The sequence below is a fragment of the Pedobacter rhizosphaerae genome (genome assembly GCF_900111155.1).
Lineage (GTDB): Bacteria > Bacteroidota > Bacteroidia > Sphingobacteriales > Sphingobacteriaceae > Pedobacter > Pedobacter rhizosphaerae.
Genome location: NZ_FOGG01000006.1, coordinates 57,672 through 245,100 on the forward strand (window position 1 = coordinate 57,672; position 187,429 = coordinate 245,100).

The following is a 187,429-nucleotide window of genomic DNA, read 5'->3' on the forward strand; positions in this document are numbered from 1 at the left end:
ATTAATATTGGTCCCTACCGTTAACCGTGGATAAGTGGCTGAAGCAGCTGTTGCAGGTGTCCAGCGGTCTAAACTATGCTCCCAAGCTTGTCCAAGCCCATTATTCTGAAACGCCCATTCGGTGTTTCCCGACAAGTAAATTTTCCTGTTTGCTACCCCCTGAATCAAGGCACTGAAATCAAAGGACTTAAATTGGAAACCTAAGCTTAAGCCCATGAAGAGTAATGGTTTATTTTGCCCGATGGCTGTTTGATCAAACTGGTTGATGATATTGTCACCATTAAGGTCACGGTATCTGATGTCGCCAGGTTGTGCAGTATAACCAACCAATTTGGCGCTGTTATTAATTTCAGTTTGATTCTGGAATAATCCCTCTGCGAGGTAACCAAAGGTTTGCCCTACCATTTCGCCGGTTTTCCTCATCCAGGGATAAGGCTGATTTACCTCATCAATGTAAACCACTTCCGAGTTTTGCAAACCTCCACTGAGCACAATAAAATAACTTGCCTGCTTGCTGATCGCTTGTTGCCAATTCAGATTAAAATCTAAACCCGTATACCGGTATTGCCCGATGTTTTCATCCGGATAAGTTTGTCCGATGATGGTTGAATTTTTCCCCCTTTGCATCAGCAAATCATAAAATTTATTGTTGTAGTATTCTACCTTCAAACCAAGCTTATTCTGGAATAATCCGGTTTGAAGACCTAAATTGAATTTATTTGCTTTTTCGAAAGTTAAGTTCGTTCTGGCCAGCGGTTGTTCAAAAATACTGGTATTAGAGCCTGCACTGCTGCCAAAATATACCGCAGGACCATCAAAATATCGTTGTATATAGGTAAAATAACCAGGGTTATCATTTCCGTTAACACCATAGGATGAAAATATCCTTAAATCATTAACGAAACTGTTTTTAGGGAAAAATTTCTCATTTGAAACGGTCCATGACAAACCCGCAGAAGGATAAAATCCATATTTATTATCTCCTGAAGGTGGGTAATAATTTGAACCATTAACGGCATAGGCCAGCTCAGCAGTATAAGTGTTGTTATAAGTATATTGTGTTCTGCCGGCAAGCCCCTTTAAAGTGTAGGGCAAATCTGATCCGGATACAATGTTATCCCGGTTGGCAAACAAAACACTTGAAACATCGCTTTTACCGAAAGACCTGTCATAGCCTAGCTTAAGCTCCAGGTAATCTGCTCTTCCCTGGTAATTTATGAAGTTACTATTACCTTGAATGCCATTGTTACCATATTGGGTATAGGTTTTGGTTGTTGGGTTATAGTAAAAGGAGGCGAAAGACTTTGTTCTGTTATTGTTTTCAGAAATGGTAGAAGACAAGGCTACCGCTGCCCTTACCCACAAGCCTTTGGTAATCTCATCGAGTGTACGTTTCACAAATAAATCGGCAAGCACATCACGTTTGTAATTGGCAACATAACCAGAATTTACCGATTGCCCGTATAAATTGGTTTGAAAATTAGGTGAGGTACCGTATGATCCATTGGGATTAAATACCGGATAGGCGTTTCGGGGTGTGTTAATCACGGCTGAAAAAATGCCTTGCGCATTAACAACGTTTCCTCCAGGATTGATATAACCTGGGTCGTTACTATTTAAAATTCTTCCGAGCAGGTTTATCCCTGCCGACAAGCTTTTAGTGATATTAACATCAACATTAGAGCGGACTACATAGCTCTTGAACTTGTTGTTGGTATCGTAGTTATTTTCGGGCGAGGTTTGTAAAAAGCCTGTTTGATTAAGGTGTTGCATAGATACGAAATACCTTCCCCACTCATTTCCGCCTCTGAAGTTGATATTATATTGATCTAACCGCGTATTCTCTTTTAGCACCTGGTCTACCCAATTCACATTTGGATGCCCGTAAGGATCGCTCTGATTTTGATAAGCGGTTAAGTCTGCCTGGGTATATACCGTAGCCAGGCCATTATTGGTTAATGCTTCATTGTACAAGGAGGCATAATTAAATGCATCAAGCGGCTGGGCGTACTTGAGAGATTGCTGAAAAGCAGTTTGTGCGGTGAATGAAATGCTTTGTTTAGCATTTGTTCCCCTCCTGGTATTGATGAGTACAGCGCCGTTAAAGCCTTTACCACCTAACTGTCCGGAGGCCAGCGCATCTTTCAATACGGTTACCGACTCAATCTCATCCAGATTTACAATGGAGAAACCACGGGGTACACCATCAATGAATACTGCCGGTGTGCGCCCACGTAAGCTAAGTGAAGCTCCATCGGCCCCAGGTTGCCCCGACGACTGAAGGGTATAAAGGCCGGAAAGCCGACCCGTAAGCGCATTGGCTACTGAGGTTACAGGCATTTTAGTTAAATCTGCATTATACACAACATCTACTGAAGCAGGGGTACGGTTTGCAGGAACCTCAATGCCAAACATCATTTTAACCATACGATGTTGTTTTACCACGGGGTTCTGTGAGGAAACAATTATCGCATTAACAGATAAGCTTTCAATCTTGTACTTTAAAAACACCTGGTCATCAAAACTTAACAACAATACATCATTAATTTTGGCGGGGATGGCAAAAGCTCCATTAGCTTCTGTTAACACGGAAGTTTTTGTACCCTGAACCTGAATCTTTACCCGTTGCAAAGGTGCCTGGCTCTCATCTAAAACAGTAGCTTTAAACAAAGGAATGGTATCCGGCCTGTTGCTAAGGCCATAGGATGACTTGGCAAAAAGGATTACCAGGACAAGAAAACAAAAACTTAAAAACTGAGGTAAGTTTTTTCTCATAAATAATTTGTTATGGTTTATTGGTTAGTTGGTTTGGAAGACTGTCTTGTCCTCTCTACATCAATCTAATTAGCCAGATTAATGTTCAATTGACGGATGGTTATCCCGACGGTACCTTAATCTTATTGCTCATCATTTTATTATTTGGTTGTAACAAATTAACTACTAAAAACAGAGCGAACGTGAGGGGTAATACGGTAATAAATAGGGGTTAAATTGTGATTTTAACTTAAAAAAACACATTTAACCCCATTTTCATACTTCTGCCTTAAAATTTAATCGTCTAAGCAACGTTTAATTTTTCAACTCATTTAAGATAGGATTAGACAATGTGGAAATTGTTTTTCCTGCTGGCTTCAATAATTCTAAAACCACAATATCGTTCTTTCCTTTTTTGAGCCATTCTGCCGGAAGATATAATGTTTGCTGAGGACCAATTGCCCAGTATTTACCCAGGTTATGCCCATTAACCCAAACAATCCCCTTGCCCCAGCTACGCATATCTAAATAAGTGTCTCCAGTTTCCTTCAATTCGAACTGGCCGCTTTTTATAGTTGGAAGATCCGGATTGGAAGCCGAAGCAGTACCCTTATTTTTAAAGCTCATGATATCATTGAATGGAAGGCCATACATAGACCAGTTTGATAATTTTTCCCCTGCAAACCATACACTTTCTGTTATTCCCTTTTTGTTTTCTAAAAGGTATTTACCAAAGTTAATCCTGCCCATATTTTCTACTAAAATATCCAGCTGCACATCGCCTTCAGGAAGTGTAATCTGCAGGCTATCTTGTGTTAACCTTCTATCCAGTACTCCCGCCTTTTTCTGGTTCAGGTAAATAACTGCATAATCGCGAAGCTTATTCAATTTAAGCAGGCCTGTTTTGCCCCCCTTTAAAGTTGTTCTGTATAGCACATAGCCATAGTCTTGTTTTAAATCTTCAAAAGTTAAGGGATTAACATTTTTAACCGCAGCTGGTAGAGCAGAAAACAGGTTAATACTTTGGTTAAGCGCAACTGCGGGAATAACAATTGTCTTTTTATCCTCAGGAATAGCCGGCAAGCGCTGCCCTGCTGGTAAGTGTCTTTCAATAACAGCCCTAAACTGCCTGAATTTTTCAGTAGCATTCCCGGCTTCATTTAGCGGTGCATCGTAATCGTAACTACTGGTTTGCGGTTCATAAGGAGAAATATCTTTATAGTTTGCCCCATTCATAAAGCTCCTGGTACTTCCTCCGTGAAACATGTACATATTAATGGAAATACCTGCAGAAAGTACTGAATCGAGCTTTTTCGTATATTTTTCTGCCGGAACGGTGTGATGTGGTGTTCCCCACCAATCGAACCAGGCCGGATACCATTCGGCAATGAAGAACGGCCCCTTACCGTTATGCAAAGCTGAAATTTTAGATTTTACCTTTTCGGGATTATCCTGACCATTGATGGCAGGTAATAAACCCGGCAAGTGACCATCCCGGATATCTGCTTCAGGATCACAAGTATAGAGTAATCCGTCAAAGCCGGCATCTACAAACATCTTGCGGTTAATTTCCAGATATTCCTTATCTGAGCCATAAGAACCATACTCATTTTCAATTTGCACCATCAATACATTTCCACCATGATTAACCTGTAAAGCAGCCAGCTGCTTCCCTACTTCGTTAATATACTTCCTATATTCTTCGAGGTATTGTTTTTCTCTACTTCTAACTACTAAACCCTTTTCATTTTGCAGCCAATAAGGATAACCACCGAACTCCCACTCTGCACATACATACGGGCTTGGGCGCAAGATTACCCAAAGGCCTTCCTCGGCTGCAATTTTTACAAATTCGGCTATGTTGTTATTACCCGAAAAATCAAACTGATCTTTTTGAGGTTCGTGTAAGTTCCAGAAAACGTAGGTACCAATGGTATTTAAGCCCATCGCCTTGGCCATTTTCATTCGATCTCTCCAGGCTTCTTTAGGTACCCGCGGGTAATGCAATTCTCCCGAAATAATTTGGAAAGGTTTTCCATCCAGCAGGAAATCATTATCTCCCAATTTAAACTCGTGTGCTTTCTTCTGACTAAAAGCCAGCATAGAGAAACACATTGCAATTGTTAATAAGATATTTTTTTTCATAGATATTGAGTTGTTAAATGATTCATATTCTAATTTTTTGAGACAAAGCATCCCCTATCCACTCATTTTTGAGTAGTTCAAAGAACTTTATGAAGAAATTCTATTGTTTTCTGGCTTTATTTAAAAACGCTTAAGTTCCATTTGTCCATCCACCTGATTTTGATCTTATCACCTTCAAAATGTATTGGTAACCATAAATAACGGCCATCTATAGCATCCTTCGGCTCCCATTTATCAGCCATAAAAATAAATTGGCCAGGTTTACCAGGTGCAGGCAACACATGTGTGCTTTGCCCTCCAAAAGTTTTGTTTGCCCCTTCTCCTTCACAAGGATTTCCCATAAAAGTCCATGGCCCCCAAATAGAACTTGCCTTAAACCATCTTGCCGGATTTGGTGCCCAGCCCGTACATCCCGATCCGACCATATAGTAGACACCATCTTTTTTGAAGAGTGCAGGTGCCTCTGTTTGTTGCCCTACATAAATGCGAATAAACTTTCCGGTATGACTGAGGTAATCTGGCGTTAGCTCTGCCAAATGCAGGGTAAAATTCTCTTCAGAAGAAAATACATGATAAGCCTTACCGTCATCATCTACAAAAACAGTCATATCCCTGGCCATCTGACCGCCTGGCAGGTCTCTACAAAAAAAACCATCAACCTTATCTTTAGGTTGTTCACAGTTTACCTTTTCCGTTTCAGGCGTTCCTACGGCGTAAAAGGGCTGTTTACCGGCATTTGGGCGGTAGCTTTTAATAAATGTGTAAGGTCCGGTTGCTTTATCAGCAACTGCAACTCCCGTACGGGCAGCTGCGTAACCTTTACCCAAAAGCTCCAAATGGAACCACATTACAAATTTCTTCGTTTTCTTGTTGTAAACTACTTTCGGTCTTTCTATGATAGAACCTTTGGCAATATCACTGCTCGGATCATTCACTACAGCAAGTGCAATCCCCTCATCTTTCCAGTTGTATAAATCTTTAGAAAAGTAGCAGTGTACGCCCACCTGAGCTGTATTACCCAGTTCACCAGCCACTTTGTGCTCTCCAAACCAATAGTAAACGCCCTTAACATTTACAATTCCTCCGCCATGGGCATTGATGTGTACTCCTTTATCATCCTTCCAGATTTGACCCGGATTAAAATCGGTATAGGTTTGGGCATTTGTTTGAAGGCCAAAACCAACAAACATGATTATTAATCCCATTAGGTTACGGCTAGCTGTTGTCATTTTTTGATATCTATATAATTTCAATTATTTTCTACTTTAAATTAGCACTGTGATCATTAGGAAAATCTTCCCCGCTCCAAATCTTTTGGGCACTCCACCGGGCAGCAGGCCCCGACCAAAACTGATCGCTTTCTGGCAAACCTAGTGGAAGAAATATATTGGTACAGATATAGGGACTCCCCTGATTGTTATAAAAATCGCCAAGGTTGGGTTGTTCGCCATACAAACCAATGGTTAACCAACCATTTTTATAAGTAGTTGGGCTTTCGAGGGTTTTTCTGATGACTGCTGTTAGCGCACAACGTACCTGCTCAGGACTTAGTTGCTTTGGCAACGCTTTCCTCCAGGCCATATCGGCGAGGTGATGAAAAGCCGCACCGCGATAAACGATTGACCGGCCTGTTGCAGGATAAGTTCCATCCGCATTGATTAATCTCTCCTGAATGATCGCATAACGCTCGTTGCGTTTTTTAATCTTGTCAAACATAGTATTATAAGCAGTCGTTTTCTTGCCAATTATGTCTACCAAAGCTGCTAAATATGGATGAATAACATAGCTGTTGTAGTAGTCAAAAGCATAACTTGTGCCATCCGAATACATGCCATCGCCCACATACCACTGTTCTAATTGCTGCAAGGCATAATCTACACGCATAGGATCCCAATCAAAGCCATATTTGGCCAGAAAAGCTTCATTCATAGCAGAAAAGAGCAACCAGTTAGAAAATACAGGTTTAAACTGGCGCGTGGTTTGAATAGATTTAACCAGTAACTGTTGATTTTTCTTTCCGATGTTTTCCCATAACCATGGTGCACGCACAAATGCATAGGCTACATAAGAAGCATCTACCAATTGCTGCCCGCCAATATTAAAATTCATAAAGTCTTTGGCATTAGAATCTAAAGCATTACTGATACCTTTTACGGCCCAGTCACGGTATTTTTTCCGTAAGGCAACCTCTTCGGCAGAACCTCCTTCTAATTGTAACCAAGGGGCTATTCCACTTAAAACACGACCTAAAACCTCCACATATTGCACTTTTATGCGGTGCTCTTTATTATCAATATGCACAGAAGTAACCTTGGGCATTGCTATTCTCAAACTATCTTGAGCAAGGTTATACAATACAGGCTTCACCATCTTATCCATTTGCTGTAACCAGAACTGCCTGTCGCTTAGCGCTTCTTGTTTTTTAGCTACTTTACGTTTCTGTGCGAATACTCCCATTGAAAGTAAAAGCATTGCTAAAATTACGTATGTACTTTTTCTCATCATCATCAATTGTTTTTCTGTTCCAGGAATCTATACATTTCGCAGCCAGCCAATAGAAATGCACCCACTCCAAAATTGGCTGTAGAATTTGCATCTACCACCTGTCCTGGAATTGCTTTTTCTCCTATAGGCTGCACATAACCAATTTTACCATTACTTTGAAGGGCAGTATGAGTTAAATATGTCCAACCCTTTTGGGCTGCTGGCAGAAAGGCTTTCTCTTTCAGATATCCGTTATTGATTCCCCAAAGTAGGCCATAAGTAAAAAAGGCTGTCCCGCTGGTTTCGGGCCCCGGGGCATGTTGTGCATCTAACATACTTCTGGTCCAATACCCCTCCCTTTGCTGACTTTTTACGATAGCCTTAGCCATATCGATGTATTTGCTTAAAAATTCTTTGTAATGCGGGTCAGTTTTAGGTAAATCCTGAAGCACTTTGGCCAACCCGGCAAATACCCATCCATCGCCCCTTGCCCAAAAATCTTTCATCCCGTTTACACTTTTGTGTTTAGGATAAACATACTTGGCATCACGGTAATATAATTTGGCCTCCTTATCATACATGATGCTGTTGGCGTAAGTAAAATATGCATACAATTTATCCAGGTATTTCGTGTCACCAGTTGTTTTATAGAGTTTAGTCATTACCGGCATCACCATGTATAAACCATCTGCCCACCACCAATAATCGTTATTTGGAGTACTCATTTCATACTCCATCACCTGTTTGGCACGGGCAATTTTATAATCTTTTGGATCTAAATGGTAGAGATCAATGTAGGTTTGAAAGCAAATCTGCCAATCGCCAAAAAGCACATGATCATCCGTTTCGCCATAATTGTATTTCCATTTGGATGGATCGTTAGATTTGGCTCCCATCCATTGATTATGATCGGCCCAATCTTCCGAATACTTTTTATAGGCCGGGTTTTTAGTCAACTTAAAAATCTCCATATTTCCGGTATGATAGGCCGCATGATCCCAGAAAGCCCTGTCCTGGGGTTTATTATTTTCTTGCCAGTAGGTATTCACTTTGTTGATGGTAGCCAATACTGCTTCTTTCGTTTGCGCCACAACCACCTGCGAAAGCAGTAATAAGGCCATGGTCAAAACAAATAATGACTTAAAATGATAGGATCGGTATTCTTTCATGTTGTGGTTCAATGGGTAGTTTAAATATTACTTTAACAGCCTAACTTCGTAAATACTGGCTGTTTCACTATTCTTATCGGCTTCAAATCTGATATTTATCGTTTTTCCGCTTTCTAATAATTCTTTAGCAATGGGATAAGTCCGGCTGTAAAAAACGTCGCCTAAATCAGTAGTCAATTTCACCTCGGCAACCACTTTACCATTAACCAGAATTTTAAAGCTTCGGCCTGTCTCTTTTCCATAATAGGTGATTTGAACAGCTTTTGCCAGATTTTCCTTATTGTTTAATTCGTAAGAAAACCAGGTATTACTACTTCTCCAGTGTTTATTTTTAAAAGTTCCACTGTTAGATTGATCAGACTTGAATTGATGATCTACCTCTGGTTGCTGTTCGCCTGGAAAGACCACATCTACGGTATTCGCTGCCACTTTCAACTTTTCATCTTCATCAGCTGCTAAGCGCCCTTTCAACTCCTCCAGCCCTTTTTCTGTTGCTACAGGCCAATAAATCATGTACCGGCTATCATGGATTTTATAAAAGGGAATCAATTCCAGTGTTGATTTCGACTTTGGATAGATAAAAGCTGCCATACTGTAGGCAGATTGCTTGCCATTGATTTGGGTAATCTGCTTTGAAATCGTATTTGCATCACCAATCAAAACCGGCGCATCTTGCAAGTCGTACTGTTTACCTTTTGCGATGTGCCCCATTCGGGAATCATCTGCATATAAGCCCGCTAAATCATCATTTCCTGTTTTGGCGGCAAGTACAATTGGCCCCTTTAATACTGCATAATAAGCAGATTTATCTGGCATTTGCGCCAGTTCAAGGTGCATCGGAAGCAGAACCTTCACCTGATCGCCATTTTTCCACAGGCGATTGATTTTGATATAGCCATCCGCTGATTGAGACGCTGCAATCAATTGATTATTCACTAAAACCTTAAACCCATCGGCAGCAACCCAATTGGGCTTGCGGATATGGAGTGCTAACTGAACTGGTTTCTTTGCATTAATCAGCAGGCTGGTTTCTTCTGATTCGGGAAACTGGGTAGTTTGAGTAACTTTAATGCCTTTCTCCTTCCAGTCTAAAGTAGAAGGAATAAACAGATTTACAAACAGTGCATTATCCTTATGGGCATAAATGAGCTCATTGTATTTAGCGTGATTTTCAATTCCACTGCCTACACAGCACCAAAAACTGGTTTGGGCTTGCGAATAAACACGGTAATGATTCGGTCGCATTGGGGTAAAATATACAAAGCCACCATGAGGATTCTGAGAAGAAAGAATGTGATTATAAAGCGTGCGCTCGTAATAATCCAGATAACTTGCAGCGCCTTCGGCTTCATATAAAAGCTTAGTCAGTTTTAACATGTTATAACTGTTGCAGGTTTCAGGTCCTTCTACACTGCTAATCATGGTAGAAAAATCATCCGATGGATTAAAATGCTCTCTAACACTATTGCCCCCTATCGCAGTTGTACGGTTACCCACTACTGTTTGCCAAAAAAAATGAGCTGCCTGTTGATAATCCTTGTCATGATTAAGCATTGCAATACGCTCAAAACCAATTACTTTCGGAATTTGTGTATTGGCATGCAAGCCATTAAGTTTGTCTTTTTGTTTTACTAATGGGTTTAAAATCCGCTGATCGGAGAACTGGTAAGCCAGCTTAAGCATACGCTTGTCTTTGGTAATGGCATATACATCTGCAAAGACCTCATTTAATCCGCCATGTTCAGAAATTAACATTTTTTGAATCTGCTCATCAGTTAATTTGGCTGTTAACCATACAAACCAATTCGAAAAATCTATCAACATCGCTTTAGCTAAGGTATTGTCGGTATATAACCAGGCATCTCTCAACCCTCCGTATATTTTATGGATATTGTACAGGGGCACCCATTTTTTATTGAGATCGAAGCTACCTGCCTTGATATTTCCATTGGCTACATGGGTCCACATTGCAGCGCCTCCCGGCACGCCACCGAGGTAACCGTTCTTATTCGCATCCTGACAGCTCTTGAGCCTTGTAAGTACGTACTGAATTTTATCCCCTACTCTTTTATCACCAGTAGACGCATACATGAGCGACAAGGCAGAAAGATAGTGGCCTGCCATGTGCCCATGTAGTCCTGTAGATTCCCAATTGGGATAGTTTGACGCATTGGTTTTCAAACCGGCCTCCTTTAAGTAAGGTGCCAGCAATCTATCTGCATCAAGCGCAAGAATATATTTTAAATCTGTTTGTTCGGCTTCTTTAAAAACACCAGGCAGCAATTTGACCTGCTGTGGCTGAAACAGCAATTTAGCCTGTTCTTGAGCACTAGCCTCGTCTGGCTGATTAAAAATCAAACCCAGGGTCAATAGCAAACAAATCTTTTTATATACGCTCATTTTCATCCTATATAAAACTAAGGTTTCCATTGCAAAACCTGTACAGCTGTAGGTGCAATATCTGCTTTTCCCTCCCCATCTACCTGGGTTACTTTTTGTACAAATAAGTTTAAAATCGATTTTGTATCCCAAAGGGTGGTATCAAAACTTGGCTCCCAATCTCCAACCGATAAGCCGGTAAGGTCTTTAATTTCCCAGTTATTTTGATCAATAGACTTGTTAATGGCTAAGGATACCCTATTTCCTCGCTCCAGATCCCTGAACACTATGGCAACGGCCTGTTTTCCATTCTTTCTCCAGGAAATGATTTGAGGCCTCGAAATCGGAATCTTTTTGGTTCCTCCCCCGCTTAGCGAGAAAGGTGTTTTTCTAAAGTTGGCCGTTAAATTTTTCCAACCCCTGGCATTTTTATAAACGATTTGATATTGTGGTATGGCAGTATTCGCATTGCGCCAATAAGTAGCAATAAAAATTCCTCCCTCCCCATCGGCATACATGGAGGTTTGATTGATGAGCTCACTTTTCTGAGGAATGTTAAGCAAATATTCTGCATTTCCCTTATTAATAGGTAACTGATATTTTTCTCCATTGGATTTTTGCCAGGTTTTACCTCCATCCAATGACCGCGCATAACACATATCATGATTACTCGCAATATCTGGTGATTCTCGCCAAACCCAGGAAATATGCAAGGTGCCATTTTTATCAATGGTGGTTTGCCAGTAGGCATTTCTTTCGCCTTGCCCATCAATGAGATTATCTTGTACCCTTGACCAGGTTTTGGTTTGCAAGCTATACCGGTTAATCATCATGTTTCCATTACCAGACCCACCATCCCGGTAAAAAAAGAGCAGATCGCCACTTTTTAGGCGGTAAAACTCCGGGTAAGTTACATTACCCTCCTTTTGATTTACCATACTTAACCGTTTCCCCAGTTGCAATGACCCAGGAGCAATGCCAACAGCATAGTTTAAAGGATTGTTGTGCTGCCCCCACGCTACATGAATAAAACCTCCCCCATCTACCATTATACTAATAGATTTATGTGCATCGGTCGCATCCCCCTTATAAGGTGTAGGCTGTATTTTCCAATTCTGGGCATTACTTTTTCGTTTGGCCAATACTACCTGTTGGTTTTCATCATAGTAGGCTGCATATTGAAAGCCCTGGTGACTAACTAAAGAATTTTTTCTAAAGATGACGGCGTTGACGGAATTTTTTGCCCAACCATTTTGAGCAATGGTTACCAAATTACCCTCCTGTGCCTGGCAGGAAAAACCCCAAACCATTAAACTCAGCATGCATGCATACTGCCATTTAGCTTTAATACTATTGAATATTGAATTGCTCAACTTTTTATATTTGGTTTTCGAAGTACACCAATTTTAAGCTCATTTATAGGGGGCTGAATAACATTTTAAGGGGGGCTATTTAATAAAATATGTTTTTTTTACCTTTTAAACCTTGTTTTAATTACAAATTGGTGTTCACACTGTAATGTTTGTGAAAAGTTTTCCGGTGTTTTTTAATAAAATCGGAAGGGGTAAGTTTAAACTGTTTTTGAAATTGTTCCCTAAAATATTTAATATCATTTATCCCCACCCTAAAGGCGGCCTCATTAATATTAAGATTGGTGTTGATTAATAATTCTGCTGCTTTTCTGATCCTTATAAATCTAATAAAACTATTGATAGACAGGCCAGAGGTTGTCTTGATTTTTTTATAAAGGTTAGAATGACTCATGCCTAAATCGGAAGCTAAACTCTTTACATTAAATTCTGTTTCCATTAAGTTTTCTTCAATAATGGTGATACACCTCTGAAGAAAGCCCTTATCTTCCTGAGATACCTTGTAAGTATCAGACTTCAGGGTAATTTCATTATAAAAGTAAGACTGCAAATTGGTCCTGTTCTTAATTACACTATTTATTTTAGCGGTAAATAATTCCTTATCAAACGGTTTGGCAATAAAATCATATGCTCCAGCTTCGAGCCCCATTAGGCGCATCTCATTGCTCGGATCAGCCGTTAACAGAATTACCGGAATATGGCTTAGCGCCTGATCTTCTTTCACCGCTTTACAAAGTTCTATTCCATTTAAACCATCCATATTTACATCCGAAATAATAATGTCTGGCAAGAACTCTTGTGCCACTTTAAGTCCATATAAACCATTTTCAGCCCTGTAAATCTTAAAAGTATTTTTAAAGATTTGTTGAATGTAATCCAGTACTTCCTCATTATCATCAACGATGAGAATAGTATGCAAATCAGAGATCAATAACTCCAAATGACCAGTACGCTCCTGTTCTGCGCGCTCTTCCTCTTCTTCCTGAGAAATAAGCTCATTAACATAAGTAAGTTCATTATCGAAACCTACACTTGGCTGAATATTCTCTATGGTAGAAACTTGTGGCAAATGAAGGATAAAAGTAGTTCCCTCACCTGATTTGGTTTGGTATGAAATTGTCCCCTTATGAAGTTCTACAAAGTTTTTAACCAAATATAAACCAATACCAAAACCAATTTTAAGAGAAGTTTTATTCATTACCTTATAAAACTTATCGAACAGTTTATCGCCTACCTCCTCCGGTATACCAGGACCGCTATCACTTACACTGATCTGGATACGATCTGCATTTTTAACTATAGCTAATCTTACAAATCCTTCTTTAGGGGTAAATTTCAAGGCATTTGAGAGTAGATTAAAGAGAATAATTTCCAATTTTTCCTTATCTGCCTGAATTTTTAAATTTTCATCCTCACAGTGAAAAGTGTACTGGATATGATTATTTTTAGCCAGATAGCTAAAACACATGAAAATTTCTTTGGCAAATTTAAAAAGATTCAATTCTACCAGCTTAAGCGAATCATTTTCACTCTCGCTTTTCCTGAAAAGTAACAATTGATCTACTAAACTGAGCAGTCTCCTCGAATTACGGTAAACTACATTCAAATCATTTTTCTCTGCGCCAGATTCTTTGGTGCTCAATATATCCTTTATTGGATTTACTATCAGCGTTAATGGCGTACGCAATTCATGAGAGATGTTGGTAAAGAAATTGAGTTTCTTTTCATTCAATTCCTTTTCTTTTTCCATCTTCATGTTCGTAATTTCTACCTCATGTTTTAATCGTTGCTGCCTTTTCCGGTAGAGCCAAAATAGATAGTACAAGCTGGAAACAGCGATAAAATATAAACTATAAGCCCACCAGGTGCGATACCAGGGCGGTAGAATAGTGATCTTAATGATCTTCTCATTATTACTCCAGGCACCTTCAGTATCGGTACTTTTGATATGCAATTTGTAGTGCCCCTCATTTAATCTTGAATAATAAGCGGTATTGAGTTTATCTACAAAGTTCCAGTCTCTGTCCCAGCCTTCAAGAAAATAGGCATACTTGATCTGATCCTGAAAGGAATACTCTATGGCTGCAAAATCAACAGATATTACCGCAGCATTAAAAGGTATTGATATTTCCTGAAGATTAACAACGGAAGAGGCCTTGTCGAAATAGGGATCATCATCAATGGGAACATTGTTTACCCTAAAATCGGTTAGTACCAGTTGCGGCACTCTTTTATTGATTCTGATACTATCGGGATAAAATTTATTGAAGCCCTTAATTCCGCCAAAAAGAAATTCACCATTGCTTAACTTGAGTGCGGCATTATAATTAAACTGGTTGCTTTGCAGACCATCAGTAGCATAGTAGTTTTTAAAACTTTTTGATTTAATATTTAATTTAGAAAGTCCATTATAAGTGCTGCACCAAAGATTTCCACTATTATCTTCTAAAATATTAAGAATAGAATTGCTCGGAAGACCGTTATCTTCAATGTAACGTACAAATTGATATGATTTCCGGTTAAAGTTGAGCAATCCGCCCCCCTCCGTACCGATCCAGAAATTATGGAAGCGATCTTCGTGGATAGCCCTAATTGCAGAATTTACAGGCACAAACTGATGTTTTTTATGAGCCACATCAATTTTGATGAGGTGCGTATAGTTGCCGGCCCACAATACGCCCGAGCGATCTTCGTAAATGGTATGAATATCTCGTAAATTATTATCAAAAAGATCGAATTTGTCTGCCAAAGGATTGAATCGATAAAGTGCTCCCCCCTTGGTTGTGCCTGCCCAGAGATTTCCTTTTCTATCTTGAAACAGTTTCCATAAGTTAACTTCTTCAATTCCCTTTACCGTATTATAACAATGATAATGTTTAAATTTTCCCGACAATTTATCGTAACGGTCTATTCCACCACTAAATGAGGCTACCCAAATGGTATTTTGATTGTCTTTGAGGATACTCGTAACAAAGTTGCTGGTAAGCGTACCCGGATTGCCTGAATGATGCACCAGGTTTTGAAAATGCTTTGTCTTAGGATTCCAGATGCTTAATCCACCTCCATCTGTTCCTATCCAGATATTATGCTCGGCATCCTCACAGAAAGAGAGCACAAAATTATTAACCAGTGTATTTTGCTGAAAGGGATCGGCATTGATGGTTTTAAACTGGGTATCTTTAGAATCGATTAAATCAACTCCACCACGAAGGGTGGCAATCCATTTTCTGGATTCGCGATCTTCTAAAATGGCACCAATTGAATTACTACTGAGCGATCCTTTCTCCTTTCCCGCAGTTAGGTATTCGGTATGATTTTTTTTGATATCATGAATGGTAATTCCACCACCATCTGTCGCTACCCAAAGCTGGCCGTTTTTATTCAGCCTTAAGCTCATGATATTCTCATTGCTCAATTTAAACGGCGCTCTTCTTAAAATTTTTGTTTTCTTATCGAGGATAAACAAACCATTCTCTGTACCCACCCATAATTGGTTATTGGCTCCATTTAAAAGCTTGGTCACTCCTTTTATGCCATTAAAAACAAGTTTCAGCTCAGCATTGGTCCAGGTATAAATCCCACGATCTTTAATACTAAACCAAAGCACATCGTTTTGATCAAAATCTGATGCTTTAACCGAATAGCTATTGTTGTTGCGAATAGTTAATAAACTGGCCTTATCCGCTCCATTTTTAACTACAAATAATCCCTTCTCTTCTGATCCAATGTACACATCTCCATTTTTGGAAACCGAGATCGTATTAATAGCAGAAGTGATTTTAATTTGAGGTTGATTAAGGTAATAAACCGGATGTATTTTGGTATCACTGTAATCAAAGTACGATATTCCCTTTTGGGTTCCAATCCACACCCGATCCTTAGCATCACCGTTCAAGGCAATAATGTGATTGTTGATCAGCGAATTTTCATTATCCCATTTATTTCTAAAAACCTTGAAACTATAGCCATCATAACGGTTTAAACCATCATAAGTACCCATCCAAATAAATCCAAAACGATCTTGATAAAGGGAATTGACTACATTATTTGAAAGACCATCCTCAACTCCAAGGTACTTGATTGTTTGTTTGTCTACCTGCGCTGAACAAAAGCAATAACTCAATAACAGACAAGCAATTACCTTTAATGATCTGGTCATAAATTTTATTCAGGGATGATTGAATGAGTATTTGGTTTCTGAAAATAAAAGTACATATTATTATTAAAAATGTCTCTATAACGTTTAAAACCATTTAACAGACTGATTTAATGCAAATTACCAATTCTTTAACCAAGAATTATCACAATGCATAGTCATTATAACCATCCTAGGTGTTATTTTCTCTTTAACCCTATAATACAAATAAGTTTATTCACCACTAAAACCTTAACCTCCCAATGTTTTTTTTCACCATATAAGCCAAATAAGAAAAAATAAGTTTCAATTTTAACTGCAAAGCACGCAAACTTATCGAAAAGTATTAACCACAGAGATAAAGAGGAATACACAAAGCACACAGAGATAGCTTCAGCATTAAGAAGGACTCAGAGTCAAGATTTCGGAAGCATCGAAATCACCCAACTCCCCTACTTTTTTCAAGGAGGGGGTGAGTAGGACTAGTGAAGTGGCTGGGGTGGTTATTACAATGAACTTACATGCCTTAAATGGTAAAAAGTATCGAATCATATAAGCCAAATAAGAAAAAATAAGTTTCAATTTTAACTGCAAAGCACGCAAACTTATCGAAAAGTATTAACCACAGAGATAAAGAGGAATACACAAAGCACACAGAGATAGCTTCAGCATTAAGAAGGACTCAGAGTCAAGATTTCGGAAGCATCGAAATCACCCAACTCCCCTACTTTTTTCAAGGAGGGGCTGCGTAGGCTAGTGAAGTGGCGGGGGTGGTTATTTTTTTCACCATCTAAAACATATAAGTTTAATCACCATATTGGTTGGTAAAACAAAAAGGGGTTGCTTTTGGCAACCCTTTAAATTATTTCTGCTGATTAAGTTTCTTAATTAAATTCACTTCATCCTGTCTGTAGGGTGTTCCATCAGGATTAAAAATTTCATGGAACCACTCAATTGGATCACTTCCATCGGCTAATGGGGTATCCCAGGCATATTTGGTATTGGTTTTACCTGCTACAAAACCCCAGTTAATTGCGCCTACATTTTCTTTTTTCAATAACGGAAGGATATTAGAAAAACGGCTGTTCCTGGTTCTGGCCATGTATTCTGTACAAATAAGTGGCTTTCCATGAGCTTTTAACAGGTTGATGGTTCTTTCATGCCATTGCGGTTCTTCGTAATTGTGGTAAGTGATCACATCCGAATTGGCAATTTGAATCGCATTCAGTTTTTCGTAGTTCCAATCCCATAAGCCAATGGTAATCGGTTGCTCGGGATTAGCCTCCCTGGCCCATTTAATTTCTGCAGTAAGCAAGGGAATGGTCGACTCCAGTTTTCCACTGTTTCCTGGTTCGTTGTATAAATCCCACATTAAAATGCGCTTATCTTTACCGAAACGGGTTAAAATATCTTTCACATATTTTTCCAAAGCCGGGAAGTTGGCCGCTTCTTTAGAATTAGGGTCTCCTGGGTCTTGTAACCAACCTGAGTTATGCACCCCGATTTTTGGTGCGGGTTGTTTGCCTGGAGTTGAAGTTTTGTTCCAGCAATCGTCGAAAAAGACAAACATCGGCTGTATACCGTGTTTTTGACTAATCGTTAGAAACTGGTCAATGCGTTTCTTAAACCCTTCAGCATCTTGATTCCAGGCCTGACTATGTAAAAACACGCGCATGGTATTAAATCCTATTTGCTGTGCCCAACCCAGTTCCTTATCGATTAAATCAGGACTAAAAGTATCTGCCTGCCACATTTCCAATTGATTAATGGCATTCGCAGGAATGTAGTTGGCACCAGTTAGCCACTTGTGTTCTGCGTACCACTGATTAGCCTTTTCAGCCGACCAAACCTTGCCGATGGTTGCAGTCTTTGCCTTTTGAGCAAAACTAGCCGTCGAGATCGCTAAGATCGATAGGCCAAGTAATAATTTTCTCATGTTCGTATTGGTGTTTTAGTATTTACTATTTTTTATTTTCCGATGGGATAGGTAATTCAGTATCCTTTTTCAAGGGAATCCCAAAATTGGGTGTACCATCAGTATTCCAGGTAAATTTCTGTGCGCGTGGAGAACGAAATCCTCCGCAACCCTGCCCTGGTTTATCATTAGCATGGTATAAAATCCAGTCTTCTGTACCATCTGGCGATTTGAAGAAAGAATTATGGCCTGGTGCATAAACACCATTTTCTACTGATTTCTGGAATACAGGTTGGGTAGATTTCGTCCAGGATTTTGGGTCGAGCAAATTAGCTCTTACCGATGCGGTTAACATCCCCAGCGCATAAAAATCTGTCCAACAGCCACTGGCCGAGTAGACGATAAAAACCTTATCTCCATGTATCAAAAATTGCGGCCCTTCATTCACATCAACATGTGGTGGATTGTTAGCATCGTTTAGGTCACCTATTTTCTCCCAATCAAATTTTGGACTGGATATCTTTACCCGTTTACCACTAACTGTCCAGGGGTTTTTAAGCTTAGCCATAAATATTTCCTGTTTTCCATTTACATCACCTTCCCAGCCCGACCATATCATGTACAACTGTCCGTTTATTTTAGCTACATCGCCATCAATTGCCCATTTGTTAGTGGGATCTGTAATTTGTCCTTTAAATATCCACTCGCCTTCCATAGGATCTTGCGCAGCATTTTCCAGTACATACATGCGATGATTTTCATTCTTACCATTATCGGCAGCAAAATAAGCATACCATTTCCCCTCCAAGAACATCACTTCGGGGGCCCAGATACTCCTTGAATAAGGCCCAGTGGCAGGAGCTTTCCAAATGGTTTTATGCGGTGCATCTTTTAAGCCTTCTAAGGTTTTACTCTTCCACAGCTCTACCCTATTTCCTGTGGTATGTGTGTAATAGTAAAAACCATCTTTGTAAAAGCTATAAGGATCTGCCCCGGTGGGTAAAAGCGGATTTTTAAAAGTTTGGGCTGCTGTAATTTCAATGGAGAAGAAGGAAATTAAGAGAAAGAGTGAAATGGCTTTCATATATCAGTTTATATTTGGTTAGCTTCTTTAAATTCAAAACACGCCTTTTTGTCTTAATTGTACAATTTAAAGCGTATCATTATTTCAACATCACGTGTCAATTTTCAAATTACCGGATTAAAAATTTAAATGTTTTGGGCAAAATCTGCCACTCTAATTCCTGTTGATGACTTACAGTGGTTTTAACATCAACAATTGCCGTTAGCCGTGGTGATACCTTTTTAGCCGAGCGATGGGTATGGAAAACATACTTGATTTGCCCTGTTTTATCAGTAAAAAAATCGCCATGACCTGTGCCATTGAAACCGACATTATTCCTGCTCAATATTGGATGCTGCGCTACTTTTCTCCAGGGCCCATAAGGCGAAGATGAAATGGCATATCCTACGGCATAATCGATATTTCTAAAATCATTTGCCGAATAAAAAAGGTAATATAAACTGCCCTTTTTAATCACGGTTGGTCCTTCGGTAACCGGCCAGTCTACATGTTGCGTATTTTCCCAGGGCTGAGTGGCCGTGATGCATTCTTTCAGGCTTTCCTCCTTAACTGCTGAAAAATCAGCTTTCAATTCTGCAACGAAGATTCTGTTTCCTTTGGATAAGCGCACATGATACAGGTAAAACTTCCCATCGGCATCCTTAAATACAAATGGATCTATCTGTAATCCATCGGCAGGCAAAGGCTTTAATTCCTGCTGCGTAAAAGGGCCTAAAGGACTATTACTTGCTGCAATTGCAATTCGCTCATTGGCAGTATAAGCCATATAATATTTTGATCCCCGTTTAAATACTTGCGGTGCCCAAAACCCTTTGGTTCCAAAACTTTGTCCTTTAGCAAGCGCATAGCCGCCATTATTTTTGCCCACTGGTCCAGTCCATTTTTTAAGGTCGGTTGATTGATAAACCAAAAAACCTTCGTCACTGCTGGTACCATATAAATAATAGATTCCTTTATCTAAAAAAATAGTGGGATCTGCGACCGCGATTGTATCTGTTGCCCAATAAATCCGGGATGGAGCCTCCACCGGTTTAGAAAAGACCCAGCCCGGGCATAAAACCAGGGCCAGGATAAGCACGACAAACTTTTTCACTATTACCTGTTATTGAGTTTAGCATCCAATAGTTTAATGGCATAGCCACCTACCACACTCCTCGCCTGGAAACCCACTTGCTTTCCATCAGTAGTTTCGTGCCAATCACTTAAAGGAACTCTTGTTGGAGTTTCAATCGAATACTTATAGATGGGGTTGATAAACTTGTCGAAGTCTGCACGATTATCAGTGAGCGTTGCAGTCCACATAATCCAATCTGATTTGGTATACGTTTTTCTGCTGTCTAAGGGAAGTCCGAATGCATTTTGCTTGGTCAGGTAAAAATCAATCTCTTTTTTGTAAACTTCCTTTGGAAAAATATCCAGATTTAAAACCTTATCCCACACGAGGTTATATTTTTGGCTCCAGGTGTTCTTTTTATCGAATGTTAAGGCAAAATGATCACCATCATTGGCCATTTGGATCCATTTGGCCGACATATCCTTAGCCATAGCCGTATATTTATTGGCTTCTTCCGCTTTTCCAAGCATTTTAGCCAGCATGCCATAACCACCCAAACCTACAATGGCTTTAACCGAAAGATTGGTATTTCTGGCCAAATGACCAGCAAAATCATCTGTACAAAGCTGGTTAGCAGGATCGAAGCCTTCTTTACTTAAATAATCTGCCCAAACGCTTAAAGTTTGCCAGTGTTTTCTGGCATAATCTGCATTTCCTTCAACTTTGGCTATTGCTGCTGTGAGAATAATCATATTTCCAGATTCTTCTACCGGCATATCCTCTCCGTAAGTTTGACCGTTAGCCAGTGGATAGGTGCCTAAATCGTGTGCCGCGAAAGGTTTTTTCCATTTACCGCTTTCACTGTAATAGAAGATACCATTTAACATTCCTTTTAATAAATCGGGATTGTAGGCCAGAAATAGCGGTGCAGACGGATAAGTTACATCAACCGTATTGATTGAGCCGTTACTGAAATTTTCTTTCGATAAGAATAGAATATCTCCATTTGGTGCCTCAACCAGTTTATGTGCGGAAATGGCCTGGCGATAAGCGATGTCATTCAGTTCGGCGTATTTTTCACCGCCTGCCTTCAGGTTATCAGCATGAAATGTTTGATTAAAAGCTGCGCATTTTTGCAGCACAGTGGTGTACGATGTTGCCGCCTCAGCTAATATATTTTCGATTTTTTTATTCCCGTCTTTATTCCACCATGACCGCAGGTTTTCACCAAAATACTGCACTGCATAAAGATCGTCATAAGCCACTAAAACCTGTTTATCTATACTTTTTTGGCCCGTTACCGCAAAAGGTAATACTGTTGCCAGTGTTAAGCTTTTTCCTTTCAACACTGGGCTTGCACTTAATTTTCCCTGAATAAATGCTGTTGGATCGCTGGTTAAATATTGTTTACCATCCTTTTGATTTACAGCCACATAAGCATATCCCCAATCAATTCTCACATCGTCACCTTTTTTCTTTAAAACAGGTTGTTCTACCGTTCCGGCCTTAAGTATAGAGAGGTTTGCATGAGTATAGCTTTTGGCTTCCACTTCCTGAAATTTGTTGTTCACCGCCAAATCAGTCGAAGTACCAAAGTAAACTTCTGCCTGATGGACTTTACCATCATTAGCCTTTACTTTGAAGTTTACATAAGAAACCGGGCGCGCCAGTAAATCTAAATCATTCATTAAAAGAGGTGAAGTAAACGCTACTTCTAAATCTACCTTGCCACAGTTAAAGTTATAAAGTGTTTGTGTGGCATTGATCTTTACATCAGTTTGTTTTGCAGCAATTAAATTTTGTAATTGAGCAGCAGGTTTTTCATATACAATACCCGCGTCAATAAATTGCCCGCCACCGGTATTTCTTACGTGGATGGCCAAAACGTTTTGGCCTTTCTTAAGTTTGCTTCGGTCAATGGGCACATAAATGTATTTACCTACGAAGCACTGACAATCGTAAATAGATTCACCATTTAAGAAAACCTCCGCATTATCGTCATGACTAATTTTAAGGCTAAGTTGCTGGTTTGGAAGTTCAGTTACCTCAAAAGTTCTTCGTAACCAGATATCATCCGTTCTCCATTGCGTTTTTGCCTGTCCATCGCCAAAAGTACCTGTACCAGTTTTCCACTGCTGATCATCAAAATTTGTTTTTTCCCAGCCATTGGCAGGCTTCTGTTCGGTATATTTTGCCTGGTAAGGCTTTTCATCGGCACCAGGAGCTACAGATACATAAGTTTTATCTACATTTCCTAAAAAACTATAGGTTTTGCCATCCACTTTAATCATTCCGATGAGAGATTGCGTAGTGCCAGTCCAGTGCTTAGTGGGCGAGGCATTAAGCTGATCGGTAAAAGACCAGACACTAAAATAAGGATCATGGGTGATAAGTGGATATGCAGGTGCCTTTCTCTCCTGTGCGAATCCAAAAAAGGCACTGCAAGCCAGATAAAAAAATAGTGAAAGTTTTTTCATTTGTGTGAATGATTAGGAAGCCGTTGGGCAGGATTGGAACCTGATCCCAACGGCATTTTTATAGGTAGATTTAAAAAGTTATTTTTTGTGAAGGGGTAAAAATCATATCCTCTACTCCAGCGATCTTCAGGCCTATGCGGGCGAAAACATAGTTTTGTGTAGGCACCAGCGCAGGGATGGTTACAGACATACTCAGGTTATTCAAATCTGCAATGGCAGTACCCGTTAAATCCTGCGTAGCAATACTATTTCCACCATCAACAAACTGGGTTTTATTGATGTAAAGAGTTACACGCTCAACATCCTTAGCATTGGCATCGGTTATTATTTTTTCCAGTTTACAGCTCGCATTTACCTTGCCCGAAGCGGCAGCAATAGCAGCGCTTCTAATCATGTAATATGGTCTTACCTCCAGGTCCATGGTTTTGCTGCCATTAATTTGAACAGCAATGGTATCTTGTCTGCCAGCGGAATTTTTAGGCCATAAAAAAGGGCCTTGATTGGCTGTGAACACCAATTTGTAATTGCCATCGAATAGTTTGGCTCCAAAAGTTCCATCTTGTGTTACATTGACATTGATGGCTCCATTATTACCAAAACCAGGCTGCCAGAGTTCGAAATTTACATTTCCATATTGTACACCAATGGCCTCGCCTTTATAAACTAAACGACCAGTAAAATCGGCTTCTGGCGCATCGTAATTATCCTTTTTACAAGAAGCAAAAATTACGGTAGCTAATAGCATGATGATATAAAATCTATTTTTCATGTTCTTATGTCTTGATAATAAATTATTGATTTGGATTTCTTACAATCTTCGGATTTCTGTTGATGATGTCCTGATTGATTAAAGAGTAATAATTACCCAGGCGGAAGCGATGCGCCGCGGTAACACGACTTGGTTTTACTACTTTAAAGATGTATTTATTGTGATTTGGATTGCCTGGGTTATAGTATTTGTAAGGCCATAAACCAAATACTTGTGTACTGGTTCGGGTTGCCGAGCCAATGTTGGTTGCATTAATAAAATCAGCATTGCTCATGTTATTGCCATTCCAGACTTTATCAGCCAGTCTCCAGCGTTTGTAATCCCACAATTCATGACCTTCAAAGGCTAATTCTACCTTACGTTCATGCACAATGCGATCAAAAGTGATCTCGGCAGCCGTTAAGGCGGTGGTTAATCCAGCTCTATCTCTTACCGGTTTCAAATAGCCGGCAGCTGCCCCCAAATCGCCCAACTGAAAGGCCGCTTCAGCTGCATTTAACAAAACTTCTGCGTAGCGGTACCTGATCCACCAAACCTCGCTTCGGGTACCAATCTGGCCCGAACCTGCAGAAGGATCTAAATACTTGCGTACATAAAAACCTGTTTGAGCACTGAATTCTAACCCATCAACCGGGCCATCCTTGCCTACCACCTGCACACTACCCGGATTACCAGGAAGAACATCTGTTTTAGTTGAACCAAAGTTATCGCCAGTTACAATACTGCCATTAGCCAATTGATAACCCGCCCAGATATCTACCATGTTCCCCTTAAACAAGGTGCCCGGCAAAATTACCGTGCCTGCTAAACGGGCATCTCTTCCGGCAAAAATATCGGTAATTCCGGTGTAGTAAACGGGGTTTCCAGAACCATCTGTTACAGGCAAAGAAGCATAGGTATTATCTAGCTTCTCGAAAGACTGGACCAGGTTTAGGGAAGGATTTAAACGACCACCTTGCGCCTCTTCTGCTGAAGAACGAGGTTGATTATCGATGGTAAACCCATGAACCTTATTGGTTTTCAACTTGAAATCCTTCACAAAAATCACCTCCGGGTTACTTCCTTTATCGGTAAATAAACTGGCGAAGTTTTCAGATAAGTTGGGATTCTTCTGATACAAGGAATATTGACCATCGGCAATAATTTCCTTTGCCGCATTAAGGGCTTTGGTAAAGTAACTGTTAGCTAAAGAGGAGGCAATACCTACCTCTCCACCCGGAAGCGTTAATTGTGAATTGCTGTATTTGGCAATAGAACCTGCATACAAAGCGGCTCTGGATTCCATAGCCAGAGCTGCCGCTTTCGTTGCCCTGCTTTTTACATTTGCAGAGTTTGGCAATATGGTTTTAACGGCTTCCAACTCTGAGATTACAAAGTCGTAAACTTCTGTTTCTTTTGCCCTTGGGTATTGAAGATAGGTTGGATCTCCGCTGTAATTATAGGTTAGTGGCTCTAAAATTAACGGCACCCCTCCCATTCGCTTAACCATTTCGAAATAAAGGCCTGCACGGATAAACCTGGCTTCTGCCAGATAACGGTCTTTGTCTTCCTTTTTCAAGGTATTAGACTCTTCACCCTTTTTAATGAAGTTATTCAAATCGCGTACATAACCGTAATCCCACATGTTCCACGAATCGTAGTTGTATTCCAGGTTCTGGTGGCGGAAATAATCTCCACTTGCAGAGCCGAAACCCTCGTCAAAATCGGCAAATAACCACCAGGATTCTATTCTTTGAAAATCTGGATAACGGTCATAAAGATCACCGATTACCGATAAAACCAAGTTGGGATCCTTCCAGGTAGCCTCTATATCTAAGGTATTGGTAGGCTGTTTATCTAAAAATTCTGAGTCTTTTTTGCATGATTCGCCAAAGGTTAACAATGCAGCAGCAGACAATATATAGATGTATTTTTTCATTTCTTTAAATTTTGGATGTTTACAGCGTTAATTTGATACCGATGTTGTAAAACTTGTTTTGCGGATACTGCAAGCCGTTATCGTCTGCAATCTCCGGATCTACACCATAATCACTTAAGTTATCGAAAGAGAAAAGATTATAACCGTTAAGATATACCCTGGCATTCTGGATCTTAATTTTTTCAGACCATTTTTTCGGGATGGTGTATCCCAATTCTAAAGTACGGGCACGTAAATAGCTTACATTGTGCAACCAAAAAGTAGAGTTCTTGTTGTAATTACTCAACTGATTATCGTTAAAGCGCATGGCCGGGTATTTTCCGGAAACCCATGGGCTGTTTAAGTCGTACAGGTTGGTTCTGTGCCAGCTGTCGTTGGCAAAGTTTTGCAATAAGGCTCCGGTATTTTGGAAAGGCCATCTTTGTTCCCAGTTTTGGTTCCAGGAGTATAATGAACCTCCTGAAAAATCGGCAGTAAAATCGAAGTTTTTCCATGAACCTCCAATGGTGAAACCAAACATCACATTCGGCTGCCCGGTGGTGGTGTAACCAATCGGACGTTCGTCCAAACCATCAATAACCCCATCGCCATTCTGATCTTTGTAGATTAAATCACCCGGGAGTAGGGTTCTGTTCCCTTTTCCATCAATATTGACCTTAGAATTGTTGATCTCATCAATGCTTTGGAACTGTCCGGTAACTTCATATCCCCAGAAAATGTTATTATATCTGTTTTCTAAAGAGTTACGGTATTGATCCCATGAATTATTAAAACGCGGCATATAAGATTCTAAAAACTTACTTCTGGTGATCGAAAAATTACCTCCTACATTGTAGTTGAATTCTCCAATTTTATTGCGGTAGTTTAAAGAAAACTCAGCACCGTATTGTGCATCGCTATTGATGTTATAATCAGGGAGGTTATAACCAATTTCCTGTGGAACCAATACATCATTTTTTGTTCCTCTTAAGCCGGTACGCTTACGGTAGAAATAATCAACCGTACCATTAAGTTTCGAACCGAATAAAGAGAAATCAGCACCTACATCGGCAATTCTGCTCTTAAACCAGGTTAGTGTATTAATAATTGGTCCTTTATCTCTCGATGTTGTAATGGTTTTACCATCCAGGATAACTGTACCTACGTTATAGGTATATCCGGGCAAGTAAGCAAAAGGATCCAGGTTAATGTTATCATCTCCCAAAATACCATAGGAAGCACGGAATTTCAAATCATCCAAAATGCTGTTTTCACCTAAAAGGGATTTCATAAATCCTTCTTGTGTAATTCTCCAGCCAATGGAAGCAGAAGGAAAGTAACCTACACGCCTGTCGGGGGCAAATTTCCAGGAAGCATCTCTTCTTCCAGAGAATTCAACATAATACTTATTGTCATAGTTATAATTTAATCGGGTTACATAACCGATACGCGCTTCTTCCTGCTGCTGATCTGTAAAATCCTGTCCGTCCATATCTGCAAATTGCAGTACAGGTAAAACATTGGTTTGAGGTACAGCATGTTGGAAAGTGTACGTACGGAAGCGATCTAATCGCTCTGCTAAAAGCAATCCTCCAAAAGTATGTTTACCGAAAGTACGGTTGTAATTGGCCTGTAACTGATAAGTATTGGTCATTACCTTTTCATTCCTACGCTCGCGATAAGGATTTGAACTCCCTACTTTTTGCTCATAAACGCCTGTTTCAGGACGATAGGTATACACATTATAAGTGTACTCATGGCCGTTGATTACATTATCTGCAATGTAATAAGAGTATAATCCCTTAATTTCTAAACCTGTAATCGGTGTGTTGTAAGTAGCAGTTAAATTGGTTTGTAAAACCCTCCAGTCAGATTTCCAATAACCACTTAAAGCCTTACTTTGAACCGCAAATTGTTCTGTATTGTGACCAATGTCGTTAGGGTAATTGGGATTACCGTTTGCATAAGCCTGCTCTGTAGGGCGGTTTCTCAACAGGGCAAAACGAGCAGCCCAGTAATCATCACCACCGGGTACCCCTGGTTGATCTCTGCTTTCCACACGACCATTAATTAACATATTTACCTTGAAGCGATCGGTAATTTTCGCCTCCACATTACTTTGAATATTGGTACGGTTAAATTCAAACTCTCTTTGGGTTCCGTACACGCCTTTTTGGTCTAAACGGGTAGCAGAAATATAGTAAGTTAACTTATCTGTACCACCCGAAGCACTTAAGTTTACCGAAGACTGAGGCGCATTTGGAGCGATGATAATATCTTTCCAGTTTTGGCTCTGGTAACCATACTCCGTTCCGGCTTTCCATTTATCGAGTTCAGTTTGTGTAATATCAGTTTTTCCGTTGGCATTCATTTCTGCAGTGGCCTTTCCTAACATCCACTGATAGGCATCGGTAGTTTCCGGGAAGCGTACCCAGTTTTGCCATCCGGTATAAGCATCTACAGAAAAAGAATTCCGCGTACTGTTTTTACCCTTTTTGGTGGTTACGATAATTACCCCATTGGCCGAACGGCTACCATAAATGGCTGCCGAGGCATCTTTCAAAACGGTAATACTTTCAATATCATTTGGAGATATGTTATTAAACTGACCAGCATCCTGCTGAATTCCATCAATAACATATAAAGGATCGCCCATGTTACGAATCTGAATGTTCGCACTTGCCCCGGGTCTACCATCGGGCATTCTAAATGAAACCCCTGCTAATTTTCCTGCCAGGCCAGTACTTACTGTTGAACCGCCATGTACTTTTTCAAAATCCTTGCTGCTAATGGTAGCTACAGCACCCGTAATGGCTTCTTTCTTCTGCGTTCCGTAACCCACAACCACTACATCCGTTAAATCAGTAGAGGAAGATTTTAGTTTAGCATTAACAGTTGTCCTTCCATTTATACCTATTTCCTGATTGCTGTACCCTACGTACACGAAAACCAGCGTGGCATTTTTAGGGGCTACAATTTTATATTTACCGCTTCCATCGGTGGTAGCAGTGGTAGCAGCATCTTTAACCTTGATACTTACCCCCACTAAACTCTCTCCTTTTTCGTCGGTAACCGTTCCCGTAACCGTGGCCTGCTCTTGTGCATAAAGATTTCCCGAATACAGAATGGTTAAGATTCCGCAAATCAAAAACAGCATTCTTGGCTTACTAAAAGGATTTTGTAGAGGAGGCCATGTAGGCCACTTGGCTCCTCCTAAAGAGGATAAAATTTTTCTCATAAAAATTGTTATTTGGTTAGCAATGATGTTAAACCGCTCTGAATGTGGTTAAGCAACAAACAAATATGATCTTTTTAAGCGCCTACTAATTGCTGCATTTGTATCAATATTTCCTCAATTTGTCTCTTTTTTTCGCTCATGTTTTAAATTTCAGGACTCACAAAAAAAGTTACAATCAACTGTTTAACAACCAAATAAGATCAAAAATTCAAATACACAGTATGCCACAACAGGATGAGACAAATTATCCTCCCTGATGACATTCATGGAGTAGCCTATTCAAAATCTCTGATTAGAACCATTTCTTTGATATATTTGAACAACCGAGTATAAACAGCCTTGAAAAAACTAACCATCCTATTTTTATTCATCCTGGCAAGTAAATTCATTTATGCCCAGCCTTATTATTTTAGGCGCTATCAGGTAGAAAATGGATTATCGAACAATACTGTTTTCTGTACGGTTCAGGATCAAAATGGTTTTATGTGGTTTGGTACCAAGGATGGCCTCAACCGATTTGATGGCTACACTTTTAAAACCTACAGGCATAACGAAGAAGATTCTAAAAGCATTGGTAACGATCTTATTTACGCTTTGCACACCGACAAACAACATCGCCTCTGGATAGGTACCAATAAAGGTGTATACCGCTACAACCCGCAGCAAGAAAGTTTCAGTCTTATTGCTGAAACCAAAAACATGCGTATTAACGATGTGCAAAGTGATACCAAAGGTAATCTGTGGATCATTTCACTATCGCGTTTGTTTACTTACAATATTGAGCAAAAGAAATTTTACGCTTTTAAAGAAAAAGCTCATTTTGATGCCAATTCTGTTGGTGTAACCAAAGATGGTGGTATCTGGATCACAACCATGCAGGGCACTATAGAAAAATACGATCCTTTACACAATAGTTTTGCTTCTCATCATGTAATGAGTAAAAGCAAAGAAAGCGGCTGGACCACTAAAGTGCTTGATGCCGGTAACGGAAAACTACTGATTGGTACCGCCAATCAGGGGGTAAAACTTTTCGACTTAAAAACCTCTACTGTAAGCAATCTTAAAACCTTCAATGAAGATAAAACCTCCATTTTCGTCAGAGATATCCTTCAATCTAAGGAGCATGAATTTTGGATAGGCACAGAGTCTGGCCTGTACATTTACAACAGTCAGGATGGCAGTTTAGCACATTTACAAAAGCAGTATAATAACTTTTATGCGCTATCAGACAATGCCATTTATACGGTTTACCGGGATCGGGATGGTGGAATATGGTCTGGAACCTATTTTGGCGGAATTAACTATTATTCGCCACAGTATGCCGTGTTCACCAAGTATTTCCCTCAGAAAGGTAGCAACTCCATTAGCGGGAGTGATGTGAGAGAAATTTGTAAGGATAATGATGGCAATTTATGGATAGGTACTGAAGACGCTGGTTTAAACAAGCTGGATGCCAAAACCGGACTGTTTGAAAACTTCCTGCCAGATGGAACCCAACATAGCATTGCTTATTACAACATACATGGCTTATTGGTACATGGAAATCAACTATGGATCGGAACCTTTGAGCATGGTTTGGATATCATGGACATTAAAACCCGAAAAGTAATAAAACACTATACGGCAAGCCCAAAAAATGGATTACGTACCAATTTTATTGTTTCCTTTTGTAAAACAAGCAAGGGAGATATCCTTGTGGCCACGATTTATGGGTTATATCGTTATTACCCAAAAAAGGATTTCTTTGAGCCCATTCCCGATATCCCGATGTTTTTTTATGATTCTGTGATTGAAGACAGCCAGGGCAATATCTGGGCGAGTAGCTTTAATGATGGTATTTATAAATTTCGCCTGGATAAGAAAGGGTTTAAAAATTACAGGAACATAGAAGGCGATAAAAAATCGCTTAGCCACAATAGCGTAAATAGTGTTTTTGAAGATAGCCATCACCACATTTGGGTAACCACAGATGGTGGTGGTTTAAACCTTTTTAATCCAAAAAAAGAAGATTTTACGCGTTTTGGCACCAAGGATGGCTTTCCCAGTAATTCTATGTTCAGAATTTTGGAAGATGAAGACCAAAAACTCTGGATTAGCAGTACACGGGGATTGATACGCTTCGACCCTTCCAGAAAGGAGATTAAAACCTATTCCAGATCCAACGGATTGTTAACAGATCAGTTTAACTACAGTTCTGCTTTTAAAGATACTGATGGAAGATTTTACTTTGGGAGCGTAAAGGGCCTGATTAGTTTTTTACCCGCCAGCTTAAGAAATACCAATAATCAACCTCCGGTTTTTTTAACGGGCTTTCAGATTGATAATGAAGAAACACGGGTAAATGGCCCTGATTCTGTACTTCATAAATCGATCATTTACACCGACACACTCATCCTCAAAGATGATCAATCCTCTTTCAGTTTCGATTTTGCGGCATTGGGTTATACTTCGCCAGATATGACAGAATATGCCTACAAAATGAGTGGTTTGAACAAAACCTGGGTTTACCTTAAAACCAACAGAAAGGTTTACTTTACCAAACTCGCTGCCGGAACCTATACCTTCGAAGCCAAAGCTTTAATAAATGGCAGCGACAACTGGAGCCAAAAGAATGTAAAAATCATGATTAAGGTTTTGCCTCCCTTCTACAAGAGTCCCCTGGCCTATTTTCTATATTTTGTATTGGCATCGGCATTGATTATTTATCTGATAATGAGCTATCACCGCAGGCTCGAAACCAAAAACAAAAGGCGGATGGAGCTTTTTGAAAACAAAAAAGAAAAGGAAATTTATCAGGCAAAAATTGAGTTTTTTACCAATGTAGCCCATGAAATACGAACACCCCTTACCTTAATTAAGGGGCCAATGGAGAAAGTAATCAAACAGGCGGAAAGTGTGCCATCCATAGAAAAAAACTTAAGGATTATGGACCGAAATACCGACCGGTTACTCACCTTAACCAATCAACTGCTCGATTTCCGTAAAACAGAGATTAAAAACTTTTCGCTCAATTTTGTAAAGGCGAATATTAATGAGATCCTACAGGATATATTTTTAAGCTTTCAGGGAGTAGCCGAGCAGGGCGAAACAGACTATCATTTACAGCTACCGGATCATGCGTTGGAGGCTTATGTAGATGTGGAAGGTTTGTATAAAATATTGAGTAACTTAACCGATAACGCGCTTAAATACTGTGAAAAAATGGTTAGCATTAGTCTGGTAACCCTTTCGGATAGAGATTGCTTTCAGATTTTAGTCGAAAACGACGGCCCACTGATACCAAAAGATTTAAGGGAAAAAATATTTGAGCCCTTTTTCAGGGCTACAGAAACAGAAGTTAAACGCGGAACCGGGATAGGTTTGTCTATTTCCAAATCGCTGGCAGAACTTCACCACGGTAAATTATTTGTTGATGAATATAGCAGCAAACACAATATCTTTATACTTGAGCTCCCCATCCATCAACTCATTGAATTTAATCTGAAAGGCAAATGGAAAAAACATTAATGAGCGAAACACACGGACAAAATCAAGAAGAAAAATCTATCATTTTATTGGTAGATGACAATGAAGATATTTTAGATTTTGTTGCTGATGACCTGAGCGAAAAATTCCATGTGCTGCAAGCCAGAGATGGTATGGAAGCGCTCGAAATCCTGAATACAGAAATCGTTCAACTGGTCATCAGTGATGTGATGATGCCAAAAATGGATGGCTTTGAACTTTGCCGGAGAATAAAATCAAGCCTGGAGCTGAGCCATATTCCCGTTATTTTACTAACCGCTAAAAACACACTCCAATCAAAAATTGAAGGCATAGAACTGGGCGCTGATGCTTATGTAGAGAAACCTTTCTCGCCTGAGTTTTTACAGGTGCAGGTATCCTCATTAATCAAGAATCGCAATAAGATAAAGGCTTATTTTGCCAGCTCGCCCCTTATACACATCAAAACGATGGCCTATTCTAAAGGAGATGAACAATTTTTAGAAAAACTCCAGGAAACCATCCTTAAAAATCTGGATAATCAAAATTTAGATGTAGAACATCTGGCAGAGCATATGAACATGAGCAGGCCAACTTTATATCGCAAGATCAAATCGATTTCCGATCTTACCCCAAATGAGTTGATTAATCTGGCGCGGTTAAAAAAAGCGGCAGAACTTTTAAACGAGGGCTTCTTTAAGATTTACGAAGTATCAGAAATGGTAGGCTATAGCTCTCAAACGCATTTTGGCAGAAATTTCGCCAAGCAATTTGGCATGTCGCCATCTGATTATATCCACAGCAGGCAACAAGCCAAGGAAACAGCCAAACCCAAACATTGATCAGGTTGTTTTTAACCGGGCATTTTTAATGGATATTGGCGGCGCATAACTGGCATCCTTCTGCTCTAATTTCAGCACTCCAACCACCGTTATAGGCTTTTCCGTATAACTAACAGGCTTTTCCATTTCAATCATAATCATAATGGGCACACCGTTTTGTCCGCAAAAGAAACATTGATTAATGGGTAAAGTAGCCAGTAAAAATTTCTGCTGTTTCTGTCCCGTTTTGATAGGAATTAAATAACCCTTAAGCTCAAATGGCTTGTTTTCAAACCGCTTAATCGCACTCGTATAGATTGGATTTAATTCATTTGTTTCTGAGAGTTCGAACTTCACTGTTCCGATGATATCCCAATTGAGAGAATGTAATTGATCATTTAGATTGTGTTTTTGACTCTGTGCTTGTACCAACAAGCTGGTCATTAAAAAAAATATCAGCCAAACATGCCTCATAACTGCTCTGCATTAAGTAAATAGAATTCTGACCTGTTGTCTCCAGAATCATTTATCAAAAACTTCCCCCGTATCCGAACCACCTTATCTGTCCATTTGATGGTTTTTAACATTTTAACTTCTACCATAGAAGGGATATCGCCTGTTCCGCAAAAAGGGCAAGATTCTATGGGTACAATGGATAGCATAAACGTGGAAAAGGTATTGCCCACCTTGGTTGGAATAATAAAACCTGGTAGTTCTATTACCGTATTGTTGATTGCCCTGAGTTCTGCCGGAAAAATACTCTTGAACACCAAAGGCTTTACCTGTTTTTCGTAACGCAATGCGATTAAATTCCAGTTAGGTGTGCGCAACTCCTTATGTACATTAACCTGTGCGGCTAAGTTCATGCTCCAAACAGTGAGGCAAAACAGCAAGCAGCGCTTAAAATCAAACCTCATACTTTCTTTGCATTTAACAGAAAAAACTCACTTCTATCATCGCCCGAATCGTTGATGATAAAGATCCCCCTTAGCTTAACTGGCTTATCAGTGATGGGAATGGGTGTAATCATTTTCACCTCAATCATTGCAGGAATATCTCCCGTACCACAATACGGACAAGAAGCTATGGGCACAATAGAAAACATAAATTCGGAAAATTTGCTCCCCACTTTAGTTGGTATAATATATCCTGGCAGCTCAATAACCTTATTATTGAGTTTCTTTAATGGTTCGGGATACACACTACCCCATTTCCCTGGAGAAATTTCCTTATCGTAACGTAAGCCAATGGTGTTCCAGGTAGGTGTACGCATATCGGTATGCACCTTAACCTGTGCAGAAACCCAAAGTGAGCATAGCCATAAAATTAAAAGACCGCAATACTTCATTAGCTAACTTTTAGAAAGTGTTTTCGCAATATCAACCTTGTATACCTGCATGGCTGGAATAATAGAAGCAACTAATCCAATCACTAGTCCTGCTAAAATGAGGTATAATTCTTCGGTAACAAAATAACTACCCGTTAACCTGGCCTGTGCCGATTCTTGATATACGCCAATGACCTCAACTGCCAAATGACCAATCAGAATGCCTAAACAACTGCCTACTATGGTAACCGCCAATGCTTCAAGCACCACATGAAAAAAGAGTTTCCCTTTAGAGGCACCTAAACACCGCATGAGCGCTAAATCATATTTTTTTTCCTTCATGGAATTATACAGACTGATAAAGATGCTCAGACCCGAAATGGCCATAATTAATATCGCAAAGTATTTCAGGGTGTCTAATCCTACTCCAATGAGCGAGAAAAGCCTTGCACTCTCCATGGCGGGAGAAGCAGCCTGCATATTGGTATTTTTGTTTACCATGCGTGGAAAAAGCACAACCGACATAGGCGACCGGTACTGGATTAAGATGGCGGTAATTTCTTTATTACTGATTTCCTTCTCCTCATGGTGTTCAGCAGAACCATGTTCCTCTTCTCCCTCTGGTTCATGCATTTTATATACACTCCCAATATTGGTTAAAACAAGATCATCAGTTACATTACCCTGAGGTTTTAATACACCAACTACCTGGTACATATGCTGTTTATGCACATCGCCATTACCATCTAAGCCATGTGCGCCATAAAATTTATCTCCTGGTTTAAGTCCTGTAACCTTAGCTACTGTACTCCCAATATTCACTTCCAGATCTTGCTTCCAATACCTTCCCTTTCCAATCTCTAACTGGTAAAGCTGAATAAAGGAACTATCCGTACCTGCAATTCTAAAACCTTCATAGCTATCGCCAAGAGCCAGCGGTACCGCTCTTTTCACCATCGGGTTTTTCATAATGGGTTCTGCCTCCTCCACAGTAATATTCCCCGTAGGAAAATCAATATGGTAAATACTGCTTAAAATTAATTGCAATGGGCTTCCCTTTGCACCAACCACCAGGTCAATATCCTTGGCATTTTGCTCCAACTTGCGCTCAATTTGGTTGGAGGCCAGAAGTAAAATGCATAAAATACCAACGCCAAAAGCAACTAACATCACATTTAGGCCTGTTGTAAGTGGATTACGATAAAGATTTTTGAAGCTGATCTGGTAAATATTCATTACAATAAGTAAGATTTATCAATACGTTGGCTCACCCTTTGGTCATGTGTGGCAATAACGAGTGCAGCTTGATTATTTTTTGCCTGTGTTTGGAGCATCTCTAATACCTGGAAAGCATTTTCATCATCCAAACTGGAGGTAGGTTCATCGGCGATTAATAAATCGGGCTTATTAATGAGGGCACGAGCCACAGAAAGCCGTTGAAGCTGTCCCTGACTTAATTCATGGGGATACTTTTTCCTTAACTCATGAATGCCTAAATCTTTCAACAAATTCATGGCATGCGCGTCATCGAAAGTTAATCCGGCCAACGAAGAAGCAATCTGCAAATTTTGGATCGCATTTAATGCTTTAATGAGGTGGGTTTGCTGGAAAACAATGCCGATGTGCCGGCCTCTAAACCGATCTAAAGCAGTGCCCGATAAGCTGTGTAAATTCAATTCGTTGTGCGTTACCGTACCCTCGGTTGGACTTAACAAACCTGCCAGGATATTCAACAGCGTACTTTTCCCTTTTCCAGATGCACCAAGAAGTAACCATTGATCCATGCTATCAATATCCCAATCCGGGAAATTAATCCTTCTTCCCCCTGTGTAATTGTGTGATAAATTCCTAATCTTAATCATGACGTGTATTTTTTACAACTGGCGTTGGTTTAATGATCAGGTTTTTTATAGCATACCGCTTATATAGCGTTAGCCCGTCGTTATTACCATGCCTGCAAGCCGGATTGAGTACCGAAATAAGCAACAAGGCAGGGAGAAACAGATATTTTTTATTGAAATGCATTTACAAATATAAGCTTTGATTTTTAAACGCAACAATGTTGTGTTATTAAGATTATAATAAGTTCATGCTAATTTTACATAGCATACCCACGCGCTAAGATATTGACAAAAATTGGCTAATGCTGATGATTATTATTAACGGGGCATTTTTTTAAATATTTTAGATTTATCAGATGTGCTGCCGCAATCATTAAGCCTCCCAATGGGATCAGTATAGGCTCGGTAACTGATATTCCAGAAAAATGACCAAATGCAATACTAAGAAATCCTAAAATAAGCAGCAGAAGGGGTCTAAATTGCCTGTGCGATTTGATGGATTTTCCTAAAGACCATATTCCCAGGAGTAACGATAAACAGATCATGCCAATTTCGAACCATTCATTAGCTATAAAATCTAAGCCCCATAAAGGTAATAATGTAATAACAAATGGTACTGCGGCACAATGAATGGCGCAAAGTACAGAGGCTGAAATACCTATTTTATCCAGGTTAAGTTTTAAAATATTCATAATAGCGATTTGCTATAAATATAAACGCAATTTAGTTGCATTTAAAAACACAACTATTATATTTGCAACTTAATTGCATTAAAATGATAAATAAACTTCCTGTTACTGTATTGAGTGGCTTTTTAGGCAGCGGTAAAACCACCCTTTTAAATTCAATCTTAAAAAACAAAGAAAATCTTCGGGTAGCTGTGATTGTAAATGATATGAGCGAAATCAATGTCGATGCCAATTTGATTAAAAGTCAACATACGCTTTCACAAACAAAAGAAAAGCTGGTAGAAATGAGTAATGGGTGTATTTGCTGCACCTTAAGGGAGGATTTAATGGTTGAGGTAGAAAAGTTGGCCAAAGAAAACCGCTTCGATTACCTGCTGATAGAAAGTACCGGTATTTCCGAACCTATCCCGGTGGCACAAACCTTTACCTTTGTAGATGAGCAGTCGGGTATTGACCTGAGCCAGTTTAGTGTATTAGACACGATGGTTACAGTAGTAGATGCCTATAATTTTTATCAGGATTTTGGCTCGGCAGAAAAGTTGCTGGACAGGAACTTGGCCGAAGAGCAAACAGATCAGCGAACCATTGTAAATCTGTTAACCGATCAGATTGAATTTGCCAATGTTATTTTACTCAATAAGGTAGATCTGGTAACTGAGGCAGATATGAAAGTACTCCGTGCTTTGATTAAAAAACTGAACCCTTCTGCCCGAATTTACAACAGTATTTTTGGAGATATAAACCCCTCCCTATTATTGAACACAGGCTTGTTCGATTTAGCAGAAGCATCCGCAGGTGCGGGATGGAAAAAAGAACTGGAAGAAACACACCAACCGGAAACGGAAGAATATGGTATCCTATCTACGGTTTTTCGTTCCAGAAAACCCTTTCATCCCCAACGTCTCTGGAATTTCATTCAACATGAATTTCCATCTGAAATTATCCGGTCTAAAGGAATTTTCTATTTGGCTTCCAACGCCGATCAAGCTGTTAATTTTTCGCAGGCAGGAGGATCATTGAGGGTTGATCCTGCGGGTGTATGGTGGGCGAGTATGCCAGAAACAGAACGCATGCAATATTCGGATTATCAGGAAAACCGTAACCAAATTCAAAGCGATTGGGACACTGATTTTGGTGACCGTGTAAATGAACTGGTTTTTATCGGGCAGGATTTAAATATACCCGAATTGAAGCAATTGTTAGCAACTTGCTTACTGAATGAATACGAGATAAAGACTTTCAAAGAAAAAGGTTCTTTTACAAATCCATTTGAGCAAGTATTGCCCTAACTTGTAGGGAACAATAGTATTTGGGAGAAATAGTTTAAATATTCCTCCTGAATACCTTAAGTACTAACAGCCCTAGCGCTCACTGTCTTGTTCCTGCACTTGCTTTTTGGAAGTTTCCTTCATAGAACCTTGTACTTTACCTCCTGTGTTGCAAAGTCTGACGAGCGTTATTCTTTAATCAGGTAATTTAACTGCACATTATAATTTTTTACTTTCCTCTATCTTCCATAGATCCACTTGAGCATCGTTTTTCTGTGACCTTCCCGGATTACTTCTTCCTTGAATTACATATTTCAAAAGTAAAGCCATTAATCTCTTTGTAACCTCAGGATATTGGGCTTGTAAATTATTTTTTTCCGCTATATCATTTGACAAATCATAAAGTTGTATAGCTGGAGCACCAGATTTCAAGGCCTCCTTATTTTTCGGCGCTGCCCATCCTCCAGATCCAGGGCAAAGTTCTAGCTTCCACTTCCCTGCTCTGATGGCAAAATTTCCATCTATTGAGTGATGCACAGTAGCTGGCCTAATCAGTTTATCAGATTTACCTAAGAGGCAGGGAAGTCCAAAGATATTTCGTAGAATCCTGGACATAGCTTTCGTTACTGTGATCGTTCCTCAACTTTGACAAAACACTATAAAGTGGATTGGAAGAATCTGCAAAAGCCAGGTAGTTATCGAGTAATGCACTTATATTATAATTGTAGGATCCGTACTGCTGATTATTCCGGCCAATAATGTTGTGATAGCTTTGCTTTTTGTAAGTAATCCATCTCATTCCAACATTTAATAATTTACCATAATTTTCAACTTTATCTGAGCTATATTGCCATTTTGTACCTTCCACCCACCTGCCATAGTTTCCTGCATCACTCATCCAATCGCTTCCATAACCTACATTAAATGTTTGAGATCCATGTGGAAAAAGGGAGCCAGGGTATAAATTTCCAGCAAAACCATTCTCATTGCGCTTATTAATAATTAGTGGAAATTGATTAGACATTATCTGATTTAGGGTATTCATAGTTGCAACATCTTCGGTTGCGGCTTCCACAGCTGTGTACCCCAAAATTCGATAACCCACATTACCTGTTCGATGCCCCTGATCTTTAATAAGGGTTCCCAGGCTGGGATAGTTGAAAGTGCTTGAATATAAGCCATTACTCCATCTGTGTCGTAAAAATCGAACCGCCTGAAGCTTTATGTTTTTGATAACCGGCCCATAAGTCGCATCAAGCGAATCTACCTTCATCTGATCAAATAACATTACCATCATAATGCCTAGTTTTTGAGGCTGGCTAAAAGCACTAATGTGCCATTGGTAACTGGGATATTTAGATAACCAGGCGTTAAGTGCATGATATATTTTGAACTTCACTGCCGGAACCTGGTAGTAGGCTGTAGAATCAGGATGAAAATATACGCAGTTCATTTTAAAAATGGTATCAGTAAGATCAGCACCTCTTGGTAAACTATCTGCACGGTTAAATTTTCCATTTGCAGAAATTCTATTCAATAAAGTACTCATAGGTGCCTGCGCTGGTAAAATGGTCATTTTACTGGTAAATGCGTAGCTTGATTTAAGTGCTAATCTTACCTTGGTAATATCATTCTGCGCACTGGCGACATAAAAAAAATACAGAAAAAAAATAATTAACGGAATTGTTTGTTTGGATAATTTCATCATGTTTGATTTATTTGGTTTGAATTTCATTCACCAATTATCGCCCAAACACTTATCCAGTTCTTTAATTGGCTGAGCCAAAGCTAGCTAACCACTGCCATCCAATAGGTTACGATTGTATCCATTATGGGGTAATATTGTAAACACTTTAATGTAATTGAAAAATAATTGCGTCACTTAAATTGAGAGGACAGCAAGACTATCTACTGAAGTTAGAAATTGGAGATAAAATGTTAAGTGGGATTTAAGCCTTGAAAAACGTTGCTCTTCTTCGATTAGTAAAATAGGTAGGTTTGTTGCTAGGTTCAATTTTTAGATTCTTGCCCGCTGATTTAAGAAGATTTGAAAGAGGCTATAATTACGATAGAGTAATGAACTAGAATTTATAATTTGGGGCTCAGAACGCTGGATACTACTTTTTTCTATTCAATTTCCAGTAATTTCTAATATAGAAACCGAGGGCAATTAAAAGTCCTGTCCAGATGAAAACCGTTGGGCTCATAGTTTAATTTATGCTTTTATATTCTTATAAAACGGATATTCACCGCTATAGGTATTAAGTACTTGAGATCTTTTTAGTTTACCTGGTATGCAAGCCAACAAATTCCATTTTTTGAATACTTTAAGTTTATAAACACTTGCTAATCCTTTTGGTTTGGTTGACATACAAAAAACTCCTGCCAATGTGATTAACACCGACAGGAGCTTTCAATTTATTCGTGCCTAGTTTAGCTGTTATAAGCTTGTGCAAACTTCAGGGCAAAATCTTCCAATTTTACTTTACCTGAAGGAACAGTATTTTTGGCATCAAAGTCTTCCCATAATACTCCGCTTCTAATAGCTGTTCCCATTTCCACATAGTTTTTAGCAATTTCCGGCGGAAGACCTGCGCCTACCATTCCATCATAGGATTGTTCGTCGGTAAATTCAATCCAGGGCAGTTCAGGCTGACCAATTGCCTTACCTATTTGCGCTGCTACTTCTCCTAATGTCCGTTTATCACTGGCAATGTACAAAGTACTCCTTCCTGTAAAACCTTCATTGATTTTAGCTGAAGCAGTATCTGCAATATCCTGAGGATCTACAATTACAATAGGTTGATCTGCACCATAATTTCCACCAATAATACCAGCATGTTTAATCATATCAATATTGCCATATAAATTATTGTAGAAATAAGCCGGTCTCAAGGTTAAGATGTCAAAGCCCTCTTCTTTTCCAAATAACTGTTCTACATCGTGAAGCCCTGCAATTGGTCCTGTTCCTTTCTCCAGATGGGCACCAATACTGCTTAATAACACTACTTTTTTAACACCCGATTTTTGCACCGCATTTATATAATGCTGGCCAATACTTTTTATATGATTCCTCATGTTATCGGTTGAAAAATCATTTGGCACCATTAAATACACTAAATCTGCCCCTGTAAAAGTATGGGTTAGAAAATCTTCATCCTGAACAGCGCCAATTGCAGGCGTTGCACCCAGTGCCTTTATTTCATCGGTTTTGGACGCATTGCTACTCACTACGGTAACATCATGACCTAGTGCAATAAGATTCTTTGTTAGTGGCTTACTAATATTTCCAAGTGAGCCTGTTAAAATTATTTTCATGATTATTGTTTTTTATTGACTAGTCAAAGGTATATTTGTACTTACTTTTTTACAAGTACTTACCCCAAAGTATGTATCATGACAGCAATAAAAGAAAATTCGACATCTAATGCCAACAGAAGGGCTAGCAAGGCAACCTGTCCGGTTAGTTTCGTAATGAGTAAAATTGGAGGACACTGGAAACCTATTATTTTATTTCATTTATTGAGTGGGCCAAAAAGATATAGTGAACTGAAAAAATTAATTCCCGCAGTAACGGAAAAAATGCTTATCCAACATTTAAAGGAAATGCAAGAGGATGTATTGGTATTCAGAAAAGCTGAAAACGTGGTACCTCCCTTTGTAACCTATAGTTTAAGTGCCGAGGGAGAACAATTAAGGCCTATTCTTGATGAAATGGTTAAATGGGCTGATGCAAGGGATTTTAAACCTCAGTAGGATTTGGGGTTATGGAGCTTGAATATTGCCGTTGTAAGTTCAGTTATTGCTAAGCTAGATTGTCAGGGCTCAAGCAGATTCGAAGCAAGACGCAATGTTATTAATTCCTTGAGCTTTCAGATGTAAAATCGGAACAAATTGCGAAGGGTTATACTATTAAGTTTCCGAGTTATCTAGAGCTCTTCGACAAGCTCAGACTGACAATTTTCATCACGGAATCCAGTCTTGATTCTCAATTCTCGATACTTGATTCTTGATACTTGATTCTTGCTACTTGATTCTTGACACCAAAATCTCTTAACTAAAAAGATAACCACTATATGCTAAACCCTGGGCAACGCTCTTAAAGTTATCACCAGAATTTAGGCTGATATGCGGAAACTTCTCTTTAAATAACTTCTGAATGCTTCCAACCATGGATGTTCCACCTGTTAAAAATAGACTATCTATATCCTTCACATCAATATTATATTGCAACATAAAAGCCTCCAGATAAGCAGAGATTCGATCTACATCTTTTTTGATGAGTTGTTCATAATCTGATAACGATATATTTTCATCGATTTCTATGCCTAACTGATTATAAGTAAAAGAAGTGCTATCCTGACTGGATAAGGCAATTTTGGTTTTTTCTATAGATTGAAATACCGAATAGCCCAGATTATTTTCAATGAGTGTAATCAGGTTTTTAAATTTCCGATCATTACCAGAAAAATAGTAGTAATCTTCAATATCCTTTCTAATACGTTGCCCGTTAAAGAAATTCATCTGCTCCCATGAACAAATATTGGCAAAAAGCGATTTTGGAACGGTTAAAACTTTTCCCTTCGTGGCTTCGTATTGGGTATACTTGCCAAAATACGGTGTACCCTTCTCCCACATAAATGCCGAATCAAAACTATCTCCCCCGATGTAAATACCTCCGGTAGCCATCATATCACCTTTTCGGTCTTTACTTCCCACTTTAGCGGGATCGAGCACCAGGTAGGTAAAATCAGTCGTACCTCCACCTAAATCGGCTACCAGAACATTTTCTTTTTTCGTAAGTGTTTGTTCGTAGGCAAAGGCGGCTCCAATAGGCTCGAACTGGAAACGAACTTCTGTAAAACCAGCTAACTCAGCGGCTTTACTCAATCTGTTTTGAGCTAAAGTATCTTTCTGTACGTTATCATCATCAAAGAAAACCGGTCGGCCGATAACCGCTTTCCGGCAATCCTGCCCAATAATTTCATCGGCCCTGCTTTTCAATTCCTTCAATATAATGGCTACCAAATCGGAAGCATTATATCTTCTGTTCTGAATACGGGTTTCAGAAAAACTGGTCCGAGATAAAATCTGTTTAATAGATTTAATGAAACGCCCTTTCATTCCGTCGTTTAAGTAGGCTGCTATTGCCTCCTCACCCACTACATAATTATTCTCAGCAGTTTGCAGTTGATGATAAAAGTAAATAAGCGATGGAATAATAATGGTGCTGTGGATTTCTTGCTTTTCTTCATCATAGATGGCCAATGCCGAATTTGTTGTACCAAAGTCAATACCGTATAAAAATCTTTTCATTGCAGGAAATAAAATGGATGAGGGGCGGCGAAAGTATTAAAAATTCGGCTAAGAAAAAAGTAAAGGGGAAAATTTCAAAAGTCATGGTGAGTTGTTGATTGTTATTTTCCCCACACAGGTTAAGAAACAATCCCTTATGTAGTGAAATCCGGGACAAGTAATCGAAGACCTTCTTAATAAGTCGAAAACTAAAATGGATTATCCTTCGACAGGCTCAGGATTGACAATCCATTTTAGTTTTCTCCTTAAGTTAACCGCATTGGAGACGCTCCAACTAGAAAAGGACCACCCCGCTCCCCACAATCCTTACACATCCCCTCCTTGAAAAAAGGAGGGGAGCTGCCTGCATCAAAGCCCTGTAAAAACCCTTAAGGATTCCCACTTGTGCGGGAACGACAATTTTATTTCACAATCTTTCCTGACTTAATCACAATCTCTATTTTCTCCAGTGCCCTGATATTTAAAAGAGGATTGTTCTTTAGCACGAGCAAATCTGCTTTTTTACCTGCTTTTATGGTGCCCCTGTTTTTCTCTTCCCCTAAAACCTCTGCACCAACAATGGTTGCAGACCGAATGGCTTCTGCAGGGGTAAAACCGGCTTCCTTAATGTAGTAATCCAGTTCATCTACCAAGCGTGGATAAGGACGTTTCAAATCAACAATCTGATCCGTTCCTGCCACGATTTTAACTCCTTGCTGATGAACTCGTTTCGCTAAAGGGAAAACCCATTTATCTTTTTCCGAAACACATAAAGTTGCATCTAAAATGGCATGGTGCGCTTTCATTTCCCTACAAAACTCAGTAATATCCAGTTTTGCAATTACACTGTCTTTATAGGCAGCAGGCGTAGTTCTTCTATAAAACAAGGTATCAGTTTTCATGGTTTCCAACATCGAAACATGTGAAAGTACTTGTACGCCTGCCTTAATCACTTCTACTGGTTTAGCAGGATACATCATGGTATGCCCCCAAACTTTCAAATCGTGCCTTTTGGCTGCCTTCACAACATCAGGTAAAAAATCTTTATCAAAAGAGTGGTAAAGTTTAACGCCTGTTGCACCACAAGCTTTAGCCGAGGCTATTGCTTTGTCTAAATCATCACCAGGTACTAAGCGTTGTTCCCAGGGACTATAAGGCTCTTTTCTCAGTCCCTGCCCCCTGTTATAGTACAAATCACCGGCCATGAAGGATGAAAAATAAACATCCGGTCCGAGTTTTCTCCCCTCCCGAATTTCGGTTTGTGCCTTTAATAACGATGCCCCATCGCCACCTGCATCACGTACAGCAGTAATCCCGTGCCGTAGGAAATATTCCAGGTGCTTATAGGTATTTTCCATGTTATTACTCCTGTGTGCAGTAACGTGCACGTGTGCATCAATAAGCCCTGGAATAATATAACTGCCTGTTAAATCGAGCACTTTTGCCCGATCTAATTTTCGGGGTGCCTTACCAACCTTAATAATCTTATCTCCACGAACCACTACATCTTTACCAACCAGAAACTTTCCTTTGTTTACATCTAAAACCCAGGCGTTTCTGAGTATCAATAAGCTCTCGGTTAGCGTACTCCTTTTAGGTGTATTTTTACCCGGTGCTGCGTTGACAAATGCCGGAGTAAATGGTAAGCTGGCCACCAGACTAATCATGGTGATGAATATATTTCTTTTCATGTTTATTGAATATAAATGGGTAGTTAAAAAAGAAGCGCAGTGGCATCCACCAACTGCGCTTGTCATCATTAAACTAACTCTCTTTTTTATTTCTGCGGCTGACTGAACATTTTTGCAAGAAAATTTTCTAAGTCGTGTCCTCTTAATTTGGTAGCCAGAATTTTTCCTTCGGTATCAACAATACAGTTGAAGGGCAGGCTTTTAATTCCATAACTATCAGCTACTTCTCCATTATTAGCCTGTGGATCGTTGAGCTGCGTCCAGGTTAACTGGTCTTGCTGCACGGCCTGTTTCCATGATTTATTTACTGCATCCATTGATATACTCACAAATGCAATCTTTTTACCATACTGCTGCTCAAGCTTTTTCAACAAGGGGTGTTCAGCTCTACATGGTGGGCACCAGCTGGCCCAAAAATCGAGCAAAACATATTGCCCGCGGTAATCAGCCAGCTTTACGGGCTTACCATTTAAATCATTAAGGGTAAAGCCTGGAGCCTCATTGCCTTTACTGATAGCTACTTCAGTATTGATAAACTGTTTAATGCGTTTGGCATAAAAAGTGTTTTTTCCCTTTTCAGATAAAAGCGCATAGGCATTAGCGGCCTGTTTTCTATCTGTATCGTTCAAATAACTATCTATCATAGCTAGGGCGGCCACAGACAAATCATTATTGCGTTTAACAAAATCAATGGTCAGGCTATCGATCCGCTTTTTGTAATGGATAAACTGCGGGCTCTTATGATCATGTCTATCAACTTTTGCCTTGTCTATGGTTTTACGGTAATCGCCTGAAAGTGATAAAGCCTTTTCCTTGAACTCCTGATAAAGGGAGTTTTCTGTTGCACCCTTAATTTTTAAATCGTAAAATTTATCCAAGGCTCCCGAGAAACCAATAATGGCGTTTTGGGCTATAAATATTTTAATTTGTTGATTGGCAGAATTACTCAGCGTACAAACTACCGTTTCTGGCAAAATCCCCTTCAACGAGAATTGATTATTCTTTAAAACAGTCGAATCTGCAACGTCTTTTCCCTCGTAGCGATAGGTCAGTTTGATCACCGTTCCATCGAGTCCTGTTAATGCGCCTTCAAATTCATAATTGGCAGCCTTAAAAGAAAAGGCTGCCGAAATAGAGATCAATGCTAAAGCGATAAGTGCTGTTGTAGAACGTTTCTTTTTTAAACTGATCATAGCTATTGTTTTAGTAGTTTAATCCCGGTATAGGTGATTCATTTACAATTTTATCCAACATCTGTTTCAGGTATTGGAAATGAATTTTTGTGTCCTGATCCTTAGCTGTTGCTGCCCCTTTGGTAATATCTGCACGCAGATCTTTCAAGTGAGCAAATGCCAATGCCTTTACGTTAGAATAAAGCAGTACATCTGTAGGTGTTACCGAGGCCAAAATATTATCGGTAGAACCTTGCAGTGCAAAACGTTTGTTGTACATGGTAATAATGCTACCCACATACATTTTCTGCAATGCTCTGCGATATTCATCTGTAGGTTTGCCTGTTTTTAACTCGCTAAAAATTCCAGATTTTAAGTCGTTTAACCATTCACGCGGAGAGTAAGCACCTTTCCCATTATCTCTCTGGTTAATCATCATTCTAAACAACCTGCTTTGTGAGGTTACAGATGCAACAACGCCTTGCTGTACGGTTTGTACGGCATTGAAACTAAAACCCGGATCTATTTTATTCAGGATCTCTTTATTAACCAGCCATTTAGGCGTAGTGAATACCTGATCATTGTAAAATTTAATGGCTTCTTTTTGCTTACCCAGGCTAACGGCCTGATAAACAGCACCTGGTTGATCAGAACTTTTTTCGGTAACCATTACGCCACCTAAATACTTTAAAACGTGAAACGCATAGCGGCTATATTGGTCAACTGCTTCTTTATACATTTCTTTCAGATTCTCATAACCTTCTCCATCCTCACGTGTCCAGTTGTTTAGCTGTGGTACAATTCTTTTTAGGTTTTTAATACCGTATTCACTTGCTTTGATAGCATCATCCCCCAAATCTTCCGATTGCGAACGTGGATCCTGGTCTCTCCCCTCTCCACCGAACCATAAACGTTTGTTTTTTAAACTGTCTATTGTCCATTTATTCAAAATTTTTTTCTCTGCCTGGGCATCTGGCTGATCTAAAATTGGCTTGTATCCCCATTGAATGGCCCATTTATCATAATCGTTGATACGAGGAAAAATCCCCTGTTCGCTAACATGATCTTCTGGTTGTGCTACATAATTGAAACGCGCATAATCCATAATCGAAGCTGTATGTCCATGTGCTTCTACCCAAGCTTTATCTCTGAGTTTTTCTACTGGTGTGGCATGGCTAGCCCCCATGTTGTGGCGTAAACCCAGTGTGTGGCCAATCTCATGTGACGAAACAAAACGAATCAGCTGCCCCATTAACTCATCATCAAATTTATTTTTGCGGGCTCTTGGATCAATGGCTCCTGCCTGGATCATGTACCAGCGATGAACTAAGTTCATAACATTATGGTACCAACCGATGTGGCTTTCTAAAATTTCACCAGTCCTCGGATCTGCAATATTTGGTCCATAAGCATTTTGTTGCGGCGATGCGAAGTAACGAATTACCGAAAAACGTGCATCGTCTAAACTCATTGTTGTATCTGCTTCTGGCCACTCTTTTGCAACAATTGCATTTTTAAAACCTGCGTGTTCAAAGGCCTTTTGCCAATCATTGACCCCTGCAATAAGAAAAGGTCTCCACATTTTAGGCGTTGCCGGGTCGATGTAATAAACGATCTGTTTTTGAGGCTCTACCAATTCCCCACGTCTGAATTTTTCTAAATCTTCTGCTTTCGGTTCTAATCTCCAACGGTGAATAAATGCCTCTTGCTCAACTTTCTGCTGGCTATCTTTGTACCTGATATTTGCGCTTGCGAAGTATCCCACACGTGGATCATATATTCGTTTTCTTAAGGGATTATCCGGAAGTTTGATAAATGAGGTATTCATTCCTAAGGTAACTGCCCCTGCTTCACTAACAGCCGGAAGCCTCACCCCCGCAGCCGAATAGGTTCTGATGGTTTTAATTTCTGTGTTAATCGGGAAGCTTTTCACACTTTCGATGTAAGAGCGATCTGCCGCCTGCATGCCTAGTCCATAAGCCTTTTTATTCTCTGCATTAAAAGCCAGTAACGGCGATTCTGTGAGTAGAAAATCGGTAACATCAATTACTACGCCCGATGAGTCTTTACTTTTTGCCTTGATCGGGAAGGCTGCCATAATAGGGTTCAGGTTAGAGCTTGCCACCGCTTTAGAAATCATATCGGTAGAATCGGCAATACTCACTGTAGCCGAAACTTTTAAGAACAACTTGTTATTCGGACCTAACTCCCAATAAATAATTCTAGAACTTACTTCTTCACCGCCATAGTTACCTGCGCCGGGAGTAGATTTGCTTAAACGGTTTACTGCTAAAATCTCCTTTTTCAATAGTTGATTAGGAATTTCGAAAAAGTATTTATCATTTACTTTGTGAACAGTAAACAAGCCTTTTTGAGTAACAGCCTTCGAGGTAATAACCTCACTGTAAGGCTTAATAACACTTTTAGTGCTATCAGCTTTCGGTTTGGCAGCCAATGCGGTGGTAGAGGCCGCTGTAGCTTTTTTACGTTTATTTTTCTTAAAAACGCTACATGAGCTTGCTGTTAAAACGAGCAAAGCAGTAGCTAACACCAAGCTTTTAGGCTTGGTGTTGAGGTTGAATATGTTATTTTTCATGTTTCTTTTTAGTAACCCGGGTTTTGGATTAAATTTGGATTAGCATCTACAGCATTATTAGGGAATGGAAGCAATTTTGCAGCAGGGCGGTAACTTGGTTTTAATGCGCCTATTACTGCATCAGCTTCTCCAGTTCGCTTCAGATTGTACCAGCGAAAGGCTTGCTCGCAAAAGAATTCCTTCCGGTTTTCCAGGGCAATTTCGGTAATTAACGCGCCTTGTGTTGTACTGGTGCTCAGCTCTGTTTGTGCCCTGTTACGGATCACATTTAAATCGCTCAATGCACCACCTAAATTGGTCCCGATTCTGACTCTTGCTTCTGCCCTGATTAAATATTGCTCGGCTAAACGCATAGTAGTCGGTGCTTCGACAACATTGGCCGTTACAGCCGCCGCATTCGTGGTATATTTGTATTTAAATGGCAACACTTTTACCACACCAGCCACAGTATAATTAGTCATCCAACGCTGGCGGCGAAGATCAGTAGCACTGAAGAGTGATAAGAAAGCCGGGCGAATCTCAAACTGCGGATCAGTTCCGGTGAATGGTAAGAATGTTCCTGCTTCTACCGTGTATTGTTGGGTGGGGTTAAGTGGCGACGACATTTGCCAGATGCTTTCGGTATTGTTCTTTACCCATACTCCTGTAGCGATATTTGCAGCAGATACCATGCTGTACAAGCTAGAGGCAATAACTTCTGAAGCATTACTTTCTGCTGCTGCATAATCTGCTGTAAACAAGCTTACTCTGGCCAATAAAGCCGCAGCTACAAATTTGTTAACCCCTAATCTGGTATTTCCAGAAGCAGAATAATCGGCCAGTAAGTTTGCTTTACCTTCTGTTAAATCGGTTTTGATCTGTGCATAAACGTTTGCAACTGATTCCTTAGGCAACATGGAGCTAATGCTTACATCGGTTGTTAGTACCAATGGTACACCGCCAAACGTATTCACCAGGTTAAAGTAGCAATATGCTCTGATCACTTTGGCTTCGGCTGTTAGTTGTTTTTTTACCTGATCTGAGGTACCCTGATATTTCTGAAGCCCTTCAATAATGGAATTTGCCCTGTAAATCATGGCATACCAGTCAGAAAACAAAGAAGATTGAACTGAACTTACTGTCGTATAAGCATTATCAAAAACTTCTCTGTAAGTAGGGTTAGCACCTGTGTATAAAAGATCATCCGCCTGAAGAGAACTGTAAACGGGCAAAAAGGTATTTTGGGTTGCTGTGGCAGCCAACCCTGTGTAAAGACCAGCCATAGCGTTGGTAGCCAGTTTATCAGAAGAGAAAACAACCGACGTGGTGATCTCGTTCAAAGGTGGATCGATTTCTACTGTTTTTTCGCAAGCAGATAAAACCAATGTGGCCAATGCGATGCTGCTTAGCAATATTTTATGAAATGATTTTGTCATGATTGAAAATGTTAGTAAGTGAACTGTAAACCAGCAACAATGGTACGCAATGGAGGTGTTGTGATCCCTTGCGACTCCGGATCGAAACCTTTATAACCAGTAATGGTCCATAAGTTTTGCGCCTGTGTAAATACCCTGATATTCTCTGCATGTACTTTAGCCAACCATTTTGAAGGAAGTGTGTAAGATAAACTCACGTTCTTTAACCTGATAAAAGAGGCATCTATAATATTAGCATCAGAACCTGTCCAGTTGCTATATCCGAAATAGGCTGCCCTACCGTTTACACCGCCTGTGCCGGCAGTAACCAGATAATCTGCCGAGCCTAAAGCAAGGTAATCGTTCATTACACTAGCTGCAGCATTATACATATAGCCCGGAGGATAAAAAGATGATGATGCTAAACTTCTTCCCTTTTGCTTCACAAACTGGAAGGTGAAATCTAAATTAAATCCTTTATAGTTAAAAGAGTTGGTTAAACCGCCAAAGAAATTAGGGTAAGTACTGCCAATAAAGTAACGATCTCCGCGTCCAATTTCAGAAAGTCCGGTGGTTGGAGAAGCTGTGCCACCAACTCCATTTAAATCGGCAAATGAGGGCAGGTTAGTTGCAGGATTGATACCCAGGAACTGATAACCAGCAAAGAAACTGATTGGCTTACCTACCAGATAAGTGGTGTAGTAAGATGTTTTTTCGATATTAGGGAAAGATAACAACTTGTTTTCGTTCTTACTGATATTGAATGATGAGGTCCAGGAGAAATCTTTGTTCTTAATGTTCGTACTGATTAAGCTTAACTCTACCCCCGAGTTTTGCACTTGCGCTGCGAGGTTGCTTTGATAACCTGTAAAACCAGCCTGCGGACTTAAAGGATAATTAATTAACTGATTACCTGTTCTATTCCTGTAGTACGAGGCCACTAAAGATAAACGATCTTTAAAGAAGCCTAATTCTAAAGCAAGCTCCAGCTTTTTAGTTGTTTCCCATTGATAATCATCATTGGCAATTCTTGATGGATTTAAACTGGAAATTCCGTTATAGATTGCAGAAGAAGTAGAATAGGTAGCCAGATATTGGTAATCTCCAATCTCATCACTTCCCACTGTACCATAACTTCCACGGAGTTTACCGAAACTAAACCAGGTGGTTTTATCTTTAATCAGGTCTTCCTCAGAGAAAATCCATGCTCCCCCCACAGATCCGAAATTTCCGAACTTTCTATTCGGACCGAATCGAGAAGAACCATCTCTTCTGAAATTGGCATTAACAATATATCTATTTTCAATATTGTAATTTACACGTCCAAAAAGTGAAGCATATTTAAACTCTTTAGAGGAAGCAGCAGTTGAAATCAGCGTTGCCGATGAAATATTTCTCAGGAAGTCATCAGATGGGAAACCCGAAGCACTGGTATAGTAGGGTTGTTCAGATTGTCTATACTGGTAAGTTCCACCGGCAAGAACATTTAAGTTTCCTCTCCAAACTTTACGATTGTATGTAAGCTGCGGCTCCATAATGTAAGTATTGGTATAGGTATAGGCAAAACTAGAAGTACCTGTTGTTGGCGCTGTAAACGCTGTGTTTAATGAACTAAGCGGCCTGATAGTGGTTTGCTTAGAATCAGTTTTACTGTAACCAAAAGTAGATTTGATATCCAGGCCATCCAAAATAGTATATTTCAGATTTAAACTGGACAACAAATTACTGGTCCTGTTATCATTCGTTTGATATAGAAATCCGTAAGGGTTATTTAAGCCAGAAACCCAGTACAAACTTCCATTCGGATTATATACCGGATAATTTGGAGGCAGATTGTAGGCATAATTAGCTAAATCTGTTGTAGATATATCGTTTTTATCTGTAGAATAAATTGCAGATAAGCCCATGGTAAATTTCTGATCCAGCGAACTGTGATTCAGGTTCACGTTTACCCCACCGCGTTGGTAAGATTGATCGCCAGGATATACGTTTCCTTCCTTATGATAAGTTCCGCTCACATAAAAGTTAGTACGGGTATCTCCACCAGAAACATTGGCACTCACATCATGAGTTCTGGCCGTTCCGCCTAATAGTTCTTTTTGCCAATTTGTATTTGCTGTTTGATCCCACACCAATAAATCCGGAGCAGAGCTAACTGTTGGCGCTGCAGGACTGGTGGTTACGTTGGCAAATCCCTTTCTTCGCAAGGCGAGATATTGATCAACACCTAACATCTCAACAAAATGTGGAACTACCGATGCACCAGTAGAGGCATTTACCCCAAACTTGGTTTTACCCGATTTTCCTTTTTTAGTGGTAATTAAGACCACACCGTTCGCCGCACGCGAACCATAGATTGCAGTTGCATCTGCGTCCTTTAACACTTCAATACTTTCTATGTCGGCAGGATTGATCGTATTTAGCGGACTTGTTTGTCCTTCGGCTGATGGTAAACCAGATGAGCCAGCCAAAGATGCAGCTAAATTGATCTGCTCAGATAAAAAAGGTACTCCATCAACAATATAAAGTGGGCGATTAGGGCGGCCAATAGAGTTTGCACCGCGAATCTGTACGTTTATTCCTGCACCTGGCAAGCCATTGGTTTGAACAATGGAAACCCCGGGCATTCTCGCCTGCATGGTTTGTAGTAAGTTAGCTACAGGCTGCTTGCCAATGTCTTCTGCATTAATCCCGGTTTGAGAGCCTGTACTTGTTCTTCTCGTTGTTGTACCGTAACCAATTACCACTATCTCATCCAGTTTAGCCGGATCTGGCTTCATTTTCACGGTGATGAATGCTCCTGAGTTAACCGTAATATTTTGTGTGCTGTAGCCTAAATAGGTAAATTCGAGAATGGTATTAGGTCCGACTGCGCCAATGGCAAAGTTTCCTTTAGCATTTGTAGTGGCCACCTGAGTATTATTTTTCACACGGATAGAAACACCTACCAACGGCTCATCTTTCTCATCTACAACCTTACCATTCACCACAAAACCCTCACGTTTATTTATTAAGGGAATATAGGTAGGCTGTGGCGTTGAAACTGGTTCAATTTCCTTTTCTGTTTGTGTTTTAACCACCACAAACTGATCGTTAATCACCTCATAAGTTAATTTGTTTGATTTTAAGAGTCTATCTAACAAATCTTTCAATCGGATGTTATTATAATTCCCACTGATGGGCGTGTCGTTCTTTTTGATCTGGTTATTGTAAACCAATCGGAATTGTGCCTTATTGGCAATGGTTTTCAATACTTTCTCCAGTTTTTGGTCAGAAAACTCGATTGTTACCCGCTTTTCAGTAAGTTGGGCCTTCACAGCAGAAGACCAGCTGAACTGAACAGCAATAGCAATACCCAGAATTTGCAGCAAAGAAAACTTCATAATCTTAATTAATGTGGGGAGCGCATTAACTCTAACATGCCGTAAAGCAACATGTCTGCTGGCCAGCGCAAAGTTTAGCGCATAGGCTGACCTATTGAACAATTTATTGTACATTTGTTTGGTTTTAGTAGTTAGTAATTAGGCTTCTAAATCTTCACAGCAGGGTGTTCGCAGCACGCCTGCTGTTGTATTTTATAGTTGATAGTAGTTGTTATTTCATCAGTTACACTCCCCCCCTCCTGTAAGGGTAATTTGATCTTTATTAATAGAAAATTTGGCATTTATTGAGCTGGAAACTAGTTTTAATGTGGTTTCCAAAGATTGATCTGTTAAGTCTGCTGAAATGGCACAACTGGCATAAAGTGCCTTATCTGCAACAATTTGCACATTAAATTTTTTCTCTATTCGTTGTCTTACTTCATCGAAAGAGACGCTTTCGAAATTCATATCATATTCCGTTCCGTGTAAGATGAGTACTTTATCGGCTACCGGAGCAACCACTACACGGGCAGGCTGAGCTGGATTAACTACTTCAAATTCATTTCCGGGAGTAACAATAACAGGCGCAGCAAGTTTAGCATCATGTTTGGCAGCAGATACTGCCACCTTACCTGTTAATACCGTTAATTTAAAAGCCTGGGCATTTTCATTGATATTGAAACTGGTTCCTAAAACCCGGGCAACATATTTTCCGGTTTGGATTACAAAAGGGTGCAGTTTATCTTTCGCCACTTCAAAAAGTGCTTCACCATGCAATACTACATTACGGGTACTGTCGCTAAATTTTGAAGGATAATCTAAGCGGCTATTTCCTTTAAGCCAAACAATTGAATGATCGGGTAGGTGAATTTTGGTTATTTTACCCGATGTAGAAGTTTCTACAAGTTGTACAATTTGATTTTCTTTACCATTGAACTGCCAAAGTAAGATGCCTACTGTACTAACTATGGCCAGCGAAGCTGCAGCAGCATAATATTTCCATCGGGAGGACTTTAATACCTGCGGAGTCTTTATTTTTGAATTTATTGAATTAAACAGGCGTTGTTGTAGTTGTTCCTTATTATCATCATCGAGCTTCCACACTGGGGCATTATCCGGCACTTCAGCATACCAGCCCTCTAGTTGCTTGAATTCTTCGGGTGTTATCGTATTATTCAGCAGCTTTTCTGCTAAATTCTCGATTTCTGAATTTTGTTGATTAGGCATTTTCATAGATTTCACACATATAGTATGTAAAAAATTAAAATACCCTTGGTCTGAATGAAAAAAAATCTATTTTATTTCTAAAAAGAATTATACCGCGCTAAAAAACTAGATAAAAAGCATACTCAAATTACCTTTTATATGTTTTAAGGCCTTTGTTAAGTGGCCCTCTACCGTTTTTTCAGTAATATCCATGTTGGCGGAAATTTCTTTGGTACTTAAGCCTTCTTCTCTACTTAAACGGTATACCATTTGGCATTTTTCTGGAAGTTGGGCAACCAGATTTTCAATTTCTATCCTAATTTGAGAGAAATCCAGCCAATGCTGTGTACTATTATCCGCTAAGTTGTGCGACAGTTCGTCCTCGAAGGAAATCACATTTCTTTTTTTCCGCTCGGCATACTTAGCATAGATGGTATATTTTAATGCAGCTGAGATGTAAGTTCGAAAGGTATATTTTAAAAATGTTTGATGCCGGCTATTCCAAAGCCTCATAAACACCTGCTGAACCACTTCTTCGGCATCTTCTTGCGATTGCAGTTTGATGTAGGCAACTTCTAAAAGCTTCTCCCAATAGCGAGTATACAATACGCTGAAAGCCCTTTCACTATCTTCTTTTAATAGATCAAACAATACTTCATCCGACTCTCCGCTTAGGGTATGCATTATTAGTTAATTGGCAGCCCTAAGATAGGGCTTAATATTAGATTAACAAATCGACAACAGGGATTAAAGATACTAAATTACTGCTAAATATAACCTTTGTATTACCGGACAAATGTCTTCCTTTTTTAAAGAACTGCAGTGATTACTCCAGTGAGCAGTGCAAAAAACACCTCAAATTGCCGCAGAAATACCCCATTGAAATTAGCTTTTAGCAATACCTAATTCCCAAATTTATGAAACAAAGAATTTTAAAACTTTTAATTATTCAAAACCACTGAATAAAAAAATGAGCTACTTCATGCTTAGATTGTGTGCTGTTTCAGGAAAACACCTTATCGTATTTTTTAAGAAATGGGGGGTAGTATATGAAAATGTCTACACTCAAATTGCAGGATTGAACTCTCACCAACCTGATAAAGAGCCAAGTACGCTGAATAATTAAGAAAGTTTCCAGGTTTACACTATAACCAAAAGAGGCCGTCTCATAAACTTCGATTGCCATCCTGAGGAATAATTTATTTCATAAAATCAATAGGAATGACATTTTTCCTCCTCCTGCACAATCTTTCCACGGCTCGCAGCCGCCGAAGAACTCTTTCCTTTGATGGCAAAAAGAAACAAAAGCCACATTAATGATAGCTTGTCGAAGGCTTTAATTGAGGCATTATTAGGCCGTTTCGACAAGCTCAACTTTGACAGATTTTCGAATGCAATTTGATTTATACGCCGGCCTCTTTTTTCAAAAGCTTAGCTAGCTTACTTTATTCCAAAAGCTTTGAGGATTTTAAAAAAGATTTCATTGTTTTGGAATACCCCTTTAAAATCTTCTGCCCCTGGCCCATAGGCAAAAACAGGCACCATGATATTGGTGTGATCGTTGGTACTGAAGGCTCCGCGAATCATACCTTTCTCAATATCAGTATCTAACAATGTTAATCCACCCGTTTCATGGTCGGCAGTTACAATAACCAATGTTTCTCCATCCTGATCGGCAAACTTCAGCGCTGCGCCAATGGTTTTATCAAAATCATGCATTTCAGTAACTACATATGGCAGGTTATTCGAATGCCCTCCATAGTCAATTTGTGCCCCTTCAGCCATGATAAAAAAACCTGCATTATTGTTCTTTAACAAATCTATACTTTTCGATAGCGACTGTGCTAAAATGGTTCCTCTTCCTTTATAAATCGGCCTTGTTGCAGAATCAGGTAGTAAAACCAGCTGTTTCCCGTTTTTTTGCTGTTTAAAATCACTAAAGCTGGTGTGCACCTGAAATCCCTGATTCCCAAGTTTCTTAAGCAGATCCTTATCAGGATTTTGTAAAAAACTTCTCAGGTTTGACCCGACAAGGATTTCTACTTTACTGCTTAATAAATCTGCCGCAATTTCTGTGCTCATAGACCTATCCAGCTGATGTGCGTAAAATGCTGCAGGTGTAGCATCTGTTATATCACCTACACTAATGATGGCACTTTTGATTTGCAAACCCGCCAATGTATCTACCAGGTTAGTTTTCTTTTCTCCGTTTGGACCTACACCAATGTAGCGGTTATTGGTTTTGCTCCCGGTAGCTAAAGCCGTAGCACCGGCAGCAGAATCGGTATTTCCGGCATCAGCAGCGCTGGTTTGAGCCAAGCCCATATTTTTTAACCGGGTTAAATTCAACTGCCCATGGTTAGCCATTAAACCCGCATGAATCTGGGCCAAGCCCATTCCATCCCCGATTAGTAGAATTACATTTTTTGCCCGTTTTTTTTGTCCGTCACTTTTATAACTGGGGGTATACACCGGATAAGCGGCAGGATTGGTGTAAGAAAGCTTTTCCTGATCCTGATAAAAACGCTTCAAGTCAGATGGATGATCGGTATTGATCCAGTCGACCCCCAATCTTTCCAATACGATCCAGGTATTCGGACTATCCTGTGTTGCCCAAAACCTAAACGGTTTACCTTGCTGGTGCGCTTTTGCGATTACTGCTTTTAGTTTTACCTCATCGGCTTGGGTAGGATTTCCTTTTCCATTCCATTCGGTGTAACTTTTTAGCTCATCACTAATCATGGCAACACGCGATAATTGTTTTTCAGTGTAGTTTATGTAGGGCCTTCCGTCGAAAGAAATCAGTTTAGGATAATCGGCAAAATGATCAGGTTCGGGAACATTACCACTAATAACCATTCGGATGGCATTCGGGTTTTTCTGTTGATCAAATACCTCCCGATAGCTGGCAATCTCTTTAAGCAACTGTGGCAATACCTGTTCATAATCTTGTTTAATATCGATTACCAACTGAAGCTTAGCCTTTGCATTTCCATAAGGATGATTACCATTATGGCGATAAAATGCAGCTAATGGATCGAGATAAAGCTTTTTTAAGGTTGCAGCACCGCTAATTTCTGTACTGTCGTGAGCTACATATAGCGCACCATTTCTGCAAAAAACATCTGCCTCAATAGACCCCATTTCGGCATAATAGGCCGTTAAAAGAGGAATTTCCTGTTTATAATCGTTGTGGCTATGCCCATTATTGGCTTGTAGTATTTTTTGAGCGAAAGTTAACTGCATTCCCAATCCGAAGATCAGAGATGCAGTTAATACTCCTATTTTTTTTACCATCCTTCATTCTGCTTGATCACCCCTGCACTATTATCTATCTCTCTTTGAGGAACCGCCCAAACATCGTGAACATTTGGGTTAAATGCCCTTGCAGGCCAAATAATGGCACCAGCTGAATCATGCAAAGGTTTAGCATAAGTGGCTTGTGCATCTCGCCATCTTACTAAATCGCGGTGACGATCTGCCCACTCTCCCGCAAGTTCATTACGACGCTCGCGTTTAAGATCCACCATAGTCATGCCGGTTTTAGCTCCCAGGCCTGCCCTCGATCGGATTTTGTTTAGTTCGGCATCTCCAGCACCCGCACCAGAAACCTGAATGGCCGCTTCTGCTTTAATCAACAAAACCTCTGCATATCGCATAAGCGGAACATTTAAATCCGTTGTTCCATTATCTCCATTTGGATTGACGTGTGTTGGAATCGGATTAGCATAAGTAAAAGGCTCCATGTATTTTTTAAACTGATAATCGGAAGTGGCTCCTGCATCTTTGGTAAAGCTCCGCTCTGCACCAAAGAACATAAATTTATCTCCTGTTTTTAAAATTGTGGCCTCCCGGCGCTGATCACCAGCCTCGAACGAATCATAAAGTTCTTTAGTAGGCAAATAATAACCCCAGCCATTGTAAATTCCCCAGGCTTTGTTGGTAAGCATAACACCTGGCAGCTTACTTCCCCAGCCTGTTCCTCCGCCATTAGGCGTGCAAACTACCGACCAGATATATTCTTTAGACCAGTTATTCGCTGCTTTAAAAACATCGGCAAAGCCAGTTAAAACCAACTCATGCTTCCCTGAATTGATCACCATATCGGCATATTTAGCTGCATTTGCATAGTCCTTTTTATAGAGATAAACTTTAGAAAGATAAGCCCAGGCAGCAGTTTTATGCGCTTTTCCATAGTCAGTCGCTTTCATATCGCTGAAATAAGGCAGATTATCTGCTGCTTTAAGTAAGAGCGAAATAATGTAATCGTAGTTTTCATTTACATTTTTTGCCCGGGCTATGGGTTGAGCCGGATCGGTATCTGGCGTTACAATAGGTACCCCTGCTTTATCATTACCATAATTGGCGGCCAGTTGGAAATAAACCAGACCTGCATTAAAATAAGCATCACCAATAATTTGCTTTTTCAAATTCTCATCCATTGAAATGGCAGGAACATTGGCAATAATATCGTTTGCCCTTTTGATAACGGCATATCGCATACTCCATTGCGATTCGGTATAACCCCCTCCGATATAAGTTCTATTGAAGTTTTTGATGTTATCTGCTTCAGGCTTATTTCTTCCTGTTACCATATCATCGCTGGCATTGATAAACCAGAACATCCCACGACCATAGAAGTCTTCCTCATTGTAATTCTGATACATCCCTGCTTCCGCCTTAAGGGCATCTTCTTTGGTTTTCCAGAAATTTTGCGCTGAAGGCGAACCTTCTGGTGTTATATCTAATTGTTTTGTACAGGCGCTGAATAAGGCAATGGCCAATACAGCGATATATTTTAGATTGGTTTTCATGTTTGTTAATTAATTAAAGGTTTACGTTAATACCTAAAATGAAGCTTCTTGCTTGTGGATAACGGCCTACATCCAAACCGTTGTTATCCATCCCGATTTCAGGATCGAAACCCGAATATTTAGTAATGGTGAAAAGGTTATTAGCCGTTGCATAGATTCTCAGCCCAGCCGTTTTTAATTTTTCTGTCAATGATTTTGGCAGACTATAGCCCAGGGTAACGTTGCGGATACGCAGGTAAGAACCATTCTCCACATAAAAATCTGAAGCATTGAAGTTTCCGTTATTATCGCTGGTTGAAATAATTGGCACCTTACCATTCGGATTTGTAGTTGACCAGGCATCTAAAATACCCACCAACTTATTGTATGAAGGACCACTTGCGCTATAGGTAGTACGCTTTACGGCATTGAACAATTTGTTACCTTGCACGCCCTGAGCAAAAATATTGAAATCGAAATTTTTATAGCTGGCGTTAAAGCTCAACCCGTACGAAAAATCCGGATAGGCACTTCCAGCAAAATAACGATCCTTACCATCAATAGCACCACTATCATCTAAATCGGCAAATCTGAAATCGCCCGGTTTAGCGTTTGGCTGAATCTTTTGTCCCTTACTATTTTTATAATTATCTACTTCTGCCTGCGTTTGGAAAATCCCTTCTGTTTTCAACACATAATAACTGTAGAGTGGTTGGCCAACATTGATGCTTAAGGGAGCAAGCTCGTTACGGAAATTGGTTCCAACTGCTATATTTTGCAAGCCCGGCGCTAATTCCTCTACATTATTTTTGAGTTTGGTTAAGGTAGCGTTTACCGAATAGGTAAAGGCCTTAGATTTATCACTATTGTAGGTTAGGCCTAACTCTATACCCTTATCTTTTACTAAACCGGCGTTAATGGTTTGGGTGCTTAAACCTGCAGTTCCCGGAAGTGATCGGGTTAAAATCATTTTATCTGTTTCCTTAACAAAATAATCGGCTACTAAACTCAACCTATTCAATACCGTTAAATCCATACCAATATTGGTTTGCTTAGATTCTGCCCAGGTTAAGTTTCTGTTGGCTAATGTAGTTAGTACATAGCCATTTTGCAGCACAGGCGATTGTCCGAAATAACTTTGTGTGGCCGTTAACAACGGATTAACTGCCGATTGAGATAAACTACCCAGGTTACCTAAAATACCGTAACTGCCCCTTAGTTTAAGTTCATTTAACCACTGCACATCTTTTAAAAATGTTTCTTTATTTACTGCCCAACCCAATGAAACTGAACCATAGTTTCTAAACCTGTTTTCTTTGGTAAGCATCGAAGAACCATCTCTACGGCCGATAAGCGACACGAGGTATTTTTCCTTGTAATTATAATTGGCTCTTAACAAAATGGACGATAGCGCGGTTTCGCTCATGTAACTGGTAGAGGGCTGAATAATTGTAGCATTTACCAAATATCTATACTGTGGCGATTCATCGTCAAAGCCAGAACCGGTGACATAAAGACCATTGCTTTTGGTTTGCTGGAAGGTATAACCACCTGTAAAATCTAAGTGATGATCGCCAAATGTAGTTTTATAGCTTAAAATTTGTTCCGCTAATAAATCAGTGGCCTGATCTGCTCTTTCTTGTAAACTATTGCTTAATACCGGCTTACCCACTTCTGGTCTTTTAGGCGTAAAGCTTTTAAACTGCGAAGATGATTTGGTAATACTCAGATTAGATCTGAAACTTAATCCTTTGGCTAAATTTAATGTCGCATAAGGATTGATCACTAAAACGTTTACCGGATTATTGATGTCGATTCTTTGTAACTCAGCAACCGGATTTACAATGTCGCCATAATCGCCGGCATACTGTCCGCCGGGAAGACCTGCAAAACTCCCATCTGCATTGTATGGTGTACCGTTTCTTGGGTAGTAAATAGCCGAAAGTAAAGCGCCTGTATAATCGCTGCTGGTATTGGCACCATTTCCGTTGGTACTGCTGTAAGAAAGGTTTTCGCCTAACTTTAACCATGAATTTAACTCATGTTCAGAGTTGATACGGAAATTGTAACGCTTAGTTTTCGTGTTAAGCACGATGCCTTCTGCATTGCGGTAGTTGAAACTGAGGTAATAGTTAGATTTCTCACTGCCGCCATTAATTGCAGCGTTATAATCTTGCAATAAGCCATCGCGGAACACCTCATCCATCCAGTTGGTACGGGTAGTTTGCCCATCAGGATATTTTGCGGGATCAAAGGCAGGTAAAATAGTTGTACCACCATTTTTAGCCGCTGTAGCAGCTACCTGGGCACGCTGTTCTGCGTTAAGTGGTTCTAACTTTTTCCAGGCACTTTGTTGTCCTACTTTAGCATCAAAGCTGATGCGCATTTGTCCGTTTTTCCCTTTTTTGGTGGTAATTAAAACAACCCCACCCGAAGCTCTTGCTCCATAAATAGCTGCAGAAGCATCTTTAAGTACAGAAATAGATTCTATATCATTTGCATTGATTTGTGGTGTTCCGGAGTAGATAGATCCATCAATTACATACAAAACACTTTCCCCGTTGATACCGCCTAAACCTCTGATGTTTACCCGGGGTGCTGAAGTTGGATCGCCACCCTCATTGCTGACAATTACACCAGGTGATTTTCCGGCCAATACCTCACCAACACTGTTTAAAGAACGCGATCCGAGCTTATCTAAAGAAACGATACTTACTGCTCCTGTTAAAGTTTCCTTTTTCTGCGTTCCATAACCCACCACAACAACTTCTGCCAATTTAGACATTTCCTCGCTCAAGGTTACATTAACTACCTGGCTAGCGCCTACCCTTACCTCTTGTGTGCGAAATCCAATCATGGAAAACGACAATACCGCATCCGGACCTACTTCTATTCTGTATGCCCCTTTACTATCGGTAACCGTACCAGAAGGCGTTCCCAATACCTTTACCGAGACACCCGGCAACGCCAGGCCTGTAGTATCTTTTACTACCCCGGTTATAATGCGGTCGGCCTTTTGGTAAGTAATATTATCTAATATCACATAGCCTTCCTTTTCAATGGCATTGATCCCCAGACGGTCAAACATCGACCTTAAAGGTTCTTGCTGATAATCGCCGCTTAAAAAGCTGTTTTTCTCCTGCAACAAATCTGGATTGTAAACAAAACGAATACCCGTTGTATTTTCAATTTCTTTAATTATGGAGGTGATTTTTTGTCCTTTATTGATTTGAATATTAATCTTTCGGTTTGCGAGTCCTTGCGCCATAATAGGCGAGGCTAAAAGCGAACTGCAGAATATACAGAGTATCGCAAAAGTTAAACAGGAATATTTCATGATGTTTTGGAGGGATAGTTTCCGCTCCTTTGAAGTTGTTTTCATTTTTTTATTGATCTGTATTGGTTTTTTCATGAATGGAATCAATTTGAGCAAGTCTTTTCCGGAAATCCCCATGAAGAAAGACCTATGGCTCAGTTTATTTGTCATTTATAGATTTTAAAAGTGTTTTGATTTTGAATTTTTCGAAAGTGAATATGATGCAGGCTACAGATGATATCTAAAATCTCTTCAGGTTGCTGTTTGCTATTAAATACCGCTGTAGATTTCAATTGACTGATGCTCGAATCGGTCAAAATAATTTTGATGCTGTAAACGTATTCCAGCTTACGGACTACCTCTGTTAAAGTTGCCCCATCGAATTTAATTTCGACATATTTTTGCTGTGCATTGCCGATTATTGAACTACGCTTGATGACTGGATTATAAATGAGGTTTTGACCTTTAATAAGGGTTCCAATTAAGTTTTTGCCGTGCTTAACGGCCACTTTACCTGTGGCCACCGCTACAGCAACATCTGGTTTAGTGGTAAAAGTTTTAACCGAGAAAGAGGTACCCAATACATTAACATAAACATTTGATGGCCCTTTTACCGTAAAAGGCCTGTGTTCCTGATGCGCAATATTGAAAAAAGCTTCACCCCCAAGCAGCTGAACGCTGCGGCTTTTGGGACTAAAATGTTCGGGGTAAATGAGTTTGGTGGAGGGCGATAAAAGAATTTCCGAGCCATCGCCCAGGATTAGTCTTTTTCTTTCCCCTGAGTTGGTGGTAACGGTTACAAATTGATTTGCATTTTCTGCCTGCGGACTTAAGTTCCAAATAGAAAAGCCTATGCTTAAGCAAACAAATAACATTGCTGCCACCCGAAACCAGGCTCTACGATAGAAAGGTATAACCGTTACTTGCTGTACCCCCATGGCCTGCTGCAAGTTTAACAGCATCTTTTTACCTATAAGTTTTTTATAAGCTGCGGGTACATCGCTATCGTTTTCAATTGCGGCATACCAATCTTCAACGGCTTTTATCTCGGCATCAGTTGCCTTATTGTCTAAATATTTTTGCAGCAATTGCGCTGCCTTATCTCCTGTCATTTGAATAGATGTCAGTTCAAATGCAGATAGGTACTAACCAAAAAGGTTATCTATAAGTTAAGTTTAAGTTAAGACAGTAAAAAGGCCAGAAACAGGATGTAGGAAAGGTTTTTACGGAGAATTTTCATGCCGGCGGTGATGTGATTCTTTACCGTTTGCACGGAAATATCCAGTTCAGTAGCAATCTCCTTTACCGATTTCTCCTGCCTTCGGCTCATTGAAATAACCAGACGCATTTTTTCAGGAAGCTCTGCTAAAGCGGCATCAACCTCAGTATTCATTTCATGAAGCAATAAACGGGTATCTGGCGTTGCCATATCCCTATCGGTAATTAAGGAAGCGAAAACTGTACTGTGTTCTTCCCTGATAGCCAGAGATCTGAAATGATTGATAACCCTATACTTCACTGCTCCATGCAGATAAGCTGCTAAAGAACGTTCCACGTGCAACTGTTCCCGGTTTTCCCAGAGGGAGATAAAAATTTCCTGTGTAATATCCTGTGCAATGTCTTCGTCGCCGATGCGTTTAAATGCAGCATCAAAAACACCTTCCCAATGCTTATGGTATATTTTCTCCATAGATTGGGGCGAACCTTTTTTCAGTAAAACAACTAGATCTTGCTCCAAGGGGTATGCAGGTTTGATTCGCTACAAAGCTACAGCTGCGATATTCCCTTAATATTAAGTAATCTTAAAGTTAACATCCGAAAGTACCATGGGCACAAAAAAGCCCTAGATTTCTCTAAGGCAATGGGTATTCAATAATTGAATGAGAGAATGATTGAATTATTGAATGATTGAATGATTGAATGGTAAAGTTGCATCTAATTATTATGCCAGCTTCCACTCAGGTCGTTCGAAATGACAAGTATATCCGTAAGGATTTTTCTGTAAATAATCCTGGTGTTCTTCTTCAGCATTCCAAAAATCACCTGCGGGTACAACTTGTGTTACAATTTCACCAGGCCATACACCCGAGGCTTCCATTTCGGCAAGTAAGTCCTTTGCTATCTGCTCCTGAACCTCATCCAAGAAAAATATAGCTGAACGGTAAGAAAGTCCAACGTCGTTTCCCTGTCTGTTTCTGGTGGTAGGATCATGGATTTGGAAAAAGTATTCCAAAAGCTTGCGGTAAGATAAAATTGCAGGATCAAATACGATCTCTATCCCCTCTGCATGGGTTCCGTGGTTACGATAAGTTGCATTGGGAACGTCTCCACCGGTGTATCCAACTACTGTTGAAATTACTCCCGACTGACTTCTAATCAATTCTTCTACTCCCCAAAAACAACCTCCTGCCAATATCGCTTTTTCAGTATTCATATAAACTCCTCTTTAATATGAATAAAGATACGATGTGAAAAAGCAAGCAGCAAGCAAAAACGGTAAGCAGAGAAAGAACTGTCTTCTGGATGACGGAGTTTGGGATAGATGTAAAGGTTAGGGATGGCACTTTGATTAGATTAACCACCTAAGTCACCTTACTTTACCCTTGAAATCTTAAACTCCCCCCATGTCCCGTGACTCACGGAACAGTATCAACCCGTGACTTCACGGAACAGTATCAACCAGTGACTCACGGAACAGTATTAACCCCTGAATCACGCATCAGTATTAACCAGTGACTCAGGGAACAGTATCAAACATCGAAAGTATTTTGGTAAAATACAGATTCAATATCATTATGTTGCTGAAAGTCCGGGACCCACTACGCGCATCCCACAAGCCTCGTGAATATCATCAATTTCTTGTTTATTAGGCTTATGTTTTAAGTTGTTCATCGTTCTAAAAAACTCTTCTGCCTTTCCTGCAGGCTGAACCAAATAAGTTAGTTTCCCATAATCGGTTAACTGTACCCAGGTATGTGGAATATTTCTCGGCAAAAAAATCGTATCCCCCGCTTCAAGTTCTGATAGTTTTCCATTAACCGAGAATCGATATCGACCCTCCACTACATAAAAAACCTCATCCTGGTGTAAATGAACATGCAAAGAAGGTCCAGTCTTTTCAAAACCTATATACTCAAAAACAGCAAGTTGCCCTGCTGTATCCTTTCCTGAGATTTTAATATCGTTTGGGTTCTTTCCCTTATATAAGAATGATTCCCCAAATCTACCCTTTCCATTTTTTACTATAAAAGGTTCTTTTTGATTTTCCTGAGCAAAGGTCAACTTGCCAGCAGCAAGCAAAATTGTGGCACTTAAACTCCCCTGAATAAAAGTCTTTCTTTTCATCGAATTAAATTTTATTTCAAATCTCCGATAGAAAAAAAAATATTTACTGGTAAAAAACAGACATTAATAAACTTCTTCCGTACCCAATATCCTTTCTGGAGATCCAATGGTAAAAAACTCTTGGGGCGTGTAGCCCGTAAAGTCTTTACAATCCTTAACCAGATGCTGGTAATCGTAATAACTACAATCTATAGCTAACTTAAACCAGCTTAACTTCGGATGAATATTTTTTAGCCGATAGGCTTCGTCGAATCTGACAATCCTTAGGAAAGCTTTAGGGCTAATTCCCACACTGTGAAGAAAATATCTGTTAAACTGCTTTTGACAAAGGCAAGATTTGGAAATGAAATTATCAAGGGTGTATATTCCATTTGAGTTTAACATTTGCCGGGCACTGATATCCACCCTGTTCAATTCCGGCTGCAATAACCTGGTCTTCGCAATCAAATAACTTTCTGCTATATCAATCATTTGCTGATGATTTTTAGCATGATAAAGTTGATCATTTATGGCTTCAACTTCTCTCCCCAATACCAATTCGGCATCAAGTGCTTGGTTGGTTATCAAACTCGCTGGAAATTTAAATAGTTTTGAAATTGCCCCTGGCTGAAAAACAATCTGTAAGGAAAGAAACTTTTTGTAAACAGTACGATAATTCACTACAGTATGTTGTCCAAAAATTAATGCATTTTTAGGCTTAATTTGCTGTTTATTATGCAAATAATCAATCTGAGTAGGTGTTGGAAAAAACTGGAGGCAATGTTCTGGAGGGGGCGAATAGGCCTTAGCCGGAATGGGCTGATCTGTTTGGAAATCAAAATCGATTAAACGATAACATTTAATGAGTGGTTTTAATATATCGCTTGGTTGGTGCTCACTAAGATGCATAGCTACTCATTGCTGACATTCATAAAGTTAAGAAATTAATTCATCAAAATACAGTTACCTATCATGGTGAATAAATCGTTTAGCTTGGGGTATTGGCTGAGTAAAAGTTGATCATTCTCCAGATTGAATAATTTTTTAATTCCAATAACTTAGCTTTGCAAAATGAAAAACATAATTATGACTACCGCAGCTGCTGCAATTCTACTTGCTTCATGCAGCTCATCTTCCAAAGTTTCTGATAGCCATTCCGATTCTACTACGGTTGCTAAAGACACTTCATTAACCGCCATTTTAAGTGCCAATAGCGAGGCTAAACTTAGTGATTCTATCAAAGTCAATTTCGTAGTGTATAACCATACGGATAGCACGCGCCAGTTTTGTAAATGGCATACACCCTTTGAGCCACTAATGAGCAAGTACCTGGATGTAACTGCAGCTGATGGTACTGAAGCACAATATCAAGGTCCGATGGCTAAAAGAATTATGCCTCCACCTGCCGACAGCTATATCAGTGTTAAACCCGGTGATAGTTTAAAAGCAGAAATAAACGTTTCGAAAGCTTATCAAATCACTAAACCTGGTAAATACGCTCTTAAATATAATAGTGCTGCTATTAGTGGAATTACGGTAAAAGATAGCTTAACGATTAGCATAAAGTAATTAGTATCAAATAATTAGCATCAAGTATTTAGTATCAAGTATTTAGTATCAAGATTGGGCGTATAATCAGCATCTGATGGTCAGTCTTGATACTTGGCTCTTGCTACCCGATACTTTTTTCTTGCTACTTGTTTCTTGCTACTTGATACTCGATACTACCTCACAGCATCGATTCCCCTTTCTGTTAACCTTACAGAATAAATACCTTCGCCACTCATTTCATTCTCCACATGGGTAACCAGAATAACGGTTGTTTTTTGTTCTGCGAATAATACCCTCAAATGATCAATCAAACGCGCTTTAAGCTCCAAATCCATTGCAGAAAAGGGCTCATCCATTAAAAGTAAGTTAGGCTTAGTAGATAAAGCCCTTAAAATAGCCAGTCTTTGTTGTTGTCCGCCAGAAAGTTGCCGGGGTAAATTATTTCTAAAACCGGCCATTTCAGCTATATCAAGCAAACGTTCTATATAATCGGCATCCTTACAACCATATTGAAGATGCGCTTCTACAGTCATATTGGGAAATAAGGCATAATCCTGAAAAACAAAGCCTACCCCCCTATCCTGAACCTTCTTTGAGTATGCAGTAAGGGCATCGAACCAGGTAACTCCATCTACCTCAATATGACCTTCATCAGGTGTGATAAGCCCTGCTAGCACTTTTAACAGGGTTGTTTTACCCACACCCGAAGGGCCTAAAATCCGTGTGATAGCTTGCGTATGAAAAGTGGTATCAACTTTAAGTTCCAACACCCCTTGATAAGTCTTTATTTTCTTTAACAGGCTAATTTCTATCATTCGAAAGGGCTTTTAACTGCATTTCTGTTAAAGATGAAAACGCTTATTACAATGAGAAATGTGATGGCAAATAAAATGAGGGCATAGTAATTGGCAGCCGTATAATCCATAATTTCTACCGCATCATAAATGGCAATAGAGGCCACTTTGGTTTCCCCGGGGATGTTGCCACCAATCATTAAAACCACCCCAAACTCACCTAAAGTATGTGCAAAAGTTAATACGGCTGCAGTGAAAATAGAGGGCTTAATAGTGGGCAACAAAATAGAGAAAAAGGTTTGAAGTTTAGATTTACCCATAGTATAAGAAGCCTCCGCTATAGATTTAGGTAAATGAGAAAATGCCGCCTTAATGGGGCTAACCATAAATGGCAGACTATAAATAATCGACGCAAATACTAAACCCTTAAAAGAAAATACCAATTGCACATTAAAATGCTGATGTAGCCATTGTCCAAGTGCATTATTCGGACTAAATGCCAGCAATAAATAAAAGCCTAACACAGAGGGTGGAAGTACCAAAGGCATGGTGATCAAAGCCTCTACCACAATTTTAAAGAAATTTTGCTTACGGGAAAGCCAATAGGCTATAGGAATACCAACGAGCAACAACAAAAAGGTGGTAATTATTGCTAACTTAATACTGAGCCAGATCGGTTCTAAATCCATTAAATATTGTTGTTATTTTGGTAAGTAATAGCCATTATTTCCTATAATTTTTCTAGCCGATGCAGAATAAAGATAATTGTAAAACTTGGTTGCAGCTGCCAATTTTCCTTTTTTAGCAAATGTGAGTAAAATTGCCGACTGCGCTATTTCCTCATAGCTTTTTTGATCTACCCTTGCCCATTTGAGTTGAGAAGGCGTATTAGGCTCATATAAAAAGGCTTCGGTGGTAAAACCGATGGTAACTACTCCGGTTTGAAGATAGGTATTTACCTGAGAAATGCTTTCACCAAAAACCAATTTAGCATTTACCTGTTGAGCTAAGCCGTAGAATTTTAGCGCCTGTTCGGCGGCCTTTCCGTAAGGGGCAATTTTCGGATTGGCAATTGCAATTTTAGATACTGGTTCGCTGGTTAACAACTTTTGCCAGTTTTTAAGGTCTCCTTTAACGTTTCCACAAACCACTAAGCTGCCCAAGGCATAAATTTTGGGCTTTTGGACCCCAAAGCCAGCTTGATATAATTTGTCGGGGAATTCGGTATCCGCAGAAAGAAATACATCAAAGGGAGCACCATTCATAATTTGCGCGGTCAGTTTGCCCGAGGCACCAACAATAACGGTTGTTTCTATCCCTGTTTGCCTTTTAAAATCGGCCTGAAGCTTTCTAATTACCCCTTGGGCATTTGCAGCAACTGCAATACGCAAGGTTTGGGCTGTACTATTTAAGCCAAGAAACGCAGAAAGCAGGAAGCTGAAAAAATAACGATTGAACATCTTTAAACTTACCATTTAAACTGAGTAATTATTGCGCAAACCCTACTTTAATACTGGTTACCTGTTTAATACATCTTGCTGGTTTTTTATCATTTTGAACGATGATTCTAAATGGACCATCAGCAAGGGGTAAAGGTTTGCTATCCATTTGATCGGAGAGGATAATCTTTTCATCTGTAAAATCAGGATCCAGTTCAGCAAGTGTAAAAATAATCTGGTAACCGTCGCTGGCTTCTACCAGCACATACTTGGTTAAATTTTCTCCCCGAAGCTCTTTGCCCATGGTTGTTCCAGCTCGGGCTAATAAATCCGATAACAGTACACCGGTGTAGTGATGTACCTGGCCATCCCGGTCTTTTCGGTCTACCGTTACCCGCTCTGCCCGCTGTAATCCGGATGCACCAATGATTAATGGCCGGACTACTTCTCCGCTAAATTTAACTGATGCTTCCGGCTTGGTTTGAGCATTTACCAAAGTAGAGCAGGCAAAAAGTAATACTAAGGCTGGAACAACGGGAATGATATATCTTTTCATCTTGATTTTAACGTAACAAACGGATTTGAAAATTTGGGGTTGGAAACAAAAATAGAATCTGTAAGTGTATTTAAAAAGGCAATAAGTTCCTTTTTTTCTACAGAATTTAATTTTAGCGGTAAAGATCCTTTTACATTAGATTCATTTTGCAGAAAAGCGCTCAAGGCTACAGATGGTTTAACATGTTCGCTGTAATGCTCAATCACTTCTTCCAAGGTGGAGAATCGGCCATCGTGCATATAAGGTGCAGTGAGTGCGATATTACGTAAAGTAGGTATTTTAAATCGGCCATGATCTGTTTCCTGACCGGTAATTTGGCCTATTCCTCTGTCTCGATAAACGCTATCCAGCCCGTTATTATGAAAAAGTTCAAGGTAATTTTTTGGTCCGCCATGGCAGTGCGCACAATTTGCTCCCCTTATTCCCTTTTCAGGATTGGGCGCCGTGTTAAATAAAGTCATTCCCCGCATTTCCTCAGGAGAAAGTTTTATCTGTTGTTTGAGGTATTGATCATATCGCGAATGAGCAGAAATTAAGGTACGTTCAAATTGTGCTAAGGCAAAAGTTATCCTTTTTCCGGTAATTTTATCATCGCCAAAAACGGCTTTAAACAACGGAGGATAATAAGCCGTAGACTGTAATTTTCTGGAGGAGGTTTCCATATCCTGCCCCATTTCATGGGCACTAATCATCGGGAATTGAGCCTGATCTTCTAAAGATCCAGAACGACCATCCCAAAAAAACTTACGGTTCCACAAAAGGTTAACCAGAGCCATCGCGTTTCTATCAGTAAAAGTATCATCAACGCCCTTGCTCAATTTTTTACCGTCTGTAAATGCCAACTCCTGCCTATGGCAACTTCCGCAAGAAATAGTATTATTTGCAGAAAGACGGGTTTCATAAAATAGCCTTCGCCCTAAATATACGCCTTGTTGTGTAAGTGGATTTTCTTTTGAAATATTCGTTCTATTTCCAAAATACACAGGATACTCTAGTGAGTAAATGCCTCGCGGAACCTCTTCCTCAGATTTTAAAGCGGAAAAGCCAACAAAAAAAGACAAAAATAAGAGCAAGACACAAAAATTGCGACTCCAATACCTTTTCTTTTCTATTTGACACGCACTCATCTCTTTATTTGTTTGCTAAAAGTAATAAAAAACAAGAAGTATTTGTGTTGGTGCTCAACTCCGCCCTAAACAATCTTGATACCTGATACTTAATACCTGATACTAAAAATAATTACTAAATTGCGGTATCCCTGCACATGAAAGAGATTGCCGATATACTCATAGCTTATCAAAAAGCCGTAAAGGAAAATAAGAAAACAGCACTAGCAACAGTTGTTAAGGTAGAGGGTTCGTCTTACAGAAGACCCGGAGCCCGAATGTTAATTACTGAAGATGGTATGCTTACTGGCGCAATTAGCGGTGGGTGTTTAGAAGGTGATGCCTTAAGAAAAGCACTTTCTGCCATACATCAGCAAGAAAACAGATTGGTAACTTATGACACTACAGATGAAGACGATGCTAAATTTGGCATTCAACTGGGTTGTAATGGCGTAGTACACATCCTATTCGAGCCCATTTTTAGCGAACAGGAGCAAAATCCAATTGCTTTTTTAAAAGCATTACAGCAGGAAAGAGAGAACGCAGTTTTAGTCACTTTCTTTTCCCTGAATGATAAGCAACAGCCCGGTACAAAAACACTTTACAGAAAAGAGGAATTAATAGCTGATTTACCCCCTACAATTCTTAATGAAGTAATGAATGATGCGGCATACGCACTCGAAAACAAAACTTCAGACTTTAAAGAATATCAGCTTAATGGGCAATGGATAACAGCATTTTTAGAAATTATCAGCCCGCCCATTTCGCTTATTATTGCTGGTGCTGGAAATGATGCACAGCCACTTGCCGAAATAGCATACCGGCTTGGATGGGAAGTAACGGTGGTAGATGGCCGCCCTACCCACGCCACTAGCGCACGCTTTCCAGATGCCACACGGGTGTTGGTAAGCAAACCCGATCAATTTTTAAACTACATCACCTTAGATGAGCGTACGGCCTTTGTATTAATGACACATAATTACAATTATGACGTTGAGCTACTGGGCAGGTTACTGGCTACGAAAGCACCTTACATTGGCACCCTCGGACCAAGGCGAAAATTAATCCGGATGCTGGATGAGCTCAATCAGAATACAGCTGAAAATGAATCGAGAGTTCATGGACCGATAGGTTTAGATATTGGAGCAGAAACTGCAGAGGAGATTGCCATATCGATCATTGCGGAAATAAAAGCTAAATTCCTGGGTGCTTCGGCTAAGCCACTAAAAGAAAAGAATGCGCCCATTCACGTTCACGAATTAAAAAACAGCTAATGGATACAGGAATGATCATATTAGCTGCGGGAAATTCGAGTCGTTTAGGACAACCTAAGCAACTTTTAACCTATCAGGGAAAAACACTCTTAACCATTGTTAGTGAAGAAGCCCTTAAAACTTCATACCGACCTATAATTGTTGTACTTGGTGCCTACGCGGATGAGATTTCAAAAGCACACCGGGATCCTCGAATTAGCTATGTTGTGAATGATAACTGGCAGGCAGGAATGGCTTCGAGTATTTTTACAGGCTTAACTGCATTATTGGATAACAATAAAGCCCTGGAAAACGTTATTATTGCAGTAGCAGATCAGGTTTTTATAACTGCCCGGATTTTTGAAAATTTAACAGAAAATTATCAACTTACCAGCAAAGGAATTGTAGCCAGTAGTTATGGAGAAACCGAGGGAACTCCGGTACTATTTAACAAAAAGTATTTCGCCCAACTTTTGCAGCTTGAGGGCAACAAGGGGGCAAAGAAAATATTAGCAGAAAACCCTTCAGATATGTCAACAGTTTCATTTGAAAAAGGACATATCGATATTGATACAGCAACTGATTACCACAATTTAAATCAAAATCAATGATAGCAGATTCATTCGGAAGAGTTCATGATTATTTGCGGATATCGTTAACCGATAATTGCAATTTCCGCTGCTTTTATTGTATGCCAGAGGAAGACTATGATTTTACCCCAGCATCTCGCTTGATGCAAACGGATGAGATTGTACAATTGGCCAAAATATTTGTGGAGCAGGGGGTAAAAAAAATCAGACTTACAGGTGGAGAACCATTGGTACGTAAGGATGCCGCAAACATCATTGCTCAGTTGGGAAAATTACCTGTTGAATTGGTAATTACCACTAATGGCACCCGTATTGCAGAAATGCTTCCAACACTCATTGAAGCAGGAATCAAAACTATTAATATCAGTTTAGATACGCTTCAGCCGGAAAAATTCTTCATGATTACCCGAAGAGACTTGTTCCACCAGATTAGAAGCAATATCGAACTACTCTTACAACATAAAATCACTGTAAAAATTAATATGGTGGTAATGAAAGGGCTTAACGACAATGAAATCAAAGATTTTATCCTTTGGACAAAACACAATCCCATTCAAATCAGGTTTATAGAGTTTATGCCTTTTAGCGGTAATAAATGGACCAGCAATAAAATGTTTTCTTTACAGGAAATTCTTGCAGTAATAGCCAATGATTTTACGGTGCTGCCTGTAGAAGGTTCGCCCAACGATACCGCAAAGAGCTTTATGATTCCGGGGCACGAAGGCTCATTTGCCATTATCAGCACCATGACTGCCCCCTTTTGCAGCACCTGTAACCGAATGCGTTTAACTGCCGACGGCAAGCTCAAGAACTGCCTTTTCTCTGATGGTGAAACCGATTTACTCACTGCTTTAAGGAATAACCAGGAAGTACTTCCTTTGATTAAAGCCTCCATCTGGAGCAAGAAAAAGGAATTGGGAGGTCAGCTTCAAACTCATTTTGAAAAACTTGATGCCGACGCGATTCACAATAGAAGTATGATTACTATTGGAGGATAAAATCATGTTAAGTGTTAAAGAAGCCAGGCAGCTTATAGCTAATCAGGTTAAACTGCTAAATCCCATTAAAATAAAGCTGGAAGAAGCTTCGGGCCATATTTTGGCTGCAGATGTTTTTGCCCCATACGATATCCCTTCCTTCAGACAATCGGCTATGGATGGTTATGCCCTTATTTTTGAAGACCAGCCTCTCCCACTCCAGCTCGTTGGAGAAATGGCCGCCGGCACAAGTGAATCGCTACAGCTCAGTTTAGGGCAAACCGCCAGAATATTTACGGGGGCTCCTGTTCCCGAGGGTGCAGACACTGTGGTGATGCAGGAGAAAGTGAGCTTATCAGCAGGAAAAATTATTGTCGAGGATATTCGATTGGAAAAGGGCTCCAACGTTCGGGCCGTAGGTTCAGAAATTAAATCGGGTGCTCTTGCAATGGCACATGGAAGTTTACTCAGCCCGGCAGCAATTGGCTTCCTGGCGGGAATTGGAATTACAGCAGTAACGGTTTTTCCAATGCCTAAAGTGGTGATCATAGTAACCGGAAAAGAATTACAAAAACCAGGGTCGGAACTAACCTTCGGACAGATTTACGAATCGAATTCCTATTCTCTTTCTGCCGCACTGAAATCTGAAGGAATTACCGAAATCAGCATTGTACAGGCAGACGATGACCTGGAAATCCTTACCCGCATTCTGGAGTCTGCCTTACTTAAAAACGATGTTATCCTTTTAACAGGGGGTGTAAGTGTTGGCGATTACGATTTTGTTTTGGCTGCCTCAAAAGCCTGCAACATTCAGCAAATTTTCCACAAGGTTAAGCAAAAGCCCGGAAAGCCGTTATTCTTCGGCACCAAGGGCGAGCAATTAATATTTGGGTTACCCGGTAATCCTTCTTCTGTTTTGAGTTGTTATTACAATTATGTGCTACCTGCTATAAAAAAGCTTTCTAATAAGGAAAATAGCGTGCAGGAAATTAAAGCTACGCTTACGCACGATTATCAAAAGCCAGCAGGACTAACCCATTTTCTAAAAGGAAATTACAGAAATGGAAAAGCTACTCCGCTAAATGCACAAGAATCTTTCAGATTGAGTTCTTTTGCACAAGCAAACTGCCTGATTTGCCTGGATGAAATGCAACAGGAATTTAAAGCAGGCCAAACCGTAGATATATTGTTATTACCCCACTAATATGGAAATAGAAGTAATCAGCTTTGGAAAAATAGCTGAATTTATACCACAGCAAAAAATTAGTCTTTCTAACGTAAGTAATACCGATGAACTGAAGGTCTATTTAGAAAAAGACTTCCCGGCTTTAGCGGGCATTAAGTATAAGCTGGCCTTGAATAAAAACATCGTTCAATCTACCCTCAACTTGAACAACAATGATGTGATAGCGATTATGCCACCTTTTTCCGGAGGATAATTTAGATGGATTTAGAAAGATATAGCAGACAACTTGTACTGGAGGGTTTTGGAGAAACAGCACAGCAAAAACTCCTTAATGCCAAAGTATTGGTTATTGGTGCCGGGGGTTTGGGTTGTCCTGCACTTCAATATCTGGTGGCTTCAGGGGTTGGTTGTGTAGGCATTGTAGATGACGATACGATATCCCGCTCTAATCTGCATCGCCAAATCCTATATGCCACTAGTGATATTGGTAAATTAAAGGCCCGCACCGCTGCAGAAAAATTAGCAGCATTAAATCCAGATGTAGAGATTACCCCTTATCCCATTTGGTTGGAGCAGGAAAACATTTTGGAACTTTTTGCCCGGTATGACTTTATTCTCGATGGAACCGATAACTTTGAGTCGAGATATTTAATTAATGATGCTTGCGTACTGCTTAAAAAGCCCTTGATATTTGCCGCGGTATCGGGCTACGAAGGTCAACTGGCAGTTTTTAACCTAACTGATAACCAACAGCAGTGCAGCAATTACAGGGATCTTTTCCCCATTCCACCAACTGCGGGAGAAATCCCCAATTGTGAAGAAAATGGTGTTTTAGGCGTTTTACCGGGAATAATTGGTACGATGGCCGCAGCCGAAATTATTAAGCTGATTACCGGAAAAGGCAAGCCGTTAATTAACAAACTACTGCATTACAACCTATTAACCCAAGAGCAATACGTGCTGCAAATCAGCCAGGCTCAGAATTATACCATCGCACAAAGCGAAGACGAGTTTTTAAAAATGAATTACCATAATAATTGTGCTTTAACAGAAGCCTATTCGGAAATTGATATTTCCCAAATGCAGGCTTTAAAAGAAATAGAATCGACCATTCTTATTGATGTTCGCGAGCGATATGAAGTACCCCAGTTAGATCCCCAGATTTTTTCGAAGGTACCCATGTCTGAGTTGGAGCATTTCCTGGAAACAGATATCGCCGCAGAACACATCATCTTTTTGTGCCAACATGGGATCAGAAGCGTTGCAGCAGCAGAACGACTATCAGAAAAATATGGGCATACCAAAAAAATATATAGCTTAAAAGGTGGAATTGCGAAGTGGAGAAATCATTTTTAAACGAATAACATGAGTGATAAGAAAATAAAGAACATTTTTAGTAAAGGCGCCATTTCGCCCCTGTTTATTGCCGATAGCATTTCTAAACACAGTTCTAAAACCAACATTGGCGGCCACAGTATCTTCATGGGACAAGTTCGGAAAGATGAAATTGATGGAAAATTAGTTGCTGCCATAGAATATACTGCATACGAAGAGCTTGCACTAAATAAAATGCATGAGATCAGGGAAGAAATCTTTAACAAATACCCTTTAAGCTGTATGCACATACACCATAGCTTAGGTACCATTAAGGCGGGCGAACTCTGCCTGTTTGTATTCACCTCTTCTGCCCATCGGAAACCAGCAATTGATGCATGTACAGAGGTGGTGGAGCGCATAAAAGCAGAACTTCCTATTTGGGGAAAGGAAATATTCGAAAATGATACCCACCAGTGGAAAGAAAACATTTAAATAATTAACATGGTTAACATTACCCAAAAATCTAACTCCCTTCGAATAGCCATTGCCACTGCAACCGTTAAAGTTTCTAAACCAGAAACAATAACCGCTATTGAACAAAAAAAAATACCGAAGGGAGATGTTTTCGAATTTGCACGTGCTGCAGGGTTGTTCGGCGTAAAGCGCACCAGTGATATGATCCCTGATTGCCATCCACTTCCTGTAGAGTATACCAGCATTACCTATGAAATCAGCGACCTCAGAGTGATCATCACCGTTGAGGTACACACCATTTATAAAACTGGTGTTGAGGTAGAAGCCATGCATGGTGCATCGGTTACGGCACTAACCATGTATGATATGCTGAAACCCATTGATAAGGGGGTAGAGATCGAAAATATCAGGTTATTGGAAAAATCGGGCGGAAAATCTGATCTAAAAAACCTAAAGTTTCCAGAAATAAAGGCAGCCGTTATAGTTTGTTCAGATTCAGTTTTTCAAGCTCAGGCTGAAGATCGTTCAGGGAAGGCCATTATTTCCAGGTTAGATCAATATCAAATTAAAACAGAATGGTATCAAACCGCACCCGACAATATTGAAGCCATCAGACAAACTGCTGAACAAGCCATCAGGGAAGCATATGATTTGGTTATATTCACCGGCGGAACCGGTCTTTCGCCCAGAGATGTTACCCCGGAAGCCATTGCACCACTCCTTGATCGCCCAATTAAAGGCATTATGGAAGCTGCCAGAAGGTATGGACAGGACAGGATGCCCTACGCCATGTTATCGAGAGGCATAGCAGGATTTGCAGGTAAAACATTAATCCTCACCCTCCCCGGCTCTGTTCGTGGTGTGGAAGAAACCATTGATGCCCTGTTTCCACAGGTGTTGCATTTGTTTAAAATAAATAAGGGGCAGAAACATTAATTTAGAAAATAGGGAATGGAGAATAGGAAATAGATTATGCGCCCAACTCAAAAACCTTAAATGGTTGATTTTCAAATCCATACTTTTCCTACTCAACATTTTTCCGTGCTATCCGTGTTTCCGTGGTTAAACCTATCAGACGAGATTGCTTCAGCTCGCGCAGTCTAGCCTCGCAAAGACGATTCTCTAAAAATGATCTGGTGTAGAACTTAGTTGTCTAAGGTGGTTAATTTTTCCTGCTCAACATTTTTTCCGTGCTATCCGTGTTTCCGTGGCAAGACCTATCAGATCAGATTGCTTCAGCTCGCGCAGTCTAGCCTTGCAAAGACGATTCTCTAAAACTGATGTGGTATAGAGCTTAGCTGTCTAAGGTGGTTAATTTTTCCTGCTTAACATTTTTCCGTGCTATCGGTGTTTCCGTGGTTAAACCTATCAGACGAGATTGCTTCAGCTCGCGCAGTCTATCCTCGCAAAGACGACCACAGTCCGGCCTCGCAAAAACGATTCTCTAAAAATGATCTGGTGTAGGACTTAGTTGTCTAAGGTGGTTAATCTTTCCTGCTCAACATTTTTCCGTGCTATCCATGTTTCCGTGGCTAAACCTATCAGATCAGATTGCTTCAGCTCGCACAGTCTAGCCTCGCAAAGACGACCACAGTCCGGCCTCGCAAAGACGATTCTCTAAAAATGAGTTAATTTTATTTTTTCCATCCCAGTCCTGAAACAACTTTTAACCCAATACTGTTAATATCTAAATAAAATTACAATCAGATATGGATCAGATGAATGTTTCGGAAGAACAAAAGGTAAAATTTGATTTTAGCCCTGTTACATTGCCAGGGTACGTACGCGAATTTCAACCCCTCCTGTTCAAAGATGGAGAAACCTTCTTTGCAGTATTAGGGCCTGATCTTCAAAAGGGTATCACCGGAACGGGAAATAGCCCGGAGGCAGCCCTGCTCGATTGGAATAAAAATATTAAAGAAAGATTACGTAAAGCAGATGAAAATGATTCCGTTACCCAATTTGTAATGGATAGTATTCACACCCACAAAAAAGATATCTGGTAAAAGACGGTCGATTAGTCAACCACCTCTTCCACGTAACTTCTCCACAGAAGATAACCCAATCTACCACAGCGTTCGGCCACAAAATACTCAATATCCGCTGGTACATCATTCACAATGCGGTATCGAATTTTATATTTAGGCGTGTAACTGATATACACCACCAGATCATCGGCTGAAAAGCCTCTACCAGATAGTGCAGAAAAATGAATCGTTTGCAGTTCCTTAGCGGCTTTCTGCAATCTATCGTTCATGACTTTGGCAAGGGAGCGTTGCGGCTTAAACTCTGTCTCAAATATAGGCAATACGGTAACAGTCATACGACAAATTTAAAACGATAAATGAGCCATGCAAATGTCTTTTCTTAACCTGTTGAAAATGAGAAACAATAATTTTAGTAGTTTTTGTTTAGTATGATAGAATATTAAAAATACCACACAATACGCTCAGTAGGCATTCATCAAACCATAACGGTACAGGATAGCACTTAAGCATAAAAAAACTATGTTTGAATAAGCCCAGATTAATAATGGGAATACAGCCTAACCAAATAATATGACAACATTGGCGTTAATCCATAAGGAAAACACTCGGTTTCTCATTTCGATCCATTATAACCTCCAGGACAAAACTACTTTAAATCAATTGCGTATACCAGCTGAAAGCACTAAAAACATCAAATGAAAAAGACGCTAATAATTGCCTTCTTCGGTATGATTTATCCATACCTCTCTTTTGCTGATTTTGTTTTCAGCAGCAAAGCCAATGTAAAGGTATCAGTAGAAAAAAATGCACCGGAAGTTATCGGCACAGCACTGGAAATCTTCTCTAAAGACTATAAAGCGGTTTTTGGTGGAGACATCCTTAAGGATAACCAGGCACAAATTTACATTGGCACCATAGGCAAGAACAGCCTGTCCGAAAAAATGATGGATCCAAAATCTGTTCAACAGTTAGCGCTGCATAAAGAAGGTTATCTGATGCGGGTTATCCAGGATAAGCTATACATTCTTGGGAGTGACAAGCGCGGTACGGCCTATGGGATTCTGGAAATATCGAGAAAAATAGGCGTATCACCCTGGGAATGGTGGGCTGATTCGGCAATTGAAAAAAAAGCATCGTTTAAACTTAAAAATGGCTTTATCTTACTCGAATACCCATCTGTAGCCCAAAGGGGAATTTTCCTGAACGATGAAGATTGGGGAATTACACCCTGGAGCTATCTTACTCACGAACCATCAGATAAAAAAGGGCAAATAGGCCCCAAAACTCACGCCCGTATTTTTGAACTCCTGCTGCGCTTGAGGGCCAACACGTTTTGGCCTGCCATGCACGAATGCTCGGTAGCCTTCTATCTTACCCCTGGAAATAAGGAAATGGCCGACAAATATGGGATTGTGATGGGATCTTCACATTGCGAACCGATGATGAGGAATGCCAACGCGGAATGGAAAATAGAAGGTACTGGCAGCTATGACTATGTGAATAATAGACAGAATCTCCTTAAGTTCTGGGAAGAAAGGGTAAAACAGCTGAAAAAATCCGACAACCTGTATACCTTGGGCATCCGTGGCATTCACGATGGAAAAATGCAGGGCGCTAATACTGTAAAAGAACAATATGATGCCCTTACGAATGTGATCAAAGATCAGCGAGAGATGATTGCCAAATACCTGAACCCGGCGGTAGAAAAAGTGCCTCAGGTGTTCATCCCTTATAAGGAAGTATTGGATGTTTACAACATGGGGCTTCAGGTTCCTGATGATGTTACCCTCATGTGGTGTGATGACAATTATGGATATATCAGAAATTTCCCCAACGAAAAAGAGCGTTTAAGAAAAGGTGGAAACGGGGTATACTACCATATTTCCTACTGGGGCAGACCTCATGACTACCTGTGGCTCGCCACCAACCATCCTGCCCAGATTTATACCCAAATGAAACTGGCATACGATAAAGGAGCGAAAGATTTATGGATACTCAACGTAGGCGACATTAAGCCAGGCGAATACCTGATAGAGTTATTTTTAGATATGGCCTGGAATATTAATGCCATTGAAAACAACCAGAAAGGTCTGAATAAGCACCTGGATAACTGGTTGAGCCGCGAATTCGGAGAGCAAAACAGCGCTGCCTTAGCTGGTATTATGCAGGAATATTACCGGCTGGCCTATATCCGGAAACCCGAATTTATGGGCAACACCCGTACAGAAGAAAAAGACCCGAAATACAAGGTTGTGAGCGACCTCAACTGGACGGAGGCTGAGATTAAACAACGCCTCGCAGATTATGAAAAAATCTCCAAGCAGGTTGTTCAGCTTTCTGCAAGCATCCCAACTGAAAAAAAAGATGCATGGTTCGAGTTGATTGAATACCCGGTAAGGGCCGCTGCCGAGATGAACAAAAAGCATCTTTATGGTCAATTGGCGCGACATAGCTTAGCCTCCTGGGCCAGCAGTGACGCTGCTTATGAAAATATTGTAGCACTAACTCAAAAGTATAATGCTCTAGGCCAGGGCAAATGGAATAAAATGATGGATTACAGCCCTAGAAAACTTCCGGTTTTTGAAAAGGTAGAACACCAGCAAGTAAATGTTCCGCTCCCAAAAAAGCAAACTCCTCTCCTTTCTGTTAATGGGCAAAATTATGTTGAATTTTCTGGCGAAAATCCATTAGTTCACGGTTTAGGCTATCAGCAAGCCGCAATCAGCTTGCAGCAAAATAGCACTGTGCAATATATCTTTAATTATACTGGAACGGATTCTTTATGGGTTGAAATGGCTTTAGTACCCAACCACCCGGTAGATGGAAAACACCTTAGGTATGAAATCTCGGTTGATGGCGGAGAAAAACAGGTGATAGCATATAAAACCAACGACCGTGACGAGGAATGGAAAAACAATGTATTAACTAATCAAGCGATCAAAAGGTCTAAACATCAGATCAAAAACACTGGAAAAGGTAATTCTCACCGCATTCAAATCAAGGCCGTTGACGAAGGTGTAATGATTGATCAGGTTAGGGTTTATAAATAAGGGATACAGGAACCCTTTGGAAAGATGGAAAATGTTTTGATGGAAAATGGGCTACAAGCAACCAATAAACCGCGTGGCAAAAATGGTCTATCCGCTAGCCCCAATTATTTCTAACAACATTAAAGAATTAAGATCAGTTAAGGCCTATTTCTCAATTTTCCTTAACTTCTTAATTTTAAATGGATGATAAACTGAAAATCATCTAGAAAAAATCTTCGCAAACTAGTCTATCTGCACTAGCCCCAAATATTTTTTAACAACATTAGGAATTAAGATCAGTTAAGGCCTATCTCTTAATTTTCCTTAACTTCTTAATGTTAAATGGACGATAAACTGAAAATCATCTGGAAAAAATCTTAGCAAACTAGTCTATATGCGCTAGCCCCAATTATTTCTAACACTATTAAGGAATTAAGATCAGTGAAGGCCTATTTCTCAATTTCCCTTAACTTCTTAATGTTAAATGGATGATAAACTGAAAACATTATCAAATCACAGCTCCCACATCATTCTAAACCTACAAAACGCACCTGAAAATCACTTTTTCTAATCTCGTTTTAATGTACGCGTAACATTTTAGCTAAAACAGCAAAAACAACTTTAAATTTGACTTAATCATGAGCCAAAAAGGGGTGATTTCAGCCTCAAAACTGGCAATTCCCCTATATTTGCGGTACACAATGATGAAACTTTTAAGAAATAGCTTATTAAGGAGCGTATTTGGGGTCGTATTATTAGCCATACTGCTGATTAAGACCTGTGCTTTTTCGATATCCTATTTTTCGTCATCCGAAATTACCTCTGCACTCGAAAAAAACGCAGCAGAAAATAAAGATAAAGAAGAAGAATCATTCGATAAAACCAAGAAAAAATTATTGCTTTACGAATCTTCGATTATAGATCAGGGGCACCCGCTGTGGACAAACCATTTACCCCTTCGTACGCAACCATATAGATTACGAATTGGTAATCCCCCGCCTAAAAATGTCCCTACACCGCCTCCGGATCACCAATCTTAAGTAATCTCCAATTTTACATTCAGCTGCTCATTTTTAGAAAAAGCTGCTGAAAATCATTGATTAAGATTCTATGAAGGATGCTGAATGGGCATGCCTACTGCGAAATCTTATGTCCAACTCCAAGCCAAAAATAATGTTTGGAAAACGAAAATACATTATCTCCAAATTCTAAAATAAAATGAAGAATCAACACGTTGCCGGTGCTCCCACGCCGTGGCAAAGGTTAGTGCGCTTACTTCACTACGAACGTAAAACCATTAACTACATTTACGTTTATGCTATGCTCATTGGCTTAATAGGCCTTTCCTTGCCCCTTGGTACCAGTGCCGTTTTCAATTTACTTTCTAATGGTGCCATGTACAGCTCAACTTATATTCTAATTGCGGTAATCCTAATCGGGATTGTAGTTGGCGGATTATTATTAATTGCACAATTTACCCTGGTGGAATTTCTGGAGCAGAAAATTTTCACCAAAGCTGCGCTTGAATTTGCCTTCCGCCTGCCACGGATAAAAAAGAAAGCGTTGGAAGGAGAAAATCCCTCAGAACTCATCAACCGCTTCTTCGATATCTTAACCATTCAGAAGGGCTTAACCAAACTACTTGTTGATATTGTAGCTGCCGCTGTACAAATATTTTTCAGTGTAATTCTACTATCATTTTATCATCCTGTTTTTATGGCCTTCGGTATGTTTGTACTCATCGTGATTATTTTAATCCTGATATTGTATTATCGCCAGGGGGTGCAAACCAGTATCGAAGAATCGGGATACAAATATGAAGTAGTGGGCTACCTCGAAGAAATTGCTGCCGATTTGGACACTTACAGACATAGCAGTACCAAAAGAAAAGAAATCATTACCCGTACAGATGAAATCACGGCAAACTATATTCAGGCACGTAACGATCATTTCAGTGTGCTGAAGAAATTTTTTATGAGTGCAGTAGCCATGCGCACCATCTTAATGGGCGCCCTGCTGCTTCTAGGCTCATACTTTGTGGTAGAACGCCAAATGACCTTCGGACAATTTGTAGCGGCAGAGGTAATTATAGTACAAATCAGCTATGCCATAGAAAAATTGATGACCAATTTAAATACCGTGTTTGATATGGTTACCGGAAGTGAAAAACTAGCTGTTGTTACCGACCTGGAGTTGGAGGAAGGAGAATTAAACCATGGGTAAATCAACTGGTCACATTACTCAACTCAAAAACTGGGAAGAGCTTTCGGTACAGGCCAACAGCAAAATTTTAAATGCAAATGGCCCAATGATGTTAGGCAGGGTATTAATATTCATTTTTGCCTGCTTTGCCGTTCTACTTTTTCTTCCATACCGGCAAACCATTCCAGGACGTGGAACGGTAACCGCATTACGCCCGGAAGATAGAGCACAAACGGTACAGAATCAAATTGGCGGCAGGATTGAGCACTGGGCAGTACGAGAAGGACAGGAAGTAAAGAAAGGCGATACCATTTTGGTGATTTCAGAAACCAGCCAATCTTATTTCGATCCGGAGTTACCAACACGTTTAAACGAACAGCTAGATGCCAAACGGGGTAGTGAAACCGCAGCGGTACAAAAAATAGATGCCACGAAAGCTCAAATGAAAGCCATGACCGATGGTTTGCATTTTCAAATGAAGGCCGCAGAAAACAAAGTGCAACAAGCCAAAAACTATGTTAGTATAGATAGCGCTGAACTTTTGGCGGTACAGAAATTTTATGAAACAACTAAAGTACGTTTAGAGCGTTATGAAACGGGTTACAAAAACGGACTCTTTTCGCTAACCGATATCGAAACACGCAGACTTAAATTGCAGGAAGACAATGCCAAAGTGATTAGTCAGCGCAACAAGCTTAACAACTCTACCCAGAATTTACTCAATTCGACCATAGAACTGGATAATATCAGGGCTAAATATCAGGAATCTATCTCCAAGGCACAATCAGATATGAGCTCCGCCATTTCCAGTAAGGCCAGTGCGCAAGGAGACATTGCCAAACTGAAAAACGACATCTCGAATATCAGGATCAGAAGAGGTTTATACGTAGTACGGGCACCTCAGGATGGCTTTGTGGTGAAAACACTGAAAGCGGGTATTGGCGAAAACATTAAGGAAGGAGAGTCTGTAGCTACCCTACAGCCTAAATCGCCTATGGTTGCAGCCGAATTGTACGTTAGTGCGATGGATGTTCCCTTAATTTTAGATACCAGCGATGTACGCCTTCAGTTTGAAGGTTGGCCATCAGTTCAATTCGCCGGCTGGCCATCTGTTGCCGTGGGTACCTTTGCAGGTAAGGTATCTTCTATAGACCTGGTAAGCAGTGCAGGGGGCAAGTATCGCCTATTGGTTAGTCAAACCTCCCCTGTTCCTACCAAAGACGAACCATGGCCAGCCCAATTACGTCAGGGTTCTGGTGTTTATGGCCGTATCATCTTGAGGTCTGTGCCGCTTTGGTATGAAATCTGGCGTCAGCTTAATGGCTTTCCTCCTAGTTTAGAAAAGGAACCTGCTGGCGATGGTAAGGGTAAAAAATAACAAACTGGAGGTAATTAAATGAATATAATATTAAAGCGATTTTCAATAGCTATATTTCTGCTGTTCTCTATTATTGGAATTAAAACAGGTTGGGCACAAGTACAAAAGCCACAAGGAGTTAGGCTTGATACAGATACAGCGAAGATTTTTGCGCTAGACGACTTACAGCTATTGGTATTCAGATATCATCCCATCATTAAACAGGCGGCCTTGTTAAGCGAAGCAGCCAGGGCAAATGTATTGCAATCATTGGGATACTTTGATCCGGCATTAAAAGCGGGTTTTAACCAAAAGCTTTTTGGAAATACTACTTATTACAACAGGTGGAATAGTGAACTTAAAATTCCGCTATGGCTGGCTGGTGCCGACTTAAAAATTGGCTATGACCGCAATGTTGGAATGCATGTTGATCCCGAAAGCCGAACCAACAACAATGGTCTTTCTGCCATTGGCTTAAGCATTCCTCTGGGGCAGGGCTTGGTTATTGATGCACGTAGAAATACACTGCGACAATCGAAAATAATGGTTCAATATGCAGAAGCCGATCAGTTAAAGCAAATTAACAGTGTTTGGTACAACATAGTAAAAGATTATTGGAACTGGTACTATGCTTATCAACAATTTAAGCTGATTAACGAAGGTGTAGATTTGGCAGAGCGTAGGTTTAAAGCTTTGAGTGCCCAAACACTCATTGGCGATAAACCGGGAATTGATTCGGTTGAGGCTTATATCACTGTACAGGAACGCATTATCCAAAAGGAAAAAACAGCCATTGAACTGCAAAATGCGAGATTAGTATTGTCAAACCACCTTTGGGATGAGCGTGGAACTCCCCTTGAACTTCCTGAAGAGGCTGTGCCACAGAGCATATTTGAAACCATAACCAAGCCTAGCCCATTGCTTTTAGATACCCTAATGGGAAAAGCCGTAGATTATCATCCCGAACTGGTCAAATTGCGAACCAAGGGAGAGCAGCTGGCAATTGAAAGATCCTACAGACAGGAAATGCTTAAACCCAAGCTAAACCTCATGGGTAATTTAATATCCAGCAGAACCAGCTTCAACAGCAATATTCCTGGCTATTACGACTTTAACTGGAGCAATTATAAACTGGGGATTGAATTTTCCTTTCCTCTTTTTTTAAGGGCCGAAAGAGGGAAACTGCGTGAAGTGAAAATCAAACAGCAAGAGCTTAACTATGACCTTCAACAGTCGGGAAGAGAAATCAGGAACAACATTGTTGCCTCTTTTAATGATTTATCGGCCTACTCCTCTCAATTAAGGGTTCAAACTAAAAGTATAGAGAACCAGCAGATTCTGGTTAACGGGGAAAACCAAAAGTTTACTTTAGGAGAAAGTACCCTTTTCTTGATTAATAGCAGGGAAACCAAATTAATCGATATGAAAATTAAACAGGAAAGTATGATTGCAGGATATCAAAAAACCCTTGCCGAACTGTATTATAAGGCAGGAACCAGACAGTAGTTTGGTTACGGGTTACGTGATGCGGGTTACGAGTTTAGGCGCATAACTGCTAATGTCGTACCCTACCTCTTTTTAAACTTATGGGTTAACCGGAGGGCTGTTTCATACCAGCTTCGGGCTCCTTCAGTGTTCCGTGGCTCAGGGACAATATGGCAGATTGTTCATTAATCTCATTGATGTTCTCTGAGCTACGGGTCATGGATCTGGAGGTATCAGCTGATTAATTCTTTTACGGGTTGAATAAAATGTCAATCTCGTAACCCTTCTTTCTTTGGCTTGAAAAGCAATACCAGTGGTTCTATGTTGTGCCAGTCCTGCTTTTCCGCTTTACTGCGTGCCCGCTTTAATCAGGTTTAAACAGCAAAAGGAGCATTGCTATTAACGATTTCCCTCAGTGCGCATGGGGTGCGAAAGCTTGTGTGGTGGCGGGGGGGGGCTGCGCCTAGACTCGCAATCCATAACACTTTTAACCATGAAGAACACCAGGTTTTCACACAGAAAGAGAGGCTTAGCGCAGCATCCATTAAAACATAACCCATAAAACTTTTTAACCATATAAGCCATAGAAGAAAAATATAAGCATGCGAATAAACAAATAAGCTATTTCGGCCGAGAAGAAAAGGAAACTATTAGGTCGTAGCGAGACGCTATCAATGCTATTAAGTTAAGGAGAAAACTAAAATGTATTGTCAATCCTGAGCCTGTCGAATGGCAATTCATTTTAGTTTCGACTTATTAAGAAGGTCTTCTACAAGCTCAGTCAGGACATCATTTTGCTTAACTTAATAGCATTGGAGACGCTACAACCAGGGAACAGAGTTATGAACTAGTGAAATACAATTAACCACCCCCTACCCCTCCTAAATTAGGCGGGGAGCAGGGCTCATTATGTTAAAATCTTGCTATCACCTGCAAAAAAAGAATAATCGTTATACTAACATTTATTATAACTTGGTATATTAATAATCAGCTGTTAAAGCTCAGTAAGATTTACACACACAACTGCATAATAAAGAACCTGGCATGAAAAATAAAAGAAAAACATTATTGATATGTTGCACATTGTTAACCTCATTAACATTTAATGTTTGGGGTCAGCAGAAAGATTATCCTATACAGCCTGTTGCTTTCACAAAAGTGCATGTACACGATAATTTTTGGCAACCCAAAATGGAAGTTAATGCCAATGTAACCATACCCTATGTAATTGCCCAATGTAAGGCTAATGGCCGCATGGATAATTTTTTAAGGGCTGGAAAAAAGCTCAGCGGAGATAAAATGAGCGAATTCCCTTTTGATGATACAGATGTTTACAAAGCAATTGAAGGTGCATCTTACGCTATTCAAAATAAAAAGAATCCAAAACTGGAAACTTATATCGATACCCTGGTTACCATTATTGGAGCGGCCCAGGAGCCAGATGGCTATCTATTTACTTTTAGAACGGTAAACGCCAAAAAGCCACACGAATGGATTGGCGCTAAACGTTGGGAAAAAGAAGAAATATTAAGTCACGAACTTTATAATGCTGGCCACCTTTATGAAGCAGCGGTTGCCCATTACCAGGCTACCGGTAAAAAAAGCTTGTTAAATATTGCCATTAAAAATGCAGATCTCTTGGTAAAAACCTTTGGGCCTGGAAAAATTGAAGCCTACCCGGGACACCAGATTGTAGAAATTGGTCTTTCTAAAATGTATCGCGTTACGGCAAATAAAAAATATTTAGACCTGGCCAAATTTTTTCTTGATGTAAGGGGGCCAAAGGGCGATCCTTACAACCAAGCCCATAAGCACGTAGTCGATCAGCATGAAGCAGTTGGCCACGCCGTGCGGGCAGCTTATATGTACACGGGGATGGCAGATATTGCTGCGCTCACTGGCGACACGAAATACCTTTCTGCCATTGATGACATTTGGGGAGACGTAGTTAACAAAAAACTTTACATTACTGGCGGTATTGGCGCAACTGGCGCGGGTGAGGCTTTCGGTGAAGCCTACCAACTTCCCAACATGTCGGCCTATGCAGAAACTTGTGCTGCCATTGGCAATGTGTACTGGAATGAGCGAATGTTTCTGCTACATGGCGATGCTAAATACGTTGATGTACTGGAACGAACCTTGTATAATGGTCTGTTATCTGGCGTTTCTTTAAGTGGCGACCGTTTTTTCTATCCCAACCCATTGGCCTCTATGTTTCAGCACCAGCGTAGTGCCTGGATTAGCTGTGCCTGCTGCATCAGCAACCTGGCACGGTTCTTACCCTCACTACCGGGTTATGTATACGCTCAAAACAAAAACAACCTCTACATCAATTTATTTATGGGTAATACGAGTAAAATCGTGCTGGATGCCACTCCTGTAGAAATTACTCAAACTACAGAATATCCCTGGAAAGGAGAGGTAAATATCCGTGTAAATCCAGAAAAAACCGCCGATTTTACAGTACGCCTCCGAATTCCGGGTTGGGCAAATGAAGAAGCATCACCAGGTGATCTTTATGCTTTCTTAGATAAAAAATCAACTCCGATCAGTATTTCAATTAATGGTAAAAGCACTTCATTCGCAACGGAGAAAGGTTATGCTGTGTTAACCAGAAAATGGGAAAAAGGCGATCAGATTTCTTTAATCCTACCGATGGAAACGGATAAGGTGATTGCCAACAGTAAGGTAAAGGATGATGCTTCGCGCTTTGTACTTGAACGTGGTCCTGTGGTTTATTGCCTCGAAGGACCTGACAACAAAGATAGTTTGGTTCAAAATATCATGATTGATAAAAATGCAATCGCAACTGCGCATTATGATGAAAAACTTTTGAACGGCGTTGGTGTGATTAATATTACCGGTCAAAGCACCAAAAGACAATTAAACAGTGATAGCCTTTTAGTAGTAGAGCAAAATGTTAAAGCTATACCCTATTATGCCTGGGCAAACCGGGGACCAAGTGAGATGACCGTTTGGATACCTTATGAACAATCGGCAGCCAGACCAAAACCAGCACCAACCATTGCCAGTACCAGTAAAGTATCTGCATCTCTTAAAAACAAAAGAATGTTCTCTGCCATTAAAGATCAATATGAACCCGCAGATTCTAAAGATACCAACTTCCCCTATTTACACTGGTGGCCGGCAAAAAATACCAATGAGTTTATACAATACGATTTTGCTGCAGAGCAAAGGGTAAGCGAATCGAAGGTTTATTGGTATGATGATAGCCCCTGGGGAGGCTGTAGAATTCCGGTTGCCTATAAATTACTGTATAAAAAAGGCGAACAATGGATTCCCGTTGAAACGATCACACCTTATGAAATCAGTAAGGACAAATTTAACACTGTAAAATTTAAGCCTGTAAATACGACTGCAATAAGAATGGAAATTCAACTTCCCGCCGAGCATGCCACTGGTGTGCATGAATGGGCAGTAAAATAACTTGTAATAAACGCTCTCTACCTCAACTCCCTATTTCAATCATATGAAATAGGGAGTTTTTTAGTTAGTCTCTTATCTTATCTAGTTGTAGGTCCCCAATGCTGTTAACTTAAGCAAAATGGTGTCAGTCTGAGCTCGTCGAAAATAAGAGGCTTAAGCCGTTGGGCTACATGCCAACCCTCGCTGCTTATTCCCTTGGACATTGGGTACCCCCTTCTGAAACTGCAAACATTCGAATGTCCTATCCGGCGAAATGCTGCTAGGCCGGAGGGCGTACTTGGGAAAGACGGTTCTGTTGGGTCGGTGGTTAGCATGATGCATAATCCCTCGGTAACCGTCATTCCCTCGCAGGAGGGAATCTTAATGCGATATAATCAGAAAAATCATTGGCTCCTTCGTGCCTTGGCGGTGGAAACATAATCACAAACCAGGTTTAGCGCTTATAAGTCCAGCTTCGCAATCACGATGACTCGTACTGGTTAAAAAACGATTTGAATCAGGTAAAATCATCTTTATTATCAAGGCATTACAATGCTAAATTTATAAACGTTAACCTAACATTTAAACTAATCAGCAAGCTAATGAAATTTAACCTTACTATGAGGCGTGGTAAGTTATTAGGTATCATCATATTTCTCATGATGCCCTTTGTAACCTTCGCGCAAACCAGAATTACCGGCACGGTAACCGATGGAAAAAACCAGCCCATACCCGGGGCATCCGTTAAACAAAAGGGTACAACTAATGGAACTTCAACAGACAATAAGGGGGCTTTTACACTCGCATTAAAGGAAGGGTCGACAACTTTGAGCATTAGCATTGTGGGCTTTAAAACCAAAGAAGTTTCGGCAGCGGGAAAAACGAACATTAGTATCGAATTGGCTGAAGATGATAACTCACTAGACGAAGTTGTTGCCATAGGTTATCAGAATATTCAAAGAAAAAACACCGCTGGAGCCATATCATCTGTAAAGGGTAAGGATTTCGAAAATACTCCCTACTCTACGTTTGATGCCATGTTACAAGGTAGAGTTGCAGGCTTAACTATCCTGAGTACCTCTGGCGAACCGGGCGGAAATAACATTGTTAATATTCGTGGAGCGAGTAATGTAAACTTAGGCCAGAGCAGCTCCCCATTATACGTAATAGACGGGGTAATTTACGACGTAAACGATATCGGCTCCGCTTACGGAAGCAGTCCCTTACAAGCCATCAATCCAAATGATATTGAATCTGTAGATGTACTCAAAGATGCATCCGCATCGGCTGTTTATGGTGCCCGCGCAGCTAATGGCGTTATCATTGTTAAAACTAAACGGGCCCAGGTAGGTGCACCTCCACAAATCAGAGTGGCCAGTTATTTCGGTATCGCTAACAAACCAGCTCTAAAACCTATCCAAACAGGAACAGCAGAAAGAAGATTAAAAATGGATCTGCTTTATGGGGGTAACGGACTTTACAACAGCTTGAGAGATTTAAACATGATGTTAACCGATAGTTTAAATACTGCGTTTAACAACAATACTGATTGGCAGGGTTTATTTCTCCAAACAGGTAACATCAGCAATGTTGATGCAAGTATAGCCGGAGCAACCGATAAGTATTCATACAGATTTTCTTTCAACCGTTATTATGAAGAAGGTGTAATGAAAGGGTACGATATTAACCGCATCACGCCAAGCCTGTTTTTCCAGGTATCGCCAACCAGTAAACTACTGGTACAAACCAACTTATTTGTTGGGTTAACAAAGGCTAAACATGGCCAGGGCGATCAAAATAAATATCCATTTACCACCTGGGGATTTCCCTCCTCTTTTTGGAAAATAGGTACTGCTGAGGAAGAATTATATACTGGTAGGTATGAAGAACTTCGTGATGACGATAAAACGACCAGTTTGAACGGAAATACCATGGCGCAGTACACCGTTTTGCCAGGTTTAAACATTAAAAGTACTATCTCTTACAACATTTTCAACAACACCAGAAGTTATTTCAAGCCTAGTTTATTGAGCTCAAGCGGCCAGAATGAGGCTTATGGATGGGTAAATCAAACCAACCGTTGGGAACTTGAAAATACAATCAACTATTTCAAATCGCTAAAAAGCGGACATAACTTCAATTTCGTATTACTTCAGGGGATGGAGAAAAATATAGCTAACAATACTTACAGTAGCAGTGTTGGAAATGCAGATGCGGTTAAAACCGTAGCCGGCATTGCTTCTGGTCCGAATCTATATGCCAGCAATACCATACAGCAACGTTCGCGTTTATCGTGGATGGGAAGTTTTGTGTACGATTATAAAGGAAAGTATTTATTTCAGGCCGTTTACCGTGCTGATGCATCCTCAAGATATAGTGCCGACAGCCGTTGGGGTTCTTTCCCCTCAGTTTCTGCCGGCTGGAACGCCTCTGAAGAAAGTTTCTTTAGCCCGGCAAAAAACATTGTATCCTATTTAAAATTCAGAGCAAGTTATGGTATAACGGGTAATGACCCCGGTGCATATTATGCGCAATATCAATCTTTAATTGCCAATGCCAATTACCCTACTTCAGTGCTTGGAAATGGTCAGGGTGGTGCACAAACTACTTATAACGGAACTCAGGTATTGTACCCCGACTATTATGGTGCCGCCTCTGCAACATCTATTAGCTGGGAAAGAAGTCCTCAGTTTAATGCAGGTATAGACTTAGGATTGCTAAAAGACAGAATAACCTTAACTGCAGATTATTATATCCGCGATTCCAAAAGTAAGGTATTCGATGTATCCGTTCCATTAACAACGGGTTATTCACTAACCTCTAACAATTACGTTGATTTACGTAATACAGGTATAGAATTTACCTTAACCACACGGAATTTTGCACCAACTTCTAAATTTCAGTGGATAACGAATTTCAACATTGCCTATAACGACAACTACATTACCAAACTTCCAAATGGGGGAAGAGATTTCACCTTTGGACCACCCTGGTTGCAACAAACCTTAAGCGTGGGTGAGCCTTTATTTACCTATAAAGTTTGGGAGGTAAATGGAATTTATTCAAGAGATACGGATGTTCCTGTGGATCCGAAAACGGGAAGAAGAATTACTCAGTTTGGTGGAAGTCAGTTCAGCGCTGGTGATCCGGCGAGAGTAGACCAGAACGGCGATTACAACATCGATTATAACGACTACGTCTCTTATGGCAATCCGAACCCGGATATCACGGGGGGGATGAACAACTCCTTCTCTTATAAAGGATTCTCACTTGATGTGTTGCTTACCTTCATTTCTGGCCGTAGCCTGCGTAACGGATACCTGTCTGATAAACTTCAGGATGCCGGAACAAATAACCCATATGTGTTATGGGGGCCACGCTCCGGCCCTGCCTCCAACTTCAATGTTTCTGATTTTTGGTCTAAACCGGGTGATATTGCCAAATACCCTGGATTAATAACCAATAACGTAGATAAATGGCACATTGGCCAAAGTATGTACATTGAAGATGCAAGCTTTTTGCGTATCAAAAACATCAGATTAGGTTACACCTTACCTGAAAAATTCACCAAAAAAATTGGCATGAGGCTAATCCGCTTTTATGGGGTTATGGACAATGTTAAGGTATGGTCTAATTCTACTGTACCTGATCCGGAAGCTGTGGGTGTAGATGGATATTCGGGAGGAAACGATTATCCAATTCCTAAAAAATACACTTTCGGCATTGATTTAACCTTTTAATCCTACTCAAAATGAAAAAACTTACGATATATATATGTTGTGCAATCGGGATAGGCATGGCAAGCTCATGTAAAAAATTTTTAGATGAGAAACCCATTAGTGTATCTACCGATCTTACTTTCTGGAAAAATGAAAGTGATGCTGATAAAGGGGTAGCAGCAGGCTACGCCTTAGTTAGAAAAACACTCAATAAGGCCGATGGACTAGCATTCTATGCCTATGGCGATTTACCTACAGATGAATTTGCATCTGCCGGGTCATACCGTTTCGACAATGTTTTCAGAATGGAATGGGCAATATCTGTTCCATCGGCCGAAACCTGGGATAGAATGATGCAAATGAGAAGATATGATACTTTTTATAGCGCTATAGACCAGGCCAATCGCTGCATTAAGTTCATCCCCACCATTGCCGATGACAAATTTGCTTCAGCAGCTGCTAAAAACAACTTGCTGGGAGAAGCCTATTTTTTAAGGGCATTTAACTATTTCTACATGACCAGAATTTGGGGCGATATTCCATTGGTTACCCAAACAGGTGCAATTACCGAAGCTGTTGATTTGCCAAGAAGCAAAGCTGCAGATGTAATAGCACAGTGCCTGAGCGATTTAAACACCGCCATTAATCTGTTAAGCTGGGATTACGCTAATTCAGGGAATCGGGCGGTAAGGGCTAATAAAGGTGCAGCATACGCCCTGTTAGCTCATTTGTATGCCTGGCAGGGTGATTATCAAAACTGTAATGCCACTACCGATAAAATCATTGATCAAAATTATTATCAGTATGTAAACAGAGATAACTACCTCAGCATATATAAGGGAAAATCAACCGAGGGTATTTTTGAAATTGCACAAAGCGATGAAAATGAAGGAAGTGTTGGCGGCATTGCAAATTTCACCTTAAAAAGCCCATACCTTACCACCAATACAGGTAATTCAATTTTCCCATTGAATATTAATACCCTTAATACACTCTATAGCAGCACCGATGATAAAAGATTCAAGACTGCTTTCGCTTTAACCAATTCTACTGATCCATTGTGTATTAAATACTCCAACATTACTTATGTTAACGGACAAAACGTAATTACTGCAGTTGCTCATAATAACATCATCATTTTTAGATTGGCCGATATTAAATTACTAAAAGCAGAATCATTGGCGGCACTAAGCCAATTTGATCAGGCCAGAGCAGTACTTAATGAGGTCCGTTCTATTGCGGGTTTAGGTGCCTGGACAGGTACCAATGCAAATCTGTTCGAGGGAATTATAGATGAACGTGGTAGAGAGCTTTTTCTGGAAGGGCACCGCTTTTACGATTTAGTTAGACTGGGTAAAAAAACGGGGATAATGAAATTCGGAGCAGAAAAAATGACGAAGGCCGATTTCGATGCAGGCAAATATTACTGGCCACTAGACCCTGCTTTAATGAATATTAACAAAAGATTGACTCAAACTCCTTTCTGGAGCTCCAAGTTATAAGACCATGAAAAATAAACTGTTGTATTTTATAATATGTAGCCTGGGGCTGGCATATTTTACAAGTTGCAAAAAGAGTAATTATTTAACTGATGGAGGGTTAAGTGAGGCCAAGAGTCCGTTAACCACTTATGAATATTTAAAGCAGCACAAATATCATTTGTTTGATACGCTCATTATGGTTATCGATCACTACAATATGAAAGATGAGGTGAATGGTGCTGCCACTTTCTTTGCACCCACCAACTATTCCATCAACAACTATATCAGGCTGAAAAGAGATTCGGTTAGAAGGATTAATGAAAACAATACTTACACCTTAACCAATATGTACAATGATATTAAAGCCGATTCATTACGCATATACTTATCAAAATCACGCATAGAATTAACTACTGCCCCATTACAGCCAACCCTGGTGGCCAATGCGGCAAATACGCAAACTGCGTTTCAAAGAATCTTGCAGCCAAAACCCGGCGAATCCTGGTCGTCGAGCCCCATTTACTACCTCTACTACATCAAAGTAAGGGGTGGTCTGGATCCCCCCAACTCAACCGTGCAGCCTAACGATCCAAACATCGATTTAAAGGCACAATGCCAAACTACCGGAATTGAACCCTCATCCGGCGGGATGCTCCATGTGTTAAGTAATACCCATACATTCATCAGGTTCTAAGGAATCACAACAGAAACAATCATGAAAAAAATATTTATCATTTCATCCCTATCTGTTCTTGCTTTAATGGGCATTTTATTTGGTTGCAAAAAGGTAAGTAAAGGCTTTATCAGCGATTACATGTATTATACGCCAAATCCGCTCATTGCTACGCAGGGAAATGTAGTGAACTCTAAAGCCATAGAACTGGACGGTACCACCGGCCCGGTAACGGTAAAATTATTGGCGGTTAGAAATATGGATACCGGACAGCCCGCGCCAGATATGCTCAAAGAATTTACCATCAAACAGTTTCTTGGTCAAATTACCAGTGCTGATTCTACAGTAGCGCTTGTAAATAAGAAGATTGTACTCAAACCTGCTCTACCTTTAGAAGTTAGCGAAATTGGCGGCAGAATATCTTTATCGCAGGCAACAGCAAATGTAGCTACCGGTAATTATGTAATTGATGTAAGGGTATCCAACGTTAAAGGTACACGCGACATCTTAAATGCCTGCAGGATACAGTTACTGCCTAAAGCACACTTTGCACTCGATGCAGGACCATTTTTTACTACCTCTGATCCGGATACAGAAACTGGATTTAGTGGACAATCGCCTTTGCCCGTAACCATTACTTACGATAACAAAGGGCCAAACAAGATCAGATTTGTATTTTTAGACAAAAACGGGGCAACATTCGACCCTTCTGCGGGCCAGGTGGTAACCAGGGGAGACCGGGGTAACTTTTCGCAAATGAACCCTTATTTTCCAGTAGTAAGAACCAATACAGCGCTTGAATGGGAATTTATAGATCTGCCTAATGGTTTCCCTATTAAAGATGGAAATAACGGAACAGGAAACTACTACAGAATACCTGCCAGATTTACCGTTGAGAACAGAAACGCCAACCCTGTTTTCTTTGGTTTTAAAGCATTATCTGCGGGCAGTTATACTGTAACCATTCAAATACCCGCAATTACAAAAAAACCTTAGTTAGGTTGGTTAATAATGAAACCCAGGTCGGAAGAAACCGATTCTGGGTTTTCTTTTTTTTATAAATCACTCCATTTTAACACACAATCAATATATGCGTCGTTCTACCTGCCTTAAGCATGCACAAACTGGCAGCAAATTCATGCGCTGTTCTACCTTCCCTCCTGCTATTGCTCTGGGATTAATTTTGCTGATGTTTTTTTGCCTAACGGCAAGAGGTCAGAACAATGAAAAAGTTTCAGATACGGCTAAAAAACAGCTTTACATTCCTGCCAAAATTTGGATGGTACCCGAAGGAAACGATTTCAACAACGATGAGCATGAATATAGTTACAAGCGAATTGTGGAATCGAACAATCTGGCTATTTTTTGGTCTAAAGCATTTGGAAGTGACCTCTCTAAAAATCCCGACCCCACCCTCCGTTTAGATATGGCGCAGGTGTTAAAGGAGTGTGATCGCTTTTACAATTTTTATGTGGATACACTGGGTTTTGTAAATAAGGGAAAATCGGTTACCGATCGATATAAACTTTTAATTTTCGTTTTCAAAGGGAAAGAAAATACGGCCTTTGGTGGTGGGGAAGAAAACAAGATCGGCATTGCCTGGACACCCCTGGCCCGTATTAGCAAAGCCCCTTTTGGTGCATTAGCCCATGAAATTGGCCATTGTTTCCAATATCTGGTTAATGCCGATGGTGCCTGGGCTTTTACTTCTGCCGCTAAAGGCAGCAGAGGCCAGGCCATATTTGAAATGACCTCTCAGTTTATGCTTTGGCATGTTTACCCGGAATGGATGACTTTTGAAAATTACCATTTAACAGCTTACCTCAAGAAAACACACTACGCCTTTTTGCATGAAACCAACCAATATCATTCGCCTTATGTATTGGAATATTGGGCCAATAAACATGGTGTGAAATTTATTGGAAAGCTATGGCAGGAAGCACTAAAGGGTGAAGATCCGGTTATGGCTTACAAACGAATTACCAACACCAATCAGCAGAAGTTTAATGATGAGATGCATGAGGCAGCTGCTAAATTTATCACCTGGGATTTGGACCAGGCCAGCATAGCCACTAAATCTTATGCCAACCAACACAGTACGCTCTTGGATTCTTTGAAAGATGGCTGGCTTCAAATATTACCAGAAAACTGCCCGCAGAATTACGGTTACAACGGCATAAAATTGAAGGTCCCAAATGCTGGCACCGAAATTAAATTAGATTTTAAGGGAATAGCGGGTGCTGATAGATTTAGGAAAATAAATACTCAGTTTGCTGGCTGGCGATACAGCTTTCTGGCGGTAAAAAAAGATGGGCAACGCATTTATGGGAAGATCAATTCGGCTACTCAAGGTTCTGTTAAGTTTAGCGTTCCAAAAGAAACAGCATATCTCTGGCTTATTGTAAGTGGTGCACCAACTACGCATTGGGAGCATCTTACCGATGGAAAAGATGAAAATGACGAACAATGGCCATACCAAATCAGATTAACTGGTACATCGTTAGCTAAAGAATAGTGGAAATAAAATAAGCCGGGATTAATGAGGTCCCGGCTTATTTCTGTTTGTAACTAAATGGCCTTACATTTTTCTGCAAGCCAGAAAGCCTCATCAGTGCTTAAATGGGGTTTCAATCGATCAAATACCAACTGATTATAGGCATTAAGCCAATCAATCTGTGCTGGTAAAAGCAAATCAGTGAGTACAATAGAAGTATCGATGTAAGCTAAGGTTAATGTTTCAAATCCCAGGAATTCTCCAAATTCGGTGGTGGTTGAAGCAACAGTAAGCACCAGATTCTCGATTCTAACGCCGTGTTTACCCGGTCGGTAAATTCCCGGCTCTATCGATGTGATCATCCCTTTATCAACAGCAACTGCAGCATTAGATGGACCTATATTTTGTGGACCTTCATGAACATTGAGGTAGTAACCCACTCCATGCCCTGTTCCATGCCCGTAATTAATTCCCTGCTGCCAAAGTTGCTGCCTAACAATTCCATCAATTTGATACCCTCTGGTACCTTTTGGAAATTTTGCCGCCGAACCAAATATCATCGCTGAAAGCACAAGCGTATAATCTCTTTTTTCCTCCTCAGTAGTGGGGCCTAAAGGAACTGTTCTGGTAATGTCTGTTGTACCATAGAAATAGTGCCCCCCAGAATCGAGCAGGAATAATCCCTTGGGCTGAAGTTCCAAATCACTGTCCTCATTCGGGCTATAGTGCGGTAAAGCAGCATGAGGTCCGTAACCTGCAATAGATGCAAAACTTAGCCCGGCAAAGGTTTCGCCAAGCTCACGGTACGACTTAATTTTCTGCGAAGCGGATATTTCCGTAATCTTAATTTCCCCAATATTTTCTTCCAGCCATTTAAAAAAACGTGTTAAAGCCACACCATCCTGAATCATAGCCCGTCTTGTGTGTTCAACTTCCGTGCTATTTTTAATTGACTTAAGAAACACCGCAGGGTTAGTTTGTCTGATTACCGTAACTGTTGAAGATAATGTGGTAAGAAACGCATAAGAGGTACGTTTTCCATCCAATAATACCGAAGCATTGTCCAAAGATGCAATATCAGTATAAACTTCACTGTATCCTTTCACCTTAATTCCACGTTTTGCCAATACCTGTAAATCTGCGGCAACTAATTTTCCTTCATTAATATATAAGGTAATTTCATTTAACGTGATTAAGGCATAGCAAAGCACTACGGGATTATAGCTCACATCCTTTCCTCTTATATTGAAAAGCCAGGCCAAATCATCTAAACTTGATAATATATGAACATCCGCCCGTTCTTTTCTCAATGCTGTTCGCAAATCAGCTAACTTGCTTTCGAAGGTTTGTCCGCAATCTTCTTCCGGCAGCAAAGTAGCTTGATCAGCAGGCAGTTCTGACCTGTTCTCCCAGATAGCATTGAGCAAGTCTAAATTTTTAATCTCAATTTCCTTGGAGGCTAAGGATGCTTTAATCTCCTCCCCTAATACCATCGACATCAATTGATAGTCAAAGCCTACCTGAGTGCCATTCGGTAACCTTTCGTAAAGCCAGGCAATATATTCTGGTGTATGCTGTACCTGCAACTTCACTAACTCATATCCGGTATCTTTAAGTTGTTCATTGGCCTGTTCGAAGTAGCGAAAATCGGCCCACAAGCCTGCGAAATCTGCTGTAATCACCAATGTGCCTGCCGAGCCTGTAAACCCAGAGGTAAAATGAATACATTTGAAGCGATCGGGCACATACTCACTCATATGCGGATCTGAAGAAGGAATGATGTAGGCACTGATATTATTTTCGAGCATTTTCGCCCGAATGGCATGTAATTTCTCCTGGTAAGTCATATAAATTTAATAAGCACTATTTCTGATTTCTTCCACGTCTTCGATATTTATGGCCAATGGCTTACCCAATAATTGGTAGCTATCTTGAGTCATGGCATAATTATTCTCTAATCGTATCCCACTGAAATCCTTAAATTTTTCAACTTCAGCATAATTTATAAACGATTCGAACCTTCTTTCCGATCTCCACAGGTCGATCAATTCTGGTATCATATAAATTCCAGGCTCAATGGTAAATACGAAACCTGGTTCCAGCTCCCGCCCCAAACGCAAAGATTTTAAACCAAAAAGGGAGGTTTCTTTTTTCAGGGTGTCGCTATATCCTACATATTCTTCGCCCAAATCTTCCATGTCATGCACGTCGAGACCCATCATATGGCCAGTACCACACTGAAAGAAAAGCGCATGTGCACCTGCTGCTACGGCCTCATCCATGTTGCCTTTCATTAGCCCCATTGCTTTCATCCCTTCAGCAAGTGTTTTACAAGCCTCATAATGGACATCAATAAATCGCTTACCTGGTGCCAATACAGCTTCTGCATTTTCTAAAGCCGATTGCACAATGGAATACACCTCTTTTTGCCTGCTATCAAATTTCTTTCCAACAGGAAAAGTTCTGGTTAAATCTCCGCAATAGCCCAGTGCTGTTTCCATTCCCGAATCGTTGAGCACCATCTGCCCCTCCTGCATAACATTTCCATGGAAATGGTTGTGTAAAATCTCTCCATGGATGGTCAATATAATGGGGTAAGCAATATTTCCACCTGTTCTAAGTGCCTCGCCATGAATCAGTGCTGCTATTTCCTCCTCCTTCATCCCAGGTTTGGTTTTACGCATGGCGAGCAAATGCATATCGATACTGTTATTCACCGCTTGCGCTATTTCTGCTATTTCTGTTGCCGATTTTACTGCCCGTTGGGCTATAACAGCTTTAATAAATGGAGTGGATACAGCTTGTTTCAAATGACCAACCTCCATATTTAACAGTTGAGCCAGTTTAATTTTATTCTCGGCGCGGTATGGAGGCAGAAAATGAATCGACCGCTTTTTAAGCTGGGCTGCACTTAAGTAACTGCTAAGCTGATGAACTGGATTTACCTTTTGAATGCCTACCAAATGGGCCTTATCCTGAAGCGTTTGCTGCCTTCCCATCCACACAATATCATCTATCCCCATCTCATTACCAAAAATGATTTCCTGGTTTTCATCCAGATCAATAATGGCCGATAAACCTGGTTGTGCAATACCAAAATAATACAAAAATGTGCTGTCCTGCCGAAAGCTATAGGTATTATCGGCATAGTTCATCGGACTTTCCTCATTGCCCAAAAAAAGGAGTACACCCGTTTTTAATTTCCGAGCCAATTCTGCCCTTCTCTCAACATAGACATTTGTATGGAACATCTGCTTTATTTTTATAGTGATGATGAATAATAATTAAACCAAAAGTAGCAAAAGCGATAAAAAATGTCGTCCGTTTTGGCTCATATTATTAAACAGGATAAGATACTGCATTATAGGGTGAAAATTAGTAAAGAATGATCAGGCTAATTAAGCCAACTTTATAAAATGCAGAAAACCGATACAAAATCCAATGGTTATCCTAAGAGTATTGGATATATAATTGCCAACGAAGGAGCTGAACGCTTTAGCTTTTACGGAATGAGATCTATTCTAGCTACCTTTCTGGTATTTCATTTCTTTAATCCCAGCTTAAACCCGGCCTTGCAGGTTACCGCTGAGGCCAAAGCGAACGAAACAACCCATTTTTTTGTCTCACTTGCCTACGCACTCCCTTTTGTTGGCGGTCTAATGGCCGATTGGTTTTTCGGCAAATACAAAGTGATCATGTATGTATCGTTAGTTTATTGCCTGGGCCATTTATGTCTGGCCTTATTTGATCATGATCTGGAAAAATTCAAATACGGCTTGATCTTAATCGCCATTGGTGCAGGCGGCATCAAATCCTGTGTTTCTGCCAACCTTGGAGATCAGTTTACCACCCACAATAAGCATCTCGTTTCTAAAGTTTATGGTTGGTTTTATTTCAGTATTAATGCCGGATCGGTATTATATACTATTTTAATTCCGCTGATTTATGATCGTTTTGGCGCTAAATGGGCATTCGGTATTCCAGGTATATTGATGGCACTGGCTACGATTATATTTTTCCTGGGGAGAAAAACTTACGTGAATGTTCCTCCTTCTGGAGTAAACAAGAACAATTTTGTTTTCATTTCTATTTATGCACTTTTCAATTTCCGTGATAAACAAAAGAATCAATCCTTGCTTGACGTTGCAAAACGAAAATTCGATCACCAGAAAGTTGAAGATGTGAAAACGGTATATAATGTTTTGGCCGTTTTTGCTTTTATTCCGATTTTTTGGGCACTTTGGGATCAAAACTTATCTGAATGGGTATTGCAGGCTACAAAAATGGATCGCCACATCCTCGGCATTAACCTGTTGCCAGAACAGATTCAAACGGTAAATCCATTCTTTCTACTCGTATTTATCCCCATATTTAATTACTGGCTCTATCCTTTTCTCGATAAAAACGGGCTAAAAACTACGCCATTAAGAAGAATTGGTGCGGGATTAATTCTTCTTGCACTTTCATTCGTCATTATTGCGCTAATACAGTCGCGCATTGATGCAGGTGAACATCCCAGCATCTGGTGGCAAATATTGGCTTATGCCATTTTAGCGGCGGCAGAAGTTCTGGTTTCCATTACCGGTTTGGAATATGCCTATACCCAGGCCAGCAAATCGATGAAAAGTACCATGATTGCCATTTGGTTATTAACCACAGCACTCGGAAACCTGTTTACGGCCCTCGTCAACAGAAGCATATCAAATGGCGGTTTCTTCGCGCAGTTTAAAGGCGCTGATTACTATTGGTTTTTTATCGGCCTGCTGTGTTTTTTCATTATCGTATACCTGTTTGTTTCGCCAAGAATTAAGGTCAGAGAAATGGTTTTAGGCGCATCAAATTAATATCTTGTACATTGTTTAACATCAATCACATCCTCTAATGGCTAAATCTTACATTCACTTCTGCTATTCAACCTTAGCATTTGCCACATGCTTACTCAGCAGCAAACTTCAGGCTCAGGAGCAACCAGCAGCAAAACCTTTAGTTTCCAGTCTCGAACAGCTCATCATCAGCACTCCCCCCGATTCGCTCCATTATCCAAAGTTTTATGAAAAATATACGGATGCTTTCGGCATTCCTGTTGTTTCATCGGCAAAGGTTTCAAATGTAGCCTTATTGGTTGCCCGAGATGTAATTAATTATATGCTGCTTAAACGCCCGGATATCCGCAAGGCGATGATTAGTATGAAAGCGCGACTATCGATCATGGCCTGGTCTGAAATGCAAACCGACCTTCCTGAATACAGCAACTGGAAAAAACCAGCACTCTCTGACGGAAGGTTAACGCCAATAGAAAGAGAAAATTACAATAAACCAGGAGGTATTGCCAGCATGACTGATAAAGGTTACTGGAATCAACGTGCCCGTGGAATGGGTGGCATTCAAACCTCCGCTGCAGAAGAAAATATTTTAGGCTTTCCTGGTACCAAATATTATGGAGAAAACATTCTGGTACATGAGTGGAGCCACAATGTAATGTCGGCCTTACGTGTAGCCGATCCGGAGCTTTATAAACAAATCCAGGTAGCTTATGATGCAGCCAAACAAAAAGGACTTTATAAGGGTCAGTACGCGATTAACACCGTTGCGGAGTATTGGGCTGAAGGAAGCCAGTGGTGGTTTTGGTCTAATTATGAATTTATAGACGGCAATACCAGGGTTCAAACGCCCGATGATTTAAAAGCTTATGATCCTGCTTTATATAACATTCTTGCGCAGGTTTATCCTGGGCATCACATCCCTGGCGATGTTTATTATGGAAAGAATATTCCCTTTGCAAAGCCTGTGTTAAAGTAATGTTTAGTTGGTTAGTAGTTTAGGTGGAGAGATGAAGTGTACTCAAACTAACGACTGCTCACTTTTGACGGAACGAATCCTCTTCTGAGATTTCCTTCTATGACTTACATGGTGAAAAAATTGAGGCTGGCTTCTTTCACCATGGTGACATGAACCGTTTCTACTTCTTTTAACTCAAAATGTTGGGCTGTTTAATTTTCTTATATAAAGATGAGGCAGAAATATAAATTACACAAAAGCCGCCGTAAATAATATACAACTTATCGCTTTCTATTTGATTTTCATTTAAGAGCTTAAAGGTTGTGAAGATAAGTTTCAAACCGCCTACAATTGATGAAGATGAGAAAAATACACTGCCTAGTTCCAAGAGTGTAACTTCTTTCATTCTCCTTTGGTACAGAAAAATTAAGACGTAAGTAATGGCAAACGTTCCTCCTATTATGATAATAGATGAAGTTCTGAATAACCAGTCCAATTAAACCTTTACTTTTTTATTCTGATTTAAGATTACCTGATCTTCATTTTTATAGCCTGAATAACCTGTAACAAAACCTCCTAAAATAGCGCCAATTACACTGCCCGCTATACCGAATGTTGAACCAATTAATGCGCCGCCTGTTGTACCAGATAAAGCACTTGATATAATTCCCAGGCTTTTATTCTCTACTTTCGTTAACATAAATTTGCTCATTTGCTATATCAAATATAAACTTTAATAATCTTTTTCAATCAGTATAAACAAAAATTAAACCACAGCATTAAATTACTGATATTTTGATTGATAGATTAATAACTAATAGCTAAAAACATTTAAAGAACGTATAATTTATCCAATTATTTATTGGGGCTCATCAAGTCAGACTTGGTTTATTTTTCTGGTTTGTAGAAATTATTACCCGTGAAAAGGGGAATGGGGAAATGAGCAAGATACCTTTAGTAAATGAACGCTTGAAGAACCAAGAAATGCTCAACGAAGCTAATCTGTTTTGCTAACGCACTAAATTTAATATCGTAGTGCTTTTATAAACGGTGGCATTTCATCGCTTGCAAATCCTTCGTTCCTCAGAATACCTGGTGCTGCATGAACGGCCGTCCTCTTCTTGTATTTCCTTTTATGGCTTATATGGTAAAAACCAACCGTATCACTAAATTTGAACATGGAAGTCACATAATGGTCCTTTTTAGTTTTAACGTCTCTGTATAATCTTAAAATCTGTAAAAGCAGCATAACCAGCAATATCGCCGTAAGTGGCATGATAAATGCCAACCTGTAAAGCTTCATTTCCGAAATCATCTCTTTTTACGGGACTGCCAGGAAGATTTTTCCAGTCTTTTCCATCTGTGCTTCCCCGCATAAAAAATGTATTCCCTAATCGCTGTATTTGAAGATACCTATAGAAAGCCCAACCCGAAAGGTTGTTCGTTTGTCTTCTATCTCTTGAGTTCAGGTTTGTTGTTATATTTCCAACACCCCAACCCGGCATGATGCCATTCTGGATAAGCTTTCTTTCCGTTTGCGTGGCTTTAACCATTAAACCAGCCTCATTGGCACCATAAGCTTTCTTTTGGTTCAGTCCGAGCATATCAAACAGCCGTACTTCAGCTACAAAATCACCCTGTACATTTTGGAAAGCAAAAGGGCCAGTTTCAGCCGATCCATCCCAGAGGGTATTGTGCGAAACCATTTTTAATACACCCGATTGTTGCGTCACCGTATCTGCAGTTCCCATAAAGCCATCCCAGGAAGTACCTTTTAAACCATATTTTTTTCCCGGAATCGATTGAGCTGATCCATTTTGCCTTTTAATGATAAAAAGCGATGAATCTGTTTTTACTGCAACAGGCAATGAGCCCTGGGTTACATTGCCGAAATTATCTCTAACCTTGACAGTATACTTATAATCACTTTGTGGAACTGCCGAAAAATCGATATAATCTGATGATTTCACCCAATTCACATCGTGCTTATGGCCGCCATTACTAAAGAGATATTCGAGCTCGCTTCCTGGTAAAGCAGGCTTATTCGCAACCATATATACCATATTTGGCGTAACCGCTGATGGATTTGAGGCAAAGGATGCCTTTATACTATTAACACTTAATGTTTGTTTCCAAAAATTATATTCCCGCAAACAGGCAGTACCATCAAAGCCATAATTGTAAATCAGAATTGATGATATAGAAGTTGTGGCTCCTACGGATTCAATCAAGACATCCTGATCTGGCTGAGCATTTGAAATGAGTGCCCTATCTGCCAATTTACCATCAATATATGCTTGAAATTTCCCCTTATCATGCGTACAAATGACTTGCTGCCATTTCCCAGTGCCCGGCACCCTAACCGCTTTATGGTCTTTACCGAAAAACAAATGTGCATTTGAACCTGCAGCAGATAAAACTGAAAAAATAGCACTAAAAGGCTTTGAAAATTTAAGGCCATCTGCCATCTCATCTCCCAGTAGCAATTTGCTTTTATTGGCTAATGTTAGGGCTATTTTCCCGTTAACATCGGCAACTTCTGCCTTTCCTCTACTCAGTAGATTTCCTAAAATAGCACCGTTGTTTGGCCATTTTTCCACCTGGCCATATTCCAGGTTTTTAGCATCTGCATAAATTACCGTATTGTTATTTGTGCCTTTTACAAAAGTTGTTTTAATTTCTTCATCAGTTAATGGAACATCATAAATTTTTAAAGCAGCCAGTGCGCCAGAAAAACCCGCAGTTCCATCATCGTTTCCACCAAGAAGAAAATGCGTAAGGTTGTTCACAAAAAGCATTCTTCTCTCTGCTCTATCTAATTTCCCATCTACATAAATACGCTCCATGGTTCCATCAAAAACCATCGCAATATGATGCCACTCGTTCGCCTTGGGCACCTGTTTATACCCTAAATCTGCCCAACCTAAATGGGTAGCAGCACCGGTGCCTTTACCAGCCCCATAACCAACTGCCAGGTTGCTCAAATTAACACCCCCTCTGCCTGTCCACGAAACAATGTTTTCTTCTTTATCGATCTCTGGATTGAGCACCCACATACTCACACTATAGCTACTGTTGCCGAGAAGGGATACGGGCGCAGGATTAGAGGAAGACAAACGTACCTTACCGGAGAAAATCAAGGCCTTTTTTCCTCCAATGATAGAAATAATTGGTTTATCTGCCCCCTTTGCAGTAAATATGCCTCCTAGTTTTCCTTTATTGGAAACTTGTGCTGCAACTGAGCCAATTCTAAAGCTATCCAGATTCAAATCCACTAATAAGCCCTTAGCATCAAAACGCTGCAATGATTCCCACTTTTTCACTTTGGTATTCATTACAGGATTATATTCGGCATTATCGAAAACTTTAATGTTCCAAATCGCTTTGTTTAAGCCCGGATATTCGGTATGCAAAATGGTGCTGCGAAGATACCTGGCTTTCACATTGCCAAAATCAATCATTGGGCTTCCGTGTTGGGTATTTTTACTTCTATCGGCATACATTTTCCAGGTTTTGCCATCAAGCGAATATTCAATTTGGTATTGATAGTACCAGGTAGCATATTCAAATTGTGTATGTACACTTCTAATGTTGTAAATCTTCCCCAGGTCGACCTTAAGCCATGAGGGGCCAACATTGTTTCTGGCTTTCCATAAAGTCCCATTATTATCATCTAAGGCATAATCGGCTTTAAAATCCTGATCATAAACAGAAGAGGCAACAGCCGTTTTACCTAAAGCCAGATTTGCATGTGGGTTAGCATTCTTTGCCAAATACCCAATTCCGGTATGTGTAGGTACCAGTTTCAGGATATTTCCCTTTTCATCGAATACGATTTTATCTGCAGCTACCTGTCTGTGGTAACCACCATCGTTATGTGGATTATTATGCCGATGATAAATCAAATAAAAATCATCGCCTTCCTGCAATACCGATTGGTGCCCTGGCCCATGTACCGTTCCATCTGCACTGGTTGCCAGAATAGGATTATCTGAAGCATACTTAAAAGGCCCCATCGGGTTGGTAGCAGTTGCATATTGTACCCTGTACGTACCATCTTCACAATAACCTGAAGAATAAGTTAAATAATAAATTCCCTTCCTTTTAAACACAAAGGGAGCCTCGAAAAAATCCTTTGCATCGGTATTAGGAATCTGCGCCAATTTGGAAAACGACTTCATATCGGCATTTAATAAACCTACACCACAGCCATGGTTGGGATAAATTCCCCAGGTTCCCCAATACATGTAGTACTGGCCATCATCATCTTTAAAAGTCTGCCCATCGAGCGTAATCACGTTCGGTACCAGAAAATTTTTAACAATGGGTTTCCCCGGTTCCAGAAGTGATGTCCAGGGCCCTACAGGTGTTTCAGCGGAAGCGCCAAAAATCTCAACCGGCTGACAGTAGTATAAATAATATTTTCCGTCGGGTCCTTGTGTAGCATCTGGTGCCCAATAGTGATGTGTGGTTGGCCAGTTCATATCTTGCAGGGTCCAGTTCACAAAATCTTTGGAGGTCCATACCTGTGATGGGCCAAACCCACCCCCATTTCCATCTGTAGTGGCGTATATGTAATAAGTATCGCCAAATTTTTTCACTGTAGGGTCGGCAAAATAACCGGGAATAACAGGATTACCATTCTCTTTTAATAAATGTGTTTGGGCGCTTACTGATTGAAGCAAACCGCTAAAAAGAGAAACAACAAGCAGGTTTAGATAAATATTTTTCATGGCAAAATGCTAATTCAAATGGGTTAAGAGCAATATAAAAAGGTGGCTAAAAGTACTGCCACCTTCAAAAATTCAATTCAGAAATTATTTTGCTGCTGCTGCAGCATTGGCATTTGGAGGTTCGGCATTTAACAGGTGCCTAATGAAAAAATCTCTTTTACGCCTTCTTCCATAAACACCGCCATCACTATGTCCCATCCCTGGAATACTTAGGATATCAAAATCTTTATTGGCCTTGATAAGTGCATCGGCAAGGCGATAGGTAGATTCTGGTGGAACATTTTCATCGGCTTCGCCAACAATTAAAAATAAATTCCCCTGAAGTTTGGCTGCATTGGTAATATTAGACTGTTCTCCATAATGCGCCCCAACGGGATATCCCATCCATTGCTCATTCCACCATTGTTTATCTATCCGATTATCGTGGCACCCACAGGCCGAAACCGCAGCTTTATAAAATTCTGGATGAAAAAGTAATGCGCCTGTAGAATTTTGTCCACCGGCAGATGTTCCATATACACCGATTTTACTGATATCGGCATTTGGATACTGCTCTGCCATGGCTTTCATCCATAAAATACGGTCGGCAAAACCCGCATCGGCCAAATTGTGCCAGCAAACATCGTGAAATGCCTTAGATCGGTTAGCAGTTCCCATCCCATCTATCTGCACCACAATAAACCCAAGTTCTGCCATGCTTTGCATTTCACTTGCCGGCAGGAAACTTTTAGGCACAAAACTATCTTGTGGCCCGGCATAAATATTTTCAATAATGGGATAGGCTTTGTTGGGATCCATTTTGGAAGGCAAGCAAACCACGCCCCAGATATCAGTTTTCCCATCCCTACCTTTAGCTACAAATACTTCTGGAAGTTTTACCCCGCTATTTAGAAATGGTTCTACCTGACCATGCTCAATTTCCTGTATTTCCTTTGCGTTAGCTGTTAATTTCAATTTGGTAATGGCCGGAATATTAACCTGCGAATAGGTATCGATATAATATTTCCGATCTGGAGAAAAGCTGAGCACGTGGTTTCCTTTTTCAGGCGTAAGGTTAACCAGTCCCTTTCCATCAAATCCAATTCTATAATAATGAATAAAATACGGATCTTCATCTGTATTCATTCCGCTTGCCCGAAACCATACCTGACGTTTTACAACATCTACACTATCAATATCTCTAACCACCCAATTGCCTTTGGTAATGAGTTGTTGTTTCCCTGTTAGGGCATTAACCAGATAAAGATGCTGCCATCCATCCTGCTCGCTAGTCCATAAAATTTCATTTGTTTTGGGTAAGTAACGGGTATAAATTCTACTCTCGTAAATAAAGGTTTTGGTTTTTTCATCGATTACATTTCTGGTTTTACCCGTTTGAACATCAACTTCAATAACCCTAAAACGCTGGTGCCCCCGATCTGCCTTTTCGTAAGTGTAATATCGGCTGCTATTGTTGCGCCAATGTAATGGCTGTGGACCAAAAAAATCTGTTGGTTCTACATCAACTTTGATGACGGTTTTGCTGGCAACGTTGAAAACATAGGGTTGGTAACTGGTAAAATCATCTCCCGGCTGGGCATACTCACGAGATTTTAACTCACCTCTGGTTGTTCCGGGAACAGAACTTAACACATAATGAACCTTTTTAATTTCCTTTGGATCTATCTTGTAAGCCACCACTGTTTTCCCATCAGGCGACCAATCGAAATTACCATAAGGTTTATCTGCTGTGCCATCGGTACTTAATGGTGTTTCTTTTTTTGTTACCAGATCTACAACCAATAAGTTCCCGCCACGAACAAGGATTTCACTTTTACCATCGGGCGATTTACTTACCGACCGGCTCCACTCCCAGCGCGAACGCCTTTGCTGCAATGGCCTTTTTGCGTTATAACGGAATGTATTGGTATCAGTGGTACTTTTCAGGTTGTAATCGTTCAAACTTGCTTCATACCATTTATTTTGGGACTTCAGTTTGAGGCTATTTTGGTCTGTAAAATATAAATATGTAATGGCTAAACGCAGGGCAGATGATTTTTTACCATTTGCCTTTTCCAGGCCCTCGGCCAACTTATTGGCATCAAATGCAGGCCTGCGCTTCCCTGTTGCCACATCTACATATACATATTCCCAGTTTTTATTGGGAAGATTTTTCTTGTACCAAAAAGCCAATCCATCTTTTCTCCACAAGGGAATAATTTCATTATTGGTTGGAATATTGCGTAGGGCTGTGTCTAATCTGGCGGCTCTCTTGTACGCTTCAGTAAGTTCAGCGGTGGTAGGTGCATACGGAACTTTTTGTGCGCTAACACTGAGAAAAGCTAAAAATAAAATCGTTACGGCTATCGTTTTTTGAAAGAGGTGATTAGTTTTCATTACAGCTATATTAAGTTGTAAATATAGATGAAGCGAAATTCAGATTCCCGTTGTATATTGATGTATAACGTTAATATTTTAACCAACCGCCCTTTCTGGCGCTTCCAAATCAAGCGGTTTCGGCACATTTATCCTTTTAATCAGATAGTAAATGGGGATCCCTGCCAAAGTGATAATCAATCCCGGCCAGGTAAATTTTGGTTTAAAAATGATGAGTAGAATACAGAAAGCTAATCCCATAATGATATAAATAACGGGCAACACCGGATAGCCAAACGCCTTATACGGTCGCTCGGCATCAGGACGTTTTTTACGCAGAATAAAAATACCGAAGATGGTGAGCATGTAAAAACCGACTACCACAAAGGAAATCATATCAAGCAGATCGCCATATTTACCGCTGAGGCACCACAAAGAGGCGAAAATACATTGAATCCAAAGGCCAAAGCCCGGTACTGCATTTTTGTTGAGTTCTGCCACTTTTTTAAAGAACAAACCATCTTTACCCATAGAATAATATACCCTCGCTCCGGCCATAATTAACCCATTATTGCAGCCAAAGGTAGAAATCATAATCATCACCGCGATGGTCATGGTGCCGACAGTACCGAAAATATGGTTTGCGGCCGATACTGCTACCCGATCCTTGTCGGCATAAGCCATATCGTGCAGGCTTATTACCCCTGTGTACATCACATTGGTGAGGAGGTAAAGTACGGTAACGATGATGGTTCCCAAGGCTAAACTCAAACCAATATTGCGTGCGGGATTTTTAATTTCTCCGGCAATGAAGGTTACGTTATGCCAAGAATCACTGCTGAATATAGAACCCACCATGGCGGCCGCAATGGCACCAAGGGCAGCAAAAGTAGTATAAGAAGTAACATTTCCATTGGGGGCTAAAGCGCCCAGGTGCCAGATATTTTCCCAGTTTGCCTTCCAAATTCCCTTGTCTAAAAAGAACAAACCAAATACAATTAAACCAAAAAGGCTTAACAATTTAGCTACCGTAAAAGTTGTTTGTATAGTTTTACCAGCACTTACTCCCCTGCTGTTTACATAAGTGAGCAATACAATTACGGCGATAGCCAGTAGCTGTGCCGGTGAAATGCTAATGAAGCCTAAATTTACCGCCACCAAATCTTCGCTTAGGGCAGGTATTAAATAGGCCGTGAATTTGGCGAAAGCAACACCAACCGCGGCAATTGTAGCCGTTTGTATCACGGTGAAAAAGCTCCAGCCGTATAAAAAACTGATTAATGGATTATAAGCCTCTTTTAAATAAATGTACTGGCCACCCGCTTTCGGAAACATGGCACTCAATTCTCCATAACTTAAGGCGGCTGTGAGTGTCATAAAACCAGTGATCAGCCAAACTACCAATAGCCAGCCTGAGCTGCCTACATTGCGGGTAATATCGGCACTTACAATGAAAATACCAGAGCCAATCATACTTCCGGCAACCAACATGGTAGCATCTAATAATTTAAGTGAGGGTTTAAAATGGCTTTTTTCCTGTTCCATTAGTGTTTCGTTTATTACTATCAATAAATTAAGGGCATAACATCCCCAATCCATTGAAATGGAGATGTTATTAAACTAATATTTGGCAAAATTTTATGCAACAAAGCGATGGTTATAGCATATACTATACACCACAGCATAGAAAAACGTAAAAGAATTTGGTGGGTACTGAATTTTATTATCTGTACCGTTTACATTAATTTAAGCACCAATGTAATTTACCCGGCTTACGCTATTGTAGGTATCTAAATAGGCGCGTGGCGATTGGCCAATAATACTTTTAAATACCCTATTGAAGTTAGTAATACTATTAAAACCTGCTTTATAGGCTACCCCGGAAATACAATCTGTTTTTTCTCCGGAAATGAGACTTTTACAGGCATCGTTAATTCTAACCTCGTTTAAAAATGATACGAAGGTGTGGCCGGTATGTTTTTTAAAGTACCTGCAAAATGCCTGTGGTGTCATAAAGGCTACATTGGCTACATCTTCTAAGGTAATTTGACTGTTGTAATTTTCTGTTATATAACCAATAATCTTACTTAAACGCATTCCCTCATGTTCACTTACGTTAGATGAATACAGATCGGAACACAATGGAATTACATGATCTCCAATAGATTGCAACGAAACCATTAATTTTACAAATGCAAATAACAGATCTGTTCCAGAGGCTTCGTGAACAGTAATCATTCTTTTAAGTACTTCCTGCGTGTAACCAAACGGCACCTTAAATCCATGCTTGTTTTTGGCTAAAAAGGAGTTGGCCATTTTCATCTCGGGAAGTGAAAATAGCGGCCCCAAAGTACCATTTGAATTAAAGTAAACCGAGTATGCAGCTATTGATCGCTCACTTTTAGCTTCAAAGTATTCGGGATTACTTTTAAATAAGTGAGGAAGCTTTGCCCCTATCACAAATATATCGCCAGGCCTGAAAGCATGCATTTCGCTGCCCGCTATCAGTGTCCCCTCTCCCCTTTTGATATACGTGATCTGCCACTCATCGTGTCGGTGCAGATATTGATAAAAATAAGGCAATTCAACGTGCTCAGATATAACACTTTTGTCATCGGGCACAAGCATAGTAAATGGCAATACTTTCATGTGGTTTGGTTGGTTGTTTGGTTGTTGTTGATTATAATCCAATATAAGGATATTAACTTAAAAAAATCTAAAAAACCCAAATTAGGTTAAAATCCTGCTACTATGCGGTAAAATTTAAATGGATTGAGGGTTTTGTTAGGGATACGGGATGAGGTTACAGGGGCATAGCGTCTAGATTTCTCACCATGTAAGCCATAGAAGAGATTAAGAAAAGCTTATTCTTAACTTTTCTTAACTTCTTAATGGTTCAAATACCCAAAATATTAAGATCCCGCCTGCGCGGGAATGACGGTTATTTATAGCAAATTCAAAAAATGCTAGCCTCAATTTTTCTCACCATGTAAGCCATAGAAGATATGAAGAAAAGCCTATTCTTAACTTTTCTTAACTTCTTAATGACTCAAATACCCAAACATTAAGATTCCCGCCTCCTCAGGAATGACGGTTATTTATAACAAATTCAAAAAATGCTAGCCTCAATTTTTCTCACCATGTAAGCCAAAGAAGATATGAAGAAAAGCCTATTCTTAACTTTTCTTAACTTGTTAATGGTTCAAATACCCAAAAGATTAAGATTCCCGCCTGCGCAGAAATGACGGTTATTTATAACAAATTCAAAAAATGCTAGCCTCAATTTTTCTCACCATATAAGCCATAGAAGATATGAAGAAAAGCCTATTCTTAACTTTTCTTAACTTCTTAATGGTTCAAAACCCAAAAGATTAAGATTTCTATGTGCGCGGGAATGACGGCCGTTCATTTATAGCTTGTCAATCCTGAGGAACGAAGGATCTGTAAGCGATGAAATGCCGCCGTTAATAAAGCACTCCGTATTATATAGAATCTGTCAAGAAGGACAAACCCCTGGTGGTAAAAACCAAAAAATTACTAATTTCTGTTAACCGAAAACGAATTGATAGCCATTTCTGTTTTTTGCTCTGCAACAATCTGGCTGACCAATAAACCTGTTGCCGGACCTAAACTTAAGCCCATCATTCCATGTCCGGTGGCAATAATGAGATTTTTCTTTTTATCGCTGCGTCCAATGTAAGGTAAGCCATCAGGCGATGAAGGCCTAAATCCATACCAGATATCCTTTTCGTTCGGTAAGGCTGGGTTCAGATCCGGAAAATATTTAGGAACCGATTCTACAATTCCCTTCACCCTTTGCATATTTACCCGTGTATTAATTTTATCTAATTCCATTGTCCCTCCATAACGAAGACTTCCATTCATGGGGGTTATGGCAACTCTGGCCTCACAAAGCAAGGCCGGTATAGTCAGACGTTTTTGAGGTTCGGGTTCCATAAAAGAGTAGCCTTTACCAGGCATCAATGATATCTTAAGATCGGCCATTTTAGCCACCGCAGGAGACCAGGAGCCTGTTGCAATAATATACTGATCGGCTTCCCAGGCTGTAGCACCCGTAAAAACCCGGGTAATCCTATCCCCTTCAGTCGCTATTCTATCTACCTCTTTCCCCCGAATAATGGTTACCCCATGATTGTTGAGATAAGCGATTAAGCCATTCATCAACTTGGTTGGATACAGATGTGCATCACAACGATAATGGACTGCCCCTAATACATCTAAATTTAAATCGGGTTGCAAAGCTTTACACTCCGCAGCATTTAATATGCCCATATCAAGGCCTAATGTTTTGGCTTTTTCGGCCAGATGTGCTTCTTCTTCTCCAGCTTTTTCTGTTTTATAAAAGGCTAAAATTCCTTTATTGGTCAGTTCGAAATTAAAGTCTGGTTCACTGGCTAAATCTTCATAAAGTTTTTTGCTCAGCAGTGATAAATCTCTCAGTGGTTCTGCAGATTGTGCCACGTGCTTTTCTGTTGCATGTTTCATAAACTTCAATCCCCAGCCAATAAGATTCGCATTTAAAGAAGGCCTGACATAGAAAGGGCTCTTGCTGTTAAACATCCAGCGAATTCCCTGACTGATCATTCCCGGGGCGGCCAAGGGCACAAAATGGCTGGGTACAATCATTCCCGCATTGCCAAATGAACAATTATCAGTGATATCACCTTTATCGAGGACGGTAACCTGAAATCCTTTTTTTTGAAGATAATATGCTGAGCTTAGTCCAACGATTCCTCCACCAATTATTAATACTTTCGACATTATATTTCGTTATTTCCTAAAACACCACTAACTAAATTACCTGGAAACCATGAGCATAGGGATCGTCCTCAGCATCAATCTTTATCGTGTTGTAACCATACACTTTTGCCCAACCCTCAACACTTGGTACAATGGCTTTAAAACCTTCAAGTTCTATCTCATCTTCCACACGGCCTGTAAACTTGCTGCCTATAAAACTTTCGTGAATGAAATCTTCACCCTTTTTCAGTTTGCCTTTAGCATGCCATTGCGCCATACGGGCAGATGTACCTGTACCACATGGCGACCTATCTATCGCTTTCTCGCCATAAAAAACAGCATTTCGGCCGGTAGAACCTGAATCTAAAGTAGTACCCGTCCACATGATATGACTACAGCCATTAATGGTTTCATCTAAGGGATGTACAAAAGTATATTTCTCGTTTATGCGTTTTCTAATGGTTTGGCTCCAGGTAATTAACTGAGAAGCCGTGTAATTTTCTAATCCAGGAAAGTTCGTTTGCGGATCAACTATGGCATAAAAATTTCCACCATAAGCTACATCGAAAGTAAGCATACCCAAGTCGGGGCATTCAATCTCTAAATTTTCGGCAGCCAGGTAAGAGGCAACATTTTTTAGCTTCACGGACTTTACCTTCTTCCCTTCTTGTTTGTATTCTATTAACACTAAACCTGCTGGCGCTTCCATACGGATTATCCCAGGAACTTTAGGCTGAATAATTCCTTCTTCTATAGCGATGGTAATGGTGCCTATAGTGCCGTGACCACACATGGGTAAGCAACCACTGGTTTCGATAAAGAGAACGGCCACATCGTTTGCAGGATCATGGGGCGGATAAAGAATACTGCCCGACATCATATCATGACCACGGGGTTCGAACATTAAGCCCGTTCTTATCCAGTCAAATTCCTTTAAAAAATGCTGGCGTTTTTCACTCATGTTTGCTCCAAAAAGCTGTGGTCCGCCACCGGCTACTAATCTTACCGGATTTCCGCAAGTATGTGCATCTACACAAAAAAAGGTTCTACTCATATATCTTTCGTAAATTGGTTATTCACCATTCTAAAAATACCCAGCGGGTTAGCATCTTTCAATTCATCTGGCAGAAGTGCCTGTTCCCAATCCTGATAAGCCAGTGGCCTTACAAAACGATAAATAGCTGTTGAGCCAACAGAAGTAAACCTGCTATCGTTAGTTGCCGGGAATGGCCCTCCATGTTGCATGGCCGCACAAACCTCAACTCCGGTAGGTACACCGTTTAAAATAATCCGCCCGGTTTTATCCGTAAGTAAATCTATAAGAGACTGGTACTGCTGAAGTTCATTTTTATTGGCCATGATGGTAACAGTTAACTGCCCCTGCAATACCGCGGTTACTTCTTCCAGTTCGGCAATATCTTTGGCCACAACTAATAAAGAATAAGGACCAAATATTTCTTCATGTAATTTGGGGTTCGCAATAAACTGAGCTGCATCTACCTGTGCTATTTTAGCTTCAGATTGATTTTTCAGTTCATTATTTTTCAGGCCCGAAACTGCCAGTAGTTCTACCCCGGCTTCAGCGGTAACTTCGCTTGATAGCTTACTGTAGTTTTTGGCAATTCCTTCGGTAAGCATGGTGGCTGAAGGAACTATGGATATGGCTTCGGTTATTGTCTGCTTAAATTTTTCAAGTGCCGGAGAGTTTATAACCAGCATTAAACCCGGATTAGTACAAAACTGACCTGCACCCAGGGTAATGGATGCCGCATATTTTTTAGCCAGCTCTTCTGCTTGATTGGCAACCGCATCAGGGAGAAAAATAACGGGATTAATACTCCCCATTTCGGCAAAAACCGGAATAGGCTGTTTACGCTCCTGCGCCAGTTTAGCCAGGGCCATTCCTCCGTGGTAAGAACCTGTAAAAGTTACGGCTTTAGTTAAAGGATGTTGAACCAGTTTCACCCCTACGGTGTATCCATCATCATACAACAAAGAAAATACACCTTTTGGCATCCCTGTTTTGGCTACAGCCTTAATAATGGCCTCACTTACCAAAGCACTTGTACCATAATGTGCAGGGTGCGCTTTAACAATTACCGGGCAACCCGAAGCTAGCGCCGAAGCAGTATCTCCACCAGCTACAGAAAATGCTAAAGGAAAATTACTGGCCCCAAAAACCACTACCGGACCAATTGGAACAAGCATACGGCGGATATCTGGTTTTGGTAAAGGCTGTCTTTCCGGCAAAGCGGTATCGATAATGGCATCTACCCAAGAGCCTTCTGCTACCAAATTAGCAAAAAGCCTCAATTGCCCCGTAGTTCTTCCCAGCTCCCCCTGCAAGCGGGGTAATGGTAAACCACTCTCGGCCGATGCCCTCGCCACTAATTCTTCACCAATAGCAGTAATTTCATCTGCAACTGCATTTAAAAAAGCAGCTTTTTCAGTCTTATTTACATGACGATAAATTTGAAAAGCAGCTGTGGCAGCAACTAAAGCTTTGTTAACATCTGTTTCACTGGCCTTACAAAATTCACCCTCCAGAAGTAAACCCGTTGCCGGATTTACTGCTTTCAGGTTAATTTCATTACCATCTGTATATTCGCTGGCAACTATATTTTTTCCGTTCATAACTGGTTTATCTATTTACCCCAACTTCCTGCCGGTAATTCCGGACGAACAGCCAATGCATCATTGATAATTTTTAATACGCGTTCTCTTTCCTCGCCCTCTATAGCCAAACGTGGTGCTCTAACGGTTTCCGTTCCTAAACCGGTGGCTACTTCTGCCAGTTTAATGTATTGAACCAATTTTGGGTGAATATCTAATTCTAGAACCGGTAAAAACCAACGATAAATAGTAAGGGCTTCGCTGATGCGGTTTTCTTTAATCAAATTGAAAATAGCCACTGTTTCCCTTGGGAAAGCATCTACTAAACCGGCCACCCATCCGTGAGCACCCATTACAATGCTTTCCATAGCCAATGGATCTACTCCTGTAAAAATCTTAAAGCGTTCTCCAAAACGGTTAATCAATCGGGTTACGTTTGATACATCTCTTGTTGATTCTTTTATCGCCTGAATGTTCGGGTATTTTGTTAATTCTTCAAACATATCCAGTGTAACCTCAATTTTATAATCAACAGGGTTGTTGTAGATCATTATCGGCAACGCTGTCGAGGTGGCAATAGCGCCAAAGAAGTCTAAAGTTTCGGTCGACGAGGCATAATAGCGCATTGGCGGCAGCAACATTAACCCCTGTGCACCTATCGATTCTGCCTTTTTAGCTACTTCAATAGCTTTCTTAGTTGTTGCCTCGGCAATGTTTAACAATACAGGAACTCTGCCTTTTACTACTTCTAAAGTGTGAGCGAGTAAACCAAACTTTTCTTCATCAGTAAGTACACTGGCTTCGCCCAATGATCCTCCAAGAATGATCCCATTGGCTCCGGCTTCCAGTTGTGCCTCTATGTTCAAATCAAAAGTTGCGAAATCTAATTCATCATTTGCTGTAAATTTTGTCGTTACAGCCGGGAAAACCCCTGTCCATTTAATTGCCATTGTATTTAATAGTTTAGTGCTTAATAATTGCTTTAGTGTAGTGGTCTGATCAGTAGCTTTTAGGTATTCCTAAGGCAGGTGTTAACCCACCAAAGAATACCTTATTATGATTAATCTGTCAGATTATTTCCAAAGTTAAAGCATAGCTTCAGGCTGTGATTATTGGATTTTAACCGATAACAGCTATAAATAGACCAATCAATTAAAATTATTCTTGATTTTTAACCTGTAGATAATACATCGATTCAATAGCCGATTTTTCAAGCAAATTTTCCTGGCCTGCGCTTAACTTAAGGTCTTGCCAATTTTGTGAAGGCAAAATTTTCAAGGTTTGCAACCCAGCTTTTTTAAGTATTAAGGGCAGGTTAAAGCCATTAACACAGTTGCTGTATCGATAAAACACACTTCCATCCTTTATATAATACTCGAAAACAGGAATCTGGGTAGTTCTTAAGTATTGATCAAAAACTTTGGCATAATTAAATCCTGCTTGCTTAGAGATATAAGATTCTACCTGTGCAGTGCTTACCGTTTTTTGGTAAAAAGTTTTGTTCAAACCACGCAATATGGATCTGAAAAGTTCATCGTTATCGAGGCTATGCCTAATCGAATGCAACATATTTCCACCCTTAGGATACATATCTCCACTCCCCTGTGCATTTACACCATATGTAGGAATAATCGGGCTATCGTTCCTAATGCCTTTTCTGATGCCGAAATTATATTCATTACCGGCCTGGGTTCCAAAAATATAATCTACAAAAAGTGTTTCGCTGTAATTGGTGAAGCCTTCATGCACCCACATATCGGCTAAATCATTGGTGGTAATATTGTTACCGAACCACTCGTGGCCACTTTCATGAATAATAATGAAATCCCATTTGAGCCCCCAACCATTGCCAGACATATCTCTGCCTAAATAGCCAAACTTATATTTATTCCCGTAAGAAACTGCGGATTGATGTTCCATACCGGTGTGCGATGCGTCAATGAGCTGGTAGCCATCTTCATAAAAGGGATATGGTCCAAACCAATGTTCAAAGCTTTTCAGCATTTTGTGAACCTGATCGGGCATGTAAGTTTTAGCTTTAGAAAGATTGTAATCCAGTACCCAATAATTCAGGTCGAGCTTGCCCTTTTCTCCGGCATATTCTTCTTTGAAGTTGACGTATTTTCCTATGTAAGGAATGATACAATAATTGCTTATCGGGTTTTTTACGTTGTATTTATAGGTTACTGTGCCGTCATTATTATTTTTCTTAAACACCAATCGTCCGTTGCCTACGCCAATCAGTGTATCGGGAATAGTCATGGTTAACGAAGCGCCCAGATCTGGTTCATCACTTTGGTGATCTTTGTTTGGATACCACACCGATGCGCCCAGTCCCTGGCAGGCCACTGTCATCCATGGTCTGGATAGAGAATCTGTAGTAAAAATAAACCCGCCATCCCATGGGGCACGTTTGGCCTGATGAACATTTCCATGGTAGAAAATTTTAACCCTGTTTATTGTTTTAAGTTTCTGGCTGGGCACATGAGCATACCAAACGCTGCCGGTATGCTCAAATTTGAGTTTAGATTTACCGTTATACCAAATGCTATCAATCAGCAATGGTTCCTGAAGATCAATCTGCATGCGTATTTCGCCATCATTTTGCTTTACTACCCGGTAAACAATTTCGTTAGCACCAGATATACTTTTGTTGGTAAAATCTGGCTTAAACGCTAACTCATAACGTTGAACGTCCCACCAGGTTCGCTCAGACATTAAACTACCCCTCAGGGTATCGGCTAAAGAGTACGTTTTATCTTGAGCATACGCGATAACATGAGAAAAGATGAGCAGGAACAAAAGGGATATACGAAATAAAATCTTCATGTTTTGGATTGATCTAAATTACCTTCTTCTTCAAAAAATATCTTTACTGTTTAATTTGCGTCCCACCACAGGCGATCGGTTAGTTTAGCCTTTTGCTGAGGTTGTGGATTAGCGGTAATCTCCGTATTAGGATACAAAACCCTTCTCGGAATATCGGAAATGGCATTCTTAACTTTGGTTAAAGCCGGGAATCCGGTACGACGCCAATCTGCAAAATTTTCGGCATTTAAAAAGTTAGCAATAAATTTTTCTTCTATAATTAATCGCAATGCGTTGGAAGAATTCAATGTTCCCCGCGATAACAGGTAAGCATCTATATCTGAACCCCCTACACCTACTTTCTCCATGTGCTTTCTAACACCATCCTGATAAAAGGGTTGAGCAGCCGTTGCACCCGAAATAATATTAGTAGCCTCTGCTTTTAAGAAAAGTGCTTCCGTGTAATTTACCAGATAATTATTGGCATTTGCTCCCGCATAAAAGGCAGCGGGGATAGAGTATGATTCTAAACTTCCAATATTATCCAAACCACTTTCTCTTCCTGTATACAGTCCTGTTTCTTTAGCAGGTGCTATCATTTTACTTAAACGTGGATCGTTACGGGTTTTAAATCCATCAACAAATGTATTGGCAAGCACAAGTGTACTTGCAGGTAAAAAATTCTGTTGCCATGGGTTTTCTCCTCCGGCAGCACCACTAAAGGCTATTTTACAATCATCGGCATTACTCTGCATGCCATTAGTTAAGGCAGTAAGGGCAAGTTGTGCTTGCGCTGCTGCTGTAGTGCCGGGGGCCTTGGTTAAGTGCATATAGTAACGCGCTTTTAGGGTATAAGCCAGTTTTTTCCATTTGGCCATATCTCCACTATACATAAAATCGTCTCCCCCCGGACTTAAACCTGCGTTCTTATTTACATCTTCAATCCCCTGATCTAACAACTGTTGAATTTGGGTATAAACTTGTTGCTGTGTATCGTAAACAGGATTTGCATTTTCAACACCTTTAAAGGCCTGGCTGTACGGAATATCGCCCCAGGCATCTGTTGCATAGCCCAGGCAATAGGCTGTAAGTATTTTGGCAATTGCAGCATACTTATAATTTCCATTAGTGGTAGCCTTAGTGTTTAATAGGATGAGGTTATTCAATGTCCTCACATAAACATTATTCCAGTCGCCATCCATATCTATATTGTACATTAAATAAGTCCCGAAATTGGGAGCCACCTGATTCAATGCAATTACCTGAACGTACTGCTGTAAAACAATACTTAAATTTCCATCGCCTGCTGCATTGATATTTTGCGAGATTAACATTTGTACCGGAGGTAGAATTAAGGATTCCTTAACATCTATTGGCCTATTGGGATCGTTATTTACATCTATGTATTTTTTGCACCCGCTAAAGGATACCATACATACAAAACTGATAACAAAATATATCTTTTTCATACTGCTTTTTTCTAATGGATTATAATGTCAATTTCAATGTAAAATCAACTGATCTTGATGTTGGGGTAGAGAATGAATATATCCCCTGCGAGCCATTTGAAGAACCGAAAGAACTCACTTCTGGATCTCCTCCCGTAAAATGAGGTGCATAAATCCATAAATTTCTACCGGTAACATTTAACGCTACATTTTTAAACGGTGTTTTGGTTAACCACGATGGTTTGAAGCTATATCCAAGGCTTACATTTCTCAGTTTTAAATAAGTACCATCTTGTATAACAGATTCCAATACACTGTTTATACGTTGATAATAAGCTTGTCCGGAAACAGAAACGGTATTGGGTAAGCCCGTGTTGGCGTTTATACCCTCTACCACCCTTGGACCGCGATCTTCAGTAACTTTAGGTGTTCCATAAAAGTAACCGTAACCATCAACATTGTTCTGTATATCACCGCCTTTTTTAAGGTCGAAGGCAAAACTGAAGGTAAACTGCTTGTATTTAAAGTTATTAACGATTCCGGCCATATAATCTGGATTAATGTCGCCAATTATTCCTTGTTCATCCGCAGCAAAAGGCAATCCGTCATCACCTGTTAAAATTTGCCCTGAAGCATTTCTTGCATATCTGGTACCGTAGATAACCCCATAAGGCTGGTTTAAGAAAATAAATGTAAAGCCGTTACCCACTTGATTAAGGTCTTTATAAATAGATAATACTTTATTTCTGACGCGGCTATAATTGAAAGTCAAATCCCAACTGAAGTTATCGGTTTTGATAGGCTTAGCATTTAAAAGTATTTCAATACCCTTGTTACGCATAGAAGCCGAATTCACACTGGTAGCATTATATCCTGTTGATGGAGCCAAGGCTACATTAGGAATAATACCGTTGGTTGTCTTTTTATTAAAGTAAGTAACCTCTAAACTTAACCGGTTTTTGAAGAACCCGGTTTCCAGGCCTACTTCAAACTCATTAATCCGCTCATTCTTTAAATTCGGATCACTTAAAGTACCACTAATTAAGAAACCAGATTGCCCCTGGTAAGGAAAAGCAATGTTTCTAATCGTTTGCGATTCGTAAGGGGTAAGTAAGCTATATGGCCCAATACTTGCATTTCCAACGGTACTGTAAGATAGCCTCAACTTTCCAAAATTCATTACGTTTGATAATCCGCTGGAAAAGAAGTTAGAAAAGATAAAACTGGTGGCTGCAGAACCATAAGGATAAAAACTATTCCCTTTTGCTAAAACCGATGTACCATCATATCTTCCGGTAAGTGAAAGAATGATAAACTTTTTATAGTCGATATTCGATTGCAGATAAAACCCTACTTTCCGGGTCAGGTAACTTGTTTCGGTAAATTTAACCGTTGATGCGCTACCGATATTGTTAAAATCGGGGACGGTAATCCCCAAACCATTGGCATAAGCATTCTGGCTATAAGTAGAAATGAGGTTATTACCTAAAAGGGCATCAATATTAAAATCGCCAAGGGTTTTAGAAGCATTCAGAATCAAATCGTTGTTATACTGTCTGAAGTTGGTATTATTATTTACAATTCTGCCATTTGGATTGGAAACCGAGCCAAGCGACTCAATATATTTACCTTGTTCTACATAAACATCTGCACCAAAGCGTTCTGTAAGGGTTAACCAGGGAAATATTTTGTAATCGGCATTAAAGGTGGGTATAAAGCGGTTAACGATTGAGCTATTCTTAATATTATCCAATACCCAATAAGGATTGTTCCTCGAAAAACGGAATAAACGTTGGGTACCATCAGGATTGGTTGATGGCTGCAAATTATACGATACCGGCGCTGAAAAGATCGTCCAAACGGGGCTTTCTAATGCATAACCCTCTGGTTGCCTGTTATTTTTAGTATTGGCATAGTTTAAGGAGAAGGTAATATTCAGATCTTTGATTACCTGGGTGCTGAATTTTCCGAAAACAGTATTTCTGTCAAACGAAGTTGCAGGAACCGTCCCATCTTGTGTCAAATTGGTAAAAGAAAGAAAATAAGAGCTGTAAGCTCCCCCACCTGTTAAACCAATGGTGTTAGTGTAAGTTTTACCTGTTTTAAAAAATAAATCTGATTGATCATATACCTGGGCAGGCTGTCCATTTATTTTTAATGTATCCATTCTAGCCCCCCATGAGGTACTTGTTTTTTGTGAAACACCATCAAAATAAACACCATTAGATCCTAACGAATACTTATTCTGAATCTCCGGAAGAAGTGGCTTCTCAAAAGAGAAGGAAGATGAAAAGCTTAAGGTAGGTTTTTTATTTAATGCGCCTGCCTTAGTAGTAATGATGATCACACCTTTGGCTCCATCTGAACCATACAGTGCGGTAGCTGCTCCTCCCTTTAGCACATTGATACTCTCAATAATATTAGGATCTAAATCCGCAATCCGGTTAGTACCAGGTCCAGAATTGAGATTCCCAGTTTCATCATTATTTACCGGAATACCATCTATTACCATCAGGGCTTCATTATTTCCATATAGCGAATTTGCACCCCTGATTACAATTCGTGATGAACTGCCCGGTGTACCCGATGAGCTGGTAATTTGAACACCAGAAACCTTACCCGCTAATGCATTGACCAGATTGGGCTCCTTAGATTGGGTTAATTGCTCTCCTTTTACTTCCTGCGAGCTGTAAGTGAGGTTTCGCTTTTCACGCTTTACCCCTAAAGCTGTTACCACAATTTCGCTTAAGTTTTGCTGATCTTCAGTAAGTGAAACGCTCAGGTTACTTTGTCCATTGTAAATCACTTCTTTACTCTGATAGCCTATCCCAGTAAACACTAGTATTGAAGGGTTTCCTGTTTTAATAGTGAAGCTCCCCGAAGCATTGGTAGATGCCCCAACAGAAGTTCCTTTTACTTTAACTGAAATACCTGGGACAGCATTGCCCGATTCATCTTTTACCTTACCAGTTACGGTTTCCGTTTGTGCATGAACCCGCAAAAAACAGAATATGACCATGGTCATAAACGTAATTTTTAGTTTAATCTTCATTTTAGTTAGTTGGTTGTATAACCAAATCTACCCCTCTCCAAGGGCTTTATTAATGAAGATATTAGCAAGTATTAACCAAATATTAACAGGAATATTACATACTAAAAGTGACGACGTAAAACGGTTTACCTATTTCCCTCCTGCATTATATTATCGAACTCATGATTACCCGAATTTAAACAATGGTAAAATATGCACAATACTTGCCAATTATGGCACTTTAGGGCTTAGTGCTTTTACCTAATTTTAGAAATTGAAAAATACTCAACCACATGAATAAGACTATTTTACTCACTTTTTTCGCAGCTATATTGATGGTTGGCGCTACTTTTGGAAAAGACTTTGAATTACTGTCGCCAGATAAAAAAATCAAAATTAGCGTCAGCATAAATGATAATATCACCTGGAGTGTTAAATATGGCGTAGAAACCATTTTACAACCCAGCCAGCTTGCTCTACTGCTTAAAAATAATGTAAAACCAGGCCTGAAAGCGATTTTGATCAAACAAAAGCGAGGTCATTTCGATGAAATCATTACTGCTGACATCCCCGTAAAAAGCAAAAAAATAACGAACAATTACAACGAGCTTAAGTTAGATTTTAAGGGAAATTACAGCATTTATTTTAGGGCATATGATGATGGTGTAGCCTATCGGTTTGAAACCCAGTTGGGCGATAAAATTATAGAAGTTGAAAATGAAGTTGCAGACTTTGATTTTGGAGCCAATAACCGTGTGTTCTGGCCGCAGGAAACTGATCCAAATTTTCTTTCCCATTTCGAAAGCTTGTATAAAGATTCTACTTTAAATGCCTTTAGCACACAGCAGCATGCTGCCCTACCCATGTTGGTGTATTCTAAATCTGGTGTAAAAATGCTGGTAAGCGAATCTGACCTTTACGATTATCCGAATCTATTTTTATTTGGAACAGCAGGCCATAAACTTACCGCTGGTTTTCCTAAAAATATTGCAGAAAGCATACCTGTTCGGGATAGAGGCATTAAAATTACCCGATTGGAAAATCACATGGCCAAAACAAAGGGCAGTCGTAAATTTCCCTGGAGAAGCATTGCCATTTGCGCAGAAGACAAAGATCTATTGGTAAGCAATCTGACCTATAAATTATCAAGTCCTTCGGTAATTGAAGATACCAGGTGGATTAAGCCTGGCAAGGTTGCCTGGGATTGGTGGAACGACAACAACATTTATGGTGTGGATTTTAAAGCGGGTATCAACACCCAAACCTATAAATATTATATCGATTTTGCTTCCAAATTCGGTCTGGAATACATCATGCTGGATGAAGGCTGGACCAAAACCACAACTGATTTGCTCCACACTACTGCAGACATCAATATCCAGGAAATTATTGATTATGGTCGCACTAAAAATGTTGGGGTTTGGCTCTGGACTTTATGGGGGCCGCTGGATAAAGACATGGACAATATTTTGGCGCAATATAAAAAATGGGGCGCAGTTGGTATTAAAGTAGATTTTATGGCCCGAGCCGATCAGTATATGGTTAATTTCTATGAGCGCGTAGCGGCAACAGCAGCAAAAAACCAATTAATGGTCGATTTGCACGGTGCTTATAAACCTGTTGGATTGAATCATAAATACCCCAATGTAATGAGTTATGAGGGGGTACGCGGATTAGAAAACAACAAGTGGAGTGCAGAAATCACCCCCACTCACAATCTAACCTTACCCTTTATCAGAATGGCAGCCGGACCTATGGACTACACTCCTGGAGCCATGATTAATGCCAACAAAAAGAATTTTAGCATTGTATATAGTGAGCCCATGAGCATGGGAACAAGGGCACATCAGGTGGCCATGTACGTGATGTATGAAAGTCCCTTGCAAATGCTGGCCGATAACCCCTCTAACTATTTAAGAGATACACTGTGTACAGGCTTTATATCGCGAATTCCCACAGTTTGGGATCAAACCATTGCCTTAGATGGAAAGGTTGGAGAATATGCCTTAATCGCACGAAAAAATGGCGACAAATGGTACATCTCTGGAATGACAGATTGGAATGCCAGATCATTTGATCAAAAACTGTTTTTCTTAGATGGAAACAATTACCGCATGGACGTATTCAGCGATGGGATAAATGCAGACAGACACGCATCCGATTATAAAATGAGCACCATAAAGGTTTCTAAAAACGATCAGGTTAATATTAAAATGGAGAAAGGCGGTGGCTGGTGCGCTATTTTAACGCCCATACAATAGCTTAAGCGCCATTTGTAATCGTCATGCTGAATTATTTCAGCATCTACGACAAAACCTAAACTCTGGTTGTAGCGTCTAACTCTGGTTGTAGCGTCTCGCTACGACCAAATCCAACCCTTCCGTAGCGTCTCGCTACAACTAGGAAAGATTAAAAATTATAAGTGACTTTGCAACCAAATTCAGTAATCTCTCTCGCAATCGTCATGCTGAATTTATTTCAGCAACTTTACGACATACCCCCCTTCTGGCTCTTTCTGGCGCAAGCGTCCAGCTTATGACCTAAACTCTGCTCTAGCGAGATCCTATCAAGGCGAGTAAGTTAAGCTAACTTTGTTAGTCTGAGCTTCCAGATGTGAAATCGGGACAAGTAACCGAAGACCTTATTGATAAATCGAAAACTAAAATGGATTACCCTTCGACAGGCTCAGGATGACAATACATTTTAGTTTTCTCCTTAAGTTAATAGCATTGGTGACGTCTCGCTACGACCAAATCCAACCCTTCCGTAGCGGGACACTACAACTAAAAAATATTTATTCGGGTGGGTGGCGACACCAACCCGTAGATTAAAAATTATAAGTGACTTTGCAACCAAATTCAGTAATCTCTCTCACAATCGTCATGCTGAATTTATTTCAGCAACTTTACGACATCCCCCCTTCTGGCTCTTTCTGGCGCAAGCGTCCCGCTTGTGACCTAAACTCTGCTCTAGCGAGATCCTATCAAGGCGAGTAAGTTAAGCTAACTTTGTTAGTCTGAGCTTACAGATGTGAAATCGGGACAAGTAACCGAAGACCTTGTTAATAAGTCGAAAACTAAAATGTATTGCCCTTCAACAGGCTCAGGATTGACAATCCATTTTAGTTTTCTCCTTAAGTTAATCGCATTGGAAACGCTACAACTAGAAAGGAAAATAAAAAACCCCGCAATTGCGAGGTCTTAAAAACGACAAGAGAAACTATTTTTGAATAATAACTTCAGTAGTTTGGGTAGTAGAAAGATTAACCACCTGAGCACCACGTTCTACTGTACTTGCACCTTTAATTTGGTAACTCCCTACGCCAGAAATTTTAGCGGGTTGAGTTATCCTAATTATGGCATGAGGTGTAAACTGATCGGCCTTTTGCAATTTCAATCGCAACTCTCCGGTAGAAATATTATAGCTTACTGATTCTATTTTACCTGCATCAAGGGAAATCCAAAGTCCTACCGGCGCAATATAAACCGCCGATTTTGCAGCAGTTGTCAATTCGACCTGCACCACATCGCCTTGCTTTTTCAAATTGCCTCCAAAAGCTAACCATCCAAACTCTTTATGCGCTAAAATATATGAAGCAGAATTTACAGCATATCCAAAAAATCCCGATCCATAATCCCCCGTGATACCATCGTTTTTCAAGGTTGATGGATAAGCGTGAAAAGCTGCAGGCGCAAATCCATCCTGAGTAATATTAGATATGGAACCCAACAAACCACCATATCCCGCCCGTAACAGATAAAAGTTATCTGGATTTTTACGGTAATCCATCAGCACCGGAATTGCATTTAATGCCGAGCCGTAGTGATGAATCATTCTCTCTACCCGTTGTAGTTTTCCGCCATATAAGAAATCCCAATAACGGCGCGCATTACCATTATATGCCCAATGCGGAACAACAGGCATGTAGGCTAAAATAGCATCAAGAGTTACTTTTGCCTTATCGTCATAACCAAAATAGTTCGACCACACATAAACCTCCTCCTGTCCTGTAGAATCCCAGGGCATTTCACTACCAAAAGGATATTCTAAGGAGCGCCAGTGGTTAGCCCGCTTTTTCATGGCATTTTCCAATTGTTCAGCATCAGCGGTTAATCCTTCATTTTTTAAGTCTGTTAAGATCAGATAAAAAATTGTTCCCTCCATTTGCCCAAATTGCGCATAATAAGGCGCGATATTAACCATGGCCATACCGGTTTGGGCTGCATCAATAAGGTGTTGTTTCCACGTTGACTGATCTACCAGTCCCTTATAATTACGAGCCAGTCGATACATTAACCAGTGTGCCGCCGCAACATGCGGATAGTTGTAAGAGCGACCAAGATTATCTGCTTCCTTCCGTGGCCAGGCAGACCATACCTTGAAGTTAATATCTGAGGCATAAGTATTTTTGGGCATAGAATCCGGTTCGTAAAAGAACAAACTCTTTTTAACTCCATACTTTTTAGGTCCTGCTTTAACCTGTATCTGCCCAAACATAACCGAATCCACAAATTTTTGGAGTTTATCTATCTCTGTTTTTTCTGGTAATACTAACTGCTTCATTATAGCACCTAACCAGGAACCTGCTCCCCCCTCATCACTCAACCCAGCTATCCAGGCCCTGTTGTCTTGAACCACCTGTTGTTGCTTTTCATAATCATAGGTAATAGCAGATGGCGATCTTTTGAAAATATCATTGGGCTGGTCGAACCATTGTTTGGTTGTTAAAAAGTTACCGTAACTCGCAATGACTTCAGTTTCGGGCGCAATAATTTTATAATTTATAGTTTGCTCCAAACCATCTTCGTAAGTAATGGCCAATTTAGCCCTTCCCCATACATTGCCTTTAATGGAGTAGCTTTTCCAGCCATTTTTTGTTACCGGTAGCAGCCCAATGGTTAAGGCATTTTGTGGAAAAGATTGAATGGTTTTGATTTTCCGGGCATAGTTAATAAACAACTTGGCATCAACATCTTTCGGCAATACATAACCAGGAACTGATATTGCAACCGGCCTTTTATTTTCTATTAATTTACTTTCTGTTTCTTGTGCATTTCCCGACAAAATAAACTCCAATGCATAAGTTTTAGTTTCTCCAGCCTTTAATAGGATTGATGTTGGCGTGTTCCATTGCTCCGCATTTTTCCACTCATTTTCGGCATAAGCCTTGCTATAAACCATCCATTCGTAAAAACCCTCAAAGGCAATTCCACGTGGCGTACGATCATCATTTAAAGGATTATAAGCCTCAAACGGCGTTTTCCCAACGGGCACTACAATCAATGATGGTGCATGGCCGCTTAATCTTGTTACCTGTAAATAACCAGCATCCTTCCCAATGTAAGGGTCGTAAAAAACGTTCTTGGCATGCGTTTGTTCCAGCGTTCTTCCCTCCAGGATATTATCAAAAATCATCGGAATTCCCAAAGCACCAATCTCCACGTTTTTACTGGTTTTATTCTTCAACTCGAATTTTAGAACTAACTTTCCATTAACCATCTCCCAGCTTCTATTAACTTGTAGTGGGATACCTGTTGGCAAAGTCGGCGAAAGATCTGCTGCAGCCAGTACTTTTCCCTTAGCTGGAATTGCCTTTACAGGCATCCTTTTAGCCGCAGTGCTGTAGCTTGTCCAGTTACCATTGCCTTCCTGGCGAAGTCGGATATTGATATCTCCAAGATGATAGAGTCCGTCTGAGCTTCTCACTTTCAAACTATCGCTCGGTACAAAATCAAAATCTTTGACACTCTTTGGTTGCAAACCAGCCACCGTTTGTGATGACTTAATCAACTTTAAATTAAATGCACCCGCATCAAGCGAAAGGTAACCACCCTCCAAACCAAGGGTTGAAGGCTTTTGAGCCAATCTAACCCAGGGCGATTGCGCATAAAGCGGATTAATGAGGAAAGAACAAATGCCTAAGCCAAACAACAGCTTTAGAAAAATGCGTTGTGTAATATTCATAATTGGTTAATAGTTAAGCTAAAATTGAATTGGAATCTGACCAAAAATAGTTTATAAATGGCAAAGGAATATCCCTCAGCTCTATTTAGGCAAAATAAGCTTACAATTAGTTTAATTATGGTAATAAGTGGTGATGATAGGATAGATTATTGAAAATGCCCCGCAGGAATACATTTCAATTTCCCCCGCTGATTACAGATATTCGCAAAATAGCAATGCAGGAAATACACTGTTAAAACATGGCCATTACCATATTACAATGAGGAAAAGTTCAGTTCCTGGCCGTTAATAATCTATATCGTCTGGTTTTTTTACTACCAACGGAAAATTTTAGCAAGCAACAACTTGATTCCTGAAAATTCGTTGCCGGCCTCTACACGGTTAACATTTTTCTGGTCATTCAATTCCTTACTCCTCTCCTCTTTTTGGTAAAGTCCAAAATGAGTTATGACAAAATCCGGCGCTACATTGATTTGTTTTTTAATTTGCATACTGAAATGGATAAAGAATATTTAAAAAATTGTTTTTTCATTTACATCAGTTGCTCTATATCTTACATTTGGTAAGTGTAAGGTAATGAAAATTGCAATAAAAATATAGCTACTCCAAATAATTGTATTAGAATGTATCCAAAAGCTTAGCACAATTACATACCTTTCATTTCTAGCAGAAATACTTGTTAATATCTTGCAGTTTTTAGCTAAAAAAGACCCATAAATACACGGGGCTTGTTTATAATTTTATCGAGCTTTTTTTACGCCACCATTCACTTACTCAAGGTCTGGCTACCTCTTAAGGAGAAGTTAGTGTTGAAGGATGAAAACAGAAGGCTAAATACTTGACTACAAAATTTAAATATGAAAATATACAGCGTATTCTTCCGTGCGGTGCTCCTGGTTACTGTTCTAACCCAAAGTTTTAACGTTGCTCAGGCACAAAATGGCGATCAGATATTAGATGGGATTGGTGAAACCGGAATGAGTGCTCGCTACATCTTCAATGGAGATGTTAAAGACTGGTCGAGAAATAATTTTCACGCCAAACTTCAAGGTACTGGAGCCAAATTCATAACTGATACTCGGTTTGGTCAGGTTTTATCTCTAACTGGAGAAAGCAATTCTTTTATTTCCATCCCCGGCGAAGTATTAACAGATATTGAATCACTCAGTATATCGGGATGGATATATCTGCGTTCAAAACAATCTGGCCAACGTTTTTTTGATTTTGGCAGAGATGTAAGCCAACATTTTTTTGCAGCCCCGGTTGGAACCAGTGCCCAGGAAGGTTTTCAGACCTTTATCAGCACAAAGGAAACGAATAAAAAAGGAACCGCTTCTCCTGCCATCGAACTCAATAAATGGGTTTATCTTAGCATTGTGCTAGATGTTCCCTCCAAATCTATGCTCACCTATGTTGATAGTAAGCTTGTGTCCGAAATAAAAGGGATTCCACTGGATTTAACTACTGTATTTGATCAGCAATCAGCGAAAAAAAACTTGCTTTACATTGGAAAATCCTTTGCAACCGCAGATCCTTACCTTAATGCTTTGGTGCATGATTTTCGTATTTATCGTGTTCCACTAAGTGCAAGACAGATTGCCGGAATTTATCGCAATGCGCAAAAAGGCAGTCAGGAAAGCACAGTAAACGTAGGTAAGCGTGAAGATGATCTTCCTAAATTTTCTCCAGGCACCCCACAGCTTTACAATGCTTATTTAACCAGTGTGGCAGACGTAACGGTAGAAACTGTTGTAGGAAATTTACCCCGATTGCCAAGCTATGTATCTGGCACTTATAAGCATGATAAGAAAGGTCCGAAAGTACGGGTACTCTGGCCTTCACCAACCGATAACAGTACGGTTTTGAAGCCCGGCACTTACACCATTACCGGTCGTGTTGCCGGAACAAATTTTCAGCCAAAGGCAGTTGTAACCGTAAAGGAGACGAAAAAATCGACCGCCCCAACTTTAAAGTTGGAGGCATTTGCTTTAAACCAGGTTACACTCCATAGTGATGCTCATGGCCATTCCACCAAGTTTATCGAAAATCGCGACAAATTTATCAATACACTGGCTAAAACTGATCCTAATTCATTCCTCTATATGTTTCGCCATGCTTTCGGACAAAAACAGCCTGAGGGTGCCAAACCTTTGGGGGTGTGGGACAGTGAAGACACCAAATTAAGGGGACATGCTACAGGCCACTACCTTTCGGCAATTGCGCAAGCCTATGCAGGTACCGGATATGATAAAGCACTTCAAGCCAACTTCTCCAAAAAAATGGAATATATGGTGAATACCCTGTATGATTTATCGCAGTTGTCTGGAAAAGCTAAAAGTGCAGGTGCTCCTTTCATCTCCGATCCAAAAGCGGTGCCACATGGTCCCGGCAAATCAGATTATGATTCAGATTTAAGTGAAGCAGGCATTCGTACCGATTATTGGAACTGGGGAAAAGGATTTATCAGTGCCTATCCGCCCGATCAATTTATCATGCTAGAAAACGGAGCAAAATACGGTGGACAAAAGAACCAGGTTTGGGCACCATATTACACCTTGCATAAAATTTTGGCGGGCTTAATGGATGTGTATGAAGTGAGTGGAAATAAAAAAGCCCTTGAAATAGCCACCAACATGAGCGATTGGGTATATGCCCGCTTAAGTCAGCTACCACAAGAAACATTGATAAAAATGTGGAATACCTATATTGCCGGTGAGTTTGGTGGGATGAACGAATCTATGGCACGCCTGTACCGCATTACCGGGCAACAGAACTACCTCAAAACGGCGCAATTATTTGATAACATTAAAGTGTTCTATGGCGATACTGCACATTCGCATGGATTAGCTAAAAATGTAGATATTTTTCGTGGCCTGCACGCCAACCAGCACATTCCACAAATTGTTGGAAGCATAGAAATGTACCGTGTTTCCCATAATCCTGAATATTACAGCATAGCTGATAACTTCTGGAATAAAATGGTGAGTGATTATATGTATAGCATTGGTGGAGTTGCAGGTGCACGTAATCCGGCAAATGCAGAATGCTTTGTTGCTCAACCCGGCACCTTATATGAAAATGGTTTCTCCGAAGGCGGACAAAACGAAACCTGTGCTACTTATAACATGCTCAAATTAACAGGAGATTTGTTTCTCTTCGATCAGCGTGCAGAGCTAATGGATTATTATGAACGAGGATTATACAATCATATATTGGCTTCTGTAGCTGAAAATAGCCCTGCAAATACCTATCACGTTCCCCTCAGACCGGGTTCTGTTAAACAATTTGGTAATGGCGACATGACTGGCTTCACCTGCTGCAACGGTACGGCTATAGAAAGCAGTACCAAATTGCAAAATTCAATTTACTTTAAAAGCAAAGATAACCAGGCGCTTTATGTGAATTTATATATTCCTTCAACACTTCAATGGACAGCGCGAAAAATTACTGTAGAGCAAACCACAAACTTCCCTAAAGAAGATAATACCCGATTAACCATTAGAGGCAATGGAAAATTTGATCTTAATGTACGCGTACCGGGCTGGGCAACTAAGGGATTTTTTGTAACCATTAATGGCAAAGCCGAAAAGCTTAAGGCCAACCCTGGCTCCTACTTAAAAATTAGCCGTACATGGAAAGATGGTGATGTTATAGAACTGAAAATGCCTTTCCAATTCCACTTGGATCCTGTAATGGATCAGGAGAATATCGCCAGTTTGTTTTACGGCCCAATATTATTAGCGGCACAAGAACTAGAAGCAAGAAAAGATTGGCGTAAAATAACCTTAGATGCTGGCGATATCAGTAAAACCATTCAAGGCGATCCTGAAAAACTAGAATTTACCATTGACAATGTTCTTTTCAAGCCATTCTATGAAACTTATGGCCGCCATTCTGTTTACCTGGATGTTACCTTAAAATAGTTCATTAGGCATTGATACAATGGATTAAGTACTGAAAGCTTTTAATAAAAATATACCCTAACACCCCATATAAAAATTAAGGCTGGTATGCTTATCGCCAATAATCTCTTAGATCTGCGGGAATTAATTTGGATTAGTTTCCCGCAAATAAAAGCAGATATAACTTTAGTAAATACCATTGTTGTTTGTGCCGATCAAAGCATCATCAAGGTTATTGATTTAGCCTGAAAGCCGCTTCAACTCGCAATCTGGCCTAGCATAGAACGAAATCTTAGATATTTGTAATACTGATAAAAAATTCAACATTAGCGATGCCCCATCACATATAAAACACGTTGAATTTATGCCCGTCAGGATCGGCAAATACAAAACCATAATATCCCTCCCCAAACTCAGCCGGCGCCGATACAATTTTCCCGCCAGCGCTTTCTACTTCCGCTGCCCATTTATCCACCTCATCCTGGCTCTCAGCAGAAAGGGTAAAGATGATTTCGTTGGCAATATGTGCATCAGAAATTTCAATATCTACATTCGCCTTTAGCTTTTCTGTTAAAAAAAAGTGTATAATAAAGTTATCCTCCCCAACAAAAAAGCTTGTCAAATCAGAAGATCTTCCGTTAGATTTAAATCCCAATGCGGAATAAAATTTTGTAGTCCGGTCTAAATCACTTACCGTTAAATTTGACCATATTTTCCTAGGTTTCATATCGATGTTTTTTTTAGAAAATTTGATTAAAGTTAACGAAATACGAAGGAACACTTGAGGTGCAGAAGAGACATTTAACGGGGGATTTTGTGTCAAGGTGTGTAACCTTAATCACTTAAAATCATGAAGAAATCCTAGATAAAAAAAAGCCTTAACAATCTCTCGCTAAGGCTTCAGTATAATTTTAGTTTCAAAAAGATTTAATTTTTCTCTATTTCTTTTAAGCTATCCATTTTCTTGTAAGCCAAAAATCCTTTAATATCTTCAAAATGTTCACGAACGCGTTTATTACCAAATTCGAATACTTTATTTACCAACCCATCTAAAAAATCCCTGTCGTGCGAAACCAGAATCAGCGTTCCGTCAAAATCCTTTAAGGCATCTTTAATAATATCCTTGGTTTTCATATCCAAATGGTTAGTTGGCTCATCCAGTATTAAAACGTTTACCGGTTCTAGCAACAGCTTGATCATGGCTAAACGGGTTTTCTCTCCACCAGAAAGCACCTTAACTTTTTTAGTTGTATCATCACCGCTAAACATAAAAGCACCCAAAAGGTCTTTAATTTTTATAGTGCCATCGGTTAAAGGAATCTGGTCTATGGTTTCGAATACAGTTAAGCTCTCATCCAGCAATGCCGCCTGATTTTGTGCAAAGTAGCCAATTTTGGCATTATGCCCCACTTTTAAGCCCCCTTCAAAATCAATCTCGTTCATAATGGCTTTGATCATGGTCGACTTACCTTCTCCATTTTTACCTACAAAGGCCACTTTCTCTCCACGTTCAATCACCATAGATGCTTTATCGAACACCACATGGTCTCCATAAGTTTTGGTTAACTCTTCTACCATTACAGGGTATTGGCCAGAACGTGGCGAAGGCGGAAATTTCAAACGCAATGCTGAAGTGTCCACCTCATCAATCTCAATAATTTCTAGTTTTTCGAGCATCTTTACGCGCGATTGTACCTGCAATGTTTTTGAGTAGGTACCCCTAAAGCGATCTATAAACTCCTGGTTATCGGCAATGAAACGTTGTTGTTCTTCATAAGCCTTCAACTGATGTACGCGGCGATCTGCACGCAATTGAAGATAATGACTGTATTTTGCCTTGTAATCGTATATTCTACCCATGGTAACCTCGATGGTACGATTGGCAATATTATCTACAAAGGCACGGTCGTGAGAAATTACCATAACCGCATTGGCCGAGTTAATTAAGAAATCTTCCAGCCATTGTATACTTTCAATATCCATGTGGTTGGTAGGCTCATCGAGCAGGATAAGATCAGGTTTCTTTAACAGGATCTTCGCCAACTCAATACGCATACGCCATCCACCAGAAAACTCTGAAGTTTGGCGAGAAAAGTCCTTGCGTTCAAAGCCTAAGCCCTTTAACACCTTTTCTACCTCTGCATCATAATTTACCTCTTCTATAGAATAAAATTTCTCGCTCAGTTCCGATACCCGCTCAATCAGCTTCATGTAGTCGTCACTCTCGTAATCCGTACGAATAGTCAGTTGCTCATTCAGCTCATCGAGTTCTTTTTGCATCTGGTTAACTTCTTCAAAGGCCTTCATCGCTTCTTCAAAAACAGTCACCTTATCCTGGGTAAGCAAGTGCTGTGGCAAATAGGCTATAACCGCATCCTTCGGACCAGTTACATTACCTGAAGTAGGCTTGGCAACATCGGCAATAATTTTCAGGATTGTGGATTTGCCTGCACCATTTTTACCCATCAGGGCAATTTTATCGTTCTCGTTTATCGAAAAGGTTACATCGCTAAAGAGGGTAGTTCCGCCGAATGAAACGGAAATATTATTTACATTAATCACAGTATGGAAATATTGAATTGTTGGCAAAGATAGGAGAAAGAGATTGGATTATGCAGAGAGAAATACAAGTGATGATATAAGCTTTTACGATTCCCTTGCCCTGTAATGCTTGCCCAAACAATAAATTGGCAGAACTGTTAAAGAAAAATAACCCTACACTATGAAATACCTTTTTGCATTACTTTTCATTTCAACACTTTTTTCTTGCCAATCTAGAAAAGCACAAAAATATGCTACCCTACTCGACTCAACCGAAAGGAAGGTATTTCATATCCTGATCGATAAAAATGTGGAAGATAAAAGGCTGGAAGCACTGATTGCCAAAAAACCAGACTTAGCGCTTGCACTGGCAAAAAAGCAGGCCAACGCATTAAAGGAAGTTGTTGCAACGATGGCGAAGGCAGATGTAGATGATTTACAAAATGCAAAGCCTCTAAAACTAATTACTACCGATTACTATAAATCCATACTCCGCTTAAAAGAAATGGACATTCAGGAGGCACAACTCATGTCTATCTCGCTGGAGCGTGACCACACAAAAGCACAAAAAGCGCAAGAGGAGGCTTTTGAGCTGGCACGGAGAAAATTAAAAATGCACAGGGATTTGGGTACTCTTGATCAGGCCAGGCAAGTTGCAATGACTAAGTTTAAAGAAACCAACAAAATTGATTAACCAATATTTTCATAAAATTAAGGCTAGTTAGATTACCGTATCTTTCAAAAAGATAAGTTTAAACCAAGAGTGTTTTACGTGCAGCCAAACGAGTTAAAAGCCAATCTGCGAAAATCAATTTTAATCTGCGGGAGATAGACGCTTTCCCGCAGACTAAAAAAGATCAAAAGCTAAACCTCAACATTTGCTATTAAGTATTAATATCTAGCCCTGATGTTCAGGCATGCCATCAGGGTTCATCCATACAAATTCCCAATGATGACCATCAAGATCATCAAAGCTATGCTGATACATAAAACCGTAATCGCTGGCCTCATTAGGTATTGTGGCTCCGGCGGCCACTGCTTTCTCTACCATTTCGTTAACGGCATCCTTACTATCTGCTGATAGCGCAATAGAACACTCTACCGCTTTATGCGCATCAACAATTTGCTTTTTGGTAAAGGTTTGAAAGTAAGTCTCTGTTAAGAGCATAACATAAATGGTATCACTAATAACCATGCAGGTTGCATTCTCGTCGGTAAATTGGGGGTTAAAGGTATAACCAAGTTTGGTGAAAAATGCTACAGACAGGTCAAGGTCTTTAACGGATAAGTTCACAAAAATTTGTGTTGCCATAATTGTTTTCTGATTTAGTATATTCAAATGTACAGCAATGCACCTTACATAGAAATATCCAAAAACGACAACTTAAGGGGTTAAATGCGACGATGTTAGTGTTGCTGATTTTTCCTTTTTTTAAAGAATAGAAATGGGAATAAAGATACAATTGAACAAGGTTAATGTCGGGCTAGTGGTTCAAACAGAATTGAAATTTAAAAACTAGCCGGAAGCATCAATAAAAATGGCATTGAATTACTGTAATCCAATTCAAAATATTCTAATCCTAGTTTACGAATATTAGTGTAATACAACTCATGTTGATCATAGTAATATCTTTCGCTGGGTAAATACCAGGCTCTTTGCCCTAACTTTTCAGCTAAAAACCATTTTTCAATTAATCTTACGCTCCTGCCATTTCCGTCGTTCCAGGGATGGATTTTTACAAAGACCAAATGAATCATTGCGGCATAGAAAAATGTTTCTTCAATTGACAAATTCGCATTAATTAATGTTTCAAGGTCAAGATAAAATTTTTGCATTTCAACAGGAATGTCGAAGGGTAATGCTGCTACATATTCAATTTTTCCATCAGGTGTAGAAACATACATATTTTGCGTTCTAAAATTTCCTTGTGCCGATTTATTTAGAATATGCCTGCTTAACAACCGGTGGGCTTCTGCTATGTTTTCTTTAGATAACCTATTATGCTGAGCAAAGATATAGGCATCATACAAGTCATCAATTTTCTGTGTGTAATCTGCTCGAAAAGGAATACCATCTCGTTTGTGTTTGATAAAAGAATCCAATTCTATGCGCTCTCCTTCAATCTTACTGGAGAATACGGAAGAAACTGAAGTGTAAAAACTAAAATTTACAGTGGAAAGTTCTGCATCTCTTAACTGTTCGAACATGACGTTAAGATGGTATGGCAACTGCTGAAGGTAGCTGTCTAATAGTTGATTCGGAATAATCTTTAGATCTACTGACATAACCGACAATTAAGCTTTAAGTTACAAAAAAGCCTCCGATTTCTCGAAGGCTTTAAAGCTAGTACCCGGAGCCGGAGTCGAACCGGCACGGTTTCCCACAGGTGTTTGAGACCAGCGCGTCTACCAATTCCGCCATCCGGGCATGTGTTGGACGGGGATGCAAATGTAGGCAACGAAAGCGAAAAAGCAAAAAATATTTTCACTTTGATTTAAAATATTTGATAACCTACTTACAAACTGCCATTTACATTTTCAGCACGTTCATCTTTAAGCTTCCTATCCACAATAAAAGGGGCAAAAGGCAATAAAGAAGCTAGAAATATCAACACCGCTTTACCAAATTTCCATTTTTGTTCTTGCCAGGCCATCACCAATAAAGCGGCGTATAAAACGAATAAAAGACCATGCGCCCAGCCGGTGTATTTAACCGCCAAAGGCATATTGGCAAAATACTTTAGCGGCATTGCCACAAATAATAAAAGGAGGTACGAAATGCCTTCTGCAACGGCTACTTTACGAAATAAGGAAACGGTACTGTTCATGATCTGATTGTTTTCCCGAAAATACCGTAAAGCGATTAGGGTGCAAAAACTAATATTTGTTTTTACATTCCGGTGTCCATCAAAGGCTTAAGGCTGCTGTAACTTCTCTTGGATACGGGCTACGTATTTCTGGCGATAGAAAATATCTTTAATAGTAGCCAAAACGCTTTCCTTGTCTGTGTTGCTGGTATCGTAAGCCTGGGTTAAATGTTCCAATTCATGATCCAGACCTTTTGCAATTTCAGCAACATCTTCTTTCAATTGATTGATTTTTGCTGCATCCGGTTCAAATTCCAAATCCATCAGGGCCTCATTAATATCCATCATATCCATTAAAAAATCCTGAGGCAATTTATATCCCTCGTCTGTTTCTACTATACCCAAAAGTTCTAAAACGTATTTTAAGCGCCTTTGAGGGCTAGTTAGCACCTGATAAGCCTTATTATTCAAGGTAGACAGCTCCAGTACCTCTTGCTGCTTCTCATCCGATTCATTGGCGAAAAAATCTGGGTGATACTTCTTGCTATTAGCATAGAACTGTAGTTTGATGGCATTCAGATCCGGATTAAAAGCTACCGGTATATGATAAAACTCAAAATAATTGGGAAGAGATTTGTATTCAGTCATGGGTTCTTGAAAATAAAAAAGCCGCCAATGTACCGAAGAAATCAGCACATTGGCGGCAATATTAATCAATAGATTTTACTTACCGAAAGATTTTAAAATATCATTACCAAAGGCAAACACCATGAGGCTAATCAAGATCACAAAACCTACAATCTGTGCTCTTTCCAATACTTTTTCACTTACTGGTTTACGTTGGATCATTTCGATCAACAGGAACACTACGTGCCCACCATCCAAACCTGGGATAGGCAATAAGTTCATAAAAGCCAGAGCCATAGAAATTAAACCCGTTAAAGTCCAGAATTTAACCCAGTCGAAAGTACTTCCATACACTTTGGCAATACCAATAGGACTGCTGATGTTTCTGGCACTTACTTTACCTGTTAACATTTTTCCAATACCTTTAGCGTTATCGGCAAAAGTACTCCAGGCCATATTTAACCCTACAGGTAGCGACTCGAAGAAGCTAAAATCTACATGTGCCGAAGGAAGAACCGCAGCATTTGGCATTACCCCTATAATTCCATCAGCCGTAACCGGGAGGTTAAAATTAACCTCTTTACCTTTACGAAGTGCTTTGATATCAACCCTTTTTCCAGCGTTTTTAGATACCTCTTCTTTAAACTCATCAAAGAAAGTAATAGGTCTGTTATTTACAGTTAAAATGCTATCACCAGGCTTAATTCCCGCAGCATAAGCCGGATAAACAGGTACTTCCGTTTTTCTTCCAAATAACTTTTCAAAGAAAGAAGGTCCGTTTTTCTTTTCATCAGGTGCCTCAACAGTTTTAAGACTTTGCATCCTAAAACGTGGCGAGATAAAATTATCCTTCTCATTTTTAGATATTTTATTCAATACATTATCAGGTACAGTAACATACAAGGTTTTATCTCCTCGCAATACAGTTAACTGAGCATCGCCAAATAAAACCTTTGAGCTGATCAGATCTTCGAACTTAATTAGTTTAACTCCGTTAATGGCTAATATACGGTCGCCATTCTTCAGCCCTATTTCTCGTCCAATATTACCTACTGCAATACCATCTGTTAATTTACTATTTACAGTATAATTTTGTCCTTTGGTGAAAGTAAGCATCCAAAAAATTAGAATACCTACAAGTACGTTTACAATAATACCGCCAAGCATGACGATTAGTCGTTGCCAGGCTGGTTTTGACCGGAACTCCCATGGCTGTGCCGGTTTAGCCATTTGCTCGGTATCCATGCTCTCGTCAATCATACCGGCAATTTTAACGTAACCTCCTAACGGAAGCCAACCAATTCCATATTCTACATCTCCTTTTTTGAAGCTAAAGAGTTTAAATCCCCAAGCATCAAAGAAAAGGTAAAACTTCTCCACTTTTATGCCAAAAGCCCTTGCCGCCAAGAAATGTCCTAATTCGTGTAGTATTACTAATATCGACAATCCGAGCAGTAGCTGGCCCGCCATAATCAATCCATTCATATTCGCTTTCTATTTTTATGTTAGATGTTAAAATATACTTTTTGTTACCAATTCGGCCGCTAAGATACGGCTATGTTTGTCAGTTTCTAAATAATCGCTCAATTGTGGTTTTTCAATGAACTTAATCTCTTGCATACAACGCTCAATTACCTCACTCATTTCTAAAAATCCTACCTTATCTTTTAAAAAAGCATCAACCATTACTTCATTTGCTGCATTTAAGATACAAGGCATATTTCCGCCCCTTTTCAAAGCGGTATAGGCCAAATCTAAATTCTTAAATGTTTCAAGATCTGCTTGCTGAAAGCTGAAATTTGGATAATCCAGGAAATTAAAACGTTTAAAATTATTTTTTAGCCTATCGGGATAAGTAAAAGCATATTGAATAGGCAATTTCATATCCGGAACACCCATTTGGGCTTTCATTGAACCATCTGTAAATTGTACAATGGAGTGAATAATCGATTGGGGATGAACAATCACATCAATCTGATCTACTGCCAAATTGAATAACCACTTCGCTTCGATTACTTCTAAACCTTTGTTCATCAAAGTAGCCGAGTCGATGGTAATCTTTGCCCCCATCACCCAGTTGGGATGTTTTAGTGCTTGCTCCTTCTTTACACCGGAAAGAAATGTTTTATCTTTTCCTAAAAACGGACCACCTGAGGCAGTAAGGTAAATTTTCTCGATTTCGTTATGTTCTTCACCAACCAGACATTGGAAAATAGCCGAATGTTCAGAATCAACCGGAAGAATCTTAATTTGTTGTTTGGCAGCAAGCTCAGTAATCAGCTCTCCTGCTACCACTAAGGTTTCCTTGTTGGCTAAGGCGATGTTTTTACCTGCCTCTATGGCTGCTATGGTAGGTTTTAAGCCCACAGAGCCCATCAAAGCAGTTAATACCACATCACTTGATGGATAAGCCGCTACCTCTGTTAAGGCAGCCTCGCCAGCCAATACCTGAATACCAAATCCAGCTAATGATTCTTTAACGTGCAAATACTGACTTTCATCACAAATTACAACCGTTTCAGGTTTAAATTCCCTGGCCTGCCTGATCAGCAATTCTGCATTTTTAAGCGCAGATAATACAGACACCCTAAAAATGTCCGGGTTATCCCTTACCACCTCTAAGGCCTGCGTACCTATACTCCCTGTAGAACCTAAAATGGCTATGGTTTTTACAGTATCTATTATTTTATTATTCAATTTCTTATTTCTAGCGCAATGATGAACAATTGTTAAATTGTTTAATTGCTTAATTGTTGTTCTTTCCAACTCAAAATGAACAATTGTTTAACTGTTTAATTACCTAATTGTTGTTCTCTCTAACGCAATAAGGAAGAATTGCTTAATTGTTTAACCGGGTCAAAAAGAATATACTTTTAAGCCTATTCCTTTCGATTTTCTGTGTTAAAAAATCACCGATTAAACAGTTAGACAGTTAAACGATTAAACATCTAGATGATTAAGCGATGATATAACCTTCCAACCCCTCAGCCAACTTCCTGTCATTACTCAATCTCGGCACTTTGTTTTGTCCACCCAACTTCCCTTCGCTTTTCATATAATTCACAAAGGCATCTTTCTCCAAACTACGGATAATGAGCGGTTGCAAAATATTACCCTCAATGAGGTCAAAATAGTAAATATTTTTCTGTTGCAAAGCCTGATCTACCTTTTTACTAAAAGCCGTCATATCCTTCGGCGGATTAGCAAACTCGATAAACCACTCATGGTAAGGCAACTCTCCGGCATTTGGATTCACCTGTGGCGCTACAGTAAATTCTGTTATGCTCACCTGCTCCTCGTTAGCCACTGTTAATAAGGCCTGCTCTACCTCTTCCCCTATCACGTGCTCGCCAAAAGCAGATATAAAGTGTTTAATCCGCCCGGTTACGACAATTTTATATGGATTCTTAGAAACAAACTTAACCGTATCACCAATACTGTAACCCCACAAGCCTGCATTTGTATTTAAAATTAAGGCATAATTTTGATCCAGCTCCACCTCTCCTAAGGATAAACGTGTTGGGTTATCATTATAATATTCATCGGCAGGAACAAATTCATAAAAAATACCAGCGTTGGCCAATAACAAGAGTCCCTTATCCTTTTGCGAATCCTGGTAGGCAATAAATCCTTCAGATGCCGGATAGGTTTCAATGGAATCAATTTTCTTTCCGATACTTTGCTCTATTTTAGCTCTGTAAGGCTCAAAATTTACACCTCCATAAATAAACAGACTAAAATTCTTAAAAATTTCGGCAATCTTCTTCCCTCCTGCCTGTTCAGATAATTTATCAAAATACATCTGCGCCCATGGTGGAATCCCCGAAATCAAAGTCATGTTCTCCTTCATCGTCTCCTTAACAATGGCATCTACCTTTTGTTCCCAATCTTCAATACAATTGGTTTCGTAAGAAGGTAATCTGTTTTTTTGCAAATAAGCTGGAACATGGTGGGCCACAATACCGGATAATCGACCGATATTAATGCCGTGCTTTTGTGTTAAAATCGGACTCCCCTGAAGAAAAATCATTTTACCATTTACGAAATCTGATTTACCTGTTTCGTGGATATAAGTTAAAATGGCATTACGAGCAGCCTTAATATGCTCTGGCATAGATTCTTTAGAAAGCGGAATATATTTTACGCCAGAAGTAGTACCCGAAGTTTTAGCAAAATACTGTGGCTTACCCTTCCACAAAACATCCGCCTCACCTGCTACAACACGATCTACATAAGGTTTTAAACCCTCGTAATCCTGAACGGGAACATGCTTTTTAAAATCACTATAATTTTGGATTTCAGCAAAATGATGATCCTTCCCGAATGCCGTATGCTTTGCATCTTGTAGCAATTGAAGTAATATTTTTTGCTGTGCCTTTACCGCATTATGCTTCCATTTGTTGATTTGCCAAACTGCAAACGCCGCAAAGGGCTTACTTAATGCTGCTTTTATCCCCATGTTTTAATGATTGAATGATAAAATTAGTGACTGATTGAATGATTGGGTAACTGAATTATTGAATAACCGAATGACTTCCGAATCAGAGCGTTTTTAAACGATATTGTGCAAAATATCCGGGTGCTCATCTCCTTTATATTCACCTGCAATTTTACGATAAGCAACTGTTAAGGCTACACTCGACAAAGGCACAATAATAAATGAACTTAAAATATTCACAATAAAGGCAATAAGAGGCCACTGTAAATAATTAAGAAGTAGATAAATTAAATAACCTCCACCTAACACAACCAAGAGCAATAATATTTTAGTAAAATTTCCCTTGGTAATGGCTAAGCTTAATTTAATAGACTCAAACGGTTTGGAACCTTTATCAATAATAAAAAATGGAAAGAACGAAATTCTTAACCAGGTAATAAAGATGGCAATGATCCCAACGGAAATGGCAACATTTTTAACTATTTCGATATCAATTCCGGTATAGATAAAGGGAAAGGCAACTAAAATGACAACCAGATACACCCCAAAAATACATCCCACAAAATAAAGGGTAGCGACTAAAAAACGAATGATTTGTAACTTGGTGGGCAAGGTATCTACAATCTTCACATCGTGCTCTTCATCATCCATCAAATGAAAAATGTATTTAAAAAGCGATAGATTGATGGTAAAATAAAGAAATACAAAAATTATCACCATCAATACGCTTAATGCCTTACTTACATCCTTAATAAAAAAGGCCATTAAACTCGATGCGCTGGCTGTAATAAACATTAAAAAGCAGAGTGTAGCAATAGAAAAATAATGTTTCTTCAGGATGCCCCATGCCTTTTGAATTACTTCATTTACGGCGAACGTACTTTCTTTTAAATAATTTATCATTGCTGTTTAAATACCACTCGTTTAAATAAATCCTGCATAAACCCTAAACCATAAGCAGTTAACTGGATGAATGAAGATATAATGCTCAAAAATGCAACTTTTAAAGATTTATTTACAGACCAAGAGTGAAAAAATATCAACAAAAAGTACAATACCAGTAAAAAATTGCAAACAACTGCCAATGGCCAGTAGAATAGGTTACATAAAATAGTAAAGCCAACAAACAACGTGAAAGCTGCCGGAAAAAAATGAACCAATTTTAACTCTTTCGGGAAGTGTTTATAAATATTAATCCTCGCCCGCCCGAAAAAGTGCAGTTGCTTGTAAAACTGACTAAAGCTTGTTCTTCGTTTATGGTAAACTTTCGCCTCCGGAATTAAGCCAATTTTAAAGCCATTTTCATGGATGCGGATACTGTATTCAATATCCTCTCCTAATCTCGTTAAGATAAATCCACCCACTTTTTCCCAGGCTTGTCTGGATACCCCCATGTTAAAGCTCCGCGGATGAAACTGCCCGACATGCTTTTTATTTCCACGGATTCCTCCTGTGGTAAATGGCGATGTCATGGCATAGCTGATGGCTTTTTGTACAGGAGTAAAGGTATCATGCGCAGCATCAGGCCCACCATATGCATCTAAGTGATGTTCATAAAGATAGTTCTTTACTGTCTCCAGGTAATCGGCCGGAATTAAGCAATCTGAATCAAATATGATAAAATACTCTCCATTTGCCCTCTCAAAACCAAAGTTACGTGCAAAACCCTGACCTGCGTTTTCCTTGAAAAAATATTTGACATCCAGCTTGTTTGCATATCCTTCTACAATTGTGCGGGCATCATTTTTAGAACCATCCTCAATAACCAAAACCTCAAACTGCGTGTATGTTTGTTTGGTTAAGGTATGTAAAAGTTCGTCTATCTCTTGCGGACGATTATAAAGGGGTATGATGATGGAGAAAAACATATATGGAAGCTGAAAGTAGAAAGAAAAAACTCAAAAACTATATCCTTTGAGCTTTAATCTTTCTGCTTATTTAAGTTCTTTTTCAATTAAATACTGATTCCTTTCGGGGGCATTTCGGGATAATAACTCAGCAATAAATCCTGCTAAAAACATTTGCGAACCGACTACTATAGCCACTAACGACAAATAAAACAAAGGCTGCTGGGTAACATCACGATAAGGTAATTCCTTCCAAATCAGGTATTGCTTTTCTGCCAGAATGTAGAGCGAAAAAATAATCCCGATAAAGAAACTCAATACCCCTAGCGAACCAAAAAAGTGCATCGGGCGTTTGCCGAACTTACCCACAAAAAATATTGAAAGTAAATCTAAAAACCCGTTGATAAACCTGCTAAAGCCGAATTTAGTTGTACCATATTTTCTTGCACGGTGTTCTACCACCTGCTCTGCAATTTTGCTAAAGCCTGCCCATTTGGCAATTACCGGAATATAACGGTGCATTTCACCATAAACCTCAATGGTTTTAACCACATCACTTCGGTAAGCCTTTAAACCGCAATTAAAATCATTTAGCTGAATACCACTCATTTTGCGGGTAGCCGCATTGAATAATTTTGTGGGAACAGTTTTGGTAATCGGATCGTATCTTTTCTTTTTCCAGCCAGATATTAAGTCGAGTTTCTCTTCTTTAATGCGACGGTATAATTCAGGAATTTCATCCGGACTATCCTGCAAATCTGCATCCATTGTAATGATCACATCACCCTGAGTGGCTTCAAAACCTACGTTTAAAGCCGCAGATTTACCGTAATTCCTCCTAAATTTAATCCCTTTAATGGCAGGATTTTGTATTCTCAACTCTTCAATTACTTCCCAAGATCGGTCTGTACTGCCATCATCAACCAATACAATTTCATAGCTGAAGTTATTGGCGGTCATTACCTGGGCAATCCAAGAAGTTAATTCGGGTAAAGATTCGTCTTCGTTATATAAAGGTACTACAACTGATATATCCATTTTTTAAGCGTAAACCCCACCAATTTATCTGCCAGGGCTTGGTTAAAATTAAAACGTGCAAATTTCATCAAATTAAATGATAAAACCTGCACGTTCGAAATTTTTAAACTGTATTAATTTTAAGCTTCTACCTGAGGCTGTGTATTAAATGAAACAGGCGCTTTTTTCTTCAATATAGCCGATAAGATTAAAGACAATACACCATACATGGCAATAGAAACACCAAAGCTTGTTAAAATATTTTTGAAGCTTGGCTCCAACTTCTCTTCCATATTACCTGATTTTGCCAATGCTTCCTCTATTTCTTCCTTACCTAAACCAAATTTCTCCATCATACTTACCTGAGCCTCTTTAATTGCCGCAGCAGCTTGCTGTGGAAGATCTGGATCTACAAATTTCATTAAGATCACATTGTATAAATTCGCTGTGATGGCTAAAATCAAAGAAATAATAAGGAAGGCTTTAAAGGCTTCTCCGAAAGTCCAGTAGCCACCAACTTCTTTCCTGATGTTAATCCCAACCACAACCAACAACACAATAAACAAAACAAAAATACCCAGTTGGGCAACGAAACTGGTGTAAATTAATACCGGATCAATTAAATGAAGGGCTATAGAAATCACTACTGAAACAGCAGCTAACATGAAACCATTCTTTAAAGATAATTTTGAAATAAGAGTGCTTTTGTCCATAATTGAAATTAATTTAGTTGTTAATGGTGGTAATTAATATATAAGTAGCCACATCGAACGATTTGTTACGACTAAACTGAATTATTTCTTTTGAAGTTTCTGCACTCCCCTCTGTATCAAGGAAAAAAGCTAAAAATGGAACAAAAAGATCTTGCATCTCTTCGCTGATATTCAGCTTTTCAGCAGTTTTCGTAATTTCTTCAATACTACTTTCTGCAAGATGTTGATTGCTGATTAATTCTTCATAAATTTCAAATTCATCTTGAAACTCATCGTCTTCAACCAACAAAAACTCTTTTAAGAAATCGCCTAATTCCGGATCTAAATCCTCATCATGACATTCCTTGATGTAAAGCAATAGATTTAAAAGTTCTGTACCTCTATCGATGGTTTCTTCCTCGATATTAGCCCACTCATCGCTTTCCAGATAATCATCTTCCAGTTTTTGTACATCACTGGCAAAGAAATTAACCATCAAAAGATCGAAGAAAACTTCGCGTAGTTCTTCAAATTTAGGATGAGAATCAAATATAGCATCAAATGCCGTTACTTTATCCAAAAAATTAAGATCAAGTTCAAAAGCAGCAATTAGCTCCTGCTCGAACCCCTCTACATTTACTGAAGATACCTCAGCATATTTATTAATCGATGCGCTTAATGCACTTTTTACTCTATTATCCATATTCAGGATTTTTAGCTATTGTTTAACTGTTTAATTGCTTAACTGGTGAGTTGCTTGGGCCTTAGCCTTTCAGCTCCAGGCTTTGAGCTTTATTATAAACCAAAAGGGCTTTTCCTGTAAGCGTAGTTCCTAAAAGCGGACTGTTAGCCGATTTAGAAAAATTACTTGCGGTATTGTAATCCCATTTTTGAACTGAACTAAAGATAGTAAAATTTGCTTCTTCTCCTTCTGCCAACACTGGTACTTTTAAATTTAGCAGTTTACGTGGATTAATTCCTAATTTTTCGGCAATTAGTCCTTCATCCAAACCAGCTTTAATTAAAAGCGGAAGAACTGTTTGCAAACCAATTATACCGTAATGCGCGATTTCAAATTCCACATTTTTAAATTCAATCTCTTCAGGGCGATGTTGTGAAGTAATGGCATCGATGGTTCCATCTTTTAAGCCTGCAATTAGCGCCTTAACATCGGCCTTGCTGCGTAGTGGTGGTTTTACTTTATAATTGCTATCAAAATCACTCAATAGTTCTTCTGTAAAAACTAAATGATGCGCAGTTACATCGCAGGTAACCTTAACACCTTCCTTCTTTGCCTTGCGGATCAGCGCTACTGAACCCGCGGTAGAAACATTGCTGATATGAACTTTGGTATCATTATAAGATGCCAGGAAAATATCTCTGGAAATATGCATTTCCTCTGCCAATGATGGCAAACCCTTCATCCCCAATAAAACACTGTTCTTACTTTCATTAATCTGCGATTTACCCGCAATGGATTTATTTTCCGGATAAACCATCAGCAAAGCATCAAATCCTTTTGCATATTGAAGTGCTCTGCTCATAAATCCATCATCCTGAATAGCCCTATCTCCATCAGAAAACGCGACTGCTCCGGCCTGCTGCATATCAAAAAGCTCGGCAAGCTCTTTAGCTTCACGATTTTGACTGATGGCACCAATGGGAAGAACATCAACTAAATTATACTTGGCTCTATTAAGAATATACTCTACCTGAGATTTAGATTGTACAACAGGGTTTGTTTGTGGTAAAAGGGCCAATCCTGTAAAACCGCCAGCCTTTGCGGCATCGGTAAGTGTTTGAATATCTTCCTTGGTTTCAAATCCCGGATCACCGGCTGCACAATTTAAATCAAAAAATCCTGGCGACCAAAAAGCATCTTCAGCTTCAAAAACCTCTTCCCCTTTTTCGGCAGATAGCTGACCGATTTGCTTAATTTTGCCATCTGCTATTCTCACATCGCATTTTTGCTTATAAAATTCACTTAAGGGATCGGCGATGGTTACGTGCTTTACAAGGAGATTCATATTGTTTTTTTATTGTTATTTAAAAATCGAATGAGCAGAATTTCCGCTGCAATAAAAATCAGCGACAAAATTAGGCAAAGTTTCCATAATGTCTGGCCAATTTGATTAGCTCCAGAAATTAATTTTACAGCATCTTTATCTGCATCAAAAATTTTGAATTTATCTTTATCTGTTAGCGAACTCAGTTCATCTATCGCTAAGTAATGTACATCAGATTCTTTACTTCCCTGGTTAAAGCTATAAACAGCAAGCAAGGAATCTGCCAGCATTAAATTATAAAAGCCCGGAGTTTTGATCTGATCGGCTAAATAAATCATGGTCTTTCCATCTACCTGTCTAAGTTCTGGTATCACTTCAAAAGATGCTGATTTCAACTTCAAAGTTTGATTCTTACCCAGGCTTATTTTTTTGGTCGATAATGCATGCTCTGCTCCCAGGTGATTATATATACGCTCATCTGTTCCACTGCTTAAAGCAAGTCGGTACATTATTGGAACAAAAACCGGATGTCGGGCCAGATTTCCATCCTTATCATTTAAACCACTTGCCGATAAATAGATACTACCATTGGCCACTCCAAACTTACTGAAAAATATTTTACCAGCCGGCAGTTGCATAAGATCTTCTTTGCTGGAGGCCGTTCCACCAACGAAAGAAAAATATCGGTTTACTGTTGGCAAATCCAAATTTTTAGGGATTTCCTCAAACACCGTTCTGAAGATCGGATTTTGCAAATCTATTTTCTCTACCTGTGTTGGTGCATTGTTTTGCTGTTGAATTCTTGGAAGCCCTAGTGAAGTAAGAAAGGTATTGTACTGATTAACGTCTGCATCCAAATCAGGAAAGATAACCACCGAACCGCCAGTGTTTAAATAAACCTTAAGCTGCTGCGCCAATCCACTCGATGGATTTTTTAATCCATTAAGAACGATCAGGGCATAATTAGCGAAACCACTGTAATTGATATTACTTTCCGCGTTTTCGGTAAGTTGGTAGTAGCGGTCTGTTGCAAAAAGCGCTTTAATATAATTACCTGCACTCGGCCCATTAATACTAAGTACTGCCAGGTGATGATCTACTTTGAAGCTAAATGATAAGGTATCATCGAAAGTAAGGGGAAAATCCTTAATACTAATTACGCCTTTTTGCCAGCCTGCAGATAAGCCAGAAAAGTTCAAAGTATCCTGGATACTTTTTCCAGCACCAATACTTACTGCACCTAATCCTTTTTGCTGGTTATTAACAGTAAGTTTTAAGGGAATGTTAGTCGCATCTTCATCAGAATAATTTTTCAGTTGCACCACAATTCTTTCATTGGCCTGTGGCTGATGGTTTGGCGACAACATCCATACGCTATCTACCGCAACATTTGGAAGCGCAGAGGCATTAACCTTTAAAAATGAATACTGAATACCTGGTTTACCCGTTAGTTTTTTTCCTGTGGAAAGGTTTTTCTGAAAATCGGAGATAATGAAACTGTACAGATTTGCAGTACCACTAAGCATATTTCCCTGCCTGTTAATAATCTGCTGCAAGGTTCTGCTTGTAGCAGAAATTTTCACATCATCTAAAGCCTTTAGAAACTCATCCTTATTTAACAATCTTTGATGCTTACCCTCAAAATCATTGGTTAATAACTGAAAGCGATCATTTACTCCGAAACCCTTAATTAGTTCCTTCGCTCTCCTCTTAGCCTCATCCAATAAACTACCGTCTTTGTTAAGCGCTTCCATGCTGTAAGAGTTATCTACATAGATACTCACAGAGTTGTTCAGTTTAGCAGTTTTTTGATTACCTGCCGGGATGTAGGGCTGGGCAAATGCCAGTACCAAAAAGGCTATAGCCAGTATGCGGCACAACAGAATTAATAAATTTTTGAGCTTTTCTCTTGATGAATTTTGCTGTTCAACGTCTTTTAAAAGCTGAACATTAGAGAAGTAAACCTTCTTAAATTTCCTAAAATTAAATAAATGGATAATAACCGGAATAGCAACGGCTAATAATGCGAAAAGAAAGCCCGGATAAAGGAAATTCATTAAAAACCAAAGATAGAAAAATTATAGAAAGAGCAACCTAGATATTCAGAATATTACTAAAATATGCAGTATTAATAAACAAAACTTGGAAAAACAATATGAACGATCTTCCAGGAGCCTTTTTCTAAAGCAAAATAAAGCTTAAAGGGACCACTTACAATTTCATTACTGTTATTTTTATAGGTGGCCCGGTAACCCACAGCTCCTTCAGCCGAACCAATGCCTTTGCCATCTTTTAAAATCTCAAAGCTGGCATCTACTACATCAAACCTTCCCCCTATAAATTTTTCAGCGGAGTTATATATTCTTTTGATTCGCTCTACAACAGCTTTTTTGTCTAGCGTTTTTCCGCCTGGCAAAAAAAAGTGGTCGCCCAGCTCCGGGCTCTGCTCATCAATAGCTTTGTTAAACCAAGCATTGATAAATTTTTGTGCCTGCCCTGTAATCTGCTTTTCGTGGTTAAAGGTAGAAGTGTCTTTTGCCATGGGTGCAAACTTACGGCTTCTACTTATATTTTTTAATCATTGCCCACAATTTTTCATCCATGCCATAAACATCTGGCCTGTATTCAATCTTATCGTTCTGAGCCCATGCGGTATAATAAGTAATTAAAAGAGGAACCGCTTTCTTTGGCCCGAACCAGGCTGGTTTCAATTGGAATACTTTTAAAGTATCTGCCTTCTTCGCCATGCGCTTTCTGTACCAGTTCATGTGCGTGGTATCAACAGGCAACATATCTACTTCTACCCGAAGTTTATCGTATGCATAATTATCGTTCAATAACTTTTCGGCAAACTCTAAAGGCTTCTCAATCCGAACACATCCATGACTAATTGCCCGGTTGGTTAAGTTAAACCCGTTCTTATTATTAGTATCATGCAAGTAAATGCTCGAGCTGTTATCAAAGATGAATTTAAACTTGCCAAGTGCATTACCTCCGCCAGATCCCTGCTTAAATTTAAATGGCAACTTATCTCTGGAATACCTACTCCAGTTAATGGTATCAGGCTCACCAATCAGCTTATCCTTGTAGTACACATTGATGTTACTATTTGACAAGTAATAAGGATCCTTTCTTGCCATCCAGTAGATCTCACTTTGTGCAATACTTACCGGAATGTTCCAGATCGGGTTGGCTTGTATGGCATTAATTTTACTGAACAATAAAGGTGTCTCATGGTTCTTGGGTTTATCATCCAGATTACCCGATTTCGCAAAAGCTTTTAGCTTTTCTTCGTAACCATTTTCTCGTTTTCCTCCTACACAAACCTTCATCGTAATTACCGTATCTTTCTTGTTTAGCCAGGTTAACCTAAAGTCTGGAATGTTCACCATTACATAGTTGTCTCCAGTCTCTGGCATTCGCCAACGAAAGCGTTCCATATTGAGTAAAAGTATGCGTTTTTCACTTTCAGAACTGGCCTTCAGAAAAGCTTTCTGAAGTGCTTGATATTGCTCCGATTTTGGCTGTATATTTCTTAAGGTATCCACCATATTTTCCGAACTCAAAAGGTTGATCATTCCAGTGCTATCTGGGCGTTTAACCTTAATGTAATAACGTGAAAAAATATTGTGTGGATTTACTACCCCAAAGCGTAGAAAATTATTATAATTTAAATAGGCGTTTGCACTTAAAGCTTCAAGCTTGGCGATAACCGGATAAGTTTGTTCTACCTTCTTAAAACGATTGGCAGTTAAAGTAGCCAATAATGCTTTTATCTCTGCTGTTTTAAAAATTTTAGGGTTGAAGCCATGAATTGTACTGTTTTCTAAATAGCTAACCAAAGAATCTAAACTGCCGTTAATATAAAATTCAGTTACCAGATGTGGTTCTGAATAATGGTTGGAATAAAATGATTTGATTGTTTTAGGATTGATAAAATCCTTATCTAAGCTATCCAAAGTATGCACAAATATGCTGTCGTACACTGTTGTATCAAAATCTTTGTAGATTTTATTTTTAAAATGTTCAGACAATACCTTACCTATTTCGGGTGGAGATTTGAACCAACCACAGGCAGAAATAAACAAAATAGCAGGAAGGATTAGAAAGCGAAACTTTTTCAATATGTACAATTTGGTGCAAAAATAGGGCTAATTCAATTTAATATCTGATAATAGGCAAATTAAGTGCCATTTTTTTTTGATTTATCAATTCAATCTTTATATTTGCCAGCGCTTATCAGCTAAAGTATTGATACAAGCATAAATAAATAATATGAACATTACTTTGAAACATCACTTACATTTGCACCATCGCCAGTAGGCGATGATATATGTAGTGTTTTGTACTTCAAAACTGTTTTTAAAAAATTTATTTCTTGTTCATTCTATATTCAATACTTTGAAAACACTCAAAATTGCTATCCAGAAATCGGGTAGACTAAACGAAAAATCTGTAGAAATTCTTAAAAATTGTGGTTTAACTTTTGAGAACTACAAAAGCTCATTAATTTCCTCTGTAACCAACTTCCCGTTAGAGATTCTTTTTCTCCGTGATGATGATATCCCTGAGTATGTTCAGGATGGTATTGCCGACCTTGGCATTGTTGGTGAAAATGTAATTACCGAAACCAAAGCCAAAGTAACACACTTGCAAAAATTAGGCTTCGGAAAATGCACCCTAAAAATCGCTGTTCAGAACAGCAGTTCAATCGAAAAATTAGAAGATTTAAATGGTAAAGCAATTGCAACTTCTTACCCCGTAATTCTCGAAAATTTTCTTCAGTCTAAAGGGATAAAATCTGACATCAGAACGATTTCCGGATCAGTAGAAATTGGTCCTGGTTTAGGCTTAAGTGATGCCATCTGTGATATCGTTTCTACCGGTGGAACTTTAAAAAGCAACGGACTAAAACCCTTCGCAGATGTGATGTCATCTGAAGCAGTATTAATCGGAAACGAAGCGATTGCAGATCATCCGGAAGTTGCAGAATTACTGCAAAGAATACGTTCGGTACTGAGCGCAAAATCTAACAAGTATGTGGTACTAAATGTATCAAAAGACAACCTTCAAAAAGTAGTCAATTTACTTCCAGGTGTTAAAAGTCCGACAGTAGTTCCCTTGTTTGAACCGAATTGGGTTGCCGTACATTCTGTAATTGCGGAAGCAGATTTTTGGGATAAAATAAACAGCCTAAAAGCAGCAGGAGCAGAGGGGATTTTAGTGATGCCAATCGAGAAGATTATCACCTAAAACACGTCAAAAAATATTAACTATTAGTTAATCACAAAAACATAAAACATTGAAAATCTACAATTATACAGATTTATCTAAATCAAAAATTGAAGAACTCTGTTCCAGACAGATTGAAGACGATAAATTGGTTGAAGAACGCGTAACTGAAATCATTAAAACGGTGAAATCGGATGGGGATAAAGCGCTCCGTAACTACGCCAAAACTTTCGACAAAGTGGATCTGGAAAAACTCTTTCTTGATCAGGAAGAATTAAAAGTCATTGCATCAACAATTCCTGTTGATGCAAAAAAAGCGATCGATACGGCTTACCAAAACATCAAAACCTTTCACCAATCTCAATTAAAAACTGAAGATAAAATTGAGACCATGCCGGGTGTGGTTTGCTGGAGAGAAGTAAGGGCAATTGAGAAAGTAGGACTCTACATTCCAGGAGGAACGGCGGTTTTACCCAGCACTTTTTTAATGTTAGCTACACCTGCATTAATTGCCGGTTGTAAAGAAATAGTAGTCTGTTCACCACCGCAAAGCGATGCAAAAACAAACTGCTATCTGGCCTACTGCGCCGTGCTTCTAGGCATTAAAAAGATCTACTTAATTGGCGGTGCACAAGCTGTTGCCGCTATGGCTTTCGGAACGGAAACCGTTCCACAGGTCTATAAGATCTTTGGGCCGGGTAACCGCTATGTAACTACTGCAAAAACCATGGTACAAAATAAGGTGGCGATAGATATGCCGGCAGGACCTTCAGAGGTTTTGGTGATCGCAGATGACACTGCCAATCCGTCATACGTAGCCGCCGACTTACTTGCACAAGCAGAACATGGAACTGATAGTCAGTCTGTTTTAGTCTCTACTTCTAATAAAATGATAGCAGAAGTACTTAAACAGATTGAAAAACAAATCGTTAGTCTTCCCAGAAAAGATATTGCAGCCAAAGCAATTGAGAACTCTTACGCTATTTTAACTGATAATCAGGAAGATGCAATGCAATTCTCAAATGAGTATGCGCCTGAGCACCTTATCCTGGCTACAAACGATTTTCAAAGCCTGATACCTGCTATTATAAATGCAGGATCGGTATTTCTGGGCAATTTAACCCCGGAAAGTGCTGGCGACTATGCTTCTGGAACGAACCACACTTTACCTACCAGCGGATATGCAAAAGCTTATTCTGGTGTATCTACAGATGCTTTTTTAAAGAAGATCACCTTCCAGCATCTCTCAGAAACAGGAATACAAAATATTGGCCCTACGGTTGAAACGCTTGCCATCGCAGAAGGATTGGAAGCACACAAAAATGCAATTACCATTAGACTCACTAAATAAAATGGATATTAACGAATTAGTTAGAGATAATATAAAGAAACTTCGCCCCTACTCTACTGCTAGAGACGAGTTCAAAGGCCAGGCATCGGTCTTTTTAGATGCCAATGAGAACAGTTACGGCTCTCCTTTGCCTGCAAATTACAACCGCTATCCAGATCCTTTGCAACTGGATTTAAAAGACGCGATCAGCAAAATTAAAGGTGTTCCTATAGAAAATACTTTTCTTGGAAATGGCAGTGATGAAGCGATAGATTTATTATTCCGTGCGTTTTGTAACCCAGGAAAAGACAACGTAATTATCTTACCGCCAACCTACGGAATGTATGAGGTTTCTGCGAATATAAATGATGTAGAAATACGCAAAGTAAACCTGCTTCCAAACTATCAATTAGACTTAGAAAAAATTGCCGAATCGATTGATAAAAACACTAAAATAATTTTCATTTGTTCGCCAAATAATCCGACAGGAAATTCAATAAACAGAACAGATATTGAAACGATTTTAGCGAACTTTAATGGCATCGTTGTGATCGATGAAGCGTACATAAATTACGCCAAACAAAAGACGTTTATTCAGGAGTTAACCGAGTATGTAAACCTGGTAATTTTACAAACTTTTTCTAAGGCCTGGGGGCTTGCGGCATTGCGTTTGGGAATGGCATTTTCTTCGACAAAAGTGATCGATGTTTTGAACAAAATTAAACCGCCATATAACATCAATCAGGCAACACAGGATTTAGCTTTTGAGGCTTTAAAAAATATCGCTCAGGTGAACGAATGGATTAAAGAATCTGTTGCAGAAAGAGCGCAATTATCAGCTGCATTAAGCGCATTAAATATTGTCAAAAAAGTATATCCTTCTGATGCCAATTTTATCTTAGTTGAAGTTACAGAAGCCACAAAAATTTACGACACTTTAGTGGAAGAAGGAATCATTGTGCGCGACCGTTCGAAGGTTACTTTATGCGAAGGCTGTTTGAGGATAACTGTTGGCACAAAGGAAGAAAACGAAAAACTTTTAACCGTTTTAAGAAACTTTTAAAATGAAGAAAATATTATTTATAGATCGCGATGGAACCTTAAACATTGAGCCTGATGATGAACAGGTAGATAGTTTTGCCAAGCTTAAATTTTACCCCCGCTCTATCTATTATTTATCCAAAATTGCGGCAGAATTAGATTACGAATTGGTGATGGTTACCAATCAGGATGGCCTCGGAACACCATCAAATCCGGAGGAGAATTTCTGGCCAATTCATAACTTCATGCTCGATACTTTTGCCGGTGAAGGCGTTAATTTTAGCGAGATCATAATCGACAGAACATTTGCAAAAGATAATGCTCCAACCCGAAAACCAGGTACGGCATTATTGACCAAATACTTTACTGAAGATTATGACCTGAAAAACTCTTTCGTAATTGGCGATAGATTGAATGATGTAGTTTTAGCTAAGAACTTAGGTGCAAAAGCGATCTTTCTTCGTCAGAATGATAACTTAGGCGTTGGAGAAGCTTTGGAGAAACGTGAAGCCCTTGCAGAAATCATTGTACTGGAAACTCAAAAATGGGAAGATATCTATAACCTGTTAAAGGCGGGAAGCAGAAAAATCAGTCAGGTTCGTAAAACAAATGAAACTGATATTACCATTAACCTGGACCTTGATGGTACCGGAAAAGCTAAGATTGAAACGGGACTGAACTTTTTCGATCACATGTTGGATCAAATTGCCAGACACGGGAGCATAGATTTAAAAATTATTACCAAAGGCGACCTTCATATAGACGAGCACCATACTATTGAAGATACGGGAATTGCCTTGGGAGAAGCATTTGCCAAAGGCTTAGGCAACAAATTAGGCATTGAACGATATGGCTTTTGCTTACCAATGGATGATTGCCTGGCACAGGTTGCGATCGATTTTGGAGGCCGAAACTGGATTGTTTGGGAGGCAGACTTTAAACGTGAAAAGGTTGGAGATATGCCTACTGAGATGTTTTATCACTTTTTCAAATCGTTCAGTGATGCAGCAAAATGTAACCTAAACATTAAAGCAGAAGGAGATAATGAGCATCATAAAATTGAAGCCATCTTTAAAGCCTTTGCAAAAGCCATTAAAATGGCGGTAAAACGCGATGCCGAAAAAATGGTATTGCCAAGTACAAAGGGGTTATTGTAAAAATGTAATCAGGATAGATGGATAATGGCCTAAGTTAATTAGAACCAATGTTTGAAAAGCTGAACCATGTTAAATAAACCCGATAGTAGTGAAAAGTTTTATTTTATTGTCGGTTTTGAATCTCCCGATGTAAAATCGGAACAAGTTATCGAAGACCAATAAAATAAGACTTGAAACGGATAGCGGGACTTAAGAAGCGATGAAAACGAAACATTCATTTCCTTATCCTGATAAAAAAGAACGAATAGAAATAATTATGATTGGAATAGTAAACTACGGCGCTGGCAATATTTTTTCACTCACCGCAGCATTAGAACGGCTGAATTTATCTTACGGCATGGTCAATACCGAAGCTGAACTGGAGAAATACAGCCACATCATTATTCCTGGCGTAGGCCATGCAGGTACGGCCATGGAAAAACTAAAGGCTACAGGCCTGGTTAATGCAATTAAAAAACTCAGCAAACCTGTATTGGGTATTTGCGTGGGTATGCAACTGATTACTACTCACTCTGAAGAGGGAGATGCCGCATTGCTCGACATAGTTCCGGTCAACACCAAAAAATTCGATAAGTCGCTGAATATCAAAATCCCACACATGGGATGGAATGCTGTAAATCATCAAAACAATTCGTTGTTTACCGCTGTTGAAAATAATGCGCAATTTTACTTTGTGCATTCGTATTTTATTGAATATAACCCTACTTTTGACATCGCTTCTGCTGATTACGGATTAAAGTTCTCAGCAGCTGTACAAAAAGATAATTTTTACGGCGTTCAGTTCCACCCCGAGAAATCGGGCAAAGCTGGCGAACAGATACTAAAGAATTTTTCAAACTTAAGCTTATAAAATGTACATAATACCCGCTATTGATATTTTGGATGGAAAGGTAGTTCGCTTGCGTGAAGGCGACTACAATCAAAAAACTGAATACGATGTTTCTATCGCTGAAATGATCGAAAAATACCGCTCAAATGGTACAGATTTTATCCATATTATAGACTTAAACGGCGCAAAGGGTGATTTTAGCAACCAAAAATCACTTTTTGAGATCATCAAAAAAACGGAAATGAAAGTGCAGTATGGCGGCGGAATCAGAACCATAGAACAAGTAACTAATTTACTTGATGCCGGAATCCACCGTGTAATTGTAGGCACACAGGCCATTACCAATCCTGATTTCCTTCCTTCATTAAGTGAAGCCTTTGCTAAAAAAGATGACTATGCTAACCGCATTGTAATCGCTATAGATGTTTTGGATGAGGTAATCAAATACTCAGGCTGGATGGAAAGCTCGCCGATTAAACTGATGGATTATGTGGATAAGTGCCTTTCGTTAGGTTTCTTTCGTTTCCTGTGCACCGATATCAGCAAAGATGGAAAATTAGGTGGCGCAGCCATCGATTTATATGAGAAACTACTAGAGCACTCGCCAATGATCAAATTAATTGCTTCTGGTGGTGTAAGTTCAATGGATGATATTTACGAACTGGCCAAATATCCAATCAGAAGTGTAGTAGTAGGAAAAGCGATTTACGAAAACCGAATTTCTATCGAAGAAATTAAAGAGTGGAATTTGAAGGCGTTGAGTTCGATATAAAACCCATATTGAAATCAAAAACAATATTCATTACAGGATTAATATTTCTGTTATTGGGAGTATCAATGTTTATTTGGGGTGTTCACATGTTTACATATAGGGGAAACTTCAGTAAATTAATGAGCATAACAGGTGAGTATTCTTTTTTATTCTGTATTCCAGTATTTATTATAGGTTTAGTAAAAAGTTAACATATTAATATTGTCATTGCGAGGTGCGAAGCAATCTAATAAAATTCATCACGAAAGATATTGATTCGCACCTAGCGGTGATGGAAATCCAAACAAATGTTAAGTAAAAGAATAATACCCTGTCTTGATGTTAAAGATGGCCGCACGGTAAAGGGTGTAAACTTTGTTGATTTACGCGATGCCGGAGACCCGGTAGAACTGGCAGCTCAATATGCGCAGCAAGGTGCTGATGAACTTGTTTTTTTAGACATCACAGCTACGCACGAGCGAAGGAAAACCATGATCGAAATGGTAAAATCGGTGGCGAGGCAATTAAATATCCCCTTTACCATTGGTGGTGGAATAACGGAGCTTGCAGATGCCGACGCACTATTAAATGCGGGTGCCGATAAAATTAGCATCAACTCTGCGGCAGTTAGAAATCCTAAATTAATTGAAGACTTAGCAAAAGCTTTCGGCGTTCAATTTGTGGTTTTAGCTGTGGATACCAAACACGTGGATGGCAGAAATATGGTTCACCTCAATGGAGGTAGATTAATAACTGAACTAGAAACCGAAAACTGGATCAAACAAGCGGAAGATTTGGGCGCTGGTGAAATTCTACTTACCTCTATGGATCATGATGGGACAAAAGCTGGTTTCGATTGCAACTTATTGAGCAAAGTAAACCAAATGATCAATATACCGATCATTGCCTCAGGCGGAGCTGGCAGCATGGATCATTTCACCGAAGTTTTCCAAAAATCTAACGTAGATGCCGCTTTAGCAGCATCAGTATTCCACTATGGTGAAATCCTGATCCCCGATCTTAAGCAAGAACTTAAAAGAAATCATATTCCGGTAAGGATATAAGTTAGGTCCCGAGTGGACAATCAAAAGTCTGGAGTCGATTTCAAAAATAAAATTTAAAATGAATATCAATATATCATCCCTCGATTGGGATAAAACAGCTGGCTTACTTCCTGTAATTATTCAGGATTACAAAACCCTCGAGGTTTTAATGCTGGGCTACATGAATGCTGAAGCGCTGGAAAAAACACAAGCTGAAGGGAAAGTGACCTTCTTCTCCAGATCTAAAAATCGTCTCTGGACTAAAGGGGAAACCAGTAATAATTTCCTTTTTGTAAAAGAGCTCTTTGTAGATTGTGATAATGACACCATCTTAATTAAGGCTGATGCTGTTGGACCTACCTGCCACACGGGCAGCCGCAGTTGTTTCAAAACAGATTTCAATCAGAACTTCATTTTCGAATTGGAGAACATCATTGCCGATAGATATGAAAACCCAGTTGAAGGTTCTTACATTAATAAGATGAGAAATAAGGGCTTAAACAAAATAGCTCAAAAAGTTGGCGAAGAAGGTGTGGAAACCGTTATAGCAGCATTAGCCGAAACTGAAGAAGATTTGATCAATGAATCCTCAGATCTCATTTTTCACTTATTATTTTTACTCAAAGAAAAAGGATTGTCAATTCAGGATATCGCAAAGAACTTAGAGAAAAGACATAAATAGTATTAAAGGTTTGCAGATAGAAACCAGGGTTTAATCAACTCAACAAAACCTACTCTTAACCTAAAGACTAAAGCGAAAACTAACCACTGTTTAACTCTGTGTCTTAAAGGTCTAAGGTGGTTATTTTTTTGCTTCTTGCCAGTGTTGATACTTGATACTTGATTCTCGATACTTTAAAAGCTGAAAGATTAAAGCGAAAACTAACCTACTGTTTAACTCAGGTGTCTTAGAGGTCTAAGGTGGTTATTTTTAGCTTCTTGCAAGTCTCGATACTTGATTCTCGATACTTGATACTTGATACTTGATACTTGATTCTCCATACTTGATACTAATTTTATCCAAACATGCTTAAACACCTCCATACGCTTTCCGGTCACCAAAATCCAATCTATGCCTTAGCCCACTCAACTGAAGACGATATCTTCTTTAGTGCTGGAAACGACAAGGGAGTAGTAGAATGGTCGTTGGCGAACCGGGCTTTTGTGAAGGTGAAGATGCCAGTTCAAAGCTCTGTATACTATCTTCATTATGATAACGGACTCTTATTTATAGGAGAAAGAAGTGGAGCCTTTACTGTTTATGATCTGGCTAAAGAAACTGTAGTTACTCGAATTAATGCGCACTTAAAGCCAATATTCGATATCAAAACGGTTAAAACAAAAAATGAATTAATTACCACGGGAGAAGATGGAACGGTTGCCATTTGGTCGTTATCGGATTTTAAAGAAATTTACCGGTTTCAGGCGGCTTATGATACCGTAAGAGCCATTGCCATCTCTCCTGATGAATCTGAAATTGCCTTTGGCTGCAAAGACCACCAGATTAGAATCTACAATCTTTCAGATTACAGCCTCAAACTAAGTTTAGATAGCCATACCTTACCGGTTACTTCATTAGCTTATCATCCGACAGGAAAATACTTGATTTCAGGCAGTAGAGATGCACAGTTAAAAATCTGGAATATCCCCAACCATGAGCTTTTGCAAACCATCCCGGCGCATATGTTTACCGTGTATGACATTGCCTTTCATCCTACCCTACCCTATTTTGCCACCAGTAGTCAGGATAAGAGCATTAAACTATGGGATGCAGAAAATTTTAAACTATATAAAATTCTAAGCTTGGAAAAAGCTGGTATAGGCCATACACATTCTATTAATAAAATTATCTGGAGTAATGATGGTAAATACCTGGTTTCTACCGGCGATGATAAAAAGGTGATGATTTGGGAGATGGATTAGTTGAAATCCTATTCCACAAATCGTTTTATTATTCTCAGCTTATGCGTGTATCGGCCTAATTCCTTACTGAATATCCCTTGATCATCAATAGGATCAATTTTAACTTTAGCAGAAGAATGAATAATTTCATTCGGGCTGAGCATGATTCCAACATGTGTAATTCTTCCTTCCTCATTATCGAAAAAAGCGACATCACCCAATTTGGATTCGGAGAGGAAACCCACTAGGTTACCTTGTTCTGCCTGCTGTGAAGCATCGCGATTTAACTGGATACCCAACATTTTAAATACCACCTGAACAAAGCCAGAGCAATCTAAACCAAATGCATGTCGGCCACCCCATAAATAAGGTGTATTTTGGAAAAATTTGGCAGTTGCCTCAACATCGCGACTAAAATCTGCCTGCTTGTTGTCGTGTGGAGTAAAGTTCAATTGAAACTTTTCCTGTCCGGCAAAGCAAAAACCATCCTTAAAAAACGGCAAATTACTTCCCGGACTTAAATGGTATAAGCTACCATCTTCTGCACTCAGTACATTGTTGAAGCTTAATGGAGCCAGTTGAGTACAGCTTTTTAAATCCTGAAATTGGGCTTCAGATAAACTGGTAATTTGTCTGAAATCGATCCAACCCTGATAACCATCATGACCATTCTGGATCAACCACCAACGCTCTTCTTTTTGGATAATTTCTACTGCTTCTCCAAATAATAATTGAGATACAATTTCTGCTCTATCCGATGCATCAGCTCTTAAAGGCGCAACTGCAACCCGACAAATACCATATTGATTTTCCATTGGCTTCTTTTACTAAAAGGTATGTAAAACTAACAATTTACATCAATTGCCTAACATTTTGCCAGCAAATTTGTTATTTTTATGATGATCACATTTAAATCTGCTCGCCATGAACTTTAAGAAAATACTAATCGCAGTTGATAATAGCACCTGCTCAGAAAAAGCAGCGAAAGCGGGTTATGATATGGCCGAAAAATTCAGTGCTGAAGTAGCATTGGTTAATATTATCGAGCCTATCCCTGCCAATGTAAACCCCGATTTAACTTTAGCACCAGTATTTTTAGAAACATACGACAATAGCGAGGAAAACAGCCACATCCTGCTCAAAGAAATTGAAGACAAATTTGGGAGAGGCATAAAAACAACTTACCTGAGTATTGTAGATACCGCAGCTCATGGCATCATTCAACAGTCAGACGAGTGGGGATCCGACCTCATCGTAATCGGAACCTATGGCAGAACTGGCCTTTACCACTTCTTAATGGGAAGCGTAGCCGAGCACGTAGCCAGAAAATCTGCCTGCCCTGTTTTAATTATTCCTAATAAATGCGAAGTGGATTAGCGATTGGTTCAATAGTTCATTAGTCATTGGTTCATTAGTTCAATAGTTCATTGGTCAATGAGTCTGTATGCAATAGTTAAATCGTTCAACAATTATGTAATGCCATGATAGGTTTGTAATCAATAGTCAGTTGGTAATCAACAATTAAGCAATTAAACAGTTCAACAATTAAACAATTCCTTACCCACCTTGCCCCCAACTAACTCACCAACTAAGCAACTAAACAATCATAGACCGTTGGCAGTCAACAATTAAGCAATTAAACAGTTTAATAATTAAACAATTCCTTACCCACCTTGCCCCCAACTCACTCACCAATTAAACAAATAAACAATCATAAACCGTTGTTAGTCAATAATTAAGCAATTAAACAGTTTAACAATTAAACAATTCCTTAACCACCTTGCCCCCAACTAACTCACCAACTAAGCAACTAAACAATTATAGGCCGTTGGCAGTCAACAATTAAGCAATTAAACAGTTTAACAATTAAACAATTCCTTACCCACTTTGCCCCCAGCCACCTCACCCATTAAGCACCTAAACAAAAAAAGACACCCGAAAGTGTCTTTTTTCAAAAATATATCTTCAATCAGCTTATCCTTCCTGGTGTAACCAAGCTTTCTTAGCTAATAATTCTTCTTCAGTTTCACGAATATCTTCATCATCCACACAACAGTCTACAGGGCAAACCGCAGCACACTGAGGTTCATCATGAAAACCTTTACATTCTGTACACTTATCCGATACGATATAATATACCTCATCAGATACTGCTTCCTGAGAAGCATCTGCTTCAATTTGCTGATTTCCAAAATCAATAATGCCTTCTAGATTGGTTCCGTCAGAAAAACGCCATGCAGTACCGGCATCGTAAATTGCGTTATTTGGGCATTCCGGTTCGCAAGCCCCACAATTTATACACTCATCTGTTATTTTAATTGCCATGTTTTCGTCTAATTCTTTTGCTTAGTTTACCTTTGCGTTGCAAATATAATATATAATCACTTAATAATAATTCTAAATATGTCAGCATTAACACATGATAAAGCAATTAGCGCCTTCAAAACCTTAGGACAAATGCTTACAAACCCTACTGACATACTAGGAAATACCATTTATACCGCCGAAAGCAGCAATCCCTGGTTCACTCAAAATAATATAAAAAAATCAATAATTTCTTTTGGGGAGATGCTAAACACCACAGATATTGACCAATGGTTCCGATCTGTCAACTTTAATCCTGCTTCAAAAAGAGTAGGACTTATCTTGGCAGGCAATATTCCCATGGTAGGTTTTCACGATGTTTTATGCGTTTTGGCTACGGGTAACATTGCCCTAATTAAGCTTTCCTCTTCCGATGACAAACTCATTAAAACGGTATTGTCAAAACTAACCGAAATTGAGCCTGCTTTCGAATCTCATATCGAATATGTAGAACGATTAAAAGATTTTGATGCTGTTATTGCTACCGGAAGCAACAACTCATCCAGATATTTCGAATATTATTTCAGTAAAGTTCGGCATATCATCAGGAAAAACCGGAATAGCGTAGCGGTATTGGATGGCTCGGAAACAGAGGCCGATATTCAAAACCTCGGAAATGATATTTTTGATTACTTCGGCTTAGGCTGCAGAAATGTTTCGAAAATGTACTTCCCTAAAGGATATGATATTGCAAAATTCTATGATCACTTAACGTCTTATCAGGATATTATTAACCATTTCAAATACCAAAATAACTACGATTACAACAAATCCATTTATTTGGTTAATGCCGCAAAGCACTATGATAACGGCTTCTTACTCTTAAAAGAAGACCAATCGCTGGCTTCTCCCCTGGCTGTTGTATTTTACGAAGAATACGACGACCTAAACGCAATTAATCAAACGTTGACAGAAAAAGCTGAAGATATCCAGTGTGTAGTGAGCAACGTAACCTTATCAATCCCAACTTATGCCTTTGGCCAAAGCCAGCACCCTAAACTTTGGGATTATGCAGATAACGTAAATACTATCGATTTTTTGAATTCAATCCACTAAAACACGATTCTTAATTAACCTTATCTTTCCGCTTCTCATTTTGAAATGCTATTTTTGGGCACAATGTATATCATTAAAGTAAAAGGCATAGCCAAAATTCCAGATTACGTGCAGCTAAGAGATGACAAGTTTACGCTTTTGGCATACTTTAGGGTAGATCGTCCAGATAAATCACTCGATAAATTGGGACTTGCCGACAAACTTGAATACATTATGGAAGTGGTAAAAGATTTGCCTTTTGGGCAGATTGCTAAATTAGAAATATAAAATGGCAGGAAACGCAGTTATTCATTTAAGCAATGTTGATGTTTTTCAACAAAAAAACTTAGTGCTCTCTAATGTAAATTTACATGTAGAAAAGGGCGAATTTGTTTTCTTAATCGGCGCAACGGGTTCTGGAAAAAGTAGCTTGCTTAAAATTTTATACGGCGACTTACACATTGGCAATGGCAATGGAGATATTGTTGGATTCGATCTTAAAAACTTAAGAGAAAACCAGGTTCCTTTTTTGCGTAGAAAACTAGGGGTTGTTTTTCAGGATTTTCAGTTACTTACAGACAGAACGATTGAAAAAAACCTGGAATTTGTATTGAAAGCTACCGGTTGGAAAGACGAAAAACTGATTAACGAACGCATTAAAGATGTTTTAGATAAAGTTGGTCTTCGTTCTAAAATTAAAAAAATGCCCCATGAAATATCTGGGGGCGAGCAACAACGTATTGTAATTGCACGAGCACTACTAAACGACCCTGAAATTATTCTGGCAGATGAGCCTACGGGAAATCTTGATCCGGAAACATCAGAAGAAATTGTAACCCTGTTAAAACAAATCAGTCAAAATGGAACTGCTGTTTTAATGGCTACACACGATTATCAGATTATCCGAACTTTTCCATCCCGTATCATCAAATGTGATAACGGAGTGGTTCATGAGGATGCACAAATAGCATAACAAGACTGACATCCGTCAGCTAATCAGCCAAACTGTTCAGTTTAAACCAAATAAATCTGACAGCTTGGCTGATTTCCGTTTATGGCAAAATAGTTGAGATTAACACAAAAAAATTCAGCCTACAATTATGTTTAATAAGAAGAAAAACAACGATAAAGAAGAAAATATAATGAATACTGAAAATACATCAGAAAACATCACTGAAAATGTGGAAAACACTGATGCCACTACCAATGAAACAGAACAAGCTCCAGAATTAACTGCCGAAGAAAAATTACAGGCAGAAGTTCAACAGCTAAATGATAAATATTTACGTTTATATGCCGAATTCGACAATTATAAACGTCGTACGCAAAAAGAACGTGTAGAATTATTACAAACAGCTGGTAAAGACGTTATTGTATCTATGCTACCGGTTCTTGATGATTTTGACCGTGCATTAAAAGCAATGGAAACCGCTGCCGATGTTGCTCCGGTAAAAGAGGGCGTACTTTTAGTACACCATAAAATCAAAAATATTTTAAGCCAGAAAGGCTTAAAAGAAGTAGAAAGTATCAGCAAAGACTTTGATACTGATTTTCATGAGGCCATAACCAACATCCCTGCGCCAACAGAAGACCTTAAAGGAAAAGTGATAGACGAAGTAGAAAAGGGATATACTTTAAATGACAATGTGATTCGCTTTGCTAAAGTAGTAGTTGGAGCGTAACAAGATAATTTTGAATGATTAATTTTTGAATGATTGAAGGTTACAAACTATTCTCTCATACACTAATTCCCTCATTCAATCATTAAAATAAAGATGAGTAAAAGAGATTATTACGACATACTAGGGGTGAGTAAAAGCTCCTCGGCCGATGAGATTAAGAAAGCTTATCGCAAGATGGCTATAAAATATCACCCGGATAAAAACCCTGGAGACAAAGCCGCTGAAGATAAGTTTAAAGAAGCTGCCGAAGCTTATGAAATTTTAAGCAGCCCGGAGAAAAAACAACGTTATGACCAGTTCGGTCATGCTGGTGTTGGCAGCAGTGCCTCTGGTGGTTATGGTGGCGGACATATGAATATGGATGATATCTTCAGTAATTTTGGAGATATTTTCGGTGGTCATAACCCTTTCGAGAGCTTTTTTGGCGGTGGCGGCGGTGGTCAGCAACGCGGTGGCAGAAGGGTTGCCAAAGGTACCAACCTGCGCATTAAGGTTAAGTTAACACTAGAAGAAATCGCACACGGTGCAGAGAAAAAAATCAAGGTAAATAAACTTATCGTTTGTAAAACCTGCGATGGCTCCGGAGCCAAAGATAAATCATCAGTAAGTACTTGTGGTACTTGTGGTGGTAGTGGCCAGGTACGTAGAGTAACCAATACCATTTTAGGCCAGATGCAAACAGCATCTACCTGCCCTACTTGTAATGGCAGTGGTCAGCAAATTACTTCTAAATGTAATGTTTGTCATGGCGATGGAGTTGTAAGAGGTGAAGAAACCATTACCATCAATATCCCTGCGGGTGTGAGTGAAGGTATGCAGTTAAGCATGAGCGGAAAAGGTAATGCAGCACCAAACGGCGGCATCCCGGGCGACTTAATCATCCTCATTGAAGAAACACCTCACGAAACGCTAAAACGTGAAGGTAATAACATCGTTTACGATTTACACTTAAGCTTTGTTGATGCTGCCTTAGGAATGAGCATTGAAGTGCCTACTATTGATGGTAAAGCGAAGATTAAAATAGAACCAGGTACACAAAGCGGAAAGTTATTACGCTTAAAAGGCAAAGGTTTACCAGAAGTGAACTCTTACCACAGAGGTGACGAGATTATTCACATCAACATCTGGACACCAAAAGCATTAAGCAGCGAAGAACGCAGCACACTCGAAAAACTGCGTGAATCGCCAAACTTTAAGCCACAACCTGGTAAAAACGACAAAAACTTCTTCGAAAGAATGAAGGAATATTTTGAATAAGCATTTTTTTCGAAATCAATATAATAAGAAAACCGATATCAAATAGTATCGGTTTTCTTGCTTTAAAAGCTTTTTTCGGCACTCAGTTGGTTCAACTCCCAACTCCAAACGCCAAACGCCAAACGCCAAACTTAACTCATTAATCAACGAAATTGTTGTAAGCAGAACGCATATTGTCTTGCTTGCGTACCAGTTCTTCAATATTGTACTCTGTTAATTTACCTGAAGCAGAAGCATCCCGCATCATTTTTCTTGCAGCAATCAGGTAATCATTTAAACGGTCATTGAAGTTCTTAAAATATCCATCTTTACCTGGAAACTTTGTACCATCTGGTGCTGTCATCGCACTATGTTTTTTATACTGATCTTCAAGAGCCTGATAAGCTGTTTTCGCCTTCCCCTCAATGGCTTTGTAGTTTTCACTACCAGCCATCAGTTTAGTAAAGGCTGCTACATCGCTTCTATCGTCTTTTAAAGCGAATATATACTCTTTTAAAGGATGTGTTTTTAAAATAATCCTTTCTGCGTCATCCCCAATCACTTCCAGCTTGGCTAAAACCTGGTCATCGTAACTATAATATTTTTTTCCCATACTATAAATAGAATCAACCAGCGCTTTTCCCTTAACACCCTTATCATCTTTCCAATCTTCCGCTTTTATATACTCATCCAAAGTTTTATAAGTTTCCTTTATCTTATCTAGAGAGCTGGTCATGGCGGCTACGTTTTCTTTGAAAAACTTTTGATCTTCACTACTTAATGCATCAGGAGGGGTATCGGGTTTAACTTTATTGCTCGTAATATGGTTAATCGAAAATGGCGATATTAAACCGATAAAAGCAAAGCGGTCATTCGGATTTTCAAGTCCTTTTCCAATTTTTATGATATTGTCTTCAATACGTTTAATGTAATCGTTATTCTTGTCTGTAAAGCTTACCATCACATTATTATACTCAATAATGGCATTGGCATCATCATCATCTGCTTCCGCATAAGCTGTTTTGGCATTAGTGTCTTTTTTACCATCATTTTTACACGCTGTAAATGATAGTGCGAGCGCAAGGGCGGTTAATTTTAAGAATGATTTCATAGGTTTTAATTTGTTTTCATAAATCTGATCCCTCTAAAAGCAAATATTACTCCAAAAAGTTTTATTTTTTTTCGAAAAGCAGGTTTTTGCTACTATTAAGGCTAGTCGGGCTATTCACTGTAGCCCTCGTACCTCGGGGCTGCCGTTGCTATCCCGTTTAATAAATTGCAAGTCATTGCTCATAAAAAACCGAGCCTACCGCCCAATAAATATTTTTTCTACCTTTAGCAAGGCTAAACATTAAACTTATGCGTTTCGCAGCTATAGATCTCGGCACCAATACCTTTCATTTACTTATCGCTGAAGTAAAAAATTCGAGCTTTGAAATCCTTTATAAAACCAATGTACCAGTAAAGCTGGGAGAAGGTAGAATCAATGAAAATATCATTATACCCGCTGCTTTTGAACGAGGTTTAAATACGTTAAAAAGCTTTGATGAAATCATTCAAAAATATGATGTTGACCAAGTTAGGGCAACTGCAACATCAGCCGTAAGAAGCGCTGAAAATGGGCAGGATTTTGTAAGTAAAGTAAAGGAGCATGCCAATATCACTATCGAAGCCATTTCTGGTGATGAAGAAGCCGAGTTAATTTATCAGGGTGTAAAACTAAGTGGTGCCATTCAGGAACGTGCTTTAATTATGGATATTGGTGGTGGCAGCGTAGAATTTATACTCTGTGATCAACAAAGTTTGATTTGGAAAAAAAGTTACAACATTGGTGCTGCCCGCCTTATGCAGCAATTCTTTCATTCAAATCCTATTTCCGATGAAGATAAAGGAGGCATAGTCCATCACATCCAAAACCAGCTAACCGATTTGTTCGAAATCTGCGAAATTCATCAACCCCAGGTTTTAATCGGCTCTGCAGGTGCTTTTGAAACCTTCGCAGAACTTATCACCCAGAAGAAAAATCAAACTACCGACATTAAAAATGTAAAAACTTTCAATTTCGAATTTGACGATTACATCGCTACGGCTATTGAGTTGATCAATGCTACCCATGACCAAAGGGCCGCAATGAAAGGCATGATTCCATTGCGGGTAGATATGATTGTAATTGCAGCCTTGATTACTAACTATGTGATGGGGAGAATTCAACTGAACAAACTGGTGTTATCCACATACGATTTAAAAATGGGTTTATTAAGTCAGTTCATTAACAAACAGTGAATTATCTACCTTTAACAGGTGCCACTATCTTTCCCAAAATAAATGTTTCTTGTGGAACAACCTTAACAGGTAACTGTAGCTCCTTCTCGTAATTAATGGATAATGAACCAGAAAACTGGATACTTTCTACTTTCAGTAAGGTATTTTTATAATCGAACCGGTCCGGTATCTTAAATTCATATCGCCCCTTCTCATCTGTTGTCATTACAATAGATGTATTTAAGATGGAAAGCCTTATTCCCGCTATAGGTTTGTTGTTTGCATTTAAAACATATCCAACTATTTTTTTAACCTTGGTGTGCTTTTCATTAGGCTTTTCGGCTGTGCTATCACGAAATTCGATTGGGGCTTTTGCTACATCGGCCTTTGCCTCATGCATTATTAAACTTGCCCCTATAGCCAATACGCCTAAATACTTCATCCAATTTCGATTGGTAGCAGGAACAACTGATAAATGATAATTCAATTGATTAAGCTGAGACAGACTCAAACGACCGCAAACTGAGCCCTGAGCGTTAGAAAGTGTTTTAATGATCTCTGCATTAGAATATCCAGTAAAATCGATTACACACTTACTACATGCTGTACAGAAGTTATATCCATCTAACTTTTTCATCTCATCCCAGTCTTGCTGGCATGGATTAGGTATCGTAATTTGTTTAATTTTAGGTTTCATCTCCATTAATTTTTAAAGATGATGAACCACTTAAAAGGATTCCATAAACTTTTTAAACAAATTTCAAAAGCTCAGCATAAAGCTTTTCTGTTGGCAACCCCATTACATTCGTATACGAACCTTCTATGCGCTGAACCACAACAATGCCCCACCAATCTTGCACGCCATAGCTACCAGCCTTATCAAACGGGTGATAGTTATCAATATAAAAATCTATTTCTTCGGTTGTAACTTCCTTGCAATACACAGCAGTACGATCATAAAAGGAATACATTTGTTCTCCTTTTACCAGGGTAACACCCGTAAAAACTTCATGTTTGCTTCCCGATAGCTTACCCAGCATCTCTTGAGCATGAGCTCGATCTCTTGGTTTTCCTAAAATTTCTCCATTCAAAGCAACAATGGTATCGGCAGTAATTACGATAGCTCCTTCTGCCTGAAATGCCTTAGCTTTTTGTTCTGAAATATAAACAGCAATTTCTGCCGGGCTTAGGCCATCTGGATAGCTTTCATCTACATCTTTTAGTTCTACCTTAAAGTTTAATCCCATTAAGTTTAACAGTTCCTGTCTGCGAGGAGATTTCGAGGCGAGTATAATTGGTGTATTCGATAACATGATAGAAATTTTGGGCTAAAATAACAAAAGCGGCTTAGATGGCCGCTTTGTTATTTATATTTTGAGGGTATTAGTTATTTCCACCACCCTGACCGCCTTGTGCACGCTTCTGCATTTCAGCACGTTGCTCCTTTTGCCAGGCTTCATAAGTTTTTTTCTGATCTTCTGTTAATAAAGCAGTAACTTTTGCATCATTATCTGCACGCATTTTTTGCATTTTCTCTCTCATTGCATCCCTATCGCCATTTTGCATTTCATCACGCATCTTTTTCATGCTTTCTGCCTGCTCAGTAAAAACAGCGGTTAATTTGGTTTTTTGATCATCAGATAGCTTTAATTTTTCATCCAACTGCTTCACTCTGTCTTCAGGTTTCATCATCATTCTACCCTGTCCACGTCCGCCACCTTGTTGTTGCGCATTAGCAAAGCCAGCAATACCTAGTATTAATCCGCAAATCATCATTAATTTTTTCATGTTTTTGTTGTTTAAAATTTAGACTCATTTGAGCTTAAAAAAAATCAATAGTTTAAATCTGCACGTGTAACTTCGCTGTTGCAAAAAGTAAAGAACTAGTCTTTAAGCAATAACACAGGTATATGTGATTTAATGGTAAGCTTTTGAGAAACACTTTGATGCAAGAGATTTTCGAAGAAACTATATTTCTTTGGTAGCGCTATTATTAACTGTGCTTCTTCAGCCTTTGCAAACTTTACAATTCCTTTAATTGTATCAGGGTGTTCTGCATAATGGTATGTGGGACTAAAATCTTTCAGCATGTCGTACAAGAAATGCTCTTCATCAGCATCAACCTGATTCCCAGAATTGATATTTAATACCAGAAGCTCGATTGCATGTTTACTCAAGATATTTTTTAAGGCTTGCATTGGAATTACCTCCTGTACTTTTTTGAAATCGCAGGCCAGTATAGCCTTACGGATAGATTGATAATCTGCTTTGGGTGGCACGACAAGAACTGGTACCGGGCTTGCTTTCGAAACCTTAATGGCATTGGAGCCTATATCACTTTCCTCTTTAGCCTTTTTCCCGTTACTTCCTATGATAATCAAATCCACTGGTTCTACATTTACCCGATCAATAATAGACCTTAAAATTGTTTCCCGCGTTAATGAAATCTCAATATCTGCATTGGGATTTATCTCGAGTAATTTCCCTTTAAGCTTCTCTAAAGCGTCTTTCCTTCTCGTTATCTCATCAGCAATATGCTCATCAGTAGTAACAATTAAATCTGGTGTTGGTAAAATGCTCTCATACTCAGAAACGTAGTAAGCATTTAACAGAATTAATTTGGCATCATTCATCGCCCAACTTAATCGGGCAGCATATTTAGCCGCATGATCGGCCGTTTTCGAGAAGTCTACAGGTATAAGGTATGTGCTCATATCATTAAAATTAACGTTTTTTACAATATTAATTTAATCAATCGATTGATTAAATTAATATTGTAAATTTCGTACATAATATGATGTATCGCAAATTTTTAATGTCGGAAATTTATAATCTTATTGGAGATCTATAGCCTGGGGAAATTCTTCTCTGCGGCATCATTAGCTACAGAACTTTACTTGCCTGAATCTACGGCTTGAGGATTATCATCGTTCCAGCGGCCTTGCACCTTCATTACTTTCTCAATGATGTCGCGTACCGCTGTCTTTCCACCGTTATAGGGTGATATAAACGTTGAAATGGCTTTAATTTCCTCTACAGCATCTGCCGGACAGGTAGGAAGTCCCACCAGCTTCATTACTTTTAAATCGGGAATATCGTCTCCCATGTACAGCACTTCATCGGCTGTAATATTTCTATCTGTGAGGTATTTTTGGAATAGGGCTACTTTATCGCCAGCGGCTAGAAAAACATCTGTAATGCCTAAATTACTAAAGCGCTTCGCCATAGCAATGCCATCTCCTCCTGAAATGATACAGAGGTTATACCCTTTTTTAACTGCCAGCTGCATCGCATAGCCATCTTTGATATTGAAGGTACGAAGAGATTGCCCACTATCAGTTACCTGAACAGAACCATCCGTAAGCACACCATCAACATCAAAGATGAAAGTGGTAATATCTTTTAGCTTTTGCAGAAACATCTTTATTGATCGAGACTATCAGACTTGAAACTCAAGACTTAGGACTAATTACTGATTGTCTCTCCATTCGTAAACCCAGGCAGACTGGATTTGCTCTAAATGGCCTTCGCTACTTTCTTCTCTCGTACCCTTAAAATTTGGAAGCGTTAAAACCCATTCCAATAAATCTGTAAAACGAACACGGTATATCTTTGTTTCAGAAAAATCATCACCAAATTTTTCATATAAAGACATGGCGATATCTTCATAATCGTTCCAGTAAAATGGTAATGCGAACTTTTCGTTATTCATGTTTTGTTAATTGTTATTTCGTTATTTTTATTGCTTTTCAGACACATGTCTTCATGCGCCAATACAGAGACTCCAGACTCCAAACTAATGACTCCAGACTCAATTAGTGTCCCATAAATCCAGACTGATCCGGAATGGTTACTTCAATATCTCCATTGATTACTACACATTGGCAGCCCAAACGGGAAGTAATTTTTGGTTGAACTGCTCTATCGATAAAGTCTTCTTCCTTATCAGAAATCTCTTGAATATTATCCATTCCCTTGGTTACGTATACATGGCAAGTACTGCAGCCGCATACGCCACCACAGTTATGTTGTAACTCGATACCATTATCCAGGCAAACATCTAAAACAGATTCGCCAGCGGCAATAGGTAATTCTACAGGCTCGTGATCTGCCTCTTCAAAGTTTATTTTAAGTTTAAAAATGCTCATAATTATTTTGCAAAAGTAATAAGCAAAAGCGGCAATTACGCTATTTATGTGTTATTTTAATGCTATTGCTTAAGGTTTGATAAATTTCCTGCAATTCAGGCAGGTTAGATAGCATCGTTAAATGCTTATCCATGGTGCGCTCGTCGCCTCTAATCGCTGGCCCAGTCTGCACATTATCAGGCAGATTGACCATTACCTTATCTGCAGTTTCTGCAATCAAAGGTCTCACTATATCAAAATCTAAATTGTGTTGTTGTAAAATCTGATTTGCTAAAGCATACAAATGATTTGGAAAATTACAAGCAAAAACTGCTGCTAAATGCAGAACCTTTCTCTTTTCTCCATCCAACTCATAAACCTTACTGCTTAATTTATCAGCGAGCTGCTGCAGTAAAATCAGGTCTTGTTCTTCAGCTTCCAAACAAAGCGGAATATGTTTAAAAGAAACATTTCTACCTTTAGAAAACGTTTGTAAAGGATAAAACACCCCTGCCCGCTTTACTTGCCCCGATAAGATACTTATATCGGTTGTACCCGAGGTATGCACTACAAGGCCACTCACACCATTTAATCCCTTGGCCACGTCCCCTATTGCATCATCTTTAACAGAAATGATATACAGATCGGCCTGTTGTTCTACCTGGGAAAGGTTGTTTATTGCTACAGCCTCAACTAAACGAGCTAAAGCTTCTGCATTTACTAAGTTGGGGCTGTAAACCTGCACAATTTCCTCGCCTATCGCTTTAAGCGCCAAGGCTAACTGTGTGGCAACATTACCAGAACCTAATAATACGATCCGCATCTTATGCTATTTTAGCTTCTTTTCTTCTTCTAAAAATCGACAATAAGAAACCGATTACCATCACTATTGTTCCGGCCCAATACAGATTAATGAAAGGAAATTCAATGGCTTTAAAAACAACCCAGTCCTTCGCTTGCTGTGGTTTCTCAAAAATCTGCAGTTCTACTTTCTTCTCTTCAGGAAGTACTTTAGAAAAACGGAACTTCAGATCTAATTCATCCACTTTACGGGCGAAATCAAATGTATTATTACCCTTAATCAAAAAGATTGGCTCTGTATTGTACACTTTACCTGCAGCATTAATTTCTAAAGGTAAACCAACGGCAAAATCGCCCTGGGTAAGTACTAAATCCTTTGCAGCCGGCTTCCGGTTCAAATCTTTAACTGTTACAATGCCACTAGAGGTATGAATAGTATCGCCTACGGCCACTTTAACAATTCTTGGTGCTTTATAATTTTCATCATCTGAGTGACCTTCATGATCCTCGTGAGATTCTTTTTTAATAGCCGCACTCGTAATGTGGGTATACACATCATAAGTTAGATAGTGCTTGGTATCAGGTGATGCGATTAAGCCCATCTTTTCATTATCCTGAACATGAGGATGAAGATCAAAATCTTCTTTTACCTTGCCGGTTTTCTCATCAACAACTTTAAAGTTTAAGGTGTAGAAAGTATTTGGTGCTACAGCTGTATCGGCTACATAAGTTACGGTGTACTTGCCCATTTTCTTTGGCTCATTCTTGTACAGCATAATATTTTCACCAGGTTTCTCTGTTTTCTCGAAATCCTTAACCGGGATAAAGTTATTGGCATTGATAGATAATGGCTTGTTTGTAGCGGCAGAAATTAATGCACCCAAAATTAAAAATGCAAATCCAATGTGTGCTACAGCTGCTCCTGCCAATTTTGCTTTTCCACCAAAAGCCTGATACAAAATGCTGGCATTAGATAATACCGCGAACATACAGCTGAAGGTGATCAGGATATACATCGTATTGGTGTAAATCTCTGCTACATAAACCAAACCTGCAGTGAGCACCATAGAAAAAATTACGGCAGAAACTAAACTGCTATAGAATTTTCTCGGATCGGTTCTTTTATATTTTAGATATTGTGAGAAACCAGAAATCAATGTAATTAATACTGCGAAAGGTGCCTGCCACTGGTTATAATATTTAACAGCATCAATTGGAGGGGTAAACTTGGTTCCAAAAGCTTTGTTAAACACGGGAACAGAAGTAGAGAAGATCACCTGGATACAAGCAATGGTTACCACTAAAGCCCCAATAAACATCCAGAATTCACGCGAGTAAGTTTCTTCATCTTTCGTGGTAATCGGCAGGTCTTTCCATCTCTTTACAATTAGGAAGATAGCTAAAACTGCAAATACTACGTTGTAGAGAATAAGATGCCCAAACATGCCCATATCGGTAAATGAGTGTACCGAAGTATCGCCCAGAATTCCACTTCTGGTTAAGAATGATGCATATAATACCAATAAAAAGCTAAGAAAAACCAGGGCTATAGCGGTGAAGTATGCATGGCCAGTGTTTTTGTAGGCAATCATCACGTGAACAGCTCCGATTAAGGTTAACCATGGAATTAGTGATGCATTTTCTACCGGATCCCAGGCCCAGAAACCACCAAAGTTTAAAGCTTCATAGGCCCAGAAAGAGCCCATAATAATACCTGTTCCTAAGATCATTACGGCAAAAAGGGCCCATGGCATTGCCGGCTTAATCCATTCTTTATATTTCTTTTGCCAAAGACCCGCAATTCCATAAGCAAAAGGAACCACCATACTGGCAAAACCTAAAAACAAGGTTGGTGGGTGAATAACCATCCAATAATTTTGAAGCAATGGATTTAAACCTCTACCATCGGTAATAAATTTCAGGTATTGACTAAAGTTTTCTGGGTTTGCAAAAACAACCGGAGCCATGGCCTTTAAATCTACCGCATCGCGAAGCAGGATAAAAGGTGAACTGCCAATGCGTTCGCCAAAAATCTCTACCCCTAACATCATGGATGTTAAAAACACTTGAGAAAATGCGACAACGGTCATTACCGGTCTTTCCCAATCTTTTGCCTTCCAGATTAATAGGGTACCCAAAACAGATTGCCAAAAGGCCCAAAGCCAAAAACTTCCTTCCTGTCCTTCCCAGAAGGCAGAAATGATATAGTAAACAGGAAGTTCTTTTGAAGAGTGGAAATAAACGTAATTATATTCGTTGTAATGACCTAAAACCAAATAAAATAAAATAGCACCAATACCGATAATACTACCCCAGTTTACTAAGAATCCAATTCTACCCAGATTGCGCCAAGATTTATCTTCTATATTTTTTTCTCGACTGGCGTAAAAATACGCGATGGTTGAAAGTAACGAAGCACTAAACGCCAGCACAATAAAAAACTGCCCTATTTTACCAGGTAGCAGGTTTTCGCCTACAAATTGAATATCCATTAAAATTAGTTATATTGTTGAACCTTGCCGTCTTTACCTGTCGATTCTACCTTACCGTCTTTATTTACTTCAACAAGGTTATCATTATATTTAGATGGGCATTTCATTAAAATTTTAGACGCGTAAAACTTATCATTCTCCATTTTACCGATAAGTACTAATTTTTCAGATTTCTCGAAATCCTGTGGTTTGGATCCACTGTAGATAACCTCTTTAACCAATCCTTTTTCATCCTTCATATGGAAGCCGAAATGGTTAGGATCTTTAACTGCATCATAATACATGCCTTTAGATTTTTCCCAATATCCCATTACATGCTCTTCCTTATCGGAACTGGCGGCTTGGGTAAAATTAGAATAGGTATCTGTATTTGCGTTTAAGCTAAATAAAATTCCCACTGAAATAGCTATGGTGATTAATCCAATTATAGCACTTTTCTTCATAATGTACAGTATTGTAAAAGCTGGCAACAAAGATAAAAAAATAGGCTTAGGGAACCTTCTTTTACATTTTTCTTGTCTTTATATTGACAATTAGCTGATAGTTTGGTGATAAAAATTTTATTTGAACTGAGTTATCCATAACGATTCTTATTAAAAAGGCCTTAGTCTGCGATTGGGTTTAATTTTATAACCAATATTGCTTATGTTTGAGCCCAGGTAACCATTCCCAATCCCTATTCTCCAATCCTAAATTAAAACTCATATGAAGCTCAAGGAATTCTACCGACTTTTACTTTTTATCATACTTGTTCCAGCGCTAAGTTCTTGCTTTCAGGTAATAGAAGAACTTACCCTGCATAACGATGGTACTGGTGAAGTGATCTTAACCATTAACCTAAGCCAAAGCAAAACCAAAGTACAATCTGTTATGCTCCTGGATAGTATAAATGGGTACAAAGTGCCAAGTAAGCAGAAAATCCAACAAGAACTAAACGAGGCAGTTGCCTATCTCAGAAAATCTGAAGGTATTTCCAACGTAAAAAGCACCAGTGATTTCAATAACTACATTGCAACAATCAGCTTCTCCTTTAAAGATGTTTCCAACATCAACAACATCACTAAAAACATTTTAGCTCAACAAAAAATTAAAGCGCCAAATACCTCATCTTACAATTTTAACAAAACAACAAAGCTCTTCAGCAGGAAATATCAGCCTGTAGGAACAGCAAAAACAGAATATAACAAGCTTAAAAGTAAAGATAAGGCTGTTTTCAATGGCGCAACCTACACCAGTATATATCGTTTTGAGTCTCCTGTAACAAACTCCAGCAATCCAGCGTCAAACGTCTCAAAATCTGGGAAGGCTGTTATGCTAAAAAGCAGTATTCTGGATCTAATCAACGGAAAAATTAACGTTTCAAATCAAATACAATTATCTAAATAATCAGGATTGGAACAGTGCATTAACTTTCCCTGTTATCAATCTCTAAGTTTTAATCATCTACTGAATGAAAAAAATTCTAATTGCCATCTCGTTTTTTCTAACTTTTAAGGGCGCTATTGCCCAAGACCTCGTTAAGAAAATTCCATCTAACGCTTTTACTGTTGCCACGATTAAAGGCGACAATCTCTTTAAACTGATGTTTGTTAAAGATTTTGATGAGTCTTTTTTGGGTAAAAAGTTTTTAACCGGAGCTTCAAAATCTTTGGATAAAAACTTTAACAGTATTGAAGATTTCGGTATCAATCTCGATAAAAGCATGTACTATTTTAATCAGCTAAATGATAGTATTACTTATCATCATTTTCTAATTCCGATAAAAGACGCGAATAAATTTGATGAGTTGATTAAAAGCAAGGAAACACGTTTTACTAAAAAAGGAGACGTGAGAACTTACATTTTACCAGACAGCTCTGGTATTTTGATGTGGAACAATACCATGTTATGCGGCGTTAACGGCAGCATTAAAAGTTCTTTTTTCGCTGATTCAGCAAAATCTGCCAAATATGGCATAAAGGATATCAGGTATCAAAATAATTATGATGAGGCAGCGGTAGCGGTTGATAGCACGGCTGTGGCCACGTACCCAGATACAACTTATAGTGAGGATGTAACCTATCCGGTGGCTCCTCCAAAAGTAAAAAAGAAAATTGCCCCTAAAAAAGGTAAAAAGAAAGTGGCTGCAAAGCCGAAAGCAGCTGCTAAAAAAACAGTCAAAAAGAAAAAACAATATACCCCTCCTCCAATAGCTGATGTTGAAGCAGTTGACGCAGTTGACGTGGTAGATATGCCTACAACTACCGATGCTGCTGTTGAAGCCGTTGCAGCACCAGCAGATGATGCTTATGATGAATATCAGCAAGCAAGAGCAGAACAAGAAGGCAAAAAGAAAAAACTGGCCCTCGAATGGATTTTAATCCATGCAGATCAGATTTTGAGTACTGAATACCCTTCAATAGAAAAGAATAAATCTTACACAGAAAGCCTGGACAATGCTGCTATTGCTTCTTTATGGGTTTCGAGTTTACAAGATGTTTATGGTTCTGTGGCACCAGAATTTGGTACGTACGGAAAAGCCAATATCATGAAGGGTTATGGTAGCCTGAATGCAAAACTATTTATGGATAAAAGCAGTTTCCGCATTTCTACAGGATTGGAACTCGCAAAAGAACAAGCTGAAGCATATAAAAAAATCATGAATAAGAAGATTAATAAAAACTTCTTAAAATATGTAAATAGCGAAAAAGCAATTGGTTTTATGGGCTATTCTATTGATACCAAAGCTTATTTAGAAGAGTTTCCAAAATTTATGAAACAAGCTTACGGTTCTTTCTTAGGCAGCAACATGGAGCAGGAAATTGAGATCGGTTCTGATTTATTTTCACTGATCCTTGATGAAGAAGCGGTGAGTAAAGTTGTTAAGGGTGATGCCTTATTTGTAATTAATGGACTGAATTCAAAAGAAGTAACTTACACCAGCTACGATTATGATGAGGATTACAACCGCAAGGAAGTAACTAAAACCAAAAAAGAAACTTTACCAGACTTCTTATTCATGTTTTCTTCAGAGGACACCCGATTATTTAACAAGTTGATCAACTATGGGATCAATAAGAAATTAGTAAGTGTTGACCAAAATATTTATAAGATTGCAGCTAAACAGAGTCCGATCGATATTTATCTCATGATTAAAGATGGTATCGTGTTCTTTGGAAATTCTTTAACGGAGATACAGAGCATCAGCAACAACAGCTACCGTACCAATATCAGTAAAGCCCACAAAAACTTATTGGCCAAAAACAACTTCAGCTTCTTATTTAATGCTAAAAACCTGGTAGGTAAAGTACCTGATGAGGAAATTGGCGGTAAAGAAACTGCGGCTAAGTTTAACGAAACTTTGGGTAAGATGGGAAACATCTACATGAAATCTAACCCCATTAAAGGCAATATCGTTTCTGCTGATATCAGTGCCGAAATTCCTAACGGACACGAGAATGCATTGAAATATCTATTTTCATTAATAGAAAATGCGGCTAAATAAGCATGAAAAAAGTTTTAATCATACTGCTGGCAATTATTACATTGCTGGCAGTTGCTTACTTTGGCTTTTTTAAATACAGACAAATTCAGGCAAATAACTTCCTGATCCCTTCCAACGCCGAAAGTGTGGTAAAAATAAATGTGGATGAGTTGTATAAAACCATTGCCATAAGTTATTTAAAACACCCCAAGCAGTACGCCGGTAGTGAAAAAAAAGACCTTAAAAAAAGGATTGAAGACCTCCATATGGGATTGGAAATTCCAGCCAATTTCTATTTGTATAGCTTGAAGGGAAATCAGGGTAACTATTTCACTAAGCTTAAAATTAACGACAACATTGCGTTTAGTCGTTTTATAACCAGGTATTTTAAGCAAATAAAGAAGGACAGCAAAACGAAAAATACCTTTGCCCAACTGCCTGATTCAACACTAAGCATTGTATTTTCTAGTACAGAAGTAGCTATTGGTTACCATCCTGCTAAAAGTAATCTGAGGTCGGTTCTAACCGCTATTTTGGCAAATCAAAACGCTATAAAATTTAAGGATAGTCAATTTGGAGCACTTAGTTCCCTACCCGATCACATTGCTTTTAAATGTCAGGAAAGCCTTGCTACTTTTAATTTTTACGATGGCAAACTTAAATTTAACAGCGAGTTTACCAGCGATCAAATATTGCCTTTCGAAAAGCCACAACATCGAAAACTAAATCCCAACAGTTCGCTATCGATGTGGCTTAATGCCGATTTCAAGATAGACAAAAGATCGGCGGTTTCATCTGCAAAGCAAAGATTTTTAAGCTTTTACAAAGGGTACATGGATATTGAATGGCTTAAAACCACCAACAAGAAAGATACTGTAGTTTCTTTTGAGTTTAACGATGATTTTGAACGCATAGAAAAAAAACAGGTTATAGACCGGAAAATTCCGCAGCTATATATCAATATGGATGCAGATGCCCGGGCTGTTACTAAATATCTGGTTGATTCTAATCTGGTCGATTTATCAACTGGTAGAATAAGTGCCGCGGCAATACCTTTATATCAAATCTATTTCAATAGCAACGGCGATCAAGTTCAGTTTAATACGGTTAACAAAGCTGCATTCAACATTAAAAAAGTACCAGCTGAGGATTTCTTTCACCTCCATATAGATTTTGAGAAATTATTAAAGGATGCTTCCTTACCCATCCTCACAGATAAATTACTGGCCCTGAAAAAGCTTGAATCTAAAGGGAGAAAAATTGGCACTAATCAAATTAAATTTGAAACTGTTGTAGAATTTCAAAATGTAGAAGCCAATAGCTTAATCCAGTTGATTAAGATGTATCAAAAATTAAAGTCTACACCTATCCAGATAAATTTTGGCAGCCTCATTCCTAAGCATTAACGTTTTTATATTTGGAAATACACTGAAAAATAGGATCAGGTTAATAAAACAACCTTAAAATAAAAAAGAGGCTGTCTCAAAATAAATGAGGCAGCTTTTTTGTATTTAAATAAATCCTATGTGTTATTTCTTTGTTGCTGGCTAGAAATGTTTATTTATCCAGCATTTTGTTAAAAAGAGCAAAAGCAAGTCTTTTTAGGCTGCTTTTTTTCTAACATTTTGTGCAATTGCCAATAATCCCCATTCTATTGCCACTTTTTCTTTCCCCCGAAGCATGAAGCGGCGGAACCCGTGGTTCTGTTTAATATTCCCGAACACTGGTTCAACATCATGACACCTTTGCTTTCTTTTTTCAACTCCCTT

The 187,429-nt window shown here is 39.4% G+C and carries 144 protein-coding genes and 1 tRNA gene (1 of these 145 running past the window's edge); 49 read left to right on the plus strand and 96 right to left on the minus strand.

Going from position 1 to position 187,429, the window contains the following annotated elements; all coding sequences use genetic code 11:
• From BMX11_RS06490 to BMX11_RS06560, 15 genes are all read right to left on the minus strand, one after another.
• Positions 1–2,775: the 5' portion of a SusC/RagA family TonB-linked outer membrane protein gene (locus BMX11_RS06490; protein WP_090882655.1), read on the minus strand. The gene continues 243 nt to the left of window position 1, outside the view; the window shows 2,775 of its 3,018 coding nt (coding positions 1–2,775); the start codon lies at positions 2,773–2,775; its stop codon lies beyond the left edge, outside the window.
• A gap of 294 nt (positions 2,776–3,069) precedes the next feature.
• On the minus strand, positions 3,070–4,899 hold the full coding sequence (locus BMX11_RS06495) for a glycoside hydrolase family 35 protein (protein WP_090882657.1): 1,830 nt from the start codon (positions 4,897–4,899) through the stop codon (positions 3,070–3,072).
• A gap of 116 nt (positions 4,900–5,015) precedes the next feature.
• Positions 5,016–6,104 (minus strand): glycoside hydrolase family 43 protein, encoded by a 1,089-nt coding sequence (locus BMX11_RS06500; protein ID WP_090882927.1) that lies wholly within the window; start codon positions 6,102–6,104, stop codon positions 5,016–5,018.
• 55 nt (positions 6,105–6,159) lie between these two features.
• Positions 6,160–7,407 (minus strand): DUF2264 domain-containing protein, encoded by a 1,248-nt coding sequence (locus tag BMX11_RS06505; RefSeq protein WP_217643812.1) that lies wholly within the window; start codon positions 7,405–7,407, stop codon positions 6,160–6,162.
• Positions 7,407–8,552, minus strand: coding sequence for a glycoside hydrolase family 88/105 protein (locus BMX11_RS06510; RefSeq protein WP_217643813.1), 1,146 nt, complete (start codon positions 8,550–8,552; stop codon positions 7,407–7,409). The genes BMX11_RS06505 and BMX11_RS06510 overlap by 1 nt, the downstream gene beginning before the upstream one ends.
• A gap of 27 nt (positions 8,553–8,579) precedes the next feature.
• On the minus strand, positions 8,580–10,952 hold the full coding sequence (locus tag BMX11_RS06515) for a glycoside hydrolase family 127 protein (protein ID WP_090882931.1): 2,373 nt from the start codon (positions 10,950–10,952) through the stop codon (positions 8,580–8,582).
• A gap of 17 nt (positions 10,953–10,969) precedes the next feature.
• On the minus strand, positions 10,970–12,304 hold the full coding sequence (locus tag BMX11_RS06520) for a BNR repeat-containing protein (RefSeq protein WP_245738594.1): 1,335 nt from the start codon (positions 12,302–12,304) through the stop codon (positions 10,970–10,972).
• Between the two features lie 121 nt (positions 12,305–12,425).
• Positions 12,426–16,460 carry a two-component regulator propeller domain-containing protein gene (locus BMX11_RS06525; protein ID WP_090882663.1) on the minus strand — a complete coding sequence of 1,345 codons (4,035 nt, stop codon included), beginning with the start codon at positions 16,458–16,460 and terminating at the stop codon, positions 12,426–12,428.
• A gap of 838 nt (positions 16,461–17,298) precedes the next feature.
• Entirely contained in the window at positions 17,299–18,372 is a 1,074-nt protein-coding gene (locus BMX11_RS06530) for a cellulase family glycosylhydrolase (RefSeq protein WP_090882665.1), read from the minus strand.
• Positions 18,373–18,397: 25 nt separating this feature from the next.
• Positions 18,398–19,435, minus strand: coding sequence for a glycoside hydrolase family 43 protein (locus tag BMX11_RS06535; protein ID WP_090882667.1), 1,038 nt, complete (start codon positions 19,433–19,435; stop codon positions 18,398–18,400).
• Positions 19,436–19,544: 109 nt separating this feature from the next.
• Positions 19,545–20,528 carry a glycoside hydrolase family 43 protein gene (locus BMX11_RS06540; protein WP_245738595.1) on the minus strand — a complete coding sequence of 328 codons (984 nt, stop codon included), beginning with the start codon at positions 20,526–20,528 and terminating at the stop codon, positions 19,545–19,547.
• Between the two features lie 2 nt (positions 20,529–20,530).
• Positions 20,531–22,966: a glutaminase family protein gene (locus BMX11_RS06545; RefSeq protein ID WP_090882672.1), complete on the minus strand. Its 2,436-nt coding sequence runs from the start codon at positions 22,964–22,966 to the stop codon at positions 20,531–20,533.
• Positions 22,967–23,036: 70 nt separating this feature from the next.
• The gene (locus tag BMX11_RS06550) at positions 23,037–23,735 is read right to left on the minus strand and encodes a DUF3823 domain-containing protein (protein WP_090882674.1); all 699 of its coding nucleotides are present in this window, start codon (positions 23,733–23,735) and stop codon (positions 23,037–23,039) included.
• Between the two features lie 22 nt (positions 23,736–23,757).
• Complete coding sequence (locus BMX11_RS06555; RefSeq protein ID WP_090882675.1) at positions 23,758–25,653, minus strand: RagB/SusD family nutrient uptake outer membrane protein; 1,896 nt, start codon at positions 25,651–25,653, stop codon at positions 23,758–23,760.
• A gap of 19 nt (positions 25,654–25,672) precedes the next feature.
• Complete coding sequence (locus BMX11_RS06560; RefSeq protein WP_090882677.1) at positions 25,673–28,870, minus strand: SusC/RagA family TonB-linked outer membrane protein; 3,198 nt, start codon at positions 28,868–28,870, stop codon at positions 25,673–25,675.
• A 339-nt stretch (positions 28,871–29,209) separates the two neighbouring features.
• Between BMX11_RS06560 and BMX11_RS06565 the strand changes: the two genes are divergently transcribed.
• Positions 29,210–32,377 (plus strand): ligand-binding sensor domain-containing protein, encoded by a 3,168-nt coding sequence (locus BMX11_RS06565; RefSeq protein WP_090882679.1) that lies wholly within the window; start codon positions 29,210–29,212, stop codon positions 32,375–32,377.
• Complete coding sequence (locus tag BMX11_RS06570; RefSeq protein ID WP_090882681.1) at positions 32,362–33,195, plus strand: response regulator transcription factor; 834 nt, start codon at positions 32,362–32,364, stop codon at positions 33,193–33,195. The genes BMX11_RS06565 and BMX11_RS06570 overlap by 16 nt, the downstream gene beginning before the upstream one ends.
• Here the strand turns inward: BMX11_RS06570 and BMX11_RS06575 are convergent, their stop codons facing one another.
• From BMX11_RS06575 to BMX11_RS06600, 7 genes are all read right to left on the minus strand, one after another.
• The gene (locus tag BMX11_RS06575; protein WP_245738596.1) at positions 33,196–33,618 is read right to left on the minus strand and encodes a hypothetical protein; all 423 of its coding nucleotides are present in this window, start codon (positions 33,616–33,618) and stop codon (positions 33,196–33,198) included. It lies immediately after the preceding gene.
• 26 nt (positions 33,619–33,644) lie between these two features.
• Complete coding sequence (locus BMX11_RS06580; RefSeq protein ID WP_090882685.1) at positions 33,645–34,040, minus strand: hypothetical protein; 396 nt, start codon at positions 34,038–34,040, stop codon at positions 33,645–33,647.
• Between the two features lie 47 nt (positions 34,041–34,087).
• Positions 34,088–34,522, minus strand: coding sequence for a hypothetical protein (locus BMX11_RS06585; RefSeq protein ID WP_090882687.1), 435 nt, complete (start codon positions 34,520–34,522; stop codon positions 34,088–34,090).
• 3 nt (positions 34,523–34,525) lie between these two features.
• The gene (locus BMX11_RS06590) at positions 34,526–35,737 is read right to left on the minus strand and encodes an ABC transporter permease (RefSeq protein WP_090882689.1); all 1,212 of its coding nucleotides are present in this window, start codon (positions 35,735–35,737) and stop codon (positions 34,526–34,528) included.
• Positions 35,737–36,363 carry an ABC transporter ATP-binding protein gene (locus BMX11_RS06595; protein ID WP_090882691.1) on the minus strand — a complete coding sequence of 209 codons (627 nt, stop codon included), beginning with the start codon at positions 36,361–36,363 and terminating at the stop codon, positions 35,737–35,739. Before BMX11_RS06595 ends, BMX11_RS06590 begins: the two co-directional genes overlap by 1 nt.
• Positions 36,356–36,526, minus strand: coding sequence for a hypothetical protein (locus tag BMX11_RS24250; protein ID WP_175474491.1), 171 nt, complete (start codon positions 36,524–36,526; stop codon positions 36,356–36,358). Before BMX11_RS24250 ends, BMX11_RS06595 begins: the two co-directional genes overlap by 8 nt.
• 115 nt (positions 36,527–36,641) lie before the next feature.
• Positions 36,642–37,034, minus strand: a complete 393-nt coding sequence (locus BMX11_RS06600; protein ID WP_090882692.1) for a MerC domain-containing protein — start codon at positions 37,032–37,034, stop codon at positions 36,642–36,644.
• A gap of 83 nt (positions 37,035–37,117) precedes the next feature.
• Here BMX11_RS06600 and BMX11_RS06605 point away from each other — a divergent pair, with 83 nt between their 5' ends.
• Positions 37,118–38,320 (plus strand): GTP-binding protein, encoded by a 1,203-nt coding sequence (locus BMX11_RS06605; protein ID WP_090882694.1) that lies wholly within the window; start codon positions 37,118–37,120, stop codon positions 38,318–38,320.
• Between the two features lie 198 nt (positions 38,321–38,518).
• On the opposite strand, the gene BMX11_RS06610 is transcribed toward BMX11_RS06605, so the two are convergent.
• The 3 genes from BMX11_RS06610 to BMX11_RS06620 all read right to left on the minus strand — a co-directional run bounded on the left by BMX11_RS06610 (position 38,519) and on the right by BMX11_RS06620 (position 41,617).
• Positions 38,519–38,836 (minus strand): hypothetical protein, encoded by a 318-nt coding sequence (locus tag BMX11_RS06610; RefSeq protein WP_245738597.1) that lies wholly within the window; start codon positions 38,834–38,836, stop codon positions 38,519–38,521.
• Between the two features lie 28 nt (positions 38,837–38,864).
• Complete coding sequence (locus BMX11_RS06615; RefSeq protein WP_139180134.1) at positions 38,865–40,007, minus strand: hypothetical protein; 1,143 nt, start codon at positions 40,005–40,007, stop codon at positions 38,865–38,867.
• Positions 40,008–40,732: 725 nt separating this feature from the next.
• The gene (locus BMX11_RS06620) at positions 40,733–41,617 is read right to left on the minus strand and encodes an NAD(P)H-binding protein (RefSeq protein ID WP_090882700.1); all 885 of its coding nucleotides are present in this window, start codon (positions 41,615–41,617) and stop codon (positions 40,733–40,735) included.
• A gap of 78 nt (positions 41,618–41,695) precedes the next feature.
• Between BMX11_RS06620 and BMX11_RS06625 the strand changes: the two genes are divergently transcribed.
• Entirely contained in the window at positions 41,696–42,055 is a 360-nt protein-coding gene (locus BMX11_RS06625) for a winged helix-turn-helix transcriptional regulator (protein WP_090882704.1), read from the plus strand.
• A gap of 297 nt (positions 42,056–42,352) precedes the next feature.
• On the opposite strand, the gene BMX11_RS06630 is transcribed toward BMX11_RS06625, so the two are convergent.
• The 16 genes from BMX11_RS06630 to BMX11_RS06705 form a co-directional block, all read right to left on the minus strand.
• Positions 42,353–43,615 carry an Hsp70 family protein gene (locus tag BMX11_RS06630; RefSeq protein WP_090882705.1) on the minus strand — a complete coding sequence of 421 codons (1,263 nt, stop codon included), beginning with the start codon at positions 43,613–43,615 and terminating at the stop codon, positions 42,353–42,355.
• Positions 43,616–44,016: 401 nt separating this feature from the next.
• On the minus strand, positions 44,017–45,285 hold the full coding sequence (locus BMX11_RS06635) for an amidohydrolase family protein (RefSeq protein WP_175474492.1): 1,269 nt from the start codon (positions 45,283–45,285) through the stop codon (positions 44,017–44,019).
• A gap of 86 nt (positions 45,286–45,371) precedes the next feature.
• Positions 45,372–46,478, minus strand: a complete 1,107-nt coding sequence (locus BMX11_RS06640) for a TlpA disulfide reductase family protein (protein ID WP_090882709.1) — start codon at positions 46,476–46,478, stop codon at positions 45,372–45,374.
• A gap of 10 nt (positions 46,479–46,488) precedes the next feature.
• Positions 46,489–49,053: a zinc-dependent metalloprotease gene (locus BMX11_RS06645; RefSeq protein WP_090882711.1), complete on the minus strand. Its 2,565-nt coding sequence runs from the start codon at positions 49,051–49,053 to the stop codon at positions 46,489–46,491.
• An 8-nt stretch (positions 49,054–49,061) separates the two neighbouring features.
• Positions 49,062–50,468: a RagB/SusD family nutrient uptake outer membrane protein gene (locus BMX11_RS06650; RefSeq protein WP_090882713.1), complete on the minus strand. Its 1,407-nt coding sequence runs from the start codon at positions 50,466–50,468 to the stop codon at positions 49,062–49,064.
• An 11-nt stretch (positions 50,469–50,479) separates the two neighbouring features.
• Positions 50,480–53,944 (minus strand): SusC/RagA family TonB-linked outer membrane protein, encoded by a 3,465-nt coding sequence (locus BMX11_RS06655; protein WP_090882715.1) that lies wholly within the window; start codon positions 53,942–53,944, stop codon positions 50,480–50,482.
• 105 nt (positions 53,945–54,049) lie between these two features.
• Entirely contained in the window at positions 54,050–55,036 is a 987-nt protein-coding gene (locus tag BMX11_RS06660; RefSeq protein WP_175474493.1) for a FecR family protein, read from the minus strand.
• 105 nt (positions 55,037–55,141) lie between these two features.
• Positions 55,142–55,699, minus strand: coding sequence for an RNA polymerase sigma factor (locus BMX11_RS06665; RefSeq protein ID WP_090882719.1), 558 nt, complete (start codon positions 55,697–55,699; stop codon positions 55,142–55,144).
• 756 nt (positions 55,700–56,455) lie between these two features.
• On the minus strand, positions 56,456–58,312 hold the full coding sequence (locus BMX11_RS06670) for an alkaline phosphatase (protein ID WP_245738598.1): 1,857 nt from the start codon (positions 58,310–58,312) through the stop codon (positions 56,456–56,458).
• Positions 58,306–59,829 (minus strand): RagB/SusD family nutrient uptake outer membrane protein, encoded by a 1,524-nt coding sequence (locus tag BMX11_RS06675; RefSeq protein ID WP_090882721.1) that lies wholly within the window; start codon positions 59,827–59,829, stop codon positions 58,306–58,308. The genes BMX11_RS06670 and BMX11_RS06675 overlap by 7 nt, the downstream gene beginning before the upstream one ends.
• A 13-nt stretch (positions 59,830–59,842) precedes the next feature.
• A complete protein-coding gene (locus BMX11_RS06680; RefSeq protein ID WP_245738599.1) occupies positions 59,843–63,220 on the minus strand; it encodes a SusC/RagA family TonB-linked outer membrane protein in 3,378 nt (1,125 codons plus the stop codon).
• Positions 63,221–63,291: 71 nt separating this feature from the next.
• A complete protein-coding gene (locus tag BMX11_RS06685) occupies positions 63,292–64,236 on the minus strand; it encodes a FecR family protein (RefSeq protein ID WP_090882723.1) in 945 nt (314 codons plus the stop codon).
• A gap of 68 nt (positions 64,237–64,304) precedes the next feature.
• The gene (locus BMX11_RS06690) at positions 64,305–64,814 is read right to left on the minus strand and encodes an RNA polymerase sigma-70 factor (protein WP_090882725.1); all 510 of its coding nucleotides are present in this window, start codon (positions 64,812–64,814) and stop codon (positions 64,305–64,307) included.
• A gap of 252 nt (positions 64,815–65,066) precedes the next feature.
• Complete coding sequence (gene msrA / locus BMX11_RS06695; protein WP_090882727.1) at positions 65,067–65,558, minus strand: peptide-methionine (S)-S-oxide reductase MsrA; 492 nt, start codon at positions 65,556–65,558, stop codon at positions 65,067–65,069.
• A gap of 359 nt (positions 65,559–65,917) precedes the next feature.
• Positions 65,918–66,469, minus strand: coding sequence for a cupin domain-containing protein (locus tag BMX11_RS06700; protein WP_090882729.1), 552 nt, complete (start codon positions 66,467–66,469; stop codon positions 65,918–65,920).
• Between the two features lie 63 nt (positions 66,470–66,532).
• Entirely contained in the window at positions 66,533–67,357 is an 825-nt protein-coding gene (locus BMX11_RS06705) for a helix-turn-helix domain-containing protein (protein WP_090882731.1), read from the minus strand.
• Positions 67,358–67,519: 162 nt separating this feature from the next.
• On the opposite strand from BMX11_RS06705, the gene BMX11_RS06710 reads away from it, so the two are divergent.
• Entirely contained in the window at positions 67,520–68,017 is a 498-nt protein-coding gene (locus tag BMX11_RS06710) for a hypothetical protein (protein ID WP_090882733.1), read from the plus strand.
• A gap of 155 nt (positions 68,018–68,172) precedes the next feature.
• Here the strand turns inward: BMX11_RS06710 and BMX11_RS06715 are convergent, their stop codons facing one another.
• From BMX11_RS06715 to BMX11_RS06735, 5 genes are read right to left on the minus strand one after another with little or no spacing between them, the layout of a single operon-like run.
• Positions 68,173–68,814 carry an ATP-binding cassette domain-containing protein gene (locus BMX11_RS06715; protein ID WP_090882735.1) on the minus strand — a complete coding sequence of 214 codons (642 nt, stop codon included), beginning with the start codon at positions 68,812–68,814 and terminating at the stop codon, positions 68,173–68,175.
• A complete protein-coding gene (modB, locus tag BMX11_RS06720; RefSeq protein ID WP_090882737.1) occupies positions 68,811–69,482 on the minus strand; it encodes a molybdate ABC transporter permease subunit in 672 nt (223 codons plus the stop codon). Before modB ends, BMX11_RS06715 begins: the two co-directional genes overlap by 4 nt.
• A gap of 12 nt (positions 69,483–69,494) precedes the next feature.
• Complete coding sequence (modA, locus tag BMX11_RS06725) at positions 69,495–70,253, minus strand: molybdate ABC transporter substrate-binding protein (protein WP_245738600.1); 759 nt, start codon at positions 70,251–70,253, stop codon at positions 69,495–69,497.
• A 28-nt stretch (positions 70,254–70,281) separates the two neighbouring features.
• Positions 70,282–70,788, minus strand: coding sequence for a molybdopterin-dependent oxidoreductase (locus BMX11_RS06730; protein WP_090882741.1), 507 nt, complete (start codon positions 70,786–70,788; stop codon positions 70,282–70,284).
• On the minus strand, positions 70,785–71,849 hold the full coding sequence (locus tag BMX11_RS06735; protein WP_245738601.1) for a cytochrome-c peroxidase: 1,065 nt from the start codon (positions 71,847–71,849) through the stop codon (positions 70,785–70,787). Before BMX11_RS06735 ends, BMX11_RS06730 begins: the two co-directional genes overlap by 4 nt.
• 203 nt (positions 71,850–72,052) lie before the next feature.
• Here BMX11_RS06735 and BMX11_RS06740 point away from each other — a divergent pair, with 203 nt between their 5' ends.
• The 9 genes from BMX11_RS06740 to BMX11_RS06780 all read left to right on the plus strand — a co-directional run bounded on the left by BMX11_RS06740 (position 72,053) and on the right by BMX11_RS06780 (position 79,697).
• The gene (locus BMX11_RS06740) at positions 72,053–73,168 is read left to right on the plus strand and encodes an XdhC family protein (protein WP_090882745.1); all 1,116 of its coding nucleotides are present in this window, start codon (positions 72,053–72,055) and stop codon (positions 73,166–73,168) included.
• Positions 73,168–73,758 carry a nucleotidyltransferase family protein gene (locus BMX11_RS06745; protein WP_090882747.1) on the plus strand — a complete coding sequence of 197 codons (591 nt, stop codon included), beginning with the start codon at positions 73,168–73,170 and terminating at the stop codon, positions 73,756–73,758. Before BMX11_RS06740 ends, BMX11_RS06745 begins: the two co-directional genes overlap by 1 nt.
• Complete coding sequence (gene moaA, locus BMX11_RS06750; protein ID WP_090882749.1) at positions 73,755–74,735, plus strand: GTP 3',8-cyclase MoaA; 981 nt, start codon at positions 73,755–73,757, stop codon at positions 74,733–74,735. The genes BMX11_RS06745 and moaA overlap by 4 nt, the downstream gene beginning before the upstream one ends.
• A 4-nt stretch (positions 74,736–74,739) precedes the next feature.
• On the plus strand, positions 74,740–75,918 hold the full coding sequence (locus BMX11_RS06755; RefSeq protein ID WP_090882750.1) for a molybdopterin molybdotransferase MoeA: 1,179 nt from the start codon (positions 74,740–74,742) through the stop codon (positions 75,916–75,918).
• A gap of 1 nt (position 75,919) precedes the next feature.
• Positions 75,920–76,153, plus strand: a complete 234-nt coding sequence (locus BMX11_RS06760) for a MoaD/ThiS family protein (protein ID WP_090882752.1) — start codon at positions 75,920–75,922, stop codon at positions 76,151–76,153.
• Between the two features lie 5 nt (positions 76,154–76,158).
• On the plus strand, positions 76,159–77,256 hold the full coding sequence (locus tag BMX11_RS06765; RefSeq protein ID WP_090882754.1) for a ThiF family adenylyltransferase: 1,098 nt from the start codon (positions 76,159–76,161) through the stop codon (positions 77,254–77,256).
• Positions 77,257–77,265: 9 nt separating this feature from the next.
• Positions 77,266–77,709, plus strand: coding sequence for a molybdenum cofactor biosynthesis protein MoaE (locus BMX11_RS06770; RefSeq protein ID WP_090882756.1), 444 nt, complete (start codon positions 77,266–77,268; stop codon positions 77,707–77,709).
• Between the two features lie 9 nt (positions 77,710–77,718).
• Positions 77,719–78,627 carry a bifunctional molybdenum cofactor biosynthesis protein MoaC/MoaB gene (gene moaCB, locus BMX11_RS06775; RefSeq protein ID WP_090882758.1) on the plus strand — a complete coding sequence of 303 codons (909 nt, stop codon included), beginning with the start codon at positions 77,719–77,721 and terminating at the stop codon, positions 78,625–78,627.
• Positions 78,628–79,400: 773 nt separating this feature from the next.
• Positions 79,401–79,697 carry a hypothetical protein gene (locus tag BMX11_RS06780; protein ID WP_090882760.1) on the plus strand — a complete coding sequence of 99 codons (297 nt, stop codon included), beginning with the start codon at positions 79,401–79,403 and terminating at the stop codon, positions 79,695–79,697.
• 11 nt (positions 79,698–79,708) lie between these two features.
• On the opposite strand, the gene BMX11_RS06785 is transcribed toward BMX11_RS06780, so the two are convergent.
• Positions 79,709–80,014 (minus strand): hypothetical protein, encoded by a 306-nt coding sequence (locus BMX11_RS06785; RefSeq protein WP_090882762.1) that lies wholly within the window; start codon positions 80,012–80,014, stop codon positions 79,709–79,711.
• Between the two features lie 360 nt (positions 80,015–80,374).
• On the opposite strand from BMX11_RS06785, the gene BMX11_RS06790 reads away from it, so the two are divergent.
• The 11 genes from BMX11_RS06790 to BMX11_RS06840 all read left to right on the plus strand — a co-directional run bounded on the left by BMX11_RS06790 (position 80,375) and on the right by BMX11_RS06840 (position 99,566).
• On the plus strand, positions 80,375–82,729 hold the full coding sequence (locus BMX11_RS06790; RefSeq protein WP_090882764.1) for a glycosyl hydrolase 115 family protein: 2,355 nt from the start codon (positions 80,375–80,377) through the stop codon (positions 82,727–82,729).
• 680 nt (positions 82,730–83,409) lie between these two features.
• A complete protein-coding gene (locus BMX11_RS06795; protein WP_139180136.1) occupies positions 83,410–83,748 on the plus strand; it encodes a hypothetical protein in 339 nt (112 codons plus the stop codon).
• A 178-nt stretch (positions 83,749–83,926) separates the two neighbouring features.
• Entirely contained in the window at positions 83,927–84,931 is a 1,005-nt protein-coding gene (locus BMX11_RS06800; protein ID WP_090882768.1) for an ABC transporter transmembrane domain-containing protein, read from the plus strand.
• Complete coding sequence (locus BMX11_RS06805) at positions 84,924–86,288, plus strand: HlyD family secretion protein (protein WP_090882770.1); 1,365 nt, start codon at positions 84,924–84,926, stop codon at positions 86,286–86,288. Before BMX11_RS06800 ends, BMX11_RS06805 begins: the two co-directional genes overlap by 8 nt.
• Positions 86,289–86,306: 18 nt before the next feature.
• The gene (locus BMX11_RS06810) at positions 86,307–87,773 is read left to right on the plus strand and encodes a TolC family protein (RefSeq protein ID WP_090882772.1); all 1,467 of its coding nucleotides are present in this window, start codon (positions 86,307–86,309) and stop codon (positions 87,771–87,773) included.
• Positions 87,774–88,796: 1,023 nt separating this feature from the next.
• Complete coding sequence (locus BMX11_RS06815; RefSeq protein WP_090882774.1) at positions 88,797–91,199, plus strand: glycoside hydrolase family 127 protein; 2,403 nt, start codon at positions 88,797–88,799, stop codon at positions 91,197–91,199.
• 581 nt (positions 91,200–91,780) lie between these two features.
• The gene (locus BMX11_RS06820) at positions 91,781–94,918 is read left to right on the plus strand and encodes a SusC/RagA family TonB-linked outer membrane protein (protein WP_090882776.1); all 3,138 of its coding nucleotides are present in this window, start codon (positions 91,781–91,783) and stop codon (positions 94,916–94,918) included.
• An 11-nt stretch (positions 94,919–94,929) separates the two neighbouring features.
• Positions 94,930–96,399, plus strand: coding sequence for a RagB/SusD family nutrient uptake outer membrane protein (locus BMX11_RS06825; RefSeq protein ID WP_090882778.1), 1,470 nt, complete (start codon positions 94,930–94,932; stop codon positions 96,397–96,399).
• 4 nt (positions 96,400–96,403) lie between these two features.
• Positions 96,404–97,072 (plus strand): hypothetical protein, encoded by a 669-nt coding sequence (locus BMX11_RS06830; protein ID WP_090882780.1) that lies wholly within the window; start codon positions 96,404–96,406, stop codon positions 97,070–97,072.
• A 21-nt stretch (positions 97,073–97,093) separates the two neighbouring features.
• A complete protein-coding gene (locus BMX11_RS06835) occupies positions 97,094–98,047 on the plus strand; it encodes a hypothetical protein (protein ID WP_139180137.1) in 954 nt (317 codons plus the stop codon).
• A 193-nt stretch (positions 98,048–98,240) separates the two neighbouring features.
• Positions 98,241–99,566: a DUF6055 domain-containing protein gene (locus BMX11_RS06840; protein WP_139180138.1), complete on the plus strand. Its 1,326-nt coding sequence runs from the start codon at positions 98,241–98,243 to the stop codon at positions 99,564–99,566.
• 53 nt (positions 99,567–99,619) lie between these two features.
• Here BMX11_RS06840 and BMX11_RS06845 read toward each other — a convergent pair whose 3' ends face one another.
• Both BMX11_RS06845 and BMX11_RS06850 read right to left on the minus strand, forming a co-directional pair.
• The gene (locus BMX11_RS06845) at positions 99,620–101,392 is read right to left on the minus strand and encodes an aminopeptidase P family protein (RefSeq protein WP_090882785.1); all 1,773 of its coding nucleotides are present in this window, start codon (positions 101,390–101,392) and stop codon (positions 99,620–99,622) included.
• Between the two features lie 6 nt (positions 101,393–101,398).
• Positions 101,399–102,796, minus strand: coding sequence for an aminopeptidase P family protein (locus BMX11_RS06850; RefSeq protein WP_090882787.1), 1,398 nt, complete (start codon positions 102,794–102,796; stop codon positions 101,399–101,401).
• 165 nt (positions 102,797–102,961) lie between these two features.
• Here BMX11_RS06850 and BMX11_RS06855 point away from each other — a divergent pair, with 165 nt between their 5' ends.
• Positions 102,962–104,389, plus strand: a complete 1,428-nt coding sequence (locus tag BMX11_RS06855; protein WP_090882789.1) for a POT family MFS transporter — start codon at positions 102,962–102,964, stop codon at positions 104,387–104,389.
• Positions 104,390–104,426: 37 nt separating this feature from the next.
• Complete coding sequence (locus tag BMX11_RS06860; RefSeq protein ID WP_217643814.1) at positions 104,427–105,344, plus strand: glycoside hydrolase; 918 nt, start codon at positions 104,427–104,429, stop codon at positions 105,342–105,344.
• 475 nt (positions 105,345–105,819) lie between these two features.
• Here the strand turns inward: BMX11_RS06860 and BMX11_RS06870 are convergent, their stop codons facing one another.
• The 12 genes from BMX11_RS06870 to BMX11_RS06930 all read right to left on the minus strand — a co-directional run bounded on the left by BMX11_RS06870 (position 105,820) and on the right by BMX11_RS06930 (position 127,093).
• Complete coding sequence (locus BMX11_RS06870; RefSeq protein ID WP_090882793.1) at positions 105,820–106,023, minus strand: hypothetical protein; 204 nt, start codon at positions 106,021–106,023, stop codon at positions 105,820–105,822.
• A gap of 508 nt (positions 106,024–106,531) precedes the next feature.
• On the minus strand, positions 106,532–110,056 hold the full coding sequence (locus BMX11_RS06880) for a family 43 glycosylhydrolase (RefSeq protein WP_090882796.1): 3,525 nt from the start codon (positions 110,054–110,056) through the stop codon (positions 106,532–106,534).
• A gap of 84 nt (positions 110,057–110,140) precedes the next feature.
• A complete protein-coding gene (locus tag BMX11_RS06885) occupies positions 110,141–112,432 on the minus strand; it encodes a S9 family peptidase (protein ID WP_090882798.1) in 2,292 nt (763 codons plus the stop codon).
• 78 nt (positions 112,433–112,510) lie between these two features.
• Positions 112,511–113,956: an APC family permease gene (locus tag BMX11_RS06890; protein ID WP_090882939.1), complete on the minus strand. Its 1,446-nt coding sequence runs from the start codon at positions 113,954–113,956 to the stop codon at positions 112,511–112,513.
• 201 nt (positions 113,957–114,157) lie between these two features.
• Complete coding sequence (locus BMX11_RS06895; protein ID WP_090882941.1) at positions 114,158–115,060, minus strand: AraC family transcriptional regulator; 903 nt, start codon at positions 115,058–115,060, stop codon at positions 114,158–114,160.
• An 888-nt stretch (positions 115,061–115,948) separates the two neighbouring features.
• Positions 115,949–117,193 (minus strand): NAD(P)/FAD-dependent oxidoreductase, encoded by a 1,245-nt coding sequence (locus tag BMX11_RS06900; RefSeq protein WP_090882800.1) that lies wholly within the window; start codon positions 117,191–117,193, stop codon positions 115,949–115,951.
• A 31-nt stretch (positions 117,194–117,224) separates the two neighbouring features.
• Positions 117,225–118,226: a 4-hydroxyproline epimerase gene (locus tag BMX11_RS06905; protein ID WP_090882802.1), complete on the minus strand. Its 1,002-nt coding sequence runs from the start codon at positions 118,224–118,226 to the stop codon at positions 117,225–117,227.
• Positions 118,223–119,806 carry an aldehyde dehydrogenase (NADP(+)) gene (locus BMX11_RS06910; RefSeq protein WP_090882804.1) on the minus strand — a complete coding sequence of 528 codons (1,584 nt, stop codon included), beginning with the start codon at positions 119,804–119,806 and terminating at the stop codon, positions 118,223–118,225. The genes BMX11_RS06905 and BMX11_RS06910 overlap by 4 nt, the downstream gene beginning before the upstream one ends.
• Positions 119,807–119,817: 11 nt before the next feature.
• Positions 119,818–120,735: a dihydrodipicolinate synthase family protein gene (locus BMX11_RS06915; protein WP_090882806.1), complete on the minus strand. Its 918-nt coding sequence runs from the start codon at positions 120,733–120,735 to the stop codon at positions 119,818–119,820.
• 208 nt (positions 120,736–120,943) lie between these two features.
• Complete coding sequence (locus BMX11_RS06920) at positions 120,944–122,614, minus strand: M1 family metallopeptidase (protein WP_090882808.1); 1,671 nt, start codon at positions 122,612–122,614, stop codon at positions 120,944–120,946.
• Positions 122,615–122,664: 50 nt separating this feature from the next.
• Positions 122,665–124,062 carry a SusD/RagB family nutrient-binding outer membrane lipoprotein gene (locus tag BMX11_RS06925; RefSeq protein WP_090882810.1) on the minus strand — a complete coding sequence of 466 codons (1,398 nt, stop codon included), beginning with the start codon at positions 124,060–124,062 and terminating at the stop codon, positions 122,665–122,667.
• A gap of 19 nt (positions 124,063–124,081) precedes the next feature.
• Positions 124,082–127,093: a SusC/RagA family TonB-linked outer membrane protein gene (locus tag BMX11_RS06930; protein WP_090882812.1), complete on the minus strand. Its 3,012-nt coding sequence runs from the start codon at positions 127,091–127,093 to the stop codon at positions 124,082–124,084.
• 272 nt (positions 127,094–127,365) lie between these two features.
• Here BMX11_RS06930 and BMX11_RS06935 point away from each other — a divergent pair, with 272 nt between their 5' ends.
• On the plus strand, positions 127,366–129,333 hold the full coding sequence (locus BMX11_RS06935) for a glycoside hydrolase family 97 protein (protein ID WP_090882814.1): 1,968 nt from the start codon (positions 127,366–127,368) through the stop codon (positions 129,331–129,333).
• 958 nt (positions 129,334–130,291) lie between these two features.
• Here the strand turns inward: BMX11_RS06935 and BMX11_RS06940 are convergent.
• Positions 130,292–133,036 (minus strand): DUF5695 domain-containing protein, encoded by a 2,745-nt coding sequence (locus tag BMX11_RS06940; protein ID WP_090882815.1) that lies wholly within the window; start codon positions 133,034–133,036, stop codon positions 130,292–130,294.
• Between the two features lie 314 nt (positions 133,037–133,350).
• The gene (locus BMX11_RS24255) at positions 133,351–133,527 is read right to left on the minus strand and encodes a hypothetical protein (RefSeq protein ID WP_175474494.1); all 177 of its coding nucleotides are present in this window, start codon (positions 133,525–133,527) and stop codon (positions 133,351–133,353) included.
• Positions 133,528–133,893: 366 nt separating this feature from the next.
• Here BMX11_RS24255 and BMX11_RS06945 point away from each other — a divergent pair, with 366 nt between their 5' ends.
• On the plus strand, positions 133,894–136,959 hold the full coding sequence (locus BMX11_RS06945; protein ID WP_090882817.1) for a beta-L-arabinofuranosidase domain-containing protein: 3,066 nt from the start codon (positions 133,894–133,896) through the stop codon (positions 136,957–136,959).
• A gap of 319 nt (positions 136,960–137,278) precedes the next feature.
• Here the strand turns inward: BMX11_RS06945 and BMX11_RS06950 are convergent, their stop codons facing one another.
• Both BMX11_RS06950 and BMX11_RS06955 read right to left on the minus strand, forming a co-directional pair.
• Positions 137,279–137,665: a VOC family protein gene (locus BMX11_RS06950; protein WP_090882819.1), complete on the minus strand. Its 387-nt coding sequence runs from the start codon at positions 137,663–137,665 to the stop codon at positions 137,279–137,281.
• A 200-nt stretch (positions 137,666–137,865) separates the two neighbouring features.
• Positions 137,866–139,500 carry an ABC-F family ATP-binding cassette domain-containing protein gene (locus tag BMX11_RS06955; RefSeq protein ID WP_090882821.1) on the minus strand — a complete coding sequence of 545 codons (1,635 nt, stop codon included), beginning with the start codon at positions 139,498–139,500 and terminating at the stop codon, positions 137,866–137,868.
• A 160-nt stretch (positions 139,501–139,660) separates the two neighbouring features.
• On the opposite strand from BMX11_RS06955, the gene BMX11_RS06960 reads away from it, so the two are divergent.
• Positions 139,661–140,173, plus strand: a complete 513-nt coding sequence (locus BMX11_RS06960) for a hypothetical protein (RefSeq protein WP_090882824.1) — start codon at positions 139,661–139,663, stop codon at positions 140,171–140,173.
• Between the two features lie 204 nt (positions 140,174–140,377).
• On the opposite strand, the gene BMX11_RS06965 is transcribed toward BMX11_RS06960, so the two are convergent.
• The 17 genes from BMX11_RS06965 to BMX11_RS07045 form a co-directional block, all read right to left on the minus strand.
• On the minus strand, positions 140,378–140,791 hold the full coding sequence (locus tag BMX11_RS06965; protein WP_090882826.1) for a VOC family protein: 414 nt from the start codon (positions 140,789–140,791) through the stop codon (positions 140,378–140,380).
• A 197-nt stretch (positions 140,792–140,988) separates the two neighbouring features.
• The gene (locus BMX11_RS06970) at positions 140,989–141,765 is read right to left on the minus strand and encodes a Fic family protein (RefSeq protein WP_090882828.1); all 777 of its coding nucleotides are present in this window, start codon (positions 141,763–141,765) and stop codon (positions 140,989–140,991) included.
• Positions 141,766–141,827: 62 nt separating this feature from the next.
• Positions 141,828–141,907, minus strand: a tRNA-Leu gene (locus BMX11_RS06975).
• A gap of 88 nt (positions 141,908–141,995) precedes the next feature.
• Positions 141,996–142,307 (minus strand): DUF3817 domain-containing protein, encoded by a 312-nt coding sequence (locus tag BMX11_RS06980; protein ID WP_090882830.1) that lies wholly within the window; start codon positions 142,305–142,307, stop codon positions 141,996–141,998.
• Positions 142,308–142,394: 87 nt separating this feature from the next.
• Positions 142,395–142,934, minus strand: coding sequence for an iron-sulfur cluster co-chaperone HscB C-terminal domain-containing protein (locus tag BMX11_RS06985; RefSeq protein WP_090882944.1), 540 nt, complete (start codon positions 142,932–142,934; stop codon positions 142,395–142,397).
• Between the two features lie 75 nt (positions 142,935–143,009).
• On the minus strand, positions 143,010–144,398 hold the full coding sequence (rseP, locus tag BMX11_RS06990; protein WP_090882832.1) for an RIP metalloprotease RseP: 1,389 nt from the start codon (positions 144,396–144,398) through the stop codon (positions 143,010–143,012).
• Positions 144,399–144,425: 27 nt separating this feature from the next.
• A complete protein-coding gene (locus BMX11_RS06995) occupies positions 144,426–145,610 on the minus strand; it encodes a 1-deoxy-D-xylulose-5-phosphate reductoisomerase (protein WP_245738602.1) in 1,185 nt (394 codons plus the stop codon).
• A 259-nt stretch (positions 145,611–145,869) separates the two neighbouring features.
• Complete coding sequence (locus tag BMX11_RS07000; protein WP_090882834.1) at positions 145,870–147,372, minus strand: GH3 auxin-responsive promoter family protein; 1,503 nt, start codon at positions 147,370–147,372, stop codon at positions 145,870–145,872.
• A 93-nt stretch (positions 147,373–147,465) separates the two neighbouring features.
• Complete coding sequence (locus tag BMX11_RS07005) at positions 147,466–148,254, minus strand: hypothetical protein (RefSeq protein ID WP_090882836.1); 789 nt, start codon at positions 148,252–148,254, stop codon at positions 147,466–147,468.
• Positions 148,251–149,219, minus strand: a complete 969-nt coding sequence (locus BMX11_RS07010; RefSeq protein ID WP_090882838.1) for a glycosyltransferase family 2 protein — start codon at positions 149,217–149,219, stop codon at positions 148,251–148,253. Before BMX11_RS07010 ends, BMX11_RS07005 begins: the two co-directional genes overlap by 4 nt.
• Before the next feature lie 66 nt (positions 149,220–149,285).
• A complete protein-coding gene (locus BMX11_RS07015) occupies positions 149,286–150,236 on the minus strand; it encodes a glycosyltransferase family 2 protein (RefSeq protein ID WP_090882840.1) in 951 nt (316 codons plus the stop codon).
• A gap of 119 nt (positions 150,237–150,355) precedes the next feature.
• Complete coding sequence (locus BMX11_RS07020; RefSeq protein ID WP_090882842.1) at positions 150,356–150,928, minus strand: DUF4199 domain-containing protein; 573 nt, start codon at positions 150,926–150,928, stop codon at positions 150,356–150,358.
• A 13-nt stretch (positions 150,929–150,941) separates the two neighbouring features.
• Positions 150,942–151,610, minus strand: a complete 669-nt coding sequence (locus BMX11_RS07025; RefSeq protein WP_090882845.1) for a hypothetical protein — start codon at positions 151,608–151,610, stop codon at positions 150,942–150,944.
• A 61-nt stretch (positions 151,611–151,671) separates the two neighbouring features.
• Positions 151,672–152,934, minus strand: a complete 1,263-nt coding sequence (locus BMX11_RS07030; RefSeq protein ID WP_090882847.1) for a dihydroorotase — start codon at positions 152,932–152,934, stop codon at positions 151,672–151,674.
• Complete coding sequence (locus BMX11_RS07035; protein WP_090882849.1) at positions 152,931–154,970, minus strand: BatA domain-containing protein; 2,040 nt, start codon at positions 154,968–154,970, stop codon at positions 152,931–152,933. The genes BMX11_RS07030 and BMX11_RS07035 overlap by 4 nt, the downstream gene beginning before the upstream one ends.
• Positions 154,971–155,041: 71 nt before the next feature.
• The gene (locus BMX11_RS07040; RefSeq protein WP_090882851.1) at positions 155,042–155,455 is read right to left on the minus strand and encodes a hypothetical protein; all 414 of its coding nucleotides are present in this window, start codon (positions 155,453–155,455) and stop codon (positions 155,042–155,044) included.
• A gap of 19 nt (positions 155,456–155,474) precedes the next feature.
• Positions 155,475–157,037, minus strand: a complete 1,563-nt coding sequence (locus BMX11_RS07045; RefSeq protein WP_090882853.1) for a L,D-transpeptidase family protein — start codon at positions 157,035–157,037, stop codon at positions 155,475–155,477.
• 277 nt (positions 157,038–157,314) lie between these two features.
• Here BMX11_RS07045 and hisG point away from each other — a divergent pair, with 277 nt between their 5' ends.
• From hisG to BMX11_RS07090, 9 genes are all read left to right on the plus strand, one after another.
• The gene (gene hisG / locus BMX11_RS07050) at positions 157,315–158,166 is read left to right on the plus strand and encodes an ATP phosphoribosyltransferase (RefSeq protein ID WP_090882948.1); all 852 of its coding nucleotides are present in this window, start codon (positions 157,315–157,317) and stop codon (positions 158,164–158,166) included.
• Positions 158,167–158,215: 49 nt separating this feature from the next.
• On the plus strand, positions 158,216–159,496 hold the full coding sequence (gene hisD, locus BMX11_RS07055; RefSeq protein WP_090882855.1) for a histidinol dehydrogenase: 1,281 nt from the start codon (positions 158,216–158,218) through the stop codon (positions 159,494–159,496).
• A 1-nt stretch (position 159,497) separates the two neighbouring features.
• Positions 159,498–160,538: a histidinol-phosphate transaminase gene (hisC, locus tag BMX11_RS07060; protein ID WP_090882857.1), complete on the plus strand. Its 1,041-nt coding sequence runs from the start codon at positions 159,498–159,500 to the stop codon at positions 160,536–160,538.
• A gap of 1 nt (position 160,539) precedes the next feature.
• The gene (gene hisB / locus BMX11_RS07065) at positions 160,540–161,673 is read left to right on the plus strand and encodes a bifunctional histidinol-phosphatase/imidazoleglycerol-phosphate dehydratase HisB (protein ID WP_090882859.1); all 1,134 of its coding nucleotides are present in this window, start codon (positions 160,540–160,542) and stop codon (positions 161,671–161,673) included.
• Positions 161,674–161,929: 256 nt separating this feature from the next.
• Positions 161,930–162,523 carry an imidazole glycerol phosphate synthase subunit HisH gene (gene hisH / locus BMX11_RS07070; protein WP_090882950.1) on the plus strand — a complete coding sequence of 198 codons (594 nt, stop codon included), beginning with the start codon at positions 161,930–161,932 and terminating at the stop codon, positions 162,521–162,523.
• A 1-nt stretch (position 162,524) separates the two neighbouring features.
• Positions 162,525–163,274 (plus strand): 1-(5-phosphoribosyl)-5-[(5-phosphoribosylamino)methylideneamino]imidazole-4-carboxamide isomerase, encoded by a 750-nt coding sequence (gene hisA / locus BMX11_RS07075; RefSeq protein ID WP_090882861.1) that lies wholly within the window; start codon positions 162,525–162,527, stop codon positions 163,272–163,274.
• 287 nt (positions 163,275–163,561) lie between these two features.
• Positions 163,562–164,317 carry an imidazole glycerol phosphate synthase subunit HisF gene (hisF, locus tag BMX11_RS07080; RefSeq protein ID WP_090882863.1) on the plus strand — a complete coding sequence of 252 codons (756 nt, stop codon included), beginning with the start codon at positions 163,562–163,564 and terminating at the stop codon, positions 164,315–164,317.
• A gap of 58 nt (positions 164,318–164,375) precedes the next feature.
• Positions 164,376–164,978, plus strand: a complete 603-nt coding sequence (gene hisIE, locus BMX11_RS07085) for a bifunctional phosphoribosyl-AMP cyclohydrolase/phosphoribosyl-ATP diphosphatase HisIE (RefSeq protein WP_090882865.1) — start codon at positions 164,376–164,378, stop codon at positions 164,976–164,978.
• 344 nt (positions 164,979–165,322) lie between these two features.
• Complete coding sequence (locus BMX11_RS07090) at positions 165,323–166,219, plus strand: WD40 repeat domain-containing protein (RefSeq protein ID WP_090882867.1); 897 nt, start codon at positions 165,323–165,325, stop codon at positions 166,217–166,219.
• Positions 166,220–166,227: 8 nt separating this feature from the next.
• Here BMX11_RS07090 and BMX11_RS07095 read toward each other — a convergent pair whose 3' ends face one another.
• A complete protein-coding gene (locus BMX11_RS07095) occupies positions 166,228–167,013 on the minus strand; it encodes a C40 family peptidase (RefSeq protein WP_090882869.1) in 786 nt (261 codons plus the stop codon).
• Positions 167,014–167,122: 109 nt separating this feature from the next.
• On the opposite strand from BMX11_RS07095, the gene BMX11_RS07100 reads away from it, so the two are divergent.
• Positions 167,123–167,575 carry a universal stress protein gene (locus BMX11_RS07100; protein ID WP_090882871.1) on the plus strand — a complete coding sequence of 151 codons (453 nt, stop codon included), beginning with the start codon at positions 167,123–167,125 and terminating at the stop codon, positions 167,573–167,575.
• Positions 167,576–168,172: 597 nt separating this feature from the next.
• Here the strand turns inward: BMX11_RS07100 and BMX11_RS07105 are convergent.
• Complete coding sequence (locus BMX11_RS07105) at positions 168,173–168,523, minus strand: 4Fe-4S dicluster domain-containing protein (RefSeq protein ID WP_090882873.1); 351 nt, start codon at positions 168,521–168,523, stop codon at positions 168,173–168,175.
• Positions 168,524–168,601: 78 nt separating this feature from the next.
• Here BMX11_RS07105 and BMX11_RS07110 point away from each other — a divergent pair, with 78 nt between their 5' ends.
• From BMX11_RS07110 to dnaJ, 5 genes are all read left to right on the plus strand, one after another.
• Positions 168,602–169,618: an acyl-CoA reductase gene (locus BMX11_RS07110; protein ID WP_090882875.1), complete on the plus strand. Its 1,017-nt coding sequence runs from the start codon at positions 168,602–168,604 to the stop codon at positions 169,616–169,618.
• 63 nt (positions 169,619–169,681) lie between these two features.
• Entirely contained in the window at positions 169,682–169,885 is a 204-nt protein-coding gene (locus tag BMX11_RS07115; protein WP_090882877.1) for a fructose-6-phosphate aldolase, read from the plus strand.
• Between the two features lies 1 nt (position 169,886).
• The gene (locus BMX11_RS07120; RefSeq protein WP_090882880.1) at positions 169,887–170,570 is read left to right on the plus strand and encodes a cell division ATP-binding protein FtsE; all 684 of its coding nucleotides are present in this window, start codon (positions 169,887–169,889) and stop codon (positions 170,568–170,570) included.
• 127 nt (positions 170,571–170,697) lie between these two features.
• Positions 170,698–171,279: a nucleotide exchange factor GrpE gene (locus BMX11_RS07125; RefSeq protein WP_090882882.1), complete on the plus strand. Its 582-nt coding sequence runs from the start codon at positions 170,698–170,700 to the stop codon at positions 171,277–171,279.
• Positions 171,280–171,372: 93 nt separating this feature from the next.
• A complete protein-coding gene (gene dnaJ / locus BMX11_RS07130) occupies positions 171,373–172,536 on the plus strand; it encodes a molecular chaperone DnaJ (protein WP_090882884.1) in 1,164 nt (387 codons plus the stop codon).
• Between the two features lie 139 nt (positions 172,537–172,675).
• Here the strand turns inward: dnaJ and BMX11_RS07135 are convergent, their stop codons facing one another.
• A complete protein-coding gene (locus tag BMX11_RS07135) occupies positions 172,676–173,626 on the minus strand; it encodes a YiiG family protein (RefSeq protein ID WP_090882886.1) in 951 nt (316 codons plus the stop codon).
• A 248-nt stretch (positions 173,627–173,874) separates the two neighbouring features.
• Here BMX11_RS07135 and BMX11_RS07140 point away from each other — a divergent pair, with 248 nt between their 5' ends.
• Entirely contained in the window at positions 173,875–174,798 is a 924-nt protein-coding gene (locus tag BMX11_RS07140) for a Ppx/GppA phosphatase family protein (protein ID WP_090882889.1), read from the plus strand.
• A gap of 1 nt (position 174,799) precedes the next feature.
• On the opposite strand, the gene BMX11_RS07145 is transcribed toward BMX11_RS07140, so the two are convergent.
• From BMX11_RS07145 to BMX11_RS07190, 10 genes are all read right to left on the minus strand, one after another.
• Positions 174,800–175,474, minus strand: a complete 675-nt coding sequence (locus BMX11_RS07145) for a peptidase associated/transthyretin-like domain-containing protein (RefSeq protein WP_139180139.1) — start codon at positions 175,472–175,474, stop codon at positions 174,800–174,802.
• 52 nt (positions 175,475–175,526) lie between these two features.
• Complete coding sequence (locus BMX11_RS07150; protein WP_090882893.1) at positions 175,527–176,090, minus strand: Maf family protein; 564 nt, start codon at positions 176,088–176,090, stop codon at positions 175,527–175,529.
• Positions 176,091–176,160: 70 nt separating this feature from the next.
• Positions 176,161–176,565 carry a hypothetical protein gene (locus BMX11_RS07155; protein ID WP_090882895.1) on the minus strand — a complete coding sequence of 135 codons (405 nt, stop codon included), beginning with the start codon at positions 176,563–176,565 and terminating at the stop codon, positions 176,161–176,163.
• Positions 176,566–176,660: 95 nt separating this feature from the next.
• The gene (locus tag BMX11_RS07160; protein WP_090882897.1) at positions 176,661–177,491 is read right to left on the minus strand and encodes a universal stress protein; all 831 of its coding nucleotides are present in this window, start codon (positions 177,489–177,491) and stop codon (positions 176,661–176,663) included.
• Positions 177,492–177,670: 179 nt separating this feature from the next.
• Entirely contained in the window at positions 177,671–178,198 is a 528-nt protein-coding gene (locus BMX11_RS07165; RefSeq protein WP_090882899.1) for a KdsC family phosphatase, read from the minus strand.
• 48 nt (positions 178,199–178,246) lie between these two features.
• A complete protein-coding gene (iscX, locus tag BMX11_RS07170) occupies positions 178,247–178,489 on the minus strand; it encodes a Fe-S cluster assembly protein IscX (protein WP_090882901.1) in 243 nt (80 codons plus the stop codon).
• Between the two features lie 103 nt (positions 178,490–178,592).
• Positions 178,593–178,925, minus strand: coding sequence for a 2Fe-2S iron-sulfur cluster-binding protein (locus BMX11_RS07175; RefSeq protein ID WP_090882903.1), 333 nt, complete (start codon positions 178,923–178,925; stop codon positions 178,593–178,595).
• A gap of 40 nt (positions 178,926–178,965) precedes the next feature.
• The gene (locus BMX11_RS07180) at positions 178,966–179,727 is read right to left on the minus strand and encodes a Rossmann-like and DUF2520 domain-containing protein (RefSeq protein ID WP_090882905.1); all 762 of its coding nucleotides are present in this window, start codon (positions 179,725–179,727) and stop codon (positions 178,966–178,968) included.
• A gap of 1 nt (position 179,728) precedes the next feature.
• A complete protein-coding gene (gene ccsA / locus BMX11_RS07185; RefSeq protein WP_090882907.1) occupies positions 179,729–182,197 on the minus strand; it encodes a cytochrome c biogenesis protein CcsA in 2,469 nt (822 codons plus the stop codon).
• A gap of 5 nt (positions 182,198–182,202) precedes the next feature.
• Positions 182,203–182,640, minus strand: a complete 438-nt coding sequence (locus BMX11_RS07190) for a cytochrome c maturation protein CcmE domain-containing protein (RefSeq protein WP_090882909.1) — start codon at positions 182,638–182,640, stop codon at positions 182,203–182,205.
• 262 nt (positions 182,641–182,902) lie between these two features.
• Between BMX11_RS07190 and BMX11_RS07195 the strand changes: the two genes are divergently transcribed.
• From BMX11_RS07195 to BMX11_RS07205, 3 genes are all read left to right on the plus strand, one after another.
• The gene (locus tag BMX11_RS07195; RefSeq protein ID WP_090882911.1) at positions 182,903–183,583 is read left to right on the plus strand and encodes a hypothetical protein; all 681 of its coding nucleotides are present in this window, start codon (positions 182,903–182,905) and stop codon (positions 183,581–183,583) included.
• Positions 183,584–183,647: 64 nt separating this feature from the next.
• Complete coding sequence (locus tag BMX11_RS07200) at positions 183,648–185,681, plus strand: hypothetical protein (RefSeq protein ID WP_090882913.1); 2,034 nt, start codon at positions 183,648–183,650, stop codon at positions 185,679–185,681.
• Positions 185,682–185,683: 2 nt separating this feature from the next.
• Positions 185,684–187,066, plus strand: coding sequence for a hypothetical protein (locus tag BMX11_RS07205; protein WP_090882915.1), 1,383 nt, complete (start codon positions 185,684–185,686; stop codon positions 187,064–187,066).
• A 195-nt stretch (positions 187,067–187,261) separates the two neighbouring features.
• Here the strand turns inward: BMX11_RS07205 and BMX11_RS07210 are convergent.
• Positions 187,262–187,429, minus strand: a 168-nt coding sequence (locus BMX11_RS07210; protein WP_139180140.1) for a transposase, incomplete at its 5' end; no start/stop codon positions are given.

Bases quoted from the DNA above. Each gene is read 5' to 3' on its own strand.
- BMX11_RS06495 (WP_090882657.1), bottom strand. From the start codon at position 4,899: ATGAAAAAAAATATCTTATTAACAATTGCAATGTGTTTCTCTATGCTG.
- BMX11_RS06500 (WP_090882927.1), bottom strand. From the start codon at position 6,104: ATGGGATTAATAATCATGTTTGTTGGTTTTGGCCTTCAAACAAATGCC.
- BMX11_RS06505 (WP_217643812.1), bottom strand. From the start codon at position 7,407: ATGATGATGAGAAAAAGTACATACGTAATTTTAGCAATGCTTTTACTT.
- BMX11_RS06510 (WP_217643813.1), bottom strand. From the start codon at position 8,552: ATGAAAGAATACCGATCCTATCATTTTAAGTCATTATTTGTTTTGACC.
- BMX11_RS06515 (WP_090882931.1), bottom strand. From the start codon at position 10,952: ATGAGCGTATATAAAAAGATTTGTTTGCTATTGACCCTGGGTTTGATT.
- BMX11_RS06525 (WP_090882663.1), bottom strand. From the start codon at position 16,460: ATGACCAGATCATTAAAGGTAATTGCTTGTCTGTTATTGAGTTATTGC.
- BMX11_RS06530 (WP_090882665.1), bottom strand. From the start codon at position 18,372: ATGAGAAAATTATTACTTGGCCTATCGATCTTAGCGATCTCGACGGCT.
- BMX11_RS06535 (WP_090882667.1), bottom strand. From the start codon at position 19,435: ATGAAAGCCATTTCACTCTTTCTCTTAATTTCCTTCTTCTCCATTGAA.
- BMX11_RS06545 (WP_090882672.1), bottom strand. From the start codon at position 22,966: ATGAAAAAACTTTCACTATTTTTTTATCTGGCTTGCAGTGCCTTTTTT.
- BMX11_RS06550 (WP_090882674.1), bottom strand. From the start codon at position 23,735: ATGAAAAATAGATTTTATATCATCATGCTATTAGCTACCGTAATTTTT.
- BMX11_RS06555 (WP_090882675.1), bottom strand. From the start codon at position 25,653: ATGAAAAAATACATCTATATATTGTCTGCTGCTGCATTGTTAACCTTT.
- BMX11_RS06560 (WP_090882677.1), bottom strand. From the start codon at position 28,870: ATGAGAAAAATTTTATCCTCTTTAGGAGGAGCCAAGTGGCCTACATGG.
- BMX11_RS06570 (WP_090882681.1), top strand. From the start codon at position 32,362: ATGGAAAAAACATTAATGAGCGAAACACACGGACAAAATCAAGAAGAA.
- BMX11_RS06575 (WP_245738596.1), bottom strand. From the start codon at position 33,618: ATGACCAGCTTGTTGGTACAAGCACAGAGTCAAAAACACAATCTAAAT.
- BMX11_RS06580 (WP_090882685.1), bottom strand. From the start codon at position 34,040: ATGAACTTAGCCGCACAGGTTAATGTACATAAGGAGTTGCGCACACCT.
- BMX11_RS06585 (WP_090882687.1), bottom strand. From the start codon at position 34,522: ATGAAGTATTGCGGTCTTTTAATTTTATGGCTATGCTCACTTTGGGTT.
- BMX11_RS06590 (WP_090882689.1), bottom strand. From the start codon at position 35,737: ATGAATATTTACCAGATCAGCTTCAAAAATCTTTATCGTAATCCACTT.
- BMX11_RS06595 (WP_090882691.1), bottom strand. From the start codon at position 36,363: ATGATTAAGATTAGGAATTTATCACACAATTACACAGGGGGAAGAAGG.
- BMX11_RS24250 (WP_175474491.1), bottom strand. From the start codon at position 36,526: ATGCATTTCAATAAAAAATATCTGTTTCTCCCTGCCTTGTTGCTTATT.
- BMX11_RS06600 (WP_090882692.1), bottom strand. From the start codon at position 37,034: ATGAATATTTTAAAACTTAACCTGGATAAAATAGGTATTTCAGCCTCT.
- BMX11_RS06605 (WP_090882694.1), top strand. From the start codon at position 37,118: ATGATAAATAAACTTCCTGTTACTGTATTGAGTGGCTTTTTAGGCAGC.
- BMX11_RS06615 (WP_139180134.1), bottom strand. From the start codon at position 40,007: ATGATGAAATTATCCAAACAAACAATTCCGTTAATTATTTTTTTTCTG.
- BMX11_RS06620 (WP_090882700.1), bottom strand. From the start codon at position 41,617: ATGAAAATAATTTTAACAGGCTCACTTGGAAATATTAGTAAGCCACTA.
- BMX11_RS06625 (WP_090882704.1), top strand. From the start codon at position 41,696: ATGACAGCAATAAAAGAAAATTCGACATCTAATGCCAACAGAAGGGCT.
- BMX11_RS06630 (WP_090882705.1), bottom strand. From the start codon at position 43,615: ATGAAAAGATTTTTATACGGTATTGACTTTGGTACAACAAATTCGGCA.
- BMX11_RS06635 (WP_175474492.1), bottom strand. From the start codon at position 45,285: ATGAAAAGAAATATATTCATCACCATGATTAGTCTGGTGGCCAGCTTA.
- BMX11_RS06640 (WP_090882709.1), bottom strand. From the start codon at position 46,478: ATGATCAGTTTAAAAAAGAAACGTTCTACAACAGCACTTATCGCTTTA.
- BMX11_RS06645 (WP_090882711.1), bottom strand. From the start codon at position 49,053: ATGAAAAATAACATATTCAACCTCAACACCAAGCCTAAAAGCTTGGTG.
- BMX11_RS06650 (WP_090882713.1), bottom strand. From the start codon at position 50,468: ATGACAAAATCATTTCATAAAATATTGCTAAGCAGCATCGCATTGGCC.
- BMX11_RS06655 (WP_090882715.1), bottom strand. From the start codon at position 53,944: ATGTACAATAAATTGTTCAATAGGTCAGCCTATGCGCTAAACTTTGCG.
- BMX11_RS06660 (WP_175474493.1), bottom strand. From the start codon at position 55,036: ATGCCTAATCAACAAAATTCAGAAATCGAGAATTTAGCAGAAAAGCTG.
- BMX11_RS06665 (WP_090882719.1), bottom strand. From the start codon at position 55,699: ATGCATACCCTAAGCGGAGAGTCGGATGAAGTATTGTTTGATCTATTA.
- BMX11_RS06670 (WP_245738598.1), bottom strand. From the start codon at position 58,312: ATGGTAAAAAAAATAGGAGTATTAACTGCATCTCTGATCTTCGGATTG.
- BMX11_RS06675 (WP_090882721.1), bottom strand. From the start codon at position 59,829: ATGAAAACCAATCTAAAATATATCGCTGTATTGGCCATTGCCTTATTC.
- BMX11_RS06680 (WP_245738599.1), bottom strand. From the start codon at position 63,220: ATGAAAAAACCAATACAGATCAATAAAAAAATGAAAACAACTTCAAAG.
- BMX11_RS06685 (WP_090882723.1), bottom strand. From the start codon at position 64,236: ATGACAGGAGATAAGGCAGCGCAATTGCTGCAAAAATATTTAGACAAT.
- BMX11_RS06690 (WP_090882725.1), bottom strand. From the start codon at position 64,814: ATGGAGAAAATATACCATAAGCATTGGGAAGGTGTTTTTGATGCTGCA.
- msrA (WP_090882727.1), bottom strand. From the start codon at position 65,558: ATGAATACTGAAAAAGCGATATTGGCAGGAGGTTGTTTTTGGGGAGTA.
- BMX11_RS06700 (WP_090882729.1), bottom strand. From the start codon at position 66,469: ATGAAAAGAAAGACTTTTATTCAGGGGAGTTTAAGTGCCACAATTTTG.
- BMX11_RS06705 (WP_090882731.1), bottom strand. From the start codon at position 67,357: ATGCATCTTAGTGAGCACCAACCAAGCGATATATTAAAACCACTCATT.
- BMX11_RS06710 (WP_090882733.1), top strand. From the start codon at position 67,520: ATGAAAAACATAATTATGACTACCGCAGCTGCTGCAATTCTACTTGCT.
- BMX11_RS06715 (WP_090882735.1), bottom strand. From the start codon at position 68,814: ATGATAGAAATTAGCCTGTTAAAGAAAATAAAGACTTATCAAGGGGTG.
- modB (WP_090882737.1), bottom strand. From the start codon at position 69,482: ATGGATTTAGAACCGATCTGGCTCAGTATTAAGTTAGCAATAATTACC.
- modA (WP_245738600.1), bottom strand. From the start codon at position 70,253: ATGTTCAATCGTTATTTTTTCAGCTTCCTGCTTTCTGCGTTTCTTGGC.
- BMX11_RS06730 (WP_090882741.1), bottom strand. From the start codon at position 70,788: ATGAAAAGATATATCATTCCCGTTGTTCCAGCCTTAGTATTACTTTTT.
- BMX11_RS06740 (WP_090882745.1), top strand. From the start codon at position 72,053: ATGAAAGAGATTGCCGATATACTCATAGCTTATCAAAAAGCCGTAAAG.
- BMX11_RS06745 (WP_090882747.1), top strand. From the start codon at position 73,168: ATGGATACAGGAATGATCATATTAGCTGCGGGAAATTCGAGTCGTTTA.
- moaA (WP_090882749.1), top strand. From the start codon at position 73,755: ATGATAGCAGATTCATTCGGAAGAGTTCATGATTATTTGCGGATATCG.
- BMX11_RS06755 (WP_090882750.1), top strand. From the start codon at position 74,740: ATGTTAAGTGTTAAAGAAGCCAGGCAGCTTATAGCTAATCAGGTTAAA.
- BMX11_RS06760 (WP_090882752.1), top strand. From the start codon at position 75,920: ATGGAAATAGAAGTAATCAGCTTTGGAAAAATAGCTGAATTTATACCA.
- BMX11_RS06765 (WP_090882754.1), top strand. From the start codon at position 76,159: ATGGATTTAGAAAGATATAGCAGACAACTTGTACTGGAGGGTTTTGGA.
- BMX11_RS06770 (WP_090882756.1), top strand. From the start codon at position 77,266: ATGAGTGATAAGAAAATAAAGAACATTTTTAGTAAAGGCGCCATTTCG.
- moaCB (WP_090882758.1), top strand. From the start codon at position 77,719: ATGGTTAACATTACCCAAAAATCTAACTCCCTTCGAATAGCCATTGCC.
- BMX11_RS06780 (WP_090882760.1), top strand. From the start codon at position 79,401: ATGGATCAGATGAATGTTTCGGAAGAACAAAAGGTAAAATTTGATTTT.
- BMX11_RS06785 (WP_090882762.1), bottom strand. From the start codon at position 80,014: ATGACTGTTACCGTATTGCCTATATTTGAGACAGAGTTTAAGCCGCAA.
- BMX11_RS06790 (WP_090882764.1), top strand. From the start codon at position 80,375: ATGAAAAAGACGCTAATAATTGCCTTCTTCGGTATGATTTATCCATAC.
- BMX11_RS06795 (WP_139180136.1), top strand. From the start codon at position 83,410: ATGATGAAACTTTTAAGAAATAGCTTATTAAGGAGCGTATTTGGGGTC.
- BMX11_RS06800 (WP_090882768.1), top strand. From the start codon at position 83,927: ATGAAGAATCAACACGTTGCCGGTGCTCCCACGCCGTGGCAAAGGTTA.
- BMX11_RS06805 (WP_090882770.1), top strand. From the start codon at position 84,924: ATGGGTAAATCAACTGGTCACATTACTCAACTCAAAAACTGGGAAGAG.
- BMX11_RS06810 (WP_090882772.1), top strand. From the start codon at position 86,307: ATGAATATAATATTAAAGCGATTTTCAATAGCTATATTTCTGCTGTTC.
- BMX11_RS06815 (WP_090882774.1), top strand. From the start codon at position 88,797: ATGAAAAATAAAAGAAAAACATTATTGATATGTTGCACATTGTTAACC.
- BMX11_RS06820 (WP_090882776.1), top strand. From the start codon at position 91,781: ATGAAATTTAACCTTACTATGAGGCGTGGTAAGTTATTAGGTATCATC.
- BMX11_RS06825 (WP_090882778.1), top strand. From the start codon at position 94,930: ATGAAAAAACTTACGATATATATATGTTGTGCAATCGGGATAGGCATG.
- BMX11_RS06830 (WP_090882780.1), top strand. From the start codon at position 96,404: ATGAAAAATAAACTGTTGTATTTTATAATATGTAGCCTGGGGCTGGCA.
- BMX11_RS06835 (WP_139180137.1), top strand. From the start codon at position 97,094: ATGAAAAAAATATTTATCATTTCATCCCTATCTGTTCTTGCTTTAATG.
- BMX11_RS06840 (WP_139180138.1), top strand. From the start codon at position 98,241: ATGTTTTTTTGCCTAACGGCAAGAGGTCAGAACAATGAAAAAGTTTCA.
- BMX11_RS06845 (WP_090882785.1), bottom strand. From the start codon at position 101,392: ATGACTTACCAGGAGAAATTACATGCCATTCGGGCGAAAATGCTCGAA.
- BMX11_RS06850 (WP_090882787.1), bottom strand. From the start codon at position 102,796: ATGTTCCATACAAATGTCTATGTTGAGAGAAGGGCAGAATTGGCTCGG.
- BMX11_RS06855 (WP_090882789.1), top strand. From the start codon at position 102,962: ATGCAGAAAACCGATACAAAATCCAATGGTTATCCTAAGAGTATTGGA.
- BMX11_RS06860 (WP_217643814.1), top strand. From the start codon at position 104,427: ATGGCTAAATCTTACATTCACTTCTGCTATTCAACCTTAGCATTTGCC.
- BMX11_RS06870 (WP_090882793.1), bottom strand. From the start codon at position 106,023: ATGTTAACGAAAGTAGAGAATAAAAGCCTGGGAATTATATCAAGTGCT.
- BMX11_RS06880 (WP_090882796.1), bottom strand. From the start codon at position 110,056: ATGAAAAATATTTATCTAAACCTGCTTGTTGTTTCTCTTTTTAGCGGT.
- BMX11_RS06885 (WP_090882798.1), bottom strand. From the start codon at position 112,432: ATGAAAACTAATCACCTCTTTCAAAAAACGATAGCCGTAACGATTTTA.
- BMX11_RS06890 (WP_090882939.1), bottom strand. From the start codon at position 113,956: ATGGAACAGGAAAAAAGCCATTTTAAACCCTCACTTAAATTATTAGAT.
- BMX11_RS06895 (WP_090882941.1), bottom strand. From the start codon at position 115,060: ATGAAAGTATTGCCATTTACTATGCTTGTGCCCGATGACAAAAGTGTT.
- BMX11_RS06900 (WP_090882800.1), bottom strand. From the start codon at position 117,193: ATGTCGAAAGTATTAATAATTGGTGGAGGAATCGTTGGACTAAGCTCA.
- BMX11_RS06905 (WP_090882802.1), bottom strand. From the start codon at position 118,226: ATGAGTAGAACCTTTTTTTGTGTAGATGCACATACTTGCGGAAATCCG.
- BMX11_RS06910 (WP_090882804.1), bottom strand. From the start codon at position 119,806: ATGAACGGAAAAAATATAGTTGCCAGCGAATATACAGATGGTAATGAA.
- BMX11_RS06915 (WP_090882806.1), bottom strand. From the start codon at position 120,735: ATGGCAATTAAATGGACAGGGGTTTTCCCGGCTGTAACGACAAAATTT.
- BMX11_RS06920 (WP_090882808.1), bottom strand. From the start codon at position 122,614: ATGAAGATTTTATTTCGTATATCCCTTTTGTTCCTGCTCATCTTTTCT.
- BMX11_RS06925 (WP_090882810.1), bottom strand. From the start codon at position 124,062: ATGAAAAAGATATATTTTGTTATCAGTTTTGTATGTATGGTATCCTTT.
- BMX11_RS06930 (WP_090882812.1), bottom strand. From the start codon at position 127,093: ATGAAGATTAAACTAAAAATTACGTTTATGACCATGGTCATATTCTGT.
- BMX11_RS06935 (WP_090882814.1), top strand. From the start codon at position 127,366: ATGAATAAGACTATTTTACTCACTTTTTTCGCAGCTATATTGATGGTT.
- BMX11_RS06940 (WP_090882815.1), bottom strand. From the start codon at position 133,036: ATGAATATTACACAACGCATTTTTCTAAAGCTGTTGTTTGGCTTAGGC.
- BMX11_RS24255 (WP_175474494.1), bottom strand. From the start codon at position 133,527: ATGCAAATTAAAAAACAAATCAATGTAGCGCCGGATTTTGTCATAACT.
- BMX11_RS06945 (WP_090882817.1), top strand. From the start codon at position 133,894: ATGAAAATATACAGCGTATTCTTCCGTGCGGTGCTCCTGGTTACTGTT.
- BMX11_RS06950 (WP_090882819.1), bottom strand. From the start codon at position 137,665: ATGAAACCTAGGAAAATATGGTCAAATTTAACGGTAAGTGATTTAGAC.
- BMX11_RS06960 (WP_090882824.1), top strand. From the start codon at position 139,661: ATGAAATACCTTTTTGCATTACTTTTCATTTCAACACTTTTTTCTTGC.
- BMX11_RS06965 (WP_090882826.1), bottom strand. From the start codon at position 140,791: ATGGCAACACAAATTTTTGTGAACTTATCCGTTAAAGACCTTGACCTG.
- BMX11_RS06970 (WP_090882828.1), bottom strand. From the start codon at position 141,765: ATGTCAGTAGATCTAAAGATTATTCCGAATCAACTATTAGACAGCTAC.
- BMX11_RS06980 (WP_090882830.1), bottom strand. From the start codon at position 142,307: ATGAACAGTACCGTTTCCTTATTTCGTAAAGTAGCCGTTGCAGAAGGC.
- BMX11_RS06985 (WP_090882944.1), bottom strand. From the start codon at position 142,934: ATGACTGAATACAAATCTCTTCCCAATTATTTTGAGTTTTATCATATA.
- rseP (WP_090882832.1), bottom strand. From the start codon at position 144,398: ATGAATGGATTGATTATGGCGGGCCAGCTACTGCTCGGATTGTCGATA.
- BMX11_RS07000 (WP_090882834.1), bottom strand. From the start codon at position 147,372: ATGGGGATAAAAGCAGCATTAAGTAAGCCCTTTGCGGCGTTTGCAGTT.
- BMX11_RS07005 (WP_090882836.1), bottom strand. From the start codon at position 148,254: ATGATAAATTATTTAAAAGAAAGTACGTTCGCCGTAAATGAAGTAATT.
- BMX11_RS07010 (WP_090882838.1), bottom strand. From the start codon at position 149,219: ATGTTTTTCTCCATCATCATACCCCTTTATAATCGTCCGCAAGAGATA.
- BMX11_RS07015 (WP_090882840.1), bottom strand. From the start codon at position 150,236: ATGGATATATCAGTTGTAGTACCTTTATATAACGAAGACGAATCTTTA.
- BMX11_RS07020 (WP_090882842.1), bottom strand. From the start codon at position 150,928: ATGGACAAAAGCACTCTTATTTCAAAATTATCTTTAAAGAATGGTTTC.
- BMX11_RS07025 (WP_090882845.1), bottom strand. From the start codon at position 151,610: ATGGATAATAGAGTAAAAAGTGCATTAAGCGCATCGATTAATAAATAT.
- BMX11_RS07030 (WP_090882847.1), bottom strand. From the start codon at position 152,934: ATGAATCTCCTTGTAAAGCACGTAACCATCGCCGATCCCTTAAGTGAA.
- BMX11_RS07035 (WP_090882849.1), bottom strand. From the start codon at position 154,970: ATGAATTTCCTTTATCCGGGCTTTCTTTTCGCATTATTAGCCGTTGCT.
- BMX11_RS07040 (WP_090882851.1), bottom strand. From the start codon at position 155,455: ATGGCAAAAGACACTTCTACCTTTAACCACGAAAAGCAGATTACAGGG.
- hisC (WP_090882857.1), top strand. From the start codon at position 159,498: ATGGATATTAACGAATTAGTTAGAGATAATATAAAGAAACTTCGCCCC.
- hisB (WP_090882859.1), top strand. From the start codon at position 160,540: ATGAAGAAAATATTATTTATAGATCGCGATGGAACCTTAAACATTGAG.
- hisH (WP_090882950.1), top strand. From the start codon at position 161,930: ATGATTGGAATAGTAAACTACGGCGCTGGCAATATTTTTTCACTCACC.
- hisA (WP_090882861.1), top strand. From the start codon at position 162,525: ATGTACATAATACCCGCTATTGATATTTTGGATGGAAAGGTAGTTCGC.
- hisF (WP_090882863.1), top strand. From the start codon at position 163,562: ATGTTAAGTAAAAGAATAATACCCTGTCTTGATGTTAAAGATGGCCGC.
- hisIE (WP_090882865.1), top strand. From the start codon at position 164,376: ATGAATATCAATATATCATCCCTCGATTGGGATAAAACAGCTGGCTTA.
- BMX11_RS07090 (WP_090882867.1), top strand. From the start codon at position 165,323: ATGCTTAAACACCTCCATACGCTTTCCGGTCACCAAAATCCAATCTAT.
- BMX11_RS07095 (WP_090882869.1), bottom strand. From the start codon at position 167,013: ATGGAAAATCAATATGGTATTTGTCGGGTTGCAGTTGCGCCTTTAAGA.
- BMX11_RS07100 (WP_090882871.1), top strand. From the start codon at position 167,123: ATGAACTTTAAGAAAATACTAATCGCAGTTGATAATAGCACCTGCTCA.
- BMX11_RS07105 (WP_090882873.1), bottom strand. From the start codon at position 168,523: ATGGCAATTAAAATAACAGATGAGTGTATAAATTGTGGGGCTTGCGAA.
- BMX11_RS07110 (WP_090882875.1), top strand. From the start codon at position 168,602: ATGTCAGCATTAACACATGATAAAGCAATTAGCGCCTTCAAAACCTTA.
- BMX11_RS07115 (WP_090882877.1), top strand. From the start codon at position 169,682: ATGTATATCATTAAAGTAAAAGGCATAGCCAAAATTCCAGATTACGTG.
- BMX11_RS07120 (WP_090882880.1), top strand. From the start codon at position 169,887: ATGGCAGGAAACGCAGTTATTCATTTAAGCAATGTTGATGTTTTTCAA.
- BMX11_RS07125 (WP_090882882.1), top strand. From the start codon at position 170,698: ATGTTTAATAAGAAGAAAAACAACGATAAAGAAGAAAATATAATGAAT.
- dnaJ (WP_090882884.1), top strand. From the start codon at position 171,373: ATGAGTAAAAGAGATTATTACGACATACTAGGGGTGAGTAAAAGCTCC.
- BMX11_RS07135 (WP_090882886.1), bottom strand. From the start codon at position 173,626: ATGAAATCATTCTTAAAATTAACCGCCCTTGCGCTCGCACTATCATTT.
- BMX11_RS07140 (WP_090882889.1), top strand. From the start codon at position 173,875: ATGCGTTTCGCAGCTATAGATCTCGGCACCAATACCTTTCATTTACTT.
- BMX11_RS07145 (WP_139180139.1), bottom strand. From the start codon at position 175,474: ATGAAACCTAAAATTAAACAAATTACGATACCTAATCCATGCCAGCAA.
- BMX11_RS07150 (WP_090882893.1), bottom strand. From the start codon at position 176,090: ATGTTATCGAATACACCAATTATACTCGCCTCGAAATCTCCTCGCAGA.
- BMX11_RS07155 (WP_090882895.1), bottom strand. From the start codon at position 176,565: ATGAAAAAATTAATGATGATTTGCGGATTAATACTAGGTATTGCTGGC.
- BMX11_RS07160 (WP_090882897.1), bottom strand. From the start codon at position 177,491: ATGAGCACATACCTTATACCTGTAGACTTCTCGAAAACGGCCGATCAT.
- BMX11_RS07165 (WP_090882899.1), bottom strand. From the start codon at position 178,198: ATGTTTCTGCAAAAGCTAAAAGATATTACCACTTTCATCTTTGATGTT.
- iscX (WP_090882901.1), bottom strand. From the start codon at position 178,489: ATGAATAACGAAAAGTTCGCATTACCATTTTACTGGAACGATTATGAA.
- BMX11_RS07175 (WP_090882903.1), bottom strand. From the start codon at position 178,925: ATGAGCATTTTTAAACTTAAAATAAACTTTGAAGAGGCAGATCACGAG.
- BMX11_RS07180 (WP_090882905.1), bottom strand. From the start codon at position 179,727: ATGCGGATCGTATTATTAGGTTCTGGTAATGTTGCCACACAGTTAGCC.
- ccsA (WP_090882907.1), bottom strand. From the start codon at position 182,197: ATGGATATTCAATTTGTAGGCGAAAACCTGCTACCTGGTAAAATAGGG.
- BMX11_RS07190 (WP_090882909.1), bottom strand. From the start codon at position 182,640: ATGAAGAAAAGTGCTATAATTGGATTAATCACCATAGCTATTTCAGTG.
- BMX11_RS07195 (WP_090882911.1), top strand. From the start codon at position 182,903: ATGAAGCTCAAGGAATTCTACCGACTTTTACTTTTTATCATACTTGTT.
- BMX11_RS07200 (WP_090882913.1), top strand. From the start codon at position 183,648: ATGAAAAAAATTCTAATTGCCATCTCGTTTTTTCTAACTTTTAAGGGC.
- BMX11_RS07205 (WP_090882915.1), top strand. From the start codon at position 185,684: ATGAAAAAAGTTTTAATCATACTGCTGGCAATTATTACATTGCTGGCA.